The organism is Treponema vincentii F0403 (assembly GCF_000412995.1).
GTDB lineage: Bacteria > Spirochaetota > Spirochaetia > Treponematales > Treponemataceae > Treponema > Treponema vincentii.
Window position 1 is genome coordinate 55,851 of sequence record NZ_KE332512.1, and the last position, 230,686, is coordinate 286,536.

Consider the following 230,686-nt stretch of genomic DNA (forward strand, 5'->3'; position numbering starts at 1 on the left):
CGGTAACCGTTGAGCTTCTTTTTAGCGGATTTTCAGCTGCGAATAGAGCTTTTTACCCGCAGTATTTTTAGGAATCGCGTCGATAAAAAAAATATGAAATACCTTTGCGGGGAGCCGCGTCGTTTGTGCCAGATATTCCGACACTGCGCGGTGCCGTTCTTCGGCTTCCAGCGTTGTGTAAATGCAGAGAAGGTCGTCCTGCCCTATACAGGCAAATTCGGCATCGGGGAACGCTGCGGAAAGCAGCCGTTCGGTATCGTCAAGATTAACCCGGTTCCCGAATACCTTGATGAACCGTTTTTTTCTCCCGACGATAAAAAAATAACCGTCGGAATCTTGTTTTGCCATATCGCCGGTATGCAGCGTTCCGTGCCATTCGTCTCCTTTCGATAAATCCTCAGCGCATTCCGCATAGCCCATTGCAACATTCGACCCGTGGTACACCAGTTCGCCGACAGTGTCTGGCGCGGTAATCTCGGTACCCGTTTCGTCGATCAGTTTGAGTGCGCCGCCGGGAACGGCAATGCCCATGCTGCCGCACTTTTCCAGTGTTTTATCGGGCAGCAGATATGCCATGCGCGGCGCGGCTTCGGTCTGTCCGTACATCACAAAGAAGCGCCGGCCGGTATTCAAACTCCACTCGCCGAATTTCTTATGCAGTTCGTACGGCAGCTTTCCCCCCGCTTGAGTGAGCGTTTTAAGCGCCGGCAGCTCCATTTCGGTCAACCGTAAACGGGAAAATATTTGATAGGTGTAGGGGATTCCGACAAGCGAGCTGACGTTTTCCCGTTTGACACGTTCCCAGAACGCAGCGGTTAGGATATCGTGTCCGCTCAATATAATGGTTGCCCCCATAAGGGCATGGCTGTTGATAATCGACATTCCGTATGAATAACTCATCGGCAGCATGGTTATCGGGCGTTCCTTGTCGGTGATATGCAGGTATTCTGCAATTGAGCGCGCGTTTTCACAAATATTGCGGTATGTCAGGCGCACAAGTTTAGGGCTGCCGGTGCTCCCCGATGTAGTAAGGAGCAATGCCAAATCCTGAAAAAGCTCCGGCCCTTTTGTATCCGATTGGAGTAATAGGCTGTCCGCTATTGCAGTAACGGTTTTATTCATTGGGAGAATTTTTTTTGTTTCTTCCGGCACATCGTGCGGAATGTAATAAAAAGCGGGGCGGTAGGTTTTGATTAAATGCTGCAAAAGATCCGGCGCGATATGTGCGTCCAACAGGAGCGGTACGGCGCCTGCCTTTAAACAGCCGAGGTAACCGAGCAGTGTTCCGCGGGAATTGCTGCAGAGTAAAAACACCAGCTGATGTGCTGCCTCTTTTGAAAACACCGCTGCAGCCGTATCGATTTCACTGTAATGTACTGTCTCACCGTTATCGGTTATCGCCAATACCCGCTGAGGGTCTTCTTCGGCATACCGTAATATATCCATAGCCTTCCCCCTTATGCGGCTGCCTTCTTTGTTGCGCAAAATTTTCTGTTTTTGATTTTAGAAGCGGGCCACCGCACTTTATACTGTTTTGCTGAGCGTTTCGGAAATACTGAACGCGCAGTCTCCGATCTTTTCAATTGTCCGTACCATATCGATATACAAGAGCTCAGCCTTGACATTTGCTCCTTCTTCCAAACGGTTCCGTGCAAGTTTTTTCAGATTACTGCGCATGGCATCGATTGTCTGCTCCATTTCATCGGCAAGCGCCAGTTGATCCTGTGCCAACGGTTTGTTTAAGTGATCGTGTACAAAGTGAATAAACTGGTTAACAACGCCGAGGTAGGGCAAAAGCTTATCCATATCTTCCTTCGGGATGTTAAGCTTTTTCTTCTTGCTCTTTTCGATATGCAGTCCCAATTCATAAATATGATCGGTCATATTTTCAAGGTGATCGACAATAGTCAGCATCAGCCGCACGTTATGCGCCGCTTTAACGCTGAGCGACAAGCGGGAGGTTGCAATTAAGAAGCGGGATAATTCTTCCTGCATTTGATCTGCATAGTCCTCTTGTTGTACAAGCTGCGCAATGACTGTTTCAACGGAACCTTTGTAATCGTCTTCCAGTAAGGGGCGAATCGTATCGAACATCTTCCGTACGACCATAGACATCATGCTGATTTCCCGCTCAGCTTGCAGAATATACGCTTCGATATTTTCTTTAATTGCCGTTTCGCTCGGTATAACCAGCTGATATCGCTCCGGCGATTCGTTTCCTTTGTCTTTAACAAGCCATTCTACAAAGCGCGCAATGTACGGAATAAACGGGAGAGCAATCAAGGTATTGATAATATTGAATAATGAGTGAAAGAGGGCAAGCCGGATGGTTATGTTTGCAAGTCTGCTGCCTTCCGGCGTTAGGCGATACAACAACGCGAGCGACGGTTTAAAAAAGATTAAGAATAAAAGCGCACCGCATACGTTAAACAGTACGTGCACCATAGCCGTTCTGCGCGCATTGAGTTTACTTCCGATTGCCGCGATAACGGCATCGATCGTGGAACCGACATTACTGCCGAGTACGCTTGCCGCAGCGAATTCCATACCGATAACTTTGCCATAAGCCATGGTCAAAATAATAGCGGTGGTTGCGGACGAAGAGTGTAAGATGATTGTTAAAAGGAAGCCTGCAACAAAGCCTATGATAATACTGTAGATACTGTCGTTTGCGGCGAAGGATAAGAATGACAGGTTATCGGCGGACAGATCCGGCATCAGTGAAGAGAGAATGCCGAGTCCCGTAAAAAGCAGGCCGAACCCCATAACGCCTTCCCCTAGACTTTCCTGGTGGATCCTTTTAAAGAAGGTAAGGAAGAAGCCGATGCCGAATGCCGGTATTGCAATTTCGGCGAGTTTGAGCTGAAAACCGACCAGCGCGACAATCCACGCGGTAACCGTTGTACCGATGTTAGCACCGAAGATAACGCCGATTGCCTGTGTCAGCGAGAGAAGTCCCGCATTAACAAACGAAACGGTCATAACGGTGGTTGCGCCCGATGACTGAACAATAGCGGTAACTGCAAAACCGGTAAGTACGGCAAGAACTCTGTTTCCGGTCATCATATTGAGGATTCGATGGAGACTTCCTCCGGCACTTTTCTGGATACCTTCGCTCATCAATTTCATGCCGTATAAAATGAAGCCGAGACTCCCCAGCGCTTGCAGCAATATTACAACTATATTCATGCCGACAGCATAGCAAAAGCTCCCTTAAAATGCAACAGCCGAAAAAATATGAATTTTTGAGGCTGTTGCATTGGGTGCGCGAAAAGCGCACACGTTAATAAGCAAGTTTCCGATTAAGGGAACTTGACGGTTAAGGTGAGCGGCGCTATTTTAGACGCTCACCTTATACCTTCCTTAAAATGCAACAGCCGAAAAAATATGAATTTTTGAGGCTGTTGCATTGGGTGCGCGAAAAGCGCACACGTTAATAAGCAAGTTTCCGATTAAGGGAACTTGACGGTTAAGGTGAGCGGCGCTATTTTAGACGCTCACCTTATACCGCCCTTAAAATGCAACAGCCGAAAAAATATGAATTTTTGAGGCTGTTGCATTGGGCATTTTTAGCGGCCGTTGACATAAATTATCGTACACTATAAAATAATGCCATTGTCTATAGGACTGTATAATAGGTCTCTAATCTATTTTTATCTACTTTTTATTAAGGAAGGAAATCATGGCAGAAGAAAAGTATGTCTATTTCTTCGGAAATGGCAAGGCGGAAGGCAACGGCGAAATGAAGCAGCTGCTTGGTGGTAAAGGAGCCGGTTTGGCCGAAATGACCCGTGCGAAGTTGCCCGTTCCCGCAGGTTTTACAATTACCACTGAAGTTTGTCAATTGTATTATTCAAATAATAAAAAATATCCTGCCGGCTTGGAGAAGGCTGTAAAAGAAAATTTACAGAAACTGGAAAAAGCTGCCGGTAAGAAGCTTGGTGATCCGAATGATCCGCTTTTGGTTTCAGTCCGATCGGGAGCTCCCGTTTCGATGCCCGGTATGATGGAAACGATTTTGAACCTCGGCTTAACCGATAAGTCGGTTGAAGGCTTGGCAAAGAAGACGTCGAACCGCCGCTTTGCATTGGATGCATATCGCCGTTTCATTATGATGTACGGTTCCACGGCAATGGGTATTGACCGCATTAAGTTTGATGATCTTTTTGATGAGGTAAAAGAAAAACATACCCGCGGGCGCTTAAACATTGCTGCAGACAAGAAAGTCGGCGATACTGATGTAAATGAAGATGAGCTTGCAGAAGTTATCACAAAATTTAAGGCTCTTTATAAAAAAGAGATTAAAGAAGAATTCCCGCAAGATCCCATCGAACAGCTTTGGGGCGCTATCGGAGCGGTATTCAATTCTTGGATGGCTGAAAAAGCGGTTACCTACCGCCGTGTAGAAAACCTCGTCGGAATTAAGGGCACTGCAGTCAACGTTATGCAGATGGTATTCGGTAACAAGGGGAATACCTCCGGTACCGGCGTCTGCTTTACCCGCGATCCCAATAGCGGTGAAAACGTATTCTACGGCGATTACCTCTTTAATGCACAAGGTGAAGACGTTGTTGCAGGTATCCGTACTCCTATTAAACTTTCCGAGTTCGAAAAAGAAGATAAAAAAGCGTATGACCAGCTTTGCAAAGTCCGCGCGCTGTTGGAAGAGCACTACAAAGATATGCAGGATATGGAGTTCACCGTAGAAGAAGGTACGCTCTATATGCTCCAGTGCCGTACCGGTAAACGTTCTCCTGCCGCCGCTTTCAGAATGGCAGTCGATATGGTAAATGAAGGGCTTATCACAAAAGAAGAAGCGATTATGCGCATTAAGGCAAGCGATATCGAAGGTATCTTCTATCCTGCCATCGACTATAAGCAAGCCAACTTGAAATCCGCTTTACTTGTCAGCGGAATTGCCGCAGTTCCGGGCGCTGCAACCGGAAGAATCTGTTTTTCCGCCGCTAAGGCAGAAGAACTTGCAGCAAAGAAAGAAAAGGCAATCCTTGTACGCAAGGAAACCAGCCCCGAAGATGTTGGCGGTATGCATGCCGCACAAGGTATTTTGACCGCAACCGGCGGAAAAACGAGCCATGCGGCCGTTGTTGCACGCGGTTGGGGCAAATGCTGTATCGTCGGATGCGAAAAACTTGTGATCGATTACGAAAAAGGCGAATGCAGCTACAACGGTGTTACACTCAAGGAAGGCGATTTTATCACACTTGACGGAACCAAAGGCGATGTGTATGTCGGCGAGCTGAAATTGGTGCAGGCAAAACAGCCTGAATCATATAAGACTTTGATGAAGTGGGTTGATGAAACACGTACCATTAAAGTGCGCACCAATGCGGATCAGCCTGACGATGCAAAGGTTGCCCTTGAACACGGTGCAGAGGGTATCGGATTGTGCCGCACCGAGCACATGTTCTTTAATGATGAAAAGCGCATCCTTGCAATCCGCGAGATGATTGTTGCGGACAGCACCGAAGGACGTAAAAAGGCTTTGGCTAAGCTGCTTCCGATTCAGACCAAGGACTTTGAAGGTATCTTTAAGGTTATGGACGGAAAGGGCGTTACCATCCGCTTAATCGATCCTCCGCTGCATGAATTTGTACCGCATGATAAGGAAGGCCAGCAGAAATTGGCCGAAGCGCTCAACATCAGCTTTGCAAGTGTAAAGGAACGGGTAGAACAGCTCCATGAAGCAAACCCGATGCTCGGACACCGCGGCTGCCGTTTGGCAATTACCTATCCCGAAATCCTCGAAATGCAGGTAACCGCTATCATTACCGCTGCGTGCAACGTACATAAAAAAGGTATTACGGTGCTGCCCGAAATTATGATTCCGCTGACCATCGATCCTAAAGAATTTGCGATCCTTGAAGCGAGAGTCCGCAGCGTTGCCGATGCAATTCTTAAAAAGCACGATGCTAAGATTAAATACTTGGTCGGTACGATGATTGAAACACCGCGCGCGGCTTTATTGGCCGATAAGATCGCCGAACGGGCTGAGTTCTTCTCGTTCGGAACCAACGACTTAACACAGATGACGTTGGGCATAAGCCGCGACGATGCTGCGAAGTTCTTACCTGCATACGTTGATGAACAAAAAGCCGGTGTATTCCCGGCCGATCCGTTCCAGTCTTTGGATCAGGAAGGCGTTGGCTTGCTCGTTAAAGAAGGTATTGCAAAAGGCCGTTCAACCCGCCCCGAATTAAAGGTCGGTATCTGCGGCGAACACGGCGGTGATTTGGAATCCGTCAAGTTCTGCTGCCGTGCCGGAATGTCGTATGTTTCGGCATCGCCCTTCCGTGTTCCGATTGCCCGCCTTGCTGCTGCACAGGCTGCAATAGAGGATAAAAAGGCCGGAGCTAAAAAAACGGCTAAGACAACAAAGTCTGCTAAAACGGGGAAATCTACCAAAACCGCAACGAAGAAAAAGTAAATAATCGTTAGTTGATATAACTTGCGACCGGAAGGCTGTCTGAAAATATAAGTTTTTGGGCAGCCTTTTTATTTTATAGTTTGATACCGGACATTATAATATATCGATAGGGCATCTCTAAAAACTCGGTTAGATTTTTAGAGATGTCCGACGAGTCTTTTTGATAAGTCTTTATATTTTTATGACTTATCAAAAAACATCGCAAAAAGAATCTAAGGAAAACCTCTAAAAAACTGAGATTTTTAGAGGTTCCCAGTATTGTAGAAATAGAGTCGGATGTAGTTATACGAGCAAGGTAATTAATATGGGAAGATATAGAGCAATATATACCGAAAATCAAAATGGTGACGGATATGAGGCTGAAAAAAACAAAACGGAAAAAATATGGCTGCGCAGAAAACTGATGGCGGTGATCAGCTGTATGCTGATTATGGGTATTGTCGTACAAGGCCATTTTGCAGTCAAAGCCGTAAAAAGAATGGTTCGTGAACAAGCAGAAACAGCTCTGGTTGATAAAACGGAAGCGGTCGCTGATATGTTAGATAAAGAAACTACCGCTTTTTTTCAATATGTCGAAGTGCTGGCCCATGCGCCGGTGTTTACTGATTGGTCTATCCCCAATAGTAAGAAAGCAAAGATAGTGTATGAACAAGTTGCTTTTAACGATGCAATCCGTGGAATAGTGTTTTGTGGTATGGATGGGCACGGCTTTATAAATAGCGGTGAACGAGTATCTGCTTTAAACGAAGAATGGTTTAGAGCGGCGGCAAGCGGGAAACATTTTGTTTCAGAACCGACTGTTTTTTCATCCATAAATATCGTATCGTTTATCTTTGCGGTTCCTATCCGCATGGGTGATAAAATTACTGGTGTACTAAGCATGATTGTTTCATCGGATTTTTTTCTCGAAAAAAATCGAATCCATAACAGTAGGACATACCGGCTATAGTTCCGTACTCGGTTCAACGGGAATAATAATCGCCGACAGGGATCAACATTTTGTAGAAAATAAGTACAATATCATATCGGAAGCAGCAGCAGATGAAAGTCTTGCATCTCTTAAGGTTTTTATAGAGACTGCGTTAACCGGTCAAACAGGGGTTGGTCGCTACACGTTTATGCAACTTCCTTATATGGCTGCATATTCTACCATGCAGACTACCGGATGGACGGTCATCCTTAAAGCTCCTGAGTTGGAATTAACTGGAGCTGCAAAAAAGTTTACTAGTATGGTCGTTGTGACAAGTGTCCTTTTCCTCGTAGCTGCAATAACTATTGCGGGTGTAGCAATACGGAAAATTGTATAATTCGCTATTTTACCGCTTTTAATACATATTTTTTTAATGCTTTTGTCGCTATATCCATGTTTAGATATTTCAAAGAATGTATATTTTTAAAAATTGCAAACAGCGTTACAGGAATGCCGAACGGAAGGCTCCAGATTCCGCAGCATAAAGACATGATATTTGCTTTTTTTACTTTTTCTTTTAAACACTCTTTGCAGCCGATTTCAATGTTCGTATGGCGGAACGTCAAAATCAATATACTGAAGACGGTATTTATGGTTAATGCATTTATACCTTTTCTTTTATTGCATAGCGGACAAAAACAATCTAATAACTGTTCTGCATGAGTATTAATAATTTCTTTTATTTCTTTTTTAGACATACTTTTTAAATCGACTGCATTTTTTATCCCTTCTAATTGTTCGGAAAGATATTTTCCGGTAAACTCTTTTATATTATATTTTTTATATAATGTATCATATTGACTTATCAGTCCGCTGAGAAAATAGCGGGCTTCTTCAGTATAGAGAAATTCAAATATACCGGCTCTTGAATTGATATAAACTGTTTTTCTCATCGTAACAAAAAAGAGAATAGACAGAATTACGGCAGGGATAAAATCAACATACCCCGACGCAAGCGTCGGGGTATGTTGTTCTCATAAGGTGGTTGCAGTCGGCTTTAATACCCTTTGTTACGACGCAAGCGTCGGGGTATTAAACCCTCCGCACGAATAAAACAAGAAATTATCGATTGTGTTTGAATTAACATAGATGGTTATTATGATAAATCCTGCCAAGAGAAAAAGTATAGCAGCAATAATTCCAATGCGCCAATCTTTATATACCGATTCATATACTTCATCATCTAAATCATAGAGGTTGCATTCCTTTGAAATTTTTGAAAGCAACCTCTTTTGTGTATATATTAATTTTCCGTTGCGTATTTCCGCTTCAAGTTTATATAAAAAAGCTTTTTGGATTAATTTCATACACTCATTTTCAATAGTGTAAGTCATTAATTATCGACGGCATCATACTTTAAGATAGATGATGCGAATTACGCAAACCGTATAACCTGTTCATCCGCATCAACTGTTGCCTCAACGCCGAGCGGAATAATACACCGCGGTGTTGCGTGTCCGATATTAACGTTGTACACAATTGGTAAATCCGGTTTGTTGATTTCGCTGATTAAAAGGCGTTTGTAGTCTTTGTAATATACTTCGTCCATCGGTTTTCCGACAAGGATACCGTTTATAACTTCAAAAATGCCGGTAGTGTTTAAGGCTTGTAACATCTTTTGATAGAGCTCAGGTTTTGTACGTTCTTCGCTCGATTCCAAAAGCAGTATTTTACCGTTCCAATCGTCAATGCTCGGAAAGAGATTATACCGGCGGCACAAAGCAGGGCTGTCACTATGGCGGGTGTTGTCAAACATATCATACATTGTTTCAATACAGCCTCCGAGTATTTTACCGGAGAATACGGACTTCCCTTGTAATAATTCAAATCCATTGTTCCGGTGCCGCATTCTTTTTACACCGATCTGTGATTCATCAAATGCGGTACGCTCGCCATACCACATATCGCTCGGGCGGATTTCTTTTATTGTGCCGGTTGTAATCAATTCTTCAAAATACTTTTTTGAATATGGCAGCATTTCATCTTCAAGTTCGCAGATATCCGCCACAAACGACTGACCGTAAAAAGTGTTCACGCCGACGTTATGCAGCATAAAATGATTCATCGTTGTATCGGAGAATCCGAGGAAAATCTTTTTGCTATGCTGTACCGCCTTCCGTAATTCATCATGCTCAAATAAATACGGCAGCAGCTTGTATGTGTCCTCTCCGCCGATTGCGCACAGAATCATATCAATAGACGGATCGGAGAAAGCATCCAATAAATCCTGCGCACGGGCTTCGGGATGACTTTGAAGAAAATCAATCCCTTTACAGGCATTTGCAGTAGTAACGACTTCTATCCCATACGCACGTAAACGCCTAAAGCCCAATTCTTCCGCGTGCTTAATAAACGGCTCACCGAGCAAGCCCCGTGAAAGACTAATGATCGCTATCTTTTTTACCGTCATAGTTTTTACTCCTCATATCATTTTTTTTCGGTATGTAATGCTTTCGTTTCTTTTATTCATGCGGAGGGTTTAATACCTGCCGTTTCTCGGCAACGCTTTGCGTCGTAACAAAGGGTATGAAAGCCGACTGCAACTACCTTATAGAACACACAGTGCGAAACGTTGAGCACTGTGCCCCGATGCTCGCGTCGGGGGTGTTGATTTGTTTCCAAATCTATTTTACGTTCTGATTACGGTCAGAATATTTTAAATCACTTTTCTGTTTTTATCAATTCCTGTTGTTTAATGTGAGTTATTTATATTCTTTTTTGATAATAAGTTCCTCAGACATTCCGGCATACTGCGCTCCGTCAAATTCAAGTTTTACAATATACGGCATATAGTCAATTATTCTCATAAAACTATCGCAGCCAAATGCCGGATTATAATAATTGAGAATGGTGCTTAAAGCGGTACCATGGGTTTGGAGTGATACAATAAAAGTGCAGCGCCAAAATTGCCGAAAAAGAGAGGAGGAAGGGCAATGAAACGGTACGATGAGAACTTTAAAATCGAGGCATTGAAGCTGTCGGACGAGATCGGAGTGAAGAAGGCGTGTGAACAGCTTAATGTGAACTACGGAACATTAGCAGGCTGGAGAAAGCAGCGGGTAAAGAAAAACAAAGAAGGAAAAAGTACAGATGCTGATATTCAAAGAGAGAACAGCCGCCTCAAGAAAGAAATAGCCGAGCTTAAAAGTGCGAATGAGATACTCAAGGATGCACTCGGTTTTTTCGTTCAAGACCGGAAGAAATAGAAAAGGATGGTCTTTTTGCTTACATCCACCACCGTACTGCTGACAAGCAATTTTCAGCACGGATGCTGTGCGCTGTTCTTCCGGTCAGCGAAAGCGGTTTTTATAAATGGAAGAGAAACAGGAAAAAAGTGAAAGCATGGCAGAAACTGCTCGCTCAAATGCATAAAATTCTCGATGAGGATGAAGAAAACAAGAACTATGGGGTGAGGCGTATGCAGATAGCACTTGAACAACGGGGCATTAAGCGTTCATTGTCGACGGTAAGACGCGCGATGGCACGAGGAAATCTGCTGCATGAAGACAGAAAAAGCCCTGACGGTCTTACAAAAGCCGACAAAAAGGCGATGAGACCGCAGAATATCATCAAACAAGACTTTAGTGCACAAGAGCCTTTGAGAAAATTGCTGACGGATATAACTCAGATACCATGCAAAGATGGAAAGCTGTACGTATCACCTCTTTTTGACTGCTATAATGGGGAGATCATTTCTCTTGCAATGGACACAAACATGAAAAAGGAACTATGTATAAAAACGATAACGGAGGCATACAAGAATTTTGATATACCAAGTGGAGCGATAATTCACAGCGATTGCGGAAGCCAGTATACAAGCGATGAGTACAAAAAGACGCTCGGACAGCTGCATGCGGTGCAGAGTATGAGTGGAGTTGGGAAATGCTGGGATAATGCCCGGATGGAAAGCTGGTTTGCAACGCTGAAAAAGGAAAAGATCTATCAGCTTGATACAACAAAACTGACCGTGGAGGAGGTCAAGACAATCGTCTGGAGATACACGTTTGCTTATTACAACACGAAACGTATCACGACAGTAAATCCCGATGGCTTACCTCCACTGGTATACAGGAAAACAGCAGCTAAAAAAAGTGCTGCTTAAATACATTTGGGGTATTTAGGCACTGCACTAATATTGACTATTCCAGTTCCTATTACGATATTTTTATCCCGATAGATTTCTATTATTTCTTTAAGCGCTTCGATATTTCTTTTTTGCACGGAATAAAGCGATTCTCCATCCGCTTCCGCATAATTTTTATCCGCCCATCGCTTTTTGAACAGTTCAAAAGTATTCCCGTTTTTGCCTGATTTCCGTTCCCGCAATCTTTCATCGGTTTTTATTTGTAGATGATAATATTCGGCAGCTTTTGCGATCGTGTCATAGCTTCGTTTATATGGACTTGAAATAAACACATCAATGTTTTTATCTTTAAGATAATGCAACACTGCGTGGGAGTCCTCAAGTCCTTTTTCCGTCAAAGGCCGAAGTTGTTCATCGCTGCTTTTCGTATGATCTGATTGACAATGCCTTACAAAATAAATACATGACATTTTTTAGCTCCTCTTTTATGCAAACCGTATAACCTGTTCATCCGCATCAACTGTTGCCTCAACGCCGAGTGGAATAATATCATATCGATAGATAGATTGGGAAGTATTCAGGGAATACCGTTGACAAACCCCTATTTTATAGGGTATTTTATAAAGTATAAGATGAGAAGAGAATTTATAGAAACGCCATCGTTCACAAAAAGGTGGTTTGCACTTGGATTTAATGATGATGATTTGGCTGAATTGCAGCAATTCCTTATCAAAAATCCGGAGGCAGGCGATGTGATGATTGGAACAGGCGGTTTGAAAAAAATTCGATTTGCTTTTCAGGGTAGAGGCAAAAGCGGAAGTGCCAGAGTTTGCTATGTTGATTTTGCAACTTTTGCAAAAACTTATCTGATTCAGGTATTTTCAAAGGAAGAAAAAACGAATCTAACCGATACGGAAAAGAATGCAGTAAAAAAAGCTATCGGTGTTTTAAAAACAGAAGCTGCAAGGAACTGGAGGAAAGAGCATGAGTGATTTTTTTGATAATCTAATGACCGGCTTAAATGAAGCGGTTGCTATTGAACGAGGTGAGTTAAAAGGCCGTAAAACCGTGTATGAAATTCAACCTATAAAAAAATATAATAATATTGAAATAAAACACATAAGAAATTCCGTTGGGATGACACAGGTTTTGTTTGCAAATTACATGGGTGTGTCACTTAAGACGGTAGAAGCATGGGAAAAAGGAACAAATCGTCCAACCGGTACGGCTTGCCGTTTAATCAGTATGCTGGAAAATAAAACATTTGAAACACTGCCTTTTGTAAAAAAAATAGCAACTGCGTAATTGTTCGGCATCCTGTTTTAATACTGCGTTCAAAAAATCTTGTATGTTCATAATCGACCTCAAAGTTAGATATTCAATTCCATTTCAATACATTCCCATGCGCCATCCGGCATCATGTAGGTTATAACTTTTCCTGTTGGTTGAAAACCGGCGGATTCATAACAATGCCGTGCACGCTCATTATTCGTAAACACTCCCAATGTTATTTTTGAAGCATGCAAAACGGTCTTTGCATATTCTATTGCAAGCTCTACCATTTTCTTTCCGCTTCCCTTCCCCCTGCTTTCAGGCGAAAGTATAATAAAACCGAATCGCACGATCGTTTTATCGTCTTTGTTTGGGTATCGGATAAATAAATGACCGATTACGCTGCATCCGTCAATGGCGCAAAGAGGAATGATAGACTGTTTACCGTTCCTCGAACTATAGTATTCATTTAACTCATTGCCGCTCAGCGGAAACCGCCCTATTCTGTCGGCAGACCATTGATAAAGTTGCTTTGCATTCTTAATCCAACTGCAAATGATTTTGGAATCTTGCGCTTCATATTTTCTTAATACCATAATCACCTCGATAATTTTTTTATAAACGACACAACGGCTTCTTCAAGCTGTGTAATACCCGGCTGTTCAATCGGCCCCGCGTTTTTAAGCGTGCATAGTTGTTTTTGACTCCGTATGCGATCAAAAAAGAGGCGGCTTATCCATTCGGGTGTCCAGCGATCTTTTTCAGGATGACAAAGCAAAAGCGGAATTTCAAATGCTTCAGGCTCTACGGCAGGAATGCTTTCCATCATCGAACATAACAAACCAAGATGCACGGAAAATCCTGTTCCCCTTTTATCCTGCAGCAACAAAGAAAGTACCCGGTCGTTATTGACGATTGCATTCATATTCGTTACCGCCTTTACCGGAATTTTAAAGTGCCTTATCTGCTTCGGTATAAAACGTAAAAGCGGCAAAGCGATACGCGCCTGCAATTTGTTTTTTGCCGAATAGTTACGCACCGGCTTTAAGCGATTATCTAACAGGGTGGTAACGATAACGCCGGAAACACCATGAGCCAAGCAGGCAACATTGTATGCGAGCATGCCTCCTGCACTCAAACCCAGTACAAAATCTTTTTGGAGCGCTGTAATTCCTGTCGTACGATGTGAACGCCTGTCTCGATCCATGTTTTATAAGACGGTATGCCCTCGTATTCGGTATAGCCGTACCCCGGCAAATCCGGACAGACAACCTTATAGCCGCGCTTTGCCAGAGGAGCTGCAATAAACGACAGGAGCCGGCCGTTCCCGCCGACACCGTGGAACAGCACGAGCGTAACACCGTTGTTGCTATGTTCGTTGTATACGTCGAGATGGATGTTCGTCCTGCCGAATGTGCTGAACATTTCGGAAGGAGCGCATGAAATGCTTATCCTGTTGCGTTCGGGCAAAAACGCTTGAAGTTTTTGCCATGTTTCATCGTTTGTATACATGCAGCGCTCCTTCATTCGTGTGGAGACTTTACTACCTACAATCTTTTTTATGCAGATAGACAAATAGAACAATTATAAACGACACGGATTGGGCAATTGCAATTCTTAAAAATATCAATTCATCACACCCCGTAGAAGAAACAATATGAAAAATATTAATGATTGTATTATTTACAAAGTGATCACCCATTGCCATATAAATAGAGCCGGTCAATTTTGTTAATAAAGCAAATTTAAATCCGATAAATCCGGACGCAGTAACCAACAGAATAATATTTACATACATACCTTCAATACTGCTGCTGCCGTCAAAATAGTTTCTTACAGGTCCGATAAAATGCCATAATCCAAACAAAACAGAAGTAATAAGCACAGATACAAAAAATGTATGATTTTTCTCAAGCATTTTTGTAAACAGGCCTCTGAATATCCCTTCTTCCATAATCACATTAATGATATTCCCGATAATACAAATTACAAAAAAGAGTAGTGAAGTTTGATTTCCTATATTTTTATCTACAGAATAAGAACTGACATATAATTGTAATGATTGAAAATTTTTATTTGAAACAGCTATAACAATCTCTATACTATAAGCTAATACATATATACAAATTCCAAACAGCAATCCCATCAATGTATATTTTACAGCTCTATTTTTATTAAATCCGATATCTTGCGCTTTAAAGTTATATAATCTAGCTGCTATGAATAAAACAACTATCCCCAAAAGTTTGTGTAAAAATGCCTCTCCCCAAAATGTTTGATCCGTACGAATAATAAAATACTCTATAAATCGGAATATAAAGCACAATATATAAATCACAAGAACGGCAAATAAGGGTTTATTGATTTTCGTCATTTCTTATTTTCTCCCATGATTTCTTCATCTTCATTCTTATCGGCAATGACAGTTAATCTGCCTTTCCATGATGATAGTGTTAATCTCTTTTTCAAAGTGCTCCTCCCCTATGGCTGATTCATCTAGTTATACAGGATACTATCCTCGTGCCCTGCTCAACAAGCCGGTAAGCGTTTCCTCAATAATTTCCTTCCCCGCAAAATACGTTCCTTGAATGGCAGAACTGCTTCCGCCGCCGCGGCCGTTGAGCTGTTGGTTTAATGTTTTTATGTGCGGTTTTAAATCGATGGCATTGCTGACGATGACGTAATTGTATGCTGTCGGTTGTAGTCCTTCCGGTTCAACGGCAACCGCTGATAATGCTGCGCAAGTGTGCATTTTTCCTGTCGCTAAAAGCAGATTGCAGAACGAGCGCAGATATTCGATACTGAGATTATCTTCAAAATAAAGAGGTGCGTTCTCAACATCTGCCGCCGACTCCGCTTTCTGCTTTAGATATTTTTCGGTCATTTCATGGAGTTGCTGCTGGAGTTTTCCTTTTTCGGCATTTAATTTTTCCACCGCATCCTGCACTTCGGATGGCTTTGCCGATAAGCAGCGGGAGATAGCCCGTACTTGTGCCGTTTCTTGTTGATATGCAAGAACCGCCTTTCTGCCGCAGAGCACTTCCAAACGGACTCCCTTTTTGCGGTTCGTAAAGTTGAGAATTTTAATCAAACCGATCTCGCCCGTTGCTGTAACATGTGTGCCGCAGCAGGCGCATGCATCAAGTCCCGGAATGGTGATAATGCGTACGGTACCCGAAAGTTCTTTCTTGCTGCGGTACTGCATTGTCTTGAGTTCTTCCGTATTCGGAAAGCTTTCTTGAATTGGAAGATTTGCACGGACAATTTCATTGGCACGCTGTTCCGCATCGAGTACCTGCTCGTCAGTCAACGGACCGCTAAAGTCGATGGTGATAAAACTTTCGCCCATGTGGAAACCGACGTTTTCGTACCCGTAGGTTTGCGCGAGGATGCCGGTAAGGATATGCTCGCCCGAATGTCCTTGCATATTGTCGCAGCGGTTTACCCAGTCCAATACTCCCTGAACCTTTGTTCCCACGGTAAGTTCTCCGTCGGCAATATGCACGATGCGTTCACCTGCAAATTGCGTATCCGATATTCGGACAGTCTTCTCAGGTTGTCCTTCCGCAATAAGGCTGCCCCTGTCGCCGGGCTGTCCGCCCCCTTCGGGATAAAATGCCGTATCCGACAGTTCTATCTCATACCCTCTCTCGGTTTTTAAACAAGCAGTTACCGTTGCATCGAATTCTTTGATATACGGTTTTTGATAATACAGTGCATTAAAGTTTTCCATAAATGTTCCTTGTGTCGAATAAGTTCATTATACTCCGATACGGCAATAAATCCAATCATCTTTTATTTGCCGAATATAAGGTAAACGCTTAAAACTATCTGATGCGGTTACCTTCCGGTTGCACAAAATTTTGTGCTATTTTTTTTAAGAAGGATAAACGTATCAGGTAAAGTAGATAAAAATCGCGGAAAAATTGAGACTGTGAGACCATTTGAACCGCGAAGAGGTTCAACTCTGGTCGAATAGTATCAATTTTTCCGCGGGGTTGTTAAAAAGACGGTCTGATGCATTTACCCTGCCTTCCGCCGCCGTTTCCTCAAACGCAGTATGATAAGCATTGCGGCTATTCCCAACGCGATAAATACCCAGCCGTACAACAGTGCGATACAGACTGCGGCAAAGGCCTGTACTCCGCCTTTTATTGCATCCCATACCGGCATAAAGAATGCGCCTGCTTCCGATGCGGCTTCTATCTGTTGGTACATGCTGATATGCAGCGTGCTGAAATTAACGGAATTTTTCAGATACCGCAGTCTGCCTTCTATCGATTCTATATCCGACCGTATATCCTGTAGCTCATTTTGAATATCGAGGATATCTTTTATTGTCTTTGCTTGATTCAAAAGCCGCAGATATCCTTGTTCCGTTTCTTTTTTTACGGAAAGGCGTGCTGTAATATCGACGAATTCTTCCGTAACGTCCTGCACGGTAACGGACTTGTTATCAAATTTTTTAATATCACCGGACAGTTCCGACAAAAATGAATCAAAGTGCGTCTTGGGTATTCTAACGGTAATATCCTGATAGATTCGCGAAGCAGTAGTCCGTTCGTCTTCTTGACTGATATAGGCTTTGTATTTTTGTACGAGCGTTTCGATATGCTGACGGGTTTCCGTTATGTCTGACGTTTCAAAATTGATCGAGCCTTCTTTTATCAGCTGCCGTTCGAGTATGACATCGGAACCCGAGGGCTGCATATCGGCTAAGGCATTGTCTTCCATATAGGCGGTATCTGCCGCCGCTTCTTCTTCGGATAAGATATTTTTTGCAGCTTCCGTACGTTGTGCAAAACTTGTACGTGCCAATGCTTTCTGTTCTGCAGCATTCTTTGCACAGGAACTGCAGAGCGTTATTCCTGCAAGCAGTATAAAAAATAATTGGAAAATACAATGACGTTTCATACGATAATGCTCCCTAGTTTTTCGAGATGACTTATTGGGAACCTCTAAAAACTTCAGTTTTCAGAGGTTCCCCTTAGATGTAATTTGCGGCAGTAATGATTGAATGATATTCGTCTTTTGCTCCAAAGTCTACGGAGAATATAGTGCATAGAAAAAAAACCGTCCCGATATTTCCCGTACAAAACAACTCGCATCACAGAATTGACTACTTAAAACGACCTGCCGCCTCCGCCGTGTGTACGTCCGCTTGAGGATGTGTGAGTGGAGCTTCCGGAGCTGCCGCCTGAATTGTTGTTTTTAGGCCGCACCGTGCTGACCGTATTGGTGCTGATAAGCGGGTCATGTGTAGAATCGAAATGTACTGTCGTTTGTTCAGCTCTATTGTAATACGGTTTTGTGCCGGCGATTTTATAGCGCTTGCATAACACCAAGAAGCTGACTAAAAATACAAAAACACCGGTACCGAGCGCAAATAGCAGGCTGCTTTTCAGCTTTGCAGCGGCTGCTTCTTCCGGTGATTTGATGATTGCGTGCAGTTCATCGATATACGCATCGATGCCGGCGGGGGAGTTTCCGGCTGCCAATCCCCCGTCGATGAGTGCGTCAAGCAAATCTTCGACACGAGAGTCTGTAACGGTACGGATGGTGCGCGGGCCTGATGTGGAAATATACACCTCCCTTCTGCCGCCTGATTCCCCGCCGGTTACAATAAGCAAGAGTATCCCGTCGCGGTCTTCTCCAGTGCCGTATCCGCCGTAATCAAAGAAATCATCCGCGTATTCTTCTGCCGTCCTAATCCCTGTGTCCGGGACGAGTACCACCGCCGCATCCGTTTTTACGCTTTCGGAAAAGTCCGTGAGGCGCGCTGCAATGCCGCTTATTTCGCTCCGACTGAGTATCCCCGCCATATCGGCGACCGGTGCTCCGGCATATTTTTCTGCTGCAATTAACAGGTCATCATCCGCTTCGATAAACGCTGCATCCTGCGTAGCGTCCGCATTCCATTCGGCTGCATCCCCATCCGATTCGCCCGCGGCGGACGGATCGGCACAGAGCATAAAGGGAAGCACGCACCAGAAAAGCGCCGCAACGAGTGCAGCGGTTTTTCGTTTTGTCAGTACCGGCATTACCATATAAACATCCCTCCTAAGAACATGAGCGTCCCGAATACGAGTCCGAGGATGCCTGACGTCAGCGCAACCTTTGCCTTATCCAGCGGCAATTCCCCGCAGGTTTTGCCGGTCTGACCGTTCACGGCGAAAACGTAGGGCTTACCGTGATAGATATAGGTAAGAATCCACGAGGGAAGCAGCACATACCGTTGAGCGCGGACGGTATATGAGGTTGCGTCTTTTTCCGATTCAAAATGCGCACAGGAAGTAGACTCCCGGATAAGCGCAGCCGCGGTGCTTTTTGCCTGCGCCATTAACGCGGGTGTTACCGCTGCTTTGTCTTCGGTGTACTGCTCGGCAAAAAAGCCTGCCAAATAACCGGCGGAAAAATTCTTTATTTCCGATTCGTCGTAGGGAGTAATGGTGTTAAGTAAGGATTCGTCGATTTTTGAAAAAGCGAGTTTTTGCAGATTGTTTACGGCAATATCGCCGGTGCGGTCGATTTTGTATTTATCGGTTTTGACATAGTCCCGGTCTCCGCTCGTCCAGCGGGTAACGGTAACGCCGACCGCATGGTAGTCCACCTTTGCATCGATATCCGCCTGCCAGTACGGAAGGTACATGCCGGTGATTTTTTCTTGCTGCATTTCGCTCGTAAAGTCATTCGGGGTGAATTTTTTCTTTCCCGCCCATTCCAGAAATTTTTGTACGGCGGTCTTTTTATCAACCTTAAACGGGATGATGCGGTCGGGCTTAAACTCGCCCTGCAGCCGGTCGGTTATGACAACCGGACTGTGGCAGTAGTAGCAAAACGATGCCGTTGAGGTGTCTCCCGCAACGACCTCCGCACCGCAGTTGGCGCATTGGTATACCTTAACCGTCTGCTGCCCGTTACCGGTGTTGCCGCCCGCATCGCCGGAAGTGCCGCCTTGAGTATCGGCGGAGGTACTTCCGCTTCCCGGTGCAGCGCCGGCTCCGGCAGCCGCCGCAGCCGCGGCGCTGCCTGCAGCAGAAGCATCACCGCTTGCCGAGCCTGCTTTCGGTGCAGCGCCGGCTCCGGCAGCTGCGGCAGCTTTTGCTTGCAGCTGTTCGAGATAGGCGGTCAGCTCTTCTTCGGTATGCTCGGTAAAGCAGTATCCGCACTTGAATTTTCCAAGCCGCGGATTAAATTCGATCGGCGCCCCGCAGGCAGGGCATTTGTAATTTATTATGTCCATAGAGCTTCCTCGTACGCAGCGTTGTTAGAGTTTTGAACCGCATTCGGAGCAGAATTTGGCTCCGGCTTTGAGTTCGGCGCCGCATGAGGGGCAGGTATTTCCTGCAGGCTTCGGGGCGCCGCATTCCGCGCAGAACTTACCGGTATTCTTATGGCCGCACTCGGTGCAGAACCATTCACCTGCCGCTTTTCCCGGAGCGGATTGCCCCGCTACCGCAGAATGCTGCTGAGTCGCTTGTTGTTGCGCCGCCTGCTGCATTTGCATCTGCTGCATATTGGTCTGGCTTGCCTGTCCCATAAAGTTTCCACCCGCATTCATGCCCATTCCCATGCCCATAAACGCCATACCGGCTCCCGCTTGGTTGGAGCCCGCAGCTTCCATCCCCCGCGCAATCGAGCCTTGCACATACCCTTCGCGGATGGAAGGATCGCCGAGCATTGCCCCTTTGTTCCTCATGTTGATCAGTTCTTTAGAGCTGTCGTCATACGTGATGCTCGCGATACCGACCGCCAGCACCTCCATACCCCGCAGCTCTTTCCAAGAATCATCGAGGATTTGCGACATGTGCTTACTGAGGAGCGTTCCTTTTGAAGGAATAAACGAAATCCGCTCCCCGTCCATCGACATCTGACTGATCGCCGCTTGCAGCGCCTCTAAAAATTCGGTTAGGTATTGCTCGTTTATCTCGTCGATATGCACGTGGGTTGCGTTCCGGGGACATGCTTCTTTAAAGAATTTGATGGGATCTGTTATCTTGATGGAGTAGTTTCCGAACGCCCGCAAAAAAAGCTCCGCATTGTAGAAATTATCGAAATATTGCAGCGGATTGGGCGTACCGAATTTAATGCCCTTAATTTCCTGTAGATTGACGTAGAAAACTTCCTGCTTCATCGGTGTCGTACCGCCGAATTTAAAGCGGCTGAACGTTTCCTTTAATGCTTCACCGAAGCTGCCGCTGAAAAGGGACGGCGCCGAGCTGTTATCAACCTTAAAATATCCCGGTTCCGCCGTGTAATCGATAATCTTTCCGCCGTCTACCAACATCATAAACTGATTTTGATTCACATGGATAATCGACCCGTTGGAAATAACATCGCCTGAACCTTTCGTATTCCTGTTGCGCCTATCGGTTCGTACCGGCACCCCTTTAGCCAGCACGATACCTTCGCCCATATCATCCGCTTCAACGACCTCAAGCCATTGATCCGCTAAACCGCCGCCTACCGCGCTGAGCGCCGCCGTTATCAATCCCATAGCATTCTCCTTTTTATCGCTGTATTGTATTTTCAAACCGAGCTTTAGATTGTCACTATAATGAATTATAATCGATAAAATGCCGGAGGGTAAAGCATGGCAATCCATAATTCTTAATTATGAATTCCGTTCCCCTGCTTAAAATTTTCCATATTTTTTTCTTCCCTTTTTGATTAATATGAAGTAGAATAAAGGAATGCCGCTTTTGCAGGAGTAATTTCTGCCGGGGTTTTACATGAAAAAAGTTGTGCGGAATATTATCTTTTTAGTTTTGACTTTATACCTTTCCATTGCCTGTAAAAACTACACGGCTGATATCGATGAGTATCTAAGCTATTGGACAACGGAAGCATCTATTGCGGGCTATGTGTTCAATACGGCAACTCAAACCGATGCCGAAGGAGCTCTGTGTGTTTCTTCAAAAGACCCGGTAACGATTACCTTTACTGTCCGTAATCCTAAAAATTTTGATTTTAAAATGCCCGGAGAGTCCGATGCTCCTGCCGATATTATAACCTTTCCGCACCTTCAAAATGCAGCGGATGTATCTGCGCTCCAAGCAGGCGATGATTATGTATTTAAAAAAATTTCGGGCAGCACGCTTGAGCTGACTTATACCCCGGCCTTTTTACGGAAGCATGAATGGAGCAGCGGAAATATCGCCCCTGCAATTATGCTCTATACTAATGACGGCAGGGTATTTAAACAAACGATTACGCTTGAACTCAAGGTAAATACGCCGCCTCCTACAATAAAGTACTATGCCGTTGCAAAGACATCCGCCGCTGTTCCCGGCGAAGATGCTTACTATGTTTTATGTTTACAAGTGCCCGATATGGATACGAAAATTACCGGCGGACTTCTGCACAAGGATATTGCCGGTATTGAAATAAACGGTATTCGCTATCCTCTTTCCATAGATGAGGAGCAACAAGGCTTTGTAAAGCCGGAGAGTGATGCCTTTTTGGATATAACGGACGTCGTTCCGCTTGATGAACACGATGCTGCGGATATTCCTTCCGGTTGGGTTCTCTATTTTAAAACCGATGCTGCGGTAAAGACCGGGAGTGCAAAAAAAGATTATACGGTTAAACTGACGGATACAAATGGTTTTACCTCATCTGAACTGAAAGCGAGTACAAGCCCGAATAAGCTGCCGAAGGAAGAATGGAAGGTTACGAAAGGGGACCCGACCGGAGAGAAAAGCGGCACTGCAGCCGAGCCCATTATTATAGGGGCAGATAGCGACGGAGCTGCAGTTTCGGTTTCTTCGAAGATTCCCAATACGGTGGTGCACTGTACGCTGACGGAAATCGGACAAGAAGCTGAACCCGAACAGACGGGAATTGTTTCCGTTACCGTCGATATGCCGTTAAAGGGCAAAAACGAAAAGACGTATAAGCTGGAATATTACACGGACGGCGAAGGATTCGCGGCAACTGCCCCGCAGACAGTCTATTATAACATTTTACTTAAACACACGGTAACCTTTAACCTTGCAGGAGGAAATATCGGCGGCAAAACGGACGCTATAACCATGACCGGTACTCCGGGAACTCCGTTTACCCAACCTGCAGACCCCGCAAAGGATGGGTATAACTTTAGCGGATGGCTGCCGAGCTTGCCCTCATCTCCGGTGTTCCCGAAAGCGGATACGGAATACACTGCGCAGTGGACAAAGGACGGTAACACGCCGTATAAAATAGAACATTACCAGCAAAACATTGACGATGATGACTACACGCTTGTTTCCGCTGATACGCAGTCTCTGAAAGGGGAAGCCGAAGCGCTCATTGCCGTGGCGCGTAAACACTATGAAGGCTTTACATTCGATCATCAAGAGCCTAGTGCTCCGACAATCGCCGCAACAGGAGACACGGTTGTAAGGGTGTACTACAATCGGAAGGAGATTACGCTTACCTTTAAGCTTAACGGAGGAATCATCGGCGGCAAGCCGGATTATGTTATTGGACCCGGTAAATTCGGAAAATCGTTTGAGCCGCCGATACCGACCAGAGACGGCTACACCCCTAACGGTTGGAAGCCTGCGCTGCCTTCGCCTCCGGCATTCCCTGCGGAAGACACAATATACACCGCACTGTGGAAGGCAAACACGTACACGGTAACCTTTGACTCCAAGGGCGGAGGCAGTATACCTGCTCAAAAAGTACAGTACGGTTCTAAGATTTCAAAACCGGCCGACCCTACCGCACCGGCGGGGTATAGCTTCCAAAACTGGTGCACTGACGATGCCTGCACAACTGCATGGGATTTCGCTTCCGGTACGGTAACATCCGACATCACCCTCTATGCAAAATGGGATCCGGCGGGAGGGGTATCGTACACGGTAAAGCACTTTCAGCAAAATATTGATGATGATAATTATCCTACCGTTCCCAGTGCTACTCAAACATTGAATGGTACTACAGGGCAACTCACAACAGCTACGGCGAATGCCTATGCAGGTTTTGAGCCGCTCCCCTTTGAACAGAAAACGATTGCCGGGGACGGAACGACAGTTGTTGAAGTCAAATATAAGAGGAAGCTCATTACCGTAACCTTTAAGCTCGCAGGCGGAAATATCGGCGGTAGTACGGCTGATGTTCCTCTGTCCGGTAAATTCGGAGCAACATTTACCGCGCCTGTACCGACCAGACAAGGCTATACCTTTAACGGCTGGCTACCTGCACTGCCTTCACCGTTCGTATTCCCTGCAGCAAATGCGGAATACACGGCGCAGTGGCAAGAGATTCCCAAGCCGGGTATGCGTATAAAGGAAGGCATCTCCGCGGAAGAAAAATCGTACGAAGAAAGCGGTATGGACAATCTTGTACTTGATTCAGGGCACTATACGCATACAACCCCGCTGATTATCTATAAAGAGAGCGGTCAGGCAAAGCTTTCGATTACCGGTTCCGGCGCTACAACAGCATACTATCAGATTGATGCGGGAAGTGAGACTGAAGGAACTGAAATAAGTCTTCCTGCCGATGGAAATGCTTACAAGCTCACCGTTTGGGCAAAAAAAGGCACCGATGACAGTATTAAAACTGTACTGTACATCCACGTTAAAGATGCGCTTACAACATATAAAGAACTGAAAAATGTTGTACAGCATGTTGCTTCCGGTACTATTATTAATATTGGAGATAATCTGAGCTGCGGCGAAGAAGCAAGCGAAATTGAAATAAATAAAGCCGTCACCATACAACGTAAATCTTCAAGCGGTAATTCTCGATATACCTTGGATGCAAATGAAAAGGGGAGATTTTTTAAGGTTACTTCAGGCGGAACCTTAACGTTGAAAAATATTATCCTGAAAAACGGTAAGGCTGGTGGAGACATTCTGACAAACCTTGGCGGAGGAATACATGTACTGAATGGCGGTATGTGCCAACTGGCGAACTGCATCATCACAGAATGTAAGGCAATGAGCGGCGGCGCCTTAGCAATAGCAGGAAATTGTACACTTACAGATTCTATTGTCGAAAATAATAGCTGTCTTACAAGCGGAAGCGCTGCTGCTGCAAACATTCCGTTTACGGGGCGGTTCGTTGTGGAAGGAAGCTCCGTTATCAAGGATAATAAAACAGCAGACGGCAGTACCGATGCAGCTGCAATAATGGTAACAGGAGGCATAACTCTTAAAGATTCTGCAAAGGTAGGAGCCGGGAATAATATTCATTTGTCGGTGGCAAGTGCTTGTATAACTGTCGACGGAAATCTCGAAGCCTTGCCAACGGCAGCCGGGGTATCGATGCCGGCTTTTTCTGCAGGCAGAAAAGTACTTGAGGGAAGCCTCACTTCCGACAATATAGGTAAATTTACGCTTGTGGGATTTCATGCCGATCAATGGAAGATAAATGCTTCCGGCGAGCTTGAGGCAGTTGGCGGTCAGAGTCCGGTTGTAACGGTAAGTAATTGGGAAGAGTTACGGACTAAAGTACAAAGTGCTTCCGACGGTACCGTTATCGAAGTAACACAGGATATTACGTATAAAGGAGGCAGCTCTGAATCTACAATAACGGTAAATAAGAATATCACCATAAAATCAAAAGACAGTAATCCGTATACTTTGAACGCAGATTGTACGGGAACTTTTCCTACTTATGCTTCAAAGGTTAAAAGTATTTTTGAGGTGAGTGGTGGTAAGACCTTAACACTTGAAAATGTAACGCTCAGCAATGCTAAACAATACGCCGTCTCTGTTGCGGAGAATTGTTCCCTTATGATGACGAAGGTAACGATTAAGGATTGCACAACTACTCAAGATAATGCTGCTGGTATTTACTTTAATAAGGGCAAAAATCTAACGCTTACCGGCTGTACAATTGAAAAGTGTAAGGGAACAGGTTCCGCTTCTTCCGGTGGTATTGATATTCAGGAGCCGAAAGGAACGGTGAGCATAAAAGACGGCACGAAGATTGAAAAGTGCGAAGGTAATGGTGCCGGCGGCGGTATACATCTGTATAATGCTAATAATGTCCAATGTAAAGTAGAAAGTGTAACTGTTGACAACTGCAGTGCGCTGAGAGGGGGCGGCATATACGTCAAAGGTGGAACTCTTACTATAACCGGCGGATCTTTTATAAATAATTCAGCGGGGGGGACAATCACAAGCGGCGGGGGCGGCGCTATCTATAGCGAAGGCGCTAAAGTTACTATAACAGGATGTACCATCGGCGATGATGATTCAAACAAAGGTAACTATGCGGGACAGGGCGGCGGTATCTTTGTCAATGGAGGTGCCGAATGTATTTTAGAAGCAGGTACAAAAATCATCGGTAACAGCGCTATTAATCTGGGAACAGGCACGGGTAACGGCGGTGGTGTGTATGTCGCGGGGAATAGTTCCCTTAAAATGGAGAATGTAACGATTAAAAACTGTGAAGCAACCGGCACAGATAGTGCCGGCGGCGGTGTATATCTGTATAAAGGAACATGTACGCTGGAAAAGGTGATTGTTGAAGAGTGTAAAGCACCGAAAGGCGGGGGTATATTCGTCAGCGAAGAGGCTGAGTGTATTCTCAAACAGGACGTAAAAATTCTCCAAAATGAGGCAAGGGGTACCAATAGCAACGGTGGCGGTATTTTTGTAGATAAAGTATCCAAACTCGGTAAATTAACAATCAAAGGATCTAAAGAGAAACCCGTTGTTATTGCAAAGAATACAGCTGACTACGGCGGAGGACTCTATCACTATGGGAATGCAGATATAAAGTATGCCGAAATTAAAGAAAATAGGGTACCACATGACGGCGGCGGAATGTATAATGCGGGTATTTGTACTATGGACAATGTTACGATCCAGAATAATAGAGCTTTTACTGAAGATACCAACGCCGGAAGAGGCGGAGGAATCTATAGCGATGAAAGCGATGAAACGCTTACGCTTACCAATACCACCGTTACCGACAACGAGGCAAAGACCGGCGGCGGCATCTACATTGCTGAGCACAGTAAAGCTTTCAATATGTCGGGTTCTACGGTTATTACGGTGGATCCAAGCAAGAACGATGTTTTCCTAAGAGAAGGGAAGTTTATCACGATATCAGGCTCTTTAAATGCAATAGGAAATGTTGCACGTATTACGCTCGAAAACTATACTGTTGGGGCAAAGGTTCTCCAAGCATCTCCCGCGGAGTGTGCTAAATTTACCGTAACGCCGAATAGTGCGGAAATATGGTCAATAAAGAGTGATGGAACATTGAAGAAATAGTGAAGCAACCGCCTCGTAAATTGCTTCTTTGCATTTTCTTGCAATTCCGTGTATAGTATCCGAGCAAGCGTATCAGACTATTCTTGTGTCCCTCCACAAAATAAGAGAGGCTTACAATTGACGTATAAAAAAATATATAGTATAGTTTTATTAGTTCTGAAAAATGGAACTAATAAGACAGAAGGACTATTATTATGGTTGTAATGAACTTGGAGCTTAACAATCTCTTCGGGTTTCAAGATTTTAAAGTCAATTTTTCGTATCCCAAAAAATTAGTAAAATCCACTATCGAAAATGAATATTTGGAAACAAAGCCGAATTTTCGTTATAAAAAAGTTAATATTCTTATGGGAGCGAACGCTTCCGGAAAAACATCTCTCGGTAAAGCGCTCGTTGATATTTTTAATTTTCTTTCAAAAAAAAATATAAAATCATTTGACGATAATTTTTTAGATGAAAAAAGCGAAGCATATTTTTCTATCGATTTTTTAGTCGATGATAACGTTTTATACAGAGCTGTCTGCACATTTCTGCCCGAAAAAATAGTTTCACTTGATGTTTTTTCTTCCGAAATAGCAGTTAACGATTCGTATGAAACGTGTGTAAAAAAACTCCAAAAATTACACGGAGAAGATAATATTGAAAAATTAGAAAAGCTACCTCAGTTTGGGTGGCTATTTACATTCCCTAGAGATGAGAAAAGCTCATCCTTACTCAAGGATAATGCCAATATATTGGATTTGGATATTTTAAATGCGGTTTTGCAGACGCTTGATACCTCTATTACAAAGGTTTTAAAGAGTATGGAAGTTGATAAAAGCTATATTATAAAAAGTAAAACCGGCGATCTCTTTGTACAAAACGGGGAAGTTGTTGATAAGAATTTTTTATCAAGCGGAACGAAAGCCGGTTTGGATATAGCTTTTCTTATTAGCGCTTTATACGAAGATACGCATGGCTTTTATTATTGTGATGAACAATTTTCATTTATACAAAGCGATATTGAACAATCTGTTTTAAGCTTAATGATTTCTTTATTAAAACCGAATACGCAATTATTTTTTACGACACATAATGCAGATATTTTGGAAATGAATTTGCCTATACATTCGTTTATATTTCTAAGAAAAAATGACAAGATAGAAGTCGTTCACCCCGAAGAAAAAATAAAAAAAAATAACATATCTTTAAGAAATATTGTAAAAAATGATGTACTCGATATCTCTCCGGATATAAATAAAATTCTTTCAATCGAATATCTTAATGAGGATCGGTGATTATGGCAGCCGGTACAGTGTGTTTTTATTTGGTTGAAGGTCAAATGGAAGAAAAAGCCGTAAAGATATTAAAAGGAAAATATATCTTATCGGGAAAAGTGAGCGTCTTACATCAACGGAAAATAAGTAATACACTTTTACGGCTTATACCTCGGAAGTCTAAAGTTATTATAGTTTTTGATACGGATGCCGCTGATACGGAGCATACACTTTATGAAAATCTGAATATGCTTCAGCGGGAAAACATCGAGACGGTTTTAATTCCTCAAGTAAATAATTTTGAAGATGAAATCATATATGCAACTTCAATCAAAAATATAAAAGAATTGCTCAACAGTAAATCAAACAGTGATTTTAAAAGCGATTTTTTAAAGGAGAAAAATTGCTTAAAAAAACTGGAAGATAAAGATTTTGATATATATAAATTCTGGTCGAGAACTGCCGACAAAAGCTCTTCTTTCAGTAAATATGAAAATAGGTCAAATAAAATAAAAAAATTGTAACTATTCAGCACTAAAAAATAAAATCATTTAAGGGGCACGGAAATCAATTTTTTCCCAACTGTATCTAAAAAGCGTAAAATACTACAGTTTCCGTATGAGGTTAGAAGAATAGGAAGGCGCAACTTATCAGTGGTTTTTCTTTGCATTTTCTTGCAATTCCGTGTATACTGCCCGCAAATATGGTAGGGTAATCACATCAGGCCGTTTTTTAATAGCCTCGCAGAAAAATTGAGACTATTCAACCAGAACTGCCAAGGATGGCAGTAGTTCCATACAGCAGCGATGTTTTGTGCGTGCACGAAACTCGCCTTCAACTGTTGTACACGGATGTACAACAGTTGAAGATGGTTCAAATGGTCTCGCCGCCTCAATTATTCTGCGATTTTTATCTATGTCTGCCCGATGTGATTACCCATCTGCTAGAAAAAATGTGCGAAATTTTTTTCAAAATTTCGCACAAAAGGAAGGCAACCGTTTAAAATATTTATAATACGGTTGCCATGGTGATTATGGAAACGTGTGAAGTATTGTATCGGTTTTTTAGAACCGCATCGGAATATATCGAGGGGTATCGCAGCGATGCGCCGTATCCCCAATCATTTGCATTTGCTGCAGCATCGGAGCCGGTCGCTCGAAGTTCTGCGGATTTAACGGGTGGGGGCTCATCCGGCGAGGCTGTTACGCTTGCGGCACATCCCGCGGGTATCGGCGATGAACGGAGCGGCTTTTTTGCCGATGAAGATTCTCCGGCAGACAGTTCCGGCGCATCGTTCCGGTCGATGCAGGAGATTTACGCTGCGGTTGCGCAGTGCTCCGCCTGTGTTTTGGGGCAAACCCGTACTCATCCGGTGGCGGGGGAAGGCCCCGAAGAGCTTTCCCGCCTGACCAACTCCGTTGAGGTGATGGTGATCGGCGAGGGACCGGGCGCGGACGAAGACCGGCAGGGAAGACCCTTTGTCGGCAGGGCGGGGCAGCTCCTCGATAAGATGCTGGAGGCTATTCAGCTTTCACGTAAAACGAACTGTTATATCACCAATGTGGTTAAATGCCGTCCGCCTCAAAACCGCGACCCTGCGCCGGAAGAACGGAACTGCTGCGCCGCCTTTTTGGACGCGCAAATACGGCTGCTCCGCCCTAAGATGATTCTGGTGATGGGGCGCATTGCCGCACAGCATTTGCTGCAAACCTCCGACGGTATCGGAAAGCTGCGGGGGCGTTTCTTCGACTATCAGGGGATACCGCTGATGCCGACCTATCATCCGAGCGCGCTGCTTAGGGACGAAAGCCTTAAACGCCCCGCATGGGAAGACCTCAAGCGGTTCCGCGCTCGTCTGCACGAACTTCAAGCACAAGGCTGATCTATGGCGCAGTGGCTTGAGCTTGTCTTTAAACTACCTTTATATCAATCGTTTTTTTACCGGAATACTGCCGCCGTACCGAAACGTTCGGCTAAAGCAGCGGAAAAAAGTGCGGATAGTTCCATCCCGATGGACTGTGCTGCCGCACCGGATGGGGAACAATCCTTAGCCGGCAGACGGGCGGCGGTTCGATTCGGCTCGCGCAAGCTCGTCGGTTTTATCGTTGCGGAACATGAAACGCTGCCGAAAAGCTGTCCTTTTGCGGAAGCCGACATAAAGCCGATCGACCGCATCATCGATGCGGAACCGCTTTTCACCGATGAACAGGCAGCGCTCGCCCGCTGGATGTCCCGCTTTTATATCTGCGCCGAGGGGATTGCGCTTTCCGCAATGCTGCCCTCCGGCAAACGCGAAGCGGGGGAGCTGAATACCGATGGGATTGAATTCGCCGGAACCGATTTTTCCGCTTCGGCGCTCACTCTTTCGGAAGAACAACGTTCCGCCGTAGAAGCGATTTCCGGCTGCGCTGCCGGCGAGTTCTTTTATGTGTACGGCATTACCGGTTCGGGTAAAACCGAGGTGTTTTTGCAGGCCGCTTCGCGTACGCTTGCCGCCGGAAAATCGGTCATCTATCTTGTGCCCGAAATCACGCTGAGCCATCAGGTCGCGGAAACCGTTAAAAAGCGTTTCGGCGGCCGCTGCGCAGTGCTCCATTCGGGACTGACCGGCAGCAAGCGGCTTGCGGAATGGCGGCGTATTGCGCGGGGCGAGGCGCGGATTGTCGTCGGAGTACGCAGCGCCATATTCGCCCCCGTCCGCGATCTTGGACTCATCATCATCGACGAGGAACACGACGGTTCGTATAAGTCGGGCTTTGCGCCCCGCTACCACGCGCGGCAGGTTGCGATGTACCTCTGCAAAAAACACGGCTGTCCGCTGGTGATGGGGTCGGCAACGCCGTCGGTAGAGGCATGGCATTTGATGAAAACCGGCGCAATCCGCACCCTGCGGTTGAGCGAGCGGCTTTCCGGCGGCGCGCTGCCTCATATCCGTATCGAATCACTTCTGCATACGAGCGGGGCGTTAAGCAGCGCGCTTATCGATGAAATGCGCCGCACCAAAACCCAAGGAAAACAGACCATTCTCTTTTTGAACCGCCGCGGGTTCTCTCATTTCTTTAAGTGTAAGAACTGCGGACACGAGCTCTTGTGTAAAAACTGTTCGGTGCCGCTCACCTTTCATAAAAGCGAGGGGCTGATGAAGTGCCACTACTGCGGATGGACGGCAAAGCCGCCGAGCGCCTGCCCCGAATGCGGCTCCATCGAGGCGGGCTATACGAGCATCGGTACGGAATATATCGAAGAACAGGTGCGGAAAACCTTTCCCGATTGCACCGTTCAGCGTATCGACACCGATGTGCTGCAAAAAAACAAGCAGGCGGTTCAAATTCTCCATGATTTTCGGAGCGGCGCTATCGATATTCTCCTCGGCACGCAGATGATTGCCAAAGGGTTAAACTTTCCCGGCGTGCGGCTTGTCGGGATTGCGCTTGCCGACACCGGCTTGCAGATGCCGGATTTTAGAGCTGCCGAGCGTACTTTTTCGCTCATCATGCAGGTTGCAGGCAGGGCAGGGCGATATGTGCCCGACGGGGAGGTGATTATTCAAACCTATAACCCCTATCATCCTGCAATCGTCTGCGCGCAGCATAACGATGTGGAAGGTTTTTATACGCAGGAGCTGCAGCAGCGTCAGGCGTTGGAATTTCCTCCCTTTGCCCGCCTTATCCGGCTGGTGTTCCGCAGTAAAGATCAACACAAAGCGGAAGAAGCCGCGTACGGCGCACGGGAGCTGTTACCGCAGCTGTTTCCGCCGGAAGGTGCAAAAGACATAGAAATACTCGGCCCCTCCGATTGTATGCTTTCGCTGGTGGCGGGTAATCACCGGATGCAGCTGCTGCTGCGTGCCGAAACGCTCGCGCCGATGCAAAAAGCCGTCTACCGGTTTATCACCGAATACAAAGCGGCTGTGGGTGTGTATATCGAAACGGATGTCGATCCGGTCAGTTTATTATAAGGTTGGCAGCTGTAAAAACTCAAGTATAGTGTTTAGAGGTTTCTACGTACAATATGATATTGAGAGGTATGATATGCAGCAGAATATAACGATGTTTAAAACACAGCCTTTTATTTCCGAGAAGGTATGGGGATATGAGCGGTGGATTGTCTCCGTTCATCCGGCGGGTCAGTCCCTTGCAGATGATGGGACGCCGCAAATAGGCGGAAAACCGCTCGGAACCGTTATCGGCGCTTCGTATCCGCTTTTGATTAAAATTATTCAGGCAAATGAAACGCTTTCGGTACAGGTTCACCCCGATGACGAATATGCGCGTCTCCATGAACACAGCGCCGGTAAAACCGAATGCTGGTATGTGCTCGAGGCGGCGCCCGATGCAAAGATTATTTACGGGTTGCAGAAAGATTATCCTCGCAGCGAGCTGGAAGAGGCAATTCGGAATAACACGATAGAACGCTGCCTCCGCTCCGTCCCCGTGTCGAAGGGGGACTTTATCTTTATTCCTGCGGGAACCGTTCACGCGATACAGGGGGGCTTGCGCCTTTTAGAGGTACAGCAGTCAAGCGATATAACCTACCGGCTTTATGACTGGGGGCGTCCCCGCGAAGTGCATATACAAAAGGGGCTTGATGTGCTGCGGTATCTGCCCGCTTCCGCGCTGACGCCGGAGCATCCGTTTAGCGGACGGATGAACTGTCCGTATTTCCGGCTTGAAAAAAAAGATTTTACCGCTGCGGGAACGCTTTCGTTTTCGTCATTTGACACGCCGGCCGCAAAAACGGGCTGGTGCAGCCTTTTTATCATTGCCGGAAACGGAACGCTTGAAACCGGCGGAAACGGTACGCTTGAAGCTGCGGACAACGGCGTACTTGAAACTGCCGGAAACCGCACTTTGCAGGTAAAAGCCGAAGACTGTATCATGGTGAGGCGGGATGCTGCCGTTTCGGTTATTCCAAATCAAGGCTCGCCGCTTTCGATTATGCTGATGGGGTAGGGCGGCAAAACGATGCAATTGCTGTCAATTGCTTGACAGAATGAACGGTAGAAGTGATAATTACCGTTATAAAGAAAAATCAAGAAAGCCCGCCGGTTATTTTTGCAAAAGCCGGCAGTGTCATGTAAAGGACAGTCTATATGAAAACGTTTTTGGTACGAATCATTCTTTTGGTGTTAAAAGTAATCGGCGTGATTGCAGCAACTGCCGCTATAGCATTCGGGATTTTGCTGCTGTTTATTACGATAACCGAGTATCGCCCTAAAGCTCAAGAACCCGCCGAAGTCATAGGGGATGTTGCAAATACGCAAGAATCCGTTGAATTTGCAAAACCTATTGATATTATCAGTTGGAATATCGGGTATTGCGGGCTCGGTGCAGGGCAGGATTTCTTTATGGACGGAGGAACCATGGTGCGCCCTGCGGATAAGAAAGAGGTTGAAGAAAATCTTGCCGGCGTTATTCAGACCCTGAAGCGCTACCCTGCCGATTTTTACTTTATTCAAGAAATGGATAAGGCCTCAAAGCGTTCCTATTATATCGATCAAACTGCGGCGCTTTCCGAAGCGCTCGGTATCCCGCTTAGTTATACCTATAATTTTAAGGCCGCGTATGTGCCTTATCCCATTCCGCCGATTGGAAAGGTCGCAAGCGGAGTCGGTCTTTTTACGCGCTATCCTTTTACGGAAACCTATCGTTTTGCGCTGCCGGTACCGTTTAAATGGCCGGTCAGCACGGTTAATTTAAAGCGGTGTATGCTGATAAACCGTTTCCCGCTCGAATCCGGGAGACAGCTGGTAACCGCCGTGCTGCATTTGGAAGCTTATGATGAAGGAGAGGGCAAAATTGCCCAGACTAAGGCGGTGGCCGATTTTATCCGTGCCGAATATGAAGCGGGCAATTACGTCATTGCGGGCGGAGATTTTAATCAAATCTTTCCGGGGACTCAGTTGCGTTATCCCCTCTATGATGAATTTTGGGCACCGGGTAAAATGAGCGGAGGTATACTGCCGGATGGTTGGCAGTTCGCCTCTGATGATAGGGTTCCTTCGTGCCGTCTTAATAAAGCGCCGTATACATCTGCACTCGCTGACGAAAATATCCGTAAAAAGTGGCCGTACTACGTTATCGACGGGTTTATCGTATCCCCGAATATCTCTATTGTATCGGTAGAAACGCTCGATGAATCCTTCCGGTATGCAGACCATAATCCGGTAAAGCTGCGCGTCATATTAAATCCCTAATAGTGTTAACAGCTTCCTATAACGGTTTTTCTCTATGTTTTTCTCCATAAAGAGAATGGGATAAATTGCCGATATATGCGTAAGAGGGCATTATAAATATGATTGTCATAAAAAACTGAATGGTTTGTGATGCCCCGTATGCAATGCCGGTAAGGAAGAGGAATATGTCAGTAAAGAAAATAGTCTTGATAGCAGCAGCCGTTTTATTGGGAGTATGGTGTTTTGCTGCCGAAACGGACGGTGAAAGCAAATCTTTTGATGCGGATGTTGCAATCCGATTTTATGACCGCCGTGTATATTATCCCGGAAACGACGGAACGGAGCCTATTTTCGTAAAGGTTTCCATTACCAATAAAGGCAGCCAGCCGCTCCGGTTCAAACTGGCCAACGATCGTATGTTCAGCCTTGATTTTTCGGTTTTGAATACCAAAAACAAGAGCCTTGCGCACACGGAACCATGGGTACGGAAACGGAATACCAATCAGCAGATTTATTTTAGGGAAATTACGATAGAGACGGGCGAAACCTATGCCTTTGTAGAAAATGTAAAAGATTATATTACGATTGAAAGTCCCGGCGCTTATATGCTTTCTGCCGATTTTTATCCCGAATTAAAGCGTTTAAGCGATACGTCGGAATATCATGTCTCTTCAAATAGGCTCGGTCTTGAAATAAAGCCTTCTCCTTCTGTAGCCGCGCTCGGAGCTCTTCCGATTGCCTCCGTATCACGGGAAGTGCTGCAGCCTCAGCCTATCTCCCCCGACAAGGTCATTACCTATATGCTGACAGCCCGCCAAAAATCGCAGTGGGATCAATTTTTCCTGTATCTTGATATTGAACGGATGATTGCCCGCGATCCGATACGGAGCCGGAGATATAAGGCAGAGGCGGAAGCGGGACGCATCAGTATGATCGATACCTATAAGCACGACCTTATGCAGTCGCGTACCGATAAAGATATTGCGATGATTCCGGTAGAATTTACCGTTGAGCGGACAACGTACAGCGCAACTGAAGCTGAGGTTACGGTTATTGAGTGGTTTGATTACACCAGCTTCCGCGAAAAAAAGCGCTTTACCTATAACCTTGCTTCCCGCGATGATATTTGGACGGTGTACGATTACAGCGTAGACAATCTCGGGACGGAGTAAATTTTAACAAATCTTTACTGCCGGTAACTTTACGGATTGTGGAGCTGTCTCAAAAGTTGATTACTTTTGCGACAGTTCCATTGTGCTGCGGCAGTCTTTAAATTTATGCACTATAAGAGCTTCGGCAATATCTGTTTCCATGATATAAGCAAATCTTCAAAACGGCACCGTGCATTTGCCGGGCTGGTAGACGGCAACTTTATAGCCGTAATCCCAATCCGTTTAGTACATACTTCATAAGCTTTGCTGCCGTTTGCAAAGACGGCTTGAATAGGAGCTGTTCGGAAAATCCCGCTTAAATCAGCCGGCACAATGGACTGCATGCTTGCATCTGCAGATCCGCTAAGCGTACAGGCAGTAACGGCATCGTACAGTGCAATATGATGGTGTAAAAGCATATACTTTTTTTCTTCTATGGAGTGCGGTTCCCGTACTTCCAGTAAGGCTGCAAGCAGCGGCCAAAACCTGTTCCGCGGATGGCCGTAATAGAATTCCTGCGCACGGGATGCAACCGACGGAAATGAGCCTAAAATCAAAATTTTCGATTCGGTGTTATATACCGGCGCAAAGGGATGGATAAGTCTTTCAGTCATTGTCATTGCTGCTTATACGCATCCCGATACGGCCGTATTTTAGCGCTCCTCAGTGTAATTAATAGACGTAAGGATTGTATTAAGTTTAATCATCGGGTCTTCGTAGCCTCTAAATGTAAACGTAACATGATAGCCTTTCTTAGATACCGCGGTAATATCCCGCCCGATACACTGATAGATCGTATTCGATGTTTCGTATGGGAAGTATTCGGGCTTTAAAATGGAAACACGGTAGTCGCTGCCGTCATACTGCACCTGCGCAAGGTTTGCGGGGAAGGGTACAAGAAAGATTAAAAAGTCATCGCTCTTGCTGCCGCCGATGCTTAGGCGGCTTCCCGGCTTCATTACATGGATGTTCCGTTTACCGATTGATGTGTTTTGATTATAAACAAACAGTTCCGTCATCCCTGACTGCGAAGGTTTTGTACTGATACGGCCGCTATAATAACCGCGATTGAGTCCGGGGCGGCGATCTATATAGTTTTCTGCGCTATTTAATAAGGCAAACCGTCCTTCTGCCGTACGCGACTGCTGCCGTGCAAGATAATCAAATTGCGCGGCCGTTTCGGTTTTAGTTGCCGCTGCCGCCGCCGCCGTTTGGGAGCCGAAGGTATTCAAGGTGTCGCGCGGATCCGCTTTATCTGCCAACTGTTCCGGATAATACTTCTTTTCGGAGGCGGTAAGCACGGGACGCTGCTCTCCGTTAAAGTCGGTTTGACGTACCGTGTTGTTTTGCCGGTTTAAATCAGACTGCTGCCCAACCATTCGAGCGGCATATTTAACCGGTTCGGAAGCGCGGCGGCGGAGTATAAAGATAAATATCAGCACAACAAGAAGAATCAATGCGGCGAGCAGTATCCATATCAGATTACCGCTTAGCAGGGATTGAATAAATGTCGGCGTAACGCTTACAAGAACGGCAGCGGCTTGGGAAAAGGTCTTATTCTGCTGTACAAGGTCAAGCCGGATATCTGTTCTGTGCTGTCCCTCGCTGCGTAAACTGTCGGGCAGCGTAATCCGTATTGTCAGTTCGCTTTTTCCTTTCGGCGGAATACTGACAGTGATATTATTAAGTTGTTGTTTTTGGGATTCGCCGTCTGCCCCTACGGAAATGCTTTTTAATTGTACTTCAACCGCTTCTTCGGCGTCATTGATAATAGTCAGCGGAAGTTCGGCGGCCGCACCGGAGGTTTCTATCCGTTCCGGAAAGACAATCTGCGGGATCGGCTGTACGGTATCGCTGAATTCAATTCCGCCTTCTTCCGGTAAGGGACTCGGTTCAATGCCGAGATTTTCCGTAAAGGCTTGCGAAACATCCGTATATTCCTTAGGCGGCTGATCTGCAGAACCCGCTCCGGTAGAAGCAAACTGTCCGCCGTCCGATTCGGTGCTTTCGGTATTCTGCGACGCCGCTTCGGAAGTAGCCGAAGCATTCGCTTCGTTTCGGTTATAGGTATTGCTGCCGGTACCGGAATTTGAATAATTGCCTCTATCGGCGGTACCGGAGCTATCCGCCGTTCCCTGCGCAGTCTGCGCCGTACTTGCGTTCTGATTGCCGGACGGAGTTGTCGTACCGGTTTGTCTTGCTGCGGCATCAGCCGGCGATGCCACGGTACCGGCCGTTTGGGTATTATTACCGGTAGTTGTGCCGGTATTCGATGCGCCGCCTTGCCGGCTACCTGCATCGCCGCCCGTACTGCCTGATGACGCACGTGAAGAATTTGCCGTGCTATCGACACCTGATCGATCCAGAGAGCCTGTTGCGTCCAGCTTTCCTTCATAGAAGGCTCCGTCCAAATCCTTAATCACCGCATCGGAAGGGAAGGGGAGTTTGACATAATATACCTTCCAGCCGTGAGCGCGGATAGAAGCGGAAATTTTAGCTAATTCCGTTTTTACCTGTTCGCCGCTATAATTTCTATACGGACTCGATGCGGGCGGATTAAAAATGCCGTCCGAAATTACAATAAGGATTTTTTCCTGCTGCGACGACAGTTCCGCCATATATTGACCGGCAAAATTGATACCGGATAAAAAATCGGCGCTTTGCCCAAGCTGATACAGGAGCATAAAACGGGAGACAACGCGGGATAAATCCGCTTCGGTATTGATCTTTTGCGACATTTCATAGCGGGGAACCGCGCTAAACGAGATAAGATGGAAAGAATCTCCTATACGCACAAATTTTGAAATAATGGATTGCAATACCCGTTGATTGATCACCTCGTAATAGGGTAATACCGTTCCGGAAGTATCCATAAGAACGATGACATCGGCAGTTTCATTCCTGACTGTTTGGGCATTTAATGCGGATATAATCAAAAAAAAGAACGTTATACCGGCAAAAATCCTTATTTTTTTCATTGTGTACTCCCCTTTACTGTTTGATCGTCTCTAAAAACCGAAGCTTTTGGAAAGACCTGCTTCCGGTTATTCGTGCGGAGGGTTTAATACCCCGACGCTTGCGTCGTAACGAAGGGTATTAAAGCCGACTGCAACCACCTTATAGAACATACAGTGCGAAACGTTGAGCACTGTACCCCGACGCTCGCGTCGGAGTTGTTGATTTTAAAAGAGCCTTTACAAAAATCTCTTTTGCAAAGGCTCTTTCTTATATTATCGGATCACTTGGTTAGCTTTTTAAAGGCTCGCCATCATCACTCGGCCGCAGCAGAAATATCAAGTATCTTATACGTTTTTTCCTCTTCGTTTACGGTAAATGAAAGCGTTTCGCCTACTTTGTGGTTTAACAGGTTTGTACCGAGCGGCGACATATACGATATTACGCCGTTTTCGGGATCGGACTCCCACGGGCCGAGGATGGTATAAGTTTCTTTTTCGTTGCTGCCGGGTTTTTCCAATGTAACAACCGTGCCGAAACCGACCCTCGTTGTCGTGATAGTGGTAGGATCGAACACCTGTGCCCGTTCAAGCTCTTCTTGTAAGCGGCTTACCGTGTTATTAAGTCTATTCTGCTCTTCTTTTGCAGCCTTATATTCCGAGTTTTCACGCAAGTCGCCCAAGGAAAGTGCAAACCCGACTTCCTTCGAGTTGCGCGGTATTTCAACCTCGATAAGCCGCTGCAGCTCTTTTTTCTTTTCCTCAAGCATCTTCGATGTTACGATTAAGCCGCGTCCGGTAACCGTTTTTTCAACTTCATCGAAGAACTTAAAGTTCTTGTATTTTTCGAGAATCCGGTTACGCAGCTGCATTTTAATCGGCGGATCCAAATCCTTAATATCGCTGACAAGCGTGTAAAGTCTTGTAACGGCATCTTCATCATGGTCGAGGATAAAGTTTTCAAGCAAGGCTTCTTTGCCGAATAGAATAGTATGAATCTGCTTGTTAATTTTTCGGTTTTCAGTTGTGTTCCGCCGGCTTGCAATTTCCCGATAGGTTATATCAAGAATATGGATAAGGACGATAATTTGATGCTCATAATCGATATTCAAATCCTTAAACCATTGTTCTTCCTGAGCATTTTTAAAGAACCAAATAACCGCTTCACGGTATTCTTTATAATCTTTAAAGCATGTGAGTACCAGTTCTTTTACCTTTTCGGGATATTCTTCGAGCAGCGGATTTAAAACCTCAGGAGAAAGTACTACAGGGAAGAGCCGGACATATTGATCGCTCCAATCGGGAACAAGGTTTTTGATATTGCGGAGATATGCGCTTCGTAGCTCTTTATTTTCTATCCCGAGATATATGGCAGCGGGATTTTCTATTTGTGCAAATAGTTCCGCAAAATTATGATGCTGTGTAACGCTCAAGTGCGGCAGCGCTGCCGTTACTTTTGACATAACCAAATAGGCGGCAATTACTTGTTCATTTACCTGACTAAAGGCTTTCAGGAATGCGTCAAAGTAATTAATCATATCTTGAAAGCTGTCCGAGTCCGTATCTCCGCTTTCCATAACGTTGAAGATAATTTCAACCCGCTCAAAGAAGTTTTTCTGCGCTTTAAATTCGTTCGACAATTTTTCTTCAAGCGAAATCGGGCGTGTATGGACGGTATAAAAGTCTATATTTGTGGGATTAATGCCGAATTCGGGATTCTCTTTAACAATCTTCCGTGCCTTGGTACTCCATGCCGTCCACTCTTTGTCGCTTAAAAGAGACGGGATGAGTTCGTGTTTAATCCGTTTAAAATCACAATTATTATCAAAGCTGCGGATGATAGTCTTGAGTGCCCACTCCGGATTGTTTTTTACCTTTGCGGCCAATTCATCGCGCTTCATGATCGATTTTAACACCCAGATATGGTCTTTATCCAGAGTTTGAAGCGCAGTAATACCCATTTTAAGACTCATCGTATGGCCGCGTTTTTTTGCAAAATCGATCACTAATTCATCATTATTGACTTTTGCAATACGGCCGACTCCCCATGTCCGGTGGAACACAAAACAACCTTCGTCAAAAGAAATATGCTTTTCAAAATCGTCAATAGCTTCAAAGACGTTCCGCCAGCTTTGCGTCAAATTGGAGACCTTTATGTATTCTTCAAGCTGACTGTGCGACGCATATTTTTCTCTAAAGCATTCTACGATTTCTTTCCGTGCCCAGTTGTCTTTATCATCGCTGGCAAGTACCAGTTTTAAAATATCGATAGCGGTATTCCAGTCTTTTTCTTTTTTATAATAATCGTACAGATCCTGCATCAGAGCGGCGCCTCGCTCTGCTCCGAGGTGGTCGGCTATCTTCCGCTGTACATGATAGAAAAAATCAATTTCTTGCGGTACTAATTCTACCAAACGTGCCCATACTTCTTTTACGGCAGTGTAAGAATGCCGGTTGATGTACCGGTATAAGGCTTTTTTATAATATTCAACGGCTTTTTCCGGCTCGCCCATTTGCTGGTACCGTTCGGCAAGCTGTTTAGGAATATCGGCTTCTTCGTAGTCGATACGGGTAAGCCGCTCCCAAATATCATAAATGGCATCGTTGCCGGATTCTTTGTAGCAGTTTGCCAAAGTCCGCAGCGCAAACTTTGAATCTCCGAATTCAAGCACCCGCTGGCACAGATATTCGACAATCTGCATCCGATGGTTATCGATAAAAATTGTTACCAGCGTTACGAGTGAAGAGTCGTCAAGCAGCTGTTTGGAGAGTGCAATGATGCTTGAAATATACAATGCCGTAATGCTTGTTTTGTTATGAGAGAGATGTTCATCGGATAATGCCTTTAATTCGTCCAGATGATGGTTCCTTTTTGCTTCTTCAATTAATGTGTCAAGTTCTTTAAAATTGTTAATAGAATAATTTGTAATGGCAGCACGTGTCCACTTTTCCTCATTAAATATATCGCGGACATTCTTTTCTAATACATCTGACATATTCACCTCACTGTGTCATTACCGTATATAGCGGTTATAAATTTTCTCGTCGAGCAGTTTAATTCTTAAAAGAATTTCATCGATTTTTGACCTTTCGATAGTACCGTTCATGTAATGGTCTATAAGCCAAAAATAATAATTAATTAAACGGGGAACAAGAAGCTTTTTATCTTTTACGGTTTTCTCTCTAAGCTCGTTTTCGAGCATATAGATAGACTGCTTCAGCTTCCCCAGTTCCAAGGCCTTCAGTTCACGCTTTACATTGAGTACGCCGTCAAGCGTCCCGTAAACCGGCAGCCATTCCAATAACTCCTCTCCTGTATGACCGATAGCGGCTACTTTAGTAACGAGCGCGTTGATAATTTCAGATTCAAGAAAGCACATCTCTATTCCGGATGCATTTTTAAACAGTGCCTCTCGAAAAAAAACCTTCGCAAGCCGTACTTCGCCGCTTAAAGCATAAGCATCGGCAAGTTCCGCCAGAATAGCCGATGAATTCGTGTTCATATCGGCTGCATACCGCAGACATCTGATTGCCGTTTCATAATCGCCAAGTGCCTTATAACAAAGCCCTGTTTTCCGGTATATTTCCGCTGTATTATGCACCGGTTCGGTTCCGCTTAGGAGCGATTGATACAGCCTCAGTGCAATCGTAAACACAGTGCATTTAAGAGCATAAATAATCGGCTCGTTAAAGTCTCCCTTCTTTTTTATATAGTCAAGGAAGGGTTTCCATTGAGAAATAATATACTCACCACGCAAGAAATCATCGGCTAAGGCTTGTGAATAACGCACTCGGTCAAGCCAAAAACTAACCCCTTTCAGTGTGTACATCACTTGAGGGTTTTCCAAATCCTGTTCAAGAAGCCGTCCCAGACTTGTATGCGCTTGCTCAAGGTCTCCTTGCTTCAGGAAGGCAAGAGCGGGCTGCAATATGGTTTGAACAGAACGATCTATCATAGTTCCATACTATTATACTGATAACAGAGGTTTAGTCAATTGACCCTTTTTTAAGAATTTGTTATTATCTGCGCTCAATTTCGAACATTTATAAGAGTAGTTCTGATTACCGGCTAAAGTCCTTCGGATTGAGGGGGCTAGACCTAAAACATATTCCCGTAATAGGTTAAAAGCGGGATAACAAGGCTTTGAATCAGCAGCAGTACATACACACCGACGATGGCGATTGCCGCCGGTTCGATAAACTTCATCGTTATCTCCCGTTTTTTTATATCTTTCTTTCTATAATATTCTGCCAGAAATGAAAAGATAGAGGCGCCGTCCCCCTGTTTTTGTGCAATTTCAAGCCACAGAAACACAAATCGCGGAAAATACTGTGTATTCTTAAAAGCATATAATACCGATGCTCCCGCCGCCAATTCTTTTTTTACCATAACCATAGCTTTTTTCATTTTTTTGCTATTGATTGCCTGTACCGTCTCCGCTACCGCTTCCACGATCGGGATGTGGGCGGTAAGCAGCGTTGACAAGAGATAAAAGCACTGCGTTTCAGCCGAATCCTCTTTGAAGATTTTAACCAGTCCATAAGCAAACAATACCGCTGCCGCACACAAAAAAAGGTGAGCAACAATAAATCCGTGTAATGCATCCGTATAAAATTCTGCCGGCATATTCCCCGTTTGCTGCAAAAACGGCACTCCTGTCTGTAGCAAAAAAAACGCACCGGTAAGAGCTGCAAGTACGATAAAACAGGGATAAACGAGCACTGCAATCAGCTGTCCCCGCAAATCATCCTTTCGTTCAAGATCGGCTTTGATGGTTTTAAGTGCTGCACCGAGATTCCCCGTTTTTTCTATCGAGGCAAAGAGTGCGAAATGATACCCGTTAAAGCCGAATACCCTTGTTTTGTGTTGAATATCTTGAAGCGCTTTGGAAAATGCAGCTCCATTCTCTAACGCAGCTTTTAACGCAGAACAGCCTTCCTGCAGCCGCTTATCGGTTTCCGTGTTGCTTAAAAGTGTAACGGCATTAAAAAGCGTCAGTGAGCTTTCGGTCATCGTTAAAAGGGAATCCGTAAAGAGCAGCGTTCGTTTTAAGGTATTCATGCTTCAACCGGCGGGGCGCCGAGCACCCGTGCTATTTCCTGCGGCGTAATAATACCCTGCCGCATTTTAGCGCAGGCATCTTCATACATCGACGGCAGCCCTTTTTGTTTACGCTGCCGGTACAATTTTTGCGGCGAGGCACGAGTATATACCGCTTCGGCAAAGGGTTCGTCTATCGGAAAAATTTCGGCAACGGCAATACGTCCCTTGCCGCCCGTATGTGCGCATGCTTTGCATCCTGTACCGCCGCATTCGGTACACACACGTCGCATAAGCCGTTGCGAAATAACGCCGCGCAGCACTGCGCTGATAAGATACGGCGGCACACCGAGATCTTCCAGACGCATCACCGATTCGACGGCGTTATCCGTATGCAGGGTAGAAAACACAAGATGACCGGTTAATGCGGCGCGCGCGGCAAGTTCGGCGGTTTTTGCATCCCGTATTTCTCCAATCATAATAATATCGGGGTCTTGACGGAATATCCGTTTTAACAGCACGTCAAAACTCAACCCCAATTCATCGTTCGTTTGTATCTGTGTGATGCCGCCAATGCGGTATTCTACAGGATCTTCAATACTGATGATTTTCACATCGGGTTTATTTAAAATATGTAAAAAAGCAGCGAGGGTTGTCGTCTTTCCCGATCCGGTGGGGCCGGTAATCAAAACCAAACCCGATGGTAAATGTAAAAAAGGCATTACTAGCCGTATCTGTTCATTGGAAAAACCAAGCTCTTGCAAGGAAAGCGGCAGCATGGTATCCGGCAATATCCGCAGTACGACGGATTCTCCCAATGCAGCCGGTACAATGGAAATACGCACATCTAAGGTAAGATGCGCCGTACGAAGTTCAATCCTTCCATCCTGAGGACGCCGCTGTTCAAGCACATTCAAATGAGCCAACACCTTTAACCGTGCCGCAAGCGCCCTGCCGACAGAAGCTGGAACCGTCTGCATCGGCACCAGTACTCCATCCAGCCTAAACCGTATTGTTGCGCCGGTTTTTTCTGTTTCGATATGAATATCCGAAGCATTTTTGGAAATTGCTTCGAGGAAGATGCTGTTCATCAAGTTGATGATAGGCGCTTCATCTTCAATCGTATCGATAGGTGTATCGGGAACGCCGTGAACTATCGCAGTATTTTTCCCGTTTTCCGTTTCGGATGTAGTTCCTGCGTCCGCATTTTTCGTATTTTCCGCGCCGTGTTCCTGTGTTTGAGAAAACAGCCGAGCCAACCGCACTTGGAACTCATCTTGTTCGATAATACGGAATTGCAAGTTAAGATGCGTCCATGCTTTTTTCAGCTTCCACACCAATGGAGCATTTTCTTCCAACATACCGAAGACGCACCTGTGCTCATCCTGTTTCAAAATAATGATACGGTTATGCGCGCAAAAACCCGCATGTAAAACGATTCCCTGCATCGCTGTTCTCCGTTATCAATGTTTCGCTAAATGCGGCGTGACAAGCCGTTCGAATATGGTATCACGCCGCAGCTTACTATTGCCGCTATCATCGCCCGAATAATCGATATGCGGAACCAGATAAATAACCATTTCGGTTTTCTCCGTTGTCTTTACCTTATCCTTAAAAAGGAGTCCCGCTACCGGTATTTTTGAAAGACCGGGCACTCCTTCTTCGACATTGCTCATCTCATTTTGTTTTAGGCCGCTTAAAATAACCGGCTCTCCCGATTGAGAGCGAACCTGCGTTGTAATAATTTTTTCGGAGGTAGGTGGCGGGTTACCGGTATTCATCGTAACATCTGCACCTCGTTTTGAGATGGAGGCAGTAATAGTTGTGGTAATTACCCCTTCCCCTGACACCCAGCCGTTAATAGTGAGCATCAAACCGGATGTTATCTCACGGGTAACACCCGTGTACTTAGGCTTACCGGTTTCGGGATCGATATTCGAATCGCGGTAACGGTAGGTACTCGTATTCTGAAATTTAATTTCCTGCCCCGAAAGCCCGTACAGCATGGTATCGGCAAATATCCGCGCCTCACTTGTTCCCATTGCAGTGCTTAACTTTGCTGCAAATTGATAGCCGAATACCGAAATTGCATCGAAATTCAACGACAGTAAACTGCCGAGGACGCCGCTTATCAAGGTTTGATCACCGGGTTTTAAGCCTCGCGCCGCAACGTTAAAATTCCATTTAAAATTATCCGTAGACTGATACTGCACAATAAGCAAATCATACCGCAGCTGTGCATGGGGACGGTCGATATAGGAGATGTCTTTTAAAAAAGAATCCCTGCGTTCTTCGCTGCCGACATAAAAAAAACTGTTGCCGTCTCCGGCATCGATAATATTGCTTGAACTTACCGAAGGAGGTAACTTTTTTAACAAGTCTTCCGTTCGTATGTATTTTAATTTTATCGGAATGCTCATTCGGCTATTGTCAATAGATTCCAGCCATTGGGATAATTCGTATCGGCTATCCGGCAGGATCAAGGCAAAAAAACCGCTTGAATCGGCAAGCGGTGTTATCTGTAAGTTTGGAAAGTGCGCCTGTAATAGCGGTGTAATTTCTTGTATATTCTTGTATTTAAGTTTAAAAAAACTCCATTGCTTACCTTCACGCTTGAGATTATTGATTATTTCGCTTTGCTGTACGGGAAAAATATAGTACATACGATTCTTTTCCGTATATTCAGCACCGGCTTGTTCAAGCACATAAGTTAAAGCTTCTTCAAACGGCTTACCGGAAAAATCAAGCCGCTCAATAATTTGCGTTCCGTTTACAAATGAAGAATATTCGCGGTTACCTTGCTTAAAAAGACTATTCAAAATTTCCTGCAGTACGCCTTTTTGAATGCGGACGGTAAAAAGCCCCCCTGTTTCTTTTATATCGAGCATATATGACGGTATCTGACTCATCTGTATAGCTTGTGCCGGATTTTTTTTAATTGAAAGATAGGCATCGTGTACGGATACGGTATAATCGGTATAAGGTTTCATGATTAAAGTGATTGCTTCTTGCGCGGTGCTTTCTTGAATATGAATGGATGTTGTAACATGCGGTAAAATATCGGCGGTAACGGTTGTTCCCGTTTCCCGCGCAAGGTATTCGATTAATGTACGTAATTCAACTTCCGAAGCGTCAAGCTTGATGCGCCCTTCTCCAAGCGGTTGGACAAGCACTCGTGTTACCGTCCAAACATGGGGCTTTTTTTCCACATACAAGTCATTCAGCGATATGAAGGTATCAAATGCTTGCTCGAAATCATTCCCGCTAAATTGAAATTGGGCGGTTCCGTCTACTGTTTTATTTACAACAATGGGGATATTGCTGTATACCGATAGGGCATAGACAATATCGGTAATTGGCTGCCGGATAAATTGAAAATTTAAAAGAGGCTCCGCTTCATTTTTATTCTCCGCCGCTGCAAGCGGAATATACAAACATAATAGCCAAAGCGATAACAATTTTTTTTTCATACGACCTTCTCCTAAAGGCTAAACATCACATGGGGATGTCTCAAAAGTTGGTTGCTTTTTCGCCATCCCCGACGAGTTTAAAATTAAGTCTTTGTACAATAATGACTTAATTTTAAACATCGCAGTTAAATCTAAGGAAACTGTCCAAAAACTGAAGTTTTTGGACAGCCCCATAAAACGGAAAACAACACTCCGCAATTAAATTTTTAAAATTTTTAGAGACACCATTCAAGTATTCAGGCCGCACAGCAGTACCGTTAATTCCACTACACAGGCGCCTATGGATAGAAACGGGATAAAGGGGAGCTCTTTCAGTTTATTCCTGCTGCAGATAAAAAAGAGCAGTGCTAAAATACAACCTATGCTCACCGCAGCATACCATTTTATAATCCCTAAAAAGGCGCCGATAAAACCGGAAAACCATATATCCGCAATACCGAGCCGTTTCCCGCTTATATGGTATGCAAGCGCAAACAGCAGCATACCTATGACGGCACCTCCGAAACTTTCCCATGCTGTGGCAGGCGCTTTTACACAAAGCGCAACGGCAATTGCCGCATATAAATATATGCGCTTTATTTCACCGTACACAATATCTTGATAAGAAAAATATACACAAATTAATACAAAGATACTATAGGAAAGCATACGATTATATCCAGCAAACAATCCATATCCTGTTCATCTATTATCAATATATTTGATTAATCAAGAAAAAAAAAGTAGATATCGTAAATCGAATGGCAAGAGGATACTGCTTCTATCGCTGTCCGTAAGCAACCTTCCTTATATATGTACGCATCCCCATACCGCCGTAACTGGTTATAGGGGAGAATATTCGTCGATTTTATTTTTTACTGTTCTCTATTTTACACCGCCACATAGGATAGTCTCTCCCTTTAAAATCATACTTTGGCATCTTTGGACTCGTTCGCTTATCATTCTTCATAAGCTCAAACCATACCGTATCTTTATCAAGAAAATGGACATTTACAATTCCTCGTATTGCCTCTTCTTTTTCATCGCTCACATTCCACATAGAACGTACCAATAGCTGATATCCGTCAGACGTATCAGTCAGGCTTTCGATGATGTAATATCCACCTTGATATATTATTTCCATTCTTCCATCATCATCAGGCTCAAACCAAAGACCATTATCTGCTATCTGTAGATAGATGCCGGTCGATGTCTCTGTTTTTCTGTACAGTTCTCCATCCTCCCAATCAACAGCCTCTAGTGCTACCCGTTTACCTTCATTCCATACACCCCATAAATCATAGTTATGGCTATACACATTTATTACGGTAAAAAATAGTATTACCGCTCCTACTGTCCATCGTTTCATTGGTATACCTCCTTCACGATGCTTTAAGTACCATAGTGCTTTCTTGCTATCGCACAATATCTTTATGCTTATTCTTTTTGCCGAATAACAACGTACCGTGTCTTATTGGGAAAGTTTTTTCTTCCCCCGTCAGAAATTCCGGTAATCGGATCATAGCGAAAATTTCCCACTCCATCACCTTCTTGCCAATGTCCCGCAGTATCCGGATTACTGATTGTTCCGACATGCCGTAAGCTGGCGATTGCTTCTTGTTTATCTTGTTCGTATGTAGGACTACCAGGAGATGAAATTCTTATTTCAAGATTTTCAGTGTCTACGCCGAGACGGGTGAGGGCATCCTTGATGACTGCGGGGCCATCCTTGACTAGGAAATTTGTTTCCATTGCAGGACGATCTCCAGAGGTTAAATCATGAATAGATCCTTCAATATCTTTTTCTGTTAAATTTTTTTCTGCATAGGTTTCTGCACATGCTTGCAATGCGCGCATATAACACGGTCCTTCTTTTGGCAAAGCAGGAATCGAACCATCATTTATGCGATTTTTAATTAAATCTTCCTTTTTCTTCCCATCACTCGCACTCAACCCCCACGGATCCACCCAGTTCACTGGATTATTGCCCACATACGCGAACCAATTCTCCCCATCCCGTATCGGGTCTTCGGTGATAAACCTCGCGTGTGCCGGAGAGTAGTCTCTAAACCCATAATCACTCAATCCCGTTACTGCATCATATGGTTTCCCCGTATACCCCGTCTCAAGCCCATACGGCGAATTTCCCTTGTATATGCCCCCAAACACATCGTATTCGATTCGTTTCAGCTCTTGCCCGCCTTGTCCGGTGATGAACTTGACGCTTCCGAGTATGTCCGAGCCGTAGTAGTATTGCCCGTGGTTGGTGTTGTAAAGGTTATTAACTGCAACTCGCTCTCCGTTTAGGTACAGGTAGGTGCGCACTCCTTTCGTTCGGTCGGGGAGGGCTTCACCGTTCTTATCGGTGCGTAGTTTTTGTCCTTCATCACGAATAAAGTAATACCGCGTGCCTCTCGTGTGGTCGCTGCCGTGTGGGTTATAGTTAGTAAGGTTTGCTTCGCCGGTTGCACTTGAGGTGATGCCCCGTGTACCGAGGAAGGTCTCCGCTTCCTTTACGACCTCAAAGGAGAGTCCATCGTAGATGGTTCGCATCCCGCTCTTTGTACGTTCCGCTGTATGGATACGCCTACCGAAGCTGTCATACCGGTAGTCGGTGATCACATGGGTGTTGTCGCGGTAGTTGATGATGTCGCTCATCTCCATGCGGTTAAAGCCTGAGTATTCGTAGTGTTTGAGGTAGTAGTCGCTCTGTTCTTCCCGCAGGAGGTTTCCTTCTTCGTCGTAGGTGTAGTGGACTGCTCCGCGTGTTAAAAGTCGGTTTTCTTTATCGTAGGTGTACTGTATCGTGCCGTAGGGTGTGGTTTTAGTTGCGATGTTGCCGTTTGCATCGTAGGTGTACCGTTCAGTCCACACGAGCTGGATACTGTTTACCATACTGCCGAGGTTACTTGTGCGTGCCCCCACTAAGCGGCTAAAGTTCGCACTGATCTTTGCAAGCTCTACCGGGTTCATAATCTCCCGGCGGTGAGAAGCGGCTCCTTCATCGATAAACAGCCGTGCTTCCTTTGCTTCTTTCCGGTGATACGCTTTCAGCTCTTCGCTTGCAGGGTACTGTACTTCTTTAATGCGGTACTGTTCGTCGTAGACATAGCGGGTGAGCTTTCCCTGCTCATCGGCGGTAAAGATACGCCTGCCTTCCCCGTCGTACCCGTAACACTCCGCTCTGATAATTGCCCAGTTGCTATCTGTTTCTACGATGCCTAACAGCCGACCTGCTTCATCGTAGGTGTAGTCTTGTTTGTTGCCGTTACCTAAGATACGCTTTATCTCGCGGTCATTCTCATCGTAGAAAGCACGTACCTTAAAGTACTGCTTACGATCGGTTACTTCCATTACCCGGCCTCGTCCGTCTACTTCGTAGACGACATACCGATCATTTGCTTTTGCAAATCTGAGGGCATCTACGGCGTCGCTTCCGCCACGGATGGCGGTGGTTCTTAGCAGCAGCGACGTTTTTGCGGTAGCAGAAACTCGCCATCAACAAATGTACACGGATGTATATTTGTTGATGAGGTATCTGCTCCTCATATGTGCAAAAGCCCCCTCTTCAAGAGTTATTTTTTCTGTATAGTTTGCTTTTTATGGCGGACTGCTGCATTTTGTTAACCATTTACAGTTCCAGTAAGGTTTTCACTACCGCCATGGACGACGGTGGTTCCAAGCAGAAGCACGTTTTGCTGTTTGCAAAACGTGTTGTCAAACCTGTACACGGATGTACAGGTTTGACGTGACCGCGCTTTTCGCTTGTATCTTTTTGCCGCTGCTGCTCTGCTCTGGCGGTGTTTTTCCGCTTCCACTCCAAAAACCGCAGATGTTTTTTGATCGTCCACGGACGGAAATATTCAAAAATGTACTTCCGTGTACATTTTTGAATTACGAGTTTTTCAGTGGAAAAACTCGCTTCTGCTTAACTCCCCTGACATCCTGTCAGTATGAGTTTGACATTTGGTCAAACTCGTTATCAAGCGTTGTACAAGGACGTACAACGCTTGATAGAGGATACCGCTTCAAGCGCTGTCCGTAAGCAAGCCTTCCCTATATATGTAGGCATCCCCCATACCGCCGTAACTGGTTATGGGGGAAAAGTAATATATTTTTACATCGATAAAAATAATTATCACTTTCTATTTTTTTACATCACATTTTACATATGTATTATTTTCTCCAAATGTTAAAAATGCTATATCAAATTCACGTTTAAAAGCTTCGGTCATTTGCCCTTCTTCAAAATATATAGAGAAGTCTTTCATCATATTCACATATAATTCTCCAATTGCATTCTTATCTTTAAATGACCGCAGTTTAAGAATATACCGCTGCGGATTTTCCTTTACAATCGATAACAATTCCCATCCCCCCCCTTCTATGGGATAAAAAATCGGCGGATTTGCATACTGATTAATCATTACCGAATGTGTGAGGTATAAATAAGTGATTTTACCAACTTCTACTTCTGTAGCATCGATTTCCTCTGCCTCCCCTGTTTTCCAATACTTGTAAGATTCTTTTGATGCCCATGGGCCGTTAAGATCAACATCAGCACTGTAAACATAAAGAAATGGTACTGTAATCAGCCATACTGTCATTAATAATTTCATTTTCATACATTAATCTCCTTCTAAATTAATAGTAATATCTTGAAGTTCACTTGCCTTACCGGTAAAACTATTGGCAGGATTACTATATTGGTATGGTTCATAGAGAAGGTCTCCTAAAGATGTTCCTAATTGAAAATGACCTTTACTTTGAATAAATCGAATTGTATAATCGGCCGTACCAGTTGACTTGCCGCGTGTGCCAATTGTTACTTTTGCGTTTGGATAGCCGAGCATTTTAGTAGCATCTTCTAGTACTTTCTTAGGTTCATTGACATAATAAAACTCTTTATTGTTCTTACCAATTACGCCTGCTTGATGTAAGCGTTCTCCTGAAGCTTTTATTTGTTCTAATGAAAGATTTTTTCCAACTTTTTCTTCTGCTGCAGCTTGTAATGATCTAAAAAAACATGGACCATTTGGTTTTTCGGGTCTCAATTCATTTTGCGATATACGATGGTTATGTGCATCATGAAAACCATTAATCACTTGTTCCGACGCTCTTCCCTGCAAATATCGTTCTGTTTCATCCATGTTTTTGGGGAACCCATCAGTACCTATTTTCTTCTTCCCATCACTCGCACTCAATCCCCACGGATCAACCCAGTTCACAGGATTATTCCCGACATACGCAAACCAGTTCTCTCCATCTCTGATTGGGTCTTCGGTCATAAACCTCGCATACGCAGGGGAGTAATCGCGGAAGCCGTAATCACTCAAACCTGTTACCGCGTCATACGGTTTACCGGTGTAGCCGGTTTCCAGCCCGTAAGGCGAATTACCCTTGTATATTCCCCCAAATACATCATACTCAATACGGTTCAGCTCTTGCCCTGCTTGTCCGGTTACAAACTTGACACTGCCTAAGATATCCGAGCCGTAGTAGTACTGCCCGTGGTTGGTATTATACAGGTTATTAACCGCAACTCTTTGTCCATTGAGGTATAGGTATGTACGTACCCCCTTTGTGCGGTCGGGTAAGGCAGCACCATTCTTATTCGTTCGCAGCTCATGTTCCCTCTCGGAGATATAGTAGTAGCGGGTGCCCCTTGTATGATCACTCCCGTGCGGGTTGTAGTTAGTAAGATTTGCTTCGCTGGTTGCGCTTGAGGTGATTCCTCGTGTACCGAGGAAGGTCTCCGCTTCCTTTACTACTTCAAAGGAGAGTCCATCATAGATAGTGCGCATACCGCTCTTGGTGCGTTCCGCTGTGTGGATACGCCTACCGAAGCTGTCATAGCGGTAGTCGGTGATGACATGGGTGTTGTCTTGGTAATTGATGATATCGCTTGTCTCTATCCGGTTAAAGCCGGCATACTCGTAGCGTTTGAGGTAGTAGTCGCTTTGCTCTTCCCGCAAGAGGTTTCCTTCTTCGTCGTAGGTGTAGTGGACTGCACCTCGTGTTAAAAGCCGGTTCTCTTTGTCGTAGCTGTAGTGTATCGTCCCGTAGGGAGTGGTCTTTGTGGCGATGTTTCCGTTGGTATCGTAGGTGTACTGTTCAGTCCACACCAGCTGGATACTGCCTACCATACTGCCAAGGTTACTGGTGCGAGCGCCGACGAGACGGCTAAAATTTGCGCTGATTTGTGCAAGCTCTACCGGGTTCATAATTTCTCTGTGATAGGAGGCAGACCCTTCATCGATAAACAGCCGCGCTTCCTTCGCTTCTTCCCGGTGGTATGCTCTTAATTCCTCGCTTGCAGGGTACTGTACTTCCTTTATGCGGTACTGTTCGTCGTACACATAGCGGGTAAGGTTTCCCTTCTCATCGGCGGTAAAGATACGCCTGCCTTCACCGTCATATCCGTAGCATTCTGCGCGGATAATCGCCCAGTTGCTATCTGTTTCTACGATGCCTAACAGCCGACCTGCTTCATCGTAGGTGTAGTCTTGTTTGTTGCCGTTACCTAAGATACGCTTTATCTCGCGGTCATTCTCATCGTAGAAAGCACGTACCTTAAAGTACTGCTTACGATCGGTTACTTCCATTACCCGGCCTCGTCCGTCTATTTCATACACAACGTACCGATCATTTGTTTGCATCTCGGTGCGGTAGCCGGCTTTGTTATAGCGGTAGAGTATCTTGGTATCACCTGCATCATCTGCTTGTTCAATAAGCTGTCCTGCTTCATCATAGCGATACGTTACTTCCGATATACGCTTCCCTTCGCTGTCGATGCCTTTCTCATAAATGACCGCGCCTGAGATGTCTTTGGTAATTTCATATCTGCTGCCGTCTCGATATGTTGTTATTTCCGATCCCTTCCTGCGGGTAACCGAGCGCACTTGTCCGTTCCGCTGCGTGGCTTCGGTAAGCTCGTCCTCTGCTGAATAGCGATACTGCCGTTTATTACCCAGCCGGTCTCGCTCTGTTGTAAGGAGTCCGTAGCTATCTTTTTCAAAGAGGTACTCGCTGCCTGTTCCGTCGGTGTACGTTACCGTTTTTCCGTAACTGCCGTAGCGGTACTGCGCTTGCACTGCGCCGGCGCTCTGTACTTCGGTGAGCCGACCGAGTGCGTCATACCGATACGTTTTTTCAGGTACGCCTTGCTTTTTCTCCCTTATAAGGCGTCCTGCTTTATCGTAGCTGCGGGTAAGGAGGATTTCATTACCCCGTTCAGCCCGTTCTAAAAGCCCTATCGCATTATAGGTGTAGACGACCGGAATCTCCGTTCCATGCCGTTCACTGGCTACAAGAGAGAGTTCATTGTACGTGTAACCGGCAAGAAGTCCGATATCGTCCCGTACCTCACTGATGCGCCCTGCGCCGTCATAGCGGTACCGCTCAGCCCAGCCTTCTCCGTTGGTTTTAAGAACAGGCTTGCCCCAGCCGTCAAGGGTATAGGTGGTTATATACGCTCCCCGCTCTTCCGTTACCGTCCGTCCGGCATACCGGTATCGTGTACGGTAGGTGTGTCCGTTCGCTTCCGTGTAGGCGGTCTGTTCTATAACCCTGCCGGCTCCGTCATAGGCGTAGGTAATGCTTCCTTCATCGGTGCCGATGCTTCTTAACAGCCCTCGCTCTGTGTAGCTGTAGCGGGTTTGCTTTCCGTCCCGGTCGGTTTCTGTCAGGACTAAGCCGTTCGGGCTATAGCTTCTTTTGACTGCCGTATCACCGTCTTTCCCGAAGGAGGTTGCAAGTCCTGCTTCATAGCCGTAGCGGTACGCGCCTCCATAGCTTCCCTGTGCACTAAGTACTGCTCCTCCGGCACTATACTGTCTTTTAAACGTTTCTCCTGCTGCATTGACCTGCTCGGTAAGCCGGCTCCACGCATCATAGCGGTAGACATGCTTGTTCCCTAATCCATCCGTAAAGACTTGTACTTTATCCGCTCCCTGTAGGCTGTATGCGGCAGCCGTCTCATACTCATCAGCGCTTCCGGCTTTACGCTGGATAATCTTCGCTATCCGGCCTGCGCTATCGTACTCGTACCGCTTCTCCCAGGCACCACGCTTCTCTCTTACCACCTTTCCGTCGGCTCGGTACTCATAAGCGGTAATCGCTCCTGCGCTATCCCGCACTTCCTTTACTAAGTGCCGCAGGTCGTAGGTTAATCGGGTAATGCGGCTTTCATTCCGTTCACTGTCTTTCTCTTCTACCGCAATCAAGTCTTTCCGGTTATTATACCAGTAGCTTTTCTCCAGTCCTAACGGAGTCGTCTCTTTTACCGTCTTTGCTCCGTACTCGTAAGTCCATACTTGACCTGCAGCGTCTTCATAGCGAACAATGCGACCTATCGTATCATGCACATAGTGTTCAACCAGTTCCGTGCCGTTTTCTGTAATACTCATCGAAGCGACAAAATCGTTTGCATCATAGCTATACCGCTGCTGTCCTAAATCCGCTTCTTTACTTGCAGTCAGCCGTCCGCTACCGTCATACACCCCTTCCCAAATACGGACGCCGTTTCTCCTTACTTCTATACATCGTCCGGCACTGTCGTATACCCACTCTGCCGTTACTCCGTCCCGATCTTGTGCATACGTCTTTTGATCCCGCTCATTGTACCGGAACGTTTCTCTACTGCCGTCGGCATACTGGATACTTATACAGTTGCCCCGTCCGTCGTAGGTGTAGCTTGTAGCAAGTCCGTTCTCTATTGCGCGGGTCTTGTTGCCTTTATCATCATACTCATAAACAATAACACTGCCGTCTGCTTTCTCTTCCTTCACCGTCCGGTGTTTGTCATCATACCGGATACTTTCTACAATTCCGCTGTGGTTTCGGTGTACCGTATACTTCTCATCCCGGTGATATTCAAAGCTTTCCCGGTTCCCTTCTTCATCTTCCGTCGCTGTTACGTACACATTCCCTTCCGCATCGCTTTCTCCGTATACAATCGTGATCGCGCTGCCGTCCGGTTTTATAATCTTCTCTAATAAGCCGCTTGCGCTGTACGCATACCGTACCTCATCGCCGGCCTCATCCGTTACACTGAGTAAGCTGCCATTCTCATACCCGTATTTTACCGTCTGTCCTGCTCGGTTGCTTATTGAACTAAGAAGTCCCTCTTCTGTGTACTTGAGCCGGTACTCTTGATGATGCGGCATCTCTATCCGTACCGCCTGCTGCTTTTCATTGCGGATAAACGTCATACTTTCATACGGACTGTACGCTATCTTTTCCAGTAAGCCCCACTTGTTAAAGTACTTCTTTACTCCGCCTTTTTCATACAGGATAAACCCGGCTTCGCTTTCCGCTCCATTCCCGTCACGGCTTTCTATCCTGCTATACTGCTGCTTCCCTTTATCTATCGGTGTCCACACTCCCTTCCCGCTCGGCTCATAGATATTCGGAAACCCTTCAACATCAACCAATACAAGTTTCTCATTCCCGCAGCCCCAGTAATACTCAGGTGTGTCGCTATTGACACTGTACTGATTTAAGGCATTTAATAGCTGATACCGTTCGTGAATGTGTACCGCTTTGTTATAGATTAAACGGATAGCATCCAGCTGTCCTCTGATCTTACTAAGATACCCCTCGTCGATCGATACTCCCCATCGGGCTGCATAGCTTTTTTCAATATTTTCTGCTTCGTTATAAAGCTGTTCCGCTTTTCGCTTGTTTTCATCTGCCGCTTTATAGAATTCAGCGGCCTTACTGTCAACGTTACGGATGATCCGCTCATCGAGGTTACTTACCCACCATTTACCAACTCTTCCGCGCCCTTTCTTCCCGCTCGTGTAACTGCGCTTGATAATACCAAGCTCTGCTTCTTCCAATAGGTATGTCCCGCTCGTAACACGTACCGGATCTCCTGCCTGCGCACTATTACTTTGTGTCTGCTGTTGTTTATTTATTGCTGTCGTCTGCTCATTCGCCGTAGTATTCTTTTGTTCTTCATGCTGTTGCTCCACTGTTTCTACTGTCATTTGTGTTTGCGTACAATTTTTACTCGCGTTATTGCTGTCCTGTGCCGCCTGACTATGTTCTTGTTCTGCCTTCTCCCTCTCTTGCTTGCTCGTTTCCGCCTCGGTATTCAATCCCCTTAATCGTGCTTCCGTCTCTTGTAGATCTTTTTCCGCTTTTGCAAGTATTTCTTTTGCTTTCTGCTTCTCTTGTTCCGACCCTCCGCTATTATCAAGCTTTTCTCTTGCATCCTTTACCGCTTGCTTGCCTGATTCCACGGCTTTCTCTGCCGCGTCCACTTTCTCCTTGCATTCCTTTTCTCTTTCTCGCTTCTCTTTTACCGCTTTTTCGGCTGCTTGTTCTTTATCCGCCGCTTCCTTTGCCGCTCTTTGTGCTTGATCAACTTTTTCCTTTAACTCTCGTTTTTCTTTTGCATACGCTTCTCTCCCGCTTTTCCCCTTATTGTCATCTCCTTTCGATTTGTCATTATCTCTAGTCTTCCCCCCTCTATCGCTTTTATTATTCGAGCCTTTCGGCTCGCGGCTTGCGCTACTCGCTAATAGGTATTCTTCCCCTCTCTTCCCTTCTGCTATGAGGTTCATCGTAGCTGCACTTATCATTATTACCGCCGCCACGATACGCTTGAACCATAGCCTCTTCTTCTTTCCCGTTTCTATCATCCTCTTTGCTCCTTATGTCCTGACCCTTCTTACTTCCTACCGATACTCGTAATAGATCTTATCAAGCACACTCTTATTCTTTCCCGCCTGTACTGCCCACCATTCACTCTTCTTTACAAATGTACACTGTTCCGCTTCCCCGCTGCCTCTGATATACCCATTCTCATGTGCTCCTTCTTCCGCTTGGGCTGTCGCTTTCTGTACTAAGTATATCCCAAGATGCCCCGCTTCTCCTATTCCTTCAATCCATCCGCTCGTCGCTGCTGCTTGAACCGCTTGTACAACGCTATCCGCCGCTTCCCGTATCCGCTGTTGCTTGCCAGTATCGGCCGTCAGCTCGCCGGCTTTCGCTTTGAATTTCTCCGCACTGTCTTTCATATCAACATATACGTCGCTCGGGTACTGGCTATTTCGGTACTCTCGGACGTGTCTTGTCATTATTTCCTTCACTTTCTCCGCTACCGGTTTATTTACTATCGCTTCGCTAACTTCCTTACTCATCCTTTCATACGCTTCATATACAGCTTCCAGCTTGTTAAGCTGACATACCGTTATCTCCGCTCCGCTTATTCCCCTGTATCTTTCCTTATATGCTGCTATCACTGCTCGGCAAAATCCTTCACCATCTTTCCCGCTCGCAAAAAACTGTTCAAATACTTTCCCGTATGCCCATCCGTCCGCAGAACCGGATCCGCTCGATCCGATCCCGTATTGTCCCGCTCCTTTCACCTCATACATCACTTCCATATTCCCCGCAAAACCTGTGTCAAAACCGATGATGCTTAATCCCTTATCTTTTACCGCTTGCCCAAGCCTGCTTATCTTCATTACACTCCCGCCGCTTGTCTCATCTTTTCCCATCCCTTTCCAGCCGGATCCGTGCCCCCACACAATAAGTCCGTACTGCTCTGCTTGGTATGCGTCTTTCGCATAGTCGAGTATTCCGCTTAAAATATATACGCCGCTCATGTCCAGTTCGCTGTCTATTCCTTTACTTAAACCTAAGATGGCACAATCGAGCCGCTCGGAAATTATCGTACTGTTTACGCCCGCTTTATCATACCTTATTTCATACAACCGCGTTCCGCTCCAATTGCCGTCGCTGGCATCATAACCGGGATGGCGGTCTATCAGCGCCAATACGCTTACGTCTTGTCCTCTCCAATCAACTCCTTCCACTTCATTAAGAGCCCTCATCGCCTCTCCTTCAAGCTCATTGTCTCCTGCCATGTATATCACATACGTCCACTTCCGCTTGATAAATTCTGCACTTACGCTTTTATGTGTATTGACAATTACTTCTATTTCTTTTTCATATTTTTGCGCTTCGCTTACTCCGTTCCACTGCTTAAACATCCAGCCACGGGCGGCTTCCGCTTTTAACATAAGCCGCTCATTATGCGCATACTGCGCTTTAGTACTGCTTCGTATCACATTTCCGTTGCCGCTTTGGGTAACCGTTACCGTGTAAATATCGGGTACTGCTTTGAACCGTGCATATATTTGATAATTTTTATCAAATGTAAGATAAAGTTTATCACTCGTTCCTGTGGCATCTCCTTCCCATTGCACAAATTCGTAACCGGCATCAGCCTGTGCGGTTAATGTGCACTGCTCTCCGGGAGAGAATACGATTTTATTCGCACTATTAACGATCTTTCCGCCGGTTCCTGCATTCGCTGTAAGCGTATATTCGGTTAATTTTTTAAACCGTGCATATATTTGATAATTTTTATCAAATGTAAGATAAAGTTTATCACTCGTTCCTGTGGCATCTCCTTCCCATTGCACAAATTCGTAACCGGCATCGGCCTGTGCGGTTAATGTGCACTGCTCTCCGGGAGAGAATACGATTTTATTCGCACTATTAACGATCTTTCCGCCGGTTCCTGCATTCGCTGTAAGCGTATATTCGGTTAATTTTTTAAACCGTGCATATATTTGATAGTTTTTATCAAAGGTAAGATACAACTTATCACTTGTGCTGCTGACATCGCCTTCCCATTGTACAAACTCGTAACCGGCTTCGGCTTGCGCGGTCAATATGCACTGTTCTTTCTCTAAAAATTCGTTCTTATCTCCGGCACTGCTGACTATTGTTCCTCCCGTTCCGGCACTGGTTATAAGCCGGTATTTCGGAATTGCCGTAAAATACGCTAAAATCGTCATTGAACCGTTCACCGTAACCGTACAGGGATTCTCTTGTGTATTGATACTTCCTTTCCATTCCTTAAACCGGTGTTCCTCATCAGCCTGCGCACTTATGATTACAACCTCACCTTTTTTATAGCTTTCTTTTGCAGGGCTGACTTTCACTTCACCGCCTGCGGTTTTTTCTATCGTGATCATATACTGTACGGGCTTTCTTTCTACGATAGCTTCAAGCGGCGCGTTACAGCCGCTTAGTACAATGCTAAGTACAAATACAACAACACTGCTCACTAATATACTACGATATCTTATACACACCTGCTTTATCCTCCCAAACGCTCCCGTCACTAAATGTCAATTTTCTTATAAAAAAATGATCTATCAAATACGGCTTATCCGGTACTCGATATAAATACCGATCGAGCGGTATAATTAATTCTTTTTGCTCTCCGCTACCGATTGTTTCGTTACATACGGCTTTTATAAGATTACTGCCGATAAACGGATTGTTTTTAGTTTCTGCATCATATATCATGCAGCTGATTTCTATCCCTTGTATTTCTTTTGCACCCGTATTGTAAAACGTAAACACGATTCCGGCCACATCGTAGTAATCTTCGTTACCGCCTATAACGCATTCCGGTTTCGAGACAGTAAACGGTACTTGTTGTGCCGTAAACATTGTACAGGCTGTAAATAAAAAATACAGCGGTAAAGAGTATAACCGTTTCATTGCTTGTCCTTCAATTGAGCATCCAATCGTATTTTCTGTAATTCATCATAAAATGTATCTAACCATTCACTTCGGTATCCGTTTGTTTTTATCTGTTCTATTTTCCTCATTGCTTGTTCGATATTATAGTACCGGTATGCAAGAACTGCCTCATATATCATAACATCGATATCTTCGCTATTCATTGCCGAAGCTCTTTTTAAAAAGACTTCCGCTTCTTGCAGATTATTTTCTTCAAGCGCTTTATCGGTAAGGTTTATTAACTGCAAAAACGACGGTATTCTCAAATAGATCACTTGGTCTTGACTGTAAATGATAACCTTTCCTTCATACGGTTCATAACGATTGTTTTCTCCGGTAAGCAGATATTCTCCTAGCTTCACTTTCTCAAATGTAAACCGTCCTGTTATATCCGTTACCACTTCCAGATCATTATTCAATTTTAGATGATATCCTGCAACCGGCCGGTTGTCAAAATCATACACCATTCCGTTAATATTTACTCCGTATAGCACTGATGTTGTTTTGCATCCCGTTCCTATCAATATAAGCACGTATAAAATAAGAGCCTGCCGTACTATACCAAAATGTTTTTTCATCCTCATCGCCCTTTTCATAATAAATAATAGTATAAAATCCGTTTTTCGCTTTTGTCAATCATATATTAGGAATTAGTCTCAATACTTATTATTTTCCCTTCAGGTGTTCGGTAGTAGATTTTTATCTTCCCATTAGTCTGAATTTTCCCGATTTCAATGCTTCCCTCAGGAATAGCCGTATTTTCCTTTGCCGGTGTTTTTACCTGCCGAGTAAGCTCTTTTTCAGTTTCTTTTTCCGTATAACCGAAAGCTCGGGCAATAACCGGTGATGAGTATTCTGACGTATATGCCGCTGTTTCTTCCATTTTGCTACCGCTTTTTTCGATCTGCTGAAATTCCGTATGTACGGAAAGTATTTTTCCGTCTACTGCAGCGACTTCCAATAGATTTATACCAAAGGAATATCGTCCGCTTATAAGTTCAATATCGTGCATAAATGCGTCTATTGTCTCTATTTTTATCAGCGCAGAAAGTGCTATGCTTAATCCGTTCATCGTAATCTGCATATTTCGTTCATGCTTTACTACCGCATCGGTTTTCATAATGCCTGCTTTTAAAGTATCTGTAAAACCTGCTACCACAGCAGGATCAGCTGTCTGTGTAAATACTGCCTCCGGAATATCAGGTTCTGTTTGAATGGTTACAACTGTTTCCTTATCTTTCTGTGTAATTTCTTTGATAGCACAACCGGTGCGGTGCGGTATAGTTTGAAATACCGTAATGCTGTTTTCAAGGCTGTTACTCCGGAGCGTACACAGTACCCCGTCCGCACTGGCGTAACGGTAGCGTTCAAGCACCGCTTGCATAGATGGTGTATGCTTCGCAATAACTTCCAAAAAGCGGATCGGCGTTACGGTGGGTATTTTTTCAGCGCTGATTTCACTACTGGCTGCCTGCTGCTCCGGCTGTATTGGCTCTTGCTGCGGATGATATGCGGTAGCCCAAAGCATATATGCAATAAGTGCGGCAGTTAGAATAACACCGATACCGATTACAGCGGTTTTATATAGGTTCCACGTGCGGGCAAATACGACGCTTCTGCGTCCTGCCCGGGAAACCGGTTCTTCTCGCTCCTGCGGATTTTCTCCCTGCTCTCCGGATATTCTCATCGCTTCGCCAGATATGGTTACGCAGCTTGTTTCATCTTCCCGAATATCAGCTTGATGCTCATTCTTTCCGTATTCTTCCGTCCCGGTTTCTTCCGAAATAATCAGTTGTTGTTGCGCATCAAACCATATCCGTTCTTGACCGCACAGATGCGCCTCTTTTGTAAAAAAATCTTTTTCGAAAATAGCGAGTGTGGTAGCTGTAACGAATGATGTATGAGGGTACAGTATCCGGTATTCGTTCAGTGTTTCCTTCTGCATTACCGTTACAACCGCCCATTCGCGTTCTTTATATTTGAGTTTTTTAATATCCACAGCCGTATCTGCGCCATATATGGGATGAATGAGCAGAAGTTGTTCATGGATATAGGTGTGCAATTTTGATTTTGCGCTTATGTTGGTAATATCGATGCAATACACATCGTGATCTTTTCGCGGAATTCGCAGAGCTTTCATCTATTCACTCTCCGTTAAAATACTAATCGGCTTTCCGTTAAATACAATATCGGCTTGATACACACGAACGTTTCCTTTTTCGTATCTAAGACTGGTTTTCACCTTTTCCAAACCGGATACGGCACCCACGGCATATTGCCATCCATGTAAATCCACCGGCTTATGTTTACATGCTTTCCTAAAGGATTGTTCGATAAAGATGAGATTTTTTTGTTCATATTCCGCTGTTTTAACAGTATGTATTGTTTTTAAAAGCGGTGTTCCGATTTGCCCCGCAGCGGTAAAAAAGAAGAACAGAATTGCTAAAGCTGCAAGCGTTTCAGTATAGGTCATATTTATTCCGTATCCGTGTATTTTCCGTCTCAATCACTTCGACAATTTGATCGGTGGAATGCTGTGCTTTCTTTTTTACATACAAAAACTGCGGGGCAAGCGAAAAAAACAATGCCGCTACAAAAAATATCAACGCCACTGCCGAAAGAAGTACAAAACCTTTATCTTTTCCATGAAATGATGTCTGCATCGTTTCCTTCTCCACCTTCTTTCCCGTCAGCCCCATACGATATAATTGTATACGGCAAATTATTATCTCCCGGAACCTTATATACGTATTGATTATTCCAAGGATCGGATGGTATTTCTCTATCCAAATACGGACCGTTCCAATTTGCCGGTATCGGAGCCAATATCGGTTTTTCCCACAGGGCTTGCAATCCCTGTCCGCCTGATGGATATGCTCCGCAATCAAGATAGTACGCTTGCAGTGCAATCTTAAAAATTTCTATTTGATTTTTACATGCCGTAGTTTTTGCCTTTCCCACGAACTTAAATGCGGAAAAGCCGACCGTTGCGCTCAATATCAAAATAATCGCAATGACTACCAGTGTTTCAGGCAGTGTAAATCCTTTATCTTTCTTAACTGTCATATAATCCTCCGTATATCTATGTATAGGAAATCTTTCAAAACTTCAATCCTTAAAGACTTCCGAACAGTTCCGATCCGGCAATCCCCTCCGCTGTCAGTTGAGCCGCCTCGTTGCCGTCGATCCATTCTATTTCGATACCGTTCTTTGCCATGCGCCGGAACCATGTTTCCTGCCGTTTTGCAAATTGGCCGATTGCTCGGTAGAGTTGTTCGATGTAGGCTTCTTTTGTTTCTATTTTACCTTGCAGATACTGTGCGGTAAAGCGGTACTCCAGTCCGAGGCTTTCGAGCCGCTCCCATGAATACCCTTGCGCGTGGAGCCGTTCGGTTTCTTCTATCATACCGGCATCGATGCGGGCAATGAGGCGGCGGCGGATCCGGTCGCGTAGAACGCTGCGCTCAAACGAGATTCCGTAGATTTTCGGCCGGATGAGCGGCGCCGTATGCAGATGTTCGACGGCAGATTCGGGATGCTCTTGCCGGTAACGGGCAATTTCGATGGCGCGGACAAGGCGGTCGGGCTGTTCAAGGTCGGTTTTGTTGTGGATATCCGGTTTGAGCGCGATGAGCATGGCTTGCAGCTCTTGCAGTGTTTTTGCTGCCAGCGCTTCTCGCAATGCGGGATTTTCGGGCACGGGGATAAGCTCATAGCCGCGGAGAATCGCATCGAGGTATAGCCCTGTACCGCCTGCGATAATGGGCAGCACTCCTTTTTCCGTCAGCTGCGGAAAGATGCGGTATACTTCCTGCTGAAAGTGAAAGACCGTAAATTCGCGGTTTAAATCGCAGACATCGATAAGGTGATGGGGGATGCTGCCGTATTCGTGCAAATCCTTTCCCGTGCCCAAATCGAGCCCGCGGTATACCTGCCGTGAATCTGCAGAGATGATTTCACCGTGCTTCGCGTGCGCAAGTTTGACGGCAAACGCCGTTTTTCCCGTTGCCGTCGCACCGAGCACAACGGCGCTGTTATAGCGCGGCATTATCCGTTACCTTATTCATTTCCGCGCGGGGCGGATGAGTTTTGAAGTTCCATGCGTTTTGCTTCTTCCCAAAATCCGTCCATCTCGGTCAAGGTGTCGTGGGAACAGGGGATGCCGGCTTCCTCCATACGCTTTTCTACAAAGCGGAAGCGGCGTTCAAATTTTGCATTGGTACGGCTCAGCGCAATCGCGGGATCGATATGCAAGTGCCGCGCGGTGTTAACCAAGCTGAAAAGCAGGTCGCCGAATTCCGCTTCGTCCTCTTCGTGCGTGCCGTGTGCAAGCGCCTCCGTAAATTCGGCAAGTTCTTCTTCTGTTTTTTTCTGCGGACCGTCTGCGTTATCCCAGTCAAAGCCTTTTTTTGCAGCCCGTTTTTGGAGCTTGTACGCGCGGGTGAGCGGCGGAAAGGTTTTGGGGATGGAATCCAGCGCGGAGGCGCTCGCCCTGCCTTCTACGGTATCCTTGATAGTGTCCCACTGGGCAAGCACTTTTTCCGCCGTAACCGGTTTTTTTGCATCGCCGGCATCGGGGAAGCCGGCCGTTTGCCCGAACACATGGGGGTGGCGTCTAATCAGTTTTTCATTGAGCGAGCGTATCATCTCGGCTACGGAAAAAGCCTGTTCCTGTTCAAACATATAGGCAATCATCACGATGTTTAACAGCACATCGCCGAGTTCTTCCGCCGCATGGACGGCCTCCGCGCTGTTCGAGGAGGCTTCTTCCAACGCCTCGATTGTTTCGTACGTTTCTTCAAGAAGCGTTGCCCTCAGCGTCATCGGGGTTTGTTCGATATCCCACGGACAGCCTCCCGGCGCCCGCAGCCGTTTAATGGTAGTAAAAAGCGCTGCAAATGCTTCCGCAGCCGCGGCTGTTTCCGGTTGCGCCGCTATCGCCGCAGTATGAGCGGCCGTTTTTTTTTCATTTTTATCGGTATTGCCGTATAGTGTCATAGGATCTCCTTTCAGTTTGTCGGAAGCTGTTCTTTCAGCAGGTTTTCAAGCATCGGTTCAATGCGAAAGCTTTCTTTGATGCGGCGGTATTGCCGAAGTGCGGCCGCTTTCAGCCGTTCCGTTTTTTCGGGGCTTTGCGTTTTTTTTACCGCATGGATCAAGATATTTTTAGGGGTATGTTCCGTTTCGATAAACTCCATAATCTGCACGGTGTAGCCGCACGCTTGTAAAAGAAGCGCGCGTACGGTGTCGGTTAAAAGCGTGGCAAACCGCTCGGTGATAATACCGTGTTCCATGAAGGGAAACAGTAGGTGCTCTTCCGTACGGAACGCTTCTTTTCGGGTTTTAAGCTGGGCATACAGTTCATGCTGGCAGCATGGAACGGCAAAGATAATCGGCACCTGAGCGCGGACTGCCTGCGCAAGCGCTAAATCCGTCGCCGTATCGCAGGCATGGAGACATACCATCATGCCCGTACCGTTAGGCAGCGGGTGGTCGCCGATATTGCCCTCCGCAAAGTTCAACTCCGCGTAGCCGCACCGTTCCGCCAATGCGGAGCAGTGCTCGATAACCTCGGTTTTTAAGTCCAACCCGTGAATCCGTACCGGCAGTTTCTGCCGTTCATGCAGATAATAATAGAGCGCAAAGCTCAAATACGCCTTGCCGCATCCGAAGTCGGTGATGGAAAAAGGTTTGCCGGAACGGTCAACGGTCTCCCGTATAAACGGTTCAACCCCGGCGATAAATTCGAGGAATTTATTGATCTGCCGAAACTTATGGTATTTTTGCTTTAAGACGACACCTTCGGCATTCATCACCCCCTGCTCGAGTAAAAACGCAAACGGCGTTCCTTCGGGAATAAGGTAGTTCTTTATTTTGTCGTGCGTGCCGCTCTTGTCCGTCAGCGGAGCAGAGGAGGGTACCCGCTTGGTAAGGGCGATAGTTCCCTTGTTATTCTGCAAAAAGAAGAGCTGTTCCTGCCTGCCTCGGCATTCCGCCGCCTTAAAACGGGTAAAGTATTCCGCTATTGTGCCGGATAAGGCTTCGGGTTCGACGTTTTTCTGAAAGGCTTGCTTGTTTTTGACGGTTTCCAGCTGGTAAGCGGCTTTTCCTTTTACCGTGATGAGCCTGAGCCGCGCCTTTGTTTCGGCAGTTTCTTTACACGGGCGGGAAAACGAAAGCTGTATAATAGAAGTTTTCAGGCATTCTTGCGCTGCCTGATCGGGTGTGTATACGGTACTCATAGATAGTGAGCTATTGTATCAAAAAGCCCTGCGCGAAACAATGCAGCTGTTTTGCGCAGGGCTTTTTAATAGATGCTGAGTCCTAACTCGTTTGCAATCAGCTCAAGCATACGGGTGCCGACATAGGAATTGCCGTGAGCATCCAGCCCGGGACAATACACTCCGATGCCGTATCCTGCCCGCGATGCAGTAACGATTCCTCCTCCAACCCCGCTTTTTGCCGGCATGCCTATTCTAACGGCAAATTCACCCGAATAATCATAGGTACCGCAGGTTGCCATAATAGTTCTGATAATCCGCGCATGTTCCGCACTGCAGCGCTGTTTACCGGCGGTATCTTTACCGTCCCGCGATAAAATAAAGCTGAGCTGTGCTAAATCCGTTACATTGGCCAAAATAGAGCAGCTTTTAAAATAAACGTTCAATAAGTCTTCCACATTGATATCAGGAGAAATGATTTTGCCGTTCAGCAGCATATACGTCAGTGCTCTGTTGGCAAAAGCGCAAGAACTTTCGGAGTTAAAAATACTCCTACTGTAGTCTATTTTATCGTTTCCGATAATTTCATGGGTTCGCTTTAGGATCATTTCAAAGGTGTTATTACCGTATTTTTCGAATAATAACGATGTCCCTACGATCGCGCCGGCATTAATAAAAGGATTGACCGGAATATTCTTATCGCTCAGCTCCAGTTCAATAATACTGTTAAAGGGTTTTGCCGAGGGCTTTACGCCGATAAATTTTTGGATATAGTCAAAATCATAGTGTTCCAACACGCAAAGATAAATAATAATCTTTACAATACTTTGAATGCTGAATTGATACTGTGCAGCCCCGACTGTATACACGGAACCGTCCGTATCGATAATGGCAGCCCCCGCCCGTGTCTTGTCCTCTTTTGCAAGCTCTGGAATATAGTTGGCAACTACGCCCTTATCGATATACGTAATTCCATAATCGTATGCACGCCGCAGAATCGCTTGAATGTCCACCATGCACCTCCTCAGTATATATAATGTACATGAGGAGCTTGCGGAATGCAACCGTAATTTTTGCCGGTATATACAGTAACGCCTTATCTTGCAAGACATTGCCTTTTTTGATATATATCTAGCTTAATTCGACGCTTTACAGATACCCCCGGCAACGTCCATGGTATGAACAGGCCTCCCAAGCAAACGGCGCCCCGATTATCACAAAAGCATATCAGTCTACGGCAGGTGATACGGTGTTATGCCTCTCCCAAAGTGTTTTTTCTTTTCAAAATGAGCCTATCGGTAATGTCAGTATAGAGGTAACCCTAAAAACATTAACAAAAATATTGGAAAGATTGGTAATAGGAAACACGGGGTATATTATGCTGATTCAAGATGACGGTACCGTTCTGGCCGATCCTAAAAATACTTCCTTTAATTTTAAGAAGGTTACGGAGCTCAATATCCCCGACTTTAACCGTATAGTCTCCTTAGATTCGGGAAGTATGACGATCTCCCTCGATAATACCCGATGGCTGGCAGAAATCTACACGATTGACGGATTAGGATGGAAACTGGTTGCTCTTATGCAGGCGGAGGAAGTTTTCGTCGAATACCGTCAAGTTCTGCGCTCAATATTGATTATAAGCATTATCCTGCTTTCCTGTTTTTCAATCACGTCGGTTCTTTTTGTGCGTCAGATTACAAAACCGATTGATACCGCTGTAAATGCTCTTAAAGACATTGCCCAAGGCGAAGGAGACCTTACTGTCCGGCTGCCTATTGTCGGAAATGATGAAATTGCGGACGTGTCCGAATACTTCAATGAGACAATCACGAAAATCGGCACATCGATACGCTCCGTCGAAGTAAACAGCTCCATAATGAAGAATATCGGTCAACAGCTTTCCGCTAACATGGCAGAGACGGCAAATGCAATCAACGGCATCAGCACCAATATCGACGAGGTAAAACAGCAGACGTTAACCCAAGCCGCCAGTGTAAGCGAAACATCGGCGACTATCGAACAAATCGTGCGGACTATTCAGCAGCTCAACCATAGTATCGAAACACAGGCTGCCAGCGTAGCGGAATCCTCTTCATCGATAGAACAGATGGTTGCCAACATTGCGTCGATCGGGCAAACGTTAGGAAAAACCGATGAAGTTATTAAAAATTTAACGGGTGCTACCGGCGACGGTAAGGCGACGCTGATCACTTCCAATACTATAACGCAAAAAATTGCGGAAGAATCGGGCTCGCTGCTGGAAGCCTCCAGTGTTATTCAGCATATTGCATCGCAGACCAACCTCTTGGCAATGAACGCTGCAATTGAAGCGGCGCATGCAGGCGAAGCGGGTAAAGGTTTTGCCGTCGTTGCCGATGAAATCCGTAAATTGGCAGAGGATTCTGCGGCACAGGGCAAGACCATTACGACAACGCTAAAAAACCTGTCCGGTGAAATTGAAACGCTTTCCGCCTCATCCAAACTGGTAGAAGAAAAATTCGGCACTATTTTTAATTTAGCCGAAGAAGTTAAGGAAATGAGTGCCCGTTTAACCGAGGCGATGAGGGAACAGGAAAACGGCAGCAAGGAAGTTTTAAGCGCCATTAAAAATATCAATATGGTAACCGTCGAAGTACAAAGCGGTTCCGAGGAGATGCTGAAAGGCGGTGAAAGGGTAACAAAAGAAATGTATAAGCTTGGCGACCTTACCCGTATCATTACCGACAGTATGAATAAAATGACCGAAGGTGCATTGGAAATTAATAATACGGTGCAAGAAGTAAATAAGATTACACAAAAGAATAGACAAAGTATCGACGGGCTTGTCGCAGAGGTTAAAAAATTTAAAATCTGATCCGTAAAATTTTGCCGGTATAAGGCGGCTGTCTTAAACGGTACCGTTGCAGTACCGCTATAGGCAGCCGTGCATAATCTTGACAGTCCGTTTTTTATTTACTACCATTATATCACTATTATGCAATCGGATGCTTTCAGATTTCAGGCACAAGAAGATTTTTCCAAAGCACGTAATAAGGCATGGATCAATGAGATGCAGAATGCCATGCATCCCGATAAAAAACGTCTCCTTTCTTTAAACGACGTAAAAAAGATTTTAAAACCTAAGAATGAAGTCTATATCGGGCTTAAAACGGTTCCGATTAAAAAAATAGTCGGAAGCGAAGGGCGTTATAACGATTTTGATAATCGCTTTTTTCCCCGTTCAAATGAACTGAAGCAGCGGTGGGTTAATGTCGATCAAGCTCATCTGTCCGACATCGTGCTGCCGCCCATTCAGCTGTATGAGCTTGGCGGATTGTATTTTGTCCGCGATGGGAATCACCGCGTGTCGGTGGCAAAGGCGCAGGGTGTTGAGTTTATCGATGCGGAAGTAATTTCGCTGCAAAGCGAGGTGATGCTGCCGCCCGATGTTAGGCTGGATACGCTGCTTGCCGAAGTTATCCGTTACGAGAAACGGGTGTTTTACAACGAAACACATTTTGGCGATCTAACCGATTATTGGGATTTGGACTTTACCGAAGCCGGCCGCTACGATGTCATCTATAATCATATACTTGTACATAAGTATTATATGAATGAGCAGCAGCATATCGAAATCAATTTTAACGATGCGCTGATTTCTTGGTTTAAAACGGTCTATCTTCCGGTTATCGCCGTGATAGATAAATATACGCTGCTTTCCGATTTTAAAGACCGGACGAAGAGTGATATTTATGTCTGGATTGTCAAGCATTGGGATAGGCTCAAGCAAAAAAACGGTAACGATTTCAGTCTTGATGAAGCTGCGCTGGATTTTGTTGCATTAGAGAAAACGGCCAAGGCTCAAGAACCTTCGGTGTTTTCAAAGCTTAAAGCAAAGATTCTAAATCTTTTCAAATATAACGAATATAATAAGTAATAAACGGTAAGGTAGGTTTACGATGAAAGATAGATTGATGCGGTACGTGCAGTTGTTTGCCACGTTTTTTAAAATAGGGCTTTTTACTTTCGGCGGCGGTATGAGTATGCTTCCAATGCTGCAGAAGGAATTGGTAGAATCGAAGAAATGGCTTACGGATGAAGAAATTCTGAATTACTTTGCGATAGGGCAGTGCACTCCGGGGATTATTGCGGTCAATGTCGCAACATTCTGCGGATATAAACGCGCCGGTCTTTCGGGAGCAATTGTGAGCACGGTAGGAATTGTGTGTCCTTCGTGGATTGTTATCACGCTGATTGCCGGTTCCATTTCCCGCTTTTCCGAGATTGCATGGATACAGCGTGCTATGAAAGGGGTGTATGTCGCCGTTGCCGCCCTGTTAACCCGCGCGGTTTTTACCTTCGGCAAAAAAATTCTTACCGACCTTGTTACCGCCGCTATTGCCGCCGGCGCATTCCTTGCGATGTCCGTATGGAATGTTTCCGGCATATTGATTGTGCTTGCCGCCGGTATTATCGGTTTTTGTGCGCAAATTATCCGAAACGGCAAAAATACCTCCGGCCGCCGAAAGGGGGATCAATAATGAGTTTACTCGGTTTATTTTTCCTTTTTATGTATATCGGACTTTCTACCATCGGCGGCGGACTGGTTGCCGTCAGTTTGATGCAGCAGGAGCTGGTTGCCCGGTCGATTATCAGTTCCGAGCAGTTTATTGCGATGATTGCGGTTTCGGAATCATCGCCCGGCCCGATCGGTATTAACATGGCAACCTATATCGGGTATGAGCTGTACGGTATTTGGGGCAGCCTTGTATTGACCGCCGGCATTGTGCTGCCGTCGCTGATTGTGATTATATTGATAGCCCGCTTTACCCAATCGTTTCAAGATGCGGCGCCGGTTAAGAATACCATGTATGGACTGCGGGCGGGAGCCGCGGGGATGATTGCTGCGGCCGCGTGGAATGTTCTTGCAGTTGCAGTGTTTACGTTGCCTGCGTTTTATGCTTCGCGGCGGTGGACGGATCTGGTTGACTGGAAGTCTGCAGCCGTCTTTTGCCTTTTTTTGCTTGTGCAAATAAGATTTCAGCGGCTGCATCCCATCTTTTTAATTATTGCCGGCGCTGTTATCGGCCTTGTGTTGTTCTAAAACCGTACGGTGCCGATGATTTCGGACATAGCACCGAGGTCGGCGGTTTCGAACCGGTCTTCGGGCGGGTAGAGCGCGCCGCCGTAGTAGATGGCGGGGTTCTTTGCCGTCGAAGGTTCCGCAACGGATTTTAATGCCGCAAAGTGAATCTGATTGACTCCGGTACCTTTCACGAGCTTTTCCACATTTTTCTTGGTAATGCCGCCGCCGGGCAGGATTTCTATTTTTCCTTTAGCGTGCTTAACCATTTCGGCGATCAGCTCCATACCTTCATACGCGGTAGGCTCCTGTCCGCTGGTTAGTACGCGGGTAAACCCGAGATCGATCAGAATATCGAGTGTTTTAAGAGGGTCGGGCACAACGTCGATGGCGCGGTGGAACACCTTTTCTTTGTCTCCTGCAATCTTGATGAGCGCTTCGCATCGTTTTTCGTCTACGGTTCCGTCTTTTTTCAAAAAACCGAATACGATGCCGTCCGCACCGTTTTCGATAAATAGTTTTGCATCCTCTTTCATCGCCTTAAACTCGGAAGCGGTATACAAAAATCCGGCGGCACGGGGACGAACCATCGTCATCACTTTGAGGTTTGTCTCTTTTTTAACAAGGAGAAGGGTGCCCAGCGAAGGGGTCAGGCCTCCTAAAAACAGGGAAGAATTTAATTCAATTCTTGCAGCGCCGGCCTTTTCGGCTGCAATCGCATCGTCGAGCGAGCCTGCGCAAATTTCAATTGTAATGCTTTTCATTCCGTAATTATAGAATACCCACTATGAAAGGTCAACGGACGGAATAAAGGGCTGCCCAAAAACTTCAGTTTTTGGACAGTTTCTGATTCCGCGTCATAAACTTGTAAACCATTTTAAAAAAAAGGCAGGGTAAGTTGCCCTGCCTTTTTTCGTGCTTATTACATTACAAAAGCCTTACTCTTTAATCTTCGCGATATCCTTTGCAAGCTTTTTCTTCATTGCAAGGTTACCTTGGCGGGAAATCATGATGCGCTGTGCCTGCGGAGAACCGGCGCCGTGCATGGATTCGGTGCGGTAACCGACTGCGGCGCTGCCGAGCGTCAGGTTTTCGATTAAGCGGAGAATGCGTAAGCGGTTCTCGGTAGAAACGGAAGCAACACCCTGCAGGTATTTTACAACGTACGGTCCGAGTTTGGGATCGCGCAGATCGGATTCTGCCGGAGCGGTTACCATCAAGCCGCCTGCGATATCTTCTGCAAGACGTGCGATTTCATACGGGAAGCGCGTAACATTCTGCTTACAGACGTTGGCAAGCAGCAGGTCGATAAGGTAGTTACCGGACTTGGTCTTGGTACCTTCTGCCGAACATGCGATACCGCAGCAGTACAGTGTTTCGTTCAGGTGGGTCATTTCAATCAGCTTGTCTTTAACGTGAGAAGCTTTCTGTGCACCGTTGTAATCTGCTGCAACTGCCGCCGCACCGATAAGAACGTCGCCGACACCGACCTTGCATCCGCCGTAGGACTGGCGGTGATATCCTGCAAAGCGTTCAACCAACATACCGGCAAATTCAAATTCGCCGTTCAGGAAGATGTGATCGTTCGGAATAAATACATTATCGAAGATAACCAAAGCTTCGGTTCCGCCGTAAGTGGAGTTACCGACATCGATTTCGGAACCTTCCAGCTTTCTGGTGTCGCAGCTCTGGCGTCCGACAATCATGAAGATACCTTTTGCATCGGTCGGGCAGGCAAATGCTACAGCATAGTCTTTGTCATCTTCGCCCATTGCGATGGTCGGCATAACGATAACTTCATGCGAATTGATAAAACCGGTTTGGTGCGCTTTTGCACCACGAACCACGATACCGTCGGCTCTCCGTTCCACGACATGGAGGTATAAGTCGGGATCGGTTTGAGCATGCGGAGCCAGAGAACGGTCTCCTTTGGGGTCGGTCATAGCGCCGTCGACGGTCAGGTCTTCATCCTGAACGTGCTGGATAAATTTTTTGAAATTTTCATGATAATGGGTGCCGTATTTTTCATCGAGCTCATACGTGGTGCTGTAAACGGCGTTAAACGCGTCCATACCGACGCAGCGCTGGAAGCAAGCCGCGGTTTTTTGTCCGCAGAGCCGCTGCATCTTTACCTTTTTAATCAGATCCTCAGGGCTTTGGTGAATATGTGTGAAGCGATTGATCTTTTTTCCTGTCAGCGAAGATTTAACGGTCATTAAATCTTCGTATTCCGGCATCTGCGCCAGATCATAAGTCGCCTTCACAGAGTGGAGTGATACAATAAAAGTGCAGCGCCAAAATTGCCGAAAAAGAGAGGAGGAAGGGCAATGAAACGGTACGATGAGAACTTTAAAATCGAGGCATTGAAGCTGTCGGACGAGATCGGAGTGAAGAAGGCGTGTGAACAGCTTAATGTGAACTACGGAACATTAGCAGGCTGGAGAAAGCAGCGGGTAAAGAAAAACAAAGAAGGAAAAAGTACAGATGCTGATATTCAAAGAGAGAACAGCCGCCTCAAGAAAGAAATAGCCGAGCTTAAAAGTGCGAATGAGATACTCAAGGATGCACTCGGTTTTTTCGTTCAAGACCGGAAGAAATAGAAAAGGATGGTCTTTTTGCTTACATCCACCACCGTACTGCTGACAAGCAATTTTCAGCACGGATGCTGTGCGCTGTTCTTCCGGTCAGCGAAAGCGGTTTTTATAAATGGAAGAGAAACAGGAAAAAAGTGAAAGCATGGCAGAAACTGCTCGCTCAAATGCATAAAATTCTCGATGAGGATGAAGAAAACAAGAACTATGGGGTGAGGCGTATGCAGATAGCACTTGAACAACGGGGCATTAAGCGTTCATTGTCGACGGTAAGACGCGCGATGGCACGAGGAAATCTGCTGCATGAAGACAGAAAAAGCCCTGACGGTCTTACAAAAGCCGACAAAAAGGCGATGAGACCGCAGAATATCATCAAACAAGACTTTAGTGCACAAGAGCCTTTGAGAAAATTGCTGACGGATATAACTCAGATACCATGCAAAGATGGAAAGCTGTACGTATCACCTCTTTTTGACTGCTATAATGGGGAGATCATTTCTCTTGCAATGGACACAAACATGAAAAAGGAACTATGTATAAAAACGATAACGGAGGCATACAAGAATTTTGATATACCAAGTGGAGCGATAATTCACAGCGATTGCGGAAGCCAGTATACAAGCGATGAGTACAAAAAGACGCTCGGACAGCTGCATGCGGTGCAGAGTATGAGTGGAGTTGGGAAATGCTGGGATAATGCCCGGATGGAAAGCTGGTTTGCAACGCTGAAAAAGGAAAAGATCTATCAGCTTGATACAACAAAACTGACCGTGGAGGAGGTCAAGACAATCGTCTGGAGATACACGTTTGCTTATTACAACACGAAACGTATCACGACGGTAAATCCCGATGGCTTACCTCCACTGGTATACAGGAAAACAGCAGCTAAAAAAAGTGCTGCTTAAATACATTTGGGGTATTTAGGCACTGCACTAATATTGACTATTCCAGAGTTCAGGGAAGGACGGAGAATCGGATTGTCGACAACGTTATCGACTTTCTTTCCGAACATGTAAACCTGCAAATTCAGTTTACGCATACTCTCAACATACTGTTCGCCTGTCATAAGTGCCATGTGCATACTCCTTACTTTGTTTATTTGTCTATTGTGTAGACGTTCGTTATTAACAATAAAGCAATTTTCATGCCAACCTAAAGGAAGATACGGCTTTGTATCCGGAGCATCCGGTAAAAGACATTATGTTCTTTAATATCTTCAATATCTTCCGTAAAAGGAAAACCTACGGATGCCGCAGTTTGATTTAAGCTCGTATCCCGCCGCGGCATGACAGTGTCTTTAAAGCTTAGGTTAGAACGGGGGCGGTATTCATGTACTTAAATTTGGTTCATTTATGGATCGGCTATGTGTATTGGTTTATAAATGAACCAAAATATCAGATAAAAGATAATCGGTAAAGTTATATATAGCTTACATTTATGGCTTTTTATTTTTTTTGTAAAGAGAATAATGCGCTTTTTACCGTATTTTTAGCGTAAATAAAAGATAGAGAAATAAAGGATGGATAAGCGATGTATATTTCGTTAAAAGACCGTGTTGTGATTGCGGAGATTGGCATAGGAATTGCTTAAAATAAATATAAGCCGCAGTGTCAGTTGACCTTCGCGGTAAATGATAAAGTCTTTGGCAGTTCCAAAAACTGGTTAGTTTTTAGAAATGCCCGACGAGTTTTGAGATAAGTTTCTTCATTGCTATGACTTATCTCAAAACATCGCAAATAAATCTGAGGAAACCCTCTAAAAACTGAAGTTTTTAGAGGCTCCAATTTGATTTAATAAAAGGCTTTAAGGGGGAATTTTTTATGACAGATGCGCAAATGCAGTTTAAAAGCCGCTATCGTGAGTACGGCGGTGAGCAAGCGTATTGGCCGGCGGGACCGTTTAAGATTCGGTTACCTTTTATTGTATCACTCCATGGTCTTTTCCGGAGATGTTTCAGGCGCTCTTTATGTGCGCGACCTGTTTGGGAGCTATTCCGGTATTAACCGAAGTCTTGGGTGTCAGCTATGAAGTAGCGTTATCGATGGTTATCATCAACGGCTTCTTCTATACGCTGCATGTATTACTCGGCGATCCGGTCGTTCCGGGATGGGTTACACCCGCAATCCCGCTGATTACGGCTTTTTTAACTAACGGCTATGTAATGGGACCGGAGCGGACTCAAGCCTTGATTGCCGTGCAGATGTGTCTCGGACTTATCTTTTTGGTATTCGGCATCACCGGTTTGGGCGGTAAGATGGTTAAAGTCGTGCCGAATTCCGTAAAAGCCGGTGTTTTGATGGGCGGCGGTATTGCGGCTGTTTTAGGTGAATTTAAGGCTACCGGCCGTTTTGATAAATATCCCATTTCCATCACTATCGGAATTATCGTGGCGTATTTTTGTTTATTCAGCCCGATTTGGGCGGATATGCGTAGGAAGAATAAACTCATCGATTCAATCGGTAAATTCGGTATGCTGCCTGCAATTTTAATTGGTGTCGTAGTGGGCCCGCTCGCCGGCGAATTTGCCATTCCCCATGTACAATGGTGGCCGCTTATTAAAGTGCCCGATTTTGCGGATATTTGGAATCAGCTTTCTCCATTCGCAATCGGATGGCCGAGTATGAAAGTTTGGGCTGCTGCCATTCCCGTAGCGATTGTTACGTATATCATCGCATTCGGCGACTTTGTTACTTCGGAAGCACTCATCAGAGAAGCCGATGAAGTTCGGCAGGATGAAAAGATCGACTTTAACGCAAACCGGTCGAACCTCGTTAGCGGTATTCGTAATGTGGCAATGTCAATGACCTGTCCGTATACGCAAATGTGCGGCCCGCTGTGGGCAGCTGTTACCGCAGCAGTTTCTCAGCGTTATAAGGAAAGTCCGAAAGCGATGGAATCAATTTATAGCGGTTTCGGTACGTTCCGTCTTTCGACATTCGTAGCCGTTGCGCTGCTGCCTATTTCTTCTCTGTTGCAGCCGTCTTTGCCGCTTGCGCTTTCGTTAACGCTGATCGTACAAGGATATATTTGTACGCAGCTTGCGATGAATATGTGCAAAACCAATATTGAACGCGGTATTTGCGGTGTTATGGGCGCTGTTTTGGCAATGCGCGGCGCCGCATGGGGGCTCGTCGTCGGTCTTGTTCTTTTTGCACTGCTCTATGATTCGAACAAAAAAGAAGCTGCAAAGCAGGCCGAAAAGGCGGAAAACTAATTATCGTCCTCAACGTACAACGTAGAACGTTGCTGGGAAACGGCGAGCATTAAGCTCTCCGTATAGATGAATAGTACGAGGCTGTCTTGAGAATAACTGATTTTTGGGACAGCCTCTATGCAGCCGATTAAGTTCCATTCCAAGGTAAATCGAACGAAATAATCGGCTATTATATAGAAAAAATTTTATTGGTAAAAGGAGATGCCTGCATGTACGAGGAACTGGAAAAGACATTGGATACTTATGTGCGACCGCTGTTGAGAGCTCACGGCGGCGATATGCAGGTAGTGGATTTTACGGACGGTGTAGTTAAGTTCAAATTGCACGGGCATTGTGCGGGCTGTCCCGCTGCCGATTTTACCACCGAGAATCTTATTCAAACGGAGCTGATGGAACACATGCCGGAAGTAAAACAAGCCGTTTTAATAAATGAAGTGAGTCAGAGTTTGTTGGATGAGGCTCGATCCATTTTAAAACAACGCCATGGCGGATAAGATTTCGATCGGCGTACGCTATTGTGGCGGATGTAATAACCGATACGACAGGGTTGCCGTTATTCGCCGCCTCGAAACGCTGGTGCCGGAGGTTGAGTTCGTAACGGCGCAGGCGGGAACTCCCTATCCGGCCGCGCTTATCGTTGCGGGCTGCCCAACCGATTGTGCAAAACGCGACGATATTTCCGTGCCGACAGGCCGCTTGTTTAAAATCGGCGGCTGGGAAGACCTTTTACCGGCGCGGGATTTTATTAAAGAAGTTTGTGCGGAAGCGTGTGCGAAACAAGAGGAGCGTTCGTTAACCCATGAGCAAGTGTTGGAAATACTGCCGCAGCGGCCGCCGATGCTGTTTATCGACACGGTCTCTACGCTTGTTCCCGGTAAGGAAGTTAAGGCATCCTTTTACGTTACGCCTGAATTGAGTTTGTTAAAAGGGCACTTTCCCGATAATCCGATATTTCCGGGAGTGTGCGCCGTTGAAGCGATTGCTCAGGCGGCGGACATTTTGCTGTTAACGCTCGATCGGTATGCCGGAAAAACGCCGCTCTTCATGGGAATTAAAAAAGCGAACTTCCGTAAAAAAATTCTTTTGGGCGATATGCTTGAAATCTACAGTACGCTTTTGGAAGAGCGGGCGGAATTAGGCTGGGTGAGCTGCCGCGGCCAAATTTTTTCGGACGGTGATTTAGCCGCCGATGCCGAAGTAACCCTTGCCATGCGGTAAGGAAACGGATGTTTTTAAAGAAATACTCGGGAATTGCAATTTCCGAGCAGTCTTAACGGGTTTTGAAATACGTTTGTGCAGCGCACGAACGTATTTCAAAACATAAAAAATGTATGGAAAGGAGTATCGTATGTCTGATTGGAAGAAGTATTATCAGGAGCATTTGACAACTGCTGCAGAGGCTGTCAAGCACATTAAGTCGGGAAACCGCGTTGTGATCGGCCATGCCTGCGGTGAACCTGCTCACTTGGTGAATGCAATGGTGGATAATGCTGCGGCATATAAAAATGTCGAAATCGTCCACATGGTTGCAATGGGCGGCGGTAAGTATTGCCAGCCTGAATATGCCGAAAACTTTCGGCACAATGCGCTGTTTGTCGGTGGAAGCACACGCGAAGCAGTTGCTGCAGGACGTGCGGATTATACACCGTGCTTCTTTTTTGAAATTCCTCGGCTGTTCAGAACAACCTTACCGGTCGATGTGGCAATGGTAACCGTTAGCCCGCCTGATGAGAACGGTATGTGCTCACTCGGCGTATCCGTCGATTACACACAGGAAGCGGTAAAACAGGCAAAAACCGTTATCGCGCAGGTCAATAAGGAAATGCCGTGGACAGGCCCGAACAGTCTCGTTTCGGTACAAGACCTCGACTTTATTGTCGAACACAATGAACCGTTGATTGAATTGCCGCCGCCCAAGATCGGCGATATAGAAAGAGCAATCGGAGAGCATTGCGCCTCGCTTATTCCCGACGGAGCGACCCTCCAGCTCGGTATCGGCGCTATTCCCGACGCCGTTCTGTTGTTCCTTAAAGGTAAAAAAGATTTGGGTATCCACTCCGAAATGTTCTCGGACGGCGTAGTCGAACTTGCAGAAGCGGGTGTTATTACCAACAAGAAAAAGACGCTGCATCCCGGGAAGTTTATCGTCAACTTCTTGATGGGTACCAAAAGACTGTATGATTTTGTCAATCATAATCCCGATGTCGATATGCGTCCGGTCGACTATGTGAATAACCCGTTCATCGTTGCACAGAACGATTATTTGATTTCGATTAACTCCTGCGTACAGGTAGATTTGATGGGACAGGTCGCTTCCGAAACCATCGGACTTAAGCAGTTCTCCGGCGTCGGCGGACAGGTTGACTTTGTGCGCGGCGCATCCGCAAGCAAGGGCGGTGTTTCGATTATGGCAATGCCGGCAACGGTAAAGGGCAAGATTTCGAAGATCGTTCCGCTGTTGGATGAAGGCGCTGCCGTTACTACAAGCCGCAATGATGTGGACTATGTCGTTACCGAATACGGCATTGCCGCGCTGAAAGGCTTGACATTAAAGCAGCGTGCGCATAATCTGATTGCAATTGCGCATCCCGATTTCCGTGAAGAATTAAAAGCGGAATTTGAAAAGCGCTTTAACTGCAAGTACTAGAGCATAGTAGAAGAAATACATTTTACATGAAAGGCATGGCTTATAGTTGCAAAAAGATACATTCTATCTCAGCAAACGGCGGCTATAAGCAGCCTGCCTGTGGGAGGGTAAAAGGTTATCCGCTTTTTATCCTCTTGCAAAATTAAACAAAGTGATGATGTATATAAATGGTATTAGAAAATACAATTTGGGAGAAGATATATCTTGTTTCTTAAAGAGATAAAAGTATTCGAATGGGGAAAAATATTTTTTCCTATGCTTATATCCCTCAGCTTTTCTCGTATTTTGACTCAAACCGATTTGTATTTTTTACGTAATTTCCCGAATACAATCGTTCTTCTTTCTTTTTTCTCACAAATTTCTATTTTTGATTTTATTATTGCTCTATCAGTAATTCCAACGTGCTTAGTTACTGTTTCGCATTACCGTTCCGGCGCTATTCAAAATAGTTTAATCCCGTTTTCTTGTTATTGCGGTATAATTATTGGATGTATTTCTGCTATCGTTTCAATCGTTTTATTTTTTACACTCCAAATGAATAAAAAATTAAATATGCCGTTTCAAGAGTTTTTTTTCGTATTGATTATAATTACCGTTACTATTCCATTCCGTTGGCTGCAATTAAGTACAACATCATTACTACATTTAAAAAAAAAAGGATATATCGTTTTAATTATTTCGTTTATCAGTATTTTTATCAATTATATTCTTGATTACTGTTTTTTAAATATCTTTGGATACATCGGCTGCTTTTTTGCTACTTTATTGGTAACGATAGTAACAAGTGTAAGTTATATAATTAGCCTGCGGGTAAATTTACTCCATAGAAACCGACGTATTCAAATGGCTTTAGTTAATAAATCAAAAAATAATATCTATAAGGAATTTTCAAGAATTGTACTATTAAAAATAGGGATGGCAATTGTATATGGAATCGTATTAGCTCATTCCGATTCTGCTTACACTATGCCCGTTATTCTTCAATTTAGTATTATATTTGAATTTAATAATCTTATTTCCGTAATACCTATCAGCACCTATAGAACTGCTGTCATTTTAGGAAATACCTCGTTTAAAGAAAAGCTTTATTCTATTTTATTAAATTCAATCTTTATTTTATTTATTTATGTTATAATACGTATTTTCCTAACGAATATAGTGAATATTTATGGATTATCTGATAATAGTCGGATATTTCAATTTTATTTAAAAACTGTTATTTTTTTACTATTGACAGATTCTCTCGTATCTTTTTTACGCGCAGAAATGCAATTAAGAAATAAATTTATTAATACTGTTTTTGTCGAAACAGGTATTGTCTATATTTTTTTCATACCGGTTATTATTTTTTCTCTGCGTTTATCTTATTATAATATGATCGTTATCGCTTTTATCTTAACTAATTTATGTACAATTATCGGATATCTTATAGCTTATAAAATAACCGACATATCTCGTATAAATCGTTTAATTATGAAATAGTTTATACGAAGCAAAATACACACGGACTTATAGAGGAGATGAAAATGACAAATCTTGAACAATACGACCGCATTTTTTTGCAGAATTTTCCGGTTAAAAAAGAAGATTTACCCGGATTGAAGTACCGCGGTTTGAAGGAGTGGGATTCGGTTGGGCACATGGATTTGGTTGGCCTTATCGAAGAAACATTCGGAATTAATTTAAGTACGCTGGATGTTTTGGAATTTTCTACGTATGAAAAAGGCAAAACGATTCTTGCGAAATACGGTGTAGAAATTTAAGTGGCTGCCGTAGCGATTTCGGTATGGACTGAACCCTTAGCCGAAAGCAACTGCTATATTATATACGAAAATACGGAACGGCACGGGGATGAGAATGCTCCTTGTGTAGTGATTGATCCGAACGACCCTGCGGGGCCGCTTTCGGTGTTGGAACAAAAAAATTTACACCCCGAATGGATATTGTTAACGCACGAACACTGCGACCATACGGCAGGGCTGGAACCGATGAGGGCGCGCTTTCCCGATGCGCAGGTAATGGCGAGCGAGAAGTGTAATATCGGGATGCAGAATGCGCGGCTCAATATGTCGCGGATGATGGAGGTGTATCTCACCTTTTTCGGTAAGTCGGGTGTGTCTTATACCCCGTTTGTGTGCCGCCCTGCGGATAAAACATATAGCGAGGCCTGTACGCTGGACTGGCGCGGGCATACGTTCCGCTTTGTGCCGTTGCCCGGACATACCGCAGGCAGTGTCGGTATTTTTCTTGATGACGATATCTTTTTTTCGGGTGATTATTTGTTGCCGGGCAGGGAAGTGATTTTGCGGCTTCCCGGCGGCAGTGAAAAAGACTATCGTGAAATCACGGAACCCTTCTTAGCAACATTGCCCGTCGGTATTCATATTTACCCCGGCCACGGCAAGGATTATAGGCTTGCTGTGCCGGTTGATAAAGGGGTTTTATGATATGTCGGCACGATACATATATCGTATTGACAATATCGGCATGGAAATTGCAAAAAAGCCCTAACCGTATTATAATGACGGTATGACCATTACCCGTAAATTACCGGTCGGCATACAGAGTTTTGAAAAACTCCGCCGTGACGGATATATCTATGTTGATAAGACGGCATTTGCATGGAATCTTGTTCAATTATCCAGTCCGTATTTCTTAAGCCGCCCGCGGCGGTTTGGAAAAAGCTTATTTCTTTCTACATTAGCGGCGTATTTTCGTGGACAGAAAGAACTGTTTAAGGGACTGTACCTTGAACAAGCGGAAGAACTTCAGGCCTCACATGAAGGCAGAGCCGCTTGGGAAGAATATCCGGTATTATATCTGGATTTTAATACAAAAAATTATTCGGATGAGCAGGCCTTGGCAGCTATCTTGAATGCGCATCTCCGCGATTGGGAAGAAGCTTTTATGCTGGAACAGAGAGAGGAAGCGCCGGATGGCCGGTTAAAAGACCTCATTCAACGTATCTATCGAAAAACCGGGAAACAGGTTGTTATCCTTGTGGACGAATACGACAAACCGCTTCTGCAAACGATGGGTGTAAATGAAGAACTGAATGAACGATACCGCAATGCACTCAAAGCGTTTTACTCAGTGATCAAAACCTGCGACCAATATATCCGCTTTACTTTTTTAACGGGTGTTACCAAATTCAGCAAGGTTAGTATCTTTAGTGATCTCAATAACCTCAATGATATCAGTTTGCTGCCGAAATATGCCGGTATCTGCGGTATCAGCCAAAGTGAATTGGAAAGTACCTTTGCTCCTGAAATTGAAGCGCTTGCACAGGCGAATGAGCTTACCTATGATGAAACACTCAAACAGCTAAAGCAAAATTATGACGGTTACTGTTTTGCTCAAGCATCTGAAAATATGTATAACCCGTTTAGCCTGTTACGGGTATTTGACGGACAGATTTTTCAAAGCTATTGGTTTAGTACGGGAACACCGACTTTTTTGGTTAATTACCTCAAAGACGCACACTACTTTATCCCCGACTTGGATGGAAAGGTTGAGCTTGATGAAGAAGGTTTACAAACATATCGAGCCGTTGCAAAAGAGCCGTTTCCGATTCTCTTTCAATCGGGGTATTTGACGATTAAAGAATACATAAAAGATGCCCGGTTGTATAGGTTGGGCTTTCCGAATGATGAGGTTCGGTACGGCTTTTTAAAGAACTTATTACCTGCATATTCATCGGTACAACCCGATGAAACAGGGAAATCGATATGGCGATTTGTGGAAGATATCCGCAAGGGCGATGTAAACGGCTTTATGGGACGGCTTCAGTCGATCATAGCCGGTATTTCTTATGACAACTTCACAGAAGAAAACCTGAAACTGCGGGAGCAGAACTATCAGACCGCTGTGTATCTTGTGTTTACGCTAATGGGGCAGTTTGTGCAGACCGAGGTGCATTGTAGTACCGGACGAGCTGACTGCGTGGTTACTACTGCAGATAGTATCTACCTCTTTGAGTTTAAGCTCACCGGCAACGGCAGTGCGGAAGATGCACTCAATCAGATAAAAGAGAAAGAATATGCAGCAAAATATCAGGTGGATGGTAAGAAGATTGTGCTCATCGGAAGCTCTTTTGATGAAAAGACGAGGACGATTAAGGAGTGGCGCGTATGCTGAATTATAGGAAACATGTTAACTATCATGACCATAGATGAATTTATACAGCTGAAACCGTATTCATTGACGCATCAAGAAAAAGCGGCGGCGTATACCGAGCTGCTGACGAAACGGACGGCCTTTCACCGTAACCATTGCGAGCCGTACGGCCGATTGTTAAAAGCCTTAGGTATTCCGGAGAATGCCGCTTTTTCGGCGGAGACGGCGCCGATGCTGCCGGTGTCGGTTTTTAAGGAGCTTTCGCTTAAGAGTGTTCCCGAAGAGGCGGTGTTTAAAACGCTCACCTCATCGGGAACGACCGGTCAGCGTGTTTCGCAAATTTATTTGGATGCGGAAACGGCGGCGAATCAGCAGCAGGTGCTGTACCGGATTATTGCCGATTTTGCCGGAGAAAAGCGGATCCCCTATCTGGTATTCGATACGAAAAAAACGCTGCGCGACCGGAAGATGTTTTCGGCACGGGGAGCCGGTATTTTGGGCTTTTCCTTGTTGGCGTCCCGTACCTGTTACGCACTTGACGAAAATATGGAGCTGGATATTCCGGCTGTTCAACACTTTCTTGCCGAACATGCAAACGAGCCGATACTTGCCTTCGGTTTTACCTTTATCATCTATAAACACGTAATCCGTGTTCTTGAAGAAAAAAATATCAGCCTCAATATTTCAAACGGAATACTGATACACGGCGGCGGCTGGAAAAACCTTATAAACGAGGCGGTCTCTCCGGAAGAGTTTAAAAAGCGGATTCAGGCATCTACCGGTATTGCGCGTATCAGTAACTATTACGGCATGGCAGAACAAACCGGCTGTATTTACATGGAATGCCCGCAGGGACATCTGCATGCAAGTATATGGTCGGATGTGCTGTTTAGGCGGGCGAAGGATTTCAGTATTTGCGGTATCGGGGAACAGGGTATTGTACAGGTGCTGTCTCCGCTGCCGGGTTCCTATCCGGGGCATTCGCTTTTAACTGAGGATACCGGCGTGCTGCTGGGAGAGGATGACTGTCCCTGCGGGCGGCTCGGTAAGTATTTTTCCATTACCGGCCGCATCCCGCGTGCGGAGGTAAGGGGTTGCAGTGACACGTATGAAGGATGATACAACCATGCAGACGAAAACCTCTGTAACATTATTGGCAGGCGTTTTGCAGCCGGAAAGAGAACCATATCCCGTGTTTTCAGCGGAAGCAATGGACTTCCTTGCAGCGGTATCGGCCGAAATCGGTGCATCGGAATTACACGGCATACCGGAAATAGCCGCCTTCGGTTTTTGGTGCCGCAGAGCGCATCTTGAAGCCTTAGCCCGGCGTCATGTTTCTCCTTTTCCGCGGCTCGGGCGGGGCTTGGCATTCCATATTGCACCTTCAAACGTACCGACGATGTTTGCCTATTCATACACAATCGGGCTGCTTGCAGGGAATGCAAACATCGTGCGGCTGTCGGAGCGGGGCGGAGAAATCGGTACGGCGCTTTGCGCCTGCATCGGCCGTGTATTGAACCGGCCGGAGTTTGAGTCCGTAAAACGGCGGACTTCGTTTATCAGCTACGGCCGGGATGACGCCGTAACCGCTGCGTATACGGCCGAGTGTGATGCGCGGGTAGTGTGGAGCGGGGACGAAACAATACGCCGCATACGGGCGCTGCCGCTGCCGCCCCATGCGGTTGAACTGGTATTCCCCGACCGCTGGTCGTTTGCGCTGTTCAGTCAAGCGGCATTTTCTCAAGCTGATGAGGAAACGCTTGCCGCATGGGCTCACCGTTTTTACAACGACACGTACTTGATGGATCAGAACGCCTGTTCCGCCCCGCACCTTGTCGTGTGGGAAAACGACGGAGGCGATCCGGCAGTCCGCCCGCGCTGGTGGGAAAAGGTTGCAGCGGAAGCACAGGCAGCCTACCGCTTCGGTGCTTATCAGGCGGCACGGAAATACGAACAGCTGTGTCTTGCTGCGATGACATTACCGGAGGACATTTCCGTCCGGCAATATGCGGGGAATCTTTTATATGTTGCAAGTTTGAAAAAGCTGCCTGCCGAAGCGGCGGAAACGCTCCGCGGAACGTTCGGTTTTTTCTACGAAACCGAAATCCGCAATAAAGATGAACTGTTGCCGCTGCTTTCGTTCAAGGTGCAGACGCTCTGCGCGGAAGGCTATCGGCGGGAAGAACTCGCACACTTTTTTGCGCAGCGACGTGCGGCAGGTATCGACCGAATCGCTGCACTCGGGCAAGCGATGGAAATGGACACAATTTGGGACGGTAAAGACTTAATCGCGGAACTATCGCGAATCATCTCCTCATTAAAATAAGAATTCTAAAAAATAAAAAATTTACTCTTTCTTTTTGGATATTTCAGTGTATAATACCCGATGTATGAATAGAATAACGGCAAAATTAAACAAACAAAATCTAAGACGGTATTTAGGGTTAATGGCAAGTTATACGGAAATTCTTCTTGCCTTGGTAGTCATCATTGGGATTTTACTCCTCTGTATTCGAGTGCTTGCTCAGCTGAGGATATTTATCATCAGTACGTTCTCCGGTACTGCCGTTCCGTCGTTTTCCGAATTCCTTTCATCGGTGTTTGAGTTGGTTATCGGTATTGAGTTCGTAAAGATGCTTGCAAAGCATACGCCGGGCAGCGCTATTGAGGTTCTTTTGTATACAATAGCCCGTACGCTGATTATGGATCACAGCAGTATGCAAAGTTCTTTGCTGGGGGTTATCTCCATTGCAATTCTTTTTGCCGTCCGTAAGTATTTTAACGACCCCGAAGTTCATAACCATGAAACCGGCGGCGACTATATCGTAAACGGCGGTATCAGCATGAGGGAGGTTAACAGACGTCTTGATGCCGATTTTGACGAATCCTACGGGCATACCGTTGCGGGATATTTATTCAATTATCTGCAAGCGATCGGAAAGAAGCCGACAGTCGGATGTGAAGCTCAAATCGGCGACTATATGTTTCAAGTATATGATATGGAAGGAGAACTGATACGGCATATTAGAATAACGCCGTTAAAATCATAAAAAGCTATTGGGAACCGGGGAATGTTCAAAAACTTCGATTTTTAAAGGTTCCCTATTATAAAAAAGGGAGGGCTGCAGATGTCTGATTATGAATGTTTAAGAAAAGATTCTTGTCCGATCCGCTTGGATGCGGAAAAACAGCTCGATTCCATCATTGAAAATATGTTTGACGGTATTTATATCACTGATGGCGAAGCTAACACGCTGCGGGTAAATAAAGCCTACGAAGTGATTACCGGTATTTCCCGTGCCGATGTAACCGGTTGCAACATGAAACAGCTGGAAGAGAGCGGTACAATCTCTCAATCGGGTTCTTTAATCGCCATCCGGACAGGCAAACCGGTAACGCTTCAGCAAAAATTCAGTACGGGGCGTCAGGCGCTCATTACCAGTACGCCGGTATTCGGTCCGGACAATAAAGTCGAAATGGTAATCACGAACGTTCGGGATATGACGGAAATCCATCATCTCCGGGAAGAGATAGAATCCCGGAATGAGGAACGGTTACGCCTTCATAAAGAATTGGAACACATTAGGACACACTTTCTTGATAAAACCGATTTCATTGCCGCCGATAAGGTAACTCTTTCGATTATCCGTATGGCGGATAAGGTTGCCCCGCTGGATACAACCGTAATGATCAGCGGCGAAACAGGCGTCGGTAAAGAAGTGTTTGCACAATATATCCATAGTCAAAGCCGCCGTAATAAGAAATCGTTTATCAGCGTGAATTGCGGCGCTATTCCGGCAAACTTGATAGAAAGCGAGCTGTTCGGCTACGAGCGGGGTGCTTTTACCGGTGCCGATAAGAATGGTAAAGCGGGGCTTTTTGAAGTAGCCGACCAAGGGACGATCTTTCTTGATGAAATCGGGGAACTGCCGCTGAATATGCAGGTAAAGCTGCTGCGGGTTTTGCAGGAGCATGAGGTAAAACGTATCGGCGGAACCAAACCGATTCCGGTAGATATACGCGTTATTGCAGCGACGAATCGTAATCTGGAAGAAATGGTCAAAAAAAAGAAATTCCGAAAGGATTTATATTACCGCATGATGGTTTTCCCACTGCGCATTCCGCCGCTCCGCGAACGCCGCAATGATATTGTGCCGCTGGCCGAGCTTTTTCTCGATCAGCTTAACCGGAAATATGCATTCCGCAAATATTTTTCCGATGCGGCGCTTCGGCTGATGGTTGAGTACGAGTGGCCCGGAAATATCCGTGAGTTGCGGAATATTGTGGAACGGGCGGTTATCGTTACAGACAGCGACGAGATTACGGCAATGAATACGTTTATTACTCCATGCAAGCCGCATGCAGATCCTCTATACATACCGGTAAAGCAGCCGGAGAGTATCCATGACTTAAAAGCTGCGCTTGCGGATATAGAAGCGGAATATATTGAGTTTGCTTATAAGACCTACGGGAACGTACGTCTTGCTGCCGAAAGCCTCGGTATGTCTCATGCAACCTTTGTCCGCAAGCGCCAGCGGCATACGGCCTCTCGTGATATAGATGAACAACCGTCAGCTTAACAAGATCCGCTCTATATTAGATTTTAAAAAAATGGTAAGATTCGGTTATGCTAAAAATACTAATTTCAAGATGAATGGAAACTCTTGTTTGTAGGGAGCCGCTAAAACTTCGGTTTTGTGCAGATGCCCTATAGTTATGAAGGAGGAAAGAATATGAAAAAACTGCGTTTAATTTCCGTAAGTATTTTGTTTGCAGCGCTATGCCTTATCTTTACGGCCTGTAACCAAGGTTTGACAGCCGGAAAAGGTACCGGCACGGTAAGGATTGTCATCGATAATGGGGCAGCCCGTGCCGTTAATGCCGAGGGAATGCCTGAATTTGACGAAACCAATACTAAGATTACCGTTACCGGCGAGGACGGTAATCAGCTGGCAGAGGGAAAAACATCGGTTACACTGACGCGTGATATCGGAGAGAAAATAAACATCAAGGTTGTTGTAACAACCGAGGCAGGCGAGTGGCGCGGTACAAAAGAGCACACCGTTACGGCAGGAACCAATACCGTTGCCGTAAAGCTTTCCAAAACGCCTAAGAGCGTTGGGAATATCCTTTCCTATGTTGTAAAAAATGATCTGTATGATTCTAAAATTACGCTCAAGCTGGTAGGCAAGCTGCCAGACGAGAAATTACTTGTTGAAAATAGTGGAATCGGCGGCAACTATTTAGACCGGCCGGTTATTGCCCGTGACAGTATCGGACGGATATATATGCTCTATGACAAGGGCGGTAGACACCTTACCCGCTTCGATGCCGAAGGAAATCCTCATTGCGAGATCCCTCTGAACACTCTGCCGTCCTCTGCTCGCATCAGCACTATGACGGTCGATGCTAAAACCAATACTATTTTTGTATTTGATGCTAACAGCGACAATGTATACGCGCTCACAGAGAGCGGATAAAAAACCTTTACCCTTTCTGCTCCGTTTGGTATGAGTTCGTTAGCCAGTGCAGCTTCTTCCAGCACTATTACCGCGGCAGCGGCATATAATAATGTGCTTTTCTTGGTAACAAAGGAAAATAAACTGATTGCTTGCAAAGTAACGCTATCCGACACATCATTGAGTCTGGAGGAAAAAGCCGTAGAAACGTTGGAAAGCCTTCGTCCCAGTGCAGTAGCCGGGATGACCGAGTGTACCGGGGCATTTGCCGATGAAAATAACGTATACTGCCTGCTGCGGGAACAGAAGTCGGATGCCAGTCAGCTGTATATGGTAGGAGCGCTTGTTCATTATACATATAGTGAAGGAGGGCTTGCAAATAAAACAGTGAAAGGGCTGCATTCCAAAGCAGGAGAAAACGATCCATCCCTTACCTTTGAGGAGAAGGCTTTTGTTAATCCCGTAGGCTTTATCGGCTATGATGAGGATTACCTCTACATTGCCGATGACGGTGCTGACATAAGCGAGAATACCTATATAGGCTTTTGTATTGCCGGCAACAAAAACCGTATTGCAAAGGTCAATCGTGATACCAAAGTCTTGACCTTTGAAGATTCCCCCTCCCACGCAACATGGTTTGCAGAATATACCGGTTATCAGTATACATCAAAAATACCGAATGTGCTGTGGTCAACAGACAAAGATACTCATAAGGTTACGCTCGAACTGAAAACAGCGAACGGAACCAAAGCGCTTGCATCAGACGTCGACTGGTTCAAGACCGCGCGGGACAGTGCCGGCAGCGTTTATGTACTGTATCATAAGGATAGCAAGCTGCTTCTTGAACGCTTTAATGCAGACGGCAAGAAGGATGCAAACTTCGGAACTGTAAAAACACCTACTTTGCTTAACTTTGACTCTGCTATTACCGATATCGCAGTCGATTTTAAAACGGGGGATGTTTTCTTGCTGAAACGCAAGAACAACGTTTTGGATCCTAAGCTTACCGTATATATGGCAAAGAAGACGGATGAGGGATATACAGAGTTCAGTAATGCCGTAATGGTTACTGTTCCCAAGTATCCCGGTTCTCCTGCCCGTATTGATTCCGTTGCTGCGTTTGACGGTACGCTCTTTGTTGCGATGGATGTGGAGGTTGGCTCGGACGATGTTAAAAAGCTGTACGCATATAAGATGCAAACGGCAGGAAGTTTTGCATTTACTGCGGATAAAGCCGAAACGGAACTTTCTCAACTTTGGCAGCATCCCACCAAAAGCCCGATGGTATGCACCGGTCTGTTTGTCGACCGAAAGGGCGTCTACGGCTTGCTCGCTCAGCAAAATACCACCGGAGGAGCGGCCTTCTATGCGCTGGGAAAAATAGTACGGTACACGTACGACGGTGCTACACAATTAACGCCGGTCGTACTGTCGGGCAATAACAGCGGCCTTAATCCGGCTGCTACAGCCTCCGGCTCCATCCAATATGATGAGCATTATTTTTCCTATCCGGCAGGCTTTCTCGGCTATGACGGGGATACCCTGTACATTGCAGACGATGGCGTAAATATCGAGGAGGTGAACGAAAATATCTATGTCAACGGCAATAAAGACCGCATTATGGCCTTTAATCGTAAAAATAACACCTTGAGCGCTTCTTCCTTAGATTTAGACGGCGCAACATGGTTTAAAAGCTATGATAAGTACACATATCCCGAAACGAAGATGCTGCTGTGGGAGAAAGGCAGCAGCCAATATTGGGTAGGTGACAACGGAACGGAGGCCTATTCTCCATCCTCTGCACTTAGTATCACTTCCAGCCAACGGCTTACCGATGTGTTCTGCTATGACCAAAACGGTAATCTGTATATCGTGACGCGTGATGGCCCGGACTATAAGGTCAAACGCTTTACGCCTACGGATACCGGCTTGAATAGCACGGGAGATATGAAAATCAAGGATGAATCGGGACTGCCCGTATCTATTGCAGTGGATGTTTCCGGCGGTACTAAGACCTTGTATTACGGCATTAACGATTATAGTCCGTTGAAGTGGGCTGTAAAGAAGATTGAATGGCAATATTATTTTGATGAAGAAAGAGAGCCGGAGCTCTTTACATCCTGTACCGGCGAAGAGTTGACCGCGCTTGCCGCGAACAAGGACGGGGTGTTCGTCGGTGTAAAGCAGATATATGAAGAGAATGTAGGAGTCAATCAGATTCCCAAATACCGGTTAAAGGTAAAAAAATTTCTGAAAGGAAAGCATGCCGACGGATCGGTTACTATTCTAGAAAATGATCCTTTGTATGTAAGCGCGCCGGGGTCTACCAATCCTTATACCCCGATACCGGAACCGGCTAGCAGTTCTCATGATCCGTATATCGCGTACGAAGAAGCAATTAGCGACTTACAAGTGGCGGAAGGTACGCTGTATGCCATTATGGAGAAGACGGAAAAGATCAGAAGATACCACACTGTTGAGGATGCCTGCACCATTGATGAATTTAATATGAGCAGCGCCCTGTATAAAGTTGGTAAGGCGGCGGGGGGCTTCTCCGGCAACGCAGATAAGCTCGCTGAAAAGAGTGCCGTACCTCCGCAGGGTTCAAATCAGGGAGTCGGCTATGGGTTCTATCGCTTTATTGCCGTTAAACCTAAAAAGCTCATTATCGCTTCGGACGGCGCTTGGGGTAAAGAGGGGAATTCTGCATCGCATGTTGAAGCTGACAATAACAAAGTATTGACATACGACTTAGACGGAAACTTGAACTCACCGGAAGAAAAGAATGCCGCCGGAAAATTCTCCAAAGAATTGCAGCGCAGTAGTTCCGGCTTTAACTGGGAATAACCGCAGACCGATGAGTTTTCTCGGGCACTGCACAGCACCCTTTCGGCGTGCCGCACAGCAAAAACCGCTTGTCAGCCTCTGTGTTCCGGTGTACGGGACGGAGGGGCTGATTGGGCGGTTTTTAGACACCGTGCTACGGCAGGCGGATGCTCCGCTTTTTGAAACTATCATTGTAAACGACGGCAGCCCCGGCACGAAGGAACTTGGGCGTATCATAAAAACGTACGCCAAGCAGTTTAAAATGCAGGGGCTGCCGCTCGTGTTTTTGGAACACGGCAAAAACCTCGGGCTTGTCGAAGCGCGTCGTACAGCGGTGAATGCGGCAGCGGGGGCATACCTCGCCTTTGCAGACTCAGACGATGAGCTCCCTTCCGGTGCACTCCGCATCCTGTACGATGCCGCCTGTGCGTCCGGCGCGGACATTGTGCACGGGAAAGCTGCGGTATTCGGTACGGAAGGGGAACCCGAAGCGCGCATCGCTTCCTTTACGCGGAAAGCGCAAAACGTATACACGGGAACGCTTACCGGCGATGCAATTATGCGCGGGTTTTTGCTGGAACAGCGCTATGCGGACTTTTTGTGGGGCAAGCTCTTTAAAACAGCGCTTATCCAAAAAGCCTACGCAGAAATCCCCTTTACCTACTGCACGATGGCGGAGGACGTCCTTACATACTTTTTTATCGCCTTACACGCCGGAACCTATCTCGGAATTAACGACACCGTCTACAACTACCGCATCAACACCGGTGTAACGTCCCGCAAAGAAATCACCGATCTTGCCGAATGGCAAAAAGTGTGTTCCACCTCCTCGGTTTTTACTATTATCCTTTCTTATCTAGATGAACACCCTATTCCGGACAGCCGTATACGCGAAGCGGTACAGGCATTAGGGCGCATATACCGTGCCGATAACCTCAAACAGCTGGAAGCCTGCGTGGTTCCCTCATTACAGGCAGAAGCACGGGCTCTGCTGGATGAATGGTGGGGGAGATCAATTCATAATTCATAATTATGAATCCGCTTCAAACTTAGGTAAAAACGCAGGGCTTAACCGGTATGCGGCGGCGGCAATAAGCGCAATCACAAGAAAGAGCGCCGGCAGCCAGTCTTTCAGCTGTGCGTAAAATGTCCGCCGGTACGGGTAGATCGGCACCGAGACGCTCAGCGCATCTGAGGTAAAGAGCGGAAGACTTGCGGTAATGTTTCCGACGGGATCGACAACGCACGTATAGCCCCCGTTGGTAGAGCGGACAAGCGGTGTCCGTAGTTCTATGGCACGGAAATAGGCAACGGCAAAATGCTGATATTCCGCACTCGCCGTTTTTGACCATGAATCATTGGTCAGATTAATTAAGATATTGCTGTTCTGATTATGCAAATCGGCGCAGAGTGTCGGAAAAGCATCTTCAAAGCAGATGGGGGCGGCGAACCGGATGATGTTTCCGTTCTGTGTTGGGAGCTTCATTGTTTTGTATTCTTTTCCCGGCATCCAGCCCGACGAAAAACCGACTAATGAATCAAAGAAACGCTGTACAAGCGGATGATCGGTGAAGGGGATGTATTCCGCAAAGCAGATCAGCTGTATTTTTGCATAAGTGTCGAGTACTGTTCCGTCCGGTGCGATAAGGTAGACGGAATTTGAGTATTTTCCTCTTTCGGCATCCTGCAAAAGGGGAGAGCCCGTTAAAATCGGAATATTCATCCGTTGCAAAAAATCGGTGAAGGATTCATCAACGGGAAGCCGCCGGTAGTAATCTTGAAATTGATCATACCCATACGCGAGGCTGCTTTCGTTCCATACGATAAGATCCGGCCGCACCGGCGATTCGTTAACCGCCTTTTCGGTAAGCTCTTGGTTGTTATGTAGATTGTCAAAAAATAAATCGAGGCCGGAAACCCACGGGTCGGTATTTTGCTGTACCAATACGAGCGTAAGAATTTGCTGCGGCGTCTTTTTTTCGTGCATACGGAAAAGTCCGTATCCGTTAACCAGCAGCAGCAATGCGGCGGTAAATACCAGCGGCCGGACAAGCGGTCTTCCATGCCGTTTGGAAAAGCCGGCGGTTACTCCCATAGCTGCGCGGACTATTTCTGCCAGCAGCGCCGAAATAAGCGCCATTAGCGCGGTTATCCCCCATACGCCGGTAATGTCCGCTATTTGAATGAGCGGACGCAGCGGCAACGCAGTCATCGAAATACTTCCCCACGGGTAGGCGACAAAGCCGCTTCCCTTAAACCATTCCCACAGCGTCCATAAACCGGCAAAGGCGAACGGACGCAGGCTAAGGGGTATTTTCATTGCATAGTAAAACCAGTTTCCGAAAAGGAAGCCGAGAAAAAAATAGGCGACGGTAGAAGCACCGAGTGTAAAAACAGCAAAGTTTTCAAAATATGCCAGCCAAAAACTGGAGAGCAGGTGCGTAAGGGCTATCATAGCGCCGAACATCCGCGCAGTACGTCTCCGTGTCGGACTGTTGCAAAAAGCCGTATACAATGGTATGAGCGCTATAATGCCGAAAAAAGCCGACCCGAAATGCAGGTATTCATTCGGTATCCCTAAAGAAAGCAGCACCGCAGAGCATAAAACCGCTAAAAAAGATGAAATAACCGACATAATTTTGAAGCAATTTAATCATTTTTCTTGAATTGTTTCAATATAAGGGATATTATAGAAAGTATGCAGAAGATTCTACCGTTTCATGTAGACGAATATGGAGATGAGCCTGAAGTTACCGTTGCGGTTCCCGGGCGCTTTCACCTTTTAGGCGAGCATACATGGTTTGCGCAGGGCAATACGCTCTCAATGGCAATCGATCATTATCTCTATCTTTGCGTTTCAAAAAGAAAAGATTCTAATTACCGGTTCCTTTCTTTATCTCTTAAAGAGCGGAAAAAAGTTGCAGCCGTAAATTTGCGGTACCGTAAAGAAGACCGTTGGGCTAATTCGATAAAGGCCGTTATTCTTTCTTTTATGGATCAAGGGATTGAAATGACGGGGCTCAATTTTACCATCCTGTCCGAAATTCCTGCCGATGCCGGTCTCGGTACGCCGAATGCGCTTAAGGTCGCTACTGCAATGGCATTGAGGAAGGTATTTGCACCGAGACTTACCAAAGCCGACCTTGTAGATATTCTTGAAAATGCAAACGTACAGCACCTTAAAACCTATCCTCACCGTGCGGATATTTTGTGTGCGTTATATGCAAAGGCGGGGCACTGCGTGCGGACAAATCACCGGCGGAAGACAGCCGATATTTATCCCTTTCCCATCAATAACTACCGGATTATTTTAACGGATTCGCGGGTACCCCGTTTGTTGGCGCGCGAGGAGCTGAATCATCGAATCCAAGAATGTATGGAAGCGTACGAGCGGGTAAAGAAGATGCCTGATATTCCAAAGGATTTCAGTAAGCTGGCCGAAAGCGATCTTGAAGAGCTTGCCATCCCTGAATCGGTACGCCGGCGGGTGCTGTATATTATCCGCGAATCCATCAGTGTCGATGACGCGATCGACGCTTTAAAGAAAAACGATTGGGTGGTCTTTTCGCGCATTGTAACCCGTTCCCAAGAAAACCTGCGCGACCGCTTTGAAATTTCCTGTCCCGAATTGGATTGGCTGGTTAAGCGGGCAATGGAATTTGTGGCTCCCGATACGAACGATATCGTGTGTTCCCGGCTCACGGGAAGGGGCTTCGGCGGATGCACATACAGTATTTTGCGGGCTAACGATATTCAAACGTATATTGAAAAACTGGGAGATTATGAACGTATTTTCGGATTTAAACCTTTGTATTATAAAGTGAAGCCTTCCGGCGGCGTACGCATACTATAGGGGAGAAACTAAATGGATACGGTTCTTAAAGAAGGTATACAGTTCTATCGGGAGAATCGATACGAGGATGCCCTTGCCGCATTTTTGAAGATTTCTTCTAAAGATACAGAACTCAATTTCGACTTAGCGTATTATATCGGTCTGTGTTATGCCAGCCTTCTGCAATACGATGATGCGCTCGTTTATTTGGAACAAATTATCACTGCAGGAACCGATATTGCCCGTGTGTATCAATGCCGGCTCATCTTGGCTTTTATTTATACCAAAACAGGACGCAACCGTTTGGCGGAGTTTGAACTTTCCAAACTTTTGGACGCAGGGTACGATTCTCCGCAAGTGCATACCTCGATGGCCTATTTGGCATACGAGCAGAAGAAAGTTGATAAGTCGCTCAGTCTGTATGAAAAAGCGCTTGAGCTTGACCCCGATAATTCCACGGCGCTTAACGGGTTAGGATATATTCTTGCCGATACCGAAAAAGATTTAACCCGCGCTTTAATCTTGTGTAAAAAAGCGCTTGATGCGCAGCCCGATAATCCCGCCTATTTGGATTCGTTGGCGTGGACATATTACAAGATGGGCTTTGATACCGAAGCGCAATCATATATCCAACGGGCGGATGCGCAGCTCCCCGATAACGCAACGATTAAACGCCATCTGCAGTATATTATGATGAATAGATGATAGAGGTCTTTTTGAGACTGTCCGAAAACTTTAGGTTTTTAGAAAATTGCCGAAAGGATTAAGTATTATGTGCATAAAGAAACTATTACAAACAGCCGGTTTAGCGTTGCTCATAGCGTGTGCCGGTACGGCGCTGTCCGCACAAACCAATGCGCTGCAGCCCCGTCTAAGCTCCGCCGATCGGGATCACGGGTTTGAAGAATTCCGCCGCGGTGTGCAGGCATATTACCGCGGAACCTTTAACGAAGCTATTCTGCTGTTTGAAAAAGCCTTAACACATATTCCCGGCGACCCGCTCATCTTGGACTGGCTCGGACAAGCTTATTACCGCTCCGGTATAGAGGGCGCTGCACTTGAGCAGTGGTCGGCGGCATCGGCTTCCGGATACGGCGGACAGCTGTTAAAAAATAAAATAGAGGTAGTAAAAGAGCGGCGCGGTTCTCAGCCCGATTTTGCGGAATCGGTACGCTATGTGGAAACCGCCGTATTTGAATCCAAGCGAGGAACGGAAGTCTTTTTTAAGCAGCCGCTGTCGGTTGCTGCAATGGGAGACGGCAGCTTTTGGGTTGTCGCCTACGGTTCTAACGAATTGGTTCACTTCGATATTAACGGAATTATTCTTGACCGGACGAGCGGCCCATTGCAGGGTTTTGACCGGCCGTTCGATATTTTACCGCTTAAAGACGGAAACTTGCTCATTTCCGAATTTGCCGCCGATAGGCTTTCGCTTCTTACCAAGGACGGTAAATTTATTAAATCGTTCGGTACGAGGGGAAGGGGCGACGGGCAGTGCATCGGTCCTCAATTTTTAGCGCATGATTCTTACGGGAATATTTTTGTAACGGATTTCGGCAATGCCCGTGTCGTGGTGTTTTCTCCGGACGGGGAAGGTCTCTTTACGTTCGGGCAGCGAAGCGGTATATTCCCGGGCTTTACCGCTCCGGCAGGGATCGCCATCTTGGACGATTTGGTCTATGTCGCGGATGCCGTGAAGGGTTCAATCTATGTATTCGACACGGCGGGCAACTATATCAGAACGCTGCTGCCGGACGGCAGTATCGTGCAGGCGGAGTCGATGCGGGTGTGGAAAAACAACCTGCTGGTTTCCTGCGCAAATAAGGTATACTTGGTCGATATAGGTTTGGCGAGCTTATACACTGTTGCGAGTTTGGGCAATGCGCCCGCCCGTATCACTGCGGCAATTCCCGATGCAAACGGCAGCCTTTTGCTTGCAGATTATAAAAACGGAAATATTCAGGTTTTTTCTCATATCAACGAACTCGCCGGCGGCTTGTTTGTCCGCTTTGACCGCGTGTATGCCGATAAGTTCCCGACGGTTACCGTCGATGTCCGCGTAGAGAACCGGATGGGGCAGCCGTTGGTCGGCTTAACTGAAAACAATTTTTTCCTCACCGAATCGAACCGGCAGGTTAATGATTTTGCCTTAAAGGGCGCCGCCTACCTTAATACCGGCTGCGATATTGCCGTTGTGGTCGAACGCTCTCCTCAGTCGGAAAAAGAAATTGAACTGGTTAGGACGGTCATAAGGGAATTTGCCGAGGCAATGCAGGGGAAGGGCACGGTTTCCATTGTGTCGGCGTCTCAGCTTCCGGTACTGGAAGGAAAATTTTCCCCCGAAACGCTCATTTCGCAGCCTCTTAAATTGAAGGCGGCATGGTCGCCGGTATGGAATTGCGATCTTGCACTTCGGCTTGCGACCGGAGAGCTGATTAATGCCGCGCCAAAACGTGCTATCGTATTTTTATCGTTTGAAGATATCGGATCCGACAGCTTTAAGCAGTACAGCTTAAACGATCTCGCCGCGTATATGACTAACAACGGCATCCGTTTTTATGCGGTTAATCTAAGACCGCGGACATTACCCGCGGAGCTTGCATATCTTTGCGTAAAAACCGGCGGCGAAAGTACGTACATCTATGCAGAAAAGGGGCTTTCACCGATTATCGAAGATTTAATCGAAAAGCCGATAGGCTCATATCAGCTGAGTTATACGTCTACATTGCCCACTGACTTCGGCCGTGCCTATTTACCGGTTGAAGTTGAAGTACGCCTTTTAACCCGTTCAGGCAGAGATGAGACCGGCTATTTTGCTCCGTTGGAATAAAACCGATTGTAAATATTCGGCGTACTTTTTGGGTTTTACTAAACGGTACGCCGTTATAACCGAATAAACTACGAGCTGCAGCTTTCGCACTCTTCAACTTCCAACGAACGGCTCCGGACATAGTAGACGGATTTTATGCCGTTTTTCCATGCTTCAACATAGAGATTGAGTACCTGCCGGAAGCTGTAGTCATTGGTAATATAGAAATTCATGGACTGCCCCTGATCAATATGGCGCTGCCGGAGCCCGCAGGCGCGGATGCTCCAGAGCTGATCTATCGTGTGGGCGTTTTTATACAGCCAATACGTGTCGAGCGAAAGAGCAGGGGCGACGCGGGGGACGAGCGAGCCTTTCTTTTCTTCCAAAAAGTACCGCTTCATAATGGGATCGATGCCGGCGGTGGTGCCTGCGACGATGGAGGTGGAACTGGTCGGAGCAACCGCTAACAGGTAGCCGTTCCGTATGCCGTGCCGGGCGACTTCTTCCCGCAGCGCATTCCACTGCTCCGAATGATAGCGGCGTTTTTCAAAATACGCGCCGGTTTGCCAATCGCTGCCTTCAAAAAGTCGATACGCGCCTTTCTCTTGTGCAATCCGCGTACTTGCCTGCACTGTATAGTAGTTAATTTTTTCAAAGAGCTCGTCAGCAAGTTTGAGGTGCGCATCGCTTTCCCACGCAATGTGTTTTTTTGCGAGCAGATGATGATAGCCGGACACGCCTAAGCCGATAGCGCGGTACTGTTCGTTGGTGATCTTTGCATACGGCACGGGATAAAAGTTAAGATCGATGACATTATCCAAGGCGCGTACCGCCGCTTCAATGATGCCTTCCAGTTCGGCATCGTTATCGGTGTCGATATTGCCGAGCACAAGAGACGCAAGGTTACACACAACGAAGTCGCCGGGTTTTGTAACGGTTACGACGACGGTTTCTCCATCCTGCGTTTGAATTTCCGTGTTGACCGCGTGGATCGGGCTCATGTTTTGCGCGATTTCGGTACAGAGATTGGAACTGTAAATCATGCCTTTGTGCCCGTTCGGGTTGGCGCGGTTTGCATGGTCGCGGTTAAAGATAAACGGCGTACCTGTTTCTACGGCGGATTTAAGGATGAGACGTACCAGCTCCTTGACGGGAATTTCCCGTTTTGAAATGCGGTTATCGTTGATGCAATCCTTGTAGCGTTTTTCCCATTCTTCTCCGTAGAAGTCTTCGAGGGCATAACCTTTTACGGTAAGGATTTCGTGCGGGCACATCAGATACCACGAAGCGCCGATATCCTCATCGACAGTGCGCCAAAACAAATCGGGACAGCATACCGCCGGGAACACATCGTGCGCCTTCATGCGGTCGTCGCCGTTATTGGTGCGGAGCTGTAAGAACTCAGGCACATCCTTGTGCCACACATCCAAGTACACCGCGACCGAACCCTGCCGCACCCCGAGCTGATCGACGGCGACAGCTGTATCGTTGGCAAGTTTAATCCAGCGGATTACACCTCCTGCCGCCCCTTGGAAGCCGCGGATGGGCGCGCCGACTGCCCGCACCTTGCCGAAGTACAGCCCCATACCGCCGCCGAATTTGGAAATCTTTGCAAAGTTGTCGATGCTGCGGTAGATGCCGTCCAAAGAGTCGGGAACGGTGTCGATAAAACAGGATGAAAGCTGATGGTAAGGTTTACGGGCATTGGACAGGGTTGGCGTCGCCATCGTAACCTGTAAACTGCTCAGCATGAGGTAAAAGCGGCGTACCCATTCCATCCGGTCTTTTTGCTCATGCAAGGCAAGGTGCAGCGCGATTCCTAAAAACATCTCCTGCGGCGTTTCAAGCGGAATATGTCCCCGTGTGGAAATAACATACCGGCGCAGCAGCAAATCCAAACCGCTGTAGGTAAAAAGGTCGTTTTTGCTATTATCGATATAGGCGTAAGCCTGTTCCAGTTCTTCTTTTGAATAACCTGCGCGGATATAGGCGCCGTAGAGTCCTTTTTCTTCCAAATAGGTTAACTTGTCATAGAATGATCGGATATTCCGCTTTTCAAGTTCGGTTTTAAGTTTACCGGAAAAGTCGAGCATCAAAAAACGGGCGGCGATAAATTCCCAGCGGGGAGCTTCCTGCGCGGTCAATTCAACGGCGGCCTTGATCAGCAAGGTTAGCAGTTCCGCCTCGGTCATATCAGGTTTCCGAAAAGATTCAAACTTATGGAAGAGAAGCGTGAGGCTGTATTGATCATCCGGGAAATCCTGCTGAATGCGGGTCAGCACCGGCAGAATATCAATCAGAGTAAAGTGAGCGGCAATAGCACGCCGCGCATCCCGCTTTTTTGTCTGTTCAACACGGTACAAAATAAAATTTTTCACCTCGGCATAGCGGTTATGCTCGATCAGCGTCTTTTCTACCAAATCTTGGATGGTCTCAACCTGCACAGGGCTGCCGTTTTTGCTCAGTCCATATATATCGGCTTCGATTTCTGCGGTCATCTGCCGTAACAGCGCGCCGGTATCGCCGTCCTTCTGCTGTGCTTCCGTACCGGTTACGCTGTTAAACGCCGCCTGCATCGCAAGCGTAATTTTTTCGGCATTGTAGGCTTCCCTCTCGCCGTTTCGCTTAATAATATCCATTCCTAATTTCCTTATTGCGCTGATTCTAATGGGAAAGCGCCATGGCGTCAACAGGCCCATTTCCAAATACTCCGCTCATGCCTTAAAATCAAGAGATACGGTATGCGTATCTCTTACGATTCAATTTATAATGTCTATATTAGAATGGAATTAGAATAACCGCTAAAGAGGCCTATTCTATATTAAAGAAAATTTTTAGCAACTGACAGACATATAAATCAATAAAAATTTATTGTTGCATTATCGATTGTTTCGTTGTACAATAATCACCATAATAAATAACCTTAAGGGATTTGGGATAAACATTGAGGTAAAAAACCGGCTGTGCGTAACGATGTAAGGAGTGTTATGGTGGAAATACGGGATGTTTTACAACGTGCATATGAATATGGGGTGCAATATGTTGATAACGGGGTAGTTGCAAACTACATCCCCGAACTTGCGAAGGAAGATAAAACAAAGGTTGGCGCTGCGCTTATCGATACGGACGGCTCGTTATATGAGACGGGCTCTTCACGACACAAGTTCAGCATTCAAAGTATTGTCAAAATTATTATTTACCTCTGTGTACTTGAGCACTATGATTTTGATTATATTCAAAAGTTTATCGGCGTAAAACCGTCCGCAAAGCCGTTTAACAGCATCATCGCGCTTGAGTTAAGCGATAAGAATATTCCGGTTAATCCGTTTATCAATGCCGGCGCCATCGTCGGAACCTCGTTATTGTATGAAAAATACGGTAATAATACGTTCGAGATGATTCTTAACCGGACACGCGAAATAGTCGGAAACGATAAGATCGATTACAGCAGAAGTATTTTCAATTCGGAAAGCTCCTCTGCTTTTGCGAATAGGGCGCTGACCTATATGTTGTTAAACGGAAAAATCATCCCTGCAACAGTTAATGTAGAAGACCTGCTAAACGTATATTTTAAAAGTTGTTCCATTTTGGTTGATGTGCGGGATTTGGCTCAATTGGGATTTGTGTTGTCGAGGGATGGTAAAGACGGAGACAATAAGCAATGTTTAAGTGGGGCTCATGCTCGGATATTACGGACGATTATGGCGACTTGCGGCACCTACGATTATTCCGGAGAATTTGCCATCAGGATAGGATTACCGGCAAAAAGCGGAGTGGGCGGGGGTATCGTTACTGCGTCACGAGCGGGATACGGCATCGGCGTTTTCTGTCCAGGCCTGGATTCTCATGGAAACTCCTATGTAGGAACACGGATACTTGAGCTTATTGCACGGGAACTCAACTTAAATATTTATTAAAGGTAAAAATATACCGATAAACATACGATACATCGTTATTTTTAGGAGGAAAAAGTATGTTGGAAATGTTAGGCGCCATTATTGCGCCAATCAACAGTTGGCTCTACTACCCCATCTTGATTATTTTGCTGCTGGGTGTAGGGATCTATTTTACTGTCCGTTCGGGATTCTTACAGGTACGGTTACTCGGAGAAGCGTTTAGAGTTACCGTCGAAAAACCGATGAAGGAAGGGGACGTATCGTCGTTTCAGACCTTGATGGTAACAACCGCATCAAGAGTCGGTACCGGCAATATTGTCGGTGTTGCAAGTGCTATTTGCTTAGGCGGTTACGGCGCGGTGTTTTGGATGTGGATTGTCGCGATTATCGGCGGTTCGTCTGCATTTATCGAATCGACACTTGCGCAAATTTACAAGCGACGGGATGAAAACGGCGGCTGCTACGGAGGTCCTGCGTATTATATCGAAACAGCATTAAAGAGCAGAATTCTCGGCATTATTTTTGCGATCAGCCTTATTCTTACGTATGCAATCGGCTTTAATATGCTTGCCGCGTTCAATTTACAAACCAGCTTTACCGTCTACAGTTTTTATGACCCGAAAGTAACACCCTGGATTATCGGCGCCATATTGGCAGTGATGACCGGTTATTGCTTGTTCGGCGGCGGAAAGCGCATCTTGAAGGTAACATCAATTTTAGTTCCCATCATGGGCGCAATTTACGTTGTTGTTTCACTCGTGATAGTCATCATGCATATTTCTGCAATGCCGGCGGTTTTCGCACGTATTTTTGCCGATGCATTCGATTTTAAAGCGATCTTCGGCGGTGTTGCCGGTTCTTGTATGATGTACGGTATTAAGCGCGGGCTTTATTCCAACGAGGCCGGTATCGGTTCGGCGCCGAATGCTGCAGCTACGGCTCTTATCAGTCATCCCGTTAAGCAGGGGCTGGTACAGATGCTTTCGGTATTCCTCGACACGCTTATTATATGTAGCGCTACTGCCTTTATGTGCTTTAGCGCCGGTATAGAGCCGTCAGAATCCTTAACCGGTGCGCCGTATGTGCAGGCTGCCTTGTCCTCGCTGATGGGCAATTTCGGAAACCATTTTATCACGTTCTCGCTGATATTATTTGCTTTTACCACCCTGCTCGGAAACTTGTACTATGTTGATGATAACCTCGCGTACATTTACGGGAAGGTTCCCGGCAAAACCTTTATGCTGGTGTTTTGTTGATGGGCATTATGGCCTTGATTAACTTACCGGCAATCTTCCTTTTAGGAAAGACCGCACTGAAGGCTTTGAAGGATTACGAAAAACAGCGCAAAGAAGGAAAAGACCCGGTATTCCATGCAGCCGACATCGGTATGCAGGAAAAACTGGATTTCTGGAATTAAAACTTTTTTTAATTATGGATACGGACGTCTAAAGATAAGAAATTTTTAGGCGTCCGTTTTATGAGAACTGCATTTTCTAATGTTCTGTGTTGAGGGATTTGCTAATTCTTTCGAAAAAGCCGTATAGCGATTATTTACGGCGTGTGGTAAAACATCGCTACTGATTAACATCCTGGGGATGTCTCAAAAGTTGGTTACTTTTTCGACATCCCCGCGAGTTTAAAATTAAGTCTTTATACAGTAATGACTTAATTTTAAACATCGCATCTAAATCTAAGGAAACTGTCCAAAAACTGAAGTTTTTGGACAGCCCCGTTCTAAAGGGGAGATTGTAAAGAGGGTTCTCCCTCTTTACCCGTCATTTTTCTTTTTAGGGGTCGTAGGGGATATTTTTCTTTTTATCGGAAAAAAAGAAAAATATCCCCTACTTGGTTTTAAACTTTGAATTTGGAAATCTCTTGAGCCAGCGTCATAATGCTTTTCTTATTTTTCTGGCTGATTTCATCCACTTCATGGACGGCTCTATTGATTTGCTCCGCGCCGGAAGCCATCTCGTTCATACTGTCCGTAATAATATGCGTTAAGTTGTCGAGTTTGTGCATTTCTCGCGTAACGCTTTCTCCGCCTTTGAGCATTTCTTCGGAACCGGCCTGTACTTCCATTGTAACCATATTGATATTTTTGATGGCAGTCAGCACTTCTTTACTGCCCTTTTCCTGTTCTCGCATTGCTTCGGTAAGCCGGTTACTCATGTCCTTTACCTGGTCCGCCAAATTGAAAATAGCATTGAATTTGTCCTCAACCGTTTTAGAAGAGTCCGAAAGCGTTTCAATTTCGCCGCTTAACATTTTAAGCGTTGCCGTTATTGTTTTTCCTTGAACCGAAGATTCTTCAGCAAGTTTTCTGATTTCATCGGCAACGACGGCGAAGCCTTTCCCCGCCTCTCCTGCATGGGCTGCCTCGATAGCCGCATTCATTGCAAGTAAATTCGTTTGTGAGGCAATGTGCTGAATAACGCTAGACGCCTCCATTAACGAACCTGATTCTTCGGCAAGTTTTTGTGTTACGCCGTTCGACGTTACGATGGTTTCTTTACCGGCGTTTGTAGCTATTACAAGGTCTTTGATGGAATCGGAAGTTTTATTTAACATCTGTGTTATAGAAGCAATATTTGCGACCATCTGTTCTATCGAAGCGGTAGATTGAGCGACGCTTCCTGCTTGCGCTTCAATACTGCCATTGAGCTGCTTGATTGTTTTAACGATTTCTTCAACGGTTGCAGCGGTTTCGGTAACGCTTGCACTTTGCGTTAACGATTGCTGTTTAACGCCGACGATATTTGCATTGATTTCATGGATTGCACTTGCCGTTTGGGTTACGTTACCGGCAAGCTCGCTGCCGACCTGTCTCATGCTATCCGTGTTTGCTTTTACCATACTGATAGAAGTTCTTATCTTTTCTATTGTCCGGTTAAAATACGATGACATAGCGCTGAATTCTTTTGAGGTACGGACGGATAAATTGACGGTTAAATCGCCTTCACCTTCCGCTATGTTTTTCAGTGCGTTGTTTATCTGTCTGAACATAGAAGTAACATACGAAAGCGACAGGAAAACAGCGATCGCGCATATCAAAAAGACAACCGCGCCGAACAAAAATGCTTTGAACCGCATGGTATATATGTCAGAGAAAATACTTTGTTCCGATACACCGATACAGAATATCCAGCCGGTCATAGTATCATAGTGCGGAATGGAAAGATAATAATCCTTGCCGACATTAATTCTCAGGAGCTTATCGGTATCGTTTTGCATATTGCCGAGAAAAGCCTTATACCTTTTATCGGTAATACTATCGACCGTGTCATTAAACGAATATTCGGGGTGTACGACGAAATGTCCCGTGTGATCGACGATGAATACGGTATTTTTTCCGCCGCTATCATGCTCCATCAGCAGCGATTGCAGTTTATCAATCTTAATATTCGTTGCAAGAACACCGACCGTAGCGCCGTCTTTGATAAGCGGAGTACTCATGGTAATCATCGGAATATTCCGCACGCTGTCCATATAAACATCGGTAAATGAGGTTTTGTTATTTCGTATCGCAACTGTATACCATGGCCGTCTTTTGGGAATAAAATCTGCGGGAGGCTGCCAGTCGGATGAGTCGATATATACACCGTTTTCAAGTCCGGCGTATATATCGAATAAATTTTCATGAAAATTTTTATCAATGTTTGAGGCCACGTCATACATCGCCTGAGGATCGTCGAGATGCCGTTCAACTTCACGGGCGGTTGTTTCCAATATCCTTGCCCGCTCCGTTACGAACGTATTAAGAAGCGATAAGTAGTAATTTTTCTCCGCGACAAGCGTTTCCTGTGCATTTACGGTGATTATCCGTTTTGCTTGGACAAACCATACCAACGACAGCAAAAACACAATGATTGCAAAGGGGATGGTCAACATAATTAATAATTGTGCTCTTATGGAAAGAGACGAATAACTGTTTTTCATATTAGATATTATTATCTCTATAAGGGGGTGATTGTCAATAGTACATTGCAAAAGATAATGATTATATTCTGGCTCTTAAAGGAAATCATCCGCTTATGGAGCAGGAGGTAAAGGACTTCTTTCTTAGTCCTGCACCAGCGACTCGGAGCGTCTATACGACCTTTGATAAAGGACATGGGAGAATAGAAAGGCGAATATTATCAGAAGAATTGTTTACAACAGAATTAAGATGCTTTCTAAAATGGATACACTGAGTATGGGCAAGCGCGCTTGCATCTACGACGATAATTTTAGAGCTCAGATCCTTTTTTCATGCTGGAGCCCTGGTCCGGTGTGTTTTAGACGTGGACGCTGATCGATTGACGGTAACAGTGTTTCCTTTTACAATAGCTATAAAGGAGATAACGATGGACAACTGTATTTTTTGTAAAATTATTAAGGGTGAAATTCCGTGCATGAAAGTCTATGAAGATGAGCACACGATTGTCTTTATGGATATTGCAAAGGATGTCGACGGGCATATACTCGTTGTGCCTAAAAAGCATGTTACGAATATCTTGGATGCCGACGGAAAAACGTTCCATCATGTAATGGATACGGTGAAAAAGGTAGCAAAGCATTGTGTAGACAACTGCGGGTATGAAGGCATCAATATACTGAATGCAAATAACCAATGTGCGGGGCAAACGGTTTTTCATCTCCATATACATTTGATTCCGAGAAAATCCGGCGATGCCATACCGGGTTTCCCAAGGTTCGGCGGAGCGGTACACCCGATAGAAGACATCTACAAAAAACTTAAAATGTAAGGGTACGTGCTGAAAAAAAAGGTAGTGCTGAAAATTTGATCAACTTTTTATAGATGTGAAGAGAATCCGCCATATTGACAAAAGTCGGATTATATGAATAATACTTCAAGCATGAGTGCCGATGCAGTTAGTCTTTGTGCTTATGCAAAGATTAATATTCATCTAAAGGTTCTGGCAAAAAGAGAAGACGGGTTTCATAACCTAGAAAGTATTTTTCAGCGTATTTCGATAGCAGATTATCTTTCCATAACAAGATCAAACGATTTGCACGGTTGTACGGTTGAATCTCCTTTGTTGCCGTTACCGGCTGAAAACACACTGACGAAAGCGTGGACGGTGTTTAGCGGCGCAACAGGTATTGACACCGGTATAGCAGTACGGCTGATAAAAAATCTTCCTGCGGGAAGCGGTTTGGGAGCAGGGTCTTCCGATGCAGCCGCTTTGCTGAAGGCTGTAAATGAGCTTTTTGCAATGCCTTTGAGCAATGCCGAACTGACAGAACTTGCTTTGCAGGTTGGAAGCGACGTACCGTTCTTTCTTAGCGGTAATGCAGGTGTTGTTACAGGGCGGGGTGAGGTTTTTAAGCCGCTGCAAGCCCGTACCGATTGTTTCGGTATACTGATTTGGCCGGATGTACAGAGTTCAACAAAAGAAGCGTATCTGTTGCTGGACGACCAAAAGAAAGAGCCTTTTGATGAGCCTGACGCATGGGGATATGAAAAACTAAGCGAACAGTATCATGCTCCGTTTAAAGCATGGCAGTTCGTTAATGATTTTCAACCGATGCTTGAACAGCGTTATCCTGTTATCAGCCGGGTGTGTACCGATTTTTATGAACAGGGTGCGGAATTTGCGCAAATGAGCGGTTCCGGATCGGCTGTTTTCGGGTTGTTTAGGTCTGAACGCCTTATGACGTCAGCTTTCCAAGTTTTGGCAAAAAGATGGAGCTGGTGTAAACCGTTTCTCTTACTTGCTTAATAAAACTTTGCGGTGTATAATGGATTTACCGTAAGGAGGGGCATGGTATGACGATCACTGATGTCCAAATCCGGAAAACCGTAGCTGAAGGCAAATTGAAGGCTTACGCAACCGTTACCTTTGACGAATGCTTCGTATTGCATAATGTGAAGCTTATTGAAGGGGAAAAGGGCGTTTTTGTTGCGATGCCGAGCCGCAGAACTAAGACCGGCACGTATAAGGATATTGCCCATCCGATAACGCCTGAGTTCCGATCGGTGTTGCAAGAAAAAATACTTTCCGCATACGAGGCTTGTGCTGAAAGCTAGAACCGATTTGTGCAGGCCGGTTTGTAGAGGTGTAGAAAATACCGTGTGTTTTTTCGCACGGTTTTTTATAATGGGACGTCGGCAAGTGGTAAGCCAACGGCTTTTGGTGCCGTCATTCCGTAGGTTCGAATCCTACCGTCCCAGTCTGAAGAAGATGCGGCTCTTATTCAATTGAATAAGAGCCTGTGTTGACTTTTGTATGAATGTAAATATAAAAAAGGGGCTTTTCAGAAGGAAGGAGCCTCTTGTTTGCTTTATGTGCAAAGGAGTTCCTGATTATGGAAGAGAGAGTTTTGACTGCCTGCCGCCGTACAGGTTTTGGAAAAGCCGCTGCTGCAAAGTGCCGCAGAGCTGATCGTTTGCCTGCAGTTATGTATGATCATGCCGGTCATTCAACGGCTATTGATGTTCCCTATCGCGATTTTGAAAAATTATTCAAAACAGTTACCGAGAGTACCCTTATCACCGTTAAGGTGGATGAAAAAGACGAGTACGAAGTTTTTATTAAAGATTATCAATATGATATAGTGACCGATAAAGTTTCCCATGCAGATTTCTATGCCGTTGAACGCGGTCAGCTGTTGCGGACTAAAATCCAGATTCGGCTTTCCGGTTCTCCTGAAGCTTGCCGCCAAGGCGCTATTTTGGAAACTGGTATTGCAGAACTTGAGGTTGAATGTTTACCGCGCAACTTGCCTGAGCGTATTATAGTTAATGTCGAAACGCTCGGTGCTAACGAAGCTATTCACGTGCGGGATATTAAAGTTCCCGAAGGTGTTAAGATTTTAACGGATGCCGACCTCGCAGTTGCAATGGTTAAATTTGTGAAAGAAGAAGCTCCTGCCGCAACGGAGGAAGCTGCTCCTGCAGATGCTGCCGCACCTGCGGATGCCGCCGCTCCGGAAGCAAAAGCGTAGCCGTTTTATCGGAGTGCAGGTTTTATACCTGCACTTTTTTTATTTTCAGCTCTTGTCTTTTTCCCATAAACCTTTTATTCTCCTCGGTGTATGCCTACCCATCCGCTTGTCGATGCCGTATTTCACAACCTTAAACCCATCGTAGGGAATTCCTCTTGTCATTTTTTGCTTGCATGCTCCGGCGGTGCGGATTCTACAGCATTACTGCTGGCCTTTCGGCAGCTGCAGCCGGTTCTTTCATGCCGGTTATCCGTTGTTACCGTTAACCATAATATCCGCAGTGCGGAAGAAAGCGCGGACGATTCTGCTTTTGTCGCCGGTTTGTGCAGCGGTTTTGAACCGGCTATTCCTTATATTATTGAAGAAATTCCCGCGGGAGAAGTTGCCCGCTATGCAAAGGAACGCGGGCGGGGAACCGAAGATGCCGCGCGTACGCTCCGGTATTGCCTTTTTGAAAAAACAGCCGATTCCGTAAGCGCCGATTTTATTGTTACGGCACATAACCTAAGCGATGTATATGAAACGGTGCTGATGCGGCTTTTCCAAGGCGGCGGCACGGCGAGCTTATCGATAATGCCGGTGCGGCGGGGGCGATATTTGCGGCCGCTTATTACGGTAGAGCGGAACAGTATAGAAGAATTTTTGCGGCAGCAGGGGATTGTGTGGCGCGAAGATGCAACGAATGCGGGGAATACGTATCTGCGCAACCGGATTAGGCATTATCTGCTGCCGGCATTGTCCCAAGCCTTCGGCGGATGGCGCGCCGGACTGGATAAAACTTTGCAGCGGATTGCGTTAGATCGCTCGTTCTGTGAAAACGCGCTGGTCTCCGCACAGACCAACTTTACCGGCGCAGCGGATTGGACTGCGTGCAGGCACGGTGCAATCGCAATCGAGGCTGCTTTTTTTGATTTGCTGCCGCCTGCGCTGCGGCTTAGGCTGCTTGAACAAGGATGCCGGCGGCTTGGTATCGGGGAACGGGTTCCGTTAGGGATACTGCTTCGACTTTCGTCTGAACTGCCGGTAGAGCCATCGGAAACGCCGCCAGTATCGACAAAACCATTAGATATTATGGAAAAGCAAGCGAGTAGTCATGCAAGGATTTCGGCAGCCGGTATTCTCCGGTTGGAGCGTCGCGGCGGACGCCTCCTTCTTTTTGACAATACGGCATACATGAAGCTTTACAATCAAAAATCGTATTCTCTTACTATTACGAAATGCGGCCTATATGTGTATCCTCTTGGACAGCTGGAAGTTTATAAAATAGCCGAAGGGATTTTTATTCGGGATAGCGAAGATAAAAGTCAGGGGATCGGCCCGCTTACACTGCCTCTTTCGATACGCTCAAGGCGCGCCGGCGACCGGATTCAAATGAGCTCCGGGAAATTAAAAGAAGTAAAAAAAATTTTGAATGAATGGCATGTTGATTCACTTGCCCGCGAACTTTTGCCGATTATCATAGAGGATAGCTGTATACAAAAATGTACGCGTATCCGCGCTTTGTACGGCAGTATGCTTGGATATAAGAACTGGTTTGTGGAGGAATAATAGAATGCTCAAGAATATAAAACGGAATCTCCCGTTAATAGAGGCGCTGCTTGTATTTTTATTACCTGTTACGGCAGCGTATTCGCAAACGATCGGCCGTGAACTGCAGCAAATCAATACGTCGTATGCGTTGCAATATTTGCAAAGAGCTGCCGGGCTCTATGCCGATTCAAACTATGCAGCAGCTCTTGAGTATGCCGAAAAAGGTATAACCTTTGACGATTCCTTTGCAGACTTTTTTTATTTAAAGGCTCAATGCCTGACTCATTTGGATGGCACGCGCGCCCAATGTCTTGATGCAGCGGAGACATCCCTTGCATCCGGTTTAAAGCTGCGTATTTACAGTAGGGATAGTCTGATTTTACTGCTGACCCGTTTGTATATCGAAACCGAACGTTATAACGAAGCGCTGCAGCTGGGGCAAACGCTTGCTTTTCCTTCCGCCGACAGCGATTTTTACCGGGCTTCCGCCCTATACGGTTTGGGGCGCGATGAACAAGCTCGGGATGTCATCGAAACGGCGCTGACCCGTTGGAGTTTTGACTCTCGATTTCCACGTCTGTTCTTTCTACAGGAACGGGATAAGCCGATGACCCGTGCGGGGAAAAAACTTGCCGACACCCTTTTGCAGCAACTCTATGTTTGGATCGAGCAAGCTCCTTCTCTCGCAGTGTATGCGGCTCCGTTTGATCCTAATCCGCAGGAAAATAACCGCCGTTTAAAAGTGTACCGCAATATGCACGCAGCAGACAATCAAAACCTTGATGCACGAACTCAGCTTGCCGCAGTGTTAGCCGAGCTGCGGTACGGTGTTATCGATGAAAAAACCGCTGTCGAAGAATTTTTTGCGGTAACAACTGCGAGCCATCTGCCGCAAGAGGAAAATGGTAAGACTCCCGTATCCGCCGTATATTCCGATCAGCTGATTGAGTTGTGCCGGCTTACCGGTACAAGCGGTATGAGAAAAGAAATCGGTACCCGTCTTACCGCTTTTAGCGGCGTCCTTTTAGAGGATGATAACTATGACGGAATTTCCAATGCAGCCGTTTTCTTTGAACAGGGGCGTCCCGTATCAGCCTATTTTGATCTCAATCAGGATGAAGAATATGAATATCAAGTACAGTGCAATTTAGGTGCGCCCAGTCTTATCTTTACACCGAAAAACGGTTATGCTGTTCAATACGACAGCTATCCTGCAATACATGCGGTTATACAAAGGGCGGACAAACGTGAATATATTATGCGCCCGCTTTCGCTTCGGTGGGAACCTGTTACTCAGACAGAACTTGATTTAAGACTGCGCGATACCGATGCGGAGGCTCCCGCATTTTTTACATTGCGCTTACGCGATAACGCCCGTCTTCTACAGGAACACGATTTTATATTTTCGGTTTTATACAGTGAAGAACCGGCTCCGCAGGATGAGCATACAGTGCTGAGGATTCATTTTGAAGACGGACTAATCGTTTCGGCTGAAATAAAAAAAGGAACACAGACGCTGGCGCATACTCGTTACCGGAACGGTGTGCTCGTACAAAAAGAATATGATTATGACGGCGACGGTTTTTTTGAAGTGCTGGAGCAGTATGACAAACAAGGAAACCTTGAAAAAATTTCGGTTGATGTCGATAAGAATAAACTCTTTGAATATTATGAGGTTTATAAGACGGACGGTACCGTGATAAAAAATTGGGATGAAAATGAAGACGGAACGCCGGAAATTCAATATACGCAATTTCCGTCGGGCAACGCTCAAACGGTGTGGAAGCATCGGTATTCGGGTTTACCGGTATCGGTATACTATAAAGACGGTGCACCTGAACGGCTAACCATCGGCAGAACGAATGTTCCGTTGATAAAGGATCCTTCGTACAATGTTTATTGGCTTGAACGGCGCCCCTCTTTTTCCGATAAGGTAGCCGAAAAATTGACGGAAGTGTTTGCCGACGATGCTTCCGATGTGGAGGCGCAAACGGTGCTGATCGGAAATTATGAATTGTATGCCGTCCGTTCCGGAGGTAATATATTTGTACAGCTGTTTACTATCCCCGTTACGGCAGAGGAGAGAAGGTGAGATTGAGCCGATCTTTGTATAAAATATGCGCACTGCTGATTGTATCTTTATGTTTTTACTCTTGCACAACGGTTGCCCCGTCTTTTTCTCCCGCCATCGATTACACGGATGGGCGCAGCGTCATACGGGAGATTGAAGCTGTCCGCAGCCTTATTGCAGAAAAACCGCTTGAAGCATTGCTGCGGGCTAAACGGTTAACGCTGTATAGCGAAACCACCGCCGGCGAAATCAATTCACTCTATCAAGAGACCGAAAGTGCCGTTGAAAAGCTGTTTGCCGATGCCGTAGAAAACGGGAGATGGGAAGAAGCTCTCAAAATATTCCGCTCGCTCGCTGCGCTGGGGCATACTCCTGCGCAGTGGACTGAACAAAAACTGATATCGGCACAACAAAATGAATGGAAAGAAAAAAAGTTTGATGCGTTGATTCAAGATAGTGCCCGATTATCCGGTGGAGCAAATGATGCCCCCTCTTTGGAAACGGTTAGAAAGATGATGCAGGGTGTTGTAACGGTTTGGGTTGACCGCGGTATGACAATTGAAAAAGGCTTGGGCAGAGCAGACCGTATGATCGGTTCGGGTTTTTTTATCGACGCTAACGGTTATTTAGTTACAAACTATCATGTTATTCAAAGCGAGGTTGACCCCGAATACGAAGGATATTCCCGCGTATACATTAAGCTGCCGAATAATCCTACGGCACGGATACCGGCAAAGGTTATCGGCTGGGATTCGGTTTTTGACCTTGCACTTCTTAAAACGGAAATTACCCCCGCGGTTTATTTTCAGCTCGGTTCTTCAGAGGATTTAAATATCGGAAGCAGAATCTATGCGATCGGCTCTCCCGCCGGCTTGGAACAAACGCTTACCTCCGGTATTGTTTCGGCACAAAACCGGCGTCTTTTATCCTTGGGCAGTGTATTGCAGATTGATGCCCCTATTAACCACGGTAATTCAGGCGGGCCGATTATCGATGAAGCAGGGAGGGTGCAGGCTATTGTGTTTGCAGGGCTTGAGCGCAACGAGGGTTTAAATTTTGCGATACCGGTTGAATTGCTGCGGCTCATTCTCCCTCGGCTCTATGCAGGTGGCGAAACAATCCATGCATGGATGGCCTGTTACGGCTTTTCCGTAAGGGAATCACCGCAGCAGGAAGGGGGAACGGAACTCGCATATACGGTGACGGGATCATCCGCCTCTGTGATTCCGGCAGGCGCCGTTATTACCCATCTGAACGGACAGGCTGTCCCTAGTTTGGAAGCGCTGCAGGCGGAGCTGATGCGGTTCAGCACCGGTACCATTGTTAAGCTTTCAGGGTATGCGCCTTCCAAAACCGAAGCAGCGCCTTCAAATTCGGATACTGTTACCGGCAGCAGTACCGGCGCCGATGCAAACAGCAGTGCGGATACTGTCAGTGATGCAACCGGCAGTACCGGCGGCGCAGAACGGCTGGGGCATAGCTGGGAGAAAACGCGGCAGGATTGGTACGTGCAGCTTGAAGCCCGTCCGAAGCAGCCTGCCGAGTTGGTGTACCGCAAGGACAGCCGTGCAAGGGCTATGCTGCCGCTGTACGGTATCTATCTCGAAAGCGCCGGCGGAAAAAAATCCTTCCGGATAACGGATGTTATTCCCGGCAGTTATGCCGATGAGACCGGTTTTTCTGCAGGCGACTACCTCGAAATCCGTACGATGGAAGTACAAAAAGATATGGAAGCGGTTTACACTCAAATCTATACGAAACGCCGGAAGTCCGCCTACCTCGATACGTTTATAGATATTTGGACATACTTAGATAATCCGTCATACTTTTAGAAGATGGAATAAACCAAAAGGATCGTGTTGACAATGAATATGATTGGAATAAAACTCCGTGCAAATCTGTCCGGTGTTGCCTTTATACTGAGTTTAGCGGTGCTGTTTTTGCAGCAGTTCTATGCGTCATTTGCCGTCAGTATTGTTATCCATCTAATGGATGGCATTATTCTTGCGCTGATCGTTGCCGGAACTTTTTTACCGATGCGGCAGGAAAAATACATTCAGCAGTATTTTCAAAAACACGCCATGCTCTGCTTGAGCACGTTCCTTTTTTGTGCGGTATTTGTCTTTTTTAAAATAAAAATCGGCTTTATTCCTTCATCCCCCGAACTTATTCTTATGTTCGCACTTATAAAGAATATTTTCCTGTTCGGGAAAATTATCAAAAATACGGCGGACACGGCGGGGGGCACGGAGCGGATTATGCTGAACCCGGCAGGAACCTTGCTTATTTCATTCTTCATGGTGATTATCACGGGGGCGTTTTTGCTGATGCTGCCGGCGGCCACACCCGGAACCAGCCATCTCGATTTTTTATCGGCGCTTTTTACCGCCACCTCTGCGGTGTGTGTAACGGGGTTGAGCGTCATCGATGTTGCAACCGAACTTACGGCAGTCGGCAAGGTGATTTTGATTTTGCTTGTCCAAATCGGCGGACTGGGCATCATGGTGTTTTCGTTTTTCGGGATGCTGGCATTCAGACGAAAACTCTCCATCGCGGAGAAATTGACTGTTTCCTATATGGTGAGCGAAGATGATATGTCCGGACTGTTTAAAGCGCTGCGGGTAATTATTTTTTCTACATTTTTAGTCGAAGCGGTCAGCGCGGTTTTTTTATTTATCGGTTTTTCGCGTACGATGGGAATGTCGGTAAAGACACTGCAGTTTGCGGCGTTCCATGCCGTTTCCGCATTTTGTAATGCAGGTTTTGCGCTCTTTTCAAATAATCTTGAATCCTTTACCGGAGATCCTATCGTTAGTTTGACCGTGAGTTTTACTATTATCCTCGGCGGTATCGGTTTTGCCGTTATGTACGATGTAGTGCATAAATTGACGGTTGAACTGAAAAACCTTTTTGCAAAAAATAAAAAAACGGTATTCCTGCTTCCGCTTAATACGCAAATTGTGCTTGCCATGACTGCCGGTGCGCTGTTTATCGCTTTTGCAGCATTTTATCTATTAGAGCATACTCATACCATGAAAGATTTTTCGCTGCGTGAACAATACCTCGGCGCTTTTTTCCAAGCGGTAACATTGCGGACGGCGGGCTTTTCGACGGTGTCCTTTGCATCGCTGACCAATGCAACGCTGCTGATGATGGTTTTTGTCATGTTTGCAGGCGGAGCTTCCGGCAGCACCGCAGGCGGTATAAAGCTTAACACCGTTGCGGTAGTGTTTGCCTTTTTCCGGTCGTTTCTTAAAAATGACCGGACGGTTGTGATTAAAAAAATGTCGATCCCCGACGAGCAGGTAAAAAAGGCATTTTTAATTTTCGGCTTTGGACTTTCGATTGTCTGCGCAGCCGTGTTTGTGTTGACCATCACGGAAACGCTGCCTTTTTTACCGATGGTTTTTGAAACGGTTTCCGCCTTTGCTACGGTCGGGCTTTCTACCGGCATAACCTCTCAGTTCAGCGTTGCCGGTAAATTGATCCTGATCTTTTTAATGTTTATCGGCAGGGTTGGCCCGCTTACCATCCTCACTGCTGCCGGAAAAAAGGAACACAGCGATACGGTTGACTATCCTTACGGCGCTATTTCGATCGGTTAAAAAGATTGCCGGCTTCATCAAGGTAAAGTATCAGAACGCAATCTTTTTGTCTTTTGATACGCGCATAAAGATAATCAGCGTTAATACGGTCATCAATGTAAGAATAGCGGACATTGCAGCGGCAATTCCGTAATTTCCCCGTGATACGTACGTATAAATCTGAATTGTGAGTGTTGTTGTGCGATAGTTGTACAAAATAACACCGGAGGAAAGTTCCGTAATGATGGCAATCCAACTCAGAAGCGCACCTGAAATAATACCGTTAGACATCATCGGCATCGTTACCTTAAAGAATGCTTTCATTTTACTGCATCCGAGCGATAATGCCGCTTCTTCAATCGACATCGGAATTTGCTGCAATGTCGCAACGGAAGAGCGTATGGTGTACGAGCATCGCCGTATTACCAAAGCGATAATCATTATAGCGGCAGTTCCCACCAATACTATCGGCTTCCGGTTAAATGCAATGACGAGCGATATACCGACAACAGCACCGGGAATAACATACGGAATCATCGATAATGTATCTATTGTCCTGTTAACGATATTGTCCCGTCTAATGACCAAATAGGCGATTAAAACCGAAAAGAGAATAATCAGCACAATGGCTGTTCCTCCGATTAAAAAGGTATTTGGAATGGCATTCTGCAGCTTGGAGAAAGCATCCCGATAACTTTGCAGAGAATATCCGCTGACAAACAGCTTTCCCGACGCTTTCCTAAATGACGTATAGATAACATAGAGCTGCGGGGCATACGCCGTAAATACAACGATATAACAAAATGCGTGAATCAAAAAGCTTTTTATTCCGTGCACTTCTTTCATTTGAATCGGATGGAGTGCGTTCATCGTGAATCTGAATTTATTGTTAAAGTACCGTTGAATAAGAAATATCAGCGTAGTAATGAGAATACCGATAACGGCCACAGCGCAGGCAAAGTGCGTATCGCCGCCGGTTTCGCTCATAAATGAATTGTATATTTCAACGGGAAATGTTCTGTATCCTTCTCCGATAAAAAGCGGTGTTCCGAAATCGGCAAATGCGCGCATAAATACCATCAGTGCGGCGGCAATAATGGTTGGCATACATAACGGGATTATTAACGTAAAAAATCTTTTAGCACCGGAACAGCCCATGTTTTCGCTTGCTTCCAAAAGCGAATTATCGATATTCCTCAGTGCCCCCGAAACGTAGAGAAACACAAGGGGAAAAAGCTGCAGGCAGAGTACAAGCATTATGCCCTTAAACCCGTATATGCTCGGTACTTTAATGCCGGTCAGATTTCTTATCAGGTTCGATATAAGACCGTTTCTGCCCAGCAACAAAATCCATGAATACGCCCCGATAAACGGTGCGGACATACTGCTCATAATGATAACAATCTGCAGCATTTTAGCGCCTTTAATTTTATACATATTCATAAAGTAGGCGATAGGGACGCCGATAACTAGCGCCAACAAGGCTGCGGAAATACTGACTTTAAAGGAATTGGCAATGGTTCCCGCATAATACGGACGGGATAGAAATCTTTCAAAATAACCGAACGTGAGTTTTCCGCTGGTATCCACTGCCGAATTACGCAGCAGCATAAACAGCGGATAAATCATAAAAAGAGCAAATAAGAGCAGGATGCTTAAAGAGATAATAGTCCAAACATCCTTTTTCGGTTTTGTTCTTCCGGTGCTGATGACGGTTTTCATACTCACACCTCCAGATCGTTCTGTACGCCCAGAACGATATTTTTCTTACCGTCGCCGGTGAATATATTTATTTTTTCTTTTTTTACTCCGAGCGTTATCGAAGCACCTTTCGGTATGGTACTGTCAATTTCGGATTCCGTTACAATATTCAGCTTTGTCCCGTCTTGTAAATGTACAAAATAATGCGTGTTAAGTCCAAGGAAGATACAGTCATCGACCACGGCAGAAATACCGTCACTGTTTTCTTTTTCAATAATGAACTCTTCGGGCCGTATGGAAATTTTTACATTTTTTTCATATTTAAAATTATCTTGTATGTTGTCAACTGTTATTTTGTCTCCGGTAGGCAGAGCAAGGTAAACTTTGCCGTCTTGCATCTCCATAATACCGTCAAGGACATTGGTATGCCCGATAAAGGTTGCAACAAAAAGGTTAGCCGGACGTTGGTACAGATCTTTCGGTCTTCCGATATGCTGAATGCATCCCTTATTCATAACTGCAATCCGATCGGAAACAGCCATTGCTTCTTCTTGATCATGCGTAACATAAACGGTTGTAATGCCTATTTTATTCTGGAGCTCTTTTATTGTGGTGCGCATCTCCACGCGGAGCTTTGCGTCGAGGTTTGAAAGCGGTTCATCCATCAGCAGAACACTCGGTTTAATTACAAGGGCACGGGCCAATGCGACACGCTGCTGCTGCCCGCCGGAAAGATTTTCAGGCATTCTGTCTTTGTATTCATCAATCTGCATAAGTTTTAAAAACTTGTCGACTTCTTTTTCTATTTCGTCTTTTGGAAGTTTTCTGTTTTTTAGACCGAAGGCTACATTGGCTTTTACCGTCATGTTGGGAAAGATGGCGTAGTTTTGGAAAACCATTCCGATATTTCTTTTTGCAGGGTCTTTAGCATTTATTCTGTCTTCACCGAAGTAGAAATCCCCGCCTTCGATGGAATTGAATCCGGCAATCATCCTTAGAAGCGTTGTTTTACCGCATCCGGAAGGGCCGAGGAGCGTAAAGAATTCGCCCTCTTTGATATTCAGAGAAAGATCTTCTATGACAATGTTTTCTCCGTACTTTTTTACAGCATTTTTTATAGAGATGTTTACGCTCATTTTGTTCTCCTATAAAAACTTTTGCGCAAATTACATCTAGTGGGAAGCTCTAAAAACCGAAGTTTTTGGACTGCTCCGTCTCCATTAATTTCCGAAAAAGTTTTTAGCCGTGCCGGTTCCTGCACAAGGAGCGTTGTATCCGTATGCAGAATACCTACACGGCAGTAATTTTGTATTCTTTATTTTGTAATTAAATCAATCCACTTTTCCTGCCATTCTTTTTTGTGTTCTGCACAATAATTGATATCTTCGTATGCAACATTGATAGTAGAAAACGCAGGCATATTTTTACTTGTATTCTCGACGGAAGTCATTACCGGTCTGATTGTCGTCGGTGCATAGCCTTTTTGACCTTCTTCTGAAATGATGAAGTCGATAAAAGCTTTTGCGTTGTCCATATTCTTGCAATTTTTGACGATCGCCGCTCCGGCCGGAAGCCAAACAGCCCCCTCTTCGGGATAGACAACCATCAGATTCGTTGCTCCGTCTTCAAGCAGGCTGATACAGGGATCTTCATAAGATACGCCGACTGCATACTCACCGTCCGCCGTAGCCTTGTAAATCTGACTTGATGATGAGATAATCGACCCGTTAAGCTGTTTAACAAACTGCGCAACAAATTCCCACGCTTTATCGTCATAGGGTTTGTCGCCCATAACTAAGGAGCATATTGGTCAATTCCGCCCAAGCGCTTGAAGAAGCGGCAGGGTCTCCCATTGCAATTTTTCCCTTTAGCTCAGGCCGTAAAAGATCTTTATATCCTTTAAATTCTTCGGGGTTCAAACCGATTTCCTTAAACACATCCTTATTAACAAGGAGCGCTGCGCTTCCCGACAGCTTTGTATAGGTGAAATATCCGTTATAGCTTTGATATGCTTCCGGCAAATTTTTATCATTCGGCGAAACATATTGCTCGTAAAGATCGGGATGGTCTTTCCAGAAAGCAAGGTTTACTGCGCCCCAATTGATGTCGGCTTGAGGATTTGCTTTTTCCGCCTCAAGTCTGGCAAGAACGTCCCCTGTACCCATTGACTGGAGAATAACCTTGATGCCCGTTGCTTTTTCAAAAGCGGGAACAACTGCGGCTATTTCGGAATCCGAATTGGGAGAGTAAATAACAACTTCTTTACTCATCTGCGTGCCGGTGTCTTTTACGGCTGTCTGATCGGCGTCTTTCTTTGCACAAGAGGCAAAAGAAAACAGCACAACCGTAACCAATAATAAAAAGCTTTTTTTCATACTATCATCCTCCTACTTATTGATAGTTTTTTTCTGCCGAATCGTTTATTGCATGAACAAATCTTTCGGCTATTTCTTTAGGACGTGTTATTGCTCCGCCGACGACAACCGCCAATGCGCCGAGCTTCAGCATTTCAGCTGCATCTTCCGGCCTGTGAATGCGGCCCTCTGCGATAAGCGGAACGGAAATGGAGGAAGCAATTTTTTCCGCAAGCCGGTAATTCGGCCCGTCAAGGACGGATGCGGTGTTGCCGCCTACATACCCGTTCATAGTAGTACCCACAAAATCTACTCCGGCGGCGGCTGCATTGTATGCATCCTCAAAAGAAGCGCAGTCGGCCATCAAGAGCTGATGGGGATATTTTTTCTTTATTGCACGTATGTATTCGGAAGCGGTTAAGTTCCCCGGCCGTGATAACGAGGTACAGTCGATAGCAATTACTTCACAGCCGACCGCTACGAGTTGATCAACTTCGTCCATAGACGGAGTGATGTACGCCTCAAATCCGTCATAGTTCTTTTTGATTATTCCGATGACGGGAAGTTTAACCGTTTTTTTTATGCCGGTAACATCTTTTACTCCATTGCACCGGATACCCTTGGCGCCTGCTTCTTCCGCAGCCTTTGCCATAAGGGGCATAATGCCGCCTTCCGGTCTATAGAGCGGTTCTCCCGGCAGTGCCTGACAAGACACGATAAGACCGCCCTTTACGCAAGAGATGAATTCTTCTTTTGTCATATTGTTTTATGTAACTCCAATGTAATAATAAGGACATACCGGCAGTGTGCAGTATTTAAAAAGTATATCATCCCTTCTTATGAATTGTAAAGAAAAAAATTGCCGAAACGATGATGGAGAAAAAAGAAATTTTCCGTAAATATTGCGGTTCCCCTTTTTTTTTACTATAATTAGCTTTCAAAAATTAGGGAAACGCCGGTTAATCCGGATCGAATTAATCAACGCGTCCTTAATGTATCCGTCTTAAAAGGGTACAAGGGAGTTGTTTATGGCTGCTAAGGAAATACCGATTGGCGAAATCTCGCTGCAAATTGTCCTTTCCGTTGGAATTATCGTTATTGTCGCAAAGTATCTCGGCCTTCGTGCTAAAAAAATCAATTTTCCGCAGGTTGTGGGAGAGATTGTCGCAGGTCTTTTGTTGCGATACTTGCCTTTTTTCCGCAATTTCGGCGGAGTTGAAACAAATATTATCTATAGCGAAACCAATCAGTTTATTGAGTATATGTCCGAAATCGGGGTTATTTTGATTATGTTCTCCGCCGGGTTGAGCACCAATTTAAAATCGCTTGTTAAATCCGGTGTAAAATCGACCGTAATTGCCGCATGCGGCGTTATCGTACCGATGATTCTCGGCACGATTATGGCGTTGGGCTTTTGGGGATTCGACGGTTTCGGGACGGCCGTATTCTATCAGGCATTGTTTATCGGAACCATCTTAACCGCTACTTCCGTCAGTATTACCGTCGTCGCATTGAAGGAACTGGGAAAAATAAATTCCGAGGTCGGGCAAACGATTATCAGCGCTGCAATTATCGATGATGTATTCGGCATTATTGCGTTAACGGTTGTGCTCGGCGCCAGTTCAGGGAAAGGAGATTACCTCGGGCTTATAATAAAAACGGGGGCTTTCTTTGCCGCTTCGTTGGTTGTGGGATATCTGATTTACCGTATTTTTAAATGGTATGATGCGCGGCACCCGCATTCTCACCGTATTCCGATTTACGGCTTGGGAGTTGCTTTGATTTTTGCCTATTGTACCGAGCGGTTTTTCGGGATTGCCGATATTACCGGCGCGTATGTTGCGGGCGTTGTGTTTTGCAATCTGCATGATGCTTCCTATATGGAACAAAAAATCGACATCAATTCGTATATGTTTTTCAGCCCTATCTTTTTTACCAGCATCGGGCTTAAAACGGATTTAAGCGGGTTGAATATGAACTTGATATGGTTTTCCATAGCTTTTGTGATTATCGGCTGTGTGGCAAAGATAATCGGCTGCGGCGGTTCATCCTTGTTTATGGGCTTTAAAAAGAAGGAAGCGCTGCAGATAGGGCTGGGGATGATGGTGCGCGGCGAAGTAGCCCTCATTGTTGCTCAAAAGGGACTTGCCGTCGGTATGGTTAAGGCGGAATATTTTGCGCCGGTTATCTTGCTGATTATTGTTTCTTCTATGATTGTACCTGTTTTGCTTGGAAAAGCGTTTGCGGAAAGGAAATTGCCGTCCGCCGAATCGGGTACATAGCGGATAGGGCATCTTTAAAAATCTAACTAAGTTTGTAGAGATGCCCAATAGTTTTAGAATGGGGATTATGGATACGGCTTATTTCGATTCAAAAGCGGAAACATGGGACGCGCGTAGTGCACGTGCATTGCGCGCGGAAAAAATATACAACGGCATCATCGCTGAGTTGTATATGAATCCCGGCGATCATGTCCTTGATTTCGGCTGCGGAACGGGGCTGCTCGGTTTTCAGTTTATCGATGCAGCCGGAACCGTAACCTTTGCCGACACATCTTCCGGTATGCTGGAGCAAGTACGTAAAAAAGCGGCATCGCTGCAAGGCGGTAAAGTAAAAATCCTTGATTTAACGAAACATGATGTTGCTGAAACATACAATATTATTGTTTCGCTGCTGGCACTGCATCATATCGAAGATGTAGAGGGAACGGTTTACAATTTAGCTTCCCATGTCGGCGAAAACGGCTACATCTGTTTTTCAGATCTCGATCTTGAAGACGGCAGCTTTCATTATCCCGAAGTAGCCCCCCATAACGGAATAGACCGCACGGTTATTACGGATGCGCTCCGTAAGGGCGGTATGGATATTATATGCAATAAAACCGTGTATACTGAAGAAAAAATTATTGACGGTACCGTAAAAACATATCCCATTTTTTTAATCATAGGGAAGAGGGTAGGGTAAACGATCGGTTGCGGATGATGTAACAACGGATGATGCGACGCTTGCGGGAACCGGTATTTGCTGCTAATATGATGGGGCATTCGGGCAAACGCATCAGGCCGTTTTTTTAGTAGCCCCTCAGAATAAGCAAAGGAGAACTCTATGGATATTAATAGAGACACCGCAGTAGGATTGCTCAATCAGTATGTTACAACCGAGCATATCATGGCTCATTCGTTCGCCGTTGAAGCCGTTATGCGAGCCCTTGCAAAGCGGCTTGCTCCTGCCGAGGAAGAATTGTGGGGAATTACGGGGTTACTTCACGATTTGGACATAGATGTTTCCCACTGGCAGGAGCACCCCGAACGGCACGGCCCCGTAACCGTTGAGCTTTTAAAAGAACATAATTTCGGCTGTGAGGAAATGTACAACGCCATTATTGCTCATAACCCCGATACGGGTGTCGTACCGCAAACGCTGTTTGAAAAAGCACTCTTTGCTGCCGACCCAATTACCGGATTTATCACCGCTGTTACGCTTGTGTATCCCGATAAAAAGATTGCGAGCGTTAAGGTTAAATCCATCGTCAAGAAAATGAAAGCAGCCGGATTTGCAGCAGGGGCAGATAGAGGAGCGATGATGTCGATAGAAAATATCGGCATACCGTTTCCGGAATTTGCGGAATTATCGCTTACTGCGATGTGCGGTATTGCCGATAAGCTCGGGCTCTAGCTCCTTCCGAATGGCTAAGTTTAGACGGCAGTCAAAGTCCTCGCGTATGGCGGAGATACAGGAAGCTGCAAAAAAAGTATTTTTGACGAAAGGTTTCCGCTATACGACGATGGAGGATGTGGTAAAAAACACAACGCTTTCCAAGGGCGGTGTCTACCAATATTATAAAACGACAAAAGCCATCCTGTTCGATATTATGCAAAACGGAAACTATTTCCGGTATGAGCGTACGGAAAAAATCGTACAGGAATCGGAGAATACCGAATCGCTTGCCGAAGTTATAACGCAAGCGTGTATGGCAAAACTTTTTGACGAACTGCCCGAAAAAAAACTCTATCTGATGTTTTTAGCGGAAATCCCTTATGACCGCGACTATGAAGCTTTGTATTTCCAATTGGAAACGCAGGCCTTTGAGCTTTTTATAAAAAACTTACATTATCCTCCTCAACAAGAGCGGGAAATTATGGATATCATCCGGAATAAAGAGTATTTTCTGTTTAAAATTTTTCACGGTATGCTGGTGATGCACGAATTATTCAGCGATAAGGATGTGTTTAATCAAAATAAAGAAAAAATCCGCGCGATGATTCTTACCGCAATACAGAACTTTTTTGACCGGTATCCGAATTTGCTCAATCGATGAGCGATACTTCTTTTTTATCCCCCTACTGTTTTTTCAACGGAGTGAGTTATGGTGTTTATTGATTTTATTCTTGCGATGCTGCCTATTCTCTGGCTCATTATTTCTTTGAGTAAGCTCAAGATGGAAGGCTTTAAGGCATGCGGTATTGCATTGCTGATAACGGCGGTTTTGGCGGCATCGTATTGGCACTTAAATCCGATCCACATATCGACTGCCGTACTTGAAGGAACCGCTAATGCGCTATGGCCGATATGTTTGATTATTACTGCGGCGCTTTTTACCTATAACTTAACCGTAAAAACAGGCGCTATGGAGATTATCAAAGGAATGCTGACCGGCATTTCCGACGACACAAGAATATTGATGCTGATTATCGGCTGGGGGTTCGGTAATTTTATGGAAGGCATGGCAGGATTTGGCACAGCGGTCGCTATTCCCGCATCGATTCTTGCAGGAATAGGAGTTAATCCCATCGATGCGGTAACGGCTTGCCTTATCATGAATACGACGCCGACCGCTTTCGGTTCGGTAGGAACTCCGACGGTAACGCTTTCTTTGATTACGGGATTGGACTTACGGCTTCTTGCAGCGGATGCCGCCCTCATACAGGCTGTGCATACGTTTATTTCGCCGTTTCTTGCAATAATGGTCTGCGGCGGCGGAATACAAGGCTTAAAAGGAGTGCGGGTGATTACACTAATCGCTTCGCTGTCGTTTGTTGTGCCTTACCTTCTTTTTGCGCAGTTATTAGGGCCGGAACTTCCCACTATCGTCGGCTCTATTTGTTCGATGCTCTGTATAATCCTTGCAGTAAAACTCGGCAAAAAGACCGGCAGAAAAGCTCCGCTCAAAATCGATTTTGCGGAAGGCGCACGGGCATGGGCGCCCTTTGTGCTTATTTTCGTACTGTTAATTATCACGTCAAAGGTATGCCCGCCAATTCATAATGCAATTAAGGATATTAAGCATTCGTTTTTGATATATACCGGCGGCGACGGAAAACCGTTGACATTCAGTTGGATAAATACGCCGGGCGTGATGATATTTATAGCGGCAATCTGCGGCGGGCTTATTCAAAAAGCTTCATTGCCCGAAATTGCACATACGTTGGGATTCACCGTAAAAAAATATTGGAAAACTTTTTTGACAATTTGTACCGTTATTGCAACCGCTAAGGTGATGACATACAGCGGTATGATTTCCGATATTGCGCATTCTATTGTTGTCGTAGCCGGGCCGGTGTATCCCTTTGTTGCACCGCTGATCGGCGTATTAGGGGCATTTGTAACGGGGTCGGGTACTTCCACCAATGTTCTCTTCGGGAATTTGCAGATGGAAACCGCTCTGTCGCTCAATCTGAATCCGTATTGGATTACCGCGGCTAACGTATTGGGAGCCGGAATCGGTAAGATGATATGCCCGCAGAATATTGCAATCGGCGCAGGCGCTATCGGAGTTACCGGTTCCGACAGCAAAATTCTTGCAGCCGTGTTTAAATATTTTATTCTCTATGCGCTTCTTGCCGGAGTGATTTGCTTTGCCGGAGGATTGCTGATAGAAAACCGCTAATTCTATTTTGAGCGAATACCTTTAGATAAGGCAACGCCGGGTAACGGGGCAGGCTGTGCAAAACGGATAAATTTAAATGGATGGATATTAACTGCATTGACATACCAGCCTTTGATGTCGCTTAAATCGATGACATTGATTGCCGGGATGTGGGAAAGCGGAATAAGAACCGAAGCATCCAGCAGCACCTGCTCCGCTTTTGCAAGGTAGTCGAATCGTGTTTTGCGGTTTTGTTCTGCCGACGCTTTCTTTATAAAATTTTCATACTCTGCATTATGCCAACCTGAATCATTTAGGCTTGAATCGGGGCGGAATAATTCCAGAAATGCGAGCGGATCCGCAAAATCTCCTATCCACGAAATAACGGCCAGATGGTAGTCCTCCATTTTTAACCGGTCATAGTATTCTTCAAATGGCACGGTTGTAACTTCCGTCGAAATTCCTATCTTTTCCCATGCGTTTTTCAATAAGGCCGCCTGTTCGGTATAGAACGCTGTTTCCGGTAAGAGAATTTTTACCGGTTTTTTGACTTCATCTTGCGGTATTTTTTTTAAAAGTTTTTCCGCCTTTGCGGTATCCTGTTTATCAATACCCGGTACGGCGGGATATCCCGTTAACGGAAACACAAGCGTCTTAGCGGGAATTAAATAATCCTTACGCAACTCCGTATAGGGTATTGCGGCAACTAATGCTTCCCTGATTGTTTGATTATTACAGGGCGCCGCATTTGTTTTAAAATAAAAATATTCCGTTGCAAACATCGGTGTGACGTGAATGGTATAGGCCGCCGCTACTTTATTTAAATTGACGGAGCCGCAGAGCCAATGTACGGTTCCTTGATTAAAAGCTTCGGTCATTTTATCGGCATCTTCGTCCAACAGGATGCTAATTGCAGGGAGCGGTACCGCTTCCGTATCCCAATAAGCGGTGTTTTTTATCAGTCGGATTTTTTCGGCGGTAAAGCTTTCTATTTTAAAAGGGCCGCTTGCAATCGGTTTAAACGCTGCGGAAGGTTTGCTAAATGAAGATTTACCTGCATATTGCGTTACCGCTTTAAGCTGCGAGGGATGCACTGCCGAAAACGCATGATGGCAGAGGATATTGGCAAGTTGTTCGGCAGGATATACGAGTGAAATTTTTAAAGAAGTATCGGATTCCGCATACAAACCGATATGCGATATGTCCGCAGTTTTTCCGGTACGATATTCCTTAGCCCCTTTCACGCAATCTAATAGCGATGCATACGGTAAATCCAATGCAGGGTTTAACAAATTGATAAATGAATCGCAGAATACTTGGGCGGTAATAGGATCTCCGTTTTCAAATGTGAGATTATCCCGCAGTGTAAACGTCCATGTTAAACCGTCTGCGCTGATTTTCCACTCCTTTGCTAAACCTGCTGCCGGCTGTAATGTATAGGGATCATAGATACACAGTCCTTCATATAAGCCGGTTAGAATCTGCGCTTCATTTGCATTATAGGCAGCATGGGGATGTAAATTGGGAATACCGGTGGTAACCGACACAACAAATTCGTTTTGAGGATACGGTTCATTCTCCGCGCACGCGGCGAAAGGAAGTATGCACAAGATCAGAAACAGTAATATGTTTTTTTTAGTCATGAATTAATCCAAGTTCTTTCATATTTGAATATTCTTCAACGCTTGCATTGTATTCTGCCCTGCATTGATTTGCTTTTATAACTGCATTTCTGACTGTTGTCAATTCTATTTTTATTCCTTTCATCTTTGAGCGCAATATAACGTCGGTGGATTTATAATAATCATCCAATCCCCCAAGCGTTTTTAGATATCCGTTACAAATAACGATATATTTGTTTAAAAGTTCAAGCAATTGTCCATTACTCATACCGGTTAAACGCTGCTGCAGGTCTGAGGTACCGGATGCAAGGACTTTAAAAATGCGGATTGTTTTTGCTAAATTATCCGTAAAGTCTTCCAGTACGATTATTTCTTTTTTTTGCATGTTGCTGATAGGGTCTTTAATCGATATGGTAAGTTCATGCTTCTTCTCTGCCATATTGAAAGCACGTCTTAGGGCTTCCAAAAGCTTTGTAAAAATCGTCATACGCGATTTATATACTACTTCTTGATTAGCCATGAGTTTTGTGATGCACGTCTCAAAGTGATTGCTGGTGGTGCCGAGAATGCGTAAGCCTGTTATGAGCACCGGCCGCATATTTTCCTGCTTATTGGTTTTTGTATCTTCTTTTTGCGTTACATTTAGATGCCGCAGTACTTCCCGCTGGAGATGTTCCGAATCGGGGCCGTAATCTTCTTTAATAACTTCCATTACAAGTTCATGATAAAACGGAAGTTTTTCGTCGTTTGCAGCGAGCGCTTTTTTGATAGTTTTTAATAACTTAATCGGACTTGCTATATCCGCTTGCGTAACGGTTAAATCGGGCGGTAAATTTTTTCTGACGGTTAATTTATATTCTTCGCGGTGTAAACGGGCAAGTTGGCGGAGTGTCTTATTGATATCGGTGTCCAGTTTTGAAAGGTGTCCGAGCGAATCCCGCAATAGTCCGCCGGTCAACGTATCGGAGACTGAGTGGAGCGATTTACAAATTTCAGCTATTGCACGCGTATTGGCAAGCGTTGAGTTTTCGTTAAGCGCCGACCACTGAAAAGTTTTATTCAATGCGAGCATGGAAGCAATGCGCTGCGGTGTAAGGAATGAACAGTTAAACTGATATGAGTTAGTTAAAAAATCGATCATCGTCTGATACTGTGCTAATCGTGAGCCTACGACTGCTGCCCGTTCGCTATCCGCAAAAGCTTCATTGCTTGGAATTTTTATTTCCGTCATACGGCTGTCGTATTTGTACGGATCGTCATAGACCAAGCCTTTTTTCAGCAAGTTACTGCGGAGGATTTTTACCACGCTGCCGAGCGCTGCATAATTTTGCTGCAGCTGGGGAAGTAATTGTTTGTTAAACGTCTCCCGCTGTACTGCTATGTGGTGTGCTAACTCTTCAGAAAAATTTTTCGTAGATTCCATACCATCATCATCGGCACTTTTAAAAAAAATTTTATACGCTTGATGGAATAAGTACGGTAAAACCTGACTAAGTCTTGACAGCTTGAAAATTCGGCTGTATGCTTTTGCGTATGTTTTATTCCATATAATCGAAAATACGGAAGGGAGGCTTTATGAACTATTCATTACCGAAATCTGAAAAGTTGCCGTTAATACGGCATAGTATTGCACATATAATGGCGGAAGCCGTTATGAATTTATTTCCCGGAACAAAGGTGGCTATTGGGCCTGCCATTGAACACGGATTTTATTATGATTTTGACCTTCCGACGCCGATTACACAAAATGACCTTGCACGCATCGAAAAAGAGATGCGCCGCCTTTTATCCACTCCGCAAAACTTTGTAAAAGAAGTTGTTACGAGGCAGCAGGCGTTAGACCTTTTTAAAGATCAGCCGTTTAAATGCGAGCTTATCAATGATTTACCTCCGGATGCGGAAATCTCGATTTACCGCTCGGGAAATTTTGTCGATTTATGCAAGGGGCCTCATGTTGCCAATTCAAAGGAAATTAACGCACAGAGCTTTAAACTGGAAAAAATTGCCGGAGCTTATTGGCGCGGTGATGAAAAACGGCCGATGCTGACCCGTATCTACGGTACCGCATGGGAAACGCCGAATGACCTGAAAACTTACTTGACTATGCAGGCTGAAGCGGAAAAACACGATCACCGCAAAATAGGGCGGGAACTTGACCTTTTCCATATTGAAGAAGACAATCCCGGCGAAGTATTTTGGCATCCGAACGGCTGGACGCTTTACTTAACCGTGCAGCAGCATGTACGGCAAAAGATAAAAGAGGACGGCTATGTTGAGGTAAATACCCCCTTTGTTATGCCGCAAAGCCTCTGGTTGCGGTCGGGACACTGGGAAAAATATAAGGAAAACATGTTTATCACCGAAAGTGAAAAACGGATGTTTGCACTTAAACCGATGAACTGTCCGGGACATGTCGAAATCTTTAAGCAAGGCATAAAAAGCTACCGCGATCTTCCGCTGCGTATTGCGGAGTTCGGTTCTTGTACTCGGAATGAACCGTCCGGCTCCCTGCACGGTATTATGCGGGTTCGCGGCTTTGTTCAGGATGATGCGCATATCTTCTGCACGGAAGAGCAAATTTCCTCGGAAGTGTGTAAGTTCTGTAATTTACTCAAGTCGCTTTACCGGGATTTCGGTTTTGACGATAAGGCCATACTCGTTAAATTTTCTACACGGCCTGAAAAACGTGTCGGCGACGATGCAACATGGGATAGGGCAGAGAATGCACTTGCGGAAGCATGTAAAGCAGCCGGCCTCGAATACGAAATTGCTCCCGGAGAAGGCGCCTTTTACGGGCCTAAACTTGAGTTTACGCTTGTCGATGCACTCGGCCGCGAATGGCAGTGCGGCACCATACAGGCGGATTATCAGCTGCCTTCTAAAGATAGGCTGAATGCCGAGTACATCGGTGAAGACAATCAGAAGCATCAACCCGTTATGCTGCACCGCGCGGCGCTCGGTTCACTTGAGCGGTTTATCGGTATTTTGATTGAGCAGTTCGGCGGCGCCTTACCCCCATGGCTTTCTCCCGTGCAGGCAATGGTTATTCCCGTTGCTCCGGTGTTCAACGAATACGCGGAACAGATTGCCTCGGTGCTTACAAAAGCCGGATTCCGTGTAAAGGCCGACATCGATACCGACCGCATGAACGCCAAAATCAGGAAGTATCAGGAACAAAAAATTCCTTATCAGCTGGTTGTCGGCGAAAAAGAAAAGCAGAGCAACAGCGTTACCGTCCGGCTTTTAAAGGGCGAGCAAAAGACAATGTCCGTCGATGAATTTGCAGCTTTTTTAAAACTCAAGACCGATACCGTTGCAGTCAGCGCTGAATTTTAAACTCAAGCTCACAGATTCTCCCTTAGATTCTTTTTGCGGTGTTTTTAGATCAGTCATAATGATGAAAAGACTTATCTCAAAACACCGCTTAAAATCACTTTGTATTTGACATTCTAACTATATCGTTTTATTCTAGTAATGATTACTAATATAGATACTCCTAAAAGTAATTCAATGACGGAGTAATCAAGTAATAGCAGAAGGATGAAAAAAGTATGGCAGAAGAAACGAAAGACACGGGAGAAGTAAATACCGGTTGGGTATGTTGGGATAAAAAGCTTGAACTCGGTATTCCCCGCATAGATAGCCAGCACCGCAAACTGGTAGCTATGTGTAATGAGCTGCATGAAGCGCTGATTAACCGCCAAAAACGGAGCAAAGGCGAATGGCTGGTAACGGTTGGCGATGTACTGCGGCAGGCTGTGAACTATACCCAAACACATTTTGCCGACGAAGAAAAGCTGATGAAGGCATGCGGATTTTCCGGCTATGAAGCGCACAAGCAGCGGCATAAGGAATTTGTACACACAATTACACAGGTATTGATCGGATTTGATGAAATGACCTTAACACTCGGCTTTGATTTTGCCGATTATCTACGGGATTGGATATTGTCCCATATTGCCTACGAGGATAAACAGTACTGTCCGGTTATGCGCTCCTTTTATCATGCATTGCAAGAATATAGCCGGCGGCAGCACGAAGCTTCAAATACCGCAATGGAACCGACGCAGTAGATGTGCCGTATATTTCAAAAGGACTATTGGTCTTGATATGCTTCTACAGTATCATTGAGGTGTTCAAGGATAACGCCTGCCTGCTTAAACATCGCAATTGAGTCGGCGCTGTCGTGGTATCGTTTTTCGGCGATAACCCGTTTGATGCCGCAGTTGATAATCAGCATTGCGCAGGTGCGGCAGGGGGTCATTTTGCAGTAAAGCGTAGCCCCATCGATGCTGATGCCACGCTTTGCGGCTTGGCAAATAGCATTTTGTTCCGCATGAACGGTACGGACGCAGTGCTGGCTTACGGAACCGTCTTCATGCTGCACCTTTTTAAACTGGTGCCCGACATCGTCGCAGTGGGGTAATCCGCGCGGTGCGCCGACATAACCGGTAACCAAGAGCTGATTATCCCGTGCGATAACGCATCCGGATCTGCCGCGGTCGCATGTTGCACGCTTTGCGATTGCGCGGCACACTTCCATAAAATATTCATCCCATGTAGGACGGACGTACGGTTCTTCAGTCATTTTTTATCCTTTTATAACCACGGATTAATTCCCTCACCCTGTATCGTCCCGTCCTGCTCCGTTTTTTCGGATTCCGTATTGTCGGTGTCCGATTCTACGGGCGGGAAAGACGGCAGCGGAGTTCCTTCATCTATAGGTTCCAAGTGCGTTTGAGGAATCGGCGGCTGCAGTGTACTGTTTGTTCCTTGTCCTTGTTGCGGATTAAGCGGAGACTGATCCGGCAGCGTAGTATCTTCGCCTTCACTCAGCGATGAATCCGATTCAACGATATTGCCCGAATTGGAAGGCACGGTAAGTTCATCGTTTGCAAACGGATCTCCCGTATAGCCAGTATTTCCTGTCCGCCTGTTTCTACTTGGTTCGGGATCCTCAAAAATACGCGGATCAAGCAGTACATCCGTTTTAATAATATCGACGGGTGCTTGTCCGGTGCTGTAATTGCTTTTGCGTAAACGGTCTTTTGCAATTTCACGCAGTACATTGTTTGCCTCATGGTAGGCACAGGCTTCCGTCGGCTCCGTACCGGATAAAAAGTAGAGCGATACCGTTCCTTCATCACAGTAAGGCGTAGGGAGCTTTCCCGATTTTGAACAAACCGATACGGATGTCAATCCCGTTTCGGGGCGAATAAAATCCCTATAGGGCATACCTTCGTGGATAGTCTTCATAAAATTTGCCCATGGAAGCCCCGCGAGCGTTGCACCCGTATTATCAAGTCCGAGGGACTGGCCTCCTTTGTCATACCCGAACCAAACGGCAGCGGTATAATACGGAGAATATCCGATTGTCCATGCATCCGACCAGTTTTGAGTTGTACCGGTTTTACCCGCAACGGGAATGGAAAAATACTTACCGGTCGTTTTATCTTTATACCGGAATTTTGAGCCGCTGCCTGAAGCATACGCAAGTGTTCCTTCGGTTATCGTTCTTTGCAGTACCGATGTCATCAGATAGGCATTTTGCGGGCTGATAACTTGCATTGCATTTCCGCGCCGCCGCTGTTCCTGCCGTAAATCGCGTTCGGGATCCATCACGATTGTGCCGTTGCGGTTTTCAACGGTGCGAATAGCGATGGGGTCAACCCGCCGTCCTTGGTTTGCAAAGACGGCAAATGCCTTTGCCATCTGAATGGGAGCAACGCTGATAACGCCAAGCGCAAGAGGATACAATCTTGGGAACGTACGGTCTATTTCGTCGGGATCGGTGATGCCGAGTAGAGCTGCAGATCGGGTAATGGCTGCATCAAAGCCGATGGTATCGAGTACCTTAATTGCAGGGATATTCAGCGACCGTGCCAATGCCCGCCATGCCAAAACGGTACCTTGCCAATGTCCTGCATAGTTGTTCGGAATGTACGGAACACCGCTTTGGTTTTTAAATACCTGCGGGGTATCCTCCAATACCGTTGCCGGTGTGATCAATTTGGTATCGAATGCTGCGGAATAAAGCAGTGGCTTAAATGAGCTTCCCGGTTGAACGCGCCCCTGAGTCGCCCGTATCATCTGATTCGATTCATCGAATTTACTGCCGCCGACAAGGGCGGTAATGTAGCCGGTATTATTTTCCAAACAGATGAGCGTTCCTTCAACCGTTTTCCGCGCAAGCTCATCTTGCACCTTGGCCGTGCTTTTTGCGCCGGTAATCTTTAGGTTGTTTAGCCCGAAAAGCATTGCCGCCATATCCACAATCGGGTTTAAATCGCTGCGGTAGTAGGAGAGCGTTCTTGCCTGCACCCGTTCGGAATCGATATGAAGCGCAGGAATGTCAAAAGCGAGCGAGACAAGCGCGGTAATATTGCTATACAGTTCGCTCTGTGCAAAACGATGAGAGCGGGTATTCTTTACGCGGTTATTGGCAATCTTGATATAGTCGCCCATCTCTTTTTCCGCAGCCGCCTGATGGCGCAGATCGCAGGTGGTGTGTACGATATAACCGTCGGAATAAAAATCCATCGTGCCGTACATCATCGTTTCAAGCTGGCGGCGTACATATTCGGAAAACCAACGCGCTTTATCTTCACGATTGAACCACGCGGATGAATTGGTGCGCGTATAATCGAAATGAGCCCAATAGTCATCGTAGGATTCGTCGCGTTCTTCTTGCGTAAGGTAGCCGAGTCTAACCATCTCGTCAAGGACGTAGCCCTGTCGCTCCTGTACGCGGTTCGGATATTCAAAGGGATTATAATAGGCGGGGTTCGATAGCTGGATAACCAGTATTGCCGCTTCCGCAGGGGTGATTTCCGCTACGGAATGGCCGAAGTAAAACCGGCAGGCAGCGCTTACGCCATAGGTTCCTCCGCCGAAGTATACTTTGTTTAAATAGAGTTCGAGGATTTCGTCTTTTGAGTACCGGCGCTCCATCTGGACTGCCCACCACAGTTCCTTTATCTTCCGCGAGATGCTCATGTCGGTTCGGTCGCAGTATAAAAGTCCTGCTATTTGCTGAGTGATGGTACTTCCGCCGCCGAGCGTTCTTCCGGTAAGTTTCCCGATGACGGCACGAAAAATTGCCTTGAGCGTAAAACCGCGGTGCCGATAAAAACTGCGGTCTTCACGGACGAGGAGTGCATTGATCAATGCGGGCGGTATTTGCTCGAATTTAATAATCTCCCGTTTTTCGTTGGAAGAAAATTCGGTAATCAAGTCTCCGCGTATATCGAGTATCCGGGTCGGTAAATCGGGATTAAAGGCGGTAAATTGTTCGCTCTGCTTTACGGAGGCTGTTTCCGCCAGTAAGTAGCCTAGCATCGCAGAACCCGCAACAAGCACGGTAAAAATAAAAACAAGATAAATATATAAAAAGACGGTACGTCCGCGCATGCGCCTATAAAAGCACAAAATCGTTTTTTTTTCAAGCTGAAAGAAAATGTACACGGGCAACGCATCTGAGATATTTTAAGCGTTTGCTCCAAAACCTATCCGAAAGCCCCTTTGACAATAAGGTAGACTTTGTTATATTCTATACGGCAATATGTTTGTGTCGGTAATGATAGATCCGGGCGGACAGGACTCCGCTGCCCATCTTTCTGAATTATTAACTTTCTACGGATTTGAGCGAATGCAGCGTGCATGCTGGGAGTCCGTTACTCTTAACGAAAAACAGTTGGTTTCTCTTAAACGCGAAATAGATCGGGTAACCGATTATTATGACGTTGTCCGAATATATCAGTATCCCGTCGAAGGCGTATTGGCAATTTCCACGCTTGCTAAGAAAAAGTGGCGGAAGCTTTTAATCCGTCCGCCTAAAGAAATGTAAGTCGTTTATTTATAGGAGATGCGCTGGGAAATATCCTGCAAAAGTTTTTATAGGAGATGCGCTAAAAAGTGCCGCCTAAAATTGCGTCGGCAACTTTTTAGCTCAAGTTTGCGTTGCAAACTTGATTATTTACGGGTGCGCCGTCCTGATCTTCGGAGCAAAGCTCCTCGTTGCAGGACTCGCGCACGGCTAAAAACTTTTTTCGAATGTTGAAACATCCGAAAAAAGTTTTTATAGGAGATGATGATGTTATTGGAAGAATATAAACCGCAGATTACAGCACTTAAAGCCGATGTTGACGAAATTTGGAGGCGTCTTTGACTCCGAAGCGGTAAAAAAACGGATTGCGGAAAAAGAAGCCGTTGCGGGACAGGAAGGCTTTTGGAACGATCCTAAAAAAGCCGAGAAACTCTTGTCGGAAATTAAAAAACTGAAAAACCGTATCGAACCGTGGGAGACGCTCATTGCCGATATAGAAGATTTGCAAACCCTCTATGAGTTGACTCAAGAAGCCGGTGATGCCGATAATGCGGATTCCGTTCAAGAAATCGATATGTCGCTTAAAGAGCTTCAAGAACGGTTTGAAAAACTCAATACTTTAGCGCTTCTTTCGGACGAGGTTGACGGGAGCGATGCCTTTTTGACGGTACATGCGGGAGCAGGCGGAACGGAAGCCTGCGATTGGGCACAGATGCTGACTCGTATGTACCTCCGCTGGGCGGAACGCCGCGGCTTTAGCGTTGAAACGCTTGACGAGCTGGAAGCCGATGAGGGGTTAAAATCCATCACCTTACAGATACGCGGCGACTATGCCTACGGCTTTTTAAAGGCGGAAACCGGCGTGCACCGGCTTATCAGAATCAGTCCGTTTGATGCTAACGCCCGCCGCCATACCTCTTTTTCTTCCGTGTATGTGTTTCCCGTACTTGATGATACCATCGAGGTCAATATCAGGCCGGAGGATTTACGGGTAGACACCTACCGTGCAGGCGGAGCGGGGGGGCAGCATGTCAATAAAACAGACTCTGCCGTGCGGCTTACACACCTGCCCACCGGTATTGTCGTTGCGTGCCAAAATGAGCGCAGTCAAATTTCCAACAGGGCAACCGCTATGAGTATGCTGAAAGCACGGCTTTACGAATACTACCGGAACGAAAAAGAAAAAGAGAATGCGAAATTTGCCGCCGAAAAAAAAGGAATTTCGTGGGGAAATCAAATCAGGTCGTATATCTTTCAACCTTATACAATGGTAAAAGATCACCGTACAAAGCATGAAACGGGCAATATTCAAGCCGTTATGGACGGCGATATAGACGGATTTATCGAAGACTTTTTGAAAAAACAATGGGCGAATCAGCTGATGTATGAGGATAGCCCGGAATGAAGGTAAAACGGCTTTGTGCCGCTGTGATTGCAATTATTACCGCGCTGTGCGCTGCCGCTCAAACTAAGGAAGAAGTTCCCGTATGGTCGATTACGGCGGCAAAATTTACGCTGACCGATGTACCTGAATTATATGCATCATACGCAACGGCATTGCCTACGATGCTGAATCTTTTTTGCGCCGTACCCGCAAGCAGGCTGGTAACTCCCGAAGAGAAAAAAGCGCGGCAGTTGCCGGATTATACCGCAAAAAAACTTGCGCTTATCCACGAGCGGGGAGCCTTAATCGCAGAGCGGGATTCGCTGTATCTTGCAGTCATCTCCGAAAAAGAGAAGATAAAACAGACGGCTGCACTCAACAAAAAAATAAAAGCAAAGGAAGCGGATATTCAAAAGGCGCAAGAAAAAATCGATCGATTGTTGGCCGATACCTCTTTTACTGCCGAAACACTCCCCGTTATGGTATGGAAGGACGGCGGGCGGGTGTTTGAGCTGCCTGAGTATGCAAATATTCCGCAAACGCTTAAAACCGAAAATATTTCCGCGGTTATTAACGGCACCGTACAGGATTTGGCGGGATATATGTATGTATCGGTTGTGCTGACAACCGGTTTGCCGGGTATGCCCGAATACCGTTTCAGTGAGGCAGGGGCGTATCAATCAATCGAAGCAGTAGCCCGGTCGTTGGCGGCGCAAATTATGACGGCAATCAAAAATACCCAGCCTGCAACGGTCGTGCTGAGCGTCGAACCGGAAGATGCGGAAGTATATTTGGATAACGAGCTGTTAGCAGCGGCGGAAGGTACTCTCTACATATATGAAGGGAGCCATCGGCTGGAGGTAATAGCTTCGGGTTATGATTCGGCCGGTAAAACTATCGAAGCTCACGCAGGAAAAGATTATTTGCTTAAAATAAGCTTAAAGAAAGAAAAGAGTATTTCCGTCGGCTTTGAGTTTACAAAACCTGCTGCTGATGTATTTTTACATACGCAGTATTTTTCAGGTACTCCGTTTCAAACCGATATTCCTACCGGTAAAACTACCGCCGTGAGTTTTTCTTATGACGATGTAAAAACGTACGTTGTGCTCCGCCCCGATAATTTTATACGGCAGGGAGAAACAGCATATCAGCTGCAGGTCTCGCTTAATAAAGAAAATACCAAGACATTGATCGACCGGCGGCGGAATGTTTTGTATTGGTCGCTCGGGGCGTTTTATGCGGCGCTTCCTATTTTTATGATTTTACAAGGAATAACTGCGGATATGGCTTCGGCTGCTGCAGATTCTCATTTGCGTGTTACTGAGGATGTGGAGAAGACATACCGCACACTTGTTACCGCTTCTGTGGTTGTGGGGGGACTTACAATCGGTTTGGGCATTAACTATGCAGTGCAGCTCGGATTGTACCTGTATGCTGCCGATCAAAGTATCCCAAAAGAGGCAAGTAAATCTAAGAGGAACCGCTAAAAACTGATATTTTCAGAGGTTCCTGATAGAATGTATGAAACGGTAGGGAGTATGAAGATTCCAGACCGGATATACTGGAGAAAAATATGGCAAAACGAAGTTTTTCCGAAAGTTTAAAAAAGCTGTTCGGTATTCATTCCAAATTGGATGATTCCTTTTTTGAAAGCGTAACCGATACGTTGGTAGAAGGAGATATCGGCGCTCAATTTGCATTTGAGATTGAAGATCAGCTTCGTTCCGAATGTAAAAAACGGAAAATTGAGCAGCAAGAACAGGTATTGCAAGTTTTGTACGATATTTTGCTGCCTTTTTTGCCGGTTGCTTCTTTTATGCCGGAGAAAGATAAAACTTCGGTGTATTTGCTGCTGGGTGTAAACGGAGTCGGAAAGACGACGACTGCGGCAAAACTTGCTCAATATTTTAAATCCCGCTTTGAAGCGCCTATCATACTTGCCGCGGCGGATACCTTTAGAGCTGCAGCGATAGAGCAGCTTGAATATCATGGAAAACAGCTTGATGTGCGGGTTATTGCACATCAGTACGGCGGGGATCCGGGGGCGGTTATCTTCGATGCGGCACAGGCAGTGCGGGCGCAAGGCGGCGGTCTTGTCATCGCCGATACTGCAGGGCGTCTCCATAATAAGGAAAACCTTGTGAGGGAACTGCAAAAGATCAACAGGATTGCAGAATCCAAAACCGATGAAGGCTGCTATAAGAAGATACTCGTGCTCGATGTAACGGCAGGGCAAAGCGGCTTCCGGCAAGCTGAAGTGTTCCATGAGGCGGTCGGCGTCGATGCGGTTATCCTTACAAAGTATGATTCAACGGCAAAAGGCGGCATCGCGCTCAGTGTGGGGCGGCAGCTGAACCTGCCGGTCATCTTTACCGGTACCGGAGAAAAATACGGGGACTTTGCTCCCTTTAATGCCGATACCTATCTGCGGGAATTTATCGGTATGCCGGTATGAAACGCTTTGCATCGCCGTTGCTTATTTTAATATGTATACTCTGTCTATCGCCGCTCGGTGCTGACGGAGGCGGAACTGTCGGCGAAAGCATTCAAACCGGAGAAGTATCGGAAGAAGTACCTATTGAGGATGTTTCTTCCGATGCAGCCCCGGCGGATGGGGAGACCGCAAAGAACGGCAATGCGGCTCCTTCATCCGTTGAACAAGGAAAGAATTCTGATGCGGCTGCATCGAAAAAAGAAGCCGAAAAAGATGATGCTTCCGATTTAACCTTTGCATCCATCCATACTAAAGGTCTAACCGTTGCTGACGGGAATAAGTGGTATTATGAAAATTTTGATAGGCAGGGGCGTGCTTCCTTTGCAGTGCTTTACGAAGACGGCACGGCGATTGAAAAAACAGTGTGGACGTATCAGGGTTCAGCCCGCTCTCCCGTACAAAAAGAAATACTCCGTAATGGAAAATCGGAAATCTTCCGCTATGATGAGGAGGGCAGGGAGCTGACCGCTGAACGGTATGAAGGGAAAACATTGACGTTCAAGAGGGAAAACTCATATACCGAATTCGGTAAGCTGCTGGAGCAGACAATTACCGAAGGAAAGAATACCGATAGGTCGGTGTGGGAATTTGTAGATGATAAAGCCGTTGCGCAAACAAAATACCGGAACGGAAAGAAAACCGCCTTTATCGAGCTGCATGATACTCCCCACATTGTGCACCTCTATGTCGATGACAAAGAAGTGTATGTAGGGGAAGAACAATGAAGCGCACCGACCTTGCATGGATTTTTTTTGTACTGCGGAGATTCAACGCAGCCGATACCAAGGGGCGGTCGGCCATTACCGGAATCTTTTCCGTGCTTGGCATCGCTTTCGGGGTTACGGTATTGATTGTTATTCTCGCGGTGATGAACGGTTTTCAGCGCAGCTTTATCGACACCATTTTGCAGGTAAGCTCGGCGCACGTTCAGCTGTACGGCTCCGAAGCGGCGCTTGAAGAAGCACGGGCAGCCGGCGGCTTTCAATCCTTTTATATATTTTCGGAAACTCAAACGATCATGCAGGGAAATTACGGCAGGCAGCAGCCCGCCATATTGCGCGCCGTGCCCGAAACGGTTTTAGACGATGACCGCGGTTTTGCCGGCGCCGTCACAATGATGGAAGGCAGCTTTGACCTCAGTGCGCCGCATTCCGTTGTGCTCGGGTACGAGCTTGCCCGTATGCTTTCGGTTTCTGCCGGGGACAGGATTTCGCTCCTTGCGCTTTCGGGAACCGCGGATACCGACATCTTTCCTGAGGATGCGGAATGTTTGATTACCGGTTTGATGAAAACCGGTTACTATGCGATTGACGCAGGCTTTGCGTTTATGTCAACGGAAACCGGCGAGCTGCTGTGCGGCAAACAGCAGGAACAGTCCGCGGCGGTAAAACTGCAAAATCCGGAAGCCGACGGGATATATATCGCGCATGTTTCCGCAGCGGTTCCCGCGCTTAGAGCGGAATCGTGGCGTACCTATAATCAGGCTTTTTTCGGCGCGCTGCGTATCGAAAAAAACACGATGTTTATGCTCGTGTTTTTAATCTTTGTGGTGGTTACGGTGAATATTTACAACGGAATGCGGCGTTCCATCTATGAGCGGCGGGAGGAAATTTCGGTGCTTGCCTCTTTGGGAGCAAAAAAGGAGCACATCCAAGCCCTCTTTATCGCAAACGGTTTTACAATAGGGCTTTTGGGCGCTTCGATCGGCTTGATCTTAGGGCTTTTGCTTTCCGCCGACATCAACCGTGTATTTTTAGTGGCGGAAAATCTGGTAAATGCCGTCATAGAAGTTGCAAATATTATATTGGAGCGTACGTTTACCGGCTTCAGTATTTTCAGTCCTCAATATTTTTATATTGATTCGGTGCCGGTGCGTATTTTTTTCAATGAAGTTTTTGCCGTGTTCTTATTCGGTCTTTGTTCCGCGAGTTTTGCCGCTTCGATTGCATCCCGAAAAATCCTTATCCTTAAACCTGCGGAGGTGCTTCGCTATGAATAAACCGATTTTAGCGCTGTCAAATGTTTCAAAAACCTTTCAGTCGGAGGCGGATTCAATTTCCATCTTGCAAAACCTCGACCTGATAATCGAGCAGCCGGCAAAAATCGCCGTAGTAGGGGAGTCCGGCTGCGGAAAAACTACGTTTTTGAATATTGTCGGCGGTTTGGAACAGGCTGATTCGGGGGAAATTATTGCGGGAGGGTACGAACTGCACCGGCTTGATGAAAACGGATTAACGGAATACCGCCGCTTTTATCTCGGCTTTATCTTTCAATTCCATTATTTGCTCAAGGATTTTACGGCGCTTGAAAATGTGATGCTGCCTGCGCTCATTGCCGGTGCGCCCAAAAAAGAAGTAAAAGAGAAGGCTGCCGCGCTTTTGCAGGATGTAAAGCTGGAAACACGGCTCAACCACTTTCCGTCTCAGCTGTCGGGCGGGGAGCGGCAGCGGGCTGCGGTTGCCCGTGCGCTTATTAATGATCCTTCGCTTATTTTAGCCGACGAGCCTACCGGTAATCTTGATCCTGCGAACGCACGCGGAGTTCAAGAATTGCTCTTTTCGATGGCGGATAAGCACCGTAAAACCCTCATCATCGTAACGCATGATCAGGGAATTGCCGCCAATACCGATCTTTGCTATCGGCTTGAACAGGGGAAGCTGCATCTCGTATGAATTTTTTACTGGCATGGAAACTCGCGCTGCGGTATCTGGGACTTAACGCAGGGCAATCTCTTTCCAACGCGCGGAAGAGCTTAATCGGCGCTATCTGGGGAATCGGCATCAGTATTATCCCGTTAGTTATCGTACTCGTGGTATCCGACGGGATGATACAGGGGATTACCTCCCGTATGATTGAACTCGGGAGCGGACACATACAGATACTCGACCTGCGCCCTGCTCCCCGAAGCTCACAGACTGCCGAAGAACGGAAGCGGAGCGCTCAGGCAGCCTTCGATTCAATTTCCGAAAACGCGCAGTACGTTATCACCGGTTCGCGGCAGCAGCAGGAAGGCACCGGTTTGCTCATCGGCAAAACAGGGCGCAGAGGAGGTACGATACGGGCGATAGAAGCAGGCTATTTTGCCGACAATCTTCCCGCACGGAACCTATTAACGGTGGTAGACGGCACCCTTGATCCTGATGATGACCGCTCTATCTTGCTCGGTAAAAAGATTGCCGAAAATACCGGCCTTAAAGTCGGGGACAGTTGTTCGCTGCTCACCTTGCTGCCGCAGTATTCGGGCAATAAAACAAGGCCGAAGCTGACCCGATTTAAGGTTGCCGGCATTCTTTCTTCCGGCTATCAGGAATTGGATGCGCTGTGGATTTTTATCCCGCTGGCGGCTGCCGATGCGGTTTTATCGCCGCAGTCTTCCGTCAGGTCTCTTACGGTCAGTATTGCCGACCCCTTTAATGAAGCCTTGCTTGCGGAAGCAAAAGAAGCAATTCAGCAGCTGCTTCCGGCAGGTTTTTCGGTATATACATGGCAGGATTTAAACCGTTCTCAATTTTATTCATTCCAAACCTCGAAGAATCTGCTGCTGTTTATCATGTTTTTGATTCTACTTGCGGCATCGGTTAATATTTCGTCGGCAATGGTTATGCTCATCATGGAACGGCGGAAGGAAATTGCAATTTTGAAAGCGGCAGGGGCACATCCGTTTTTTATCACCCTGTCGTTTTTACTTGCAGGACTCTTTACGGGTGCGGCAGGTCTTTGCATCGGCTTACTCGGCGGAATCCTCGCGGCGCTCCATATCAACGAGCTGTTTGTCTTTTTTGAATATGTAATTAATGCGGGGCAGTCCGCTTTTTATTATATACTGGGAAAAACAGGCAGCCATGAGGCGATCCGTCTCTTGGCTCCCGAATACTATTTGGAATATATTCCCATATCCTTAAATATCACCGAATTGTACATAATCGCTGCCGGAACGCTTGTTCTGTCGGTTATTGTCTGTATGTTGCCCGCCGTATATGCGGGTAAAGAAAAACCTTTGGAAAGTATGCGGAAGCTGTAACGGGGAAATAATTTAAATTATGCAAAAATTCCAATGTCGAATCGGTTTTGACTGAGTGCAAGAAAAGATGGACATACACTCATTTTTACTTGCACTTTTTTTTTGAATATACTACAATACGCGCAGATGGGGTGCCGGAACAATGAACGGGAAACACAGCCGTATTCGTTCCGTGCTGAGAGCATACCCGAAAAAGGCGTCCGTACGGAGGCCTTACACCTGATCCGGATAATGCCGGCGGAGGGAATAATGAAGTTTCGTCTTTATTTCTTATCGTTTATTGTATGTGCAATCATACTGCCTTCAACCGCTTTTGCAGGCGGAAAAACCGATACTGCAGAAAAAACCGTTGTCGTTTATACCTATGGCTCTTTTGCATCGGAGTGGGGGCCGGGAGCCGAGATAGCCAAACGCTTTCAAGAACAAACGGGCTATACCGTCACCTATGTAATCTGTGGAGATTCAGGCTCGGTCTTGTCAAAAGCAATAGCCGAAAAAAAGAAGCCGCGTGCCGATATACTGCTCGGTATCAATGCGTTCCTTACCGATAAAACCCGAAATGCCGGTGTTTTAGAACCGTATACTTCTCCGAATTTGGATAAGGTTGTTCCGGTGCAGATTATGATGACCGATGATCACCTATTAACTCCGTATGATTGGGGGTATTTTGCAATCATGTACGATACTCAATCAAAAGTACCCGCTCCTCAATCATTGGAAGATTTAACCAAACCCGAATATGCAAAATCCTTGGTTATCATGGATCCCCGCACGAGCGCTCCCGGATTGGGTTTTGCCGCATGGACAAAGGCGGTGTACGGGAATGACTACCTTGCCTATTGGAAGCGGCTTGCTCCGTCGGTTTTGACGATGAGCCATTCGTGGAGCGCAGGCTACGGGCTGTTTACGGCGGGAGAAGCTTCTCTTGCGGTCAGCTATACCACCAGTATGGCATATCATATCCGGTACGATAAAACCGACCGGTATCAGGCCTTGGTTTTTGACGAAGGGAATATGATTGCGCTTGAGGGAATGGGCGTGGTTAAAAACGCACCGCATAGAGCTGCTGCGCAAGCCTTTATCGATTTTATGCTGACCGAAAAAGCGCAGGAAGTGCTGCCGGAAACGCAGTGGATGTATCCGGCAAATACTGCGGTGCCGCTTCCCGAATCATTTAAGACCGTCCCGATGCCTAAAAAATCGCTGACGATTTCCGGCACCGAAGCGGAAGCGGCGGTAGACGCTATTATTTCGATATTGGAAAAATAATCGCACGCTGTGCAGTATTCTATGGGTTCGGTTAAACGGAGCATTTTGACGCGGTCAATAGTGCAAAATTCTTTTACAGCAGCGGGCGGAGTGTTATTCTGCGCCGTGCTGATTGCGTTTTTTTTACCGCTCGGTGCTGCCGTTTTTCCGGCATTCGGGGGCGGTTCCGCATCGGCGGTTCGGCCGTTATGGAGCGCAGCCCGCTTCACCGTTATCCAAGCGTTTCTTTCTGCGGCGGGGGCAAGCGTTGTCGGGCTGTGTGCGGCATTCTTTTGTGCCCGCAGGAGTTTTTTCGGCCGGAAATTACTGCTTTCGCTTTCGGCGGTACCGCTCAGCGTACCGCCGGTGGTTATTGCGCTTGCGTTTATTCTGTTTTTCGGTAAAAACGGCTTACTGAACAAACTGCTTATGGCGGTTTCTGCCGGACGGTTTTCAACCGGTACCTTCCTCTATTCGATGGGCGGCATCTTGTTTGTACACGCCTTTTATAATTTTCCGATTACGATGCGTACCGTTTCCGCCGCATGGGAACAGCTCCCCGAAGACGCCGAACAGGCTGCCTTTTTGCTCGGCGCATCGCCGTTCCGTGTTTTTAGAACGGTTATTTTCCCCGCATTAAGAGCGCCGCTGTTTGCCTCCTTTGTTATTACCTTTTTATACTGCTTTTTCAGCTTTGTGATTATTCTGCTGTTAGGCGGGCTCGGTAGTACGACGCTGGAGGTGGAACTGTATCAAACGATCCGTAGGGATATACACGCGAACGCCGCTGCCCGGATTGCGCTGGTGGAAACGGGTATCGCGGCGGCTGCGGTTGGGCTCTATGCCTTTTTAAGAAGTAAAACTCCAGACCATACCGAGCATACACAGTATGCCCGTCGCCGGTTGCGCATCAAAGGCATTCCTGAACATATCTTTTTTACCGTGCTTATCTGCATCATTTGTTTTTGTCTATTGTTCCCGCTCGCTTCTCTCGTATGGTATTCGCTGTCGAACTCGAAAGCACCGCTCGGTATAAGCGTTCAGGCATGGATGAAGCTTTTTCAGCGCCCCGCTTTTTGGGTAGCGGTGCGGCAAACCGTGCAGACGGGTATCAGTACCGCCGTTCTTTCCGTCGCAGCCGCACTTTTTTTTGCATACACGGCGTTTCAATCGAATAGACAGTGGCATAAGAGTTTGCCGCTTCTTCCTTTTGCCGTCTCTTCCGTTATTTTAGGTTCGGGCTGGCTAAAGCTCGATATTGCACCGTCGCTGTTGTTGCTGATTATCGTGCAAAGCTCGCTCGCTTGGCCGTTTGCGTGGATGCAGGTAGAGATCGGGCTCGCAAAAATTCCCGGTTCGGTACTCGATGCCGCCCGTCTTTTGTCAGTCTCCCGAACGGATGCGTTTTTTAGAGTGTTTTTGCCGTTGTGTAAAACCGGTATTGTGTCGGCGTTGTGCGGTGTGTTTGCGATCAGCGCGGGAGATGCTTCGCTGCCGCTTCTTTTGCACATTCCGAACTTTGAAAACCTCGCGCTTATGCTATTCCGTTTTGCCGGTTCGTACCGCTTTACCGAAAGCGCAGGTATCGCCGTCATCCTCGCCGTTCTCACAGGTTTTCTTTTTTTTATCCAAGACGCGGTGCGGGAGGAAGGACAAACACCTCAGACTGTTTTTAAACAGCCCCGCAGAATCAAGAGGCTGTTCAACCAGAATTGAACCTCTTCGCGGTTCAAATGGTCTCACAGCCTCTTGATTCTGCGATGTATATCTACCCGTCTGAGGTGTTTGTCCTTCTGCGAAAAAAGGCGTGCCAAATTTTGGTCAAAATTTGGCACGTAAGGAAAGCAACCGCTCGTAAAGATTAGATGCGGTTGCCTTACGGTCAAAAGTATGTATAGTAGGGAGAGGTAATATGAAAAGTGATTCGATGGGTTTTCAGATAAATAGAGAGAATGGCGGAAGCGGGGCGTTTCTCCGGCTTGTCGAGTTGACGAAGAGGATGCCGTCAAAGACGATCAGTCTTTCCTGTTCGGTAGAAAAGGCGGGAACGCTTGCGCTGCTCGGGCCGTCGGGTTGCGGGAAGTCCACCGTGCTTAAAATGATCGCAGGTTTATTGCCTGCCGATTCGGGGCATATCATCCTCGACGGGCGTGATATTACCGGTGAACCTATCAAAAACCGCGGGGTTGGGATGGTCTTTCAGGACTATGCGCTTTTCCCCCACTTGAGCGTCGAAGACAATATCGGATACGGTCTTATTTCACAGGGGATTTCCAAAAAGGAAAGTAGGCGAGCCGCCGCGGAATGGCTCAAGCGCTTCGGTTTGGCAGGTATGGAAAAAAGGCGGATCGAAGGACTTTCCGGTGGAGAGCGGCAGCGTGTCGCCCTTGCGCGGACACTTGCGGTAAATCCGCTGGTGGTTTTGTTTGACGAACCCCTTTCCGCCCTCGATGCCCCGCTGCGGCTTAAACTCCGCGCAGAGCTCAAAAAGCACCAAGCCGAAATGGAGTATACGGCAATCTACGTTACCCACGACCGCGGGGAAGCCGAGTATCTCGCCGACAACATCATCGAAATGCCTTTCTCCTGATCGAAATTTTAGGTATCATTTCTTTAAGCTCAGGGCAAACGCATCAGGCAAATAGATGTCATTTCACAAGATAACGGATACTACTGCCTAGAACCAGTGCTTTTGAAAATAGATGGTGTAGCTACAAGGAGTTAGCTGAAAATAAAGCGCAGGCGCGTTCAAAAATATACGTCCGTGTATATTTTTGAACATCGAGTTTGTTGTAACAAACTCGATGCTGCATATAAGCACCGCCGTCCATGGCGGAAATGATACGTTGAGCAGCGGCACGGATGCCGCTGGTTTTATCAAAAGCGATGTTTCGCAATCCCGCGAAACTCGCAGTCAAAACTATACAAGGATGTATAGTTTTGACGATGCGACGCAGTAGATGCGCCGTATATTTTCAAAAGTATCTGATGCGTTTGCTTTGTGACTGGAGGTGTGGATGTCGCTGAATTGCGCTGAAATTGATAAGATTCTGGAAGAGCTTGATTTGGAAGGCTCTTATATACAAAAGGTGGTGCAATCATCCTATTCCGTGATGGTGCTGCATCTCTATAAGACCCGCCCGACGGCTCTGCTCATCTGTCTTGAGCCGGGGGCATGCCGCCTACATGAAACGACGCGGAAAATCCCAAAGTTCGATAAACCGCTTCGTTTTATGGAACTGCTCCGCTCCCGGCTTCGCGGCGCAAAGATTACCGAGGCTGTGCAGCTGAACAGCGACCGCATTGTTAGGCTTTCGCTGGAGGCCGCCTCAGGGACGCTCCACCTCTATATCCGGCTGTGGAGCGGGGCGGCGAATATGATACTCGTCGATAACGGAGTTATCGTGGATGCCTTTTACCGCCGCCCTTCCCGCGGGGAGATGAGCGGAGAACCGTGGAAATCTCTGCCGCGGGAAGCTGAAGCGGCTTCTCCGGGAACTCCTGCTGCGGGCACTGCACCGGCGGATGTCTCAGCAACCGTTGCGGGAACCCTATCGGCAGCCGTATCTGCCGCAGCCGCCGACAAGGCCGGTAAGCCGGCAAAAACCTACACCGTCCGCAGCTATGACACGTCCAAGACCTTTAACGAAGCAATTGACGAATGGTATGCGCGGCAAGCGCCTGTGCTGTCGCTTGAAGCTTTGCATGAGGAAGCGGAGCGTTTTTACGGTCTTAAAATCGAAAAGATTTCCCGCGCGCTTGAAAAACTCGAAGCAAAAAAGCATTCGTTTTTGCAGGCGGATACGCTGAAACATCAGGGCAATCTGCTGCTGGCGAATCTCTACCGGATTCCGCAAGGCGCTTCATCGGTAGAATTGGAAGATTATGACGCGGACAACCGGATTATCCGCATCGCCCTTGATCCCCAAAAAACGGGGCAGGAAAATGCCGCCGGATACTATGAGCGGTATAAAAAAGCGGTTTCCGGGCTTGAAGCGCTCACCGATGATATCGAAGCTTCCAAGCGGGTGCTGGCCGCGCTGAATGAGGAGCTTGCAAAGCTGCGGGTTGAAGAAAATCCCTACATCATCGAAAAAATATTGCATAAGCGGAAGATCCCCGCACAGCGGAAACAGGCTGCTCAAGAAAAAGAACGGCCGGGACTGACATTTTACCATGACGGGTGGATTTTGTATGTCGGTAGAACCGCTGCGGAAAACGATGAGCTGTTGCGGCATCACGTACGCGGCAGGGATATGTGGCTTCATGTGCGGGATTATTCGGGCGGCTATGTCTTTATCAAAAATAAAAACGGAAAAACCGTTCCGCTGCCCGTTCTGATTGCCGCGGGGAACCTTGCGGTGTTCTATTCAAAGGCGCGTAGGAACGGGCAGGCCGATCTTTACTACACTGCAGTGAAGGATTTGCGGAGGGCAAAAAACGCGCCGAAAGGAACCGTGCTTCCGTCGAACGAAAAAAATCTTTCTATCAAACTTGATCCGGCTGTCCTTAAACAGCTTGAACAATCCCGCGGGGAATCGTTGTTTTAAAAGGGCATCTATAAACATCTCGGTTTTTTGAAATGCCTTTTAGCGCTTTAATGGAAATCTCCCCAGCAGCTGCCCGATTCGATGCTGACGCGGAGCGGAACTGCAAGTTTGACCACGTGTTCCATCTCTTGTTTTAAAAGCGCTTTGACGGAATCGACTTCCGAATCGGGCGCTTCGAGAATTAGCTCATCGTGTACCTGCAGCAAGAGGTGGGCGCTCAGGTGCTGCCGCTTCAATGCGCGGTCTACATGTAGCATTGCCGTTTTGACAATATCGGCGGCGGAGCCTTGAATCGGCGTATTGATTGCGATTCGCTCCGCTGCGGCGCGCTGCGTTTGGTTCCTGCTGTTGATGGCGCGGATATACCGCCGCCTGCCCATCAGCGTTTCCACAAAACCTTTTTCCGCCGCCGACTCTTTGAGCGTTTCCATAAAGGCGGCTACCCCCGAATAGGTAGTAAAATAGCGGGTAATAAAATCCGCCGCCTCGGTACGGGATATCCGCAGTTGATTGGCGAGCCTGAACGCGCTCATTCCGTACATCACCCCGAAGTTGATTACCTTTGCAATGCGGCGCATATCCGGGACAACGTTTTCAACCGATACGTTAAAGATGAGCGCTGCCGTCGCCGCGTGGATATCCGTTCCTTGCCGGAAAGCTTTCACTAAATTTTCATCTTGGGAAAAATGAGCGAGGATGACGAGCTCAATCTGCGCATAGTCGGCGGAGATCAGTTTACAGCCGTCTGCCGCGTAGAATGCCTTGCGGATTTTGCGGCCTTCTTCTCCTCTGATCGGAATATTCTGCAAATTGGGGTCTCGGCTCGAAAGGCGTCCCGTTGCCGTACCCGTTTGGATAAAGCTGGTGTGTATCCGGCCGTTCGCATCGGCGAGCAGGGGCAGCGCGTCGGCATAGCCTGATTTCAGCTTTGCGGAAGCGCGGTAATCGAGGATTTTTGCCGGAAGTTCATCGATAGCGGCAAGCTCCTCCAGCACGGAAATATCCGTAGAGTAGCCGGTCTTGGTCTTTTTGCCCGTCGGCAGTTTCCGTTCGGTAAACAGCACTTCCTGCAGCTGCTTAGGGGATGCGATGTTAAAGGGATGACCTACCAGCTTGTAAATTTCCGCTTCGTCCCGTGCCAGCGTATCCGCCAATTCCTCCGAAAACGCAGCGAGCTCTTCTTTTTTGAGGAAGATGCCTTGCGCTTCCATATCCGCAAGGAGCGGCATCAGCGGCATCTCAAGCGTTTCAAAAAGCGTGGTCAGGTTTGCCTGTCCCAGGGCGGGCTTATATACGTGATATAATTGCAGGGTAAAGTCGGCATCTTCCGCCGCATAAGCGGTCGCCTGCGGGAGGGAAACCGCCGCGAAGGTACAGCCCTTGGGGACAACATCCTTGTAGTCAAGCCCTTGTAAGCCGAGCTGCGCTTCGGTAAGGTTTTCCAGCCCGAAGCTGAGGTTATCCGGTTCGAGTAGCCATGCCGCTATCATCGTATCGAAGAGGCGGCAGCCGGCGCGGGTGAACATCCCTGCCGTCCGCAGCACCTGATAGTCGAATTTCCCGTTGTGCAGCACTAGGGTGAGCTCCTTGTTGTTCCAGAGCCGTGCGAGCAGTTTTTTTGCAGCGGCAAAAGGCATCACCGCGAAGGGTTGCTCGCCGAGTTCCGGTGCCGGAGCTTTGAGCGGCACATAGATGCCGGTACCGGCTTTTAGACTCAGCGAAAACCCGACAAGAGAGTCATACAGCGGGTTAAGACCGGTGGTTTCGCAGTCAAAGGCGGCAAAACCCTGCGCTTCCGCCTCTGCGATGACGGCTTCGAGTTCTTCCGCGTCCGTTACGGTACGGTATTCGCCGTCGTTTTTACGGAGTTCCGCCGGCTGAGCCGCAGCGCTGTTTGCCGGTTTTGTCCCGATGTCGTCCGCCGCCGTGGTTGCACCGGTTTTTCCAGCCGTTGCTGTGTTTACGTCCGCTTTGCCGGCTGCGGTATTTTGCTCGGCAGCAGATCCAGCCGTTTCCGATTCTCCGGCGGCCTTTGCATACAGTTCGCCGAGGTGCGGCAGCTCATATTCTTTCAGCAGCGCGGCCGTTTCGGCATAATGCAGCGCAGTGCAGCGGTAATCGTCGAGGGTGCCTTCGATGGGAACGTTATCGGCGAGGGTTATCAGTTTTTTTGAAAAATACGCGCTGTCTTTTCCGGCAGCTAATTTTTTTTGTACGGCGCCTGCAATGGAATCGATATGCTCATACACGGCGTCGAGCGTACCGTAATCCTGCAAAAGCTTTACGGCTGTTTTGGGACCGATGCCCTTTACGCCGGGGATATTATCCGCAGAGTCGCCTATGAGCGAAAGATAGTCGAGCATCTGTGCCGGAGCGACACCCCAATGGGCTTTAACCTCTTCGACGCCGCACTGAGCCAAGGCTTCGCTCTTATCCGGTTTAAGCACCGAAACAAAATCCCCGACCAACTGCGCCAAATCCTTGTCTCCGGAGATAATAACGCAGCGGCGTCCTTCTTGTGCGGAGCGGCGGGCAAGGGTTGCGATAATATCGTCCGCTTCAAACCCGTCTTTACGCAGACAAGCGATACCGAGCGCCGTTAATATTTTTTCGATATGCGGAATTTGCGCGTGTAAATCTTCCGGCGTTTTGTCGCGGGTCGCCTTGTATTCGGGATACCATTCGTGCCGGAAAGTCGGCGTACGGGAATCGAAAGCTGCGAGAAAATACCGAGGCCGGTATGTTTTTAAAATCATCGCAAGGCTTCTAAAAAAGCCGTAAAGCGCGGAAACATTTTCTCCGGCCTTATTGGTCAACGGATGGCTGATAAACGCGAAGTAAGAGCGGTAAATTAAACCGTAAGAATCGAGGAGATAGAGCGTGTCTTGTGTGTGCTGTGTCATGGCGAGAGTGTATCACAAAACGCCCCGCAGTTATAGCGGAGGATGTCTTACCGCACCGTCGCGTTTAGGCGCTCAAGGCTTTCCGTAGCGAGTGTGTCTCCTGCACCGATACCTGCCCGTTCAAAATAACCTTGTGCTACTTCGAGGGCATAGCGCACTGAATAGGTGCTGGCGATAACATCCAAGCTGAACGGCTGCATATCGTAGATTTCGCGGATGCGTCCCGCAGAATCGATAAAAGCAATGGATAGCGCATGAGGTGTATCCTTCATCCAAAACCGCAATTTTTCATCGCGTTTGAAGATGAATATCATGCCGGTGCCGTCGGGTATTTCTTTCCGGTGCATAAAGCCGTGTTGCTGCTCTTGAGCGGTTACCGCCGCTTCCACATCAATGGGAATAGCTGCTTTTGTTTTTTTCGATTCGATGGAAATGGTAATATGAGCAAATTCCGGTTTTTCTGCTCCGGCGCACGATATTACCGTGGCCACAAAGAAAAGAAAGCATAAGGCTACTGCCGGGTATTTGACACTATTTTGTATGGAAAAACGCATGGTATTGATTCCTCTGGGCATGGGGATGTCCCAAAAGTTGGTTACTTTCAGGACATCCCCGTCGAGTTTAAAATTAAGTCTTTATACAACAATGACTTAATTTTAAACGTCGCATCTAAATCTAAGGAAACTGTCCAAAAACTGAAGTTTTTGGACAGCCCCGTTCCTCTCCGGTTAAAATCCGTCGATAAAGTTTTGACGGTTGGTTTCGCTTGCAGCTTTTTCGGTCGTGCTTTGAGAAATCAATTCATTGAATACCGTCAAATCGATATATTTTACAATAAGCGGACGCTCGATAACGACACGGGTATGTTCATCCTCCCACACAGCCCGCTGAGGATTGATAGAGGCGGGTTCGCCGTATTTTTCGCAGAATTTGGAATAGACCGAATAGTAATCGACTGTGTCGGTGTTCAGCTTAAAAATCATCGTATACAAATTATCTTTATAAAACTGAAACCATGATCTGCTGATAAAATAAGAACCCGCCGATTCGATAAGGCTTCTGTTTTCCGTCGGCAACAGCGAAACATCCCGTTCGCCGCGGTATCCGAAAACCGAGTCTTGTTTGAGTGCATCTTTTACCGCGTCGATTCCCATACCAAGCTTGATGCTGCGGTATTCTGCCGGTAATGCAGTTTTATCCTGCTGTTCGCTTGTTTTCGTAGGGGAGACTATCTGATTTTCACTTTCGGATTGTGGAGTATCTTGGTTGGATTGTCCTACAACCGGCGTAGGAGATTCGGCCGCAGCTAGAGGCTGTATGGCGATAAAAATCAGGAAGATCGCATACGGAAGAGCTTTCATCTTATATCCTCGCTTTTATCGGCAGTTTTTTAGCGGACAGGCTTTCCGCGATAGGTCGGCTCGTTTGCACGGGATTGTTTGCGGGCTTGTTCAATTTCCTGCATCTTTTTAAAGTAGGCCGTCTGCTTTGACAGTTCAAGAGTATCGGTGATGATGATGCTGTCATCGGTACTGCGCACAATCGGCGTCATCAAAAATTCCGCAATAGCTTGCGCAACCTGCTCTTTAGGGATGCTGCACATCTTTGCAAGCTCCGCAGGGCCGAATAAGAACGTATGCTGTTTGCCTGCACCGGGCTGTATCCGCAATTTTTCAAGCTGAATGCTCAGCATATCGTACATTTTTTCAATCGGTACGGGAATTAACGTATTGGCCAACTGCTTGTACATTGCCCAAATACGGTCGGCGAGGGTAGTGGTAAGACGGGCAATCAGCTGCGGCTGGGTTGCAACCATTTGATTAAAGTTTTGCCGGTTTACCGCTAAAAGCTGGCATTCTTCCGCAGCGGTAATTGCTGTCGCCGAACGCGGTTTATTTTCCAGCAGCGCCATTTCGCCGAACATATCGCCTTCTTTAAGAACAGCCAGTAATACTTCGCTATTGTCTACAATTTTTGAAATTTTTACACGGCCTTTTTGGATAATGTATAATTCGGTTCCCGACTGACATTCGCAGAAAATCATCGATTCGCCGTGATATACCCGCACCATCTGCTTGGTATCCGGTTCAAGCATCTCAATCGGCGCTTTTACGCCGGTGGATTTTATAGCCATAAAGCGTTTCCGTGCCGTTTCTGCAAATTGTCCGTTCGGTTTTTCTTTTAAATAATGATAATAGGCGTACAGCGCCAGCTCAAACTTCGACATTCGCAGGTAATATTCGCCGATGGTAAATAGATGAGAAATATCGGTTTCAATATTTTTCTTCAACGTAATTCGAGTCAATGCTTCGTCCAAATAACGCATTCTTTTACTGAACGAATAGATAATCTTCATTGCAATGGGAGTATTTTTTTCTATTAATTCGGGAAACTGTGTATAGTGTACGGCAATCAGTACTACATCGGAGACTGCAATAGCCGTTTCAATCTGGCTATGATGCGCCATACACGCAACAACTCCTAAAAAGTCGCCCGGCCCGAGGAGATTTCCCTCTTCTTCCGCTACAACCTCTTTTTGTTTTGCAACTTGTACTTGCCCGCTTTGGATAATATAGAAGCGGTCGGTATCGGACTTTCCTTCAATGAGGATATAAGACCCGCGTTTAAAATTTACGAAAGATAGTTGAAGCACTTTATTACCCTCTTATTTTTTTCCATTATAACCCATTATAATATCAGGGTGTCGCAATGTATATGGGAACCTCTGAAAACTATACCCGAATTTTTAGAAGATGCCCAGATATCACTCTCTATCCGGCAAAAATAATCTCCGGTTCAAGTTCAAAGCCGGTGTTCTCTTTTACCCGCTGTTGAATTGTCTTAATCAGTTTCAGAACATCCTGTGCCGTTGCAAAACCGGTATTTACAATAAAATTTCCATGCCACGGCGCCACCTGAGCGCCTCCTATCTGTAATCCGCGTAAACCGGCTTCATCTATCAGTTTGCCGGAAGGTTTTCCGAAAACATGATTATTTTTAAAGACGCTGCCTGCCGAAGGGAGCTTAAAATGCCCCTTTGCCGTTCTGTCCGCAATACGGTTCTCCATCGCTCTACGGATCAGTGCCTTATCGCCCTGTGCAGTTCGGAACGCTGCAGACACAATCACCGGCCGGCTGCCGTTAAGCTCTGCATACCGCTTATCCTGAGGTTGAAACGGCGAGCGTTTATATCCCCAGTCTTCTTGGCGGAAGCCGTATTCCCGTATTCCGCAGCCTTTAGCTGAAAAACACACTACCGATGCTGAAATCAATACATCGGAAATCGATTTTTCATAACAGCGGGCATTCATAAAGACTGCGCCTCCTACCGTTCCCGGAAGCCCTGCAAAATCTTCCAATCCCGTAAGGCCGTGTTCCGCACAAAATTCCGTTACATCCTGCATCAGCGCTCCCGCTTCAGCCTGAATGTGCGTGTCTTCACCGTTTTGCAGCAGTAGAATCCTATTTAAACGGCAGGTATGAATAACAGCGCCCCGTATTCCCTCATCGGGAATCAACAGATTAGTGCCCCCGCCTAACAATATTGCCGGTATACGCTCTTCTTGAATGAACGTCAGCGCAGCCTCCAATTCCTCCGGCGATGAAGGCGTAATATATATATCGGCATTTCCGCCGATTTTGAAACTCGTAAAAGGGCTTAATCTCACCTTTTTTTGTATTATATCACAGAATTTAACCGGAAAGCTATTTTTTTTCTCTTTTTCTCCTAGATTAAACATACTAAAACACTATATACTATCAGCGGTATTTATAAAAGCGGCAATCGTTTATTATACAGGAGATTTTTTTATGAGTTTACGCATATATAACACATTAGGGCATAAAATAGAGGACTTTGTGCCGGTTAATCCGAAAAAAGTAGGTTTCTACGGCTGCGGGCCGACCGTCTATAACTATGCGCACATCGGTAACTTACGCGCCTATGTATTCCAAGATACGCTCTCGCGTCTGCTGCGTTTTTTAGGGTATCCGGTAACCCATGTGATGAATATAACCGATATAGGCCACCTTTCGGGCGATGCTGATGACGGCGAAGATAAGATGGTAAAAACAGCCAAGGAACGCGGGCAGAGCGTGTTGGAAATTGCCGATTTCTATACTCAAGCGTTCTTTAAGGATACCGAGCGCCTTAATATCCGCCGTCCCGATGTCGTGTGTAAGGCTACCGATCACGTACCTGATATGATAGAACTGATCAAACGGATCGAGGCAAACGGGCATACGTATTCCGCCGGCGGTAACCTCTACTACGATATTACAACCTTCCCCACATACGGCGAACTTGCCTCGATTAGGCTTGAAGATCTCAAGGCCGGTGCGCGTATCGAAGTTGATGAAAATAAGCGCAATCCCCATGATTTTGTACTCTGGTTCACCAAGAGTAAGTTTGAAAACCAAGCCTTAGTGTGGGATTCGCCCTGGGGTAAGGGATACCCCGGTTGGCATATCGAGTGTTCCGCAATGAGTATGAAGTATTTGGGCGAACAGTTTGATATTCACACGGGCGGTATTGACCACATCCGTATTCACCATACGAATGAGATAGCCCAGTCGGAGGGGGCTACCGGTAAAAAATGGGTAAAATATTGGCTCCATAATGAGTTTCTGGTGATGAACAAGGGAAAGATGTCCAAGTCAACCGGCGATTTTATCACCTTGGATAAGGTTATTGAGGCCGGCTATGCACCGCTCGATTATCGATTCCTGTTGTTGGGAGGGCATTACCGCAGTCAACTTACCTTTTCGTGGGAAGCGATGGACACTGCAAAGAATGCGCGTAAAAACCTTGAGCAACGGATTACCAACCTGCTAACCGAAGCAAAAACGCTGCCGGATTTCCCCGCCGACGGTGTAACGGCCGAACAGGCTATTTCGCAGCTTCATACCGAAAAAGCGCGCCGCCACCTGGGGGATTTTATACAAGCGCTTGAAGAAGATATTTCAACACCGCGCGCGCTTTCCGTACTGCAACAGGCTGTTAAAGATAAGGAACTTGAAGCAGCCGAAGTCATCACGTTAATTCGCATTTTCGATACGGTACTTGCATTAGATTTGATAGACGAAGCGGAATCGCTTCATAACGAGACAGAATCGGTCGATAATGCAGAAGAAATTGAACGCTTAGTTGCCGAACGGACGGAAGCAAAAAGAAATAAGGACTTTAAACGGGCTGATGAAATCCGGAACTTGCTAAAAGATCGCGGAATCGCGTTGGAAGATACGGCAAACGGAACGCTGTGGCGGAAGATGTAACCTTTAGGGAGACTAAGTTGTTTGATGAATTAGTGCCGTTAGATGCACTCTCCGATAAGGATTTTAAAACCATTTATGATGCTGCAGTCCCTGCGCTGTACAAAGTTGCTTATAATATTGTACGGGAAGATGATGCAGCGGAAGATCTGTGCCATGATGCGCTGATCAAGATGACGGAAAAAGAAATGAAGTTTCCGTCCTTAAATGATGCGAAGTATTGGCTCATCAGAGTGGTAAAAAATGCCGCGCTTAATTACGCAAAACGGAGAGTGTTGGAGCGGAAAGTATATACGCGTGCGTTTAAAGAAGACCAGCGCAAAATGGATTCCGGCGAAACTGCGCTCTTGAAAGATGAAACTATTCAAGACGTACAGCATGCGCTTGAGCAACTGCCTGAAAAACTGAGAATCGCATTACAGCTTCGCGAATATACCGAGTTGAATTACAAAGAAATCGGACGTATACTCGGCATCAGCGAAGGAAATGTAAAAGTTCGTATTTTCCGTGCACGAGAGTATTTAGCAAAAGTTATAGGAGAAGATAATGTCTACATGCCCTAATAAAGATCTTTTGTCTGCGTATATCGACGGTGAAATTGCTTTCCCTTGGAAAGGAAAAATAGAACAACATTTACAGCAATGCACCGTATGTAAAGAAACATACGATCGATATGTGGTAGTGCGCCGTTTCGTACAAGGAACCGCTGCCCGAGCTGAGTTTGATGCGGACGCTTCTTTTGCCAAATTGCTTGAAAGGCGCAATGCCGTATTACAAAATAAATCGCACGCCCAAAAACGGCGATGGGGATTAAGTTCAGGTGAACGGTGGTTTTCTTCTTCCATTCGTATTCCCGTGCCTGCGGCGGCCGCTGCCGTTTTAGTTTTCGTCCTGATGCCGCTCGTTCTTTTCTTTAGAGTAGAACACACCGTTAATTCTGTTGCAGCCGCTCAATCTTCTTTTACGCCGATTATTCCCGTTTCGCTTGAAAAGCAAAAACCGATAGCGGAAATGGATTACGGCATTACCCAAACAAACAACAATCAGAGCTATACCGTATCGACCAAAGCAGTGAATACCAATGCGAAGTTCTTTACGGTCGGAGAATTTGCCCGCTTATATTCAAAAGACGAAAATCTGTTTCAGCCGGTTGAATCTACAGTTGATCTCAAAATTTCTTCGTCGTCGTTTCCGCTTTCATCGGAGTATCAATCGCTTTATATAATCCCCGATCCCAATATAAGAATCAGCAATCGATGAGTTTTGTTTATCTTATAAGAAAATATTCTCTTGTCAGATTTCTTATCTTCGTATGCCTTATCGGCGGTATATTCGCCGGTATCATATTTTTTTCACGGTCATCGATTCACGCCAATACTATTACCACCGTATCCCCCCAAGTTACTGTACCGGGAGAGCGGATTACCATAGAAGGCAAGCATTTCGGACATAAATCAATCCATTCGTGGTTGATGATCGGCAATAACAAAATTAAATCCGACCGGTGTATTGAATGGACGGATACAAAGATTGTTTTTGAAGCGCCTGATGCCCTCTATGAAGATATCCTATATGTGGTAGCGAAGAACAAACAAGGAAATGCCGTCATGTTGGTAAATCAGGCGGTTTTCCCGGTCAGCTCAAAACATACCGCAGATGAAAATCTTCCTTTTATCGATTCTTTGGACGCCGATTCCGGCAATGTAGGCGATCTTATTTCCATTCACGGTAAAAACTTCGGTCATACGCGGAATAATTCGGTTGTACTGTTTACCGGAACGCAGAATACCGTTTATGCTCAAAATACTCCAAAGGAAGCGGCGTTGACCGGCGCCGAATGCAGCGAATCGGACTTCGATTACGAATTTTGGAGCGATCGTGAATTGCGAATACGGGTACCTGATGCCGCAGATACGGGAAATGTCGTGATTATTACCGAAGCGGGAATAAGTAATCCTGTGCCGTTCCGGTTAAAAAACAACTACGGTACGAAAACCTATACGGATACAAGAACCTATCGCCTCGTTTCCGAGGTGGAGATTTCCGATTTTCTAACAGAGACTCCGAATACGTTCTTTTTACAGATACCCTTGCCTCAAAAAACGGAAACACAGCGCGCCGTTACCATTAATTCCGTTCAGCCGGAGCCGTTTGTGCCGTCATATCAAGGAGCGAGCATTTACCGTTTTAATAATATCGAATCCGGCAGTAAAATACAGATCCGGCAGGAATACAGTGTGTCCCGCAGCAGGGTTGAGACGAATGTCAATGTTACATCTCTAAAAAGGACGGAACAGAATAATCCGCTTTTATATGCCGCATATACCGAAGCCGATGAATTTCTCCCTGCCGATCATACTGTTATTAAAAAGGTTTGTCGGCAAATTATCGGCTCTGAAACGAACCCGTATAATAAAGCACGGCGTATCTACACCTTTTTAACCTCCGAGCTAAGCGCTCGGGACAGCAGTACGACGGATGCAGGAAGGTCTATTTTAACCGCTTTGGAAGAAAAAAGCGGCAGCCCGTATGATCTTGCACTGCTGTTCTGTACGCTTGCCCGCGCCGCCGGTGTACCGGCAGTTCCAACTGCCGGCTTATTGGTTGACACAGAACAAAAAGCCGTACAGCATTGGTGGGCGGAGTTCTATGTAAACGGCTTCGGCTGGGTTCCCGTTGATCCCGCTCTTGCATCCGGCATTCCTTTCGATACCGGTATTGCCGATAGGGGACGATGGTATTTCGGTAATTTGGATGCCTATCATATTGCGTTCTCACGCGGTTATCAAAGTCAAGAACCTATGTTGCCGAACGGTAAAACAACGGAAAAGGTGCGAAGCTATGCCTTTCGATCTATTTGGGAAGAAGCAACGCCGAATATCAGCGGCTACAGTGCGCTTTGGCGCATCCCGAAGATCACGGGGGTGTATTAAAAAGAATTGCATTTTTTTTAATTAATTATTAGATTTATAGAGAATAATACCTTGTGCGTAGTCGTAACAGATATCGCCTTTAATTGTTTTAGTCAATAATGCCGTTTTTGGAAAGTCGAATGCTTGCCGAAGTCGGCATTAATTTAAATATGGATGAGGAGGAACTTTATGGTACGAGTCTTATCGGTAGGCGGCTCAATTGTTGTGCCGCAGCAGCCCGATGAAGCTTTTTTACGGGATTTTTCTTCCCATATCCGCAGATGGCTCAGTGGATCGGCAGATAGAAAGCTTATTTTAGTTGTCGGCGGTGGCGGCCCTGCACGGGTTTATCAACAAGCATATAAAAATATTACTGATAATGCACCTTCAAATGATGAAGCTGATTGGATCGGTATTATGGCGACACGGCTTAATGCACAACTGTTAAAGGCAATTTTTTCTGATATGTGCCCCAACCCTGTTGTGTACGATCCTACCGCTGTAGAGCTTTTTTCCGGACAGATATTGATCGCTGCCGGTTGGAAGCCGGGCTTTTCTACCGACAATGATGCGGTGTTGTTGGCTGAACGCTTTTCTGCAAAACAGGTAATCAACCTTTCAAATATCGAAAAAGTGTATACCGACGATCCTAAGAAAAACCCCGATGCAAAACCCATCGATACTATCTCATGGGAGCAATTCATTCGGCTTGTCGGTACGGAATGGATACCCGGTAAAAATGTTCCTTTTGATCCGGTTGCGAGTCTGCGCGCTCAAAAAGCGGGAATACAGGTGATCTGTGCCGGAGGTTCCGATTTGAATAATCTTGATAACATTTTAAATGATTGTCCCTTTAACGGCACGACAATAGGTTAAATGCATGGATTACTATGAAATTTTGGGAGTTTCTAAAACTGCTTCCGACGAAGAAATAAAAAAAGCCTACCGTGCAAAGGCGTTGCAATATCATCCTGATAAAAATCAGGGAAATGCAGCTGCTGAAGAAATGTTCAAAAAGATAAACGAAGCATATTCGGTTTTGTCGGATTCTAAAAAACGTGCCGATTACGACCTTGGCGGTATGGCATCGCAGCAATATGGGCATTACGCTCAGTATGCACGGCAAAATCCCTTTACGTATAACCCGTTTGCGCAGGAAACCGATGACGATGATACGATGTTCGGCAGGTCGTATAGTTGGACTTTTTACCGTTCACCGGAACAGGAAACGGAACCCGTTTCCCGCCGCAGAGGACTGGGTGCTTTACTGGCTGGCATTTTGTACCTCTGGCTGGGGCTTCTGAGCTTCCGCGTTATATACCTCTTCGGCTTTTTGGGACTTTTTATCGGTATTCCGTTGCTTGTGAAAGGCGTTAAAAACCTTAAAATAGCGTTTGTATCGTTTTTTAAAAGCAGCAGCTAACGTTCACGGAAAATAATTCTCCCTCTATTTAAATCGTAGGGGGAGAGAGCGACTTTGACGCTGTCGCCGGGAACGATGCGGATAAAATGTTTGCGCATTTTTCCTGATAAATGAGCTAAAATGATATGACCGTTTTTTAATTCAACACGAAACATCGTATTCGGAAGGGATTCTTTTACAATGCCTTCAACTTCAATTGCTTCTTCTTTAGCCACAATTCCTCCAAAAGAATTTATGTAAACCTCTAAAAACTTCAGTTTTTATAAGTTTCCAGTTGCTTTTTTAGTAAAATAACGCTTATAATTGTAAAGTCTATTCATTAGTTTGTCAACTAACGAGAGGAGCTATGGAAATATATGGAAAAAGATTTTTATCAAGAAATGAAGCAATCTTTGCATGATCATCGTGCCCAAATTATCAAAACATTTGTCGCAAACAATGAGAGTTTTAAACAGATTATTGAATCTGTTGACCCTAAGGATTTCGGCGACATCGCTTCGGAAGATACCGACCGGAAGATGTTGGAAAGTATGAGCGAAAAAGATGTCAAGCGAATGCAGCTCATTGAATCTGCCCTCGCACGTATCGAGCAGGGAAAGTACGGTAAATGTATCAAATGCGGAAAAAAGATACCGGAAGATCGACTTCGGGCTATTCCTTATGCATTGATGTGTATCGAATGCCAAACGGAAACGGAGCGAAAAAAACGCTAGTGGGATCCTCTAAAAATTTAACCGAGTTTTTAGGGATGCCCTCGTAGATATGGTCTGATGCGATAGTCTTGAAGGAGATGCAATGGGAAAAATTTTTTTATTTATAGCAGATGGATTTGAAGAAGTGGAAGCGGTTACGCCGCTCGATTACTTGCGCCGATGCGGAGCTGATTTGACATTGGTCGGGGTCGATGCAAAAATTATTCGTTCATCGCGCGGACTGGTCGTTACCTGTGACCTTACGTTGTCCGAGTTGATTGGGGCGGGTGTGGACGCAAAAAAAAATGCTACTCAGTTAGCGGCAGACACTGCGCTGGTGATATTACCTGGGGGACTTCCAAACAGCCGCACACTCAGTGAGAATGTAGAGCTTCGATATTTCATAAGCGAGACTGCGAAACAGGGCGGATTGGTGGCGGCGATTTGTGCTGCTCCGGCGATTGCACTTGGTGGCTGGGGCTTGCTTGACGGAAAACAATTTACCTGCTATCCGGGTATGGGAAAAGACTTGTCGACGCAGCCCGTAAAAGGTGCGCGGGTACTTAAGGACGGTACGTTTATTACCGCTTGCGGAGCCGGAGCTGCCGAAGAATTTGCTTTTGCATTGGTGGATGCCTTGTACGGTGAAAAAAAACTCAGCGAGCTTAAAAGTTCAATTGTTGCCCGCTAGGATGATACGGTATAAATAGATAATATAATGAAGATGAATGGCTATAAGGATTGGAAGGAGGCCATGCTGCGGCTTCCCGAACGGACGTTTTTTGTTTTAATGCGCTTGTACCTCGGTGAAATTAAGACGCCTTTTAACAAACAACGGCTCGTAGAAAGTCTCGGCGGATTTTTATCAAAAGCCGATACGCAGCGCCTTATGATAGAAAGCCTTGACAGTCTTGATATATTGATTTTGACAGCTGTTCATACACTTCCGGTAACCACACGCGGTGCATTACTGATGTTTTTATCCTCCGAAGCTTCTTTACAGACACGGCTTACTAATCTGGAAGAACGGCTTATCCTCTATCGTACCGATTGTATTGATGACTACGATGAAGTAGGAAAGGTCTATAGTATTAATCCTTTTCTGTATAAATCGGTTGAACCTCTGCTGGATTCGTATTCGCTGTTTTTACCGCAGCAAAAAGGCGAGCCGCAGAGCGGAGCGGCACTGTGTGATGATATTGTTTTGGCCGGGCTCTACACGTTTTTCTTAAAAGAAGCCGATGTGCTCAAAATGAACGGTTCGTTTAAGGTGCGCGCGGAAAAACAATGTAAGTCAATCTTTCAAGATACTGCGGCTGATATGAGCCGTTTTACAACAATGTGTACCGGCTTACAGAATCTCGGTTTATTGATACGGGAAGATACAAGTCTTATTCCGCAGCAAGGCCGATGGGAGGAATTTTTTAAACAAAAGCCTTTAGACCGTAAGATGTATCTTGTTGCAGCAATATACGGCCATGCCCGCCGTGACGGTATGCAGCGGCGGGCGCAGTTTTATTCCGATTTTTTAGCATCGCTCGATCCTCAAGGATTATATAACGATATTTCATTGAAGCGGATTTTTGATTTTTTATTTCAGCGGCTGTATGTTGAAATAAATCAGGATACGTCATGGGTTTTTCCCGACATGGTTCCCAGTGATGCAATCAAGATTATCAATACGTTTAAAGCGCTTAAATTTTTACTGCCGGTTGGGGAATACTGGCAGCTGAATACGGCGGTCTTTACTCAAGAATCGGTACAACAGCCGCTGATTACCGCTCCTTCCTTTGAAATCACCATGCTGCCCTTTACTCCTCTCGAAGGACTATTTCCGGTGCTCAGCTGTATGGAACCGGTGTCTATTTTAACGGCCGGCAGGTTTACTGTAACAAGGGCAGCCTGTTTGCGTTGTTTTGAACACTGCTGTACCGATAAAACCCTAATCGCACTGCTGGATAATGCGTCGGGAGGAACGCTTCCTCAAAATATCAAGGTCAGTATTTCCGAATGGTATCTGCAGTGCACTGCCGTCGGCTTATATTACGGTTTTGTGATAACCGTTGCCGAAGATAAACGGAATTTATTTAAGCAGAATGCTGGACTGCAGGAGATTATCAATAAAGAATTGGCTGACGGTGTCTATCTTATAAAGCAGACGGATTTGGATTCTGTCCGTGCGATGATCAAAGCGGCAGGATTGGACGTAACTTTTTATACTGCAAACAGTACCGGCCGTTATACAACTGCCGGCTTTTCTGCCGTCGAGCACCGGCATTCCACGCTTGATGTTTTTTATACAAAAGCAAAGAAGTCTCAGAAAGTTCACGGTACGCCACAAAAAGACTATGATGAACATATCCGGGAACTGCAGAAACTCGTAGATATTATGCCGGTTGATCAGTATAATAAGCAAAGTTTGAAAGAAAAAATTGCGAGCAAGCTTATTATCACCGAAGAGCAGTTGTATAAAACGCCTATGGAAAACGAAGTACGGGAAGTTGCGGGGCTCGATTTTTTAGGTAAGATTCATCTTGCAGAGACTGCAATTACCGACGGTAACCGTTTAGAGGTGACTATCGATGGGACTGCAGGTCAGCGGATTTTTACGGGGCTTCCTATTGCAATTGAAAAAAAAGAGCACGATGCGGTATTGCTTATTCAGGAAGACGGTACGCAATACAAAGAAAAAATTTCGATTGCCGGTATCATAAAAATGAGGGCATTCCGCAATTCGCTTTTTTCTTAGTCTCGCAGTGTAGGTTCAAACTTTTGAAAAAATATCCGATATTGTAAGCGACGTATCGGATTTTCCTGTAGAGTGAGGAGGGTTTAAGACGATGGATGCATCGTTTATATTAGCACCGTCTCTATTGAGTGCAGACTTTTCACGGCTTGCCGAAGAATTACAGTTTATCGAAGCAAACGGAGGGCAATGGGTGCACCTTGATGTAATGGACGGGGCTTTTGTGCCGAATTTAACGTTCGGTGCTCCCGTTGTGCGCAGCTTACGGAGTAAGAGCACCCTTCCTTTTGATGTGCATTTAATGGTTGCCCATCCTCAAGATTTTGTAAAAGATTTTGCGGCGGCGGGGGCGGATTATTTTACGTTTCATATTGAAGCGGTTGTGCATGCTCATCGGCTTATTACGGAAATCCGTGCAGCAGGTATGAAGCCCGGCGTGAGCATCGTACCGTCAACCCCTGTACATCTTTTAGATGAGGTGTTACCCTTTGTTGATCTGGTACTGGTGATGACGGTTAATCCGGGTTTTGGCGGCCAAACGATGATTATTCCTTGCTTGGAAAAGGTTAAGAAGCTGTGTGAATACCGTGAAAAGTACGGCTACCGTTATTTGATTTCCGTTGACGGTGGTGTCAATGCGGAAACACTTCCGGCCGTATGCAGCTCCGGCGCCGATGTTGTCGTTTCAGGTTCATCTTTTTTTTCCGGAGATATAAAGAAATGAGAAAAAAAACAGTATTAGCGTATTTCTTATGTTTTAGTATATGCAGCCTCTTCGCCGACAGCAGCGATTTACTGACCGGTTTGGATGCGTATAGCCGCAGCGATTGGAATGTTGCGGTGCAATCGTTTGAGCGGGCGCTGGCGGCTGCACCGGATGACCGTACGGAAGCACTGTATTGGCTGGTAATGTCGGAAACCTCTGCACAAAACTATCAGCGTGCTTTGTACTATGCCGATGCGTTTTTGGAAAATGCCTCCGGAGATGAACGTGCTGCCGAGGTTAGCTATCAAAAAGGACGGCTTTTACATTTATCCGGCGACTATGAAACATCATCGAAAATTCTCTATCAATTTATAGAAGATTATCCCGAGCACCCCAAGGTTCCGTCTGCATATTATTGGATAGGCGAGAATCTTTATGCGGCCGGGAATTATACCGAAGCCCGCAAAGTTTTTAGCGGAATTGTAGCTGATTATCCGCAGTCGGGAAAAGTGAACGAAGCACGGTACAAAATTGTGCTTATCGATCAGCAGTCTGTTCGAGAGGAACTCCTGCGGATGGCGAATGAGGCAAATGCCGCAGCAGTGCCCGATGGTTCTTCGGCAATTGAAGAACAGCAACAAAATGAAGATATTATCAATCGTCTTACAGCGTTGGAAGAAAAGCTTGATGAGCTTTCGGCAACGCTTGCCCGGATTGCTGAAGAACAGGAACAGCAGCGTATACGGGAGCAGCAGCAAGCTTTTGAACAACAGCAGAAAGCCGAGCAGCAGCAAAAAGAACAGGAAGAGGCGGAGCGGCAGCAGCTTGAAAAACGCCGTCAAGAACTGGCGGAATTGAAGGCGCGTACCCGAACCTTGGAAGAACTCTATACACAACGTGTGAAAGGAGCAAAATAATGCGGATATTCAATAAAAAAACGATTTTATTATGTCTCTCGGTATGTCTACTGAGCAGCTTATTTGCATCGGAAAATACCGTCGAAATGATCAGCGATCCGTTAAAGCTGGTTATCTACCCTAAGACGGGTAATTTCTGTTTATATCATTCAAAGGCCGAGAATGCACGGGAATACGAGCCGTTATATGACGACCGCTCCCAATCTTCCGTAAATATTTATTCGGTGCTCTTTAATGGGGAGATATTCCATCTCAACAATAAGAGCGGAAAGAAAATTATTATCAGCCAATCAAAAGATGAGATAACGGTAACGTTCCAAATCAGTATGGACTTTTTAGCGACGCAAACATTTTCGTTTGTACCTTCAAAGCAGCGCTCAACAGGTAAACTCTTGAAGGTCGTAACGGAAATTCAAAATATTTCGGGAGCTATTGCAAATGTCGGACTAAAAGCCGTCTTTGACACTTCATTAGGAGAAAAAAATCTTATTCCGCTTTATACGGATTTACGCAGCGAAATCGGAGCCGAACTGATGCTGCAGCCGGTGTTGGAAAAAGATTCGGTTATCTTTTCTGCAGATAGGGGATACGCGTGCCTCTTTTTCTTACGGAATGAATACATGACAACGCCGTCAGCCGTATATATTGCAAATTGGGAACGGTTGGTAACAAAGAGATGGCTGCCTTCTTACATAAGCGGGAGGTCTTTCCGTAAATACGGTTCTGCCGATCCCGGCCTCTTGTATGTATGGTCGGAACAAAAAGTACCGAATAAAGAAACCTTTACCGTTACCAACTGTATCGGTTTTTATGATTATCGGAATGCAGCGGAGACGTTAACGCCGTATTCGGCCTATACTCAACCGGCATCGGAAGCTTCTGTTCAATCTGTTGCCGCTCCCGTAACTAAGCCGACTGTTACTACAATATACCGAACCGCTCCGGCAAGCCGGCCTGCTGCTGTTGAGAAAAAACAATCCGGTGAGGTGGCAGAACCTGCAGCTTCTGTAGAACCTGTTCCTGAAGTTCAACCGGACGGACGGAGTACACCGGCACAACCGGTAAAAAACGAAGCTCCTGAAAGAGATTATCGGTATGTGCAGGCTCTATTGGATAAAATTGCGGAACTTGAACAATCTTCAGATGAATTGTCTATGGAAGAGATTCAAAAATTACGCACGGAAGTAGATAACGCAATAGAGGCTATACAGGAACAATAATGCCGTCATCGATTCTTGAACAAGCAAAAAAACAATTTGCAAAGGGGAATTATCAGCAGGTTATCAATTTACTGGAACCGCACGTTACACAATACGTCGTGTCCGGTGATACAAAAGATGTTCTGTATAATGCTTCCTTTAACAAATCCTTTCCGTTTTATTTGTATTTGGGACTTGCTTGTTTACATGCCGGTGATATCGGAGGGGCTGTTGATTATCTGACCTGTGCGCGACGCATTAAGCTTACCGATCCCGATTTACTGTGCGCACAGGCTGTTTTGTTTTTACGGCGCGGTGATACCGTACGGGCTATCGACTATTATCTGGAAGCGATTGAATATAACCCCAATCATGAATTGGCCCGCGCCGGATTGGATTTTATCAGAACTCATAATACACCGGAGGCAATAGGGGAGGCGGTTCAGTCGGGCGAAATAAAAAAATTTTATCCCCGACCCGGAGTTGAAACTTATATAAAAAAAAGAGTTGTTTTTGCTGCAGGCCTTACAATAGCTGCCGTAATTGCGGTGATTGCTGCATTGATAGTAATAAAATTCCCGTTGTCGATACGGGCACGGAATAATAATAGAGCGGATCTTTCGGCGTTAACCCTGTTATCGGATGAAAAAGCACGTCCGATCGATACGAGTGGAACTTACCGGTATAATCTATCGGAAAAAGAAGTTTTGGCCGCATATCGTAATGCGCAAAAATATTTTCAGGATTCGCGGGATAACCTTGCACAGATTGAAGTTAACCGGATTTTATCCTCGAATGCCGCCCATTCGATTAAACAGAAAGCCCGGTTATTGATGGATTATTTTGCAACGCCGGGGTTCGATACCGTTAGGGACATCCCTGTATACAGCGACGTACGGGCGGATATTCCGCTGTACCTTGATTGTTGGACAATTTGGTCGGGGGTTGCAACTAATGTACAGTCCGACGGAGAAAATACGAGCTTTGACCTTTTAGTCGGCTATAGCGATCGTATTCAGCTGGAAGGGGTTGTTCCCGTCTTTTGTAATTTTTCGGTTAGGATAGATTCGGAGCGTCCAATCGACGTATTGGGAAAAATTCAGCAGCGGGGCGGCGTACTCTTTTTAAAAGCCTCCGGTATTCACCAAAGCCAAGTGCCGGAAAATAAAAAATAAAATCGGAGTAGGGAAGATGTATACGGCGGAAAAAGTACTGATAGGGGGAAAAGGCGGTGTCCGGAGGCTTGAGCTCGGCGGAGATGCACCCATCGCTATCCAGACTATGTGGAAACAGCCGCTGCGTGAAGATACCTTGCAGGATACGGTGCGGAAAATTACCGAATTGGAGCAGCTCGGCTGCGATATTCTCCGGTTTGCGGTGCCGGACGCTCAAAGCGCCGAGGTGTTTGTAAAGCTTACCGGAATGACGCCGATGCCGCTTGTTGCCGATATTCACTTTGACTACCGGCTTGCATTGCGCTGTATGGACGGCTGCGCCGCAAAGATACGCATCAATCCGGGAAATATCGGGACGGAAGATCGGGTAAAGGCCGTAATTAAAAAAGCGCAGGATACCGGTACCGCTCTCCGCATCGGCGTCAACAGCGGCTCCCTACCCGCCGATATACGGAACCGTATGGAGCAGGAAATCCGCGGCGGGCGCAATGCGGAAGAGGCGAGGGCAGCCGCATTGGTAGCAGGGGCGCAGCGGGAAGCGGCACTTTTTGATAAATACGGCTTTAAGCAGTATCTCGTGTCGATGAAAGCCTCGTCGGTAAAAGAAACCGTTCTTGCCAATGAGCAATTTGCCGCCGAGTCTGCCGCGCCGCTCCATTTGGGCGTTACGGAGGCAGGTCCGTTGGTTTCGGGCATCGTTAAAAGCGCCCTCGCATTTTCGCAGCTGTTAGAACGGAATATCGGCGCTACCGTGCGAGTAAGCCTTTCCGATACCATGGAAAATGAAGTAATTGCGGCGAGGGAAATCTTGATGGAATGCGGTAAACGGCAGGGAGGCATCAGGCTCGTGTCGTGCCCCCGCTGCGGGCGCAACGGGTTTGATGTTCACGGTTTTGTAGCACGTTGGCAGCACCGGCTTTTCGCCGAAAAAAAAGACTTGACTGTTGCGGTGATGGGCTGCGTTGTTAACGGACCCGGTGAGGGAAAATTTGCCGATATCGGTATTACCGGTGCGGAAAACGTTATTTTGCTGTTTAAACGCGGCGTTATTGTTCAACGTATCGATGTACAAGGCTTAACGGAAACGGAAAGAAATACGGCGGTCGATGCGGCTTTTGAAAAGGAGCTGGAAAGTTTATGAAAAAATTAGCAATCACGTGTTTTACAATCCTCATAAGTGCATTTCTATATGCGCAACGAATGCCGGCTGAATCGGTTGAATACCCTTGGCACTTGCTTGAACAGGGCAGAATTGCGTATGAAGAACGGGAATTCGGTCAAGCGCTCCTGTTATTTAGAGAAGCGCGCGAAATGCATAAAACGCAGGTACAGGCTCAATATGATTATCTTTTTTCGGCTCTTAAAGTGCATCAGGTAAGAGCTGCAGGAGACCTTATTTCGGATGTATACCGTGTATTGGAAAAACGACAGGATTATGAAGCATGTGCAATCCTTGATAGAATTTTTCTTGTTCATCCTCCCGCTTATTTCGATAAATCGATGTCGGCACTTCTTGCGTGGTTAAAAAAAAGCGACGTGTATCCTGAATGCGACTATCTGATTGGAAAAGTGTATGAACTGGAAGGAGAACTTACGCAGTCCCGAAGATTTTATCAGTTGGCATGGGAAGCACGTGAATTTTTATATATTCCCGATATGCGTTTTGAAATTATTTATTCACTTGCACAAATTTCGGGACTATTAAAACAATATGACGATCAGGAAAAATATCTTCTCCTCATTTTAACTGAGGATTCCGTGTACGGAACAACTAATGCGGAAAGCCCAACTTTACGGGCAATGATTCATACGATTAAAAACGAACAAACAGTTGAAAAATTCTTTTCATTATATCGGCATCATAATGATATAGCGCTTCGCGCTTATATCGAACTGACCGATATTTATCTGCGTGCCGAAGAATATGACCGTGCATTCAGAACTGCATTGCTCGGAGCGGATATTGCAGTTACCTATCTGAGCGATACCTTAAAAAAAATCGACTTTATGTATAGGTACAGTGATTTCTCCGATTTATTGCTGAGAATCGGTATGAATAGCGAAATTTTGCAATGGACCGAAACAAAGCAGATTTGGAATGTCTTTTTGCAGTTTGCCGATTTGCTGTATCGGCAGGGTTTTGTCGTGCAGGCGAATGATCTGTATTACAAACTGGCGGAAAACTGTCCGTCTTTTACCTATGCAAAGGAAGCAAGTTACAAACTTTCACAGACTTTTTAAATTAACGGGGAACAGGGCTGTAGAAAATGAATATACACGACTATGGGTTTTATCGGATTGCAGCAATAGTGCCTCCTTGCGGGGTTGGTGATTGTGCCGGAAATGCCGACCGGATTATCGGAGCATTACGGAAAAGTGCCGAAATGGGCGCCGATGTTGCCGTATTCCCTGCATTGGCCGTTACTTCGGCAAGCTGCGGCGTTTTTTTTGCGCAGCAGCCGTTACTGAATGCAGCGGAGGACAGGCTTGCGTATATCGTCCGGCAAACCGCCATGGATCCTATTATCGGCATAGTGGGCTTTCCGTTCTTTTTTTCGGGTAACATCTATAGCGCTGTTGCCGTTTTCAGTAGAGGCATTATTTACGGAATCGTACCGCTGGACGGAACTGTGCAGTCCGGCGTTTTTTCCCGCTATAGCGGAAAAAACACCTCGCTTATTGTTACCGGCCTACAAAACGCCGCCGTCCCGTTCGGTACCGATTTGTTGTTTGAAGTAGAAAAAAGCAGGTTTTCATTTACAATCGGCGGCGGTAAAGCTTTTGAAAACCGAAACACAGCCGAAGATAACAACACGGATGGCGGTACGCCGCTCGCCGATGCCGAGGGAATAAGCGGAGCTGCGCTTTGCATTGAACCGCTCGCACAGGCGTCTTTTGCAGGGTCTTTTACGGAACTCTGCCGCAGTGCTGCCGCCCGATCAAAACAGGAAAGAAATACGGTCATGTTTGTCAATGCCGGCTGGGGAGAATCTACAACCGACACCGCCTGTGCGGGGGAGCGCGGTATTTATGAAAACGGCGAACTGCTCGCGGCAGCAAACGGTTTTGAGCTTGCTGCTTTTAATAAAACAGGGGATTCCGGTTTTACCGGTTACGATGATGAAGCGGCTATTACCTTTGCGGATATGGACTGCGAAGCTCCCCGTATTGCCGGCCGGGCTTTCTCCGCCGCTTGCCGCCGGATTGCTATTCCCGCCATTCCTTCCCGCGGGATGCTGCTCGTCCGCCCGCGCAACCCGAATCCGTTCATACCGCTTGCTGTACAAAACAATGAAGCCGCATGGGAAAGTTTTTTCTCGCAGGTAACGGAGCTGCAAGCGCGCGGGCTTACGAAACGAATGCACCATACCGGCTGTAAAAAAACCGTAATAGGGATTTCGGGCGGCTTAGATTCTACGTTGGCGCTTTTGGTTGCAGTTCTTGCCGCACGGATACTCCGTCAGAATACCGATTCGGTTACGGCAATTACCATGCCCGGTTTCGGCACTACAGACAGAACTAAGTCCAACGCACTCAAGCTTGCGGAATTGCTCGGTTGTTCCGTTCTTACTGTCCCGATAGAAAAGGCGATGCTGCAGCATTTTGAGGATATCGGACACCCGGTAGACCTGTGCAATACCGTATACGAAAATGCACAGGCGCGTGAACGTACTCAAATTCTGATGGATAAGGCAAATCAGCTCGGTGCCCTGCTTGTCGGTACGGGCGATCTTTCAGAATCGGCACTCGGCTGGGAAACCTATAACGGAGACCACATGTCGATGTATAATGTCAATGCCGGCATCCCTAAAACGATGCTCCGCCATTGTATCCGCTATATTGCAGCGTATCCCGCGCCTTTTTTGCCGGATATTAAAAAACATACCGACTTCCGCGCTATCATAGAAGATATACTTAATACGCCGATTAGTCCCGAGCTGCTGCCTGCGCAAAAACAAGTCATTACGCAAAAAACCGAGGACATACTTGGCCCTTATGAGCTGCATGACTTCTTTTTATATTATCTTTTACATACGGATTTCAGCCCTGCAAAAATTCTTCTGCTTGCAGAGCATTGTTTTTCTACGGAACAGCGGTACAATCGCCAGCAAATACTCGGCTGTATGCGTATTTTCTATCGCCGCCTTTTTTCTCAGCAGTTTAAGCGTTCTTGTGCACCCGATGGCGTGCAGGTAGGATTCGGCAGCTTCTCTCCGCGCGGATCATGGCAAATGCCGAGCGATATGAATGCTGCCGTATGGCTTGCCGAACTTGAAAAATTGACAGAGGTGTGATACATTGTTTCAATGTTTCAAACAATTGCTGCGTGGATAGGGCATTATATTTCTTATTTTCCGTTAGTTATTTTTATCAGCTTGTTTCTCGGCGGGTTTAATCTTCCGATTTCAGAGGATATAATCGTTATCACTTCCGCAGTGCTTTGTAAACAAGAAAGAGCTTCCATCCCCGCCTTTTATGCCGCCCTTTATTTTGGAGCGGTACTTAGCGATTACCTTGTTTATTTTTGGGGCTGGCTTTTGGGGCGCGGCAGGATTTCCGGTAGATTTTTTTCTAACCTTATAAGCGAAAACAATATTACCCGTATTTCCAATGCACTTAAGCGGCACGGCTTTTTTACCTTTTTGTTCGGGCGGTTTATTCCTTTCGGCGTACGCAATGTTATTGCGATGACATCGGGTTTTGTCGGTTTTCCGTTCTATAAGTTCGCCCTTTTTGACGCTATTGCAGCCGCTTGTAATATTTCGGCTCTATTTTGGCTGGTCTACTTTCTCGGACAAAGAGGAAGTCATTTTATGAAGATTATCGGAATTGTCTTTTTACTTCTTTTTGTCGGCTTTTGTATTTATATTCTGCGGTCGGATAAATTTTTTGCACCTTCACAAAAAAAGAACACAGCTCCGAATGATACTGACAAATCTTACATATCTATCGGTAAATAGGAGATAGTATGAATAAATTCGCAATAATCGGTTTGGGTGCATTCGGCGTCCGTATGTTGGAAGAACTGCTGCATTTTACCGATGAAGTTATTATTATCGATAAAGATCCCAATCTTATTAAAAAATACGAAGGAAAAGCGGTAAAAGGACATACTGTGAATATTACCGATGAAGAAAGTCTTCGTAAAAGTATTCCCCAGGGAATTGGTACGGCTATTGTTGATTTGGGCGGGCGAATTGAGCTTTCGCTCATGGTAACAAAGTATTTAAAACTGCTCGGTATTAAAGAGATTGTTGTAAAAGCCGAGACCGATCAGCATGAACATCTGCTGTCCATGGTGGGGGCAACCAAGGTTATTTTCCCTGACAGGGAGGCTGCAAAACGGGTTATGCCGATGCTGGCGTCTACTTTGTTGCTGAATTTTATGCCTATTTCGGCCGATCTTGCGCTGGCGGAAGTAAGTGTCAATGAAAAATATGTCGGAATGACCCTTCTTGAAGCAAATTTACGGAAAGAGCTCGGTTTAAATGTCGTTGCAGTACGGAGACAGGAATCTGAAACCTTTGAGTTTATTGAACCTGATTATCGTTTTGCGGCCGATGATATTCTTTTGTTGGCAGGGTCGGAGGAGCATATCTTTGCTTTTTCACGTCATAAAGAAGATTTGCATAAAAAAGAACATGTAAGTCTTTTCCGTATGCTCTTTCCGCGCTTTCATCTGTAAAACTCTATAAATATCCCGCGGTAAAATATAATAAATTATCAAGGCATAAATTATCAAGGATATTGACGTTGTATTTGATTTATGACATCATAACTAACTATGCGGAAACTAAAGAAAAGCTTTTTGGCTGTTGTAATGATATGTCTAACATCAGTTCCTCTTTTTGCCCATGACTTTAGTTTTGGCGTAAAACTTTTCGGTTTAACTATCCATCCTATCGGCGCTCTTAATTACCCGTTTTTTCCGCTGAAGCTTGACTCTGAGGGTTTTGTTGTTTTTAATCCCGGTGTAACACTTAATGCTGAATATTTTGTATGGCGGGATATTATTTCTATCAAAGCGGTACAGGGATTGTATGGAGATTGCGCAATGCAGTTTGCAGGCTTTTCCCATATCGGGTTTCGGATACGATTCTTGAAAATCAAGCGTTTTTCGATGAATGTAGGTATAGGTCCGACATTTTTATATAAGCGGAGTTGGTATAGATTGCCCGGTTATAACGATTCTTTAGAGGCATATAAGGGGACAAAGGACGAAGATTGGCAATACCTCTTTTATTGGTACGCCGGTGAAATTGAAACGAATATTCAGGTAAATGACAATTTTGATGTTTCCATTACCGTTATTCCGGGTGTACCGGATATAATTAATATCAGTACAGGTTTTCGATATAATTATCACGGAAAGGAATCTTAGGCTGCAGTAAGGTGTCTAAAAGCCGATGTAAAATCCGTCAATCCGAATGAGGTTTCTTCTTTTAGATTTCAATTTCGTTTATTCTGCATTCAGCATACGGCCAAAAGAAATGAGCAATAATGCCGCTTGTAAGCAGCGGAATACCGGCAAAGCATAGCAAAGAGAAGCGCTGTGGCATAGAGGTCAGCGTTGCTGTTGTTATGACGATGCTTAACAACAGTATGTTAAAAAACAGTATGATAACCGTGTTGAGGTTATGCTTAACAGCAGTAGCAGGGGTGTCCCAATAGAGTTTAGGATGAGCGGTATCTAATATCAACGCAAGCAGATTACAGAAAAGAGTAAGAGAGAGTGCAATAAACAGTGCCGCGGCAGCAGTCAACGGTTTTAAAGAAAAAAGGAGGGTGATACCTCCTACTCCGATAAATGCGCCGGTACCGGCAAAGAGCATTGCATGTACGAGCTTTGCTTGCATGTACTGCCTTATCGAAAGGGGCAAGCTTTTAATAAGGCCGAAGTTTTTTGCATCACGGGAAACAGCTGTCACGGCAATACCGGCTGACGAACCCAGAAATGCGCCGCATCCCCCTGCAATCAAAATACCTGAACTGCTCTGCATAAAAGCTTCCGTTTCAGGAGGCAAATGCAGTGAGCCTGTGAGATACATAATGCCGTAGAGAAGCGGCAGCAGCACAACGATAAAAGGGCCGTTTAAAAGGTAAGCCGGCTCGCGGTTCATCATGCGGACTTCCCTCATGAGCAGCGCAGTAAAGGCGGAATGCTGTGCGAACTTACTGCGGATAAGCTTTACCGTTTCGGAAGCTGTAAGACGTTTTAATAGCTGTTCGTCAAACCCGTCGAGCGTTTTTTCATACACACCGGAAAGCAGACCGATAACCGCAGCCGGAACCGCAATACAGACTGCGGTAAACGGTAAAAAAGAACTGATCCTCGCAGAAAAAGAAGCTGCTGCAAGAGATTCTGCAAAAAAACGAACCGGTAACAAATAGCGTGTAAGAGCGGAAACAGTCAACCGGTATCGTTCAACGGTATTCGCTAGGCCGGGAATTTCGCGCAACATAGTAACCGATTGTACAAAGTAGTTAATTCCGAGCGCCATTACGATACCGAGTAATCCGGTAATCATCATCATGAGCCGCCGTTTTTTTAATATCTTTGTTGCCCTCATAACACTTATGTTGATCAGATAGCACAGCCCTGTAATCGGCAGCGGAAAAAGCACGGCGCCGATTAATGCCGTTATATAGAATGAAGCGGGGGAGTGTTCACAACGTCCGTATACAAAGGCGGTAACTCCGAAGAAACCGATTGAAATCACCATAGCAGGTAAACAATGGGCAAGGAACTTTGCGCCGAAAAAAATACGGGATGGAATGGGCATTGCCCGCAGTGCTTGCTCGATGGTGCCGATAAAGTATGTAGAAAGCGTCAGTAAAAAATTGGAAATAAACAGAAAGGCAAAGAGCGCCGTGATTTCTATTTCAAAGAGGAGCCGCTGCATGCCTAACGGCTGTAAGCTCATGTAGAGATTTATTGTGACCATCCTAAACAGCATGATAAAACATCCGCCGATGTATATCAAAAAAAGAATAAAAAGCCCTGTTTTAACGATAGATGCGGTCTTTCCGGTGTGTTCGGCAGTGCTGCGGTGAGTACGGGTGCTTCTTTCCCGAATAAAGTTTTGCCACCGGCTAAATCCGAATACCGTTATCGCATAGATGCGGAATAGAGATTTAAAAACGGCGGCAGACCGTGTATCTGTATCGGTTCTTTGGTGCATGAACGTAATCCCCTTGCCGGTGCCATAGTTTATCAACTTGTTAGATTGGCAGCTTTTGATAAGCTTGATAAGCGATTTTTATCACTTCTTTGATGATATTTCAAGCCGATAATCCGAGTATATGGGGCGGACGTACCCAAAAGTTTAAAACACTTGTCTTGTAATTCATATCTTGAATGTTATACTAAACCTATGTATTGACTATTTTCCGGTTCGCGTATAATATGTAATATCTTTTTGTGATTTAATTATGAATAGGGGGGTTACCTTATGGCAGTGCCAAGAGCTAAAACGTCGAAAGCACGCACACGCCGCCGCCGAGGAATAAATATGCGGTTAAACGCGCCTCATCTTGTGGAGTGTGCCAATTGCGGCAATTTAATCTTATCTCACCATGTATGTTCCAAATGCGGTTTTTACCGAGGGCATCAGGTTGTTGATCCGGATACATTAAATTAAGAGAGGATTTTCTTTATGGACGAATTGTTTGCTCAAATTCAAAAGCTGATTGCAGAAAAATTGGAAATTGATGCGGATAAAATTACGCTCGATTCTTCTTTTCGTCAAGATCTCGGCGCCGATAGCCTTGATACGTATGAATTGGTGTATGCAATCGAAGAAGAGATGGGGATAAAGATTCCTGACGGAAAAGTAAGTGAATTTGAAACCGTTAGGGATGCTTACGACTTTATTAAATCTCAATCAAAGTAATATTGCAAAGGATGTCGTTCTTGTTTCCTTTTAAATATGTTTTAGAAAAACAGCGGAAGCAAGAACTGCTTACTTTTCAAAAAAACGCAGTATGTAAATTTAAAAATATTAGTTTATTAGATATAGCTTTTCATCATCGTTCATTTTCAAATGAGCACAGCGATTTCCCTATCAATAACGAACGGCTTGAATTTTTGGGCGATTCCGTACTTGGTATGATTGTCGCAGCGGAGTTGTATCTTGCTCATCCTGAAAAACCGGAGGGTGATCTTGCAAAGATAAAAGCGGCCGTTGTTTCCGAAGATTCTCTTTTTCCGATCGCACTGAATCTCAATATCGATAAGTATTTGATGCTGGGACACGGAGAAGAGGTGTCGGGTGGAAGAAAGAAAAAAGCTTTGTTGGCCGATGCTTTGGAAGCGCTTATCGGTGCATTGTACTTAGATTCGGGGTTTAAAGTTGTTCAGCGCTTCGTATTGAAAATTATTGAACCTCAGATGCAATTGGTAGAACAAAATAAACACCGATATAGGGATTATAAATCCCTGCTCCAAGAGTATGTGCAAAAAAAATACCGTATTATTCCTAAGTATTTACTGGTAGAAACGCATGGGCCGGATCATGACAGGGTATTTCAGGTAAAAGTTGTCATTAAAGATAAGGAATATGAACCTGCTTTAGGAAAAAGTAAAAAAGAAGCGGAACAAGCAGCGGCGGAAATCGCTTGGAAAGCCTTGTCTCTGCAAGTAAGGGAGTAACTATGTTTTCATTTACAAAAAAAGATTCGGAAGCGGAAAAAAGAAAGTCAACGCCTGCGGCAAGCGGTATTGCATTTCAAGTCAAAGAAGTGGAATCCTTGATGGCTGCTGCGGAAAGTATCGCTTTAAACATCAAAAGCAGAATAACCGGCGCATCGCAGGTCATTTTTAAAAACCTCAAACAAGAACATCAGTTTGAAGCCTTTACCGAAAGTATCCGCTCTATTCTGGATTCTATTTTATCCGTTCAAGAGCAGCTGCAGGAAGTGCACAGCTGTACTACCGCATTGGAAGATACGGCCGGAAAAGCGAGTTCTTCCGTAGAACAAATAACCGATTCGGTAAATCATGTTGCAAATATTGTTACCGATAGAATTTCGGTAACTTCTCAGTTAACCGATGCCGTCGCAAAAGGCTCGTTAAAGGTAAAGGACTTATTTACGGTTATCGACAGTCTGAATCAGAATATCGATGCGGTTAAAGATATTATCGGTTCAATAAACGATGTCAGCGCACAGACAAATCTGCTCGCAATGAACGCTGCAATCGAATCCGCTCACGCCGGAAAGGCAGGATTGGGGTTCGCCGTTGTTGCAGGAGAAATCAGAAAGCTCTCGGAGGCAACAGCCCTCAATGCGGCGGACGCTTCCAAGACGCTAAAAAATATGCTTGAAGCTCTTCAGGTGGCGCGGAATACTGCCGATGAGACACGCACTGCGATGATACTGATCGGTAATTCCGTAAATGAAACTACCAGTTCTTTTGTTGAAATTTCTTCCGAGATGAATATGCTTGCGGGGACCAGTACATCGGTACGTGATGCAGTTATGCTGGTTCCGGAATCTGCTGCGGATTTGAATAACCGTGCGGATACGGCTATTGAACATGTCAATAAAATAGCCGATCAAGCGGACAAGGGAAAAACTATGCTGGTTAGTTTGCAGGCAACAGCAAAAGAAATAAACGATTTAATGAGCAGTGCGCTGTTTAATATGAACAGTATTATCGACAATACCGTTACGATTGATTCTACCGTCGAAAAAGGGGTTGATCTTGCAAATGGAAAGGCGATAGCTGACGAACATACTATGCCGTTTGCACTGATTGTATTAAAACATCTTGGCTGGGTTACAAAGGTGCGGGCATTAATCGACGGCCGCCTTGATGTAAACGGAATTGAATTGGGTGATCATAGAAAATGCGATTTGGGACAATGGATCGATAAAAATGCACCGCGGTACGAAGGGTTACAACAGCATCCCGAATTCAAAAAACTTATGGTGCAGCATGAGCAGCTCCATAATCTGACCAAAACAGTCGTTAGCCAGCTTAAAACACTGTCGAGAACCGAATTGGAGACCTCTTATTCAAAATTGTTGGAGCACTCCACATCGGTTATCGAGAGTTTAAGTATATTACGTCAATTTATCGAAAGTAAACGGTATACGAAAAAATAACGTTCTATAGTTGTGCCAGCGGTATATGGTATACGCTGGAACAATTCCGGCAGACAATCTCAAGCGGGTCGTCTGCCGTTTCTTTTAAGTTTTTAAGTTCGGCTTTCGGCAGTGTCCGCAATGCTTCCAAATAATAGTTCTGCGAGCACGGGCAATCGAACTCAATGTTCCGTACGGCAACCGATTGAGGGTTAAACTCCCGTAAAAGCCCGAAGATGATGTCTTCGCAGTTGCCTCCTTCAGCGAACCAGTCGCCGAGCGGGGGGCAGGCTGAAAAAGCCCGCTCCATGCTGATAACGGTATCTTCAATTTCTTCTTCCGTCTTTACTTGTCCTCTCCGGAAGGTTCCGCCCGTAATCGGCATCCGCTGAATAAAAAAGCCTCCGGCGCCGACAACTCTGCCGATGCTGTCAAGACGGATACTGGTATTAAAAGCGGTGTAGAGTTGTTCCGATTGCTGAAAATACCATGCAAGATCCTTTGCAATATTTCGGTATTTGATTTCGACAATACTTCGCTGCGGCTCTCGTCCGCTTGTTTGATCAGATTCGGTAAACCGCGTAACGCTGATAATACCGTTGCCGAAAAAGGGGGCAAGATCCCAACTTTCAAGCGGTGTATTGATCGGAATAGGGTTTTGTAAAAGGTAGCCGCGTACAAATCCCCGCGAATCTGCTTCTACGGCAAAGCCGGTTGCGGGACCGTCCGTTTCGTAGCGGAGCTGGAGGGTTTCGCGTCCTTTCATCGTTTGAATCATCAAGGCTGCGCAAAGTCCTGCTTGTCCAAGTACCATTGTTTCCAATATTCCTAACCGGTGCTGTGCGCGTATCCGGTTTACAAATCGTGTACCGTGGAAAAGCCCGCCGCGGAACAAACCGTCGCCTGCGGTAAAAATATGAAGTCCGTCTTTTTCCAGCTTATCCAGATGCTGTTGTAATGCTTTATCGTCAATAGATGCGTGTATCATACCGAATATGGTAATAAAATGAACCGGTAAAGGCAAGAGGTAAACGCATCGGAGAAGTTTAGCATAGCCGGTTACGCTCCCTTTTGGTGTATTCCATCAGGATGTTCGCCGTAAGGAGCATTTGCTAACAGGAGTTTAAGGCGGTTAAGCTGATTTACCTCGCTTGCGCCCGGGTCAAAGTCTATAGCTGATATCTGTGCATCGGGATAGCGGCGGCGTAATTCTTTAATCATTCCTTTGCCGGTAACGTGATTGGGGAGGCAGGCAAACGGCTGCAAACAGGCGATGCTGGAAACCCCCGACTTAATAAGCTCAACCATTTCGGCGGTTAGGAACCAGCCTTCTCCGGCGGCATTGCCTAAATCCAAAACTCCGCGGACACCCTTTGCAAGATTATATATCGATTCAGGTGCGGTAAAGCGCCGGCTTTTATTCAGCTCCTTTTTCATTCCATTGCGGTACCGTTCTATATACCAGATTGCTATGTGGTATTTGAGGCGGTTAAAAGCGCTCGATTCCAGCGAGGTTTCGTAGTAAATCCCGTGAAATAGGGAATAGAAGAAGAAATCCATTAAGTCGGGCATGACACATTCCGCACCTTCCCGTTCAATAGTACCGACAATATCGTTGTTAGCCGTCGGATGGAATTTTACCAGAATTTCACCGACTACGCCGATACGAGGCTTTTCAGCTTGTATAAGCGGCAGCGTGTCAAAGTCATGGACAATATCGCGTACTACTTTACGGTAGTCCCGTCCTGACATGTGCTGTAATTCGGTCTTTATCCTGTCGGCGTAACGGCGATAAAGCGCATTTGCCGCTCCCTTTTCCTGTTCGTAGGGGCGGGTGCGGTATAATACACGCATCAGCAAGTCGCCGAGGCAGAGCGCTTTTAAGGCACGATCCGCCAAACCGAACGTCGGCTTAAAGCCTGAGTTCTTTTCAATTTGCTGAGCGCTTAATCCGATTACCGGAATATATCCCAGTCCTGCATCCTCCAATGCCCGCCGGATGAAGCCGATATAGTTTGTCGCGCGGCACCCGCCTCCTGTCTGCGTGATGATGAGCGCCGTTGCGTTGAGGTCGTATTTTCCCGACTGCAGCGCCGAAATCATCTGCCCCGCCACAATAATGGCCGGATAGCAGGCATCATTGTTCACGTAGCGCAGTCCGCAGTCGATTGCTTGCGGATCGGTATCCGGCAATATGACGAGATTGAAGCCCGAATGCCGAAAGGCTGCTTCCAGTAAGTCAAAGTGAATGGGAGCCATCTGCGGCGCGAGGACGGTATACCGTTTGCTCATTTCTTCGGTAAATTCAACCCGCTTAAAGCCGCGGTAGCCCGGCGCTTTTGCGGTTGTTCCTTTGCTCCGTTCACGGATGGCGGCGAGTAAGCTGCGGATACGGATACGTACTGCGCCGAGGTTTGAACCTTCGTCAATTTTGAGCAGGGTATACATTTTTCCTTGCGCTTCGGTAATTTCCTGTACCTGATCGGCTGTAACCGCATCCAACCCGCAGCCGAAGCTGGTAAGCTGAATAAATGCGAGGTTATCCTGCCGCGCGGTAAATTCTGCGGCGCGGTATAGCCGGTTGTGGTATACCCACTGGTCGACAACCCGCAAGGGGCGGGGCAGTGTTCCCAAATGAGCAACGGAGTCCTCGGTTAATACGGCGAGTCCTAAGCCTGTCAACAGTTCAGGGATTCCATGATTGATTTCAGGGTCAAGATGATAGGGACGGCCGGCAAGTACGATACCGATAAGTCCCTGTTCTTTTATTTGCCGGAGCGCCGCCTCTCCTTGGAACTGTGTTTCTTTTTTTACCGCCTCTGCTTCTTCTTTAGCCTTCCGCACGGCAGCACGGATTTCGTCAAGCGTAATATGCCAGTATTTATTGAGCTCTTCGTGGAGGCGCTCTCCGAGCCGCTTTTCGTTATAGAGCGGCAAAAACGGATTGAGGAAACGGATATGCTCATCCTGCCGCAGCGCATCGATATTGTTTTTAAGCACTTCGGGATAACTCGTTACGACCGGACAGTTAAAGTGGTTATTAGACTTGGGGTCTTCCTGTGTTTCATACGGAATGCAGGGATAGAATATTGTCGTAATGCCTGCTTTTAACAGCGATTCGATGTGCCCGTGGGAAATTTTGCCGGGATAACATACCGATTCCGACGGAATGGATTCCAATCCCAATTCATAGAGTTTGCGGGATGAGCGCGGCGATAATTTTACCGAAAATTTCAGCTCGGTAAAAAGTGTAAACCAGAACGGATAATTTTCGTACAGGTTGAGTACGCGCGGAATACCGATTGTTCCTCGTTCCGCTTCGGCCTCCGTCAGCGGCTTATACGAAAACATCCGTTTATACTTCCAGTCGAAGAGGTTCGGCAGATTGCTGCCTTGTTTCTTTTTTCCAACCTTTAGCAGCGATTCTTTTTGCTGATTATTTTCTCTTTCGGCTATTTCGGCGCCGATTTCACAGCGGTTTCCCGTAATAAAAATACGGTTGCCTGCCGCAGGTGTATTAAACCGATTGATGGTCAAAAGACAATTGTTGGCGCATTTACCGCAACGGGAAAGTTCCAGTTTAACGGTAAGCGCATCAAGTCCTTCCGCCGGTAAGATATTCGAGCGGACATTGATATCCGCCCCCTGTTCTTTCCATTGATCACGGGCAAGGAGCGCGGCGCCGAAAGCCCCCATCAAACCGCTGATGTCGGGCCGTACCGCTTCTTTCCCCGTAGTTAATTCAAAGGCGCGCAGCACCGCATCGTTGTGGAAGGTACCGCCTTGCACAATGATTTTGTCGCCGATAGAAGCGGTATTTCTCAATTTGATTACTTTAAAAAGGGCATTTTTAATAACCGAATACGAAAGTCCCGCCGAAATGTCGCCAACGGATGCGCCTTCCTTTTGCGCCTGCTTAACACGGCTGTTCATAAACACCGTACAGCGGCTGCCGAGGTCGATGGGTTTGGGGGCACGGAGCGCCTGCGTAGAAAAATCTTTAACCGGCATGCCGAGCGAGCGGGCAAAGTTATCCAAAAAGCTGCCGCAGCCGGAAGAACAAGCTTCGTTTAATTGAATGGAGCTGATGCAGTTGTTTTTCATGCGGATACACTTCATATCCTGTCCGCCGATGTCGAGCAAAAAGTCAACGCCGGGCAGGAAGAAATCCGCCGCGCGGTGGTGCGCTATGGTTTCAACTTCTCCGGTATCGACGCCGAAAGCCGCTTGGAAAAGCCCTTCGCCGTAGCCCGTGGATAAAGAGCGGGCTATATGTGCGCCGCTCGGAATTTGTTTATAGAGGGATTGCAGCATAGTTACTGCAAGATTGACCGGGTTTCCCGCATTCGATTCATAGAACTGCCAGAGGATCCTTCCTTCGCGGTCGATGAGTACGGCCTTTGTTGTGGTAGAGCCTGCATCCATACCGAGGAATACCGGGCCGGACGCTTCCGCAAGGGGAGCTGTTTCCGCTCGTTCCCGTCCGTGCCGTTCACGGAACTCGGCAAGCGCCTCATCATTTTCAAAGAGCGGCGGAAGGCGCTGTACTTCCTGCATTTCCGCATCGGCAAGCGAACCCAGTTTATTCCGCAGAATTTCTACCGTTAAGGCGGCGGGATTGGTAAATACGGTTTTATCTGTTATTTCCGGCACGGCTTCCGGCCGGCTGCGGTAACCCGTCCGCATCAGTTGTGTCTGCGTCGGCGCCGTACAGGAAATTGCCCCCGATTCTGCGCCGTTATCGACAGCCCGATGGGATGACGGCCGCAGCGATTGATTGGTACCGGCACTGAGCGCTGCGCCGAGTGCGACAAAGAGCTCCGAGTTTTCCGGCACGATGATTTCATCATCTTTCAGGTGTAATGTTTCGATAAACCGCTGCCGCAGTTGGTCGAGAAAGTGTAACGGCCCGCCTAAAAAGGCGCAGCGCCCGCGGATGGGTTTTCCGCACGCAAGGCCGGAAATGGTTTGACTGACAACCGCTTGAAAGATACTTGCGGCGATATCCTCCCGCCGCGCACCTTCGTTGATGAGTGGCTGTACGTCGGTTTTTGCAAAGACTCCGCAGCGGGCGGCGATGGGATAAATCGTCGTTGCGTTTTTGGCAAGCTCATTCAATCCCGTTGCATCGGTTTCGAGAAGTGCCGCCATTTGGTCGATAAAAGCCCCCGTACCTCCGGCGCAGGTACCGTTCATGCGCTGCTCAACCGAATGGCCGAAGTAGGTTATCTTCGCATCTTCCCCGCCCAGTTCGATAGCGACATCCGTTTGAGGAATCTTTGCCTGCACGGCAACGGCAGCGGCGACTACCTCTTGTACAAACGGTACTGATAGCCATTTTGAAACTGCTAAACCGCCTGAACCGGTTACCCGAACCTGTAGTTGAGCATGATTGCCGTAAGTCTTTGCGACCGTATCTAAGGCTTCCGTTACCACCATGATAATCGTTTTACGGATATCTGCACGATGCCGCTCATATCGGCTATATACTACGGAATTGTCAGCGGAAAGAATCACCGTTTTTACCGTTGTCGATCCGACGTCTATTCCCATTTGGAGTTTATCGTTAAAAATCATGTCAACCATAGTGCCATATTGCATAAAAAATTACAAGGCAAATATTATAGTAGATTTTTTCGCATCAATAGAGCAGCCTGCACGGACGGATTGTTTTGTCGGTATCTTGAAAAGCTCCCTGCGTCTTTAGAGATACACTTATATTTGTTAAAAAAATGCCGATACTGATAAAGCAGAACGGGAGGATGTCTATGCTTAAAAATACCGCATTTCACGATAATCTATATCAGCTTGCAAAAATAATCAGTATTACCACCGAAGGTTTATCACTCGAATTGTCGGAGAATATGTTCTTAGACAAAATGGTCGGCGATATATCTTTTATATCCGATACGCTGCAATCGTTATTTGCCGAAGTTCAAAATCTTTCGCATTTGCCCGAATATCTGCCGATTATGCAGAGTTTGTATTCGTGCGAAACCGATTATTTATTGCTGTTAAAAGCATTTGCCGCTAAAACAATTGAAAAAGAAATCACCTTACCCGTACAGGGCAGTGATTTGAGCGCTTATTATAAGACTCATAGCGATACAAAAGACCGGATAGAAAAGCGGATTCAAGAAAGCGATAAAAATCTTGATGCGTATCAAATAGTTTCGCAAAACGAACTCAGCCAGCTTCTTTGTATCTAAGCAAACCGATATGCGCATAACAGGCGGAACACTGAAAAACCGGCAAGTCCAATGTCCTAAGGGAATTATTAGACCCGCAATGGATAGGATGAGAGAATCTCTTTTTGCAATTTTGGGCGATTTAGACGGAAAGTCCTTTTTGGATCTGTTTACCGGATCGGGTATGTGCGGGCTTGAAGCCTATTCGAGAGGGGCCTATCCTGTGGTATTGGTAGAAAAAGATAAGGATAAATTTCCGATTTTGTTAAAAAATGCTGCGCTTGCAGATAAAACACTTGAGTGTAAATGTATGCCGGTGGAGCTTTATCTGCAGCGTTCAAAAAAAAGTTTTGATATTATCTATCTTGATCCCCCGTTTCCGTACCAGTTTCATTATGACCTACTGTATACCATTGCCGAAAAACCGATTTTGGCTGAAGGCGGGCTTGCGCTCATACACCGCCCCAAGGAAAAAGACTTACCCGGCGAAATCCTTTCATTAACCCGCATCGACCAGCGCGCGTATGGTCGATCGATAGTGGATTTTTATCGAAAGACGACTTCCTTTTGAAAATATACGGTATATCTACTGCGTCGTACGCTGAAAATAAATGCTCAACGTATCATAGATACGCCTGTGCTTTATTTTCAGCTAGCTCCTTGTATCTATACCGTCTATTTTCAAAAGGCTTTTTTCGGAAATAGACGGCGCATCTGCTGCGTCGCCTTGCCAAAAGTGTACATCCTTGTACACTTTTGGCAGCGAGTTTCAGCATCGCTGAAACATCGCTTCTGAAGGAACCAGCGGCATCCGTGCCGCTTCTGAAAAATCCTCAACGTATCAAAACTGCCAAGGAGGGCAGTGGTTTCAAGCAGAAGCAAGTTTGCTCCTGCAAACTTGTAGCCCAAAAATGAACAAGGATGTTCATTTTTGGGCGTGCCTGCGGTACTTTTTTACCGTATTCCTTGTATCTACACCGTCTATTTCAAAAGGCTTACGGAAGGGCTGTTCAGAACCGCCACGGACGGCGGTGGTTCCATGCAGTAACAAGTTTGCTTGCAAACTTGTAGCCCACAAATGTGCAAGGATGTACATTTGTGGGCGAGGATGGCGGTGGTTCCATGCAGCAGCGATGTTTTTGCAAAGCAAAAACTCGCCGCCAGCGAATGTACACGGAGGTACATTCGCTGGCAGGTTTACCTGCGCTCGCGGGCGAAATGAATGTTGGAAACATCGAGCTGCGGAACACCTTCCGGCAGTGCAATATCCGTCGCATTCATAGAATCGGCGATAGCCTGAGCCATAGAATCAAGCTCATAGCCCTTATCGGGACTCATAGTCGACGCGATGGTGATACGTTCATTGAGAATTTCCATATCATCCATATTCTTTTCAATAAATTCCTGAATAAGGTCGCCCGACCGTACCGCCCATGAACCGTTTTCTACAATAGCGATTTTTCTATTCTGTAAATTCAAGAGTCTCATGTGATCCAAGAACTCATGAATCGGCGGGAAGATATTCAGGTTGTACGTCGGGGAACAAATGACGATATGGCTGAACTTAAAGGCCTCGGAAATCAGATACGACACATGTGTGCTCGATGCATCGTACACCGACACATTGGTAATGCCTTTTTCGACGATCTTCGACGCAAGTGCAAATGCAGCCGATTCCGTGTTTCCGTAAATGGAACCGTACACCAGCAACACGCCCTTTTCTTCCGGCGTATAGGTTGCCCAGTGCAGGTATTTATCGAGGATATAGGGAAAGTTATCTGCTTCCCATACCAAACCGTGCAGTGCGCAGATATACTTAATCTTCGGCAAGAGGTCAAGCTTGAGCACTTTACCGACCAGGTGCATAACTTCGGGGCCGTATTTACCGACAATGTTTGTCAAATAGCGCCGTGCTTCGTCTATCCAGTCTCGTGGATAGTTTACTTCTTTTGCAAAGAGCTTTCCATCCAGCGCAATAAACGAACCGAACGCATCTGCAGAGAACAGCACACCGTTGGTTACGTCAAGAGTAACCATAACTTCCGGCCAGTGCACCATCGGCGCTTCAACAAAGGCAATGGTGTGGTCTTCAAAGGTGCGGGTATCACCTTCTTTTACGGTATCCGTTTTGTAGTCGTCGGGATTATAGGCAAACTGGCGCATCAGCATAAAGCCTTTTTCCGTAGAGATAATCGTCGGCGCCCATTTTTCCAACACGGTGGTTACGGAAGAAGAGTGATCGCATTCCATGTGGTTTACAACCAAGTAGTCAACCTTCTCACGTCCGTATTTTTCAAGCAGATAGGTGATGTTTTCCATCAGCTGCGGGCATGACGTCCATTCCGCCGTATCAAAGAGGATGGTACTCTTTTTATCAAACAGAAGATATGCGTTATAGCTTACACCGAGGGGTATCGGGTGCATATTTTCAAACAATGTTAAGCGGTGATCGTGGCCGCCGACCCACCACACATCTTTTGTAACTTCACGTACACTGTACATAATAAACTCCTATAAAAACTTTTGTAGGATGTTTGAACATCCGAAAAAGTTTTTAGCCGTGCGCGTTACGCGCACACGTAAATAATCAAGTTTGCAACGCAAACTTGAGATAAAAAGCGGCGGCGACATTTCAGACGGCGCTTTTTATCAAACTCCTTTTTTAGTTGTTGCGGAATGTCAGCTTGATAAAGCGATCCTTTGCCTCACCGCAATCGGGACAGGTAAATTCGGGATCGAGATGCTCGAACAAGGTTTCCGGCGGAATATCCGCGTCCTTATTTCCTTCTTCCGGTACATATTTATATCCGCAGCCCAAACAGACATACTGCGGTCCGATCCGTGACGGACGCGGTATGGGAGCCTTCTTAATTTTCGGATAAGGGAAGGTCAGTTCTTCTTTTGAAAGTGCATTTAATTCTTCAATCAGAAGCGGAACAACTTCTTCCAAATCGCCGACGATTCCGTAATCGCAGTGGGAGAAAATCGGTGCTTTTTTGCTTTTGTTAATCGCAATAATGCGGGAAGCGTCTTTGATGCCCTTTAAATGCTGAATAGCCCCGGAAATACCGATTGCAAAATAGAGATTGCCTTTAAATTTTTGACCGGACATTCCGACATAGCGCTGCACCGGAACGTATTTTAAGGTCTCCGCTGCGGGACGGGAAGAGCCGATGGAGGCGCCTGCCGCCTTTGCCAAGTCTTCTATTAAATGCCATGTTTCCTTGTCTTTTACGCCGCGGCCGCCTGAAACACCGATCGGAGCCATTGCCATAAGTGAATTGATATCCACATCTTTGTAGAACTTAAAGCGTTCCACTTCAACCAACTGCTGAACCAGTTTGTGAACCTTTTCTTTCATCGTATCGCCGTCGGGGAAGATACGTTTGCGCATTCCGGTAATCCCGATTCTCGGATCGCCTTTTAATCGAGCTACTGCCATTTCATTCTCCTTAATACTGAATTAATTTTTATTTTGATAAACGGATACGGAGCTGTCCAAAAACTGCAAGCCTATCGGTTTGTTCTGTACGGAATTTATCATCGTATCCGCTAAAACGGAGTGCAAATCTGTTTTGGACAGTTCCCTTAAATTTAACAGTTATTGCCGGTTTGCCTTACCGAGTTTTCCCAAGATCTTAGATGCAATAACAAGGCGCTGAATTTCGTTGGTACCTTCGTAGATGGTGGTAATCTTGGCATCGCGGTACATCTTCTCTACCGGAATACCCTTAATGAAGCCGGAACCGCCGTGAATTTGCAGTGCGTCATTCACCACTTCAAGCGCGATATCCGATGCATACATCTTTGCCATCGCAGAATCGAGGCCGTAATCCTCGTGATTTTCTTTCTTTTCCGCAGCTTTATAGATCAAAAGACGGGCAGCTTCGATCTTTGTCAGCATATCGGCAAGCTTGAATGCAAGGTTCTGCTGTGCGCCGATCGGCTTACCGAACTGTTCACGAGTGCGGGCATATTTTACGGCTTCTTCGTAAGCGCCTTGTGCAATACCGAGTGCTTGACTTGCGATACCGATGCGTCCGCCGTCAAGCGTCTTCATAGCGATTTTAAAGCCTTCTCCTTCCTTGCCGAGTAAGCGGTCGTGCGGAATCGTTACTTCGTTAAAAATAAGTTCCGAAGTTGCAGAGGTGCGAATACCGAGTTTGTCGTAGTGCTCGCCGAATTCAAAGCCGGCATCACCTTTTTCTACGATAAATGCACTGATACCTTTGGTACCGGGAACATCGGGGTTTGCGGCAAAAATAACATACGTATCCGCTTTCGGTGCATTCGTAATAAAAATCTTGGAGCCGTTCAGAATATAATTGGAGCCGTCATCGATATATTCGGTTTCGGTTCCGCCGGCATCGCTTCCCGCATTCGGTTCGGTTAAACCGAACGCCCCGATCTTTTCGCCTTTTGCAAGCGGTACCAGATATTTCTGTTTTTGCGCTTCCGTCCCGAATTCCGCAATCGGATATGCGCCTAATGATGTATGGGCGGAACAGATTACGCCGATTCCTCCGTCAACGCGGGATAGCTCTTCCACAACAATCGCATAGCTGATAACGTCGAGTCCTGCGCCGCCGTATTCTTTTGAATAGGGAATACCCAACCAACCGTGAGCCCCCATCTGTTTTACCTGATCTTCCATCCACGCATCTTCAACCGGACCGCGGTCTTTTTCAAGCACAATAGGTTTTACTTCTTTTTCCGCCCATTCGCGAACTTGCTTCCGTAACGCTTCGTGCGCTTCTGTCGTTTTGAATAACATAATTGACCTCTCTTCTAAGTGTATATGCGCTCCATATAAGTTATAAAGCTGCACTTCATTCTTATTTTAAAGCAGGTATAAAAGATTTGTCAACTAAAAATTAAGAATTATTCCTATTTTTTAAAGAAATTAGAATCTTAGGGTAAAAATATCGAATATCAATTTTTTGATGGATGTTGATTAGACTAAGAGTATAGGGAGCGCTATAGATTATGGCTTTTTTTATATTCGCGGGCGTTGACGATATCGTCAAGAACAGCATCTTGCTGTTTCAGCCCCTCAGCTTTCCATTCGACTTCTTTCCGCTCCCGCAGCTTCGTTACAATGAGCCGTTCTTGATGCGCCTTGATATAGATTTTCCGCATTTTTTCGATAACGAGCTCCGCTTCTACCAGCGCTTTTTCCTGTTTCTCGCGGTCATTATGGAGTCGTTCCAAGTAGTTTTCGTGCAAGGCGAGCTCAGCAGGGGTTTTAAGGCTTAACCCAAGTGATCGGCGGGTTTTTATTTCTTCCTGTGCGATTTCGGTCAGGCGCAATACAATCGCTTCGCGGGCGGCAACGGCACGTCCGAGGTTGGTTTCCGCTTCTTTTTCGCGGAAGGTTCGGATATCCAAGAGCTTTTGAAGAGAAAATTGAAATTTCTTCATAGGGGATTATTCTTCCGTGTAATCCGCAGGCGGTTTTTCGATTTCAGCTTTGTATAAATCGGCGGCTTCGGACGGCATCAAGTATTTTTTTGCCGCGCCTGCGCCCGCTTGGAAACTTTCTTCATTCGGTATGTCGATATGCGTAATCGCGCTTAACTGCTCCAGCGTTTTTTCGATGGGCGCAGGGTCGTTTACCTCTTGCTGTAAAAAGGTTTCGATTTTATCATGATGATCGATGGCTTCGTCGATGGCGGGATTGCTGCCTTTTTGATAGGCGCCGACTTGAATCATATCTTCGGCATCGGCATAGACGGCCATCAGCTTACGCATATATTGAGCCGCTTTTTTGCTGCATTCTCCTGCAACGCGGTTTGCCAAACGGGAAATACTGCCGAGCACGTCGATGGCGGGATAGTGTCCGCACTGCGCAAGTTTCCGGTTGAGTACGATGTGGCCGTCCAAGATACCGCGTACCGCATCGGAGATCGGTTCGTCCATGTCGTCGCCGTCTACGAGTACGGTATAAAAGCCGGTAATGGAACCCTTTGCAGACGTGCCGCTCCGTTCAAGCAATTTCGGCAGCACTTCAAAGACGCTCGGAGTATAACCGCGGGTTGCGGGAGGCTCTCCGATTGCAAGGCTGATTTCGCGCTGCGCTTTGGCGAAGCGGGTAACCGAGTCAAAGAGGAGCATGACGTCCTTTCCTTGGTCGCGGAAGTATTCGGCGATTGCGGTTGCCGTGTATGCGCCGCGGATACGGGTAAGCGGGCTGGTGTCTGATGTCGCGGTTACCACGACCGAATGTTTCAGCCCTTCCGGACCGAGGTCGTGTTCCAAAAAGTCGTTTACTTCGCGGCCGCGTTCACCGATCAGCGCAATCACGTTGACATCGGCGCTCGTATTCCGTGCAATCATCCCCATCAAGGTTGATTTACCGATGCCGGAACCGGCAAAAATGCCGATGCGCTGCCCCCTGCCGACGGCAAGGAGCGCGTCGATGGCGCGGATACCGGTTACGATGCGTTCTTTAATAGGGCGCCGTTCCAGCGGATCGGGCGGCTGAGCAAGGATGGGGTAGTGAAGGGGAGAGTAGGGTTCCTGTTTGCCGTCGGCCGCCCTTCCCAGTGAATCGACAACGCGGCCGAGCAATACCGAACCGACGGGAACGGAAAGCGTCGTGCCGCTTGCGATTACCTCGCAGCCGATTTCCACACCCTGTATGTCCTCATACGTCATCAGCTGTACGGTTGAGCCGTTTAAGCCGATAACCTCAGCGATGATACTCTGCGTGTTATCTTTGAGATTGATTCTGCACAATTCCCCGACAGAGGCTTGCGGGCCGCGGCTTTCGATAAGCAGTCCCTGCACACGGCTTACAACGCCGGTGCGCTTAATAGGCTCCGTTTCGGAAACTGCGGCAAGGTATTTATCAAAGATAGATGTCATAAGCTATTTTCGATTTGGAGAACCGTCGGAAGAAGCCGCCCGTGTCCGTATCGGAGATATTTCCAGAATACGCTGTTCAAGTTCATGCAGCTGCGAGGAAATACGCGCATCCACCGAACCGAAGTCGGTTTCGATGATACAACCGCCTGCATCTACCGATAAGTCCTCTACGACGGTGATATTTTTGATATTCTCTGCCGCTGCCAAGAAGTCCTTGGTATGCTCGCTGGTTAAGCCGACATCGGCGAGGTTTACCCGTATAATGACATCGGCGCGTCCTTTTACCTTGCGCAGCGCATGGATAATGTTCGACGTTACGACATTCCGCTGATTTTCGGAGATTACTTTTACAATCTTTCGGGTCATCAGCAGTACGAGGTCGACAATCTGCTGCTCTGTTTCCGCTAAAATCTCTTCGCGTTTATCCATCGTGCGTTCGATCATCGTATGGAGCCGCTCTATTAAGCGGGTTACTTCGACTTTTCCTTCTTTAAATCCCGCTTCCCGCCCCGCATCGAAACCTTCGGTAAAAGCCTTTTTTTGCGTTGCCGCCTCGGTTTGTTCGGCCTTGTCGATAATGTCGGCAGCTTTTTTCTCCGCATCGCTCACGACCTCTTGGGCTTGTTCGCGGGCTTTTTGTGCATCGATCTGCGAAACATCCATCTGCCGCTTTGCTTCTTCAAAAGCGGTCTTTTTTGCGTTTTCGATAATTTCGTCGGCTTCCCGGTGAGCGTCGGCAATGAGCTGCTCTTTTTCAAGTTCCCATTGCCGTTTAAATTCTTCCGCTTCGTTTTTGAGATCCTCAAGCGTCGGTCCCTCGGGTACAGGCGCCGCTTCTACCACCTCGGCAGCAGCCGCCGGTTCAAAGGTTTTCGCTAAAGTCAGCACCATATCGCCGTTGAGCTTTTTAACTTCAAAATCACGAAAAATATTTTTAGCCACTTTCAGAATCTCCTTTTGCCGATCTAACTACGCTGCTTCGGTTAGACAATCATCTCGTCTTCGTCGGAACGGGCAATAACGATATCGCCGTTGTCTTCCAAGTGCCTGATAATCGAAACAATCTTTTGCTGCGCTTCTTCGACGTCTTTCAAACGGGTCGGCCCCATGTATTCCATTTCTTCTTTTAACATGCTTGCCGCACGCTTGGACATATTTCTGAATATCTTATCCTGTACTTCGGTATCGACAATTTTAAGCGCTTTTGCAAGCTCTTCACTGTTAACTTCACGCAGTACCTTCTGAATGGAACGGTCGTCGAGCATAACGATATCTTCGAATACGAACATCCGTTTCTTGATCTCTTCCGCAAGGTCGGGGTCTTGATCTTCGAGCGACTCGATAATCGTTTTTTCGGAAGACCGGTCGACAAGGTTGAGAATTTCAACGATGCTTTCGACACCGCCCGCCGCCGTATAATCTTCGCTGGAGAGGGTAGAAAGCTTCTTTTCAAGAACCCGTTCAACTTCGCGCAAAACATCGGGCGAAGTTCTGTCCATCGTTGCAATACGGCGGGCTACATCGCTTTGAATTTCATCGGGCAGGTTTTGTAAAATAACCGACGCTTTTTGCGGTTCCAGATATGCAAGGATGAGCGCAATGGTTTGCGGGTGTTCCTGCTGAATAAAGTTCAAAAGATGCGCAGGGTCGGTGCGGCGGATAAAGTCGAACGGACGTACCTGCAGCGAGCTGGTAAGCCGGTTTATGACCTCAATCGCCTTTTGGCTGCCGAGGGATTTTTCCAATAATCCACGGGCATAATCGATACCGCCGGTTGTAATAAAGTTTTGAGCTGCCATGAGCTCTTGAAATTCCTGTAATACCGCTTCTTTCAGCTCGGATTCAACCGTTTCGGTACGGGCAATTTCAAACACGAGTTTTTCAATTTCATCCTCGCGCATTTGTTCCATGATTTTAGCGGAGATTTCCTCTCCGACTGCAACCAAGAAAATTGCCGCCTTTTGCCGCCCGTTCAGGGATTTTATATCTTTCTGCTTTTTGCTGTTTGCTGCATTCGCTTTTTCTTTTGCCGGTGATACTGCCATACTATTCCTCCATCAACCACGTGCGCAGCAGTAATGCAACATCTTCCGGATGCTCACGCGCATTGTTTATAACATTTTCCAACAGTTCGCGCCGTTTCATCTCTTCTACGGACATTGAAACTTCCATGCCGGCCTGTTCAGCCTCCCATAGCGCCTTTTCGCGTTCGAGCTGATGCTGCCGTAAAAGCTCTTCTTCGCGGAGCCGTTTTCTGCGTTCGATTTCGCGGCTGACAATACGGTAAACGATAAAGATGAGCAGCAGGAGCGCCAATCCCGCTAAGCTGATCAGCAATATCCGCTGCCGCTGAACGGATCTGAAATAAGCATTATCCTCTTTTTCAAATTCCGCCAAGCGGTCAAATTGAATATTGAGGACGCTTACGGAGTCGTTCCGAAGCGCGCTGTATCCGATTGCAGCTTGAACGGCCTGCGTTGCTTTTTGCAATTCATCATCGGGAATGGGGATATATTCGCGTTCAATCTGTCCGTCTTTAATTACGAGATTGCCGTTTGCATCTTTCTTTTTGCGCCACTGTCCGTCGATGTTGACCGATACGGTACGGCGTCCCATTTCGGGGCTGACAATTTCCGAGGTTCTTCTGCTGCCGATTTCTTCATTTGTTTTTACAATCGACTGCGTAGATAATCCGGTTAAATTGCTCGTGTCCTTATATGAAGGGGCGGTTTGCCCTTCGACTCCCGCGGGGCCTTCCGGGTTAAAACCGGTACCCTGATAGGTTGTCGTAGCGGTTTCAGAAGAGCGGGTAACCGAGGCGCGCACCTCCGATTCATCGTACGGCGTTTCAGGGTTGTCCGCTCTAAGCTGGAAGGGCAGATATTCTACCGTTTCGGCCGTTTTTTCCGACATATCCATATCGATCTTAATGCTAAGATCCCGGACACGATCGGTGCCGTAGGTCTTTTGCAGAATATTGAGAATTTTGATCTCATACTGCGTTTCCAGTTTTGCGATAATCTTCTGCTGTTTTTCAATGATGGACAACCGGTCAAAGTCTTTTAATCCTGCAAAATCGTTGAGGATGTTTCCGCTGTTATCGGCAATAGTGATATTGTCATCGGTTAACCCTTCGACAGCGTACTTTAAGAGCTTTTGAATGCCTTCAATCTTTTTGCGGTTCGTGCTGATGTCGCTGCCCGGCTTGGGATACAGGATAACGCTGGCCGTTACCGGATTTTGATCCGCTTGAAAAAGTTTATCTTCCGGCAAGTTTACAACGACGCTCGCATCATCCACATCATCGAGCGCTTTAATGTGCTTGCGCACTTCTTCGATAACGGCGCGCCGTACGTCGATGTTCCGTTCAAAGTCCGTACGTGTCCAGCGCTCTACGTCGAATAACGCCCACGGATCGGTGTTTTGAGGAATGAGATCTTCGCGCAATAGGATGGCGCGCATTCTGCGGGCTGTTTGTTCGTCATTAACGGAAATGATACCGCTCTGCGAAACCGTTGCTTTTACATTCTCTTCATTCAGTCTGAGAACAATACGCTCCCTGACTGTTGCATCCGTTACCGGAGTATCGATGAGCGGTACGAGCGAGGGCTTTGCCGACCATGATGCAAGCAGGACGATAATGACAACCGCCGCAACAATGACGGCTGCCAAGATACCCTTTTGGATAGGAGTCCATTTGCCCCACAGTGTTTTGATTTGCGTTAGTGTTTTTTTAAACCATTCGTTCATGTGTCCTCCCCTTACAGAACGAACCTGCTACAATAGACCTGTTCGATAACTCTGTTATCGAACAGGTCGACGAGTTCTAAATCGCGCAAATAGCACAATTTAGAACATCGCATTCCAAGGAACCTGTTCTGAAACTGAAGTTTCCGAACACGTTTAATAATTATAACAGCTCCATTATCTGGTTATGGTAATATCATTCCAACTTTTTACAACGCGGTCGATCAGTGTCTGTGCAATTTTCAGCGACATACCGGCTTCCGCCATTGCGATGGTAATATCGTGTACGTCTACGGATTCCGGATCTACAATCATCTGCTGTCCGAGTTCCTCAGTACGCTGTTGTTTTGCATTTATTTCGTCAAAGGCTTTAAGCAGGGTTTGCTCAAAGCTCATCGCCTTTTTATTGACTGCCGTATCGACTAAGTCCGTATCCGAAACCATGCGGCTGCGGAAGTTATCGACGGCAACCGGCGTGATTGCCGGGTTTTTCATAATAGCCGGTACCTTATACAAGGTTGCCGTATTAGTGATCGTCATAAGCGCTCCTTTTTAAGACTTTTCCGTGTATACCGAACTGCTAGCGTCCGATTTCGAGCGCGCGCTGAAACATTTCTTTTGAACCTTGAACAACTGCCGCATTCGCTTCGTAAGAGCGGGAGGCGGAGATAAGGTCAACCATTTCCGTTACGATATTGACATTCGGGTATTCCACATAGCCCGCTTTCGGCCCCGAGACAATCGCATGAGGATGGTCGGGCTCATAAGAAAGCCGCGGTTCGGAGTTATCTTTTTCTATACCGGTTACACGGACTCCCGTACCGACTCCTCTATCCATATCGGACGAAACAAAGGGAAGCCGCCAATCGATGCCGTCGTTTTTCTGCGCAAGGATGACACGGCTGCGGCGGAAATATCCGCCTTCCTGTGAACTGGTAGTGGAAGCGTTCGCGATGTTATCGGAAATAACATCCGTCCGTAACCGTTCGGCGCTCATACCGGTCGCCGCTATGTTGATACTGCTAAAGATACCCATTTGCCGCTCCTTATTTCAACACCGACTGTACTTGGCTGTACTGAAAACCGGTCATTTGACTCAATAGCTGATATTGCATTTGAATTTTGAGGATAGTCATTGCCTCTTCCTCTGCATCTACGTTGTTGCCGTTTGCTTTCGCCGTCGTGGTGTAGTCCAACACACGCCGCGGAGAAACGGAACGGTAGTCGATAACGCCGTCCGATTTGATATGACGGGGGTCGGTTACCGCGAGCTGAAACTGACCGGCAGCCCGTTTTTCGGAATCGAGCGCGTGTTTCAGTTCCGTTTCAAAATTGACCGATGTCCGCTTGAAATCCGGTATTTCCGAGCTTGCAAGGTTATTTGCCGACACGGTATAACGAAGGGCGTTTACATCAAGCGCACGGTGTAAAAGATCAACTGTCTTTTGAAAACTGTTTATGTGCATCTCAACTCCTATAAATTCCTATAAGTTATTCGTATACTCATATATCGGCATTATAAAATTTCCCTTGAGGGACGCTATAGGATATAACGCGATAAATCTTGATCCTGTACGATATCTTTCAGCCGTTCGTCGACATACGCGCGGTCTATTTCCACGTTTTTTTCGGTCATATTGCTCGCGTTAAAGGAAATATCCTCCAAGAGCATTTCCATAATCGTGTGCAGGCGGCGGGCGCCGATGTTTCCCATCGTAGAGTTGACCTCTGCGGCGAGGTTGCTCATGCGGTCGATTGCGTCATCCGTAAAGACAACGGTAACTCCTTCGGTTTCGAGCAGCGCTTTATACTGTTTGGTTAATGCGTTTTTAGGTTCAAGCAATATCCGCTTAAAGTCTTCCGCATGGAGCGATTCCAGTTCTACCCGCAGCGGGAAGCGTCCTTGGAATTCGGGGATAAGGTCGCTCGGCTTTGAAATGCTGAAGGCGCCCGCCGCGATAAACAGGATGTGGCGCGTATCGACAACGCCGAACTTTGTATTAACCTTGGAGCCTTCTACAATCGGCAGAATATCGCGCTGAACCCCTTCGCGGGATACGTCGATACCGCTGCTCCGCTCGCTTTTGGAAGCAACCTTATCGATTTCGTCGATAAAGATAATGCCCATCTGCTCAACCCGCTCCTTTGCTTCTTCTACGATTTTATCGTGATCGACGAGCTTATCAAGCTGGTCATCCATAATAATCGTGCGCGCTTCTTTTACGCTGGTGGTTTTACGCTTATTTCTTCCGGCACCCATCAGCATACTGCTGATATTCGACATCGCGCTTTCGAGGTCTTCCATGTTGGAGCCGCCTGCGAAGATTTCAAAACTCGGCATACCGGACTGCTGTACGGAAACTTCTACCATTCTATCTTCAAATTTACCATCCCTCAGCATCTTGCGGAATTTTTCTCGCGTTCCGCTCATGTCGCCGTTGTCCTGTCCGCCGTCTTCTTCCGTGCGGCCGGCATCCGCTTCAATTTTTCCGGTATTTTCCGACTCGCCGGTTTTCCCCGCTTCGTTGGTAATTAAAAGCGGACGGTCTTCCGTTTTCCGCTTCTTTTTATTGGAACCCGGCAGCAAAAGGTCAAGGAGAATTTCTTCCGTGTTTTTTTCCGCCTGTGCTTTCAGCGTTTCCTGCATCTCGCTTTTTACCATAGAATAGCCGACCGCCATCAGATCGCGGATCATCGATTCGACGTCGCGGCCGACATAGCCGACTTCCGTGTACTTTGTCGCTTCCACCTTGAGGAACGGCGCTCCCGAAAGCTTTGCAAGCCGGCGGGCAATTTCCGTTTTACCGACGCCGGTCGGTCCGATCATCAGAATATTTTTCGGCGCAATTTCTTCACGGATCTCTTCGCTCAATTTGAGACGGCGCGTTCTATTCCGCAGCGCGACGGCGACAGCCTTTTTCGCCTGTGTCTGTCCGATAATATATTTGTCCAGCTCCGCCACAATGTGCGGCGGGGTTAATTCATCCAAATTGATTGTCATTGTGTCTCCTATATGTTTTATGTTTATATTTCTTCTATATGTACGTTTTCATTGGTGTATACGCAAATCTGTCCGGCAATGCTCAAACTCTTTTCCGCAATTTCGCGGGCGGATAAGTCCGTGTTGCGGAGTAGGGCGAGCGCTGCAGCGTATGCATAGTTACCTCCCGACCCTATTGCGAGCACTTCTTCCTGCGGTTCAATGACATCCCCGTTTCCGGAAATCAGCAAAATGGTCTTTGCGTCCGCAACCAACAGCAGTGCTTCAAGGTTTTTCAGCATCTTATCGGTGCGCCATTCCTTTGCGAGTTCCACCGCAGCGCGGGTAATGTCGCCGCTGTATTCTTTGAGCCGCCCTTCAAATTTTTCGAGCAGCGTAAAAGCATCGGCAGTTGCCCCTGCAAAACCGGTCATCACCTTACCGTCGTAAATTTTGCGGACTTTACGGGCGTTCCCCTTCATTACCGTTTCTCCCATCGTTACCTGTCCGTCTCCGGCCATTGCGACTTTCCCGTTCCGTTTTACGGCAATAACCGTTGTACTCCGAACCTTTGTTTTTCCCATGTATAGAACCTCATGCTCCATAATTGTAGGCGCCGCCAAACTTCGCTAAGTTTTGAGCGGCGCAAGTAAATGTAAGAGAAACCTCTAAAAACACCGGTTTTTAAAGCTTCCCATTAGGATAAATCGATACTACCGTCCAGTATATCACAATACGCTTCCGTTGTATATTACTGTAAAACCTTGATTTTATAATGTAAGCGATGTATTATTTATAAGATTTTTCACATATTGAGGGGCAATCAAGCCTGGAGGAGTTATAATGAATATTTCACCCGAACTTTTAAAAAAGTTTGAGAGCGACTACCATGCCGATCTGTCGAATGCGGTTATCGCAGGGGCTGTCGCCAAGAACGGCATTGAAGATGCATCGTTTAACTATGATGTCCGCCGCCGCCACAATTTCTGTTTTTCCGACGAGACAAAGCGCGGAGAAATTACCAATCAAAAAAAGAGCGGCCGATGCTGGATGTTTGCTTCGCTGAATGCCGCCCGTGTCGAAACAATGAAAAAGCTCAACCTTGAAACCTTTGAGCTTTCACAGAACTACACGCTGTTTTGGGATAAACTCGAAAAATCCAATTATTTTTTTGAAAGTATTTTGGAAACGCTGGACGAACCGCTCGAAGGGCGGCTGATGGCTCACCTGCTTAGCGCGCCTATTCAGGACGGCGGACAGTGGGATATGTTCTCCGGTATCCTGCAAAAATACGGCGTTGTGCCCAAGGATGTGATGCCGGAAACCTTTCATTCTTCCGATACTCGCTTCTTTGTTGCCGAATTGACCCATCGCCTCCGTAAATATGCGCAGCTTTTGCGGGAGGGACACAAGGCGGGTAAGTCTATCAAAGAGCTCCGCACAGACAAGGAAAAATACCTTTCGCACGTGTACTCTGTACTGGTTAAAGCCTTGGGAGAGCCTCCCCGTGTGTTCGACTTTGAATGCCGCGACAAGGATAAAAACTTTCATAAGGCGGAACGGATTACGCCGCAGCAGTTCTTTAAGGAATATGTTGGCTGGAATCTGAACGATAAAATCAGCTTAATCAATGCGCCGACGGTGGATAAGCCCTACGGCAGAGCCTACACGGTAAAGTTCCTCGGTACCGTCAAAGAGGCGGAACCGATTCACTACATCAATGTGCCGATCGAAGTGCTCAAAACTGCCGCTATTGAATCGATTAAGGCAGGTAAGCCGGTCTGGTTCGGCTGCGATATGGGGCCGTATATTTGCCGTCCCGAAGGAATTATGGATACCGAAGTGTATCTGTACGATAAAACACTCGGCGAATTGCCTGAATTCACCAAAGCGGAGCGGCTCGATTACGGCGACAGTCTTCTTACCCACGCAATGGTGCTGACCGGCGTCGATTTAGACAAGTCGGGGAAGCCGATTAAGTGGCAGGTAGAAAATTCGTGGGGCGACGAATCCGGTAAAAAGGGAATGTTCTCGATGTCCGATGCATGGTTCAACGAGTACACCTATCAGATTATGGTAGAAAAAGCCTTTGTCGATCAAAAATGGCTCGACGCCTTAAAGCAGCCGCTGGTGCAGCTTGAACCGTGGGATCCTATGGGAGCCTTGGCACGGATATAGGAAAACGGGCAACATTCAATACATGAACTTGTTGAGGTATAAAAGTGCATAAGGATTTTTCAGATGATGCATGGTCAGATTATACATATTGGATAATGCAAGACAAAAAAACGCTGAAGAAAATTAATCAACTGCTTACTGATTGAGAACATACAGCGCGAAAGTTTATCCAATAGCGGTCTAACGCATCGGGCAGAGTGGATAAAAATCGCAAAATAATTGAGGCTGTGAGACCATTTGAACCGCGAAGAGGTTCAACTCTGGTTGAACAGCCTCAATTATTTTGCGGGACTGCTAAAAAACGGTCTGATGCGTTAGACGGCGGAGAGGTGCTGCAGCAGCGTTTCTCTGCCTGTTTTTTTTGTAGAGGATGTGAGAACGATTGAATCCTTGCTGCAGTCAAAAAAAGAGGCGAGGGCGGTAATGCGCTTTGCCTGTTTGTTTTTGCTCACCTTATCCGCCTTGGTCGCGGTTAGAACCGTGTTTATTCCCTGTTCCCGAAAAAATGCAAGGGTATTCCGCTCAACGTCGGTAGGTTCGCGGCGGATATCCATCAAAAAAAACATTATCTTTAATTCGGAGCGGGTGGTGCAGTAATCGTAGAGCATCGTGTCGATGCGGTTTCGCTCCGGCAGCGATACTTGCGCAAAGCCGTAGCCGGGTAAGTCTGCAACAGTGAATACTTTTAAGGCATTGTTCTTTTGAGGAGCCCCGACGCCCGTATTATTCTTTTCCGGGCCGGTTTTGGCCGGAGCATTCACGATAAAAAAGTTAATCTCTCTCGTCATTCCCGGCTTTGAACCCGTTTTTACGAGGTTCTTTCTATTAAGGAGCATATTGATGAGCGAGGACTTTCCCGCATTGGAGCGCCCGAAAAAGGCAAACTCGGGAACGCCCGTTTGCGGGAATTGCTTGCTGCTGATTGCCCCTTTGATGAACTCGGCGGATACGATCTTGAGCATATCGGTTGTGCTAATCCGCCGTTCTATAGTCCGAAAAGGCGGGCGTAAGCGGCGAGTTCGGGCGGCATATCGTGCGACAAGACTTTTTTAGCCAGCACCTTGCCGAGCTGCACCCCCTCTTGATCGAAGCTGTTGATATTCCAGATAAAGCCTTGGAACATAACCTTGTTTTCGTAGTGCGCAAGCAAAACGCCGAGTGTTTCCGGGGTAAGCGCCTTTCCGTAGATAAGACTCGAAGGGCGCCCGCCGGCAAAGCTCTTATTCGCATCGTCATCCTGTTTGCCGCACGCAAAGGCGGTAATCTGCGCGACAACGTTGGCAAGCAGCTTTTGCTGGCTGGTAGATCCTTCTACGGTGATGTCTTTGCCGTATTGACTTTCTTCAAAGCCGATGAATTGGAGCGGAATAATATCGGTGCCTTGGTGCAGCAGCTGATAGAACGAATGCTGCCCGTTAGTACCCGGCTCCCCAAAAATAACCGGCCCCGTTTTATAGTGAATCGGTTTGCCGAAGCGGTTTACCGACTTACCGTTTGACTCCATATCGAGCTGCTGCAGGTGAGCGGGGAAGCGGGAAAGCGCTTGGCTGTAGGGCAGAATCGCGGTGCTGCCGTAACCGAGGATATTCCGTTCGTAGATACCGATCAACGCATCCGTGAGCGCAGCGTTTCTGCTCATGCCGGGATTCAGGGCTTGCTTATCTGCCGCTGCGGCTCCGGCGAGGAGAGTATCAAAGGTATCCGCGCCTAATGCCAGCGACAGCACCGCGCCGCCGCACGCAGAGGTTGAAGAATACCGCCCGCCGATAAAGTCATCCATATAGAACGAAGCAAGGTAGGAAGGATTATTCGCAAGCGGGCTGGTTTCGCTCGTTACGGCAACCATCTGCTTTGCAGGGTTTAGCCCCGCTTCCTGTAAAAATTGACTGACAAAGCGCTCGTTGGTCAGCGTTTCGAGCGTCGTGCCGCTCTTGGAAACCAAGATAAAGAGCGTTGTTGATAAATCCAGCGCGGAAAGCACCGCTACCGCATCATCGGGGTCTACATTGGATATAAAGTGAGCGCGGAGTTTGAGCTTGTTATGCCGCTCTCCCCATGCTTTTAACGCAAGGTACAATGCGCGCGGGCCGAGGTCGGAACCTCCGATACCGATTTGCACGACATCGGTGAACGGCTTGCCGGACGGAGTGGTGATGGAACCGCTTCTGACCGCTTCGGAAAACTCGCGAATTTTTTCAAGCTGTTCCAGATAAAAGGTACGCATATTTTTACCGTTATAGATAACATCGCCGCCCAGCTGCCCGCGCGTAAGGTGATGCAGAACTTTGCGGTTTTCTCCGGTATTGATTTCATCGCCGTTCAGGAGCATCTCATACTTCAATTTTATTTGCTGTTCATCGGCAACTGCGCCGAGAATATTTAGTATGTTATCATCAACCTGTTTTGCGGCATAATTATAATGCATACCGGCAGGCATCGGTATCGAATATCGCTCAATTCGGTATGCGCCGCCCTCTCCATGCATCCACTGTGTTAGATCCGGTATTTGTGCCTCTTGCAAATCTCTTAAGAAAGAACATTCATCCAAGTTTTTCCACATAATCGTCTCCTTTGTTTTTAGAGGTTCTCATTATTTTCCGTATGAGCGGCACTCTCATGAGCAATATGTTTTTCTTTTTCAAAATGGATGAGCGCAAAGAATAAGATTCCGACCAGCAATAGTCCGATAAGAGTTGCTAACGCCATCAGCCCCTGAGAAATGACAGCAAGTGTTACGAAAATATCGATGATAATCTGCAAAACCATTACGATGACCAATGCACCCCGCGGCGAATAACCGAAGAGCATCAGCTTATGGTGGATGTGTAACCTGTCCCCTTCCCGAATCGGTTTTTTATCCCGTATTCGCCGCCAAATAGCTGCAATCATATCGAATATAGGCAGCATCATAAAAACAGCAGCAAAAGGAGCCGCTGCAGTTTCGTACCCATTATTTCTCGGTACCAACGGAAGTATTGCAAGTACGAAGCCGAGAAATTGAGAGCCTGCGTCGCCCATGAATATCTTTGCTTTAGGATAGGAAAGATTAAAAAATAAAAACCCGATAATAGCAGCGCTTAACATGATGCAGGCATAAATCATGGAAAAATGAGGCGGAGAATCTTTAACGAAGAGCACGATATAGCTGATGAGCAGTGAAATACTTAAACAGCCGACTTGTCCGTCGATTCCGTCCATTAAGTTTACGGCATTGGTAACCCCTGCAATCCAGAGTACTGTTATCGGATAGGCAAGAATACCGAAGGGGATGGAAAGACCGATGGGGGCAAAACTGATGCCGGTAAAGCGGAAACCTGCATAGGTAACGACACACCCTGCAATGAGTTGAACGATAAGTTTATAAATAGCCCGCCAGTTTTTTAAATCATCCCACAGCCCCATGCAAAAGATTAAAATGCCTCCGATAATAATAGCGGAGAATTGGTGAGTTATTACAATAGTTCCCGGGAATTTGAAATAGACGATAAAGACGCTTAGTACAAAGGCTGAAAAAAAACCGACACCGCCTAAACGCGGAATGTTGCCCGAATGTATCTTCCTGCCGCCGACGTCATCATATAAATTGTGCCGTTTTGCAAAAATAATTACAAGGTATACAAAGAAAGCTGAAACAGCACAGGGGATCAGCATCATAAACAGAATAAGCTGCATATTTGTCAGTTGCATTAAAACCTCAACGGAATAGTAACTTTTCCTCTTACCGGTTTCAGGGAAACCTCAAAGTGCGAAAGACGCAAAACTCTGTATCCGATATGATAGCCTATTAATCAGGAATATACAAGACGGAATATACCGCGATGAGTTATAAAGGCAAATTTTTGACAAGGCAAATTTTTGCTTGACTGTTAGCAATTTCGGTTCTATACTGATAGAAGATATAAACACGGCAAAATGGATACGGCTAAAGTTTTTAGCTACATTTTGCCATAATGATTATTTGCTGAAACTTGTTGAGGAGGAGTTTTATGAGCAAAGAAACCTTAAACCCGTTGGCGAATGCGCAAGCGCAAGTAAAAAAAGCATGCGATGCTTTGGGTACGGATCCCGCGGTGTATGAATTATTGAAAGAACCGCAGCGGATGATCGAAATTTCCATTCCGGTAAAGATGGATAACGGCTCTATCAAGGTATTTAAGGGATATAGATCTGCACATAACGATGCGGTCGGCCCCTATAAGGGCGGTATCCGATTCCACCAGAATGTTAATGCCGATGAAGTAAAAGCTCTTTCTATCTGGATGAGTATTAAATGTCAAGTTACCGGTATTCCCTACGGCGGCGGCAAGGGCGGTATCACTGTTGATCCTTCCGAACTGTCTCAGAGAGAACTTGAACAGCTGTCACGCGGCTGGGTACGCGGTTTATATAAGTACTTAGGCGAAAAAGTAGACGTACCTGCTCCGGACGTCAACACCAACGGCCAAATCATGGCATGGATGCAGGATGAATACAATAAGCTGACCGGCGAACAGACAATCGGCGTATTTACCGGTAAGCCGCTTACTTATGGCGGTTCCAAGGGAAGAAACGAAGCGACCGGTTTCGGTGTTGCGGTTGTTATGCGCGAAGCCTGCAAGGCGATCGGTATGGATTTGAAAAAATCAACCGTTGCCGTTCAAGGTTTCGGAAACGTCGGAAAGTTCACCGTTAAAAACATCATCAAGTTGGGCGGAAAAGTCGTTGCAGTCGCAGAGTTCGACAAAAAAGAAGGTACTTACGCAACCTATAAAGAAAGCGGATTTACCTTTGAAGAATTGGATGCTGCAAAGGCAAAAGACGGCAGCTTGCTCCACGTCCCCGGTGCGAAGAAGATTTCTCTCGATGACTTCTGGGCATTGAACGTAGATGTTATCAGCCCCTGCGCAATGGAAAACGCAATTAAAGAGCACGAAGCCAATCTGATTAAAGCAAAGCTGATCTGCGAAGGCGCAAACGGCCCCATCACATTGGAAGCGGACGATATCCTTTACAAGAAAGGCATCCTCGTTACTCCCGATATTTTGACCAATGCGGGCGGCGTTACCGTTTCTTACTTTGAATGGGTACAGAACCTCTACGGCTACTACTGGACCGAAAAAGAAGTTGAAGAGAAAGAAGAGCGCGCGATGGTCGATGCGTTTAACCCGATTTGGGCATTAAAGCAAGAAAAGAACGTTTCTTTCCGCCAAGCAACTTATATGAAGTCCATCAAGAGAATTGATGAAGCTATGAAGGTAAGAGGCTGGTATTAATCCCAAACTTTAACTTGCCGGAAAAAATATACGGGAACCTCTAACATTCATCTTTAGAAGCTTCTGTACGGTTAGGTCAAAGGGTTTTAAGCTACAAGGCGCATCGGTTGACGTAAACGGTCAGCCGGTGCGCCTTTTTTACGGCTTACGAGCCGTAAAAAACTATGCAGATTCACCTCACTGCAGAGGGAATCCCTATTTTCTGCTAAGAGCTGCGTTTTTGTTGTAGACGATTGTAATTAATTGCAGCGCCGATGATCATACATACCGCTGTTCCGAAAATCACAGTACATACAGCCGTGCCGGTTATGGCATTCATCCGCCGGTAAAACGCCAGAGTACCGAACCACCATGAGTGATACGCTAAGCCGCAAGCTGCTGTAAATAAGCCGTACGCCGTATTGATAAAAAGCGATACATAAAGCGAAACTTTTACTTTAAGAGTATAATCCGTCCGATAGGCGGAAATAAATTGGTGTATTTTAAAGTTTCTATTCTGCGTCTCTTTTTACTCCGCATCCCCGCCGTCAAGGTCAAGCTCCCCGTTGAAGGTTGTTTCCGAAGCGGCGGGCGTGATAGACTCTTCGTCTTCCCGCGCAACCACGTCCAAGCCGATGAGCTGATCGGGGCTTTCGATGTCGAGAATTCTAACCCCCTGCGCGGCGCGTCCCATTACGTTGATAGAAGAAACCTGCACGCGGATGGTTTTTCCCTGTCCGGTGATGCACACGATCTCGTCGTCATCGGCAACGGCTAATAGCCCGACGACTTCTCCGGTCTTTTCGGTAACGGTGTACACCTTTTGCCCGCCGGTACCGCGTCCGTGCGGAGAAAACTCGGAAAAGTCAACCCGCTTGCCGTAGCCGTTCTCGCTCATTACGAGGAGCTTACCGTTATTGATCCGGAGCGCACCGGTCAGCTCATCCCCGCCGGACAGTCTGATGCCGATTACCCCATGCGAGGCGCGTCCCTGATCCCGTATTTCTGCTTCCGAAACGCGGAGCGCCTGCCCCTGCCGAGTTACCAGCATCAGCTCATCCTTACCCGTGGTAAGGATTGCACTGACAAGCTTATCCCCTTCATCGAGCTTAATGGCGATAATGCCGCGCGTTTTGGCATTTTGGAAGCTGTCGGTCTGTACCTTCTTCACAATGCCGCCCGCCGTCGCCATCAAGAGGTATGTGTCGCTACTAAACTCTTTTAAGGATACAATCGTGGTAATTTCCTCGTCGGAAGATACGGCGAGGAGCGACTTGATATGAGAACCGCGGCTTGTGCGGCTTGCTTCGGGGATTTCGTGTACCTTAACCCAGTACGCCTTCCCCTCGTTAGTGATAAACATGATGTAGTCATGGGTGGAAGCGGTGAAAATCTGGTCGATAAAGTCGTCTTCTACCAGTGCCGCCGAATTGGAACCCTTGCCGCCGCGGTTCTGCCGCTTGTAGGCGGTAACCGGCACCCGTTTGATGTAACCGAGGTTGGAAACCAGCACCACCATCTGCTCTTTTTTAATGAGATCTTCGATGTTGATCTCTTCTACCTCGTCGCTTACGATATCGGTACGGCGGTCATCGCCGAATTTTTCCGCAAGCTCATCGGTTTCCTGCTTAATGAGCGCAAGGATTTTTTCGGGATGCGCCAAGAGGTCTTTCAGGTGCTCGATCAATACCTCAAGTTCCTGCAATTCCTTGCGGAGATCTTCAATTTCGAGGCTGGTCAGTCGTTTAAGCTGCATATCGACGATAGCCTGCGCCTGTACGTCGTCAAAGGAGAAGCGCTCCATCAGCGCATTCTTGGCGCTTGCCGTATCGCGCGATCCGCGGATAATCTTTATCACCTCATCGATGTTGTCGATAGCGACGATGAGCGCACGTAAAATATGGGCACGTTCCTCGGCTTTTTTCAAGTCGAAGCGGACGCGGCGGGTAACTACCTCCTGCCGGTGCGCAACAAAGTAGCCGACCAGCTGCTTGAGCGTCAGCGTCTGCGGACGGCCTTCCACCAAAGCAAGATTGATAACGCCGAAGGAGGATTGCAGCGCGGTCTTAGAAAAGAGCTGGTTCAGCACCACCTTTGCGATTGCACCCCGTTTCAGCTCGATAACGAGCCTCAAACCTGCGCGGTCTGAGGTTTCGTCGTTGACTGCGGCAATCCCTTCTATCACTTTTTCGCGGGCAAGTTCGCCGATCTTGGAAACAAGCGCCGTGGTGTTCACCTGATAGGGCACTTCGGTAAAGATAATCGTTTCCTTGCCTTTTTTATCAACCTCGATATTGAACCTGCCCCGGACTAAAATCTTACCGCGGCCGGTTTTAAAGGCTTGCCGGATACCCTTTTTCCCAAAGATGATGCCGCCGGTAGGAAAATCCGGCCCTTTTATGTATTTGGCAAGTTCATCGATGGTGATGTCGGGATTGTCGATATAGGCGGACACCGCTTGGGCAATTTCGCGTAAGTTGTGCGGCGGCATATTGGTTGCCATACCGACCGCAATACCGCTCGACCCGTTCGCCAGCAAAAACGGAAACTTACCGGGCAGAACAGTCGGCTCCTGCGTGGAATCGTCAAAGTTCGGAATAAAATCGACGGTGTCTTTTTTAATATCTTCTACCATCGATTCGGCGAGCCGCGCCATCTTCGCTTCCGTATAACGGTAAGCAGCAGGCGGGTCTCCGCCAATGGTTCCGAAGTTTCCCTGCGGATGAATAACCGGATACCGGAGCGAAAAATCCTGCCCCAACCGGACAAGCGCATCGTAGACGGAAGCATCGCCGTGCGGATGGTAGCTTCCCAGTACATCACCGACAATCTTAGCGCACTTGCGCGTCGGTCCCGAATACCGCAGGTTCTTCTCTTCCATTGAATAGAGGATTCTGCGGTGTACCGGCTTCAGTCCGTCCCGCACATCAGGCAGCGCACGGCTGACAATAACCGACATCGAATAGTCTATATATGCACGTTTTACTTCATTTTCAATCGAAATCGGGATCAATACCCCGCCTTCCGGCGTCTTTATTTCTTCCACGTTTTATACTCCATCACACATCTAAATTCGCATAGACCGCATTTTCTTCGATAAACTTGCGGCGGGGTTCTACTTCTTCGCCCATCAGCGTGCTGAAAATCCGGTCGGCTTCTACCGCATCGGAAAGGGTTACCCGCATCATCTTGCGACGGGCGGGATCCATCGTCGTTTCCCACAGCTGTGTGCCGTCCATTTCACCCAGACCTTTGTACCGCTGCACCGCCGGACTGACGCTGCGGCCGATCTCGTTCAAGATTGAGTCCCGCTCACTGTCGTCATAGACATACCATTCTTTTTTATTGTAAGAAATTTTATAGAGCGGCGGCATTGCAAGATAGACAAAGCCGTGCTCGATCAGTTCGGGCATATAGCGGAAAAAGAAAGTCAACAGCAGCGTGCGGATATGGGAACCGTCGACATCGGCATCAGCCATAATGATGATTTTATGATACCGGATTTTATCGAGGTTAAAGTCTTCGCCGATGCCGGTACCGAGCGTTGCGATAATCGGCTGGAGCTTCTCATTGTTGAGCACCTTGTCAAGCCGTGTTTTTTCGACGTTCAGCATCTTTCCCCATAGCGGTAAAATAGCTTGCGTCTTACTGTCGCGCCCCTTCTTTGCGGAACCGCCTGCAGAATCACCCTCTACGATGTAGACCTCGCACTTTTCGGGGTCTTTGGAAGAGCAGTCTGCAAGTTTTCCCGGCAAACCGAAGCTGTCAAGGCCGCTTTTCCGGCGGGTTGCTTCCTTTGCTTTCCGCGCCGCGATACGGGCGGTTGCCTCGCCGACCGCTTTTTCGAGGATTTTGTCTATTTCGATGGGGTTTTGTTCAAAGAAAAGCGTGAGTTTTTCGTTGATAAAGGTGTCGACAATACTGCGCACTTCGCTGTTGCCGAGCTTAGTCTTGGTTTGCCCTTCAAACTGAGGCTCCGGCACTTTAACCGACAATACGGCGGTTAAACCGGCGCGCACGTCTTCACCCATCAGCTTTTCTTCTTTTTCCATCTTCTTGGAAAGCTTGGCATTTTTTTTCAAAAATTCGTTCATCACGCGGGTAAGCGCCGTTTTAAACCCTTCCAGATGCGTGCCGCCTTCCCGTGTGTTAATATCGTTGACAAATGATAAGATGTTTTCTTTATAGCCGTCGTTGTACTGCATCGCAATCTCAACAACAACGTCGTTTTTTTCGCCTTCAAAATAGATAGGCTCCTTGGGCAGCACCTGCTTGCTTTCGTTTAGATAGCGCACAAAGTGAGAAAGCCCGCCGTCAAATGCAAAGGTTACCTCTTTAGGAGTAGAGAGCCGCTCGTCACGGAGCGTAATCTTGATAGTGTTGTTCAAAAAGGCGAGTTCGCGGAGACGCACGGCCAGTACATCAAAATTATAGGTAGTTGTTTCGGTAAAAATAGACGGGTCGGCAGTCCACCGGATGGTAGTACCGCGTTTTTGAGTTTCTCCCCGTTTGGTAACAGGGCCGAGCGGCTCGCCGAGCGCAAATTTCTGCACATACTCGAAACCGTCCCTGCACACAATCGCTTCCATGCTGGTAGACAGCGCATTGACGACGGAAACACCGACACCGTGCAGACCGCCGGAAACCTTGTATGAACCCTTGTCGAATTTACCGCCGGCGTGGAGCCGGGTTAAGACCAGCTCAAGCGCGCTCACTCCCTCTTCGGGATGGATGTCGACGGGAATACCGCGTCCGTTATCTTCTACCCGGACGGTATCGTTTTTTTCCAATACTACCAAAATGGTGTCGCAATAGCCGGCCATTGCTTCGTCGATACAGTTATCGACAACTTCATATACCAGATGATGCAGCCCGTCAGGGCCGGTAGAGCCGATATACATTCCGGGGCGCTTGCGGACGGCGTCCAGCCCCTTTAAAACCGTAATATTTTCCGCTGAATAAGAAGGCGTTGTCATGTACTATCCTTGAGACTAAAAATGAAGGGAACCGGAAAAAAGAGTAATCTTTGACGGTATCCTGTGAATTATGGGTTATCCTACAAAAATGGTTTTAACGGTAGAAACTCCCGCTCTTTATGGAAATCGGGCTATTCTACTATAATCGGCCGAAAAAGTAAAGGCTGCGGCGGCTCGGTTTTGTTATAAGACAAACGCAGCAGCAGCTTTGTGCTGTGTGCTTTTAATACGAAATAGCGGATATTGCTTGCAGAATAAAACGAATCTACTGATACATCAAAGGGAATACGTGTCTCCCTGCCGATGCATTGTAGGAGCTATTAATGAAAAAAGCCGAGAATTTGCAATCCCGGAACTCCAATTGCTCCGCGACCAAAATTCTCAGCTGCTGTATAAGAATATAACAGCATATCATAATACTGTCAAGTAAAGAATCAGGCTTGTCAAAAAATCAGGCTGTAATAGCTTCTATCGGCGGCTATTATGCAGGCCGTTTTATATTTAAGCAATTATTTAGAGGATAGCTTTTCTTTCTCCCTCGCTCTCCAATAGCTCATCCTGAATAAGCCGCATTGCGCAAAGCCGAGCTTTTCGTATACGCGGCCGGCAGCCGTGTTGGCGGTTTTTACAAAGAGCGCAAAGCCGTGCGCTTCCGCGCTATGGGTCTTGATGAGATGCGCAACGGCTGCTGCGGCTAAGCCTTTGTTCCGGTATGCGGGCAGCGTGTAGACCCCGCCGATTTGCAGCCAGTGAAAGCCTTGGGCATTGGTTCCCGCCCTTGCGAGTATTTGCCCGTCTGCCGATACCTTGTAGATATATTCGGTTTTAAGGCGGGCGCGCAGCGAAAGTTTACATACGCTTGGGTTTATCGGGCGGCCTTCAAAGGCGACTTCGGTATTTTCATAATCGAGCTGGAGCGGGAAGAGTTCTTCAAGATCGCTTTCCGCAGCCCGTTCAATCGACAGCGTGCCGTTTATGTTGTGCTGCGCCGCTTTAAAGAATGCATCCGTACAAGGTTTAGTGCGCCGCATCAAGCGGTAATCTACGGCGGCGTCGAGCCGAGCTGATGTATGTTGAGCAGAGGCGGTTTCGGGAATAAGCCATTCCAAAAGGAGCGTGTGCTCGCGGAGACCTGCAACGGCATAGAGCTCCGTATAAGAAAAATCCCGTTCCAAGAAGAATCGGCCGAAAGCTAAAATTGCCTCTTCGGGAAGCTCCGTACCGATGCAGTGGAACAGAATGCCATATGTGCTGAACAGTAAGACTCCGCAGCAGATTTTTTGCGGTTGCGGACAAGTGTGCTGCTGCGGGTAGGCATATACCGCTGCCGCCTTTTTATACCGTGCCGTATAGCCGGGGTAGAGGCAAAGCCGCAGCTGCTCTGCAAGATCGATGCAGCGGTATTCGTGCTTTTGCACGAATGCAGCCGCGTCATAGATAGTTTGCGGGGTTAATAGCTCAAAACAGTACTGCATACCGGTCAAATGCCGCGGCTGCAGCAGCTTTGTCTTGCCTGCCGATACTGCGGCCGCTGCCTAACAATTTTGCCGCGAGGATGTCTTCCGCACGCAGCGAACCGAAGCCTGCAAGTTCGGAGTAGGGGCGGATATAGAAGCAGAACGGCAGCGGCTGCACCTGTTCGGTATATGACTGCCGCGCGGCAGCGGATGCCGCGGAAGGTTTTTCGGCAGGGGCGTTTCCGCCGGCAACTGCCGTTTGATCGGATGCTGCGAGCTCGGATGCGGCAGCGGGAGTGTCCGCGGCAGAACTGTCTTCGGCGGTAGTGTCAGGCTGTTGTTCCCGCACAATCCGTGCCCATCCTTCGGGGGCGGACGGCAGCGGCTCTTCTTCGGAGAGGCAGAAAAACACGCCGGTAAATACGCCCGGATTTTCCGTACAAAAGTGCGCTGCCAAATCGGTGTAAATTCCTTCCGCGTATAAAAATATCCGCTTGGTGCGTCCGTAGCGGGCAACCGTTTTTTCGAGAAACGAGGCGAAGGACGCAGCTATCTCAGGATTATCTTCTTTCGCTAAATACCGCTGCTCTTTTTTGCCGATGAGGGGCAGCAGTTTGCGGTACAGTTCGATACGGGGAATAATACCGCGCGGTTCAAGTCCCGTTATTTCCGCTACGGTGTATCCCTGATCCGCCAGCAAGGCTGCAAGCGTTTCCGGCTTGCCGGAATAGGGGAGAGCTTCGGCAATAATCACTAAAGCTCTTTTATCGGCGCCCCCCTGCCGCTCAATCAATAATCCTTCAATAGGGTTAGTTGGTGAATCGATGGGATATGAATCAATAGGGCGAATTGTCAGCGGATATTCGGTTCTGATATTCGCTTCCGGCGCAAATGTGAATACGCAATACACTATGCCGCAGAAAAGAGCTGATAACACAATTCGCAGTATCACCGATGCAATGCCGTAAAAGTCGTTCAGCACTCCTTGGGTAAACGCGATAAGCCGTATAATTTCCGAAAGGCAGACAATCAGCACAAATAAGATTAAGAGAAAAAGAGAGAGAACAATTCCCTGTCCGATAATAATACAGATACAGACAAAGAGGCTTAGAAAGGGTAAAATAGGAATTGCGTTGCCTCTTTTTAAGCTTTTTGAAAAGGGGCGCAGCAATACCGGCAGTAAGAGGAGCAGCGCTACAAGCTCACTTAGTAACAGATCGGTCATATTTTTTCCTTTTGAAGTAACGGGAAGCTCCAAAGCCGTAACCGGTTTTAGAGGTTCTCTCTATAATTCTATAATATAGTTATAATATAGTATTGAGGAGATTGAAGCTATTGAATACATCAACATCAAATACCCTGCAGCAGGCTTCGGCACGGGAGCTTCCGCTTTCGGAAATTCAATTCGATATACCGGAATCAAAAATCGCCGCATTAAAAACACAAGCGCCGAATAAACCGATCGTCGGACAGCTCCGTGCGGTTTCCGCATTGGAACTCGGCTTAAGTATTGACGACGACGGCTACAACATTTTTATTATGGGAGCGCCGGGGACAGGCCGCCGGACGGTTCTTTCTTCGTTGCTCAAGGACTATAAACCAAATACCGCCGGTTTGCAAGATATCGCGTATGCGTATAATTACCGCCATCCGTCCGAACCGGTTGCGCTGTTTTTCCCTGCGGGCGAGGGTAAGAAATTTCAGCACAGCCTTAAGAATGCGGTTGAAAATATTTACAAACAAGCGCTGCAGATTGAAAAGTCGGAGAATTTTTTGTCCGCTCAAAAGAAGATTATGTCGGCGGTAGACAGCGATGAAAACTCCATGCTTGCAAATTTTGAAGTGATGATGCTGTCGCGAGGATTTAAACTCTTGCAGCTTAAAGATGATCCCAATCAATCCGTCGATTTGATTCCGCTCATTAAAGGAAAAGAAGTACCGTTCGGTGAGCTGCAGCTGCAGGTCGCGCGGAAAAAATTTTCAGAACAAACGCTCAACGACTTGCGCGAAACGTATTACCGTTCGCTCGATGAGCTTGCCGATCTTTTTGCGCTATTGCGGAAAAAGAGAACGGAAGCCGAAGAAAAGCTCAAGCAGCTGTATATCGATTTACTTAAACCCGTTATCGAGGCGGAATTTAAGCCTGCTCATTCGATGCTGGAAAGCTATCCTGCAGAAACCGATACGCAGAAAAAAAACAACGAAAAGGTCGCCGCTTTTTTAAAGAAGACCGAAGCGGATTTAATCGCCCGTGCCGTTATGTATGCAGCGCCGTTTAAGTCTCCGCGGCACAAGAAGGCTTTTTTCGGGCGGTATGCAATCAATCTCATTTGCGAAAATACGGAAGACAAATCCTACGTTATCGACGAGAACCAGCCGAGCTTTGCCAATCTCTTCGGTACAATCGAAGGACACGGCGATGAAGAATACGGAGTGATTAACGGACATTTGCGTTTGCGCGGGGGAGCGGTGCATCGTGCCTTAGGCGGTTTTTTGGTGCTGCGCCTGAAAGACCTTTTGGAAGAAGAGGATTCGTGGGTGTACTTAAAGCGGGTATTGCAGTCGGGGCGAATCACCGTACAGGCGCCTCCTGCCGGTACGCACACACCTTCGCTTTTAAAGCCGGAGCCGATACCTGCGCAGTTGAAGGTTATCATCATCGGCGGGGAATACTCGTATGAGATTCTCTATCAAGAGGATCCCGACTTTTATAAGCTGTTCAAGGTATGCGCCGAATTCGATTCGGTGATGCCGCTGACTGATGAAAATTTGGCGGCCGTATTGGCGCTGATTGAAACCTTTGTGAAAGACCGACATTCGCTGCCATTCAGCGATTCAGGCTATGCGAAATTGCTTGCGTATGCCGTTGAACTTTCGGAGAGCCGGCATCTGATATCCGCCCAATTTACGAAGCTTGCGGATTTTGTTGCGGAGGCTAATTATACGGCAAAGCAGCTGTCTTGCGAGCTGATTACCGACGAAGTTATCCGCAAAACGATCGAGCGGCGGCATTATCTTTCGGCGTTACCCGAAGAAAAATTTGCCGAGATGGTGCAGCTTAGAGAGATTTTAATCGATACGTGCGGCACGGCGGTCGGGAAAATCAACGGGCTTGCGGTAGAAGAGCGCGGCTTTCATACCTTCGGCATACCGGTGAGCGTTACTGCTCAAGCATCCCCCGGTACCGCCGGTATTATCAACATCGAGCGGGAAGCGGGGCTTTCCGGCGAAATCTACGATAAAGCGCACCTCATTATCAGTTCTATTCTCCGGCAAAAGTACGCGCCGGATTTCCCGCTGTCGATTTCCGCCGCTATTTGTTTTGAACAATCGTACGGAATGATCGACGGGGACTCCGCTTCCTGTGCCGAACTTTTCGCGCTGCTTTCCGCAATCGGCGGAATACCGCTTAGGCAGGACATTGCGGTAACGGGCAGTTTGAATCAGCTCGGTATGGTGCAGCCGGTCGGCGGCATCTCCGAAAAGATAACCGGTTTTTTCGACACCTGTACGATTCTCGGCCTTACCGGTACGCAAGGCGCGCTCATTCCGCAGGGCAATAAGAACAACCTCTTTTTACCGGAGCGTGTCATCAAGGCAATCGCCGAAAAGCGGTTTAGGATATGGGCGGTAAGCAACATCGACGAAGGTATCGAGCTGCTGAGCGGTATGGATACAACCTCCGTTACCGTGCGCGTTTCTGCAGCGCTGCGGGACTTTGCGGAAAAGGTGAAAGCATTCCGCAAATAGGGGAGCTTTATGCAAGCGCCTGTAGGAGTTTTGTTACGTTTTCATCCGTGGTTGCCCAGTCGGTTGCAATGCGGACAACAGTGTGCGAATCGTCTTTCTTTTCCCAAAAACCGAATGCGATTTTTTGAGAAAGTTCCGCATAACGGGTGTTTTCGAGCACAATAAAGATCTGATTGGTCGGCGCGGCAAAATATTGTTCATATCCGTGTGAATCAAGAAAGGCGCGGATGGTGTCGGCGGCACGGATTGCAGTGTCCCCGATATGGAGATACAAATCATCGGTAAAAAGCGTTTCAAACTGGATGCCGAGCAGCCTTCCTTTTGCAAGTAAAGCGCCGTGCTGCTTCATAATGGTAAAAAAATGCGGACTGCGCTTAGGATCGGGGATAACGACCGCTTCGCCGAAGAGAGCGCCGCATTTAGTGCCGCCGATGTAAAAGGCGTCACAGAATTCCGTAAGATCTGCAAGCGTTGCATCGTTTTCTTTGCAGGCAAGCGCATACGCAAGCCGTGCACCGTCGACATAGAGTGGGATACGGTATTTGCGGCAGACTGTACTGATTGCCGTTATTTCCTGTTTGGTGTAAAGCGTTCCGTATTCCGTCGGCTGCGAGATGTACGCCATCCCCGGATGCACCATGTGCTCATAGTTTCCGTCTGCATAAAAATCCCGTAGATAGTGTTCAATTGCTGCGGCGGTAATTTTACCTTTGTCGCCTGTGATGGGCAGCACCTTATGCCCGCCGAACTCTATCGCGCCTGCTTCGTGTACGGCAACATGACCAGTTTGCGCTGCAATAACGCCTTCATACCGGTTAAGGAGCGCATCGATAACCGTTGCATTCGTTTGAGTCCCGCCGACGAGAAAATGTACTGCCGCATCCGGACAGTTACAGGCCTTTCTGATAAGACTGCGTGCCCGCTCACAGTATTCGTCGGTGCCGTACCCTGCCGTTTGCTCCATATTCGTTTGTACAAGGCGTTGAATAATCGCAGGATGCGCTCCTTCCATATAATCCGAAGAAAAATAAAGTTTATTTTCAGTTTCCATGCCGTACCTCTTGCTTATATTTTTAAACTTTTCCTACTTTATCGCGCCGGCTGTCATTCCTTTAATAAAATACTTACTCATAAATAAATAGAGAATCATCATCGGTAAGATGGCTACGGTTAATCCGGTAAAGAGGAGTGTCCAGTTGGTACTGTGCTGTCCGAAAAAGGTACTGAGGCCGACCGGCAACGTTTTTAAGCTTCTGCTGTGCAAAAAAACGAGCGGAAAGAAGAAGTCGTTCCAGATAGGAACTGCGTTATAGATAGTTACCAACGCAATTCCGGGCGCAATGACCGGCATCATAATCTTACTGTAAATTACAAAGTCATTGCATCCGTCTATCCGCGCTGCGTATTCAAGGTCTGCAGGAATAGCCTTAAAAAAACCGGAGAGGATAAATATCGTTGAAGGAATACCCATTGCGGTAAAAATCAAGATAACCGACAAAAAGTTATCCATAAGTCCGAGTTTTCTGATAATCATAAAAAGCGGAATGATGGCGGCCTTGAGCGGCAGCATAATACCACTTAAAAAGATCATATACAGCAGGGTATTTCCCTTGAATGCATACCGGCTAATAGCATACGATGCCATCGAACCGAACAGCAATACTAAGACCATCGAAGATACGGTTACGATGATACTGTTGACAAAGAAGGTGCCGAACCCCATATCGACCCAAACTCGTTTATACGAGGAGAAATCCGGATTGACCGGTAAGGCAAACGGGTGTTGGAGAATCTCCCGTGTCGGTTTTAAGGAGGACATGACCATATTGAAAAGCGGATACGCAATCAAAATAACATAGACAATCATCAACGTTAAAATAACGCCGATAGTAAGGCTCTTCATTGGAGAGGCAGTCTTAATGCGTAAGTTCATGTTCATACCTGTGTCTCCTTTGTCTTACCGATTGCGACGGATACGAGCGAAATACAGAAGGTCATAATATAGATGATAACGGCGATGGTGCTGCCGATTCCGATTTCGGGGTTACCCGTATCAACCGAGCCGAAGGCTGTGCGGTAAAAAAGCGTACCGATGGTGTCGGTGCTGTAGTTCGGTCCGCCGCCGAGGTCGGTCATGGTATATATTTGTTCAAAGACGTTTAAACTACCGATGACGGTTAATACCGTGATAACCGTTATCGACGGTATGATGAGCGGGAATATGATTTTCCAAAACAAGCCTATCTCGCTAACGCCGTCGATATACGCTGCTTCGATACAGCTTTGATCGATTGAGTCAATCGCTGCAAGGAATACGAGCGAGGGGAAGCCTACCCACCGCCAGATATTCGTTGCGATGATGGCAAAGGTTGCCGTACTTTCATCGCCGAGCCATGCCCGCCGGAGAGAAGAGAGGTCGAGAAGATTTAAAAAGCTGTTGACGAGTCCGTCGCTTTTTAAATACATTCCCCACAAAAAGCCTACCGCTACAATTGAAAAAAGTACCGGTATAAAGAATACTCGCTTAAATATTCCATGTCCTGCGATCTTTCTGCTTAATGCGTACCCGAACAGCAGACCGAGGCTGTTTTGAATGAGCATCGTGCAGCAGAACCAGATACCGTTATGTTTTAACGCATTAAAAAAGCGTTCATTATACGGAAAAGTAAAGAACAGCTTTTTAAAATTACCCAATCCGGTAAACGTTCCGCGGAGCAGCTGATTCCAGTTGAAGAAGCTGTTAAACAAGCTCATAAAAAGCGGTAACAGAATAAACACGCTTACAATTAAGAGCGCCGGCGTTATAAAAAACGCAATCCATAAAAATTTACTTGTCTTTGATGTTATCATACTTTTAGAGATGCCCTTTTATGTTATCCATGGCACCTGCCTTGGAAATAATTCAGGCAGGTGCATTCCTTTTGTGCGAAATTTTATGGAAATAAAATTTCGCACATTTTTCCCACAGGCGGGTAAACGCATCAGGCAAATAGATCAAATTCCGCAGAATAATTGGGGCTGTGAGACCATTTGAACCGCAAAGCGGTTCAACTCTGGTTGAACAACCCCAATTATTCTGCGGGGGTTAAAAAGATGACCTGATGTGTTTACCCTACATCCCTATTTTTGAAAAGGTTTATAGTAGGTTGCGATGCCTGTTTGTACATTCTTACAGGCTTGTTCTGCAGTTAACGTACCTGCCAAGTATCCCTGTCCTGCTGCCTGCCACAGAGCGGAGCCGGTGGGCTGCTCATAGCGGAACGGAACGAGGAAGATATAGCTGGTGCTGTTTTTCATCATCGTGATGACTTTTCCGACAAACGGATCCAACGAAGTATCAACACCCGGGGTTGAGCTGATCATTTTAAGATCGGAGATCAGCATATTGCCTACTTCGGGTGAACCGAGGAATTGCAGGAAGGTGAGAGCCGCTTCTTTATGTGCGGTTCCGGCGTTGACTGCCCAGTTCATATCGGCATAGAAGGTAACATACTGTTTTCCTGCCGTTGTACCCGGTACGGGGAACGCATCGAAGTCAAGGGAAGGATTGTTCGCCTTAAAGGTGCCTGCTTCATACGAACCGCCGATCATGTGTGCGGCCATTTCATTCATAAATGCGCCTTGAATGTCGGTATAGCCGACACCGGTGAACAGTTCCGGCATATAGGGTCGCAATGCACCGATCTTTTTAACCGCATCGACAAAGCGGGGATCTTCGAAGGTGGTTTTACCGGCGACGACTGCATTGAAAAAGTCGTTGGCACCGTAGAAATTGGGGCCGACGCCTCCTAAAAGCGTTTCTACCGTCCATCCGTCTTTTGAGCCGTTTGCAAGCGGGGTAATTCCGTTCTTCTTGCATACTTCAAGATTGGAAATAAATTCGTTCCACGTTGTCGGAACTTTTAAGCCAAGCTTTTTGTAAATGGCTTTGTTGTAGTAGCAGAAGATCGCTTGGCTTAACGCAGGCAGGCCGTATATTTTTCCGTCTTTAATGCTCCGGGCACCCTGCTTTGCCGGTTCGGAATAATCCTTTAAATTGGGGATAAGGTTGTCAAGTGCAAGGAGATATCCGCTATCCGCAAGCGTCTGTAAACCGCCGTAGGCTCTGCCCATAAAGACATCCGGTCCGCCACCGCCTTGCAGTGATGCACTCACGATTGTGTTATACTCGGTGTTTTTAATGGCGGTTTGCTTTACCGTGATATTTGGGTGCTTTTTTTCAAAGGCTTGAATCACTTTTTCGTAGAATTCCACATCCTCGGTACGCCATGTCCAAAATTCCAGCGTAACTTTTTCGCCGGATCCGCTGCCTTTTTCATTTGAGCCCATGGCTGTTAATGCCAACGGTGTCAAAAGAAAAAATGCTGCCAAAGCTGCAATGACTTTGTTTTTCATCATTTGCCTCCTTACCTAACTATTGAAAATTTTGAAAAGCATCTTTAAAAAATTAAGCTTTGCAGATGCTTCTTCTATTTTAACCGATTTTAAAAAAAACGGTTAATAACCTTTTGGATTCCGCGATCCCAAAGCGGCCACTCATGTCCGCCCGCAGTTTCTTCATAATAATGCTCGACGCCGTTTTCCTGTAAAAAACGATGAAAATCCCGGTTTACGCCGATTAAGCTGTCCGATGTACCGCATTCAAGGGATAGTCGAGGATATTCTCCTTTCGATACGGATCGATTCATGGTATATACGGCATTTTTATATTCGCTTTCCATATTCTCTATGCTGCCGAATATCCCCTTTGCCCATTCGGGAGTAAAGACGGGATGTTCGGGAGAAAGATGTTCCCTCGTTAAAAAGGCGGAGGAAATACCGGCCGCGGCTCCGAAGTTCTGCGGATATAAACACGCTGCCCGTATTGCTCCGGCTCCTCCCATCGAAAGACCTGCAATAACTGTGTCGTCCCGCTTGTCCGAAAGGTGAAACAGCCTCCGTGTAAGCCGTATCAGTTCGTCCCCGACAAAGGTTCCGTACTGCTGCCCGGGAAGTTTTCCATCAATATAAAATGCATTTTCCGCCGACGGCATAATGACGGCAATATGTTTTTCCGTTGCGTAGCGCCGTATGTTTGTAAGCGTAAGCCAATCGGTATGGCATCCGTATAGCCCGTGCAGCAGGTAGAGCGTTTTGAGCGGCCTGTTTTCCTGTGCTTGCGGTTTGTTACCGGAGACATCGGGCGCGCTGTCTTCCGCCGGAATAACAGCGCATAGAGAGACGGGGCGCATAAAAGATTGTGCAAAAATTTCCGTATAAACAAGTGCCATCTTACTTTTTCTTATCCTAAAACTGAACTAGATTATATTCTGTAGATACGGGAAGTGTCAATAAAAAAATCTAAGGTAATAACGGTAATGCCTGAGGAAGTGTTCAAAGGCGTTGCAGCTAAAGCAGTTGACAAGCAGTTGATTTCCACTACACAAAACCGGGAAATTCGGATAAAATCAATACGTTTTTCACGGAAGAGGAGATGATAGGTAATAATGAAAGAAATTCCCGTTACGGAGCAGCGTAATCCTGCTTCATACCAGATCGATACGAAAACTACTGCAGAAATTTTAACGATTATCAATAATGAAGATAAAAAAGTGCCCGAAGCGGTTTCGCAGGCGATTCCGCAGTTGACTCGATTGGTGGATTGTGCCGTCGCGGTATTTAACAAGGGCGGACGACTGTTTTACCTTGGGGCGGGTACTTCCGGCCGGTTGGGAGTGCTCGATGCCTCCGAATGTCCGCCTACCTACGGCGTGTCTCCCGATATGGTACAGGGTTTTATTGCCGGGGGCGACGCAGCGCTTCGCCGCTCTATCGAAGGAGCCGAGGATGATGAAAGTCACGGTGTCGATCAGCTGCGCAGTGCGGGGTTTTCGGCGGCCGATATGCTGGTGGGTATCACCGCATCCGGTTCCGCTCCTTATGTGCTGGGGGCGTTGCGGTATGCCCGCTCACTCGGTAGTCCGACCGGCGCGATAAGCTGCAATAAGGATTCGCGTACCTTTGAGCTTGCCGATTATCCCATTTATCTGCCGGTCGGACCTGAAATTGTAACCGGTTCAACGCGGATGAAGTCGGGTACTGCACAAAAGCTTGCACTCAATATGATTACCACAACGGCGATGATCAGGCTGGGGAAGGTGTATAATAACTTTATGATCGATTTAATGCCGGTGAACGCAAAGCTGGTAGAACGGTCTAAACGGCTGATTAACGAAATTACCGGATGCGGTGAAGAATGCGCCGCACGGATATTTGAGGATTCAGGGCGGAAGATACGGACGGCTGTCATCATGGCCTCGCTGCGGGTAACAAAAGAAGAAGCCGAAGCGCTGCTCAAGCAGGGAAACGGCAATATCAATCATGCGCTCGATGCGTATAAACAAGAGGGAACCTCTAAAAACTGAAGTTTTTAGAGATGCCCGAGGGAAGCAAGGGTAAACAGCCGGTTGGGCGGCGGTTACATCGGCAGAGAGGAGTTCGGAATAGGTATGAAACGGTTGTTTTTTGGAATTGACGGCGGCGGTACACAGTCCCGGCTCGGTATCTGTGATGAAGAAAATCGGCTGCTTGCGCAGGTAAAGAGCGGTTCTACCAACCGGTATGCCGTAGGTTTTGAAACAGCCTGCGCTAATCTCCGCGAGTTGATTCAAAAGCTGAAAACGGAAAGCGGTATCGTATTGCAGGACTGTGCGGCAGGCTGTTTCGCTTCCGCCGGTATGAGCACAGAGAAAGAAACCGAAGATTTCCGCCGTTTTTTTACCGGCGAGGGAATCCGGTATCCCCTGTACCTTTGCAACGATGCGCTTGCAGCACTTGCGGGCGGTACCGGAGCGGCGGAAGGTATCATCGTAGTGAGCGGTACCGGCTCCATTGCCGCCGGATTGGACAAGACCGGCAAAACAGCCCGCGCCGGCGGACTCGGACACTTAATCGGGGATGAAGGCTCCGGCTTCAGGATAGGGTTGGACGGAATTAAGGCCGCCGCCGCCGCTCTGGAGCGCCGCGGAAAGCCCACCGTATTGACTTCGATGCTGTTTGCACATTACGGCGTTAAAACGGTACGAGACTTATTTCCGTTTTTGTACACAAACTTTGATAAATCGCAGGTTGCCTCTTTTTCGCCCTGCGTATTTCAGGCGGCGCAGCAATCGGATGCTGTAGCGGCAGGTATCCTAGCAACGGCTGCACAAGATCTATCGCTCCTTGCCCGCAGCGTATACGGCGCTCTTTTTGACGGATCGGAGATAGAGCTGGTATTTTCAGGCGGCATTTTGGAACATCAAGCCTCTTTTGCAAAACTGACCGCCGCCTATATCGTCGATGCTGTGCCGCAGGTGAGGATTATCCACCGCCGCTTCGATCCGGTGGTGGGAGCCTGTATTCTTGCCCGGTCAAGAAGAATGTGAGCGGGTGGCTTTCCATTGCTCTAATATTGGAGGAAGTATGCCGGTACGTATCATAACATCGGATAACTTTGGGGTCAATTTTGTCAATAAATCTTTTCTTACTTCAGGGCGGGATGAATATACCGTTCGTTTTATGCAGAACCCTGCCGAAAAGCATCGATGGCGGCCGCTTACCTTTAACGAAGTAGAAACGCTCATTAAAAACGGAAATACTTGTACCAACTGGAATACTTTTCTGGTGGAAGATCCCTTTACGCCATCGCTCATTAAAAACTCGCTTTTTGCCGGATTGGTGAGGATTTCCTCGTTAACGGAGTGCTATCTGCGCTACCATGACTTCATTGTGCCGGCGGGGATTACCAACAGCAAAATTATCTCCTGCGATATAGGGGCGAACTGCGCCGTGCATGACTGCGCCTATCTTGCACATTATATCGTGGGGAATACCGTTATTTTGAGCAGGATTGATGAAATGGCCGCGACCGATCATGCTAAATTCGGTGAAGGTATTATTAAAGACGGTGAGGACGAAAGCGTGCGCGTTACAATCGATGTAATGAACGAAGCGGGCGGCAGGGAAATCCTTCCTTTTGCGGATATGATCTGCGCCGACGCCTTTTTATGGGCACGCTATCGTGACGATGCGGCGCTTATGGCGCAGCTGAAAAAGATAACGCAAGCTTCTTGCGATTCCGCCCGCGGCTACTACGGTACGGTCGGCGATAATGCGGTGATTAAAAGCTGCCGGATTATTAAGGATGTCCGCTTCGGCGAAGGGGTCTACATTAAAGGCGCCAATAAGTTAAAAAATCTGACAATCCGCTCCACCATAGAGGAAGCTACGCAGATTGGGGAAGGGGTCGAGTTGGTCAACGGGATTATCGGATACGGGTGCCGCGTATTTTACGGCGTTAAAGCGGTACGTTTCGTGCTCGGCAATAACTGTACGCTTAAATACGGCGCCCGTCTCATTCACTCCGTTATGGGGGATAACTCGACTATTTCCTGCTGCGAGGTACTGAATGCACTGATCTTTCCCTACCATGAGCAGCACCATAACAACTCATTCCTGATCGCTGCGATGATTCAGGGGCAGTCCAATATGGCAGCCGCCGCAACGGTGGGTTCAAATCATAATACCCGCGGCAACGACGGAGAGATTATCGCCGGACGGGGATTTTGGCCCGGCCTTTCCACTACGCTCAAGCATAATTGCCGTTTTGCTTCCTTTGTGCTGCTGAATAAAGGCAATTATCCCGCTGAGCTTGATATTCCGTTTCCGTTCAGTTTGGTCAGCGATAACCTTAGGGAAAACTGTCTTGATATTATGCCCGCCTATTTTTGGATGTATAATATGTATGCGCTTGCCCGCAATAACGATAAATTTAAAAAACGGGATAAGCGGAAGACGAAGACTCAAAAGATTGAAACCGAGGTACTTGCCTGCGATACCGCCGGAGAGATTATGCAGGCGATGACGCTGCTGGAGCACATCTTTGAAACTGCGTGGACTGCGGCAGGGAATTCTCCCGAAAGCGCTCAAAATCTTTTGACCCATAAACGGGAAGAGCTGAAAAAATTGCCGCTCACTGCCGAAAACATCGAACATTCCGCCCGGCCGGTTAAAATTCTGCACGGCGTCGATTCGTGGTATGCGTACCGCGATATGCTGGTATGGTACGGGGTAACCGTTCTGGCACAATACATGGATGAAACCGGTACCGGCAGCACTATGATCAACCGGTTTAACGTGCAAAACGGTACGATCCCATGGGTAAATGCAGGCGGACAGCTGATTCGGGATGATGACTTTAACCGGCTGCGCAGCAGAATCGGGGCAGGGGAGATCAATTCGTGGGAAGAAATCCACGTGGAATACGGCCGGCTTTGGGAACGGTATCCGTTTGACCGTGCAGAACATGCCTACAGCGTTCTCTGCCGGCTTGCAGGCGTTTCCGCTCTCACCGGAGCGCTATGGCAAACCTATCTTGACGAAGCGCTCAACCTGAATCGTTACATCGAAGAGCAAGTGCTCATAACCAAGAAAAAAGATTATATCAATCACTTCCGCGATATTACCTACCGGAATCGAGCGGAGCGGGATGCCGTGCTCGGTCATGTTGAGGACAATGCGTTTGTACAGCAGTCCAAACAGGATACGCAGCGGTATGTCGAGCTTTTCGCACGGGCGCGGAAGTTTATATAGGGAACCTCTACCTCATTCGCTTTTTTTAAATTCCTCGTTTGTCCGGCATATCGGAAATATTTTATGCCGGATGCTCTGTCTTGTTTGTCCTTTATGCTTTTTTTATTTTGCCGATATTGAATACGGAGAATATGCTATGAAAAAGCGGTTACCGATAATGTTGTTATCCTTCTTAATAGTATACGGTGTAGGATATGCAAAAACAATCGGTTTTGCTTGTATTTATAATTCCGACGCGCCTGCCGGGGCTTCCGAGCTTACAACAGCGCTCGAAACCGAACTTTTTGAATTCTGTTTTGACCGAGGAATGGTAGCAACCAGTGTCGAATATATAGTAGGCAACTATGAGCGGTACAATGATAACGATGCTCTGATTCAACTTTTTGATTCATCGGTCGACTATGTCGTTGCACTGTATTGTGAATATAAGCAGGCGTCGGGGGATACCGCAAATAGACTTAAACCGGCAGTTGAATGGAAGCGCCTTCAATGGAAGTTCATCGATTTTTTCTCCCGAAATGTTGTTTTTGAAGAGAGAATCGATCCGAAAAATATACCGGACACTGAATTAAGACGTAAGGTCAAAAGCGCCGGTCAAACGATCGGCACAAGTATGTTGGAAGCCTTATAGGATGCTTCTAAAAATTTAACTGAGGGGAACCTCTAAAAACTTCAGTTTTTAGAGGTTTTCCTTAGATGTAATTTGCGATGTTTTAAAAGGTACGCTATAGCGGAAAAGGGGATAGAGATGATCAAAAAAACAATAACTGTTTTGAGTATGTTAGTACTAAGCGCTGCACTGATATGGGCAGTATGGGAAGGCAATGCTGCAGCCGGCTCAAAAGAAGATTTTCCTTCAGGGCTTTTTGCATCCAGTGATTTATTCCCGAAATATACACTTATCGAAATTACTAATTTGGAACAAAATACGACATCCCGTGCCGTCATTATCGGTAATGCGGGAGCTGATGGGGTGTTGGTAAAGGTTTCACCCGATTTGGCTGCGGCATTGTCAATCCAAGAGGGCAGTACCGTGCGTGTCCGAGTATCGGTACCTCCGCTCGTAGCGGAAGAAGGAGCCGACCCGGTACTATTAAGCAAGGTTGAAGATAAACCGTCCGTTTCCCCTGCATCTTCTGAGAAACCGGAAGCAGAGGCTTCCGATACTGTTTCTTCGGAAGAGGCTCCTCAAAAAGAGACACCTCAGGAAGAGGCTCAAGGAATTCATGAGGAAGAACCTGTTCAAAATGAACCTGCCCCTCCGGAGGTGTCCGAACCGGTGCAGCCCGTACCGGCTGAAGAAGAAAAAGCCGCTGAGCCCGTAATAGCAACGGAGGCGGAGCCTGTTCAACCTGAAACGGAAAATGCACCGGAAAAAGAGACCCTTCCGATAGCTGAAGTATCCGAACCGATGCCGCCGGAACCGGAAGCCTCGGAGGCGACGTCAACCGTGGCCGAGGTAACGGAAACGGCAGCGCAACCCGCACAATCCGAAGATTTCACCGAATATGCATGGCCGGTACGAGAGGTGGCGGCAATAACCGTTCCGGAAGAAGCTACCGTTTCGCATACCGCAGAGACTCCTGTTCGGGAAGTTTTGCCCCCGGCCGAACCGCAGCCGGAATCTTATACCGAATTACCCGTTAAAGAAGTTGCCCCTATCCAAGAACCTCCTGCGGAAGATACGGAGCCGGCGGCTGATACGGTAGAAACGGCCGCTATTGCAGAGGCCGAACCCGGAAAGGATACAGAAGAGCCGGTAGATGAACCGGCTTTAATTGCCGCCGAACCGGCAGCTGCCGATGAAACTGTCCCCGAAACGGAAGCGCCCATAGACGAAGCGGAGAATGAAGCCCCAGCAGAAAAAGGCGAAGAGCCTCAGGATGAGCCGGAACTTTTTGCCTCCGAAGAACCTCTCCCCGAAGAAGATAACACGGAGAATGAAACCGTCGAAAATTATGCTGTACTTGTGCCGTCCGAACCGAAGGAGCCGATAGCTGAAGATCTTCCGCTGCCCAAAGAACCGGAAAAACCGGCGCCGGCTGCAGCACCTATTATTACGCAACCGGCCGAAGAACCCTATACCGCGAGCACCTTAAAAAAAGGCTCGTTTTATGTGCAGATCGGTCAATTTAAAGATATGCTGAACGCACAGAGTTTTGTGCAGCGGTACGGCAAACAGTATCCCGTTGCCGTGGAAAAATCTCCCGCGGCGAAAGGTTCCGAT

Annotated in this window: 188 protein-coding genes, 1 tRNA gene and 1 pseudogene (1 of these 190 running past the window's edge); 103 read left to right on the forward strand and 87 right to left on the reverse strand. The window is 46.5% G+C overall.

What is annotated here, in order from left to right; translation table 11 throughout:
- Positions 1–21: 21 nt before the first annotated feature.
- Both HMPREF1222_RS00340 and HMPREF1222_RS00345 read right to left on the reverse strand, forming a co-directional pair.
- Complete coding sequence (locus HMPREF1222_RS00340; protein ID WP_016517717.1) at positions 22–1,446, reverse strand: AMP-binding protein; 1,425 nt, start codon at positions 1,444–1,446, stop codon at positions 22–24.
- A gap of 78 nt (positions 1,447–1,524) precedes the next feature.
- Positions 1,525–3,189 carry a Na/Pi cotransporter family protein gene (locus HMPREF1222_RS00345; RefSeq protein ID WP_016517718.1) on the reverse strand — a complete coding sequence of 555 codons (1,665 nt, stop codon included), beginning with the start codon at positions 3,187–3,189 and terminating at the stop codon, positions 1,525–1,527.
- A gap of 493 nt (positions 3,190–3,682) precedes the next feature.
- Here HMPREF1222_RS00345 and ppdK point away from each other — a divergent pair, with 493 nt between their 5' ends.
- Together ppdK and HMPREF1222_RS00355 are read left to right on the forward strand one after the other, a co-directional pair.
- On the forward strand, positions 3,683–6,445 hold the full coding sequence (gene ppdK / locus HMPREF1222_RS00350) for a pyruvate, phosphate dikinase (RefSeq protein WP_016517719.1): 2,763 nt from the start codon (positions 3,683–3,685) through the stop codon (positions 6,443–6,445).
- 304 nt (positions 6,446–6,749) lie between these two features.
- Entirely contained in the window at positions 6,750–7,394 is a 645-nt protein-coding gene (locus HMPREF1222_RS00355; protein ID WP_016517720.1) for a PDC sensor domain-containing protein, read from the forward strand.
- 362 nt (positions 7,395–7,756) lie between these two features.
- On the opposite strand, the gene HMPREF1222_RS00365 is transcribed toward HMPREF1222_RS00355, so the two are convergent.
- The 3 genes from HMPREF1222_RS00365 to HMPREF1222_RS00375 all read right to left on the reverse strand — a co-directional run bounded on the left by HMPREF1222_RS00365 (position 7,757) and on the right by HMPREF1222_RS00375 (position 9,825).
- Positions 7,757–8,308: a hypothetical protein gene (locus HMPREF1222_RS00365; RefSeq protein ID WP_016517721.1), complete on the reverse strand. Its 552-nt coding sequence runs from the start codon at positions 8,306–8,308 to the stop codon at positions 7,757–7,759.
- Positions 8,309–8,425: 117 nt separating this feature from the next.
- A complete protein-coding gene (locus HMPREF1222_RS13040; RefSeq protein WP_006187586.1) occupies positions 8,426–8,722 on the reverse strand; it encodes a hypothetical protein in 297 nt (98 codons plus the stop codon).
- A 68-nt stretch (positions 8,723–8,790) separates the two neighbouring features.
- A complete protein-coding gene (locus HMPREF1222_RS00375) occupies positions 8,791–9,825 on the reverse strand; it encodes a S66 family peptidase (RefSeq protein WP_016517723.1) in 1,035 nt (344 codons plus the stop codon).
- A 523-nt stretch (positions 9,826–10,348) separates the two neighbouring features.
- On the opposite strand from HMPREF1222_RS00375, the gene HMPREF1222_RS00380 reads away from it, so the two are divergent.
- Positions 10,349–10,621, forward strand: coding sequence for a transposase (locus HMPREF1222_RS00380; RefSeq protein WP_016517724.1), 273 nt, complete (start codon positions 10,349–10,351; stop codon positions 10,619–10,621).
- A 23-nt stretch (positions 10,622–10,644) separates the two neighbouring features.
- Entirely contained in the window at positions 10,645–11,517 is an 873-nt protein-coding gene (locus tag HMPREF1222_RS00385) for an IS3 family transposase (RefSeq protein WP_280452028.1), read from the forward strand.
- Here the strand turns inward: HMPREF1222_RS00385 and HMPREF1222_RS00390 are convergent.
- Positions 11,514–11,969 carry a histidine phosphatase family protein gene (locus tag HMPREF1222_RS00390; protein ID WP_016517726.1) on the reverse strand — a complete coding sequence of 152 codons (456 nt, stop codon included), beginning with the start codon at positions 11,967–11,969 and terminating at the stop codon, positions 11,514–11,516. The two genes, HMPREF1222_RS00385 and HMPREF1222_RS00390, sit on opposite strands and share 4 nt — an antisense overlap.
- Before the next feature lie 162 nt (positions 11,970–12,131).
- Here HMPREF1222_RS00390 and HMPREF1222_RS00395 point away from each other — a divergent pair, with 162 nt between their 5' ends.
- Together HMPREF1222_RS00395 and HMPREF1222_RS00400 are read left to right on the forward strand one after the other, a co-directional pair.
- Entirely contained in the window at positions 12,132–12,491 is a 360-nt protein-coding gene (locus HMPREF1222_RS00395; RefSeq protein WP_038076722.1) for a type II toxin-antitoxin system RelE/ParE family toxin, read from the forward strand.
- The gene (locus tag HMPREF1222_RS00400; RefSeq protein ID WP_016517728.1) at positions 12,484–12,804 is read left to right on the forward strand and encodes a helix-turn-helix domain-containing protein; all 321 of its coding nucleotides are present in this window, start codon (positions 12,484–12,486) and stop codon (positions 12,802–12,804) included. The genes HMPREF1222_RS00395 and HMPREF1222_RS00400 overlap by 8 nt, the downstream gene beginning before the upstream one ends.
- Before the next feature lie 65 nt (positions 12,805–12,869).
- Here the strand turns inward: HMPREF1222_RS00400 and HMPREF1222_RS00405 are convergent, their stop codons facing one another.
- The 9 genes from HMPREF1222_RS00405 to HMPREF1222_RS00440 all read right to left on the reverse strand — a co-directional run bounded on the left by HMPREF1222_RS00405 (position 12,870) and on the right by HMPREF1222_RS00440 (position 21,268).
- Entirely contained in the window at positions 12,870–13,367 is a 498-nt protein-coding gene (locus HMPREF1222_RS00405; protein WP_016517729.1) for a GNAT family N-acetyltransferase, read from the reverse strand.
- Between the two features lie 2 nt (positions 13,368–13,369).
- Positions 13,370–13,894: an alpha/beta fold hydrolase domain-containing protein gene (locus HMPREF1222_RS13045; RefSeq protein WP_016517730.1), complete on the reverse strand. Its 525-nt coding sequence runs from the start codon at positions 13,892–13,894 to the stop codon at positions 13,370–13,372.
- Between the two features lie 11 nt (positions 13,895–13,905).
- Positions 13,906–14,283, reverse strand: a complete 378-nt coding sequence (locus HMPREF1222_RS13050) for an alpha/beta fold hydrolase (protein WP_016517731.1) — start codon at positions 14,281–14,283, stop codon at positions 13,906–13,908.
- A gap of 31 nt (positions 14,284–14,314) precedes the next feature.
- Positions 14,315–15,145, reverse strand: coding sequence for a CPBP family intramembrane glutamic endopeptidase (locus HMPREF1222_RS00415; RefSeq protein WP_016517732.1), 831 nt, complete (start codon positions 15,143–15,145; stop codon positions 14,315–14,317).
- A gap of 138 nt (positions 15,146–15,283) precedes the next feature.
- On the reverse strand, positions 15,284–16,504 hold the full coding sequence (locus HMPREF1222_RS00420) for an alanyl-tRNA editing protein (RefSeq protein ID WP_016517733.1): 1,221 nt from the start codon (positions 16,502–16,504) through the stop codon (positions 15,284–15,286).
- A gap of 290 nt (positions 16,505–16,794) precedes the next feature.
- On the reverse strand, positions 16,795–17,685 hold the full coding sequence (locus tag HMPREF1222_RS00425; protein ID WP_016517734.1) for a DUF4349 domain-containing protein: 891 nt from the start codon (positions 17,683–17,685) through the stop codon (positions 16,795–16,797).
- Positions 17,686–17,894: 209 nt separating this feature from the next.
- Positions 17,895–18,818: a TPM domain-containing protein gene (locus HMPREF1222_RS00430; protein ID WP_016517735.1), complete on the reverse strand. Its 924-nt coding sequence runs from the start codon at positions 18,816–18,818 to the stop codon at positions 17,895–17,897.
- Positions 18,812–20,014: a TFIIB-type zinc ribbon-containing protein gene (locus HMPREF1222_RS00435; protein WP_016517736.1), complete on the reverse strand. Its 1,203-nt coding sequence runs from the start codon at positions 20,012–20,014 to the stop codon at positions 18,812–18,814. Before HMPREF1222_RS00435 ends, HMPREF1222_RS00430 begins: the two co-directional genes overlap by 7 nt.
- Positions 20,015–20,038: 24 nt before the next feature.
- Positions 20,039–21,268, reverse strand: a complete 1,230-nt coding sequence (locus HMPREF1222_RS00440; protein ID WP_006188734.1) for an SPFH domain-containing protein — start codon at positions 21,266–21,268, stop codon at positions 20,039–20,041.
- A gap of 235 nt (positions 21,269–21,503) precedes the next feature.
- On the opposite strand from HMPREF1222_RS00440, the gene HMPREF1222_RS00445 reads away from it, so the two are divergent.
- The 8 genes from HMPREF1222_RS00445 (at position 21,504) to HMPREF1222_RS00480 (ending at position 35,590) form a co-directional block, all read left to right on the forward strand.
- Positions 21,504–26,987 (forward strand): InlB B-repeat-containing protein, encoded by a 5,484-nt coding sequence (locus HMPREF1222_RS00445; RefSeq protein WP_016517737.1) that lies wholly within the window; start codon positions 21,504–21,506, stop codon positions 26,985–26,987.
- A gap of 194 nt (positions 26,988–27,181) precedes the next feature.
- On the forward strand, positions 27,182–28,264 hold the full coding sequence (locus HMPREF1222_RS00450; RefSeq protein WP_016517738.1) for an AAA family ATPase: 1,083 nt from the start codon (positions 27,182–27,184) through the stop codon (positions 28,262–28,264).
- A gap of 2 nt (positions 28,265–28,266) precedes the next feature.
- On the forward strand, positions 28,267–28,767 hold the full coding sequence (locus tag HMPREF1222_RS00455) for a hypothetical protein (RefSeq protein WP_016517739.1): 501 nt from the start codon (positions 28,267–28,269) through the stop codon (positions 28,765–28,767).
- A gap of 500 nt (positions 28,768–29,267) precedes the next feature.
- Positions 29,268–30,125: a uracil-DNA glycosylase gene (locus HMPREF1222_RS00460; protein ID WP_016517740.1), complete on the forward strand. Its 858-nt coding sequence runs from the start codon at positions 29,268–29,270 to the stop codon at positions 30,123–30,125.
- Positions 30,126–30,128: 3 nt separating this feature from the next.
- Entirely contained in the window at positions 30,129–32,201 is a 2,073-nt protein-coding gene (gene priA / locus HMPREF1222_RS00465) for a replication restart helicase PriA (RefSeq protein WP_016517741.1), read from the forward strand.
- A gap of 73 nt (positions 32,202–32,274) precedes the next feature.
- Positions 32,275–33,195, forward strand: a complete 921-nt coding sequence (locus HMPREF1222_RS00470; protein WP_016517742.1) for a type I phosphomannose isomerase catalytic subunit — start codon at positions 32,275–32,277, stop codon at positions 33,193–33,195.
- A 140-nt stretch (positions 33,196–33,335) separates the two neighbouring features.
- Positions 33,336–34,439, forward strand: coding sequence for an endonuclease/exonuclease/phosphatase family protein (locus tag HMPREF1222_RS00475; protein ID WP_016517743.1), 1,104 nt, complete (start codon positions 33,336–33,338; stop codon positions 34,437–34,439).
- Positions 34,440–34,603: 164 nt separating this feature from the next.
- Positions 34,604–35,590: a hypothetical protein gene (locus tag HMPREF1222_RS00480; protein WP_006188725.1), complete on the forward strand. Its 987-nt coding sequence runs from the start codon at positions 34,604–34,606 to the stop codon at positions 35,588–35,590.
- A 110-nt stretch (positions 35,591–35,700) separates the two neighbouring features.
- Here the strand turns inward: HMPREF1222_RS00480 and HMPREF1222_RS00485 are convergent, their stop codons facing one another.
- The 23 genes from HMPREF1222_RS00485 to glsA (HMPREF1222_RS00595) all read right to left on the reverse strand — a co-directional run bounded on the left by HMPREF1222_RS00485 (position 35,701) and on the right by glsA (HMPREF1222_RS00595) (position 67,804).
- Positions 35,701–36,183, reverse strand: a complete 483-nt coding sequence (locus HMPREF1222_RS00485) for a DNA-deoxyinosine glycosylase (protein ID WP_006188724.1) — start codon at positions 36,181–36,183, stop codon at positions 35,701–35,703.
- A gap of 39 nt (positions 36,184–36,222) precedes the next feature.
- A complete protein-coding gene (locus HMPREF1222_RS00490; protein ID WP_016517745.1) occupies positions 36,223–38,547 on the reverse strand; it encodes a VWA domain-containing protein in 2,325 nt (774 codons plus the stop codon).
- A gap of 293 nt (positions 38,548–38,840) precedes the next feature.
- On the reverse strand, positions 38,841–41,519 hold the full coding sequence (greA, locus tag HMPREF1222_RS00495; RefSeq protein WP_016517746.1) for a transcription elongation factor GreA: 2,679 nt from the start codon (positions 41,517–41,519) through the stop codon (positions 38,841–38,843).
- 18 nt (positions 41,520–41,537) lie between these two features.
- Entirely contained in the window at positions 41,538–42,479 is a 942-nt protein-coding gene (locus HMPREF1222_RS00500) for a tetratricopeptide repeat protein (RefSeq protein ID WP_006188721.1), read from the reverse strand.
- Positions 42,480–42,622: 143 nt separating this feature from the next.
- Positions 42,623–43,585 carry a type II secretion system F family protein gene (locus HMPREF1222_RS00505; RefSeq protein WP_016517747.1) on the reverse strand — a complete coding sequence of 321 codons (963 nt, stop codon included), beginning with the start codon at positions 43,583–43,585 and terminating at the stop codon, positions 42,623–42,625.
- Positions 43,582–45,012 carry a GspE/PulE family protein gene (locus tag HMPREF1222_RS00510; protein ID WP_016517748.1) on the reverse strand — a complete coding sequence of 477 codons (1,431 nt, stop codon included), beginning with the start codon at positions 45,010–45,012 and terminating at the stop codon, positions 43,582–43,584. The genes HMPREF1222_RS00505 and HMPREF1222_RS00510 overlap by 4 nt, the downstream gene beginning before the upstream one ends.
- Positions 45,013–45,027: 15 nt before the next feature.
- Positions 45,028–47,034: a type II secretion system protein GspD gene (locus tag HMPREF1222_RS12355; protein ID WP_016517749.1), complete on the reverse strand. Its 2,007-nt coding sequence runs from the start codon at positions 47,032–47,034 to the stop codon at positions 45,028–45,030.
- 228 nt (positions 47,035–47,262) lie between these two features.
- Complete coding sequence (locus tag HMPREF1222_RS00520; RefSeq protein ID WP_016517750.1) at positions 47,263–47,682, reverse strand: prepilin peptidase; 420 nt, start codon at positions 47,680–47,682, stop codon at positions 47,263–47,265.
- A gap of 199 nt (positions 47,683–47,881) precedes the next feature.
- Positions 47,882–48,382 carry a hypothetical protein gene (locus HMPREF1222_RS00525; RefSeq protein WP_016517751.1) on the reverse strand — a complete coding sequence of 167 codons (501 nt, stop codon included), beginning with the start codon at positions 48,380–48,382 and terminating at the stop codon, positions 47,882–47,884.
- 68 nt (positions 48,383–48,450) lie between these two features.
- Positions 48,451–50,367, reverse strand: a complete 1,917-nt coding sequence (locus HMPREF1222_RS00530; protein ID WP_016517752.1) for an RHS repeat-associated core domain-containing protein — start codon at positions 50,365–50,367, stop codon at positions 48,451–48,453.
- Between the two features lie 791 nt (positions 50,368–51,158).
- Positions 51,159–51,638 (reverse strand): hypothetical protein, encoded by a 480-nt coding sequence (locus tag HMPREF1222_RS00535; RefSeq protein ID WP_016517753.1) that lies wholly within the window; start codon positions 51,636–51,638, stop codon positions 51,159–51,161.
- A gap of 3 nt (positions 51,639–51,641) precedes the next feature.
- The gene (locus HMPREF1222_RS00540) at positions 51,642–57,662 is read right to left on the reverse strand and encodes an RHS repeat-associated core domain-containing protein (protein ID WP_016517754.1); all 6,021 of its coding nucleotides are present in this window, start codon (positions 57,660–57,662) and stop codon (positions 51,642–51,644) included.
- 36 nt (positions 57,663–57,698) lie between these two features.
- A complete protein-coding gene (locus HMPREF1222_RS00545; protein WP_038076367.1) occupies positions 57,699–60,104 on the reverse strand; it encodes an InlB B-repeat-containing protein in 2,406 nt (801 codons plus the stop codon).
- Positions 60,105–60,111: 7 nt separating this feature from the next.
- Complete coding sequence (locus tag HMPREF1222_RS00550) at positions 60,112–60,546, reverse strand: hypothetical protein (protein WP_016517756.1); 435 nt, start codon at positions 60,544–60,546, stop codon at positions 60,112–60,114.
- The gene (locus HMPREF1222_RS00555) at positions 60,543–61,145 is read right to left on the reverse strand and encodes a carboxypeptidase-like regulatory domain-containing protein (protein WP_016517757.1); all 603 of its coding nucleotides are present in this window, start codon (positions 61,143–61,145) and stop codon (positions 60,543–60,545) included. The genes HMPREF1222_RS00550 and HMPREF1222_RS00555 overlap by 4 nt, the downstream gene beginning before the upstream one ends.
- A 65-nt stretch (positions 61,146–61,210) precedes the next feature.
- Entirely contained in the window at positions 61,211–62,707 is a 1,497-nt protein-coding gene (locus tag HMPREF1222_RS00560; RefSeq protein ID WP_016517758.1) for a hypothetical protein, read from the reverse strand.
- Entirely contained in the window at positions 62,708–63,040 is a 333-nt protein-coding gene (locus HMPREF1222_RS00565; RefSeq protein ID WP_016517759.1) for a hypothetical protein, read from the reverse strand. It lies immediately after the preceding gene.
- On the reverse strand, positions 63,027–63,230 hold the full coding sequence (locus HMPREF1222_RS00570; protein ID WP_016517760.1) for a hypothetical protein: 204 nt from the start codon (positions 63,228–63,230) through the stop codon (positions 63,027–63,029). Before HMPREF1222_RS00570 ends, HMPREF1222_RS00565 begins: the two co-directional genes overlap by 14 nt.
- Entirely contained in the window at positions 63,202–63,633 is a 432-nt protein-coding gene (gene gspG, locus HMPREF1222_RS00575) for a type II secretion system major pseudopilin GspG (RefSeq protein WP_016517761.1), read from the reverse strand. Before gspG ends, HMPREF1222_RS00570 begins: the two co-directional genes overlap by 29 nt.
- A 49-nt stretch (positions 63,634–63,682) precedes the next feature.
- Entirely contained in the window at positions 63,683–64,615 is a 933-nt protein-coding gene (miaA, locus tag HMPREF1222_RS00580) for a tRNA (adenosine(37)-N6)-dimethylallyltransferase MiaA (protein ID WP_016517762.1), read from the reverse strand.
- Between the two features lie 11 nt (positions 64,616–64,626).
- Positions 64,627–65,565, reverse strand: a complete 939-nt coding sequence (mazG, locus tag HMPREF1222_RS00585) for a nucleoside triphosphate pyrophosphohydrolase (protein WP_016517763.1) — start codon at positions 65,563–65,565, stop codon at positions 64,627–64,629.
- A gap of 11 nt (positions 65,566–65,576) precedes the next feature.
- Positions 65,577–66,809: a class I SAM-dependent methyltransferase gene (locus HMPREF1222_RS00590; protein WP_016517764.1), complete on the reverse strand. Its 1,233-nt coding sequence runs from the start codon at positions 66,807–66,809 to the stop codon at positions 65,577–65,579.
- Between the two features lie 65 nt (positions 66,810–66,874).
- Positions 66,875–67,804, reverse strand: a complete 930-nt coding sequence (gene glsA, locus HMPREF1222_RS00595; protein WP_016517765.1) for a glutaminase A — start codon at positions 67,802–67,804, stop codon at positions 66,875–66,877.
- A gap of 143 nt (positions 67,805–67,947) precedes the next feature.
- Between glsA (HMPREF1222_RS00595) and HMPREF1222_RS00600 the strand changes: the two are divergent.
- From HMPREF1222_RS00600 to HMPREF1222_RS00615, 4 genes and pseudogenes are all read left to right on the forward strand, one after another.
- A pseudogene (locus tag HMPREF1222_RS00600) lies at positions 67,948–69,645 on the forward strand (methyl-accepting chemotaxis protein); the annotation flags it as partial.
- Between the two features lie 120 nt (positions 69,646–69,765).
- The gene (locus HMPREF1222_RS00605) at positions 69,766–70,707 is read left to right on the forward strand and encodes a hypothetical protein (protein ID WP_016517767.1); all 942 of its coding nucleotides are present in this window, start codon (positions 69,766–69,768) and stop codon (positions 70,705–70,707) included.
- A 22-nt stretch (positions 70,708–70,729) separates the two neighbouring features.
- Positions 70,730–71,311, forward strand: a complete 582-nt coding sequence (locus HMPREF1222_RS00610) for a chromate transporter (protein WP_006188712.1) — start codon at positions 70,730–70,732, stop codon at positions 71,309–71,311.
- Entirely contained in the window at positions 71,311–71,874 is a 564-nt protein-coding gene (locus tag HMPREF1222_RS00615) for a chromate transporter (protein ID WP_016517768.1), read from the forward strand. The genes HMPREF1222_RS00610 and HMPREF1222_RS00615 overlap by 1 nt, the downstream gene beginning before the upstream one ends.
- On the opposite strand, the gene HMPREF1222_RS00620 is transcribed toward HMPREF1222_RS00615, so the two are convergent.
- Both HMPREF1222_RS00620 and HMPREF1222_RS00625 read right to left on the reverse strand, forming a co-directional pair.
- Positions 71,871–72,617: a copper homeostasis protein CutC gene (locus tag HMPREF1222_RS00620; protein ID WP_006188710.1), complete on the reverse strand. Its 747-nt coding sequence runs from the start codon at positions 72,615–72,617 to the stop codon at positions 71,871–71,873. The genes HMPREF1222_RS00615 and HMPREF1222_RS00620 overlap by 4 nt on opposite strands.
- 174 nt (positions 72,618–72,791) lie before the next feature.
- A complete protein-coding gene (locus HMPREF1222_RS00625; protein ID WP_342302555.1) occupies positions 72,792–74,267 on the reverse strand; it encodes a 4-hydroxyphenylacetate 3-hydroxylase family protein in 1,476 nt (491 codons plus the stop codon).
- Here HMPREF1222_RS00625 and HMPREF1222_RS00630 point away from each other — a divergent pair.
- Together HMPREF1222_RS00630 and HMPREF1222_RS00635 are read left to right on the forward strand one after the other, a co-directional pair.
- A complete protein-coding gene (locus tag HMPREF1222_RS00630) occupies positions 74,181–74,453 on the forward strand; it encodes a transposase (protein ID WP_016517724.1) in 273 nt (90 codons plus the stop codon). The two genes, HMPREF1222_RS00625 and HMPREF1222_RS00630, sit on opposite strands and share 87 nt — an antisense overlap.
- A 23-nt stretch (positions 74,454–74,476) precedes the next feature.
- Positions 74,477–75,349 (forward strand): IS3 family transposase, encoded by an 873-nt coding sequence (locus HMPREF1222_RS00635; RefSeq protein WP_280452028.1) that lies wholly within the window; start codon positions 74,477–74,479, stop codon positions 75,347–75,349.
- Here the strand turns inward: HMPREF1222_RS00635 and HMPREF1222_RS12680 are convergent.
- On the reverse strand, positions 75,346–75,519 hold the full coding sequence (locus HMPREF1222_RS12680) for a hypothetical protein (RefSeq protein WP_016517770.1): 174 nt from the start codon (positions 75,517–75,519) through the stop codon (positions 75,346–75,348). The genes HMPREF1222_RS00635 and HMPREF1222_RS12680 overlap by 4 nt on opposite strands.
- An 891-nt stretch (positions 75,520–76,410) precedes the next feature.
- Here HMPREF1222_RS12680 and HMPREF1222_RS00640 point away from each other — a divergent pair.
- The 15 genes from HMPREF1222_RS00640 to HMPREF1222_RS00710 all read left to right on the forward strand — a co-directional run bounded on the left by HMPREF1222_RS00640 (position 76,411) and on the right by HMPREF1222_RS00710 (position 93,736).
- Positions 76,411–77,658 (forward strand): hypothetical protein, encoded by a 1,248-nt coding sequence (locus HMPREF1222_RS00640; protein WP_244870089.1) that lies wholly within the window; start codon positions 76,411–76,413, stop codon positions 77,656–77,658.
- 209 nt (positions 77,659–77,867) lie between these two features.
- Positions 77,868–78,152 carry a NifU family protein gene (locus tag HMPREF1222_RS00645; RefSeq protein WP_016517772.1) on the forward strand — a complete coding sequence of 95 codons (285 nt, stop codon included), beginning with the start codon at positions 77,868–77,870 and terminating at the stop codon, positions 78,150–78,152.
- The gene (locus HMPREF1222_RS00650; protein ID WP_016517773.1) at positions 78,142–78,876 is read left to right on the forward strand and encodes a 3-hydroxyacyl-ACP dehydratase FabZ family protein; all 735 of its coding nucleotides are present in this window, start codon (positions 78,142–78,144) and stop codon (positions 78,874–78,876) included. The genes HMPREF1222_RS00645 and HMPREF1222_RS00650 overlap by 11 nt, the downstream gene beginning before the upstream one ends.
- A gap of 130 nt (positions 78,877–79,006) precedes the next feature.
- Positions 79,007–80,305 (forward strand): acetyl-CoA hydrolase/transferase family protein, encoded by a 1,299-nt coding sequence (locus HMPREF1222_RS00655; protein ID WP_016517774.1) that lies wholly within the window; start codon positions 79,007–79,009, stop codon positions 80,303–80,305.
- Positions 80,306–80,509: 204 nt separating this feature from the next.
- A complete protein-coding gene (locus tag HMPREF1222_RS00660; RefSeq protein WP_016517775.1) occupies positions 80,510–81,787 on the forward strand; it encodes a hypothetical protein in 1,278 nt (425 codons plus the stop codon).
- Between the two features lie 44 nt (positions 81,788–81,831).
- Entirely contained in the window at positions 81,832–82,068 is a 237-nt protein-coding gene (locus tag HMPREF1222_RS00665) for an acyl carrier protein (protein ID WP_016517776.1), read from the forward strand.
- Positions 82,069–82,752 (forward strand): MBL fold metallo-hydrolase, encoded by a 684-nt coding sequence (locus HMPREF1222_RS00670; protein ID WP_016517777.1) that lies wholly within the window; start codon positions 82,069–82,071, stop codon positions 82,750–82,752.
- 82 nt (positions 82,753–82,834) lie between these two features.
- On the forward strand, positions 82,835–84,442 hold the full coding sequence (locus tag HMPREF1222_RS00675) for an ATP-binding protein (RefSeq protein ID WP_016517778.1): 1,608 nt from the start codon (positions 82,835–82,837) through the stop codon (positions 84,440–84,442).
- A gap of 24 nt (positions 84,443–84,466) precedes the next feature.
- A complete protein-coding gene (locus HMPREF1222_RS00680; RefSeq protein ID WP_016517779.1) occupies positions 84,467–85,540 on the forward strand; it encodes a LuxE/PaaK family acyltransferase in 1,074 nt (357 codons plus the stop codon).
- The gene (locus HMPREF1222_RS00685; protein ID WP_244870154.1) at positions 85,530–86,747 is read left to right on the forward strand and encodes an acyl-CoA reductase; all 1,218 of its coding nucleotides are present in this window, start codon (positions 85,530–85,532) and stop codon (positions 86,745–86,747) included. Before HMPREF1222_RS00680 ends, HMPREF1222_RS00685 begins: the two co-directional genes overlap by 11 nt.
- Positions 86,748–86,811: 64 nt before the next feature.
- The gene (locus HMPREF1222_RS00690; RefSeq protein ID WP_016517781.1) at positions 86,812–87,471 is read left to right on the forward strand and encodes an HlyC/CorC family transporter associated domain-containing protein; all 660 of its coding nucleotides are present in this window, start codon (positions 86,812–86,814) and stop codon (positions 87,469–87,471) included.
- A gap of 78 nt (positions 87,472–87,549) precedes the next feature.
- On the forward strand, positions 87,550–89,001 hold the full coding sequence (locus HMPREF1222_RS00695; protein ID WP_016517782.1) for a sigma-54 interaction domain-containing protein: 1,452 nt from the start codon (positions 87,550–87,552) through the stop codon (positions 88,999–89,001).
- A 153-nt stretch (positions 89,002–89,154) separates the two neighbouring features.
- Complete coding sequence (locus HMPREF1222_RS12420) at positions 89,155–89,901, forward strand: hypothetical protein (protein ID WP_016517783.1); 747 nt, start codon at positions 89,155–89,157, stop codon at positions 89,899–89,901.
- Between the two features lie 30 nt (positions 89,902–89,931).
- Complete coding sequence (locus tag HMPREF1222_RS00705) at positions 89,932–92,727, forward strand: hypothetical protein (protein ID WP_016517784.1); 2,796 nt, start codon at positions 89,932–89,934, stop codon at positions 92,725–92,727.
- A gap of 10 nt (positions 92,728–92,737) precedes the next feature.
- Positions 92,738–93,736, forward strand: a complete 999-nt coding sequence (locus HMPREF1222_RS00710) for a glycosyltransferase family 2 protein (protein WP_038076374.1) — start codon at positions 92,738–92,740, stop codon at positions 93,734–93,736.
- Here the strand turns inward: HMPREF1222_RS00710 and lnt are convergent, their stop codons facing one another.
- Positions 93,737–95,341: an apolipoprotein N-acyltransferase gene (lnt, locus tag HMPREF1222_RS00715; RefSeq protein WP_016517786.1), complete on the reverse strand. Its 1,605-nt coding sequence runs from the start codon at positions 95,339–95,341 to the stop codon at positions 93,737–93,739.
- Between the two features lie 63 nt (positions 95,342–95,404).
- On the opposite strand from lnt, the gene HMPREF1222_RS00720 reads away from it, so the two are divergent.
- The 3 genes from HMPREF1222_RS00720 (at position 95,405) to HMPREF1222_RS00730 (ending at position 99,368) form a co-directional block, all read left to right on the forward strand.
- A complete protein-coding gene (locus HMPREF1222_RS00720; protein ID WP_006188186.1) occupies positions 95,405–96,559 on the forward strand; it encodes a galactokinase in 1,155 nt (384 codons plus the stop codon).
- A 12-nt stretch (positions 96,560–96,571) separates the two neighbouring features.
- The gene (locus HMPREF1222_RS00725; RefSeq protein WP_016517787.1) at positions 96,572–97,243 is read left to right on the forward strand and encodes a tetratricopeptide repeat protein; all 672 of its coding nucleotides are present in this window, start codon (positions 96,572–96,574) and stop codon (positions 97,241–97,243) included.
- A gap of 67 nt (positions 97,244–97,310) precedes the next feature.
- On the forward strand, positions 97,311–99,368 hold the full coding sequence (locus tag HMPREF1222_RS00730) for a hypothetical protein (RefSeq protein ID WP_016517788.1): 2,058 nt from the start codon (positions 97,311–97,313) through the stop codon (positions 99,366–99,368).
- Positions 99,369–99,436: 68 nt separating this feature from the next.
- On the opposite strand, the gene HMPREF1222_RS00735 is transcribed toward HMPREF1222_RS00730, so the two are convergent.
- Entirely contained in the window at positions 99,437–101,986 is a 2,550-nt protein-coding gene (locus tag HMPREF1222_RS00735) for a ribonucleoside-diphosphate reductase subunit alpha (protein ID WP_038076377.1), read from the reverse strand.
- 348 nt (positions 101,987–102,334) lie between these two features.
- Here HMPREF1222_RS00735 and glsA (HMPREF1222_RS00740) point away from each other — a divergent pair, with 348 nt between their 5' ends.
- From glsA (HMPREF1222_RS00740) to HMPREF1222_RS13225, 3 genes are read left to right on the forward strand one after another with little or no spacing between them, the layout of a single operon-like run.
- Entirely contained in the window at positions 102,335–103,264 is a 930-nt protein-coding gene (glsA, locus tag HMPREF1222_RS00740; protein WP_016517790.1) for a glutaminase A, read from the forward strand.
- 56 nt (positions 103,265–103,320) lie between these two features.
- Entirely contained in the window at positions 103,321–104,499 is a 1,179-nt protein-coding gene (locus HMPREF1222_RS00745) for an alanine/glycine:cation symporter family protein (RefSeq protein ID WP_016517791.1), read from the forward strand.
- 8 nt (positions 104,500–104,507) lie between these two features.
- The gene (locus tag HMPREF1222_RS13225) at positions 104,508–104,660 is read left to right on the forward strand and encodes an alanine:cation symporter family protein (RefSeq protein WP_280451483.1); all 153 of its coding nucleotides are present in this window, start codon (positions 104,508–104,510) and stop codon (positions 104,658–104,660) included.
- Between the two features lie 434 nt (positions 104,661–105,094).
- Here the strand turns inward: HMPREF1222_RS13225 and HMPREF1222_RS00750 are convergent, their stop codons facing one another.
- Positions 105,095–107,179, reverse strand: coding sequence for a methyl-accepting chemotaxis protein (locus HMPREF1222_RS00750; protein ID WP_016517793.1), 2,085 nt, complete (start codon positions 107,177–107,179; stop codon positions 105,095–105,097).
- A 407-nt stretch (positions 107,180–107,586) separates the two neighbouring features.
- On the opposite strand from HMPREF1222_RS00750, the gene HMPREF1222_RS00755 reads away from it, so the two are divergent.
- The 9 genes from HMPREF1222_RS00755 to HMPREF1222_RS00795 all read left to right on the forward strand — a co-directional run bounded on the left by HMPREF1222_RS00755 (position 107,587) and on the right by HMPREF1222_RS00795 (position 117,397).
- Positions 107,587–107,988 (forward strand): HIT family protein, encoded by a 402-nt coding sequence (locus HMPREF1222_RS00755; RefSeq protein ID WP_016517794.1) that lies wholly within the window; start codon positions 107,587–107,589, stop codon positions 107,986–107,988.
- 93 nt (positions 107,989–108,081) lie between these two features.
- Positions 108,082–108,966 (forward strand): 4-(cytidine 5'-diphospho)-2-C-methyl-D-erythritol kinase, encoded by an 885-nt coding sequence (ispE, locus tag HMPREF1222_RS00760; protein WP_016517795.1) that lies wholly within the window; start codon positions 108,082–108,084, stop codon positions 108,964–108,966.
- A 47-nt stretch (positions 108,967–109,013) separates the two neighbouring features.
- The gene (spoVG, locus tag HMPREF1222_RS00765) at positions 109,014–109,274 is read left to right on the forward strand and encodes a septation regulator SpoVG (protein ID WP_006188180.1); all 261 of its coding nucleotides are present in this window, start codon (positions 109,014–109,016) and stop codon (positions 109,272–109,274) included.
- Between the two features lie 71 nt (positions 109,275–109,345).
- Positions 109,346–109,418, forward strand: a tRNA-Gln gene (locus HMPREF1222_RS00770).
- A gap of 134 nt (positions 109,419–109,552) precedes the next feature.
- A complete protein-coding gene (locus HMPREF1222_RS00775; RefSeq protein WP_016517796.1) occupies positions 109,553–110,191 on the forward strand; it encodes a 50S ribosomal protein L25 in 639 nt (212 codons plus the stop codon).
- A gap of 90 nt (positions 110,192–110,281) precedes the next feature.
- Positions 110,282–111,739 carry a tRNA lysidine(34) synthetase TilS gene (gene tilS / locus HMPREF1222_RS00780; protein ID WP_016517797.1) on the forward strand — a complete coding sequence of 486 codons (1,458 nt, stop codon included), beginning with the start codon at positions 110,282–110,284 and terminating at the stop codon, positions 111,737–111,739.
- A 4-nt stretch (positions 111,740–111,743) separates the two neighbouring features.
- Complete coding sequence (locus HMPREF1222_RS00785) at positions 111,744–113,813, forward strand: hypothetical protein (RefSeq protein WP_016517798.1); 2,070 nt, start codon at positions 111,744–111,746, stop codon at positions 113,811–113,813.
- Complete coding sequence (locus tag HMPREF1222_RS00790) at positions 113,810–115,624, forward strand: S1C family serine protease (RefSeq protein WP_016517799.1); 1,815 nt, start codon at positions 113,810–113,812, stop codon at positions 115,622–115,624. Before HMPREF1222_RS00785 ends, HMPREF1222_RS00790 begins: the two co-directional genes overlap by 4 nt.
- Positions 115,625–115,657: 33 nt before the next feature.
- Positions 115,658–117,397: a TrkH family potassium uptake protein gene (locus tag HMPREF1222_RS00795; RefSeq protein ID WP_016517800.1), complete on the forward strand. Its 1,740-nt coding sequence runs from the start codon at positions 115,658–115,660 to the stop codon at positions 117,395–117,397.
- 30 nt (positions 117,398–117,427) lie between these two features.
- Here the strand turns inward: HMPREF1222_RS00795 and HMPREF1222_RS00800 are convergent, their stop codons facing one another.
- The 5 genes from HMPREF1222_RS00800 to HMPREF1222_RS00815 all read right to left on the reverse strand — a co-directional run bounded on the left by HMPREF1222_RS00800 (position 117,428) and on the right by HMPREF1222_RS00815 (position 122,191).
- The gene (locus tag HMPREF1222_RS00800) at positions 117,428–119,098 is read right to left on the reverse strand and encodes an ABC transporter permease (RefSeq protein WP_006188174.1); all 1,671 of its coding nucleotides are present in this window, start codon (positions 119,096–119,098) and stop codon (positions 117,428–117,430) included.
- A gap of 2 nt (positions 119,099–119,100) precedes the next feature.
- Positions 119,101–120,213: an ABC transporter ATP-binding protein gene (locus HMPREF1222_RS00805; protein WP_016517801.1), complete on the reverse strand. Its 1,113-nt coding sequence runs from the start codon at positions 120,211–120,213 to the stop codon at positions 119,101–119,103.
- Between the two features lie 179 nt (positions 120,214–120,392).
- Positions 120,393–120,869 carry an extracellular solute-binding protein gene (locus HMPREF1222_RS13230; protein WP_016517802.1) on the reverse strand — a complete coding sequence of 159 codons (477 nt, stop codon included), beginning with the start codon at positions 120,867–120,869 and terminating at the stop codon, positions 120,393–120,395.
- Entirely contained in the window at positions 120,850–121,452 is a 603-nt protein-coding gene (locus HMPREF1222_RS13235; RefSeq protein ID WP_016517803.1) for an extracellular solute-binding protein, read from the reverse strand. Before HMPREF1222_RS13235 ends, HMPREF1222_RS13230 begins: the two co-directional genes overlap by 20 nt.
- A gap of 16 nt (positions 121,453–121,468) precedes the next feature.
- Positions 121,469–122,191: an N-acetylmannosamine-6-phosphate 2-epimerase gene (locus HMPREF1222_RS00815; RefSeq protein WP_016517804.1), complete on the reverse strand. Its 723-nt coding sequence runs from the start codon at positions 122,189–122,191 to the stop codon at positions 121,469–121,471.
- Between the two features lie 268 nt (positions 122,192–122,459).
- Between HMPREF1222_RS00815 and HMPREF1222_RS00820 the strand changes: the two genes are divergently transcribed.
- The 5 genes from HMPREF1222_RS00820 (at position 122,460) to HMPREF1222_RS00840 (ending at position 127,318) form a co-directional block, all read left to right on the forward strand.
- Positions 122,460–123,713 carry a cation:proton antiporter gene (locus tag HMPREF1222_RS00820; RefSeq protein WP_016517805.1) on the forward strand — a complete coding sequence of 418 codons (1,254 nt, stop codon included), beginning with the start codon at positions 122,460–122,462 and terminating at the stop codon, positions 123,711–123,713.
- 67 nt (positions 123,714–123,780) lie between these two features.
- A complete protein-coding gene (locus tag HMPREF1222_RS00825) occupies positions 123,781–124,395 on the forward strand; it encodes a class I SAM-dependent DNA methyltransferase (RefSeq protein ID WP_006188168.1) in 615 nt (204 codons plus the stop codon).
- A gap of 141 nt (positions 124,396–124,536) precedes the next feature.
- A complete protein-coding gene (locus tag HMPREF1222_RS00830; protein ID WP_006188167.1) occupies positions 124,537–125,106 on the forward strand; it encodes an HD domain-containing protein in 570 nt (189 codons plus the stop codon).
- Between the two features lie 10 nt (positions 125,107–125,116).
- Entirely contained in the window at positions 125,117–125,749 is a 633-nt protein-coding gene (locus tag HMPREF1222_RS00835; RefSeq protein ID WP_038076382.1) for a TetR/AcrR family transcriptional regulator, read from the forward strand.
- 48 nt (positions 125,750–125,797) lie between these two features.
- Positions 125,798–127,318 (forward strand): L-lactate permease, encoded by a 1,521-nt coding sequence (locus HMPREF1222_RS00840; RefSeq protein WP_016517808.1) that lies wholly within the window; start codon positions 125,798–125,800, stop codon positions 127,316–127,318.
- Between the two features lie 2 nt (positions 127,319–127,320).
- Here the strand turns inward: HMPREF1222_RS00840 and HMPREF1222_RS00845 are convergent, their stop codons facing one another.
- Entirely contained in the window at positions 127,321–128,940 is a 1,620-nt protein-coding gene (locus HMPREF1222_RS00845) for a peptide ABC transporter substrate-binding protein (protein ID WP_016517809.1), read from the reverse strand.
- A complete protein-coding gene (locus HMPREF1222_RS00850; protein ID WP_016517810.1) occupies positions 128,933–130,342 on the reverse strand; it encodes a TP0584 family protein in 1,410 nt (469 codons plus the stop codon). The genes HMPREF1222_RS00845 and HMPREF1222_RS00850 overlap by 8 nt, the downstream gene beginning before the upstream one ends.
- Before the next feature lie 152 nt (positions 130,343–130,494).
- On the opposite strand from HMPREF1222_RS00850, the gene thrS reads away from it, so the two are divergent.
- Complete coding sequence (gene thrS, locus HMPREF1222_RS00855) at positions 130,495–132,255, forward strand: threonine--tRNA ligase (RefSeq protein WP_006188161.1); 1,761 nt, start codon at positions 130,495–130,497, stop codon at positions 132,253–132,255.
- Positions 132,256–132,470: 215 nt separating this feature from the next.
- On the forward strand, positions 132,471–132,992 hold the full coding sequence (locus tag HMPREF1222_RS00860) for a bacteriohemerythrin (RefSeq protein ID WP_016517811.1): 522 nt from the start codon (positions 132,471–132,473) through the stop codon (positions 132,990–132,992).
- A 23-nt stretch (positions 132,993–133,015) separates the two neighbouring features.
- On the opposite strand, the gene HMPREF1222_RS00865 is transcribed toward HMPREF1222_RS00860, so the two are convergent.
- Together HMPREF1222_RS00865 and HMPREF1222_RS00870 are read right to left on the reverse strand one after the other, a co-directional pair.
- Complete coding sequence (locus HMPREF1222_RS00865; protein WP_006188159.1) at positions 133,016–133,507, reverse strand: deoxycytidylate deaminase; 492 nt, start codon at positions 133,505–133,507, stop codon at positions 133,016–133,018.
- A gap of 11 nt (positions 133,508–133,518) precedes the next feature.
- Positions 133,519–136,329 (reverse strand): penicillin-binding protein 1A, encoded by a 2,811-nt coding sequence (locus tag HMPREF1222_RS00870; protein ID WP_016517812.1) that lies wholly within the window; start codon positions 136,327–136,329, stop codon positions 133,519–133,521.
- Between the two features lie 151 nt (positions 136,330–136,480).
- On the opposite strand from HMPREF1222_RS00870, the gene HMPREF1222_RS00875 reads away from it, so the two are divergent.
- From HMPREF1222_RS00875 to HMPREF1222_RS00935, 12 genes are all read left to right on the forward strand, one after another.
- Positions 136,481–136,765 (forward strand): CRISPR-associated endonuclease Cas2, encoded by a 285-nt coding sequence (locus HMPREF1222_RS00875; RefSeq protein ID WP_016517813.1) that lies wholly within the window; start codon positions 136,481–136,483, stop codon positions 136,763–136,765.
- A 246-nt stretch (positions 136,766–137,011) separates the two neighbouring features.
- Positions 137,012–138,149, forward strand: a protein-coding gene (gene prfB, locus HMPREF1222_RS00880) for a peptide chain release factor 2 (RefSeq protein ID WP_155997531.1) whose coding sequence is annotated in 2 segments (ribosomal slippage) — positions 137,012–137,083 and positions 137,085–138,149 — 1,137 coding nt in all. Because the reading frame shifts where the segments join, the coding sequence is not laid out codon by codon here.
- Entirely contained in the window at positions 138,146–139,615 is a 1,470-nt protein-coding gene (locus tag HMPREF1222_RS00885) for a PEGA domain-containing protein (RefSeq protein ID WP_016517815.1), read from the forward strand. Before prfB ends, HMPREF1222_RS00885 begins: the two co-directional genes overlap by 4 nt.
- Before the next feature lie 86 nt (positions 139,616–139,701).
- Positions 139,702–140,583 carry a signal recognition particle-docking protein FtsY gene (gene ftsY / locus HMPREF1222_RS00890; RefSeq protein ID WP_016517816.1) on the forward strand — a complete coding sequence of 294 codons (882 nt, stop codon included), beginning with the start codon at positions 139,702–139,704 and terminating at the stop codon, positions 140,581–140,583.
- A complete protein-coding gene (locus tag HMPREF1222_RS00895; RefSeq protein ID WP_016517817.1) occupies positions 140,580–141,347 on the forward strand; it encodes a hypothetical protein in 768 nt (255 codons plus the stop codon). The genes ftsY and HMPREF1222_RS00895 overlap by 4 nt, the downstream gene beginning before the upstream one ends.
- On the forward strand, positions 141,344–142,621 hold the full coding sequence (locus HMPREF1222_RS00900; RefSeq protein ID WP_016517818.1) for an ABC transporter permease: 1,278 nt from the start codon (positions 141,344–141,346) through the stop codon (positions 142,619–142,621). Before HMPREF1222_RS00895 ends, HMPREF1222_RS00900 begins: the two co-directional genes overlap by 4 nt.
- Entirely contained in the window at positions 142,614–143,294 is a 681-nt protein-coding gene (locus HMPREF1222_RS00905) for an ABC transporter ATP-binding protein (protein ID WP_016517819.1), read from the forward strand. Before HMPREF1222_RS00900 ends, HMPREF1222_RS00905 begins: the two co-directional genes overlap by 8 nt.
- On the forward strand, positions 143,291–144,643 hold the full coding sequence (locus tag HMPREF1222_RS00910; RefSeq protein ID WP_006189328.1) for an ABC transporter permease: 1,353 nt from the start codon (positions 143,291–143,293) through the stop codon (positions 144,641–144,643). The genes HMPREF1222_RS00905 and HMPREF1222_RS00910 overlap by 4 nt, the downstream gene beginning before the upstream one ends.
- Before the next feature lie 249 nt (positions 144,644–144,892).
- Positions 144,893–145,912, forward strand: coding sequence for a thiamine ABC transporter substrate-binding protein (locus tag HMPREF1222_RS00915; RefSeq protein ID WP_016517820.1), 1,020 nt, complete (start codon positions 144,893–144,895; stop codon positions 145,910–145,912).
- 21 nt (positions 145,913–145,933) lie between these two features.
- Entirely contained in the window at positions 145,934–147,607 is a 1,674-nt protein-coding gene (locus HMPREF1222_RS00920; protein ID WP_016517821.1) for an ABC transporter permease, read from the forward strand.
- Between the two features lie 196 nt (positions 147,608–147,803).
- Positions 147,804–148,481: an ABC transporter ATP-binding protein gene (locus tag HMPREF1222_RS00925; protein ID WP_016517822.1), complete on the forward strand. Its 678-nt coding sequence runs from the start codon at positions 147,804–147,806 to the stop codon at positions 148,479–148,481.
- A gap of 427 nt (positions 148,482–148,908) precedes the next feature.
- Positions 148,909–150,441, forward strand: coding sequence for an NFACT RNA binding domain-containing protein (locus HMPREF1222_RS00935; RefSeq protein ID WP_016517823.1), 1,533 nt, complete (start codon positions 148,909–148,911; stop codon positions 150,439–150,441).
- A gap of 47 nt (positions 150,442–150,488) precedes the next feature.
- Here HMPREF1222_RS00935 and polA read toward each other — a convergent pair whose 3' ends face one another.
- The 5 genes from polA to murB all read right to left on the reverse strand — a co-directional run bounded on the left by polA (position 150,489) and on the right by murB (position 157,012).
- Entirely contained in the window at positions 150,489–153,344 is a 2,856-nt protein-coding gene (gene polA, locus HMPREF1222_RS00940) for a DNA polymerase I (RefSeq protein ID WP_016517824.1), read from the reverse strand.
- A 47-nt stretch (positions 153,345–153,391) separates the two neighbouring features.
- Entirely contained in the window at positions 153,392–153,898 is a 507-nt protein-coding gene (locus tag HMPREF1222_RS00945; RefSeq protein ID WP_016517825.1) for a DUF192 domain-containing protein, read from the reverse strand.
- A 174-nt stretch (positions 153,899–154,072) separates the two neighbouring features.
- The gene (locus HMPREF1222_RS00950; RefSeq protein ID WP_016517826.1) at positions 154,073–154,705 is read right to left on the reverse strand and encodes a hypothetical protein; all 633 of its coding nucleotides are present in this window, start codon (positions 154,703–154,705) and stop codon (positions 154,073–154,075) included.
- Positions 154,706–154,734: 29 nt separating this feature from the next.
- The gene (locus HMPREF1222_RS00955; RefSeq protein WP_006189340.1) at positions 154,735–155,997 is read right to left on the reverse strand and encodes a cyclic nucleotide-binding domain-containing protein; all 1,263 of its coding nucleotides are present in this window, start codon (positions 155,995–155,997) and stop codon (positions 154,735–154,737) included.
- A gap of 118 nt (positions 155,998–156,115) precedes the next feature.
- Complete coding sequence (gene murB, locus HMPREF1222_RS00960; protein WP_244870090.1) at positions 156,116–157,012, reverse strand: UDP-N-acetylmuramate dehydrogenase; 897 nt, start codon at positions 157,010–157,012, stop codon at positions 156,116–156,118.
- 142 nt (positions 157,013–157,154) lie between these two features.
- Here murB and HMPREF1222_RS00965 point away from each other — a divergent pair, with 142 nt between their 5' ends.
- From HMPREF1222_RS00965 to HMPREF1222_RS13240, 6 genes are all read left to right on the forward strand, one after another.
- A complete protein-coding gene (locus HMPREF1222_RS00965; RefSeq protein WP_016517828.1) occupies positions 157,155–158,618 on the forward strand; it encodes a cysteine--tRNA ligase in 1,464 nt (487 codons plus the stop codon).
- 17 nt (positions 158,619–158,635) lie between these two features.
- Complete coding sequence (locus HMPREF1222_RS00970) at positions 158,636–159,178, forward strand: RNA polymerase sigma factor (protein ID WP_038076753.1); 543 nt, start codon at positions 158,636–158,638, stop codon at positions 159,176–159,178.
- The gene (locus HMPREF1222_RS00975; RefSeq protein ID WP_016517830.1) at positions 159,162–159,875 is read left to right on the forward strand and encodes an anti-sigma factor family protein; all 714 of its coding nucleotides are present in this window, start codon (positions 159,162–159,164) and stop codon (positions 159,873–159,875) included. Before HMPREF1222_RS00970 ends, HMPREF1222_RS00975 begins: the two co-directional genes overlap by 17 nt.
- Entirely contained in the window at positions 159,872–161,548 is a 1,677-nt protein-coding gene (locus HMPREF1222_RS00980) for a transglutaminase domain-containing protein (RefSeq protein ID WP_016517831.1), read from the forward strand. The genes HMPREF1222_RS00975 and HMPREF1222_RS00980 overlap by 4 nt, the downstream gene beginning before the upstream one ends.
- 168 nt (positions 161,549–161,716) lie before the next feature.
- Entirely contained in the window at positions 161,717–162,403 is a 687-nt protein-coding gene (gene pyrH / locus HMPREF1222_RS00985) for a UMP kinase (protein ID WP_016517833.1), read from the forward strand.
- A 4-nt stretch (positions 162,404–162,407) separates the two neighbouring features.
- Positions 162,408–162,950 carry a DnaJ domain-containing protein gene (locus HMPREF1222_RS13240; protein WP_016517834.1) on the forward strand — a complete coding sequence of 181 codons (543 nt, stop codon included), beginning with the start codon at positions 162,408–162,410 and terminating at the stop codon, positions 162,948–162,950.
- Here HMPREF1222_RS13240 and infA read toward each other — a convergent pair.
- Positions 162,947–163,168, reverse strand: a complete 222-nt coding sequence (infA, locus tag HMPREF1222_RS00995; RefSeq protein WP_455432211.1) for a translation initiation factor IF-1 — start codon at positions 163,166–163,168, stop codon at positions 162,947–162,949. The genes HMPREF1222_RS13240 and infA overlap by 4 nt on opposite strands.
- Positions 163,169–163,306: 138 nt before the next feature.
- Here infA and HMPREF1222_RS01000 point away from each other — a divergent pair, with 138 nt between their 5' ends.
- From HMPREF1222_RS01000 to HMPREF1222_RS01060, 13 genes are all read left to right on the forward strand, one after another.
- Entirely contained in the window at positions 163,307–163,663 is a 357-nt protein-coding gene (locus HMPREF1222_RS01000; RefSeq protein WP_016517835.1) for a TraR/DksA family transcriptional regulator, read from the forward strand.
- Positions 163,664–163,745: 82 nt separating this feature from the next.
- Complete coding sequence (locus tag HMPREF1222_RS01005; RefSeq protein ID WP_016517836.1) at positions 163,746–164,333, forward strand: DJ-1 family glyoxalase III; 588 nt, start codon at positions 163,746–163,748, stop codon at positions 164,331–164,333.
- Between the two features lie 27 nt (positions 164,334–164,360).
- Positions 164,361–166,391, forward strand: a complete 2,031-nt coding sequence (locus HMPREF1222_RS01010; RefSeq protein WP_016517837.1) for a hypothetical protein — start codon at positions 164,361–164,363, stop codon at positions 166,389–166,391.
- Between the two features lie 91 nt (positions 166,392–166,482).
- Positions 166,483–167,112, forward strand: coding sequence for a ribulose-phosphate 3-epimerase (rpe, locus tag HMPREF1222_RS01015; protein ID WP_016517838.1), 630 nt, complete (start codon positions 166,483–166,485; stop codon positions 167,110–167,112).
- Positions 167,109–168,011, forward strand: coding sequence for a tetratricopeptide repeat protein (locus tag HMPREF1222_RS01020; RefSeq protein ID WP_016517839.1), 903 nt, complete (start codon positions 167,109–167,111; stop codon positions 168,009–168,011). Before rpe ends, HMPREF1222_RS01020 begins: the two co-directional genes overlap by 4 nt.
- The gene (locus HMPREF1222_RS01025) at positions 168,011–169,231 is read left to right on the forward strand and encodes a hypothetical protein (RefSeq protein WP_006189355.1); all 1,221 of its coding nucleotides are present in this window, start codon (positions 168,011–168,013) and stop codon (positions 169,229–169,231) included. The genes HMPREF1222_RS01020 and HMPREF1222_RS01025 overlap by 1 nt, the downstream gene beginning before the upstream one ends.
- Complete coding sequence (locus HMPREF1222_RS01030) at positions 169,231–170,385, forward strand: tetratricopeptide repeat protein (RefSeq protein ID WP_006189356.1); 1,155 nt, start codon at positions 169,231–169,233, stop codon at positions 170,383–170,385. Before HMPREF1222_RS01025 ends, HMPREF1222_RS01030 begins: the two co-directional genes overlap by 1 nt.
- Positions 170,386–170,401: 16 nt before the next feature.
- Positions 170,402–171,526, forward strand: a complete 1,125-nt coding sequence (gene ispG, locus HMPREF1222_RS01035; protein WP_016517840.1) for a (E)-4-hydroxy-3-methylbut-2-enyl-diphosphate synthase — start codon at positions 170,402–170,404, stop codon at positions 171,524–171,526.
- Positions 171,523–172,626 (forward strand): hypothetical protein, encoded by a 1,104-nt coding sequence (locus tag HMPREF1222_RS01040; protein WP_016517841.1) that lies wholly within the window; start codon positions 171,523–171,525, stop codon positions 172,624–172,626. The genes ispG and HMPREF1222_RS01040 overlap by 4 nt, the downstream gene beginning before the upstream one ends.
- 26 nt (positions 172,627–172,652) lie before the next feature.
- Positions 172,653–174,680, forward strand: a complete 2,028-nt coding sequence (locus tag HMPREF1222_RS01045) for an NAD(+) synthase (protein WP_016517842.1) — start codon at positions 172,653–172,655, stop codon at positions 174,678–174,680.
- A 12-nt stretch (positions 174,681–174,692) separates the two neighbouring features.
- Positions 174,693–175,346 (forward strand): DedA family protein, encoded by a 654-nt coding sequence (locus tag HMPREF1222_RS01050; protein WP_016517843.1) that lies wholly within the window; start codon positions 174,693–174,695, stop codon positions 175,344–175,346.
- An 8-nt stretch (positions 175,347–175,354) separates the two neighbouring features.
- The gene (locus HMPREF1222_RS01055; protein WP_006189362.1) at positions 175,355–176,071 is read left to right on the forward strand and encodes a potassium channel family protein; all 717 of its coding nucleotides are present in this window, start codon (positions 175,355–175,357) and stop codon (positions 176,069–176,071) included.
- 135 nt (positions 176,072–176,206) lie between these two features.
- Positions 176,207–176,767, forward strand: a complete 561-nt coding sequence (locus HMPREF1222_RS01060) for a hypothetical protein (protein ID WP_244870091.1) — start codon at positions 176,207–176,209, stop codon at positions 176,765–176,767.
- 61 nt (positions 176,768–176,828) lie between these two features.
- On the opposite strand, the gene HMPREF1222_RS01065 is transcribed toward HMPREF1222_RS01060, so the two are convergent.
- Complete coding sequence (locus tag HMPREF1222_RS01065; RefSeq protein ID WP_016517845.1) at positions 176,829–178,568, reverse strand: putative ABC transporter permease subunit; 1,740 nt, start codon at positions 178,566–178,568, stop codon at positions 176,829–176,831.
- 270 nt (positions 178,569–178,838) lie between these two features.
- Here HMPREF1222_RS01065 and rpmF point away from each other — a divergent pair, with 270 nt between their 5' ends.
- Genes rpmF through HMPREF1222_RS01080 form a run of 4 tightly spaced genes read left to right on the forward strand, consistent with a single transcriptional unit; the run spans position 178,839 to position 181,494 of the window.
- Complete coding sequence (gene rpmF, locus HMPREF1222_RS12425; protein ID WP_016522149.1) at positions 178,839–179,027, forward strand: 50S ribosomal protein L32; 189 nt, start codon at positions 178,839–178,841, stop codon at positions 179,025–179,027.
- Positions 179,028–179,042: 15 nt separating this feature from the next.
- Entirely contained in the window at positions 179,043–179,279 is a 237-nt protein-coding gene (gene acpP / locus HMPREF1222_RS01070; protein ID WP_006189366.1) for an acyl carrier protein, read from the forward strand.
- 20 nt (positions 179,280–179,299) lie between these two features.
- Positions 179,300–180,037 (forward strand): ribonuclease III, encoded by a 738-nt coding sequence (rnc, locus tag HMPREF1222_RS01075; RefSeq protein WP_006189367.1) that lies wholly within the window; start codon positions 179,300–179,302, stop codon positions 180,035–180,037.
- Positions 180,038–180,039: 2 nt separating this feature from the next.
- On the forward strand, positions 180,040–181,494 hold the full coding sequence (locus HMPREF1222_RS01080; protein ID WP_016517847.1) for a methyl-accepting chemotaxis protein: 1,455 nt from the start codon (positions 180,040–180,042) through the stop codon (positions 181,492–181,494).
- A 4-nt stretch (positions 181,495–181,498) separates the two neighbouring features.
- Here the strand turns inward: HMPREF1222_RS01080 and HMPREF1222_RS01085 are convergent, their stop codons facing one another.
- Both HMPREF1222_RS01085 and HMPREF1222_RS01090 read right to left on the reverse strand, forming a co-directional pair.
- Entirely contained in the window at positions 181,499–182,461 is a 963-nt protein-coding gene (locus HMPREF1222_RS01085; RefSeq protein WP_016517848.1) for an Hsp33 family molecular chaperone HslO, read from the reverse strand.
- Positions 182,462–182,532: 71 nt separating this feature from the next.
- Complete coding sequence (locus HMPREF1222_RS01090; RefSeq protein ID WP_038076758.1) at positions 182,533–187,050, reverse strand: acyl-CoA dehydratase activase-related protein; 4,518 nt, start codon at positions 187,048–187,050, stop codon at positions 182,533–182,535.
- 191 nt (positions 187,051–187,241) lie between these two features.
- On the opposite strand from HMPREF1222_RS01090, the gene HMPREF1222_RS01095 reads away from it, so the two are divergent.
- Both HMPREF1222_RS01095 and rsmD read left to right on the forward strand, forming a co-directional pair.
- On the forward strand, positions 187,242–187,682 hold the full coding sequence (locus HMPREF1222_RS01095; protein ID WP_006189371.1) for a hypothetical protein: 441 nt from the start codon (positions 187,242–187,244) through the stop codon (positions 187,680–187,682).
- 10 nt (positions 187,683–187,692) lie between these two features.
- Positions 187,693–188,232, forward strand: a complete 540-nt coding sequence (gene rsmD, locus HMPREF1222_RS01100; RefSeq protein ID WP_016517850.1) for a 16S rRNA (guanine(966)-N(2))-methyltransferase RsmD — start codon at positions 187,693–187,695, stop codon at positions 188,230–188,232.
- A 626-nt stretch (positions 188,233–188,858) separates the two neighbouring features.
- Here rsmD and HMPREF1222_RS01105 read toward each other — a convergent pair.
- The 13 genes from HMPREF1222_RS01105 to hslV all read right to left on the reverse strand — a co-directional run bounded on the left by HMPREF1222_RS01105 (position 188,859) and on the right by hslV (position 201,839).
- The gene (locus HMPREF1222_RS01105; RefSeq protein ID WP_016517851.1) at positions 188,859–190,163 is read right to left on the reverse strand and encodes an FprA family A-type flavoprotein; all 1,305 of its coding nucleotides are present in this window, start codon (positions 190,161–190,163) and stop codon (positions 188,859–188,861) included.
- 160 nt (positions 190,164–190,323) lie between these two features.
- Entirely contained in the window at positions 190,324–191,103 is a 780-nt protein-coding gene (locus HMPREF1222_RS01110; protein WP_006189374.1) for an FAD-binding protein, read from the reverse strand.
- A 159-nt stretch (positions 191,104–191,262) separates the two neighbouring features.
- Positions 191,263–192,435, reverse strand: a complete 1,173-nt coding sequence (locus tag HMPREF1222_RS01115; protein WP_006189375.1) for an acyl-CoA dehydrogenase family protein — start codon at positions 192,433–192,435, stop codon at positions 191,263–191,265.
- A gap of 203 nt (positions 192,436–192,638) precedes the next feature.
- Positions 192,639–193,082 carry a flagellar export protein FliJ gene (gene fliJ / locus HMPREF1222_RS01120; protein WP_016517852.1) on the reverse strand — a complete coding sequence of 148 codons (444 nt, stop codon included), beginning with the start codon at positions 193,080–193,082 and terminating at the stop codon, positions 192,639–192,641.
- A gap of 6 nt (positions 193,083–193,088) precedes the next feature.
- Positions 193,089–194,528, reverse strand: coding sequence for a flagellar protein export ATPase FliI (gene fliI, locus HMPREF1222_RS01125; RefSeq protein ID WP_016517853.1), 1,440 nt, complete (start codon positions 194,526–194,528; stop codon positions 193,089–193,091).
- A gap of 3 nt (positions 194,529–194,531) precedes the next feature.
- Positions 194,532–195,470: a flagellar assembly protein FliH gene (gene fliH, locus HMPREF1222_RS01130; protein WP_016517854.1), complete on the reverse strand. Its 939-nt coding sequence runs from the start codon at positions 195,468–195,470 to the stop codon at positions 194,532–194,534.
- Between the two features lie 41 nt (positions 195,471–195,511).
- Entirely contained in the window at positions 195,512–196,573 is a 1,062-nt protein-coding gene (gene fliG, locus HMPREF1222_RS01135; protein ID WP_016517855.1) for a flagellar motor switch protein FliG, read from the reverse strand.
- A gap of 1 nt (position 196,574) precedes the next feature.
- Positions 196,575–198,278 (reverse strand): flagellar basal-body MS-ring/collar protein FliF, encoded by a 1,704-nt coding sequence (gene fliF / locus HMPREF1222_RS01140; protein WP_016517856.1) that lies wholly within the window; start codon positions 198,276–198,278, stop codon positions 196,575–196,577.
- Positions 198,279–198,452: 174 nt separating this feature from the next.
- Positions 198,453–198,815: a flagellar hook-basal body complex protein FliE gene (fliE, locus tag HMPREF1222_RS01145; RefSeq protein WP_006189382.1), complete on the reverse strand. Its 363-nt coding sequence runs from the start codon at positions 198,813–198,815 to the stop codon at positions 198,453–198,455.
- A gap of 40 nt (positions 198,816–198,855) precedes the next feature.
- Positions 198,856–199,311, reverse strand: coding sequence for a flagellar basal body rod protein FlgC (gene flgC / locus HMPREF1222_RS01150; protein ID WP_016517857.1), 456 nt, complete (start codon positions 199,309–199,311; stop codon positions 198,856–198,858).
- 10 nt (positions 199,312–199,321) lie between these two features.
- Entirely contained in the window at positions 199,322–199,741 is a 420-nt protein-coding gene (gene flgB / locus HMPREF1222_RS01155) for a flagellar basal body rod protein FlgB (protein WP_016517858.1), read from the reverse strand.
- A 74-nt stretch (positions 199,742–199,815) separates the two neighbouring features.
- On the reverse strand, positions 199,816–201,276 hold the full coding sequence (gene hslU / locus HMPREF1222_RS01160) for an ATP-dependent protease ATPase subunit HslU (RefSeq protein WP_016517859.1): 1,461 nt from the start codon (positions 201,274–201,276) through the stop codon (positions 199,816–199,818).
- Positions 201,277–201,299: 23 nt separating this feature from the next.
- Entirely contained in the window at positions 201,300–201,839 is a 540-nt protein-coding gene (gene hslV / locus HMPREF1222_RS01165; RefSeq protein WP_006189387.1) for an ATP-dependent protease subunit HslV, read from the reverse strand.
- A 259-nt stretch (positions 201,840–202,098) separates the two neighbouring features.
- Between hslV and HMPREF1222_RS01170 the strand changes: the two genes are divergently transcribed.
- Entirely contained in the window at positions 202,099–203,433 is a 1,335-nt protein-coding gene (locus HMPREF1222_RS01170; RefSeq protein WP_016517860.1) for a C1 family peptidase, read from the forward strand.
- A 44-nt stretch (positions 203,434–203,477) separates the two neighbouring features.
- Positions 203,478–203,579: a type II toxin-antitoxin system YoeB family toxin gene (locus HMPREF1222_RS13245; RefSeq protein ID WP_081636868.1), complete on the forward strand. Its 102-nt coding sequence runs from the start codon at positions 203,478–203,480 to the stop codon at positions 203,577–203,579.
- A 168-nt stretch (positions 203,580–203,747) separates the two neighbouring features.
- Here HMPREF1222_RS13245 and HMPREF1222_RS01175 read toward each other — a convergent pair whose 3' ends face one another.
- The 3 genes from HMPREF1222_RS01175 to HMPREF1222_RS01185 are packed head-to-tail and all read right to left on the reverse strand — an operon-like array spanning position 203,748 to position 207,120.
- Positions 203,748–204,395, reverse strand: a complete 648-nt coding sequence (locus HMPREF1222_RS01175) for a GTP-binding protein (RefSeq protein ID WP_016517861.1) — start codon at positions 204,393–204,395, stop codon at positions 203,748–203,750.
- 23 nt (positions 204,396–204,418) lie between these two features.
- Entirely contained in the window at positions 204,419–205,993 is a 1,575-nt protein-coding gene (locus HMPREF1222_RS01180; RefSeq protein ID WP_016517862.1) for a glucose-6-phosphate isomerase, read from the reverse strand.
- Between the two features lie 17 nt (positions 205,994–206,010).
- A complete protein-coding gene (locus tag HMPREF1222_RS01185; protein ID WP_016517863.1) occupies positions 206,011–207,120 on the reverse strand; it encodes an MraY family glycosyltransferase in 1,110 nt (369 codons plus the stop codon).
- A 299-nt stretch (positions 207,121–207,419) separates the two neighbouring features.
- On the opposite strand from HMPREF1222_RS01185, the gene HMPREF1222_RS01190 reads away from it, so the two are divergent.
- Complete coding sequence (locus tag HMPREF1222_RS01190; protein WP_016517864.1) at positions 207,420–208,685, forward strand: Glu/Leu/Phe/Val family dehydrogenase; 1,266 nt, start codon at positions 207,420–207,422, stop codon at positions 208,683–208,685.
- A gap of 508 nt (positions 208,686–209,193) precedes the next feature.
- Here the strand turns inward: HMPREF1222_RS01190 and gyrA are convergent.
- The 4 genes from gyrA to HMPREF1222_RS01210 all read right to left on the reverse strand — a co-directional run bounded on the left by gyrA (position 209,194) and on the right by HMPREF1222_RS01210 (position 216,322).
- Complete coding sequence (gene gyrA, locus HMPREF1222_RS01195) at positions 209,194–211,710, reverse strand: DNA topoisomerase (ATP-hydrolyzing) subunit A (RefSeq protein ID WP_016517865.1); 2,517 nt, start codon at positions 211,708–211,710, stop codon at positions 209,194–209,196.
- Positions 211,711–211,723: 13 nt separating this feature from the next.
- Positions 211,724–213,640: a DNA topoisomerase (ATP-hydrolyzing) subunit B gene (gene gyrB, locus HMPREF1222_RS01200; RefSeq protein WP_006189397.1), complete on the reverse strand. Its 1,917-nt coding sequence runs from the start codon at positions 213,638–213,640 to the stop codon at positions 211,724–211,726.
- A gap of 509 nt (positions 213,641–214,149) precedes the next feature.
- A complete protein-coding gene (locus HMPREF1222_RS01205; RefSeq protein WP_016517866.1) occupies positions 214,150–215,115 on the reverse strand; it encodes a GNAT family N-acetyltransferase in 966 nt (321 codons plus the stop codon).
- Positions 215,099–216,322 (reverse strand): hypothetical protein, encoded by a 1,224-nt coding sequence (locus HMPREF1222_RS01210; protein ID WP_016517867.1) that lies wholly within the window; start codon positions 216,320–216,322, stop codon positions 215,099–215,101. Before HMPREF1222_RS01210 ends, HMPREF1222_RS01205 begins: the two co-directional genes overlap by 17 nt.
- A gap of 110 nt (positions 216,323–216,432) precedes the next feature.
- On the opposite strand from HMPREF1222_RS01210, the gene HMPREF1222_RS01215 reads away from it, so the two are divergent.
- Complete coding sequence (locus tag HMPREF1222_RS01215) at positions 216,433–218,847, forward strand: Lon protease family protein (RefSeq protein ID WP_016517868.1); 2,415 nt, start codon at positions 216,433–216,435, stop codon at positions 218,845–218,847.
- Positions 218,848–218,854: 7 nt separating this feature from the next.
- Here HMPREF1222_RS01215 and HMPREF1222_RS01220 read toward each other — a convergent pair whose 3' ends face one another.
- The 5 genes from HMPREF1222_RS01220 to HMPREF1222_RS01240 all read right to left on the reverse strand — a co-directional run bounded on the left by HMPREF1222_RS01220 (position 218,855) and on the right by HMPREF1222_RS01240 (position 224,117).
- Entirely contained in the window at positions 218,855–219,898 is a 1,044-nt protein-coding gene (locus tag HMPREF1222_RS01220) for a threonine aldolase family protein (protein WP_016517869.1), read from the reverse strand.
- Positions 219,899–219,931: 33 nt separating this feature from the next.
- Positions 219,932–220,786 carry a carbohydrate ABC transporter permease gene (locus HMPREF1222_RS01225; RefSeq protein ID WP_016517870.1) on the reverse strand — a complete coding sequence of 285 codons (855 nt, stop codon included), beginning with the start codon at positions 220,784–220,786 and terminating at the stop codon, positions 219,932–219,934.
- Positions 220,783–221,697 carry a carbohydrate ABC transporter permease gene (locus tag HMPREF1222_RS01230; protein WP_016517871.1) on the reverse strand — a complete coding sequence of 305 codons (915 nt, stop codon included), beginning with the start codon at positions 221,695–221,697 and terminating at the stop codon, positions 220,783–220,785. The genes HMPREF1222_RS01225 and HMPREF1222_RS01230 overlap by 4 nt, the downstream gene beginning before the upstream one ends.
- A 270-nt stretch (positions 221,698–221,967) precedes the next feature.
- Positions 221,968–223,245, reverse strand: a complete 1,278-nt coding sequence (locus HMPREF1222_RS01235) for an ABC transporter substrate-binding protein (protein WP_038076391.1) — start codon at positions 223,243–223,245, stop codon at positions 221,968–221,970.
- Positions 223,246–223,331: 86 nt separating this feature from the next.
- Entirely contained in the window at positions 223,332–224,117 is a 786-nt protein-coding gene (locus HMPREF1222_RS01240; RefSeq protein ID WP_016517873.1) for an alpha/beta hydrolase, read from the reverse strand.
- 216 nt (positions 224,118–224,333) lie between these two features.
- Between HMPREF1222_RS01240 and murQ the strand changes: the two genes are divergently transcribed.
- The 5 genes from murQ to HMPREF1222_RS01265 all read left to right on the forward strand — a co-directional run.
- Positions 224,334–225,251 (forward strand): N-acetylmuramic acid 6-phosphate etherase, encoded by a 918-nt coding sequence (gene murQ, locus HMPREF1222_RS01245; RefSeq protein WP_016517874.1) that lies wholly within the window; start codon positions 224,334–224,336, stop codon positions 225,249–225,251.
- 84 nt (positions 225,252–225,335) lie between these two features.
- The gene (locus HMPREF1222_RS01250; protein ID WP_016517875.1) at positions 225,336–226,253 is read left to right on the forward strand and encodes an N-acetylglucosamine kinase; all 918 of its coding nucleotides are present in this window, start codon (positions 225,336–225,338) and stop codon (positions 226,251–226,253) included.
- 37 nt (positions 226,254–226,290) lie between these two features.
- A complete protein-coding gene (locus HMPREF1222_RS01255) occupies positions 226,291–228,459 on the forward strand; it encodes a DUF4954 family protein (protein WP_016517876.1) in 2,169 nt (722 codons plus the stop codon).
- Positions 228,460–228,595: 136 nt separating this feature from the next.
- Positions 228,596–229,090: a hypothetical protein gene (locus HMPREF1222_RS01260; RefSeq protein WP_016517877.1), complete on the forward strand. Its 495-nt coding sequence runs from the start codon at positions 228,596–228,598 to the stop codon at positions 229,088–229,090.
- A 117-nt stretch (positions 229,091–229,207) separates the two neighbouring features.
- Positions 229,208–230,686, forward strand: the 5' portion of a protein-coding gene (locus HMPREF1222_RS01265) for an SPOR domain-containing protein (RefSeq protein ID WP_016517878.1). It continues 111 nt past the right edge of the window; only the first 1,479 of its 1,590 coding nucleotides appear in the window; the start codon lies at positions 229,208–229,210; its stop codon lies beyond the right edge, outside the window.

Excerpts from the sequence above, each read along its gene's own strand:
- HMPREF1222_RS00340 (WP_016517717.1), bottom strand. The coding sequence starts at position 1,446 with ATGGATATATTACGGTATGCCGAAGAAGACCCTCAGCGGGTATTGGCG.
- HMPREF1222_RS00345 (WP_016517718.1), bottom strand. The coding sequence starts at position 3,189 with ATGAATATAGTTGTAATATTGCTGCAAGCGCTGGGGAGTCTCGGCTTC.
- ppdK (WP_016517719.1), top strand. The coding sequence starts at position 3,683 with ATGGCAGAAGAAAAGTATGTCTATTTCTTCGGAAATGGCAAGGCGGAA.
- HMPREF1222_RS00355 (WP_016517720.1), top strand. The coding sequence starts at position 6,750 with ATGGGAAGATATAGAGCAATATATACCGAAAATCAAAATGGTGACGGA.
- HMPREF1222_RS00365 (WP_016517721.1), bottom strand. The coding sequence starts at position 8,308 with ATGAGAAAAACAGTTTATATCAATTCAAGAGCCGGTATATTTGAATTT.
- HMPREF1222_RS13040 (WP_006187586.1), bottom strand. The coding sequence starts at position 8,722 with ATGAAATTAATCCAAAAAGCTTTTTTATATAAACTTGAAGCGGAAATA.
- HMPREF1222_RS00375 (WP_016517723.1), bottom strand. The coding sequence starts at position 9,825 with ATGACGGTAAAAAAGATAGCGATCATTAGTCTTTCACGGGGCTTGCTC.
- HMPREF1222_RS00380 (WP_016517724.1), top strand. The coding sequence starts at position 10,349 with ATGAAACGGTACGATGAGAACTTTAAAATCGAGGCATTGAAGCTGTCG.
- HMPREF1222_RS00390 (WP_016517726.1), bottom strand. The coding sequence starts at position 11,969 with ATGTCATGTATTTATTTTGTAAGGCATTGTCAATCAGATCATACGAAA.
- HMPREF1222_RS00395 (WP_038076722.1), top strand. The coding sequence starts at position 12,132 with ATGAGAAGAGAATTTATAGAAACGCCATCGTTCACAAAAAGGTGGTTT.
- HMPREF1222_RS00400 (WP_016517728.1), top strand. The coding sequence starts at position 12,484 with ATGAGTGATTTTTTTGATAATCTAATGACCGGCTTAAATGAAGCGGTT.
- HMPREF1222_RS00405 (WP_016517729.1), bottom strand. The coding sequence starts at position 13,367 with ATGGTATTAAGAAAATATGAAGCGCAAGATTCCAAAATCATTTGCAGT.
- HMPREF1222_RS13045 (WP_016517730.1), bottom strand. The coding sequence starts at position 13,894 with ATGCTCGCATACAATGTTGCCTGCTTGGCTCATGGTGTTTCCGGCGTT.
- HMPREF1222_RS13050 (WP_016517731.1), bottom strand. The coding sequence starts at position 14,283 with ATGTATACAAACGATGAAACATGGCAAAAACTTCAAGCGTTTTTGCCC.
- HMPREF1222_RS00415 (WP_016517732.1), bottom strand. The coding sequence starts at position 15,145 with ATGACGAAAATCAATAAACCCTTATTTGCCGTTCTTGTGATTTATATA.
- HMPREF1222_RS00420 (WP_016517733.1), bottom strand. The coding sequence starts at position 16,504 with ATGGAAAACTTTAATGCACTGTATTATCAAAAACCGTATATCAAAGAA.
- HMPREF1222_RS00425 (WP_016517734.1), bottom strand. The coding sequence starts at position 17,685 with ATGAAACGTCATTGTATTTTCCAATTATTTTTTATACTGCTTGCAGGA.
- HMPREF1222_RS00430 (WP_016517735.1), bottom strand. The coding sequence starts at position 18,818 with ATGGTAATGCCGGTACTGACAAAACGAAAAACCGCTGCACTCGTTGCG.
- HMPREF1222_RS00435 (WP_016517736.1), bottom strand. The coding sequence starts at position 20,014 with ATGGACATAATAAATTACAAATGCCCTGCCTGCGGGGCGCCGATCGAA.
- HMPREF1222_RS00440 (WP_006188734.1), bottom strand. The coding sequence starts at position 21,268 with ATGGGATTGATAACGGCGGCGCTCAGCGCGGTAGGCGGCGGTTTAGCG.
- HMPREF1222_RS00445 (WP_016517737.1), top strand. The coding sequence starts at position 21,504 with ATGAAAAAAGTTGTGCGGAATATTATCTTTTTAGTTTTGACTTTATAC.
- HMPREF1222_RS00450 (WP_016517738.1), top strand. The coding sequence starts at position 27,182 with ATGGTTGTAATGAACTTGGAGCTTAACAATCTCTTCGGGTTTCAAGAT.
- HMPREF1222_RS00455 (WP_016517739.1), top strand. The coding sequence starts at position 28,267 with ATGGCAGCCGGTACAGTGTGTTTTTATTTGGTTGAAGGTCAAATGGAA.
- HMPREF1222_RS00460 (WP_016517740.1), top strand. The coding sequence starts at position 29,268 with ATGGTGATTATGGAAACGTGTGAAGTATTGTATCGGTTTTTTAGAACC.
- priA (WP_016517741.1), top strand. The coding sequence starts at position 30,129 with ATGGCGCAGTGGCTTGAGCTTGTCTTTAAACTACCTTTATATCAATCG.
- HMPREF1222_RS00470 (WP_016517742.1), top strand. The coding sequence starts at position 32,275 with ATGCAGCAGAATATAACGATGTTTAAAACACAGCCTTTTATTTCCGAG.
- HMPREF1222_RS00475 (WP_016517743.1), top strand. The coding sequence starts at position 33,336 with ATGAAAACGTTTTTGGTACGAATCATTCTTTTGGTGTTAAAAGTAATC.
- HMPREF1222_RS00480 (WP_006188725.1), top strand. The coding sequence starts at position 34,604 with ATGTCAGTAAAGAAAATAGTCTTGATAGCAGCAGCCGTTTTATTGGGA.
- HMPREF1222_RS00485 (WP_006188724.1), bottom strand. The coding sequence starts at position 36,183 with ATGACTGAAAGACTTATCCATCCCTTTGCGCCGGTATATAACACCGAA.
- HMPREF1222_RS00490 (WP_016517745.1), bottom strand. The coding sequence starts at position 38,547 with ATGAAAAAAATAAGGATTTTTGCCGGTATAACGTTCTTTTTTTTGATT.
- greA (WP_016517746.1), bottom strand. The coding sequence starts at position 41,519 with ATGTCAGATGTATTAGAAAAGAATGTCCGCGATATATTTAATGAGGAA.
- HMPREF1222_RS00500 (WP_006188721.1), bottom strand. The coding sequence starts at position 42,479 with ATGATAGATCGTTCTGTTCAAACCATATTGCAGCCCGCTCTTGCCTTC.
- HMPREF1222_RS00505 (WP_016517747.1), bottom strand. The coding sequence starts at position 43,585 with ATGAATACCTTAAAACGAACGCTGCTCTTTACGGATTCCCTTTTAACG.
- HMPREF1222_RS00510 (WP_016517748.1), bottom strand. The coding sequence starts at position 45,012 with ATGCAGGGAATCGTTTTACATGCGGGTTTTTGCGCGCATAACCGTATC.
- HMPREF1222_RS12355 (WP_016517749.1), bottom strand. The coding sequence starts at position 47,034 with ATGAAAAAAAAATTGTTATCGCTTTGGCTATTATGTTTGTATATTCCG.
- HMPREF1222_RS00520 (WP_016517750.1), bottom strand. The coding sequence starts at position 47,682 with ATGCTTTCCTATAGTATCTTTGTATTAATTTGTGTATATTTTTCTTAT.
- HMPREF1222_RS00525 (WP_016517751.1), bottom strand. The coding sequence starts at position 48,382 with ATGAAACGATGGACAGTAGGAGCGGTAATACTATTTTTTACCGTAATA.
- HMPREF1222_RS00530 (WP_016517752.1), bottom strand. The coding sequence starts at position 50,367 with ATGGAAGTAACCGATCGTAAGCAGTACTTTAAGGTACGTGCTTTCTAC.
- HMPREF1222_RS00535 (WP_016517753.1), bottom strand. The coding sequence starts at position 51,638 with ATGAAAATGAAATTATTAATGACAGTATGGCTGATTACAGTACCATTT.
- HMPREF1222_RS00540 (WP_016517754.1), bottom strand. The coding sequence starts at position 57,662 with ATGATAGAAACGGGAAAGAAGAAGAGGCTATGGTTCAAGCGTATCGTG.
- HMPREF1222_RS00550 (WP_016517756.1), bottom strand. The coding sequence starts at position 60,546 with ATGAAACGGTTATACTCTTTACCGCTGTATTTTTTATTTACAGCCTGT.
- HMPREF1222_RS00555 (WP_016517757.1), bottom strand. The coding sequence starts at position 61,145 with ATGAAAAAACATTTTGGTATAGTACGGCAGGCTCTTATTTTATACGTG.
- HMPREF1222_RS00560 (WP_016517758.1), bottom strand. The coding sequence starts at position 62,707 with ATGAAAGCTCTGCGAATTCCGCGAAAAGATCACGATGTGTATTGCATC.
- HMPREF1222_RS00565 (WP_016517759.1), bottom strand. The coding sequence starts at position 63,040 with ATGACCTATACTGAAACGCTTGCAGCTTTAGCAATTCTGTTCTTCTTT.
- HMPREF1222_RS00570 (WP_016517760.1), bottom strand. The coding sequence starts at position 63,230 with ATGCAGACATCATTTCATGGAAAAGATAAAGGTTTTGTACTTCTTTCG.
- gspG (WP_016517761.1), bottom strand. The coding sequence starts at position 63,633 with ATGACAGTTAAGAAAGATAAAGGATTTACACTGCCTGAAACACTGGTA.
- miaA (WP_016517762.1), bottom strand. The coding sequence starts at position 64,615 with ATGCCGCGCTATAACAGCGCCGTTGTGCTCGGTGCGACGGCAACGGGA.
- mazG (WP_016517763.1), bottom strand. The coding sequence starts at position 65,565 with ATGACACTATACGGCAATACCGATAAAAATGAAAAAAAAACGGCCGCT.
- HMPREF1222_RS00590 (WP_016517764.1), bottom strand. The coding sequence starts at position 66,809 with ATGAGTACCGTATACACACCCGATCAGGCAGCGCAAGAATGCCTGAAA.
- glsA (WP_016517765.1), bottom strand. The coding sequence starts at position 67,804 with ATGGTGGACATTCAAGCGATTCTGCGGCGTGCATACGATTATGGAATT.
- HMPREF1222_RS00605 (WP_016517767.1), top strand. The coding sequence starts at position 69,766 with ATGCAATCGGATGCTTTCAGATTTCAGGCACAAGAAGATTTTTCCAAA.
- HMPREF1222_RS00610 (WP_006188712.1), top strand. The coding sequence starts at position 70,730 with ATGAAAGATAGATTGATGCGGTACGTGCAGTTGTTTGCCACGTTTTTT.
- HMPREF1222_RS00615 (WP_016517768.1), top strand. The coding sequence starts at position 71,311 with ATGAGTTTACTCGGTTTATTTTTCCTTTTTATGTATATCGGACTTTCT.
- HMPREF1222_RS00620 (WP_006188710.1), bottom strand. The coding sequence starts at position 72,617 with ATGAAAAGCATTACAATTGAAATTTGCGCAGGCTCGCTCGACGATGCG.
- HMPREF1222_RS00630 (WP_016517724.1), top strand. The coding sequence starts at position 74,181 with ATGAAACGGTACGATGAGAACTTTAAAATCGAGGCATTGAAGCTGTCG.
- HMPREF1222_RS12680 (WP_016517770.1), bottom strand. The coding sequence starts at position 75,519 with ATGGCACTTATGACAGGCGAACAGTATGTTGAGAGTATGCGTAAACTG.
- HMPREF1222_RS00640 (WP_244870089.1), top strand. The coding sequence starts at position 76,411 with ATGTGCGCGACCTGTTTGGGAGCTATTCCGGTATTAACCGAAGTCTTG.
- HMPREF1222_RS00645 (WP_016517772.1), top strand. The coding sequence starts at position 77,868 with ATGTACGAGGAACTGGAAAAGACATTGGATACTTATGTGCGACCGCTG.
- HMPREF1222_RS00650 (WP_016517773.1), top strand. The coding sequence starts at position 78,142 with ATGGCGGATAAGATTTCGATCGGCGTACGCTATTGTGGCGGATGTAAT.
- HMPREF1222_RS00655 (WP_016517774.1), top strand. The coding sequence starts at position 79,007 with ATGTCTGATTGGAAGAAGTATTATCAGGAGCATTTGACAACTGCTGCA.
- HMPREF1222_RS00665 (WP_016517776.1), top strand. The coding sequence starts at position 81,832 with ATGACAAATCTTGAACAATACGACCGCATTTTTTTGCAGAATTTTCCG.
- HMPREF1222_RS00675 (WP_016517778.1), top strand. The coding sequence starts at position 82,835 with ATGACCATTACCCGTAAATTACCGGTCGGCATACAGAGTTTTGAAAAA.
- HMPREF1222_RS00680 (WP_016517779.1), top strand. The coding sequence starts at position 84,467 with ATGACCATAGATGAATTTATACAGCTGAAACCGTATTCATTGACGCAT.
- HMPREF1222_RS00685 (WP_244870154.1), top strand. The coding sequence starts at position 85,530 with ATGAAGGATGATACAACCATGCAGACGAAAACCTCTGTAACATTATTG.
- HMPREF1222_RS00690 (WP_016517781.1), top strand. The coding sequence starts at position 86,812 with ATGAATAGAATAACGGCAAAATTAAACAAACAAAATCTAAGACGGTAT.
- HMPREF1222_RS00695 (WP_016517782.1), top strand. The coding sequence starts at position 87,550 with ATGTCTGATTATGAATGTTTAAGAAAAGATTCTTGTCCGATCCGCTTG.
- HMPREF1222_RS12420 (WP_016517783.1), top strand. The coding sequence starts at position 89,155 with ATGAAAAAACTGCGTTTAATTTCCGTAAGTATTTTGTTTGCAGCGCTA.
- HMPREF1222_RS00705 (WP_016517784.1), top strand. The coding sequence starts at position 89,932 with ATGAGTTCGTTAGCCAGTGCAGCTTCTTCCAGCACTATTACCGCGGCA.
- HMPREF1222_RS00710 (WP_038076374.1), top strand. The coding sequence starts at position 92,738 with ATGAGTTTTCTCGGGCACTGCACAGCACCCTTTCGGCGTGCCGCACAG.
- lnt (WP_016517786.1), bottom strand. The coding sequence starts at position 95,341 with ATGTCGGTTATTTCATCTTTTTTAGCGGTTTTATGCTCTGCGGTGCTG.
- HMPREF1222_RS00720 (WP_006188186.1), top strand. The coding sequence starts at position 95,405 with ATGCAGAAGATTCTACCGTTTCATGTAGACGAATATGGAGATGAGCCT.
- HMPREF1222_RS00725 (WP_016517787.1), top strand. The coding sequence starts at position 96,572 with ATGGATACGGTTCTTAAAGAAGGTATACAGTTCTATCGGGAGAATCGA.
- HMPREF1222_RS00730 (WP_016517788.1), top strand. The coding sequence starts at position 97,311 with ATGTGCATAAAGAAACTATTACAAACAGCCGGTTTAGCGTTGCTCATA.
- HMPREF1222_RS00735 (WP_038076377.1), bottom strand. The coding sequence starts at position 101,986 with ATGGATATTATTAAGCGAAACGGCGAGAGGGAAGCCTACAATGCCGAA.
- glsA (WP_016517790.1), top strand. The coding sequence starts at position 102,335 with ATGGTGGAAATACGGGATGTTTTACAACGTGCATATGAATATGGGGTG.
- HMPREF1222_RS00745 (WP_016517791.1), top strand. The coding sequence starts at position 103,321 with ATGTTGGAAATGTTAGGCGCCATTATTGCGCCAATCAACAGTTGGCTC.
- HMPREF1222_RS13225 (WP_280451483.1), top strand. The coding sequence starts at position 104,508 with ATGGCCTTGATTAACTTACCGGCAATCTTCCTTTTAGGAAAGACCGCA.
- HMPREF1222_RS00750 (WP_016517793.1), bottom strand. The coding sequence starts at position 107,179 with ATGAAAAACAGTTATTCGTCTCTTTCCATAAGAGCACAATTATTAATT.
- HMPREF1222_RS00755 (WP_016517794.1), top strand. The coding sequence starts at position 107,587 with ATGGACAACTGTATTTTTTGTAAAATTATTAAGGGTGAAATTCCGTGC.
- ispE (WP_016517795.1), top strand. The coding sequence starts at position 108,082 with ATGAATAATACTTCAAGCATGAGTGCCGATGCAGTTAGTCTTTGTGCT.
- spoVG (WP_006188180.1), top strand. The coding sequence starts at position 109,014 with ATGACGATCACTGATGTCCAAATCCGGAAAACCGTAGCTGAAGGCAAA.
- HMPREF1222_RS00775 (WP_016517796.1), top strand. The coding sequence starts at position 109,553 with ATGGAAGAGAGAGTTTTGACTGCCTGCCGCCGTACAGGTTTTGGAAAA.
- tilS (WP_016517797.1), top strand. The coding sequence starts at position 110,282 with ATGCCTACCCATCCGCTTGTCGATGCCGTATTTCACAACCTTAAACCC.
- HMPREF1222_RS00785 (WP_016517798.1), top strand. The coding sequence starts at position 111,744 with ATGCTCAAGAATATAAAACGGAATCTCCCGTTAATAGAGGCGCTGCTT.
- HMPREF1222_RS00795 (WP_016517800.1), top strand. The coding sequence starts at position 115,658 with ATGAATATGATTGGAATAAAACTCCGTGCAAATCTGTCCGGTGTTGCC.
- HMPREF1222_RS00800 (WP_006188174.1), bottom strand. The coding sequence starts at position 119,098 with ATGAAAACCGTCATCAGCACCGGAAGAACAAAACCGAAAAAGGATGTT.
- HMPREF1222_RS00805 (WP_016517801.1), bottom strand. The coding sequence starts at position 120,213 with ATGAGCGTAAACATCTCTATAAAAAATGCTGTAAAAAAGTACGGAGAA.
- HMPREF1222_RS13230 (WP_016517802.1), bottom strand. The coding sequence starts at position 120,869 with ATGGGCGACAAACCCTATGACGATAAAGCGTGGGAATTTGTTGCGCAG.
- HMPREF1222_RS13235 (WP_016517803.1), bottom strand. The coding sequence starts at position 121,452 with ATGAAAAAAAGCTTTTTATTATTGGTTACGGTTGTGCTGTTTTCTTTT.
- HMPREF1222_RS00815 (WP_016517804.1), bottom strand. The coding sequence starts at position 122,191 with ATGACAAAAGAAGAATTCATCTCTTGCGTAAAGGGCGGTCTTATCGTG.
- HMPREF1222_RS00820 (WP_016517805.1), top strand. The coding sequence starts at position 122,460 with ATGGCTGCTAAGGAAATACCGATTGGCGAAATCTCGCTGCAAATTGTC.
- HMPREF1222_RS00825 (WP_006188168.1), top strand. The coding sequence starts at position 123,781 with ATGGATACGGCTTATTTCGATTCAAAAGCGGAAACATGGGACGCGCGT.
- HMPREF1222_RS00830 (WP_006188167.1), top strand. The coding sequence starts at position 124,537 with ATGGATATTAATAGAGACACCGCAGTAGGATTGCTCAATCAGTATGTT.
- HMPREF1222_RS00835 (WP_038076382.1), top strand. The coding sequence starts at position 125,117 with ATGGCTAAGTTTAGACGGCAGTCAAAGTCCTCGCGTATGGCGGAGATA.
- HMPREF1222_RS00840 (WP_016517808.1), top strand. The coding sequence starts at position 125,798 with ATGGTGTTTATTGATTTTATTCTTGCGATGCTGCCTATTCTCTGGCTC.
- HMPREF1222_RS00845 (WP_016517809.1), bottom strand. The coding sequence starts at position 128,940 with ATGACTAAAAAAAACATATTACTGTTTCTGATCTTGTGCATACTTCCT.
- HMPREF1222_RS00850 (WP_016517810.1), bottom strand. The coding sequence starts at position 130,342 with ATGGAATCTACGAAAAATTTTTCTGAAGAGTTAGCACACCACATAGCA.
- thrS (WP_006188161.1), top strand. The coding sequence starts at position 130,495 with ATGAACTATTCATTACCGAAATCTGAAAAGTTGCCGTTAATACGGCAT.
- HMPREF1222_RS00860 (WP_016517811.1), top strand. The coding sequence starts at position 132,471 with ATGGCAGAAGAAACGAAAGACACGGGAGAAGTAAATACCGGTTGGGTA.
- HMPREF1222_RS00865 (WP_006188159.1), bottom strand. The coding sequence starts at position 133,507 with ATGACTGAAGAACCGTACGTCCGTCCTACATGGGATGAATATTTTATG.
- HMPREF1222_RS00870 (WP_016517812.1), bottom strand. The coding sequence starts at position 136,329 with ATGCGCGGACGTACCGTCTTTTTATATATTTATCTTGTTTTTATTTTT.
- HMPREF1222_RS00875 (WP_016517813.1), top strand. The coding sequence starts at position 136,481 with ATGTTTGTGTCGGTAATGATAGATCCGGGCGGACAGGACTCCGCTGCC.
- HMPREF1222_RS00885 (WP_016517815.1), top strand. The coding sequence starts at position 138,146 with ATGAAGGTAAAACGGCTTTGTGCCGCTGTGATTGCAATTATTACCGCG.
- ftsY (WP_016517816.1), top strand. The coding sequence starts at position 139,702 with ATGGCAAAACGAAGTTTTTCCGAAAGTTTAAAAAAGCTGTTCGGTATT.
- HMPREF1222_RS00895 (WP_016517817.1), top strand. The coding sequence starts at position 140,580 with ATGAAACGCTTTGCATCGCCGTTGCTTATTTTAATATGTATACTCTGT.
- HMPREF1222_RS00900 (WP_016517818.1), top strand. The coding sequence starts at position 141,344 with ATGAAGCGCACCGACCTTGCATGGATTTTTTTTGTACTGCGGAGATTC.
- HMPREF1222_RS00905 (WP_016517819.1), top strand. The coding sequence starts at position 142,614 with ATGAATAAACCGATTTTAGCGCTGTCAAATGTTTCAAAAACCTTTCAG.
- HMPREF1222_RS00910 (WP_006189328.1), top strand. The coding sequence starts at position 143,291 with ATGAATTTTTTACTGGCATGGAAACTCGCGCTGCGGTATCTGGGACTT.
- HMPREF1222_RS00915 (WP_016517820.1), top strand. The coding sequence starts at position 144,893 with ATGAAGTTTCGTCTTTATTTCTTATCGTTTATTGTATGTGCAATCATA.
- HMPREF1222_RS00920 (WP_016517821.1), top strand. The coding sequence starts at position 145,934 with ATGGGTTCGGTTAAACGGAGCATTTTGACGCGGTCAATAGTGCAAAAT.
- HMPREF1222_RS00925 (WP_016517822.1), top strand. The coding sequence starts at position 147,804 with ATGAAAAGTGATTCGATGGGTTTTCAGATAAATAGAGAGAATGGCGGA.
- HMPREF1222_RS00935 (WP_016517823.1), top strand. The coding sequence starts at position 148,909 with ATGTCGCTGAATTGCGCTGAAATTGATAAGATTCTGGAAGAGCTTGAT.
- polA (WP_016517824.1), bottom strand. The coding sequence starts at position 153,344 with ATGACACAGCACACACAAGACACGCTCTATCTCCTCGATTCTTACGGT.
- HMPREF1222_RS00945 (WP_016517825.1), bottom strand. The coding sequence starts at position 153,898 with ATGCGTTTTTCCATACAAAATAGTGTCAAATACCCGGCAGTAGCCTTA.
- HMPREF1222_RS00950 (WP_016517826.1), bottom strand. The coding sequence starts at position 154,705 with ATGAAAGCTCTTCCGTATGCGATCTTCCTGATTTTTATCGCCATACAG.
- HMPREF1222_RS00965 (WP_016517828.1), top strand. The coding sequence starts at position 157,155 with ATGAGTTTACGCATATATAACACATTAGGGCATAAAATAGAGGACTTT.
- HMPREF1222_RS00975 (WP_016517830.1), top strand. The coding sequence starts at position 159,162 with ATGTCTACATGCCCTAATAAAGATCTTTTGTCTGCGTATATCGACGGT.
- HMPREF1222_RS00980 (WP_016517831.1), top strand. The coding sequence starts at position 159,872 with ATGAGTTTTGTTTATCTTATAAGAAAATATTCTCTTGTCAGATTTCTT.
- pyrH (WP_016517833.1), top strand. The coding sequence starts at position 161,717 with ATGGTACGAGTCTTATCGGTAGGCGGCTCAATTGTTGTGCCGCAGCAG.
- HMPREF1222_RS13240 (WP_016517834.1), top strand. The coding sequence starts at position 162,408 with ATGGATTACTATGAAATTTTGGGAGTTTCTAAAACTGCTTCCGACGAA.
- HMPREF1222_RS01000 (WP_016517835.1), top strand. The coding sequence starts at position 163,307 with ATGGAAAAAGATTTTTATCAAGAAATGAAGCAATCTTTGCATGATCAT.
- HMPREF1222_RS01005 (WP_016517836.1), top strand. The coding sequence starts at position 163,746 with ATGGGAAAAATTTTTTTATTTATAGCAGATGGATTTGAAGAAGTGGAA.
- HMPREF1222_RS01010 (WP_016517837.1), top strand. The coding sequence starts at position 164,361 with ATGAAGATGAATGGCTATAAGGATTGGAAGGAGGCCATGCTGCGGCTT.
- rpe (WP_016517838.1), top strand. The coding sequence starts at position 166,483 with ATGGATGCATCGTTTATATTAGCACCGTCTCTATTGAGTGCAGACTTT.
- HMPREF1222_RS01020 (WP_016517839.1), top strand. The coding sequence starts at position 167,109 with ATGAGAAAAAAAACAGTATTAGCGTATTTCTTATGTTTTAGTATATGC.
- HMPREF1222_RS01025 (WP_006189355.1), top strand. The coding sequence starts at position 168,011 with ATGCGGATATTCAATAAAAAAACGATTTTATTATGTCTCTCGGTATGT.
- HMPREF1222_RS01030 (WP_006189356.1), top strand. The coding sequence starts at position 169,231 with ATGCCGTCATCGATTCTTGAACAAGCAAAAAAACAATTTGCAAAGGGG.
- ispG (WP_016517840.1), top strand. The coding sequence starts at position 170,402 with ATGTATACGGCGGAAAAAGTACTGATAGGGGGAAAAGGCGGTGTCCGG.
- HMPREF1222_RS01040 (WP_016517841.1), top strand. The coding sequence starts at position 171,523 with ATGAAAAAATTAGCAATCACGTGTTTTACAATCCTCATAAGTGCATTT.
- HMPREF1222_RS01045 (WP_016517842.1), top strand. The coding sequence starts at position 172,653 with ATGAATATACACGACTATGGGTTTTATCGGATTGCAGCAATAGTGCCT.
- HMPREF1222_RS01050 (WP_016517843.1), top strand. The coding sequence starts at position 174,693 with ATGTTTCAAACAATTGCTGCGTGGATAGGGCATTATATTTCTTATTTT.
- HMPREF1222_RS01055 (WP_006189362.1), top strand. The coding sequence starts at position 175,355 with ATGAATAAATTCGCAATAATCGGTTTGGGTGCATTCGGCGTCCGTATG.
- HMPREF1222_RS01060 (WP_244870091.1), top strand. The coding sequence starts at position 176,207 with ATGATATGTCTAACATCAGTTCCTCTTTTTGCCCATGACTTTAGTTTT.
- HMPREF1222_RS01065 (WP_016517845.1), bottom strand. The coding sequence starts at position 178,568 with ATGCACCAAAGAACCGATACAGATACACGGTCTGCCGCCGTTTTTAAA.
- rpmF (WP_016522149.1), top strand. The coding sequence starts at position 178,839 with ATGGCAGTGCCAAGAGCTAAAACGTCGAAAGCACGCACACGCCGCCGC.
- acpP (WP_006189366.1), top strand. The coding sequence starts at position 179,043 with ATGGACGAATTGTTTGCTCAAATTCAAAAGCTGATTGCAGAAAAATTG.
- HMPREF1222_RS01080 (WP_016517847.1), top strand. The coding sequence starts at position 180,040 with ATGTTTTCATTTACAAAAAAAGATTCGGAAGCGGAAAAAAGAAAGTCA.
- HMPREF1222_RS01085 (WP_016517848.1), bottom strand. The coding sequence starts at position 182,461 with ATGATACACGCATCTATTGACGATAAAGCATTACAACAGCATCTGGAT.
- HMPREF1222_RS01090 (WP_038076758.1), bottom strand. The coding sequence starts at position 187,050 with ATGATTTTTAACGATAAACTCCAAATGGGAATAGACGTCGGATCGACA.
- HMPREF1222_RS01095 (WP_006189371.1), top strand. The coding sequence starts at position 187,242 with ATGCTTAAAAATACCGCATTTCACGATAATCTATATCAGCTTGCAAAA.
- rsmD (WP_016517850.1), top strand. The coding sequence starts at position 187,693 with ATGCGCATAACAGGCGGAACACTGAAAAACCGGCAAGTCCAATGTCCT.
- HMPREF1222_RS01105 (WP_016517851.1), bottom strand. The coding sequence starts at position 190,163 with ATGTACAGTGTACGTGAAGTTACAAAAGATGTGTGGTGGGTCGGCGGC.
- HMPREF1222_RS01110 (WP_006189374.1), bottom strand. The coding sequence starts at position 191,103 with ATGGCAGTAGCTCGATTAAAAGGCGATCCGAGAATCGGGATTACCGGA.
- HMPREF1222_RS01115 (WP_006189375.1), bottom strand. The coding sequence starts at position 192,435 with ATGTTATTCAAAACGACAGAAGCGCACGAAGCGTTACGGAAGCAAGTT.
- fliJ (WP_016517852.1), bottom strand. The coding sequence starts at position 193,082 with ATGAAGAAATTTCAATTTTCTCTTCAAAAGCTCTTGGATATCCGAACC.
- fliI (WP_016517853.1), bottom strand. The coding sequence starts at position 194,528 with ATGACATCTATCTTTGATAAATACCTTGCCGCAGTTTCCGAAACGGAG.
- fliG (WP_016517855.1), bottom strand. The coding sequence starts at position 196,573 with ATGGCAGTATCACCGGCAAAAGAAAAAGCGAATGCAGCAAACAGCAAA.
- fliF (WP_016517856.1), bottom strand. The coding sequence starts at position 198,278 with ATGAACGAATGGTTTAAAAAAACACTAACGCAAATCAAAACACTGTGG.
- fliE (WP_006189382.1), bottom strand. The coding sequence starts at position 198,815 with ATGACGATCACTAATACGGCAACCTTGTATAAGGTACCGGCTATTATG.
- flgC (WP_016517857.1), bottom strand. The coding sequence starts at position 199,311 with ATGGGTATCTTTAGCAGTATCAACATAGCGGCGACCGGTATGAGCGCC.
- flgB (WP_016517858.1), bottom strand. The coding sequence starts at position 199,741 with ATGCACATAAACAGTTTTCAAAAGACAGTTGATCTTTTACACCGTGCG.
- hslU (WP_016517859.1), bottom strand. The coding sequence starts at position 201,276 with ATGACAATCAATTTGGATGAATTAACCCCGCCGCACATTGTGGCGGAG.
- hslV (WP_006189387.1), bottom strand. The coding sequence starts at position 201,839 with ATGGGAAAAACAAAGGTTCGGAGTACAACGGTTATTGCCGTAAAACGG.
- HMPREF1222_RS01170 (WP_016517860.1), top strand. The coding sequence starts at position 202,099 with ATGAATATTTCACCCGAACTTTTAAAAAAGTTTGAGAGCGACTACCAT.
- HMPREF1222_RS01175 (WP_016517861.1), bottom strand. The coding sequence starts at position 204,395 with ATGCTCAAGATCGTATCCGCCGAGTTCATCAAAGGGGCAATCAGCAGC.
- HMPREF1222_RS01180 (WP_016517862.1), bottom strand. The coding sequence starts at position 205,993 with ATGTGGAAAAACTTGGATGAATGTTCTTTCTTAAGAGATTTGCAAGAG.
- HMPREF1222_RS01185 (WP_016517863.1), bottom strand. The coding sequence starts at position 207,120 with ATGCAACTGACAAATATGCAGCTTATTCTGTTTATGATGCTGATCCCC.
- HMPREF1222_RS01190 (WP_016517864.1), top strand. The coding sequence starts at position 207,420 with ATGAGCAAAGAAACCTTAAACCCGTTGGCGAATGCGCAAGCGCAAGTA.
- gyrB (WP_006189397.1), bottom strand. The coding sequence starts at position 213,640 with ATGACAACGCCTTCTTATTCAGCGGAAAATATTACGGTTTTAAAGGGG.
- HMPREF1222_RS01205 (WP_016517866.1), bottom strand. The coding sequence starts at position 215,115 with ATGCAGTACTGTTTTGAGCTATTAACCCCGCAAACTATCTATGACGCG.
- HMPREF1222_RS01210 (WP_016517867.1), bottom strand. The coding sequence starts at position 216,322 with ATGACCGATCTGTTACTAAGTGAGCTTGTAGCGCTGCTCCTCTTACTG.
- HMPREF1222_RS01220 (WP_016517869.1), bottom strand. The coding sequence starts at position 219,898 with ATGGAAACTGAAAATAAACTTTATTTTTCTTCGGATTATATGGAAGGA.
- HMPREF1222_RS01225 (WP_016517870.1), bottom strand. The coding sequence starts at position 220,786 with ATGAACATGAACTTACGCATTAAGACTGCCTCTCCAATGAAGAGCCTT.
- HMPREF1222_RS01230 (WP_016517871.1), bottom strand. The coding sequence starts at position 221,697 with ATGATAACATCAAAGACAAGTAAATTTTTATGGATTGCGTTTTTTATA.
- HMPREF1222_RS01235 (WP_038076391.1), bottom strand. The coding sequence starts at position 223,245 with ATGATGAAAAACAAAGTCATTGCAGCTTTGGCAGCATTTTTTCTTTTG.
- HMPREF1222_RS01240 (WP_016517873.1), bottom strand. The coding sequence starts at position 224,117 with ATGGCACTTGTTTATACGGAAATTTTTGCACAATCTTTTATGCGCCCC.
- murQ (WP_016517874.1), top strand. The coding sequence starts at position 224,334 with ATGAAAGAAATTCCCGTTACGGAGCAGCGTAATCCTGCTTCATACCAG.
- HMPREF1222_RS01250 (WP_016517875.1), top strand. The coding sequence starts at position 225,336 with ATGAAACGGTTGTTTTTTGGAATTGACGGCGGCGGTACACAGTCCCGG.
- HMPREF1222_RS01255 (WP_016517876.1), top strand. The coding sequence starts at position 226,291 with ATGCCGGTACGTATCATAACATCGGATAACTTTGGGGTCAATTTTGTC.
- HMPREF1222_RS01260 (WP_016517877.1), top strand. The coding sequence starts at position 228,596 with ATGAAAAAGCGGTTACCGATAATGTTGTTATCCTTCTTAATAGTATAC.